The sequence below is a fragment of the Acidovorax bellezanensis genome, from assembly GCF_025421555.1.
GTDB classification, from domain to species: Bacteria; Pseudomonadota; Gammaproteobacteria; order Burkholderiales; family Burkholderiaceae_C; genus Comamonas; species Comamonas bellezanensis.
The window spans coordinates 731,546-954,553 of sequence record NZ_JAODYH010000003.1 but is presented as its reverse complement, the minus strand read 5'-3'; the positions used below and the strand labels follow the sequence as shown (position 1 = coordinate 954,553).

Sequence of the window (223,008 nt, the reverse complement as noted above, 5' to 3'; positions counted from 1 at the left end):
GTAGGCAACACCCATAGCCTCTGCAACTGGCGCGCCTCAGCAGAGAGACACCGAGCAAGGGCCGCCCCGCAGCGAAGGTGTCGCCCCTAGCCGGGCGCCCCCCTCCACCGAAGGATGAGAGGGGGGAGCGGCGCAGCCGCTCAGGGGGTGCTAACGTGAACTGCGCAAGCTCAACCAGAGGCTGCCCATGCCGCACAGCACCACGCCGGCCATGCCCAGCAGCGACCATTGGTCCGGCACCTGGCCGAAGAACAGCCAGCCCATGGCCATGGCAAAGCCGATCTGGCTGTAGAGAAAAGGCGAGATCGTGGCCGGCGAGGCCCGGCGGTAGGCCTGCAGCAACAGCAAATGGCCGACACCGCTGCACACCCCCATGACCAGCACGGCGACCCACAGCTGCCAGGCGTCCACGCTTTGCCAGAACCAGGGCAGCAGGGGGGTGGACAGCAGCAGCGGCAGCCAGGTGGTGTAGAGCTGGGTGGTGGAGGGCTCGTCCAGCCGCGCCAGGCGGCTGCCCAGCAACTGGTAGCCCGTGCCGCAGACCAGCAGCGCCACGGGCAGCAGGACGCGCCAGCCCAGCGGCTGGTCGCTGCTCTCGGGGCGCACGATGAGCACCACGCAGGCCAGGCCTATGAGCAGCAAGGCCAGGCGCGCCGGGCCTATGCGTTCCTTGAACAGCCAGGAGGAGGCGAGCACGATCAGCAGCGGGCTGGCCGACCAGATGGCGGTGAAGTTGCCCAGAGGCATGCTCTGGATGCAGAAAAAGGCAATGCAGGAAGTCAGCACGCCGAACGCCGCGCGGCTGAGCTGAAAGCGCGGGTGCTCGGTGCGCAGCGCAGCCCAGCCGCGGCGTGGCAACACCAGGGCCGCGGTGACCAGCGCCTGGGCCATGTAACGCAGCCAGACCACCAGCAGCATGGGCAAGGCCTGACCGCTGAACTTGGTGGCGCTGTCGAGCAGCGCAAACAAGGCGCAGGCCCCCAGCGTCAGAGCGATGCCCGCAAGCGCTGAACGCGCCGCCGGGGCAAGCCCCGCAAACCAGGAGGACATGGCGCCCGCCTCTTTCTTGAAAAATCCGCCTGACTGACGGTGTGCTGGTCCGGGGTGGCTGATTTCAGCGCTGGCGCTCGAGCAGCATCGAGTCGCCGTAGCTGAAGAAGCGGTAGTGGTGGGCGATGGCCTGGCGGTACAAATCCATCACCTGATCGTAGCCGGCCAGCGCGCTGACCAGCATCATCAGCGTGCTTTTTGGCAGGTGAAAGTTGGTGACCAGCAAGTCCACCACCTGGAAGGCAAAGCCGGGGGTGATGAAGATGTTGGTATCGCCCTGGGTGCGGCCGCTCTGCGCCCAGGATTCCAGCGTGCGCACGGTGGTCGTGCCCACGGCGATCACCCGGCCACCGCGCTGGCGGCAGCGCTCGAGCGCTGCCAGCGTGGCCAGCGGAATGTCGTACCACTCGCTGTGCATCTGGTGCTCGGCGAGGTCTTCGGTCTTGACCGGCTGGAAAGTGCCCGCGCCCACGTGCAGGGTGACGCTGGCGCGCTCCACGCCGCGCTCGGCCAGGCGGGCCAGTACGGCCTCGTCAAAGTGCAGCGCGGCCGTGGGGGCGGCCACGGCGCCGGGCTTGCTGGCGAACACGGTCTGGTAGCGCTGGCTGTCTTCGGCCGCATCAGGGTCGTCGCCTTCGGACTGCTGGCGCTCGATATAGGGCGGCAGGGGCAGGTGGCCGTGGCGCTCCATCAACTCGTAAGGCGTTTCGCCGGCCGGGCCTTGCAGCTGGAAGCGAAACAGCGGGCCGTTTTCGTCGGGCCAGCGGCCCAGCAGGACAGCGTCGAAACCACCGCGGCGCAGGCCGCCGCACATGTGGATGCGGGCGCCGGGCAGGGGCTTCTTGCTGACGCGCATATGGGCCACGATTTCACCGTCTTCGAGCACCCGCTCGATCAGCAGTTCGAGCTTGCCGCCGCTGGCTTTTTCACCGAACAGCCGGGCCTTGAGCACGCGTGTGTCGTTGAAGACCAGCAGATCGCCGGCATTGAGCAGCTCGGGCAGCTCGCGGAAGATGCGGTGCACGGACGGCGAGCTGCGGCCGTCGAGCAGGCGCGAGGCGCTGCGTTCGGGCGTGGGGTGCTGGGCAATCAGGGATTCGGGAAGCTCAAAATCGAAATCGCTGAGCGTGAAGGCGCGGGGACTGGAAGGCATGCAGTTCTTGAGGGCCGGACAGGCCCGTTCCAAGGGTCAAAAAAGGAGCCGGAATTGTCGCAAATAAATGCCGCCAGCGTGGCCCCTGTTGTCTTTGGCGCTCAGGCGACGGCTGCCGCTGCGGCTGCGGCGCTGGCCGGGCTGGCCGCGGTGCCGCGCCACAGCAGATCGACGTCGTCGAAGGGCCAGTCGGCCGGGTCTTCGTGCGTGACGATGCGGTCGTGGCAACTGAACGCGGACAGGTCGAGAATCTCCGGCGTGATGCGCTGCTGTGGCTTGATGGCGTAAAACACTTTCACGCGCGGCGCGAGCAGCGAGACGCCCGAAGGCTCGATCACCACGGCCAGTTGCTCGGACTGCAGCCGCACCAGCGAACCCACGGGGTAGATGCCCACGGTTTGCACAAAGGCTTCGAACAGCTTGCGGTCCAGGTGGTTGCGGCTCCATTGCGCCATGCGGCGCACGGCTTCGGCCGGAGGCCAGCCGCGCTTGTAGGGGCGGTCGGATGTGACGGCGTCGTAGATGTCGCAAATCGCCGTCATGCGGGCCAGCAAGGGGATGTTGTCGCCTTCCAGCTTGTGGGGGTAGCCCGTGCCGTCGATTTTTTCATGGTGGTAGAGGCAGGCCTCGCGCACGGCGGGGTCGATGTCCATGGCTTGCAGCATCTGCCAGCCCCGCTCGGGATGGGTGCGGATATGGGCAAACTCTTTGGCGTCCAGCGGTCCGGGCTTGTTGAGCACGGCAGGGGAAATGCTGGCCTTGCCCAGGTCGTGCAACAGCCCCGCGAGCGCGGCCTTGCGCACGCTGTGGTCGTCCAGGCCCAGGCGCCGGGCCAGCGCGCCCATCAACGCGGAGACGGCCAGGCAGTGCAGATAAGTGTACTGGTCGGCGTTCTTCAGGCGCACCAGGCTGGGCAGTGCGCTGGGGTTGCGCTCTATGGAGTCGGTGATGTCCTCGACCAGGCGATAAACCGTGTGGATGTCGACGGCCTCGCCATCGCGGGCGTTGGAAAACAGCTGGGTGATCGCTGGATGGGCGCGCTGGCACAGGCTGGCGGCATGGTGCAGTTCGGCCCCCATGCTGCTGCCCGTCGTGCCCAGCGCCGAGCGCGGGCGCTCGGTGGGTTTGGGTGACTGGTCGGCAAAGGCTTCGGCATCGGGGTCGTAGACCACGCAGGGCACGCCCGCGGGGACATCGAGGCCTTTGCGTGCATCGATCCACACTTCCTGGATGAAGCCGCTGTGCAGCTTGGCCAGGTCTTCGGGCGTGTTGATCAGAAAACGGGTGCGCCAAAACGGGTGATCCATCCAGGAGCCGCAAAATTCGTGCAGGTACATGCCCTGCGAGAGGTGCTGGACATTGAGGCGCTTGAGCATGGGAAGCAGGGCGTGAAAGGTAACCTGACGAAATTGACCTGCGCATGGTAGCCTTTTTGCTGCCCTCGCCCCATGGCCCCGTTTTTTTGCCGACCGAGACCCTTTGCTGCCCATGCCTGCCCCGCCTTCCGCCCCGTCCAAAGCCCCTATCAGCGCCGCGCAAAAGGCGCTGCTCAAACTCGGGCTGACGCGGGATATCGACCTGGCGCTGCACCTGCCGTTGCGCTACGAGGATGAAACGCGGATCACGCCGCTGCGCAACGCCCGCGACGGCGCCATGGTGCAGATCGAGGCCACGGTGACGTCCTGCGAAGTGCAGCTGCGCCCGCGCCGCCAACTGGTGGCGCATGTGGACGACGGCACAGGCGAGTGCGAGCTGCGCTTCTTCAGCTTCTACCCCTCGCACCAGAAAGCCCTGGCCGTGGGCGCGCGGCTGCGCATTCGCGGCGAAATCAAGGGCGGGTTCTGGGGGCGGCAGATGATGCACCCGGCGTTTCGTCCGGCCGGCGGCGAGCTGCCCGGCGCGCTGACGCCGGTCTATCCCACGGTCGCCGGGCTGTCGCAGCCCTATCTGCGCCGCGCCATTGCCACGGCCTTGCTGCGCGCCGATCTGAGCGACACCTTGCCGCCCAGGGCCGCGCCGCCGGTGCAGCAGACCTGGAGCGCGCAGGGGCTGCAGCCCCTGTACAGCTTGCAGGCAGCCCTGCGCTTTCTGCACAACCCCACGCCCGACGTGGCCTTGGCCACGCTGGAAGACCACAGCCACCCTGCCTGGCAACGCCTCAAGGCCGAGGAGCTGCTGGCCCAGCAGCTGTCGCAATACCAATCCAAGCGCGAACGCGCACGGCTGCGCGCACCGGCGCTGGCGCTGCCCGCGGGCGCGCCCGGCGAAGTGCCGCTCGATGCCCAGTTCCTGGCCCAGTTGCCGTTCGGCTTGACGCGTGCCCAGCAGCGCGTGTGCGCCGAGATCGCGGCCGACATGGCGCGGCCCGTGCCCATGCACCGGCTGCTGCAGGGCGATGTGGGCTCGGGCAAGACCGTGGTCGCGGCGCTGTCGGCCGTGACCTGCATGGGCGCGGGCTGGCAGTGCGCGCTGATGGCGCCGACCGAAATCCTGGCCGAGCAGCATTTCGGCAAGCTGGTCGGCTGGCTGGAAAAAATCCTCGAACCGATGGGCAAGAAAGTCGCCTGGCTGTCGGGCGCGCAGAAGAAGAAGCAGCGCACGGCCATGCTCGAACTCGTGGCCAGCGGTGAGGCCGCCCTGGTGGTCGGCACGCATGCGGTGATCCAGGAGCAGGTGCAGTTCAAGAATCTGGCCCTGGCCGTGATCGACGAGCAGCACCGCTTTGGCGTGGCGCAGCGCCTGGCCTTGCGGCAAAAACTCGCGCACACCGGACTCGAGCCGCACATGCTGATGATGAGCGCCACGCCCATTCCGCGCACGCTGGCCATGAGCTATTACGCCGATCTCGACGTCTCGACCATCGACGAATTGCCGCCCGGGCGCACGCCCATCGTCACCAAGCTGATCGCCGACAGCCGGCGGGACGAAGTCATAGAGCGCATCGCGGCCCAGGTGGCGTCGGGACGCCAGGTCTACTGGGTCTGTCCGCTGATCGAGGAGAGCGAGGCCCTGGACCTGTCGAACGCGACCGCGACCCACGCCGATCTGAGCGAGGCACTGCCCGGTGTGATGGTCGGCCTGCTGCATTCGCGCATGCCCACGGCCGAGAAAAAAGCGGTGATGGAGCTGTTCACCGCGGGCGTGATGGGTGTGCTGGTCAGCACCACGGTGATCGAAGTCGGCGTGGATGTGCCCAATGCATCGTTGATGGTGATCGAGCATTCCGAGCGCTTCGGCCTGAGCCAGCTGCACCAGCTGCGCGGGCGGGTCGGGCGCGGCGCGGCGGCGTCGGCCTGCGTGCTGCTGTATGCGGTGGGCGACAACGGCAAGCTGGGCGAAACCGCGAAGGAGCGCCTGCGCGCGATGGCCGAAACCAACGACGGCTTCGAGATCGCGCGCCGCGATCTGGAGATCCGCGGCCCGGGCGAGTTCCTGGGCGCGCGCCAGTCCGGCGCGGCCATGCTGCGTTTTGCCGATCTGGCCACCGACACTGACTTGCTGGACTGGGCACGCGAGATCGCGCCGCGCATGCTGGACCAGTTCCCCGACCTGGCGCAGCGCCATGTGGCCCGCTGGCTGGGCGGCAAGGCGGAATACCTCAAAGCTTAGGATTCACGGGTCCGGGGGCGTTTGCGGGCACGAGAGATCGCGCCGCGCCATGTGGTCCGCCGGTGGAGGCCGCAGAGCGGAGTATCTTAAAGCCTAGTATTCTGCAGATGTATCAAATTGAATCCAACCCTGCTCAGTTCCAGGGAAGGGTAGGGTGATAGTCATATTGTTCCAAAGTGCCGCGACAATAGATGTCCCGCCTGGCCCATAATCAAAAATACATGACCCTCACTGAACTCAAGTACATCGTTGCCGTGGCTCGCGAGAAGCATTTCGGGCACGCTGCTGAAGCCTGTTATGTGTCGCAACCTACGCTGTCGGTGGCTATCAAAAAGCTCGAAGAAGAGCTGGATGTCAAGCTGTTCGAGCGCAGCGCGGGCGAGGTGTCTGTGACGCCTCTGGGCGAGGAAATCGTGCGCCAGGCGCAAAGCGTGCTGGAGCAGGCCGCGGCCATCAAGGAAATCGCCAAGCGCGGCAAGGACCCGCTGGCCGGCGCCTTGACCCTGGGCGTGATCTACACCATCGGCCCCTATCTGCTGCCTGAGTTGGTGCGCAACGCCATCCAGCGCACGCCGCAGATGCCGCTGATGCTGCAGGAGAACTTCACCGTCAAGCTGCTGGAAATGCTGCGCACCGGCGAAATCGACTGCGCCATCGTGGCCGAACCTTTTCCCGACACGGGCCTGGCGACGGCGCTGCTGTACGACGAGCCGTTCATGGCCGCCGTGCCCAGCAACCATCCGCTGGCCAAGCAGGAGTCGGTGTCCACCATCGAGCTCAAGAACGAAACCATGCTGCTGTTGGGTTCGGGCCACTGTTTTCGCGACCATGTGCTCGAAGTCTGTCCCGAATTCGCGCGCTATGCGAGCAATGCCGAAGGCATTCGCCGCACCTTTGAAGGTTCGTCGCTGGAGACCATCAAGCACATGGTGGCGGCCGGCATGGGCGTGACCCTGGTGCCGCGCCTGTCGGTGCCGCGTGATGCGCTGGAAACCCATGTGCGCCGCCGCAAGAACGACGAGCCGCACATCCGCTACCTGCCGATCCGCGAAGCCGACGGCGTGCCTACCCCCAGCCGCCGCGTGGTGCTGGTCTGGCGCCGCAGCTTCACGCGCTACGAGGCGATTGCCGCCTTGCGCAACGCGGTCTACGCTTGCACCCTGCCCGGAGTCCAGCGACTGTCCTGATGCGCATCTCCAGTTCTCGGCCTACGGCATGGCCAGACTGGGTTGCGCTACATTGAAGCGGGCCGTGCAGGCCTGTCCCGGGCCAACTGCTCTGGCCTTGACCCCGCACCCGCGCTGCGTGGGCGCGGCGCATACACCCTATGCCATCTACTACCGCTGCCGTGAACTCCGCTGTCCCGTCCTTGCCTCCCTCGCCGCCGCCGCGTTCGCGGCTGTCGCTATACCTCGATCTCATCCGCTGGAACCGCCCCGCGGGCTGGCTGGTGCTGGTCTGGCCGACGCTGGCCGCGCTGTGGGTCGCCGCTGACGGCTTTCCGGGCTGGCATCTGCTGCTGGTGTTCCTGCTGGGCACGCCGCTGATGCGCAGCGCAGGCTGCTGCATCAACGACATCGCCGACCGCGACTTCGACAAGCATGTCAAGCGCACCACGCAGCGCCCCATCACCTCGGGCCAGGTCTCGGTCAAGGAGGCCGTGGTCGTCGGCGTGGTGCTGGCGCTGGTGTCCCTGGGCCTGGTGCTGAGCACGCGCTGGGAGGCCGTGGCCTGGTCGGTGCCGGCCGTGCTGTTCACCATCCTGTACCCGTTCACCAAGCGCTTTTTCTCCATGCCCCAGGCCTTCCTGGGCATTGCCTTCAATTTCGGCATCGTCATCGCATTCGCGGCCATCCAGGGCATGGTCCCGGCCACGGGCTGGGTGCTGTGGCTGGCGAACATGTTTCTGGTGCTGGCCTACGACACCGAGTACGCCATGGTCGACCGCGACGATGACCTGAAGATCGGCATGAAGACCTCGGCCATCACGCTGGGCCGCTGGGATGTCACGGCCATCATGGCGTTTTTTGCGCTCAGCTGGCTGCTGACCCTGTGGGCCTTGCTGCCCTATGCGCTGGGCTGGCCGTTCGCTTTGGGCATGGCTTGCGCGGCGGCGCAAATCGTCTGGCATTTCACGCTGATCCGCGAGCGCTCGCGCGACGGCTGTTTCGTGGCGTTCAGCAAAAGCCACTGGATCGGTGCGAGCTTGTTTGCCGGAGTGGCACTGGGGTTTGCGCTGAAGTGAAATTCACCCCCTGAGCCGCTTCGCGTCTTCCCCCTCTCAACCTTCGGTGGAGGGGGACGGCACCCTCGCTGCGCGACGGCGCTTGCTCGCTGCCCCTGGGCTGGGTCGCGGCAGTTTCATGGGTCGTGGGTGGCGCAAGCTCCATGGCTCACTGAGCGTAGAGCCCTGCCTTTGTCGAAAGGAGTTCCCCCATGAACCGGAACGTGATTGCCATCCACTTCGAGGACGAAAGCCGGGCCTTGGATGCCTTGTCGGAACTCAAGGCCGCTTCGGCGGCCGGCCTGGTGCAATTGCTCCAGGCCGCCTTGGTGCGGCGCGATCCGCAGGGCCAGTTGCAGGTGAAAGAGGGCGTTGTCGTGGCGCTGGATCCGTGCATGGTCCAGCTCGCGCAGTCCATGCCGGCCGGGGCGACGGCGCTGGTCGCCATCGTGCGCGAGTTCGTGGTCGAGGTGGTCGATGGCTTGGCCCGCGAATGTGGCGGCCAGATACAGCGCCGCCCGCTGTCGGAGCTCCAGGCCGAAATGGGCCCGGGCTGAATCGGGTCGCGAGGGCTTGCTGCACCGGGCTGGGGCGCTACAGTGCGGGCATAGGAAGCGCACAATGCAACGCAGACACCTCATGGCCGCCGCCGTTGGCACAGCGGCCTGCACAGCCGCAGGAGTGGGTATGACACAGTGGAATGATTTTTCGCAGGCGGCATCGCAGGCCGGTATCCAGAGTCTGCGGCCTTCGGCGCGCCTGCCGGTGCTGTTTCTCGGACATGGCAGCCCCATGAACGCCATCGAGGACAAGCCTTATCGCCAAAGCTGGCAGGCCCTGGGCACCGAGCTGCTGCAAAAGCACGAACGCCCGCAGCTCATCGTCTGCATTTCGGCGCACTGGCTCACGCAGGGCGGCTGGTTTCTCACCGGCATGTCCGATCCGCGCACCATCCATGACTTCGGCGGCTTTCCCCAGGAGCTTTTTGACCAGCAATACCCGGCGCCGGGTGCGCCCGTGGTGGCGCGCGCCCTGGCCGAGCAGCTCCAGACGCCGGGCTCGCAGGCACCGCTGGGCGTGGATACACACGAATGGGGTCTGGACCATGGCACCTGGTCGGTGCTCAAGCCCATGTTCCCTGCGGCGGACATTCCCGTGGTGCAGCTGAGCATGGACTACAGCCGCCCGCCGGCCGAACATTTCGCGTTGGGCCAGCAGTTGCGCGCGCTGCGCGAGCAGGGCGTGCTGCTGGTCGGTAGCGGCAACATCGTGCACAACCTGCGCGCCATGCAGCGCACGGCCGCGCCCAACCAGGCCTATGACTGGGCCATAGACTTCGACCAGCAGATGAAAGCCATGATCGACGCCCGGGACCTGGCTGCCTTGGCCGACTTCCAGTCGCTGGGCGCGGTGGCCCAGATGGCCCACCCTACGCATGAGCATTTCCTGCCCCTGCTGTACGCAGCCGGCGCCGTGCATGCCGACGAAGCGCCGCGCTACTTCAATGACGACTACCAGGGCGCGGCGATTGCGATGCGCTCTGTGGTTTGGGGTGGATGAAAAGTAGCACCCCCTGAGCCGCTTCGCGGCTTCCCCCTGGAGGGGGACGACAGCCTCGCGGCGCGGCGGCGCTTGCTCGCTGTCCCCTTGCTGGGCTGCGCCATTGTCGTGCGGTGTGGGTCACGCGCAGAGCGGTGGATCATGGAAAGGGAATGCTTTGAATCTTCGGCAACTGAACCAACTGATGTACGGCGCGCTGCAGGGCGATCTGGGGCAGGCCGGCACGGTGCCCGTGCCCGATGCGCGCGCCATTCGCCGTTTTCGTGCCTATCTGCACGACACTTCGCCCGTGACGCCCGCTCAGCAGGTGCTGGTGCTGGCAGGCCTGCTGGGGCTGGTGGCGGCCGCGGGCGTGTGGTGGCTGGACTGGGCCTGGGGCTGGCAGCTGCTGGGCTGTTTGCTGGCTCTGGGCGTGAGCGGCGCGGCTCTGCTGGCGCTGGGTTTTGTGGTCTGGGTGACGCCGCGCCATGTGCGGGCGCATTCCTGCGCCTATATGACGGACCGCGTGGCCGAGGATGATCCGCGCCGCCAGGCCGTGATGGCGGCCCTGGTGCGGCCGGCTGCGCAGCAGGCCCGTGACTACGCCCAGCGGCTGGCGCAGCAACGGGACTTCTGGATCGAGCTGGATCTGGCCGTGCTGTCGGCCTTGCTGGGCTTGCCCCGGCGCAAGCCCTGACCCGGTTTCAGCGGCCGAATTCCTCGGCCAGTTCCTTGGCGCGCTGCTCGGCGGCGCGCAGGGCGGCGATGAACTGTTCGGGAACACCTGCCTGCTGCATGTGGCTGATGGCCGCATGGGTGGTGCCGCCCTTGCTGGTCACGCGCTGGCGCAGCACTTCGGCCGGTTCGCTGGAGCGCGCGGCCAGCTCCGAAGCGCCCTGGAAGGTGGCGACGGCCAGTTGGTAGGCCTGGGCGGCGCCCAGGCCCATGTCCACGCCGGCCTGGGTCATGGCTTCGAGAAACAGGAACACATAGGCCGGGCCCGAGCCCGACAAGGCCGTGACCGCATCCAGCTGCGCTTCCTCGTCCACCCACAGGTGCTGGCCGGTGGTGGCGACCACCTGCTCGACCAGGGCCTTGCCCGCCGCATCCACGGCCGGGCAGGCGAACAGGCCGGTGATGCCCTGGCCGATCAGCGCCGGCGTATTGGGCATGGCGCGCACGATGCGCTCGTTGCCCAGCCACTGGGCGATGCTGGCCGTGGGAATGCCCGCGGCCACGCTCAGGTGCAGGGCCTGGGCCGTATGGGCTTTGACCGCAACGGTCGCGTCCTTGAAGGTCTGCGGCTTCACGGCCCAGACCACCAGCCGCGCGCGCGCCAGGGCGTCGCTGGCTTCGGCCTGGGCCGTGATGCCAAAGCTGGCCTGCAGGGCCGCACGCGCGGCTTCGAAAGGCTCGACCACTTCGATCTGGCTGGGCGCAACGCCCTGGCGCAGCAGTCCGCCAATGATGGCGCTGGCCATGTTGCCGGCGCCGATGAAGGCAATCGTTTCAGACAGGGGAGGGGTAGTGCTCATGGTCTTGCAATGTGGATAACGGGGGGAGGGCAGGCTGCCGGGTCTTATGCGGGAAGGGATGCCTGAGCGACCGCGTGTTCCCAGCGGGCCATCAGTTCCTGGGTGCGCGAGCGCGGCAAGGTGGGCATGAAGCGGCGCTCGGCGGCCCACAGATCGGTCAGCTCGTCGGTGCTCTGGTAGACGCCGGTCGACAGGCCGGCCAGATAGGCCGCGCCCAGGGCCGTGGTTTCCACCACGGCGGGCCGGACCACGGGAATGCCCAGCAGGTCGGCCTGGAACTGCATCAGCAGGTTGTTGACGCAGGCGCCGCCATCGACCCGCAGCTCGCTGACCGGCGCGCCACCGCTGGCGACCGCGTCGCGGCTCATGGCCAGCAGCAGGGCGGCGCTCTGGTAGGCAATCGATTCGAGCGCGGCGCGTGCGATATGGGCCATGGTGCTGCCGCGCGTGAGGCCGGTGATGGTGCCGCGGGCATCGGGCTTCCAGTAGGGCGCGCCCAGGCCGGTGAAGGCGGGTACCAGCATCACGCCGCCCGAGTCGGGCACGCTTTCGGCCAGCGACTGGACCTGGCCGCTGTGCTCTATGGCCTGCAGTCCGTCGCGCAGCCACTGCACGACGGCGCCGCCGATGAACACGCTGCCTTCGAGCGCAAACGCCGGCGTGGCGTTGGTTTGCGCGGCGCTGGTGGTCAGCAGGCCGTTGTGCGAAGTCTGGAAGTTGCTGCCGGTGTGCATCAGCATGAAGCAGCCCGTGCCGTAGGTGTTCTTGGCCATGCCGGCCTTGAAGCAGGCCTGACCGAACAGCGCGCTTTGCTGGTCGCCCGCCACGCCGCCTATGGTCATGGGAGCGCCCAGCACGTCGGCCGCGGTCTGGCCGAAGTCGCTGGACGATGGCTGGACTTCGGGCATCAGCGATTTGGGAATGCGCAGCAAGGCCAGCAGTTCGTCGTCCCACTGGTTGCTGTGCACATTGAACAGCATGGTGCGCGCGGCATTGCTGACGTCGGTGACATGGCGCCGGCCTTGGGTCAGCTGCCAGATCAGCCAGCTGTCCACCGTGCCGAAGGCCAGCTCGCCGCGTTCGGCTGCGGCGCGCGCGCCGGGCACCTGGTCGAGCAGCCACTGCAGCTTGGTGGCCGAGAAATAGGCATCGATGCGCAGGCCGGTCTTTTGCTGGATGGTCTCGGCATGGCCGTCTTCGCGCAGCTGGGCGCAGGCCGGCTCGGCGCGCCGGTCCTGCCAGACGATGGCATGGTGGATGGGTTGGCCGGTCTGGCGGTTCCAGACCACCGTGGTTTCACGCTGGTTGGTGATGCCCACGGCGCGCACCTGGTTGGCGGCGATGCCAGCCTGGGCCAGCGCGGCGCGTGCCGTGCTCAGCTGGGTGCGCCAGATTTCCATGGGATCGTGCTCGACCCAGCCCGGGCGGGGATAGATTTGCGGCAGCTCCAGCTGTGCCTGGGCCACGATGTGGCCGCGGGCGTCAAACAGAATGCTGCGGGAGCTGGAAGTGCCTTGGTCGAGTGCGAGCAGGTAGGTCATGTCGGTGCGCGGAAATAATCAGGAAAGGGCGGTGCGCTCAGGCGGCCACGGTGCATTGCACGCCGGCGTCGGCCAGCAAGGGGGCAAAGGCCGGCGGCGGCGGCGCGTCGGTGAACAGGCGGTGAATCTGGCCCAGCGAAGCCAGCTGCACCATGGCCTGGCGCTCGAACTTGCTGTGGTCCGCGGCCAGCCAGACTTCGCGCGACTGGGCAATGATGGTCTGGGCGACCTTGACTTCACGCAGGTCGAAGTCGCGCAGCGTGCCGTCGGCCTCGATGGCCGAAATGCCAATCAGCGCGATGTCGACCTTGAACTGGCGGATGAAGTCCACGGCCGCCTCGCCGACGATGCCGCGGTCGCGCGAACGCACCACGCCGCCAGCCACGATCACTTCGCAGTCGGTGTTGCTGCTGAGGATGGCGGCGACATTCAGGTTGTTGGTGATCACGCGCAGGCCCCGGTGCTGGAGCAGCGCCTGGGCGATGGCTTCGGTGGTGGTGCCGATGTTCAGGATCAGCGAGCAGCCATTGGGCACGGCCTGGGCCACGGCGCGGGCGATGCGCGCCTTGCCGTCCGCGTGCAGGCCCTGGCGCTGGGGGTGGGCCAGGTTCTCGACCGTGGCGCTGGGGACGCGCACTCCACCATGAAAACGCACCAGCAGGCCGGTGTCGGCGAGCTTTTGCACATCGCGGCGCACGGTTTGCAAGGTGACGCCCAGCTGGACGGCGAGTTGTTCCACCGTGGCAGACTGCTGCTGGCGTACGGCTTCGAGCAACTGGAGTTGGCGGGGATTGGAATGGTTCACGCTTTTGGCTTCCAAGTAGCGGGTTGGCATGTAGGGAAAAAGCTAATTCGAATCAAAACGCGCCCATGAGAACATGTTTTTAACAAAAACGAAACAAAAAGAGCGAAAATTGCGCGAACTGATTGTGACGCACATTGTTCCTGTTGCCGACTTTCCCCTGACCGCGTGCGGGCAGGGCGATGGAGCGACAGGCCTGCGCCGTTGAATTTCCACCCTATCACGCTGCAAGCCCTCTTATGACTACTTCTTCGCTTCCTCTGGACACGGACCGTGCCGCCCTGCTGGCGCGGCTGGCCGAGCCCGCAGTCTACGACCTGGTGATCATCGGCGGCGGTGCCACGGGCCTGGGCGTGGCCGTGGATGCGGTGGCGCGGGGCTTCAAGGTGCTGTTGCTCGAGTCGCACGATTTTGCCAAAGGCACATCGTCGCGCGCAACCAAGCTGGTCCACGGCGGCGTGCGCTACCTGGCCCAGGGCAATATCGCGCTGGTGCGCGAAGCCTTGCACGAACGCACCACCTTGCTGCACAACGCGCCCCACCTGGCGCAGCGCCTGGCCTTTGTGATGCCGTCCTACCGGTTGATCGACACGCCTTTCTATGGCGTGGGCCTGAAGATGTACGACGCCCTGGCCGGCAAGGCAGGCCTGGGTGCGACCGAGTTTCTCAGCCGTGACAAGACGGTGTCGCTGCTGCCCACGGCGCGCACGCAAGGCCTCAAGGGCGGCGTGAAATACTGGGACGGCCAGTTCGACGACGCCCGCCTGGCGCTGGCGCTGGCTCGCACGGCCGCCGCCAAGGGCGCCTTGCTGGTCAACTACTGCCCGGCCAAGGAATTGCTGCACGAAAACGGCAAGGTCGCCGGTGTGGTCTGCGAAGACAGCGAAACCGGCACGCGCTATACGGTGCACGCCAAGTGCGTGGTCAATGCCACCGGCCCCTGGGTGGACCTGTTCCGCCAGCTCGACGGCAAGGCCCTGGGCCGGGACATCAAGCCCATGGTCGCGCCCAGCCAGGGCGTGCACGTGGTCGTGGACCGCAGCTTCCTGCCCACCGACCATGCCTTGCTGATTCCCAAGACCGCCGACGGCCGCGTGCTGTTTGCCGTGCCATGGCTGGGCAAGGTGATTCTGGGCACCACCGACACGCCGCGCAACGATCTGGCGCGCGAGCCCATGCCTTTCCCCGAGGAAGTCGACTTCATCCTGTCGGAAGCCGGCAAGTACCTGAGCCGCCAGCCCACGCGCGACGACGTGCGCAGCATCTGGGTCGGCCTGCGTCCGCTGGTCAAGCCCCAGGACGACGATGGCGAGAACACCAAGAAGATCAGCCGCGAGCACACCGTGATGAGCAGCCGCTCGGGCCTGGTCACCGTGACCGGCGGCAAGTGGACCACTTACCGTGCCATGGCCGAAGACGTGCTCACCGAGTGCTTTGCCACGGGCCAGTTGCCCGAACGCGCGGGCGGCGTCACCGTGAACCTGCCGCTGGTGGGCGCTCCGGCGACCAGCGACGTGCGCCACGGCATGAACGAGTCCCAAGGCCTGCACTCCTATGGCACGGAAGCCGCGGATGTGGCTGCACTGGAAGGCGCGGATGTCTGGCTGGTGCCGGGCCTGAGCGAAGCCATGGTGCGTTTTGCGGTGCGCCATGAATATGCGCGCACGGTGGAAGACGTGCTGGCACGCCGCAGCCGCCTGCTGTTCCTGGACGCCCGACTGGCGGCATCGATTGCGCCGCGCGTGGCGGCCATCATCGAGCAGGAGCTGGGCCGCGATGCCGGCCTGGCGGCGTTCCAGGCCCTGGCCTTGCAGTATTTGCCACGTCCACAGTGATGTCAAATAAGTGAGCAGCAAGAGTCACATGACTCTTGCTCTTTTCATTGGATTTGATTGAAATTGAGATAGATAAAAGGTTTCAAGCTACTGTTTTTGTAGCTTGCAGGCGGCTTCCGAAGAGCGAAGCCGGCCTTGGCCTGGAGGTCGTGCGCAGCGGCCGTGCAGACATGCAACGCAGGGCTCGCAAAATGGGCTAAGCGGTTGACGTGCAAAGGAAATTCTGCGAGAATCGAATGCTTCACGTTTAATGCGTGAGGTTTCTGCCCAGCGGGAAGCGCTGCAAAATGGTTTGCGGTGTGGACGACGGGCCCAAGACTGACTGGCTGGTCGCAGCCCTTGAGAAGTACTCTGGGGCTGTCCAAGCTGGTGCAAGTTGGGAATATTGAAATGATCCAAACAGAATCTCGGTTAGAGGTTGCCGACAACACCGGCGCTAAGTCCGTCCTGTGCATCAAAGTGCTGGGTGGTTCTAAGCGTCGCTATGCAAGTGTTGGCGACATCATCAAGGTGAGCGTGAAAGAAGCTGCTCCACGTGGCCGCGTCAAAAAAGGCGAGGTTTACAGTGCAGTGGTCGTGCGTACGGCGAAGGGTATTCGCCGCGCCGACGGATCGCTCGTGAAATTTGACGGCAATGCAGCAGTTCTGCTCAACGCCAAGCTTGAGCCCATCGGCACTCGCATCTTCGGACCCGTGACGCGTGAATTGCGTACCGAAAAGTTCATGAAGATCGTGTCCCTGGCACCTGAAGTTCTCTAAAGGAAAGTGCAATGAACAAGATTCGCAAGGGCGACCAAGTCATCGTGCTGACTGGCCGTGACAAGGGCAAGCAAGGCGTCGTGGCGCTGCGCAAGGATGATTCTTACGTGTTGATCGATGGCATCAACCTCGTCAAGAAGCATGTCAAGCCAAACCCCATGAAGGGCACCACTGGCGGCATCGTTGAAAAGGCTATGCCTATTCACCAATCCAACGTGGCTATTTTCAATGCAGCTACTGGCAAGGCCGATCGCGTGGGCATCAAGCTCAGCGCCGACGGCAAGCACGTTCGCGTGTACAAGTCCAGCGGCGCTGAAATCAAGGCGGCCTAAGGGGTAAAACATGGCACGACTGCAAAAACTCTATCGCGAAAAAATCGCGGCTGAACTCAAAGAAAAGTTCGGCTACACCTCCTCTATGGAAGTGCCCCGTCTGACCAAGATCACCCTGAACATGGGTGTGAGCGAAGCCGTGGCCGACAAGAAGGTGATGGACAACGCTGTGGCTGACCTGACCAAAATTGCTGGTCAAAAGCCCGTGGTGACCAAGGCCAAGAAGGCTATCGCTGGTTTCAAGATCCGTGAAGGCCAAGCAATTGGCTGCATGGTGACCCTGCGTGGCGTTCAGATGTACGAATTCCTGGACCGTTTCGTCACCGTGGCTCTGCCCCGCGTGCGTGACTTCCGTGGTATTTCGGGCCGTTCGTTCGATGGTCGCGGCAACTACAACGTTGGCGTCAAAGAACAAATCATCTTCCCTGAAATTGAGTACGACAAGGTCGACGCACTGCGTGGTCTCAATATCAGCATCACCACTACAGCGAAGAACGACGAAGAGTGCAAAGCACTGCTCGCCGCTTTCCGCTTCCCCTTCAAGAACTGAGGTAGCGCATGGCAAAAGTAGCATTGATCCAGCGCGAACTGAAGCGCGAAAAATTGGCAGCCAAGTACGCTGTCAAGTACACCGAATTGAAGGCCATCGCCGGCGACGTTAAGCGTAGCGACGAAGAGCGTGAAGCAGCCCGTCTGGGTCTGCAGAAGCTCCCACGCAACGCGAACCCCACGCGTCAGCGCAACCGTTGTGCAATCACCGGTCGCCCCCGTGGTACGTTCCGCCAATTTGGCTTGGCGCGTGCAAAGATCCGTGAACTGGCTTTCGCTGGCGACATCCCCGGTGTCACCAAGGCCAGCTGGTAAGCAAGCAGGAGAGATTAAACATGAGCATGAGTGATCCCATCGCTGACTTGCTGACCCGAATCCGCAATGCACAAATGGTCGCCAAGACCACCGTGACGGCACCTTCTTCCAAAGTGAAGATTGCTATCGCCCAAGTGTTGAAGGATGAAGGCTACATCGACGGCTTCCAAGTGAAGACTGAAGATGGCAAGTCCGAACTCGAAATCACCCTGAAGTACTACGCGGGTCGCCCCGTGATCGAACGCATCGAGCGTGTAAGCCGTCCCGGCCTGCGCGTGTACAAGGGCCGTGATGCAATTCCACAAGTCATGAATGGCTTGGGCGTGGCCATTGTGACCACCCCCCAAGGCGTGATGACCGATCGTAAAGCACGTTCTACCGGTGTCGGTGGCGAAGTGCTTTGCTATGTGGCTTAACGTGACATTGAAGGAGAAATACTGAAATGTCTCGCGTAGCAAAAATGCCTGTGACCATCCCCGCTGGCGTGGATGTGTCCATCACTACTGCACAAATCAGTGTCAAGGGCACTGGCGGCACTTTGTCGCTGGCTCAAAACGCACTGGTGAAGGTAACCAATACCGATGGCAAGCTCTCTTTCGAGCCCGCCAACGACTCCCGTGAAGCCAATGCCATGAGTGGTACCCAGCGTCAGCTGGTGAACAACATGGTCAACGGCGTGACCAAGGGTTTCGAGAAGAAGCTGACGCTGATTGGCGTGGGTTTCAAGGCTGCTGCCTCGGGTTCCAAGCTGAACCTGGCCATCGGCTTCTCGCACCCCGTGAACTTCGAAATGCCCGCCGGCATTACGATCGCTACCCCCATCCCGACCGAAATCGTGATCAAGGGTGCCGACCGTCAAGTCGTGGGCCAACTGGCCGCTGAGATCCGTGCTGTTCGTCCTCCCGAGCCCTACAAGGGCAAGGGTATCCGCTATGCGGACGAAAAAGTCACGATCAAAGAGACCAAGAAGAAATAAGGAGCTGCAATATGTTGACCAAGAAAGAGCAGCGTCTCCGTCGTGCACGTCAGACCCGCATCCGCATTGCACAGCAAGGCGTGGCGCGTTTGAGCGTGAACCGCACGAACCTCCACATCTACGCCAGCGTGATCTCCGGCGACGGCACCACGGTGCTGGCCAGTGCTTCCACTGCCGAAGCCGAAGTGCGCACGTCGCTCGGCGGTTCGGGCAAGGGTGGCAACGCCGCTGCAGCAGCCGTCATCGGCAAGCGCATTGCTGAAAAAGCAAAAGCAGCTGGTGTTGAAAAGGTTGCATTCGATCGCGCAGGTTTTGCTTACCACGGTCGCGTCAAGGCTTTGGCCGACGCAGCCCGTGAAGCTGGCCTGCAGTTCTAAGCGGAGCGGATAAAAATGGCTAAATTTTCCCCCAAAGTGCAAGACGAAGGTCGTGACGACGGTCTGCGCGAAAAAATGATCGCGGTCAACCGCGTCACCAAGGTTGTGAAGGGCGGTCGTATCCTCGGCTTCGCTGCACTGACCGTGGTTGGCGACGGTGACGGCCGTGTTGGCATGGGCAAGGGCAAGTCGAAAGAAGTGCCTGTTTCCGTGCAAAAGGCGATGGAAGAAGCTCGCCGCAACATGATCAAGGTGTCCCTGAAGAACGGCACGATCCATCACATGGTTAACGGTCACCACGGTGCCGCTTCCGTCATGATGGCTCCCGCTCCCAAGGGTACCGGCATCATCGCTGGCGGCCCGATGCGCGCTGTGTTCGAAGTGTTGGGTATCACGGACATCGTGGCCAAGAGCCATGGTTCCTCCAACCCTTACAACATGGTTCGCGCCACGTTAGACGCCCTGACTCGTTCCACGACCCCCTCGGAAGTGGCATCGAAGCGCGGCAAGTCGGTCGAAGACATCTTCGCCTGATTGGAGTGCACATGACGACGCAACAAACTGTCAAGATTCAACTGGTGCGCAGCCCTATCGGCACCAAAGAATCGCATCGCGCCACCGTTCGCGGCCTGGGTCTGCGCAAGCTCAATAGCATTAGCGAGCTGCAAGACACACCCGAAGTCCGTGGCATGATCAACAAGATCAGCTATCTGGTCAAGGTCCTCTGAAAGGGTTGATGATGGAACTCAATAGCATCAAGCCTGCAGACGGCTCCAAGCACGCCAAGCGCCGCGTTGGTCGCGGTATTGGCTCCGGTCTGGGCAAGACTGCCGGCCGTGGTCACAAGGGTCAAAAATCGCGTTCGGGCGGCTACCACAAGGTTGGCTTCGAAGGCGGTCAAATGCCTTTGCAACGCCGCTTGCCCAAGCGCGGTTTCAAGTCGCATCTGCTGAAGTTCAATGCAGAAGTGACTTTGACTGCCCTCGAGCAACTCGGTCTGGCCGAAGTTGACCTGGCTGCCCTCAAGCAGGCTGGCCTGGTCGGCGAAATCGCCAAAGTCGTGAAGGTCATCAAGAGCGGCGCAATCACCAAGGCTGTAAAGCTCAATGGTATTGCTGCTACAGCGGGTGCCAAGGCAGCTATTGAAGCTGCCGGCGGCAACGTGGCCTGATTAAGTTCTGAAAGAAGACATCCGTGGCTACTAGCGCAGCTCAAATTGCAAAAACCGGAAAATTCGGCGATTTGCGTCGTCGGCTGGTTTTTCTGTTGCTTGCGCTGGTCGTGTACCGCATCGGGGCACATATCCCCGTGCCGGGAATCGATCCAGCGCAGCTGCAGCAGCTGTTCAATGGCCAGCAGGGCGGCATTCTCAATCTGTTCAATATGTTCTCGGGTGGGGCGCTTTCGCGCTTCACGGTGTTCGCACTGGGGATCATGCCGTACATCTCGGCATCGATCATCATGCAACTGATGACTTATGTCGTCCCGACGTTCGAACAGCTGAAAAAAGAAGGTGAATCGGGTCGTCGCAAGATTACCCAGTACACCCGCTACGGCACTTTGGCCTTGGCAATTTTTCAGTCCCTTGGGATTGCAGTAGCTCTGGAAAGCTCGGCAGGTTTGGTGCTCAGTCCAGGTATGGGCTTCCGTCTCACGGCGGTGGTCAGCTTGACAGCAGGCACCATGTTCCTGATGTGGCTCGGTGAACAGATCACTGAACGTGGTCTGGGCAACGGTATCTCGATCCTCATTTTTGCTGGTATTGCCGCAGGCTTGCCCAGCTCGATTGGTGGATTGTTGGAACTGGTGCGCACCGGCGCGATGAGCATTCTGGCTGCGATCTTCATTGTTCTCGTGGTGGCAGGCGTGACGTATTTCGTCGTGTTTGTCGAGCGGGGGCAGCGCAAGATCTTGGTGAACTACGCACGCCGTCAAGTAGGTAATAAGGTTTATGGTGGTCAGTCCTCGCACTTGCCACTGAAGCTGAACATGGCCGGGGTCATCCCTCCCATCTTCGCTTCCTCGATCATCTTGTTGCCTGCCACTGTGGTGAACTGGTTCAGTGCTGGAGAATCCATGCGCTGGTTGCGTGACATTGCTGGCGCCCTGACCCCTGGTCAGCCGGTGTACGTGATGTTCTACGCAGCAGCAATTATTTTCTTCTGCTTCTTCTATACGGCCCTGGTCTTCAACAGCCGGGAAACCGCCGACAACTTGAAGAAGAGCGGTGCGTTCATTCCGGGCATTCGTCCAGGTGAGCACACAGCCCGCTACATTGACAAGATTCTGGTTCGCCTGACCTTGGCTGGTGCGGTTTACATCACGTTTGTGTGTCTGTTGCCCGAGTTCATGATTCTGAAGTACAACGTTCCGTTCTACTTCGGTGGTACATCACTGCTGATTATTGTGGTGGTGACCATGGACTTCATGGCGCAGGTGCAGAACTACATGATGTCGCAGCAGTACGAGTCGCTCCTCAAAAAAGCGAACTTCAAGGCAACGCCGGGCACTTGAGATAGGTATGGGGTGCTTCGGGCGATGTCTGGAGCACCCGGCTAATAGTTAGTAGATTTGTCCCCGCAGGGACGCCACGAGTTCCGCGCAGTATGGCCGGAACGGATGCAAAGTTTTAGGAGAATGAAATGAGAGTTTCGGCTTCGGTCAAGAAAATCTGCCGCAACTGCAAGATCATCCGCCGCAAAGGTGTGGTGCGAGTGATTTGCACGGACCAGCGCCATAAGCAGCGCCAGGGTTGATTGAAAGTATAGAGGACGCATATGGCACGTATAGCTGGCATTAATATTCCGCCGCATCAGCATGCTGAAATCGGCCTGACCGCTATTTATGGTATCGGTCGTACCCGCGCTCGCAAGATTTGCGAAGCATGCGAAATCGCATATTCCAAGAAGATCAAAGATCTGACGGATGGCGATCTCGAAAAGATCCGCGACGCGATCGCTCAGTTCACCATTGAAGGTGACCTGCGTCGTGAGACGACGATGAACATCAAGCGTTTGATGGACATCGGTTGCTATCGCGGTTTCCGTCATCGCCGTGGCCTGCCCATGCGCGGCCAGCGCACTCGCACGAATGCGCGTACTCGCAAGGGTCCGCGTAAGAGTGCAGCGGCTTTGAAGAAATAAAGAGATTGAAAGATCACTATGGCTAAATCTCCCGCAAACAACGCAGCTCAGCGCGTCCGTAAGAAGGTTCGCAAGAACATTTCTGACGGTATCGCTCATGTGCACGCGTCGTTCAACAACACGATCATCACCATCACTGACCGCCAGGGCAATGCATTGTCTTGGGCTTCGTCGGGTGGCCAAGGCTTCAAGGGCTCGCGCAAGTCGACGCCTTTCGCAGCCCAAGTGGCTTCCGAAGTGGCTGGTCGTGCAGCGATTGAACAAGGCATCAAGAACGTCGACGTCGAAATCAAGGGCCCCGGTCCTGGTCGCGAATCGTCGGTGCGCGCTCTGGGTGCCCTGGGCATCCGCATCACTTCCATCTCGGACGTGACGCCTGTGCCGCACAACGGCTGCCGCCCTCAAAAGCGTCGTCGTATCTAATTTTTTATAAGCCCACCGCCACCTGCTTGGCTAGTCCATGCAGGTGGCTCCCGCAATTGTTTTTGCGGCAGATGACACAAGGAAGATCACGTGGCACGTTATATCGGCCCTAAGGCCAAACTTTCCCGCCGTGAAGGCACCGACCTGTTCCTGAAGAGCGCACGTCGCTCGATCGCGGACAAGTCGAAGTTCGACACGAAGCCAGGCCAGCATGGCCGCACTTCTGGCCAGCGCACTTCGGACTACGGTCTGCAACTGCGTGAAAAGCAGAAGGTCAAGCGCATGTACGGCGTGCTGGAAAAGCAATTCCGCCGCTACTTCGAAGCTGCTGATGGCAAAAAGGGCAACACGGGTGCAAACCTGCTGTCGCTGCTGGAAAGCCGTCTGGACAACGTCGTGTACCGCATGGGCTTCGGCTCCACGCGTGCAGAAGCCCGTCAGCTGGTGTCGCACAAGGCGATCACCGTGAACGGTAACTCGGTCAACATCGCTTCCTACCTGGTCAAGGCGGGTGACGTGGTTGCCGTGCGCGAAAAGTCCAAGAAGCAGGCCCGCATTGTCGAAGCCATGCAACTGGCTCAACAAGTTGGTTTCCCCGCTTGGGTGGAAGTCAGCCTGGACAAGGCAGAAGGAACCTTCAAGAAGGCTCCTGACCGTGACGAATTCGGCGCAGACATCAACGAATCTCTGATCGTTGAATTGTATTCGCGTTGATTTTCACCGCTACATTTCGCTAAAACCGTCCCTGAACCGCGAGGCATCGCGGTTTAGGCGCTTCACCAGCCTTACCGGTGTAACGAGCCGGGGGTATTGAGAGGAAGTCTGCATGCAAACCAATTTGCTGAAACCCAAGGCAATCAATGTCGAACAACTTGGCCACAACCGTGCCAAGGTCGCACTTGAGCCGTTCGAGCGTGGTTACGGCCACACGCTGGGCAATGCCCTGCGCCGTGTTCTGCTCTCGTCCATGGTGGGTTACGCAGCGACGGAAGTCACGATTGCTGGCGTGCTTCATGAGTATTCCTCGATCGATGGAGTGCAGGAAGATGTTGTCAACATCTTGCTGAACCTCAAGGGCGTGGTGTTCAAGCTCCACAACCGCGACGAAGTGACTCTGAGCCTGCGCAAGGATGGTGAAGGCGTTGTCACGGCACGTGATATCCAGACCCCCCACGATGTCGAAATCGTCAACCCTGATCATGTCATCGCCAACTTGTCGCAAGGCGGCAAGCTGGACATGCAGATCAAGGTGGAAAAGGGTCGCGGTTACGTACCGGGCAATGTGCGTCGCTATGGCGATGAATCTACCAAGTCGATCGGCCGCATTGTGCTGGACGCATCGTTCTCCCCTGTGAAGCGTGTCAGCTACACAGTGGAAAGCGCGCGCGTGGAACAGCGTACCGACCTCGACAAGCTGGTGGTGGAAATCGAAACCAATGGTGCCATCACGGCTGAAGACGCAGTGCGCGCTTCCGCCAAGATCCTGGTCGAGCAACTGGCTGTGTTCGCACAGCTCGAAGGCGGCGATCTGGAAGGCATCACTGGCAGTGCGGCTCCGCGTAACAACGCAAGCTTCGATCCGATCCTGCTGCGTCCTGTGGACGAGCTGGAACTGACCGTGCGCTCCGCCAACTGCCTGAAGGCTGAGAACATCTACTACATCGGTGATCTGATTCAGCGCACCGAAAACGAGCTGCTCAAGACCCCTAACCTGGGTCGTAAGTCGCTCAACGAGATCAAGGAAGTCTTGGCTTCCCGCGGTCTGACGCTGGGCATGAAGCTCGAAAACTGGCCGCCAGCCGGCCTGGACAAGCGTTAAGCTATAATTTGCAGCCCACTTCGGTGGGCAGTGCCTCGGGCAGTACCTGATACGGCTGCCTGATTTAATATATTCAAGGAAAAGCACCATGCGCCACGGTCACGGCCTCCGCAAACTCAATCGCACTTCTTCGCACCGCCTCGCGATGCTGCAGAACATGATGAATTCGCTCATCGAGCACGAAGCCATCAAAACCACCGTCCCCAAGGCCAAGGAACTGCGCCGCGTGGTCGAGCCCATGATCACCCTGGCCAAGGTCGACACCGTCGCCAACCGCCGTCTGGCTTTTGACCGTCTGCGCGACCGCGACAGCGTCACCAAGCTGTTCAACGTGCTCGGCCCCCGTTTCAACGCCCGTCCAGGCGGCTACACGCGTATCCTGAAAATGGGTTTCCGCGTGGGCGACAATGCGCCTATGGCCTTCGTCGAACTGGTGGAACGCACCGAAGAAGTTCAGAATTCTGACGCAGCTGCCTAAAAACTGCTGTACAATAACTACATACCGCGCGATGGAGCAGTCTGGTAGCTCGTTGGGCTCATAACCCAAAGGTCGGAGGTTCAAATCCTTCTCGCGCAACCAAACATTCAACGCCCACTTTTTAGTGGGCGTTTTTGTTTTTGCGGTCCGCCTTCTCGCTGGCCACCGCCGGTTCACCTTCTCTGCGCGCACACCCCCAGGCGCCCCTCTGATTGATGACTTCTTCGTTTCCCAGCACCCTCGGTATCGATTTCGGCACTTCCAACTCGGCCATGGCGCTGCGCATCGGCTCAGCGGCCGTCCGTCCCATCCCGCTCGAAGGGGAGCAGACGGCCATGCCTACGGCCTTGTTCTTCCACTCCGAAGAGCACAGCACCCATTACGGGCGCGATGCCATGACGCAGTACCTCGAGGGCGAGGAAGGGCGGTTGATGCGTTCGCTCAAAAGCCTGCTGGGCAGTGCGCTGCTGCAGGACAAGACGGCCGTGCACGGCCATCTGGTGAGCTACCAGGACATCATCGCCCTGTTTTTGCGCCACCTGGCGGCACGCGCCCAGCAGGTGCTGGGTCAGGTGCCCGAGCGCGTGGTGCTGGGCCGGCCCGTGCATTTCGTCGATGACGACGCCGAGCGCGATGCGCTGGCCGAAAGCGCGCTGCGCGAGGCCGCGCACCGCGCGGGCTTTGCGCAGGTGCAGTTCCAGCTCGAACCGATTGCTGCGGCGCTCGACTATGAGCAGCGCCTGGACCGCGAATCGGTGGTGTTGGTGGTCGACATCGGCGGTGGTACGTCCGACTTTACCGTCGTGCGCCTGGGGCCTGAGCGCATTGCGCGCGCGGACCGCAGCGTCGACGTGCTGGCCACGTCGGGCGTGCACATCGGCGGCACCGACTTCGACCATCGCTTGAACCTGGAGCTGCTCCAGCCCTTGCTGGGTTTTCGCCACATCGGCAAGACGGGGCGGGAAGTGCCTAACAAGGTGTTTTTCGACCTGTCGACCTGGCATCTGATCCAGTGGCTTTACACGGCCAAGGCCGTGCGCGAAGCCCAGGGCCTGCGCAGCAACTACCAGGACACGCGGCTGCACGAGCGGCTGATGACGGTGCTGGAAGAGCGCCTGGGCCACCGCCTGGCGAACACCATGGAGCAGGGCAAGATCGCGGTGTCGCAGACCGGCGCGGCGCAGACCCTGGACCTGGGTTGGATGGAAGCGCAGTTGCAGGCCGAGGTGACGCCCGAAGCGCTCACCGCGCATTTGCAGCCGGCACTGGCACGGGTCGTGGCCTGCGCAGCGGAATGCCTGCGCCGGGCGGGCTTGCAGGCCGATGCCGTCGATGCGATTTACCTCACGGGCGGCTCTTCGGCGCTGCGGCCTTTGCGCAGCGCGCTGCGCGTGGCTTTTCCGGATACGCCGCAAGTCGAAGGCGACCTGTTCGGCGGCGTGGCTTCGGGCCTGGCCTATACCCAGGGCTGAAGCCAAGGCCTGGCGCTCGGCCAGGCCCGCGGCAGCGATTACGCGTCGCTGTCGTCGTCGCCTTCGGCGGCGCTTTCACGCTTGATTTTCAGCGCTGCTTCATAGAGTTCGTTGCGCGGCGCGCCGCTGATGTCCGCGGCCAGCCGCACGGCCAGCTTGGTCGGCAGCTCGGCCAGCAGCAGGCGCAGCACGCGCAGGCCTTCGCCGCTGTCATCCTGCAAGGCCACGGGGTGCAGCACCACCACGAATTCACCGCGTGAGCGCTGGGGCGACCCCGCCAGCCAGGCCGTCAACTGGTCCGCGGGCTGGGTGACGATTTCCTCGAACTGCTTGGTGATTTCGCGCGCCAGTGTGACGGGCCGTGGGCCGAGCACGGCCAGCGCCTGGGCCAGCTCGCCAATGCGGTGCGGGGCTTCGAGCAGCACGCAGCAGCGCGCTTCCAGACCCAACTGCTGGATTTGCGTGGCGCGCTCGCCCTGTTTGCTGGCCAGGAAACCGGCGAACAGAAAACCGCTGCTGGCCTGCGATGGGGCCACCGCGCCGGCCACGCTCAGCGCGGCCGTGATGCTGCTGGCACCCGGCAGGGGAATGGTGCGCAGGCCCGCGGCCTGCACGGCCGCGGCCAGCCGGGCGCCGGGGTCGCTGACGCCGGGCGTGCCGGCGTCGCTCACATAGGCCACGCGCTGGCCTTGCTGCAGGCGGGCAATCACCTGCTGGGCGGCTTCGGCTTCATTGTGCTGGTGCACGGCCAGCAGCTGGCTGTTGGGCCTGTCCAGTCCGTAGGAGCGCAGCAGACCCTGGGTGTGGCGCGTGTCTTCGCAGGCAATGCTGTCCATGGTCTGCAGCACATGCAGGGCGCGCAGGCTGATGTCGGCAAGGTTGCCGATGGGGGTGGCGACCACATACAGGGCGCCTTGCGGATAATGTTGCGCCGAGGCTGCCTCGTGGGCAGCGGTCAGCGCAGAAGCGAAAGAGGCACTCAATGGGTTTCCTTGCAAAAAAGCCTGCAGCAGCCGGTGTGGCGCCGGCCACCACGCGGCAGCTGGGCCAGGCCGGTGAAGACCGGGCGTTGCATTGTCTGCAGGCCGCGGGCCTGCGTCTGGTAGAGCGCAATTATCGAACGCCCGGGCGCGGCGGCGGTGAGATTGACCTCATCATGCGCGATGCCGAAGGGACACTGGTGTTTGTCGAAGTGCGCAGCCGCAGCCGGCGCGACTATGGCGGTGCCGGTGGGAGCATCGATGGCGTCAAGCAGGCGCGCATCGTCCATGCGGCCCAATGCTACCTGCAGCGCTGGCCGGCGCCACCGCCTTGCCGCTTTGACGTGGTGCTGATCGAGCCCGGACGTCCGGGAGGCGTGCAGTGGCTGAGGGCGGCGTTCGAGGCGCAATGAAAACGGTTTGCTACAAAAGGGATGATACCCACGCAGGTATCATCGGGCCTCCATGCTAGAGCAACGTATCCAACAGCATTTCATCGACAGCGCCGACCTGAAGTATCAGGCCGCGCAGGCGCTGAGTCTTCCCATCGCTTCCGCTGTGCAGGCCATGCTGGCCTGCGTGACCAGTGGAGGCAAAGTTCTGGCCTGTGGCTCAGGCCCTTCCGTCACCGACGCGCAGATGTTCGCATCTCTGTGCGTGACGGGGTTTGAACGCGACCGTCCCGAGCTGGCAGCCCTGGCGCTGAGCCCGCAAGGCGGCTTGCTGGGCAGCTTGCCGGCATCCGGCGGCGGCGGCAATGCCGTGCACTATCTGGCCCGCCAGGTGCGTGCGCTGGGCCAGGCCGGCGATCTGCTGCTGGTGCTGTCGGTGACAGGCAACGACCCCTGTGCGCTGGAGGCGGTGGAAGCCGCCCACGAGCGCGACATGATGGTGGTGGTCCTGAGCGGCCGCACCGGTGGCACGCTGGCGGCGCGCATGCGCGAGACCGACGTGCTGGTCTGTGTGCCCCATGAGCGCGCGGCGCGGGTGCGCGAAGTGCATGCCCTGGTGTTGCACTGCCTGTGCGATGGCGTGGATGCCCAGTTGTTAGGTGAACAGGAGATGCCTTTATGAAGAGCAAGATCAGTCGTGCCATGTGTTCCGTCCTGGCCTGTGTGGCGCTCGGCGGTGCCTTGTCGGCCTGCGTCCCCCTGGTGGTGGGTGGAGGCATGGTCGCGGGCAGCCTGATGGCCGTGGACCGGCGTACGGCAGGCACCCAGGTCGAGGATGAAAGCATTGAGCTCAAGGCCAATGCGCGCATCCGCGAGACTTTCAATGACAAGGCGCGCATCAGCGTGACCAGCTACAACCGCCAGGTGCTGCTGACCGGCGAGGTGGGCAATGCGCAGGACAAGGACAAGCTGACCCGCCTGATCGAGGCTGTGGACAATGTGCGCTCGGTGGTCAATGAAACATCGGTGGCCCCGTTCACCGCCACGCTGAGCCAGCGCTCGGCCGATACTTTCATCACGGGCAAGGTCCGCGCCAGCCTGCTGGATGCCAAGGATTTGCAGGCATCGGCCTTCAAGGTGGTGACCGAGAACAAGGTGGTCTACCTGATGGGCATCGTCACGCCGCGCGAAGCCAAGCGCGCAGCCGAGATCGCGCGTGGCGTCAATGACGTGACCAAGGTGGTTCGCGTGTTCGAAGTGGTTTCGGAAGACGAACTGGCACGCTACCAGCCCAAGCCGGCGCCGGTGACCACCGACGCGTCGCCGTCGCCATCGCCTTGATGGCGTAAGCTTCTGAAAAAAAGCCGGCATTGCCGGCTTTTTTTTGCCCGCGTCGGCGAGCGGAAGGCACCGGTCAACGTAGCGGAGCGCCAGAAAAAGGGCACGTTCGCCGCCGCCGGGCCGCCCCTCGGCGGCCCCTCCAAGGCGGGCGATGGCCCCCTCTCGGGGGGGCAGCGGCTACGGCGCTAGCCGAGCAAGCGTGGGGGTCATTTCAAGCGCTTGATCAAGCTGGACGTATCCCAGCGGTTGCCGCCCATCGCTTGTACATCGGCGTAGAACTGGTCGACCAGGGCGGTCACCGGCAGGCGGGCGCCGTTGCGACGGGCTTCGTCGAGCACCAGGCCCAGGTCCTTGCGCATCCAGTCGACGGCAAAGCCGAAATCGAACTGGTCGGCGACCATGGTCTTGCCGCGCTGGTCCATCTGCCAGCTCTGGGCCGCGCCCTTGCCGATCACTTGCAGCACCTGCTCCATGTCCAGGCCGGCCTTGCCGCCAAAGGCAATGGCTTCGGACAGGCCTTGCAGCAGGCCGGCCAGGCAGATCTGGTTGACCATCTTGGCGAGCTGGCCGGCGCCGCTTGCTCCCAGCAGCGTGCAGGCCTTGGAGAAGGCCATGGCCACGGGCTGCACGCTGGCGAATGCGGCTGCGTCGCCGCCGCACATCACCGTGAGCTGGCCGTTCTGGGCGCCCGCCTGGCCGCCCGAGACGGGCGCGTCGACAAACTGCAGGCCCAGGGCCTGGGCGGCGGCGTAGAGCTCGCGCGCGACTTCGGCCGATGCCGTGGTGTGGTCCACGAAGATCGCGCCGGGCGCCATGCCGGCAAAAGCGCCTTGAGCACCGAGCACGACCGAGCGCAGATCGTCGTCATTGCCGACGCAGCAGAACACCAGCTCGGCGCCTTCGGCGGCTTCGCGCGGGGTGGCCGCCTGGCGTGGGGCCGCAGTGTCGGCGAATTCCGCGCACCACTGGGCGGCCTTGGCGGGGCTGCGGTTGTAGACCGTCACGCGGTGGCCGGCGCGTGCCAGGTGGCCGGCCATGGGGTAGCCCATGACGCCCAGGCCCAGAAAGGCCACGGAACGCGGTGCAACAGGGGTATTGCTGGGGGTGGGGAGACTGGACATAAAAATCAATCTTTGACAGGATTCAGACAAGAAACAACTCGCGGCAGCGAGCAACAGCGCTTGGCGCCGCCAACAGCCTTTGCTACTGGCGCAGTCCAGCATGGGGCAGCGAGGAAGGGCCGCCCCGCACCGAGGCTGCCGTCCCCCTCCACCGAAGGTTGAGAGGGGGAAGCCGCGCAAGCGGCTCAGGGGGTGCTTTCAATTTAAACAATCGCGAAATGCTCGGTCCCCGAAGACAGGTCGAGGTTCTTGGCGCGCTGGCTGTTGAGCTTGATCTGCAGACGCAGGTCGTTGACCGAGTCGGCATTGCGCAGCGCGTCTTCGTAGGTGATTTGCTGGGCCTCGAACAGGTCGAACAGCGCCTGGTCGAAAGTCTGCATGCCCAGGTTGCGGCCCTTTTTCATGACTTCCTTGATCTCGGCGACTTCGCCCTTGAAGATCAGGTCCGAAATCAGCGGCGTGTTGAGCATCACTTCCATGGCCGCGACCCGGCCCTTGGAGTCCTGCTTGCCGATCAGGCGCTGCGAGACCATGGCCCGCAGGTTCAGCGACAAGTCCATCAGCAACTGCTGGCGGCGCTCCTCGGGGAAGAAGTTCACGATGCGGTCCAGCGCCTGGTTGGCGTTATTGGCGTGCAGCGTGGCCAGGCACAGGTGGCCGGTTTCGGAGAACGCGATCGCATGCTCCATGGTCGTGCGGTCGCGGATTTCGCCCATCAGGATCACGTCCGGCGCCTGGCGCAGCGTGTTCTTGAGCGCTGCGTCCCAGCTGTCGGTATCCAGGCCCACTTCGCGCTGGGTGATGACGCAATTCTTGTGCGTGTGCACGAATTCGATCGGGTCTTCCACGGTGATGATGTGGCCGAAAGAGTTTTCGTTGCGCCAGTCGACCATGGCGGCGAGCGTGGTGGTCTTGCCGGAGCCGGTCGCACCCACCAGAATGCACAGCCCGCGCTTGCTCATGGCCACGTCCTTGAGCACCTGCGGCACGCCCAGCGAATCGATGGTCGGCACGGTCATGGGAATGGTGCGCATCACCATGCCGATGCGCCCTTGCTGGACAAAGGCATTGACCCGAAAGCGTCCTATGCCGGCGGGCGCGATGGCGAAGTTGCATTCCTTGCTGCGCTCGAAATCGGCGACCTGCTTGTCGCTCATGATGGAGCGGGCCAGCGTCAGCGTATGCACCGGCGTCAGCGGCTGGGGCGAGACCTTGGTGATCTTGCCGTCGACCTTGATGGCGGGCGGAAACTCGGCGGTGATGAACAGATCGCTGCCGTTGCGGCTGACCATCAGCTGGAGCAGATCGGTGATGAATTTACTGGCCTGGTCTCTTTCCATGGAATTCTCCTGTGACGCAGTCCCTGGGAGCTGCGCGCAATAGTTATGAGGGGTGGTGGCCCAGGCGGGAGCTCACGGCGCGCAAGCGCATGGAGAGCTTGCGCGCCAGCACGGCGATCAGCTGGGCGGCCAATGCCGGGTCGTTTTGCAGCATGTCGTCCAGAGCTTCGGCGCTGAGGACGGCGAGTTCACTGTCCACCACGGTGGTGCAGCTGGAAAAGCGCTGGCCGCTGTCGAGCAGCGACATTTCGCCCAGCAGATCGCCCGGGCCGGCGTGCGCCAGGCGCAGGGATTCGCCCCAGGGCTGGCTGCGGTTGACGACCAGTTCGCCGCTGAGCACCACCACCATGAAGTTGCCGTATTCGTCCTGGCGGATGACATCGCGTTGCGCCTTGACGGCCGCAAAGCCCAGGTAGCGGCCCATGCGCCGCAGCGCCTGGGGCGTGAGGGTCGCCAGGTGGCGGTCATGGGCCCACAGGGCTTGCAGCCTGCGCAGGGCTGCGTGCGGCGGCAGATGGCGCGCGCCCAGCTCGACAGCCCGGGCTTCCCAGGGCACCAGCGGCGCCTCGCTGCCCAGGTGCCAGGCCGTGCTGAAGAACGCGGATTCGGGTGCGTCCTGGCGCAGGGCATCCGCGCTGTCGGGCGCCTGGCGCAGCCGCTGGAAAATGCCCATCATGGCGCGCTCCCGGCTTGGCCGTGGTGGCTTGTGCGGTGCGGGAGCGGGCAGGACTTCATGGCGGCAGGTCAGCCAGGGAAGTTGTCCGGAATCTTGGCCTTGCCGCGCGCTTCGGCAGCGCTGATGATGTTGCGGCGCACCAGGTCGGTGAGATTCTGGTCCAGCGTCTGCATGCCGACGTTCTGGCTGGTCTGGATGGTGGAGTACATCTGGGCCACCTTGGCTTCGCGGATCAGGTTGCGGATGGCGCTGGTGCCCAACATGATTTCGTGGGCGGCCACGCGACCCGAGCCGTCCTTGGTCTTGCACAGGGTTTGCGAGATCACGGCCTGCAGCGATTCCGACAGCATGGCGCGGACCATTTCCTTTTCCTCGGCGGGGAAGACGTCGATGATCCGGTCAATGGTTTTCGCGGCGCTGGAAGTGTGCAGCGTGCCGAACACCAGGTGGCCGGTTTCCGCGGCCGTCATGGCCAGGCGTATGGTTTCGAGGTCACGCATTTCACCGACCAGGATGGCGTCTGGATCTTCACGCAGCGCGGACCGCAGTGCCGCGGCGAACGAGTGCGTCATCGGCCCGACTTCACGCTGGTTGATCAGGCATTTCTTGGATTCGTGGACGAACTCGATCGGGTCTTCCACGGTGAGAATGTGGCCGTATTCGGTCTCGTTGAGGTAGTTGACCATGGCTGCCAGCGTGGTCGACTTGCCCGAGCCGGTAGGCCCGGTCACCAGCACCAGGCCGCGCGGCTTGAGGGCCAGCTCGCCGAAGATCTTGGGCGCGTTGAGCTGCTCCAGCGTCAGGATCTTGCTGGGAATGGTGCGGAACACCGCCGCCGCGCCGCGCTGCTGGTTGAACGCGTTGACGCGAAAGCGTGCCAGGCCTTCGATTTCGAACGAGAAATCGATCTCCAGCATCTCGTCGTAGACCTTGCGCTGCACGTCGCTCATGATGTCGTAAATCATGGCGTGCACGGTCTTGTTGTCGAGTGCGTCGACATTGATTCGCCGCACGTCGCCGTGGACGCGAATCATGGGCGGCAGGCCCGCGGACAGGTGCAGGTCGGAAGCTTTGTTCTTGACGCTGAACGCCAGCAATTGGGTAATGTCCACAGGGGCCCTTTGTCGTTTGGTACGCTTGTCGGTGATTATGACAATGATTGGTAACAACCTCCAACAGATCCGCACGCGCTTGGCCCAGGCCAGCGCGGCGGCCGACCGTGCGCCGGACAGTGTCGCACTGCTGGCTGTCTCCAAGACTTTTGGCCCGGAAGCGGTGCGCGAAGCCGCGCTCGCCGGCCAGCAGGACTTCGGCGAAAACTACATCCAGGAAGCCGTGGAGAAAATGGCCATCCTGCGTGAGATGGACTGGCCGGCGGGACAGCCAGGCCTGCGCTGGCACTGCATAGGTCCTATCCAGAGCAACAAGACGCGGCTGGTGGCCGAGCATTTCGACTGGGTGCACAGCGTGGACCGGCTCAAGATCGCGCAGCGCCTGTCGGAGCAGCGGCCTGCGAGCCTGCCGCCTTTGCAGGTCTGCCTGCAGGTCAACCCCGACGGCGGTGTGAACAAGTCCGGTGTGCCGCTCGAAGAGGCCCTGGCGCTGGCCCAGGCCGTGGCGCAGCTGCCGAATCTGCAATTGCGCGGCCTGATGGCGATTCCCGAGGAGGCGCCGGACTTCGCCGGGCAATATGCCGTGCACCGTCGGGTCAAGCAGCTGTTCGACGCGATTGCCGCCAGCGGCGCGCCGGGCTTGGCCGCGTTCGATACCTTGTCGCTGGGCATGACCGCCGACATCGATGCGGCCGTGCATGCCGGCAGCACGCTGGTGCGCGTCGGGCGCGGCATTTTCGGCGTGCGCGGGCAGCGCTGAAGTTACAGGCGCTCGGGGCGCTTCATCTGGCAGGCGCTGTCCAGCGTCAGCTGTTCGGCGGGAATCACGGCGTCGGTGCGAAAGCCCCATTGCGTACCTTCCCAGCCCGCGGTCACGCGCTTGCCGTCAACGGGGGCAATGGTGTTGACCACCTGAGGCAGCAGCAACTGGTGGTCCTGACCGCGCATGCGCACTTTGCCGATGCTGGTGTCCAGCACCATGTTTTCCATGGCCGTGGCCACCTTGAGCGGATCGGTGGACTGCGACTTCTGTATGGCCGCGGCCAGGAAGCGCACCGTGATGTCGATGCGTGGCGAGAGAAAGTCCTTGCCCATCTTGGCCTTGTAGGCCTTGGCCTGGGCGTCGGCGGCCGGGCGATTGGCCTGGCCCGGATGCCATTCGGCCACCCAGGTCAGCTGGCCCTTGCCGGCCTGGGACACGGCCAGCACGGTGCCGGGAACGCCGCCCGCGCTGTGGTTGAAATAGCGGTAGTCGAGGCCGGCGTCGCCCGCGGCCTTGAGCAGCAAGGCCATGTCCTGGCCCCAGTTGCCGCTGATGATGGTGTCGGCGCCCGAGGCCTTGACCTTGGAGACATAGGGCGCGAAGTCTTTCACCTTGCCTATGGGGTGCAGCGTCTCGCCGACGAACTGGATGTCGGGCCGGGCCGCGCCGACCATGCTGCGGCCGTAGGCGGCCCATTGCTTGCCATGGGCGTAGTCCTGGTTGAGCAGGTAGACCTTCTGGATGGACGGCTCGGTCTTGATGTAGTCGCTGATGGCCTTCATGCGCATGGCGGTGTTGGCGTCGAACATGAAGTGCCAGAAATTGCAGGCCTTGCCGGTGAGCTCGGGGTCTATGGACGAGTGGTTGAGCACCATCACTTCCTTGCCTGGATTGCGCTGGTTGTGGCGCGCGGCCGATTGCACCAGGGCCGTGACCACCGACGAGCCCGAGCCGCCGGTGATGATGGCGCGCGCGCCCTGGTCTATGGCCGCCTGCAAGGCGCTCTGGCTTTCCTGCGCCGAGAGCTTGCTGTCGAACTGCAGCAGCTGCAGCGGGACTTTGTTGACTCCGCCCTTGGCGTTGATGTCCTCCACGGCAAACTGGATGTGGTTGAGCATGAGTTCGCCCACGTTGGCGAAGGGCCCGGACAGGGGATCGATGTAGGCGATCTTGAACGTTTCCTGGGCCTGTGCGCCGCCTGCGCAAAGCAGGGCGGCCGCGGCCAGGGGGCGCAGCGAAAGGGGGAGCAAGGTGGGCATGGGCAGAAGTCTCGAGGAGGAAGAATCAGGGGGCGAAGTCAGTGGCCGGGGGCGTCCACGCGCAGGCCTATCACCCGCATGGCCAGCCGCGTGAGCTCCTGCTCCATGGCTTCGGCATCCAGGCGGCCGTCGGGGCGGTACCACTGGTAGAGAAAGCCGGGCAGGCTGCAGGCGGCCTGGGCCGTGATGCGGGTTTCGTGAAAGTCGAAATGTCCGCTGGCGCGGCCTTCCTCGAGCAGGGCGCACAGCTGCTGGTAGAAATGATTCGCCAGCCAGCGCGATTGCTCCAGGTACTCGGGCCGGTAGCACTGCGGCTCGCGGTAGGGGAAAAAGGCCGCGGGATAGTGGGCGATGGTCGCGCGGATCAGCCGCTGCAGGCCGTCCTGCACTTTCTCGTGCGCGGGACGCGGATCGCTGGCGGCGAAGTCGAGCACCGTGAAACAGGCCACCGTGGGGCGCCAGGACAGGGCCTCGAAAATTTCCTGCTTGTTGCGAAAGTAGTAGTAGACGAAAGGCTTGGTCACGCCCAGCGCGCCGACGATTTGCGCCATGGTGGTTTGGGCGTAGCCCTGGGCGTGGAACAGCGCCTGCGCGGCCTGCAGGATGCGCTCGCGCTTGGCATCGGAGTCGGCCGTGGGGCGGCGCTGGCGCCCGCCGGCGGGCAGCAGCGGATCGCGTGGAATGTCGCGCACAGCGTCGTCCGATGGGGCAGTGGGGAGAGGGGTGGGCATTGGGTGTCGCATGGGTGAAAACTGGATTGGCTTTGTCATACCCAGCGGTATATATTGAAAGGACACCTGCCGGTATCGCGTCCTGTGGCAAACCCTGATGCGCCGCCGAGAACGGGTGAAACAAGACACCAAGGAGACAACGCCATGGCCGATCACGCCCAGCAGCAGCCGCTGCATGAATGCCTGCGCGCAAACGCGCGCAACCACCCCGATGCAACGGCCTACCAGTGGTACGGACAGGCCGTGACCTGGGCCGAGATCGATGCCGGCAGCGAAGCGTTCGCGGCGCGCCTGCAGGCCCTGGGCGTGCGCAAGGGCGAGCCCGTGGCGCTGTTCATGAACAACTGCCCGCAGTACGTGATGGCGCACTACGGCATCCAGAAAATCGGCGCCGTCGTCTGCCCCTGCGGGCCGCTGAACAAGGAGCATGAGCTGGCCTACCAGCTCAACGATTTGCAGGCCCGGGTGATCGTCAGCGCGGCTTCGCTGCTGCCAGTGGTCGACAAGGTGCGCGCGACCACGGCGCTGGCCCATGTCTTCGTCGTGCACTACGCCGAAATGCTGCCAGCGAGCCCGACGCTGGCCCTGCCGGCCGAGCTGGCGCAGCTGCAGGCCGAGCCCCGCGTCACGCCCGCGGGCTGCGAGGATTTTCTGCAGGTGGCGCGTTCGGGAGCGATCGCCCAGCCGGTGGACATCGCCATGGACGACGTGGCGTTGATGACCTATACCTCGGGCACCACCGGCCTGCCCAAGGGCGCGATGCTCAGCTATCGCAATGCCTGGTTCAAGACCGCGGCGTCGGCCCAGACCAATGGCGTGGAGCGCGACGCCGTGCTGCTGGCCATCGCGCCGCTCTACCACATCGCCGGCATGGTGATGGGGGTCAATCTGCCGGTGTTCACGGGGGCGTCGGCGGTGCTGCTGTTTCGCTTCGACGCCCTGGCCACGGCCCAGGCCATGGAGCGCTACCGCGTGAGCTGGTGGTACAGCATCGCGCCCATGAACGTGGCGCTGATGCAGCTGCCCGGCGTGCGCGACATGGACTTGTCGTCGCTTACGCGCAATGCCGTCACCAGCTTCGGCATCACGTTCACCGAAGCCCTGGCCACGCAGTGGCGCACGGTGGCGCCCAACTGCATTGCCTGCGAAGCCGCCTATGGCCTGAGCGAAACGCATACCGTGGACAGCACCATGCCCGTGGATGCGATCCGCTGGGGCACGCATGGCAAGCCCGTACCGGGCAATGAAATCCGCATCATCGACAGCCTCACGGGCCAGGCCCTGCCGGCCGGCGAAGTCGGGGAAATCATCATCCGCGGCCCGGGTAATTTCCTCGGTTACTGGAACAAGCCCGAGGCCACGGCGCAGACGCTGCGCGACGGCTGGGTCTACACCGGCGACATGGGCTGCATGGACGCCGACGGTTATCTGACCTTCATGGGGCGCTTCAAGGAAATGATCAAGGTCTCGGGCTACAGCGTGTTCCCGGAAGAGGTCGAAACGATTCTGATCCGCCACCCGGCCATCGCCCAGGCGGCGGTGATCGGCGTGCCCGATGCGGAAAAAGGCGAAGTGGTGCGGGCCTTTGTCGTCGCCAAGCCGGGCCAGTCCATCGATGCCACGGCGTTGGTGCAATGGTCGCGCGACAACATGGCGGTCTACAAGGCGCCGCGCGAAGTGCGGGTCATCGATGCCCTGCCGGCCACGGGCGCCGGCAAGGTGCTGCGCCGCCTGCTCAAGGACCTTGCCTGAACGGATGCTTCCATGTTCCACAAAGTATTGATCGCCAACCGCGGTGAAATTGCGCTGCGCATCGTGCGCGCCCTGCGCGACCTGGGCATTGCCAGCGTCGGCGTTTATGCCGACGACGATGCCGACGCGCCCCATGTGCGCGCCGCCGACCAGGCCCAGGCCCTGCAGGCCGCGGGGCCGGCCGCCTACCTCGACGGCGCGCGGCTGCTGGCCATTGCGCGCGAGCTGGGATGCGACGCCATCCACCCGGGCTACGGTTTTCTGAGCGAGCGCGCCGACTTCGCCCAGGCCTGCGCCGACGCCGGCTTGCGTTTCATCGGCCCCACGCCCGCGCAGCTGGCGCTGTTTGGCGACAAGGCCCGGGCGCGCGCGCTGGCCCAGCGCTGCGGCGTGCCCTTGATGCCGGGCAGCCAGGGCGCGGTGACGCTGGAGCAGGCGCAGGCGTTCTTCGCGGCCCAGGGCGGGGCCGGCGTGATGATCAAGGCCCTGGGCGGCGGCGGAGGCCGCGGCATGCGCGCCGTGCGCAGCGCCGAGGAGCTGCCCGCGGCCTATGCGCGCTGCCGCAGCGAAGCGCTGGCCGCCTTCGGTGTCGACGGGGTGTATGTCGAGCGGCTGATGCCCAAGGCGCGCCACATCGAGCTGCAATTGCTGGGCGACGGCCGGCAGGTGATGAGCCTGGGCGAGCGCGAATGCACGCTGCAGCGGCGCTTCCAGAAGCTGGTGGAGATCGCGCCCAGCCCATCGCTTTCGCCGGCGCTGCGCGCGCAGCTCACGCAGGCGGCGCTGCGCATGGCCGCCGAAGTCGCGTACCAAGGCCTGGGCACCTTCGAGTTTCTGGTCGACATGGCGTCCAGTGATCTGCCGTTCGTGTTCATAGAAACCAATCCGCGGCTGCAGGTCGAGCACACGGTGACCGAAGAGGTCACGGGCGTGGACCTGGTCCAGACCCAGATCCTGCTGGCCGCGGGCCAAAGCCTGGCCGCGCTGGGGCTCGATCCCGCCGCGCCGCCGGCCGTGCTGGGCCATGCCGTGCAGTGGCGCATCAATGCGGAGACGCTGACGGCTGCGGGCGAAGCCCGCCCAGGCCATGGCCGGCTCACGCGCTTCGAGCTGCCTGCGGGGCCCGGCGTGCGCGTCGATACCCATGGCGTGGCCGGCGGCCAGCCTTCACCGCATTACGACACGCTGCTGGCCAAGCTGATCGTCAGCCGCCGCAGCGGCACCTGGGCCGATGTGCTGCGCCGCTCGCAACGGGCCCTGGCCGAATGCCATATCGAAGGCGTGGCCAGCAACCTGGATTTGCTGGCGGCGCTGGCCGCGCGGCCGGAAATGGCCAGCCAGGCGGTGCACACGCGCTGGCTGGAAGAAGTGCTGCCGCAACTGCTGGCCCAGGCCGATGAGAGGACTGCTGCCCGGCCCGCGGGCCTGCCTGCCGCGGACCTGCCGACGCCGGCGGGCGTGGGTGAGGTGCGTGCGCCCATGCCTTCGCGGCTGGTGCAGTTCAGCGTGGCCGTGGGCGACGAAGTGGCGCAAGGGGCCGAGCTGGCGGTGCTGGAAGCCATGAAGATGGAGCATGTGCTGCAGGCGCCCCATGCGGGCCGGGTGATGGCCTTGTCGGCGGTGATCGGCGACTACCTGGGTGACGGCCAGTGCCTGCTGGTGCTCGAGCCTCTGGACGCGGCTGCGGAGCTGCAGGCGGTGGTCGGCGCCATGAGCGATCCCGATGCCATACGCCCCGATCTGCAGCGGCTGCGGGACCGCCAGGCGCTGACCCTGGACGCGGCCCGGCCCCAGGCCATGGACAAGCGGCATGCGCAGGGCGGGCGCTCGGCGCGCGAGAACATCGCCGATCTCTGCGATGAAGGCAGTTTTCTGGAATACGGCGCGCTGGCGATCGCAGCGCAGACGCGCCGACGCAGCATGGACGACCTGATGGCCAACACGCCGGCCGACGGCATGGTCACGGGCCTGGGCAGCATCAATGCCGGGCTGTTCGGCGCCGAGCGTTCGCGTGCCGTGGTCATGGCCTATGACGCCACGGTGCTGGCCGGCACGCAGGGCGCGCGCAACCATGCCAAGACCGACCGCATGCTCAGCCTGGCGCTGGCGCAGAAGCTGCCCGTGGTGCTGTTCGCCGAAGGCGGCGGCGGGCGGCCCGGCGACACCGACATGCCGGTGGTGGCCGGCCTGCATGTGCACACGTTCGCGGCCTATGCGGCGCTGTCGGGCCAGGTGCCGGTGGTGGGCATCACGGCCGGGCGCTGCTTTGCGGGCAACGCGGCGCTGCTGGGCTGCAGCGACGTGATCATTGCCACGCAGGCCAGCAATATCGGCATGGGTGGACCGGCCATGATCGAAGGCGGCGGCCTGGGCCAGTTCCGGCCCGAGCAGATCGGCCCCAGCAGCGTGCAGCATGCGAACGGCGTGATCGACATCCTGGTCGAAGATGAAGCCCAAGCCGTCGCGGCGGCGCGCCACTATCTGTCGTTCTTTCAGGGCCGGCTGGAGCAGTGGAGCGCGCCCGACAGCCGGGCGCTGCGCGAGGTAGTGCCGGAAAACCGCCTGCGGGTCTACGACACGCGCGCGGCGATGGCCGGCCTGGTCGACGAAGGCAGCCTGCTGATGCTGCGCACGGGCTTTGGCGCGGGCATCCATACCGCGCTGGCACGCATCGAAGGCCGCCCCGTGGGGCTGCTGGCCAACAACCCCATGCACCTGGGCGGGGCCATCGATGCCGATGCCGCCGACAAGGCCGCGCGCTTCATGCAGCTGTGCAACGCCCACGGGATTGCACTGGTGAGCCTGGTCGATACCCCGGGGTTCATGGTCGGCCCGGAAGTCGAGCAGACGGCCCAGGTGCGCCATGTGAGCCGGCTGTTCGTCGCCGCCGCCAACCTGTGCGTGCCTTTCTTCAGCGTGGTGCTGCGCAAGGGCTACGGCCTGGGCGCCATGGGCATGACGGCGGGGAGTTTTCACGCGCCGCTGTTCAACGTCGCCTGGCCCACGGGCGAGTTCGGCGCCATGGGCCTGGAAGGCGCGGTGCGGCTGGGCTATCGCAAGGAACTCGAGGCCCTGGCCGCGGGCGCCGAGCGCGATGCGCTGTTCCAGCAGCTGCTGGCCCAGCAATACGCCCACGGTGAAGCCATGCACATGGCCAGCACGCTGGAAATCGACGCCGTCATCGACCCCGCCGACACGCGTTCCTGGCTGGTGCGCGGCCTGGCGGGTGCGCGCGTGGCGCCGGCGCGCGGACGCTTTGTCGATACCTGGTGATCAGGGCGCGGACGGCGTGAGCGTCAGCAGCGCCGCGCTGTTGGCGCTCATGGCCAGCAGCAACTGGCCCTCGCTGTCGGCGTCGAGGATTTCGCCGTAGGCCGTGCCCACGGGCCGGCCGTCGCGGCTGCCGTCGAAGGTCTGGCCGGCCAGGCGCAGCGGGTCGGCCGTGGTCAGGCGCGTGACCACGGCCTGGCGCAGGCCTTGGGGCAACTGCAAGGCGACCGTGCCCGCAGTGTCTGCGTCCGGGTTGATCACCGCCACGCGCACCGTCTGGCTGCGCGCGTCGCGTACGGCCCAGGTCTTGATGCGCGTGGTGCTTTCGAGCTGCGTCGGCAGCCACTGGCCTTGCGCCCCCGCGAACTGCGCGAAAAACAGCATGCCGTAGTAGCGCGGCTCCACGGACGGTGGCGTGTTGGCGGTGTTCCAGATGCCGCCGGGCAGGTTCACGCCGGCCAGGCCCCATTGGGCGTAGTCCAGCAGTCTGTCGGCGGTGGCCAGCGCGGTCTCTGTGCCCTGGCCCAGCGTGCAGCGCAGGCCGGCCTTGGGCGCATAGACGCGCTCAGCGGGGCAGTCGCCCGCGCCTTGCGCGGTCTCCAGCTTCACGCTGCCCGCGGGCAGATCGGTGAACAGCTTGCGTGCCTGGGGGGGCGCCTTGCTGTCGAGGCGGATGGCCAGCGGACCGCCGCCGTAGTTCTGCAGATTGCGTAGCAGCTGGTGGTGGCTGGCGTCGACCGTGCCCATCAGCCGCTGCAGCTGTGCAGCGTCATACGCCAGGCCCAGAAAGCCCGGCGCAATGCTGCCGCCGGCAGGCTGGTCGCCTATGCGCAGCCGGGCCAGTGGCGCGTCGGCAGGCTCCACTTCGACGGTGACGCTGGCGCTGATGTCCGCGCCGCTGGGGGCCGGGCCGGTGAGCGTATAGGTGGTGGTCTGGGCCGGGCGCACGAGCACGGCGCCCGGCGGCGTGGCGGTGACGCCGCTCATGCGCAAGCTGCTGCCCAGGGGCGCATCCCAGGACAGCCGGGCGCTTTGCCCGGCCTGGATCTGGCGCGGCTCGGCGCTCAGTGCGGGCGTGGTGTAGACCAGGGGCACGGCAAGGTGTTGGCAGCCGGCCAGCAGGGCCGTGGCTGCCAGCATCCAGGGCAGGGCGCGTAGCGCGGTGGGGCGTGGGGCAGCGTTGCGCTGCGGGGGAGAAGTGGGCATGGTGTATCCGGTGGCGCGCTCGCCGGACCCAGGTCGGGCGACGGGCGGGAGTCACAAAACGCGCAAAGGCCGTGGGCGGGGTTTGCGCAAGGCTGCCATGCATTGTTGGCAGGATGGGCGGGGGCGGCTGTACGACAGCGCCGCATCTGAGCGACCAGCGAGGCCGAGCCCACATGCTAAGCTGCTTGCCCGCTTTTCGTTTCTTTGGGGCGACAAGGCCGACCTGTTTGCAGGGCTGACGCAGAGCAGCTCGCAAGCCCTCAAAACCACTTCAGGAGACATCCATGCCCGGACTTTTGCCCGATATCGATCCCGACGGTTTGCTCGAGTTCTCCGTGGTCTATACCGACCGCGCGCTCAACCACATGTCCCAGCGCTTTGTGGGCGTGATGCAGGACATTCTGGGCACGCTCAAGGACGTCTATGGCGCCCAGACCGCGGTGCTGGTGCCGGGCAGCGGCACCTTCGGCATGGAAGCGGTGGCGCGGCAGTTCGCGAATGGCGAAAAAGTGCTGATCGTGCGAAATGGCTGGTTCAGCTACCGCTGGACGCAGATTTTCGAGGCCGGCGGCTTTGGTCTGGGCGGCGGCGCCGTGGTCTGCAAGGCCCGCAAGCAGGGCGAGGGCGCGCAGGACCCCTGGGCGCCGTGCGCGGCCCAGGACGTGGCCGAGACCATCTTGCGCGAAAAGCCCAAGGTGGTGTTCGCGCCGCATGTGGAAACCGCCAGCGGCATCCTGCTGCCCGACGACTACCTGCGCACCATTGCCGACGCCGCCCATGCGGTGGGCGCGCTGCTGGTGCTGGACTGCGTGGCTTCGGGCGCGATGTGGGTCGATATGCGCAAGACCGGCGTGGACGTGCTGATCTCGGCCCCGCAAAAAGGCTGGAGCAGCTCGCCTTGCTGCGCCATGGTCATGCTCAGCGCCCGGGCGCGCGAAGCCATCGAATCCACCCAGAGCTCCAGCTTCGCCTGCGATCTGAAGAAGTGGATGCAGATCGCCGAAGGCTACGAAAAAGGCCAGCATGCCTACCATGCGACCCTGCCCACGGATGCGCTGGTGCGCCTGCGGGACGTGATGCTGGAGACCCGTGCCTACGGCTTCGACGCCGTCAAGCAGGAGCAGATCGCGCTGGGCAGCAAAGTGCGCGCGCTGCTGGAATCGCGCGGCTTTCCCAGCGTGGCGGCCGAAGGCTTCAAGGCCCCGGGCGTGGTGGTCAGCTACACCACCGACCCGGGCATACAAAGCGGCAAGAAGTTCCTCGAAGTCGGTCTGCAGACCGCTTCCGGCGTGCCGCTGATGTGCGATGAAGGGCCGGACTTCAAGACCTTCCGCATCGGCTTGTTCGGCCTGGAAAAGTGGCACCATGTGGACCGCACCGTGGGCCATTTGAGCGCTGCGCTGGATGAATTGAAGACCCCCTGAGCCGCTTCGCGTCTTCCCCCTCTCGAGGGGGACGGCACCCTCGCTGCGGGGCGGCCCTTGCTCGGTGCCCCTGGCCTGGGTCGCGCCAGTTTCATGGGTTTTGGGTAGAGTCAGCGCTGTCGATAATTGACAGATTTCAAAGGAATTCCATGTCCCGTCTTGTCCCCTTCGCGCTGGTTGCCGCCGCGCTGTTCGCCACGGCTGCCCAGGCCGCCGAACCCGTCACCACGCCCACCGGCCTGGTCTACCAAAGCCTCAAGGAAGGCACGGGCGCGAGCCCCCTGGCCCGGGACACCGTGCGCGTGCATTACCGTGGCTACTTTCCCGATACGGGCAAGGAGTTCGACAGCTCCATCCAGCGCGGCCAGCCCATAGACTTTCCGCTCAACGGCGTGATTCCCTGCTGGACCGAAGCCCTGCAGAAAATGAAAGTCGGCGGCAAGGCCAAGCTGACCTGCCCGCCTTCCATCGCCTACGGCAGCCGCGGCGCAGGCGGCGTGATTCCGCCCAATGCCACGCTGAATTTCGACGTGGAACTGCTGGCAGTACAGGGCAAGTAAGCCGCTGTAGTTATTCATAGCGCTTGCGCTATACGCAGCCCTTGAAACTGGCGCGCCCCAGCAATGTGACAGCGAGCAAGGGCCGCCCCGCAGCGAGGCTGTCGTCCCCCTCCACCGAAGGATGAGAGGGGGAAGCGGCGGTAGCCGCTCAGGGGGTGCTTTATTTCATACCCAAGCGCTTGGCCAGGCGTTGCAGGTTGGCGCGGTCCATCTGCAGGGCGCGCGCGGCCGCTGCCCAGCTGCCCTGGTGCGCAGCCAGGCTGCGCTCAATGGCCTGGCGCTCGTAAGCATCCACGGCGGCACGCAGTCCCGCCTCGCCGACCTCGATGGCTGGCAGGGTGCTGGGCGCGGTCTGCGTGGCCGAGGGTGCCGGGCCACCGGTTTCTGGCCACAGGTCGCTCACGGTCACGCTGAGCACGCGCTGGCGCTTGCTGTGGCGGCTCAAGGCCTTGAGCACGCCGCGGCTGATCAGGTGCTCGAGTTCGCGCACATTGCCAGGCCATTCGCAGGACAGCAGGGCCGCTTGCGCGGCTGCATCCAGTCGCACTGTTCCCAGCTCGGCCGCGGCGCCCAGGCGTGAACGGTTCTCTTCGAGAAAATAGCCGCACAGCAGCAGGATGTCGCTGCCGCGCTCGCGCAGCGGCGGCACCACCAGCGGGTAGACGCTCAGGCGGTGAAAGAAATCGGCGCGCATGCGGCCCGTGCGCACGGCCTCTTCGAGCGGGCGATTGGTGGCGGCGATCACGCGCACATCGACCCGGTGTTCGCGGTCCGAGCCCAGGCGCTGGAGCTGACCGCTTTGCAGCACGCGCAGCAGCTTGGCCTGCACGGCCAGCGACAGCTCGCCGACTTCGTCGAGAAACAGCGTGCCGCCATGGGCGCGCTCGAACTGGCCCTGGCGCTCGCCCACGGCGCCGGTGAACGCGCCGCGCACATGGCCGAACAACTCGCTTTCCACCAGCGTGTCGGGCAGGGCGGCGCAATTGACGCTGACCAGCGGCCGGCCCGCGCGCCGTGACTGGGCATGCACGGCCTGGGCCACGAGCTCCTTGCCGACGCCGGTTTCGCCGGTGATCAGCACGTTGAGCTCGCTGGGCGCGACCAGCGCTATGTCTTTTTGCAGTTGCCTGAAGGCCGGGCTCTGGCCCAGCAGCGGCCGGCGCGCATCCGCGGGCAGGGCGGCCTGGCGGTAGCTTTCGGCACGCAATTGCTCATCCTGGGCGCTTTGCGCCAGCTGGCGCATGCGCTCGGCGGCGGCCACGGTGGCGGCCGCGAGGTTGCTGAAGGCTTGCAAGGCCTGCAGATGGCCGGCATCGGCAAACTGGCCGGGAAGGAGTGCATCCAGCGTCAGCAGGCCCCAGGTGTTGCCGCCGACCACCAGCGCGCAGCCCATGCAGTCGTGCACTTCCAGCGGGCCCGCGTGTTCGACCAGGCCGTCGTAGGGATCGGGCAGGGGGCTGTCGGGCGCGAAGCGCAGCGCCTGGCCATGGGCCAGCAGCTGGGCCAGGCGCGGGTGCTCGGCGACGCGAAAGCGCCGGCCCAGCGTGTCGTTGCTCAGACCGTCTATGGCCACGGGCTCCAGCGTCTGGCCTTGCAGGCGCAGCAGGGCCACGGCATCGCAGGGCAGCAGGGCGCGCAGCGCTTCGAGCAGGCGGCGGTAGCGCTCGCGCTCGGGCAGGTCGTCGGCGAGGTCGGCGACCAACGGCACCAGGCTGTTCAGCAGGCTCAGGGCGGGTGTCATTTTGACTCGGTCTGTTGTCTTACTGACGCCATTTTACGTGGGTCGTATTGACGCGTTCAACGCCAAGTCATTGATTCAATTGGGGGTGTTGGCTGGCACGCGGCTTGCACCGGACAACGCCGTCGGGCCATGCCCTTTTCCTGCCATTCCAGGAGTTCCCATGCTGACTGCAGAGCAACGCGCCATCGTCCAATCCACCGTCCCCCTGCTCGAAGCCGGCGGCGAAGCGCTGATCACCCACTTCTACCAGCGCCTGCTGGGCGAGCACCCCGAAGTGCGCGCGCTGTTCAACAGCAGCCACCAGCAAAGCGGTGCGCAGCCGCGGGCCCTGGCGTTCAGCGTGCTGATGTACGCCAAGCACATCGACAAGCTGGAAAATCTGGGCAACCTGCCCGCGCAAATCATCAACAAGCATGTGGCCTTGCAGGTGCAGCCCGAGCATTACCCCATCGTCGGCGCCTGCCTGCTGCAGGCCATGCGTGAAGTGCTGGGCGCCGAGATCGCCACCGAGACCGTGATCGCTGCCTGGGCCGCGGCCTACCAGCAACTGGCCGACATCCTGATCGGCGCCGAAGCCCAGGCCTATGACCGCAATGCCAGCGCCGAAGGCGGCTGGCGCGGCGCACGCGCGTTTCGCGTGGCCCGCAAGCAGGTGGAAAGCGCGGAAATCACCTCGTTCTACCTGGCGCCCGTGGATGGCGGCGCGGTGATGGCCCATTTGCCCGGCCAGTTTATCGGCCTGCGCGCCGTGATCGACGGCACGGAGCAGCGCCGCAACTATTCGCTGTCGGCCCTGGCCAACGGCCGCGAACTGCGCATCAGCGTCAAGCGCGAAGCGGGCGGCGTGGTGTCGCGCCACCTGCATGACGCGGTGCGCGAAGGCGATGTGCTCGACATCTTCCCGCCGGCCGGCCATTTCACGCTGGCCGACAGCGACAAGCCGCTGGTGCTGATCAGCGGCGGTGTCGGCATCACGCCCACCTTGCCGATGCTGGCCTCGGCCCTGGGCACCTCGCGCCCGGTGGTGTTCATCCATTGCGCGCGCACGCCCGAAGTGCAGGGCTTTCGCGCGCGCATCGATGCGCTGGCGCTCAAGCACCCGCAGCTGCAATGCCATTACGTCTATGAGGAGCCGGGTGCTGCAGCGGGCGTGCAGGGCCGCCTGGGCGCCGAGCAGCTGGGCCGCTGGCTGCCCGCGTCGCGCGATGTCGACGCCTATTTCTGCGGGCCCCATCCCTTCATGGCGGCGGTGCAGCAATTGCTGCGCACGCTGGGCGTGCCGGCGGCGCAGACCCGTTACGAGTTCTTCGGCCCCAGCCAGGCGCTCTGATTACTCGACCTTGGCGCCCGAGGCCGCCACGACGCTGGACCAGCGCTGGATTTCGGCGTCGATGTGCCGGCCCAGGGCCTGGGGCGTGGAACCCACGGGTTCATAGCCGCTGGCTTCCAGCTGGGCCTTGAACGGCGCGTTCTTGAGCGAGGTGGCGATCTCCTGGCTCAGCTTGCGGGTCACGGCCTCGGGCATGGCGGCCGGGCCCAGGATGGCATACCAGCCGTTGACTTCGAAAGCCGGCAGGCCTTGCTCCTTGACGGTGGGGATGCTGGCGTCCAGCGGCGAGCGCTGGGGGCTGGTTACGGCCAGGGCGTGCATCTTGCCGCTGCGCACATGGGGGATGGACGTGGAGATGCTGTCGAAGCTCAGGTCGATGTCGCCGGCCAGCATGGCATTGACCACGCCGGCGCTGCCCTTGTAGGGCACATGGGTCATCTTGACGCCGGCCATGTTGCCGAAATATTCACCCGCCAGATGGCCGGTGTTGCCGTTGCCGGCCGAGCCGAAGGTCAGGCTGCCCGGGCTGGCCTTGGCGGCGGCGATCAGCTCGGCGATGTTGCGCGCCTTGAGCTTGTTGCTGCCCACGACGATCATGGGCAGATGGGCGACCAGCGAAATCGGGGTGAAGTCCTTGCGCGTGTCGTAGGGCAGCTTGGGGTAGAGGCTGTCGTTGATGGCATGGGCGGCAAGCACCATCAGCACGGTGTAGCCATCGGGCTTGGAGCGGGCCACGTACTGCGAGGCAATGGTGCCGCCGGCGCCAGGCTTGTACTCCAGCAGCACGGGCCGGCCCATCTGCTGCTGCAGCTGCAGGGCCAGCGGGCGCGCCAGCAGGTCGGCGCTGCCGCCGGGCGGGTAGGGGATCACCAACTGGATGGGCTTTTGCGGCCAGACGCCGTCCTGTGCCATTGCGGGCGAGAGCAGCCAGCTGCCGCCGACCACGGCCAGAGCGGCCAGGGCGCCGCGGCGCAAGGGATTCATCACAGGGGGCATGTGGATCTCCAGAAGGGGTGAGAAACGGTTTACAGCGTGCCGCTGGGGTGGCTGTTGAGAAACTGCTGGCGCAGCTCGCGCTTGAGCACCTTGCCGATTTCGCTGCGCGGCAGCTGATCGGTCAGGTGCAGGGCGGCCAGGCGCTGGGTCTTGCCGATGCGGGCGTTGAGCCAGTCCTGCAGCTGCTCGGGCGCCAGGTCCTGCTGCGCGTGCGCCACCACGTAGGCCACCGGAGTTTCACCCCAGGCGCGGCTGGGCACGCCGATGACCGCGCATTCGCGCACGCCGGGGTGCTGCTGCAGCACGGACTCGATGTCCGAAGGATAGACATTGAAGCCGCCGGTGATGATCATGTCCTTCATGCGGTCGCCCAGCACCAGAAAGCCGTCGGCATCGATGCGGCCGACATCGCCGCTGCGGATGAAGCGCAGGCCCTGCGCGTCCCACCATTCGGCTTCGCGCGTCTTCTCCGGCAGGCCGTAATAGCCGCTCATCATGCCGGCCGAGTGGCCGACGATTTCGCCGCCCTGCTCGGCGGGCACTTCCTGGCCTTGTTCGTCGATGAAGCGCAGCTGCGCGCCCGGGCCGGGCTTGCCCACGGTGTGCAGCTTGTCGGCATGCAGATGGCAGTGCAGCTCGCAGCGCACGCCGCCTTCGGTCAGGCCGTAGTACTCGATCAGCCGGCCCGGCCAGCGGCGCAGCACTTCGGCTTTCAGCGCGGGCTTGAACGGCGCGCTGGTGCAGAACTTGTGCTGCAGCGTGGACAGGTCGTGGCTGTCGAATTGCGCATGGTCCATCAGCCGCTGGTACTGGACCGGCACCAGCATGGTGTGGGTGGCGCGGTGCTGCTGGGCGAGTTGCAGATAGCGCAGCGTATCGAACTTGCGCATCAGCACCAGCGTGCCGCCCAGGGCCAGCGTGGGCAGCGCCGCGACCAGGGTGGTGTTGGAGTACAGCGGGGTGGCGCACAGCGACACGCAGTCCGGACCGTAGCTGTTGTGCACCGCGCGCTGCACATGCGCCCAGCGCATGGCCCAGGACTGCACGATGCCCTTGGGCACGCCGGTGGTGCCCGAGGAGTAGATCAGGTTGAAAGGCCAGGCGGGCTGGGGCGCGATGGCCGGTGCCGGCTGCGTGCCGGCCTGCAGCCACTGGGACCAGGGCTGGCCGGCCTCGGGCGCATCGTCCAGGGCCAGGCAGGTGAGGCGGGCGCTGGCGGCCTGCGGCCATTCCAGGGCCGTGGCCCGGTCACGCAGCAGCAGCTTGGCGCCGGAGTTGGCCAGCATGGCGCTCAGGTGTTCGGCGCTCGCCGAAGGCGCCAGCGGCGCGATCACCACGCCGGCACGAAGGGCGCCCAGATAGGCCAGCACATAGGCGGTGGAGGCGGTGGCGCAGACGGCCATCACGTCGCCGGGCCGCAGGCCTTGCTGGTGCAGGCTGCTGGCCACGCGCTCCATGCCCTGGTGCAGGGCGGCGTAGTCGAGCTGCTCGTCTTCCAGGATCAGGGCCGGGTGCTGGGGGCGCAGGCGGGACTGCAGGGCGATGAGGTCGGGCAAGGAGCCGAAGGCTTGTTGCAGCAAGGAGGTCAGGGCGTCGGACATGGGAAGGCAATCGCTCATGAAAAGGGGAAACGGGGGCCGGGCCGAGGGCGGCAGGCCTTACTCCAGGGACAGTCCGGCGGTCTTGACGATCACCGCCCAGCGCTGGCGCTCCTGGGCGATGAACTGGTCGTATTGCGCGGGGCTCTCGCCGCCGGGCACGCCGCCGAGGGCGGCGAACTTGGCGCGGACTTCGGGCGTCTGCATGGCCTTGTGGGCCGACTGCTGCAGCTGCTGGACCACGGCGTCGGGCGTGCCCGCGGGCGCCAGCAGGCCGAACCAGGCAGTCACCTGCATGGGAATGCCGGCCTCGGTCATGGTCGGCACGTCGGGCAGCTGCGCGGAACGCTCGGCACTGGTGATGGCCAGGGCGCGGAACTTGCCGCCCTTGATGTGGGGCATGGAGCTGGGCAGGTTGTCGATCATGTAATCGACCTGCTGGCCCAGCAGGGCCGTCACGGCCGGGGCGGCGCCGGGAAAGGGCACCAGATTGACGTCGATGCCGGCCTTCTGGCGGAACATTTCCGAAGACATGTGCGGCGACTGGCCCACGCCCGAAGTGGCCACATTCAGGGGGCGGCTGTGCGCCAGCTTGACCAGGTCCTGCACGTTGCGCACCGGGGAGTCGGCGTGGACCACGAGGATGTTGGGCACGGAGATCACATTGGTGATGCCGCGCAGGTCGCTGGCCTTGTAGCTGAGCTTCTTGTAGAGGCTGAAGTTGATGGCCACCGGACCGATGTTGCCCATCAGCAGGTTGTAGCCATCGGGCTTGGCCCGCGCCACCTGGGCCGTTCCTATGCCGCCACCACCACCGGCCTTGTTCTCCACCACGATGCTGGTGCCCAGGTCCTGGCCCATTTTCTCGGCCAGCACGCGGGCTGCGATATCGGTCGTTCCGCCTGCGGCCGCGGGCACCACGATGGTGATGGGGCGGTTGGGCCACTGGGCATGGGCAGACAGAGACAAGGCGCCGAGGCCCAGGGCCATCACAGCTTGGTACAGCATTACTTTTCCCGCATTGGTGAGTACATCAGCGACCATAAGCCAGGCAGGGCGCTGGGCGGCTTGGGGTTTAGGCGGAGATGGATTCTCGATTCTGAAACCCATCCCTTGGCGAAAAGAAAGCCGGCAAGCCATTGCCGTATCGCCGACGGGCGCCATGGCGTTTTCCCGGCGCGGCGAAGGCATCGAGACGACTGGCGCGGGGCGGGCCTGGGCGTGAACATGCAGCGTGGAAATGAACGATCTCGGCAACCTTTCACAGCAGCTTTGCCGTGTGTTGCAAAGTCAACAGGACCCGGCTGCGCAGGAGCGCGCGACGCCAGCGACGCTGCACTGCGCCCTGGACGGCGAGCGGCGCCTGGGGCTGCATTTTCTGGCCCAGCCGCAGCGCTGGCGGCTGGGCGTGGGCTGTGCCTGCGACAGGCTGGATGAGGGTGCGCGGGCGCGGTTGGAGGAAGCCTTGTTGCGCGTCGGTCATGCGAGCCGCTGGGGACTGCAACAGGTCGGGCTGGGCGATGACCAGGGCGTCGGCCTGGTGGATTGCGACTTTCCGCGCGTGCCCGCGCAGCTGACGGCAGCGGCGGTGGAGGCGCATGTGCATGTCCTGCTGGCCCAGCTCGATGCACTGGCCCGCGGTACGGCTGCCGCGCCTGCCGCTGCGGACTCAGGGCACGGGGCTGCGGCCTGCGATTGCGCGCGGGTGTTCAGTGCCCAGATGCAGGTCCTGGATGCGGGCCGCCGACTGGGCAGCATCGCGCCGCAGGAGCTGCTGCTGGACGACCACCTGGCCTTGCGGATTGCCTTGCATCCACACAGCCACCATTGGGTGATCGAAGCCTTTGCCTGGGATGCGGCCCTGCTGGCCGGGCCGCTGCGCCGCAGCCTGGTGTCGGCGCTGCTGCTCATCAATGGCGCGGCCCTGGAGGGGCGGCAAATCATCTGCAGTCTGGACGACAGCGATCACGTCGTGCTGATCAGCCGCTGGCATGCGGACTGGGCGGCGCAGACGTCCCCGCTGGTCTGGCTGGACTACAGCGTGCAGCAGGCCCGCCGCATCCGCGCGGCGGCAGCCGCCATGGCCATGCAGGGCGAGCCGTCGGGCGCCGACGGCGGAGCGCCGCCATGAACGCCGCGGCGATCACCAACGGCTGGACGCAGGCCGCGCTGCGGCTGCCGCAGGGCGCGGCTGTACGGGGCGATCCGCAGCCGTCGCTCCAGGCGTCGTCCGCGCCGCGCAGGCTGAGTCCGGTGCAGCTCACCAACCAGCAACAGGCGCTGGAGGCATCGCTGGTGGCGGCGATGGCCCAGGCCGGTCAGCAGGTGGCGCCGCCGCTGCGCCAGCAGTTCGCGGCGCGTGCGGCGGCGATGGTCAGCGACGTGGTGGCCGACAGCATGTATCCGGTGCATGCCGCCATGGACCGCAGCGCCCGGCAAACGGTGTCCTGGGAGCAGTTCCAGGCGGCGGCGGCGCAGGCCAGGGCCGTGGTCGCCAGGCACCAGGAGGTGGCACTGGCGATACAGACGATCTTCGATCCCGTTCCCCATGTGCAGACACTGGGGTCGGGCAAGATCTTGATGCTGCGCGCGGCGCCGGCGATAGAAAACCTGGTGCTGGCGGGCGGCGGAGCCCGCGGGGTGGCGAACGCGCCGGCGCTGCGCGCGTTGGAGAACCTGGGCCTGTTGTCGGAACTCAAGCAGGTCGTGGGCACTTCGGTCGGCGCCATGACGGCGATCCTGCTGGCCTGCGGCATCTCCGCCACAGCTTTTCAGCAGAAGCTGAACGGCACGGATTTGTTGTCGCTGCTGACCACGCCGCAGGACTTCGCGCGCAACTACCCTGGCGTGCAGCTGGGATTCCTGGGCTTTGATGCGGGTGCGGTGCTGCAGACCCTGGACCGGATGGTGGCCCAGTCGGCCGCCAGTTACCTCGAAGGCCACTGGGCACAGATTACGCAGCAGCCGCAATGGGCGCGGTTCACGCCCCAGCAGCAGCAGCGCCTGGACCTGCTGCGCCGGCCGGATTTTTCCGCGCCGCGCACCGACCAGATGCTCACTTTCGGCGATCTGCACCTGTTGCGTCAGCTCGCTCCCGAGCACTTCAAGGAACTGGTGGTGACTGGCTGGAACCAGTCCGAAAAGCGCCTGGCGTATTTCTCCCACGCGACATCCCCCGATCTGGCGCTGGCTTTGGCGGGGCGCATTTCCATGGGCATTCCCAGGCTGTTCGCGGACGTGAAAATCCGGCTCGGCGGGCAGGAGCAGCGCTGGACGGATGGCGGGGTGGGCAGCAATGTGCCGTCCGAAGCGGTCTTCCAGGGACTGAGCGGCCAAGCCCTGGAAGACGCGCGGGTCCGCACCCTGGTGATGGTCTTCGAGGAAGATGGCAAGGCCTATGCCGCAATGCACGGGCCGCCGCACCAGCGCACGCAGTCGGTCCATCCTGTCGTCACCTGGCTGTCCGGCAATCCGAATTTTCCGGACGTGCAGAATGCGGACCAGCGCAAAGTCCATGCGGCAGGGCTGCATGTGATGCCGGTCTTCCATGGCGATCTGGGGATTGGTTCTTTCCATGCCGGCGCAGACCGCGTGGCGCGGGCCAAGGCCGATGCATTGCGCCAGGCGCTGGCCTTCATCGAGCAGAACCGGAACAACTACCGCCATGACCTGGTGGACGATGTCCAGGCCGCGGCGGCGCTGCTGTCGCCGGCCGAGCAGGACCAGTTCCTGGCGCGGCACAGCGGCGACACCACGCCGCTGCATGCCAGCCTCGGTGCCGCCATCCTGGAGCAGCGCGCCAGGCTGGAGCCAAGTACCGCCGCCGCGCAGCAGGCCGCGGCGCAGGCCTGGGCCAGCCGGGAGCCGCAGCATGCGGTGGTGTGAACCGGTTCTCGAAAGCATGCTAGCGTTGCAGGCATCAGCCACGCCGGGAGCAGCAAAGCATGCAAGAGCAGACCTTGGCATTGAAACGTGCGAAAAACCAGGCGCTGGGCCTGTTGATCGTGGTCGCGCTGGTGTTTGCCGTGACCAGTTTTCTGACGCCCAGCCTGGGCGTGCGTTGCGTGCAGTCCGTGGCCGAGGCGGCCATGGTCGGGGCGCTGGCCGACTGGTTCGCGGTGACGGCGCTGTTCCGGCGCGTTCCACTGCCCTGGATAGGCCGGCACACGGCCATCATTCCGCGCAACAAGGACAGCATTGGCGCGAACCTGGCGCATTTTGTGCGCGACCGTTTTCTGGATCCTGCGTCCTTGCTGGCGCTGATCCGCAAGAACGATCCCGCGCAGTGGCTGGCCGACTGGCTGACGGCGCCGGCCCACAGCGCGCAGCTGGGCCGGCAGATCGCACGGCTGGCGCTGGCCGCACTGGAGATGGTGCAGGACCGGCAGGTGCAGCGCTTTCTGATGCAGTCGCTGCGCGCCGTGCTGGCCCAGGTCGACCTGTCGCGCGCGGCGGCCACGCTGCTGTCGGTGCTGACGCAGGGCGGGCGCCACCAGGTGCTGCTCGACGATGTGCTGGCCCGCATCGCGGCCGTCCTGCAGACCGAGCGCACGCGCGAATTCATCGCCACCAGCATCATTGAATGGCTCAAGCGTGAGCATCCGCTGAAGGAAAAAATGCTGCCCAGCGACTGGCTGGGCGACAAGGGCGCGCAGCTGATCGCGCAGGCGCTGGAAAGCCTGCTCGACGACATTGCCCACAACCCCGCGCACCGGGTGCGCGAAGCCCTGGATGCGTCCGTCACGAGGCTGATTGAACGCCTGCAGACCGACCCCGACTTTGCGGCCCAGGCCGAGCAGCTGCGCCACTACCTGCTGCACGATGAAAAGCTGGCGCTGTATCTGCAGGAACTGTGGACGCAATTGCGCCAGCGCCTGCAGACCGATCTGGCCGACGAGCATTCGCACATCGCACGCAAGGCCGCGGGCATGGGCCGCTGGCTGGGTCAGTCGCTGGCCGCCGACCCGGCCTTGCGGCAGTCGATGAATGAGCGGCTGGAGCGCTGGGCGGCCGCGCTGGCGCCGGATGTGGCGCAGTTTCTGGCGGAGCACATCAGCGATACCGTCAAGCGCTGGGATGCCCAGGAGCTGTCGCGCCTGGTCGAGTTGCACATCGGCAAGGATTTGCAGTTCATCCGCATCAACGGCACGCTGGTGGGCGGCACCATCGGCCTGCTGCTGTTCGTGCTGGCCCAGCTGCCGCAATGGTGGGCAGGCCGCTGAGGGGCTGCCCCTCAGGGCGTGTTTTGCTGCTCTTTCAAATGCTTGGCGATTTCGGCCCAGGCCTGGGCCGCCTCGTCTTCCTGGGCCCAGGCGTGGCAGCTGGCCACATGCATGGCCGTGGGCGCATGCTCGGGCGCCAGGTCGAAGGCGCGCTCGCACTGGGCGGCGGCGTTGCGCCACATGATGGCCGCGTGGGCCGAGCCTTGCTTTTGCAGTGCATGGGCTTCGGCCATCCAGGCCTGGCCCAGGCGCAGGGCCGCGGCGTGCTGCTCGGGATCGGCCTGGTGGGCCTTGGCAAAGAAGGCGCCGGCCTGCTGCCACAGCGCCCGTGCCTGGGCAAAGTCCTGGGTGGCCACGGCCTGGGCCTGGGCGACCAGGTCGTTGCCGGATTGGAGGAGTTGGGCGTAGGCGTCAGCAGTCATGGCGGGCAGAGTCGGGCAGTCACAAAAGCCGCTGATTGTCCGTCAAAGCGGCTGGAACCAGGGCGGCTGGGCTTTTGTGCGCCGTGCCTGCAGCCTCTGAAACTGGCGTGCCCCAACTCAGAGGCAGCGAGCAAGCGCCGCCGCGCAGCGAGGCTGCCGTCCCCCTCCACCGCAGGTTGAGAGGGGGAAGCGGGGGCCGGCCATCGGGCGGCAGCCGCTCAGGGGGTGCTTTTTTTCAATGCAGCTTCAGACGCGGATCGGTGCGGCGGCCGATGCGGTCGCTGAGCATCAGCAAGGCCGTGCGGAACACGCCGCACAGTGCGACCTGGTGCATGCGGTACAGCGAGATGTAGAACATGCGCGCCAGCCAGCCTTCGACCTTGACCGAGCCCATCAGGCTGCCCATGAGGTTGCCCACGGCCGAGAAGTGCGACAGCGAGACCAGCGAGCCGTAGTCGCGGTAGCGGTATTCGGGCAGGGGCTGGCCTTGCAGGCGTTTTTTCAGCGACTGGGCGAGCATGGAAGCCTGCTGGTGGGCGGCTTGCGCACGCGGCGGCACGTTCTTGCCGCTGCCGTCGTCCATGGGGCAGGCCGCGCAGTCGCCGAGCACGAAGATGTCGTCGTCCAGCGTGGTCTGCAGCGTGGTGCGCACGACCAGCTGGTTGATGCGGTTGGTCTCCAGACCGTCGAGGTTTTGCAGAAAGTCCGGCGCCTTGATGCCCGCGGCCCAGACCTTGAGGCTGGCCGGAATCACGCGGCCGTCGGCGGTTTCCAGATGCTCGGCGGTGACGCGGCTCACGGCGGCTTCGGTGATGACTTGCACGCCGAGCTTTTCCAGCGTCAGGTGGGCGTCGCGCCCTATGCGTTCGGGCAGCGCAGGCAGCACGCGCTTGCCCGCGTCGAGCACGGTGATCAGCAGGTTCTCGGGCGCGATGTTGCCCAGGCCGTAGTCGGACAGCTGCTGCGCGGCATTGCGCAACTCGGCCGCCAGTTCCACGCCCGTGGCGCCGGCGCCGACGATGGCGATGCGCAGCTGGGTCTGTTTGTCGTGGCCCGCATGGGCGGCGAGGTACTTGGCCAGCAGCAGGCGGTGAAAACGCTCGGCCTGCTCGGGCGCATCGAGAAAAATACAGTGTTCGGCCGCGCCGGGTGTGCGGAAGTCGTTGGTCACGCTGCCGATGGCCATCACCAGGCTGTCATAGGCCAGGGTGCGCGCGGGCGCGGCTTCGCTGCCGTCGTCCTGCAGCAGCGGGGCCAGCTCTATGGTCTTGGCCTGGCGGTTGAGGCCGCACATCCGGCCCATCTGGAACTGGAAATGCTTCCACTTGGCCTGGGCGATGTAGTTGAACTGGTTGTCCGACAGGCTCAGCGAGCCCGCGGCCACTTCGTGCAGCAGCGGCTTCCACATGTGGGTGAGGTGGCTGTCGACCAGAATGATTTCGGCCTGGCCTTTTTTGCCCAGGCTTTGGCCCAGGCGCGTGGCCAGTTCCAGCCCGCCAGCGCCGCCGCCTACGATCACGATGCGATGCGTCATGAATGATTTCCTTGGTTGCCACCCGCAACTGGCGGGTCGGCACAGGTTCCCGGCGGGCCCCGAAGCAGGCCGCCGTCACCAATTCACCAACGATAAACCGAGATGGGCTGTTTCAGGGGGTCGGCCTTGATTGTCCTGCGGCAGCGTAAGGGAAAACCCTAGGTTTTGTGCGAATTCTGTACGGGCCTAGAAACGCGGCAGATCCGGGTGGCTGATCTGCCCGCCGCGCACCAGCATCTTGCCGTATTCGGCGCAGCGGTTGAGCGTGGGAATCACCTTGCCGGGGTTGAGCAGGCCCAGCGGGTCGAAGGCCGCCTTGAGGGCGAACATCTGCGCGTTCTCCGCGGTGGTGAACTGGGTGCACATGGAGTTGAGCTTTTCCACGCCCACGCCGTGCTCGCCCGTCACCGTGCCGCCCATGGCCACGCTGGTTTCGAGAATGTCGGCGCCAAACAGCTCGCAGCGGTGCAACTGGTCGGCATCGTTGGCATCGAACAGGATCAGCGGGTGCAGGTTGCCGTCGCCGGCGTGGAACACATTGGCGCAGCGCAGCTGGTACTTCTTTTCCATCTCCTGGATGGCCAGCAGGATGTCGGCCAGGCGCTTGCGCGGAATGGTCGAGTCCATGCACATGTAGTCGGGACTGATGCGCCCGCTGGCGGGGAAAGCGTTCTTGCGCCCGCTCCAGAAGCGCAGGCGCTCGGCCTCGCTTTCGCTGACGGTGATGGCCGTGGCGCCAGCATCGCGCAACACGGCGCTCATGCGCTCGATCTCCTCGGCCACCTCTTCCGCCGTGCCATCCGATTCGCACAGCAAAATGGCTTCGGCCGTGAGGTCGTAGCCGGCATGGACGAAGTCCTCCACGGCCGCGGTCATGGGCTTGTCCATCATTTCCAGCCCGGCCGGAATGATGCCGGCCGCGATCACGGCGGCCACGGCCGCACCGGCCTTGCGCACGTCGTCGAAGCTGGCCATGATGCAGCGCGCCAACTGGGGCTTGGGGATCAGCCGCACCGTGACTTCTGTGACCACGGCCAGCATGCCTTCGCTGCCGATCACGGTCGCGAGCAGGTCGTAGCCCGGCGTGTCCAGCGCCTGGCTGCCGAAAGTGATGGGCTCGCCGGCCATGGTGAAGCCTTTGACTTCCAGCACGTTGTGCACTGTCAGGCCGTACTTGAGGCAGTGCACGCCGCCCGAGTTCTCGGCCACGTTGCCGCCTATGGTGCAGGCGATCTGGCTGGAGGGATCGGGCGCGTAGTACAGGCCGAAGGGCGCGGCGGCTTCGCTGATCGCCAGGTTGCGCACGCCGCACTGCACGACGGCCGTGCGGCTGTAGGCGTCGACCTGGAGAATGCGGTTGAACTTGGCCAGCGACAGCACCACGCCCAGGGCATGGGGCATGGCCCCGCCCGACAGTCCCGTGCCCGCGCCGCGCGCCACGACCGGCACCTGGAGCGCATGGCAGGCCTGCAGCACGGCCTGGATCTGGTCATAGGTTTCCGGCAGGCACACGACCAGCGGCCGCTGGCGGTAGGCCGTGAGCCCGTCGCACTCGTAAGGCGTGGTGTCCTCGCTGTGCCACAGCAGAGCGTGCGCGGGCACATGCTGGCCCAGGGCCTGGACGATCTGGGCCTGGCGGCGCGAGCGCTCGGAAACGGTGGGTATGGGTTGGGCGGCGGTGGTGTTCATCGTCTATGACTGTAGAGGATGAGGCCGCATTGTGGTGTGAGTTTTATTGCAACGCCGCGTGAAATGCGGCGCTGCCGTCAGGACACCGCCTGACCCAGCCACTGGGCGAAGGCCGCGCATTCCCAGCGGTCCATGGTGCCGGTGTGCCAGCACAGGTAGTGCGCATGCGGGCTGGGCACGTCCAGGGGGAACAGGCGCACCAGCGTGCCGCTGTCCAGCCAGGGGGCGCCGAGCTTGAGGCGCACGGGGGCGATGCCCATGCCGGCGGCGGCGGCGTCGCACAGCAGGCCGATGTCGTTGAATTGCGAGCCTTCGGCGGGCTCTGGCCAGTCCAGGCCGGCGGCATCGAACCAGTTGCGCCAGGGCTCGAGCGGGCTGCGCAGCAGCGGCAGGCCTTCGAGGTCGCTGGGCTGCTCGAACGGGCCATGGGCGCGGACGAAGGCCGGCGAAGCCAGCGGAGTCAGCACATCGCGCGCGATTTCCATGTGCTCCATGTCGGCGTAATGGCCCGGCCCGAAGCGCACGATCAGGTCGGCGTCCTCGGCGACCACGTCGAGCAGCGGAATGCTGACGTGCAAGGCGATGTCGATTTCGGGATAGGCCTCGGTGAACTGGCTCAGCCGCGGAATCAGTATGCAGCGCGCGAACGTCGGCGTGACGGCGAGCTTGAGCCGGCGCCGGCCGGGCACGGAGCTGCTGCCGGGAAAGCGCTGCAGCGCGCCCAGGCCTTCACGCACATGGGCCAGGTAGGCGCTGCCTTCGCTGGTGAGCGAGAAATCGGCGCGCCCGAACAGGCGGCTGCCCAGCATCTGCTCGAGCTGGCGCACGCGGTGGCTCACGGCGCTGGGCGTGACGCACAGCTCTTCGGCGGTCTGCGTCACGCTGCGCAGCCGCGCCAGCGCTTCAAACGTCAGCAGGCACTGGATGGGCGGAATGCGCCGCGCCGCGCTGGGGGCCAGGGCCACAGGATCGGCGGGCGGCATGGGCGTCTATCAGCGGAAGACGACGGTCTTGTGGCCGTTGAGGATCACGCGGCGTTCGCTGTGCCACTTCACGGCGCGGGCCAGGACCTGGCTTTCGGTGTCGCGGCCGCGGGCCGTGAGGTCTTCGACCGTGTCCGTGTGGTCTGCGCGGGCCACGTCCTGCTCGATGATCGGGCCTTCGTCGAGGTCGGCCGTGACATAGTGGGCCGTGGCGCCGATCAGCTTCACGCCGCGGTCATGGGCCTGGTAGTAAGGCTTGGCACCCTTGAAGCTGGGCAGGAAGCTGTGGTGGATGTTGATGGCACGGCCGGCGAGCTTGATGCACAGGTCGTTGGACAGCACTTGCATATAGCGGGCCAGCACGACCAGCTCGGCGCCTTCTGCCTGGATAATCTCGAACTGTCGCGCTTCGGCCTGGGCCTTGGTGGCCGCCGTCACCGGAATGTGGTGGAAGGGTACGTTGTAGCTGGCCGCGAGCTGGTAGAAGTCGCGATGGTTGCTGATGATGGCCCGGATGTCGATCGGCAACAGGCCGGACTTCCAGCGGAACAGCAAATCGTTGAGGCAGTGGCCGTCCTTGCTGACCAGCAACACGGTTTTCATGTTTTCTGCCTGCGAGTGCAGGCTCCAGCGCATCTCGAAGCGCTCAGCGAGTTCGGCCAGCGCCGTCTTGAGCGTTGCGGGATCCGTGTCCGAGAAGACGAATTGCACGCGCATGAAGAACAGGCCGGTGGCGCTGTCGTTGTATTGAGCGGCTTCTTCGATGTTGGCGCCCTGCTCCAGCAGGAAACCGGAGACGGCGTGCACCAGCCCACGACGGTCGGGGCAGGATAGGGTAAGAATGTAGGCTTGGGTCATAGCCCTGCGATTGTCGCAGCATGGGCCGATGGTTGTGGAGTGAGGAAATACATGCAGAAAGAGGGTTCGACCCCCAGGGTGTCGCTGTGCTGGATTGTGGTGTTGTATACGCTGCTGGCATTGCTGTGGCTGTGGGGCAGCGACTGGGTGCTCGCGCACTGGACGCAAGACCCCCGGCAGATGCTGCAATGGAAGAACTTCCAGGGCTACGTCCTGGTGCTGGTCAACGGCCTGCTGGCCAGCGGCTTGCTGCTGCGCATGCGGCGCGCGCGCGCGCAGCGCAAGGCGGCGGCGGCGCTCATCGAAGCACAGCAGCGCGAGGCGCAAGAGCGTCAGCGCCTGGCCACAACGGTGGTGGACAACACCATCGAAGGCGTGGTGGTGACCGATGCCCACAGCCGCATCCTGTCGGTGAACGCCGCCTTCACGCGCCTGCTGGGTTACACCGAAGCGGAAATGCTGGGCCAGACGCCGCGCATGTTCAAGTCGGGTCGGCATGACCGGGCTTTTTACGAGACGATGTGGGAGTGCATGCGACGCACCGGCCACTGGCAGGGCGAGATCTGGAACCGGCGCAAGAGCGGCGAAGTGTTCCCGGAGCGCATGTCGCTGAGTGCCGTGTACGACGGAGCAGGCTGCGTGACGCATTACGTCTGCATGTTCACCGATATTTCCGAGGAAAAGGCCCAGCAGCAGCGCCTGGAGTACCTGGTGCGCAAGGACCCGCTGACCGGGCTGGACAACCGCACCTGGTTCGGTCACCGGCTCGAGCTGGTGCTGGACAGGGCGCATGCCGCACCCAGCAAACTGGCCGTGATGCTCATCAATATCGACCGTTTCAAGGACGTCAACGACAGCTATGGCCACGCCGTGGGCGACCAGGTGTTGCGCCATGTCGCCTTGCAGGTGCAGGCAGCCTTGCGCCCGGGCGACTTGATCGGGCGCATGGCGGGAGACGAAATCGCCGTGGCTGCCATGGACCTGGCCACCGAGGCCCAGGCCGCGCAGCTGGCGCAGCGCTTGATCACCGCGGCCGCCCAGCCCTGGCATGCGCCCGAGGGGGTGGACGTGGTGCTGGGCGTGTGCGTGGGCATCTGCCTTTATCCCGGGCATGCGGACACGGCGCAAAGCCTGTTGCAAGGCGCGCATTCGGCGGTGCATGCCGCCAAGGAGAACGGCGGGCCCGATGCATGGTGCTTTTTCCATGCGGATATGACCCAGGCCGCGCGTGCGCGCCTGGAACTCGAGGCGCGCTTGCGCCAGGCCCTGGCCGACGGCCACATGCGGCTGTACTACCAGCCGCAGATCGACATTGCGACCGGCCGCGTGACCGGCGCCGAAGCCCTGGTGCGCTGGCTGGACCCGGTCGAAGGCCTGATTTCGCCGGCCCGTTTCATTCCCGTGGCCGAAAGCTCGGGCGTGATCGGCCCGCTGGGCGAATGGGTGATGCGCGAAGCCTGTGCCCAGGGCCAGCGCTGGCGCAACCTGGGTCTGCCCGAGATCACGCTGGCCGTGAACGTGTCGCCGCACCAGTTCCTGCTGACGGACATTGTCGGCAGCACGGCGGCGGCACTCGCGGATGCGGGCTTTCCTGCGGCGCAGCTGGAGCTGGAGATCACCGAAAGCGCGCTGGCCAAGCAGCCTGAAGAGGCGATGCTGGTGCTGCGCCGCCTGCGCCAGCTGGGCCTGCGGCTGGCGATCGACGATTTCGGCACCGGCTATTCCTCGTTGGCCCACCTCAAGCGCTTTCCCATCGATGTGCTGAAGATCGACCAGGGCTTCATCCGCGACATTCCGCACAGCGCGGACGACATGGCGATCAGCGCGGCCGTCATCGCCATGGGCCACAGCATGGGCCTGACGGTACTGGCCGAAGGCGTGGAAACCGCCGCGCAGCTGGATTTTCTGCGCCAGCGCGGTTGCGACCACTTTCAGGGCTATCTGTGCAGCCGGCCCTTGCCGGTGTCGGCGTTCGAGGATTTTCTGCGCCGCAGCGCGCAGGGGCCGGTGATGCCCGTGCCATCGTCCCAGGGCTGAGACGCCCGTGCGCCTGAATTTCCCTTTGCGTGTACTGCTGACCCTGCTCGGTGCCTGGGCCGCAGCCCAATTGTGTGTCTGGTGGAAGACGCCTTTGCCGTGGATGCTGGGCCCGCTGATCGCGACGTCGCTGGCCTCGATGGGCGGCGCGCCCACGGCCAGCTGGGGCCTGGGACGCAACGCCGCCCAGTGGACGATTGGCGCTGCGCTGGGGCTTTATTTCACGCCGGCCGTGACGGCGCTGGTGGCCGGCATGTGGTGGGCCATTGCCCTGGGCATCGTCTCGGCGCTGTGGCTGGGCTGGTTGTTCGGCGCCGGCCTGTACCGGTTTCACGCGCCGCGCATGCCGCACCTGCCGGCGAGCCAGTTGCGCGCGACCAGCTACTTCGCCGGAGCCATAGGCGCGGCCTCGGAAATGACGCTGCTGTCGGAGCGCGAGAACGCGCGCACCGATCTGGTCGCGGCCAGCCACAGCCTGCGGCTGGTGATCGTGACTTTGCTGATCCCGTTTGCCTTGCAGTGGAGCGGCCTGCACGGCGTGGGCGAGCCCGCGCTGGTGCGCGTGGTCCATGCACCGGGCCTGGCGCTGCTGGCACTGGGCACGGGCATCGGCGCCTGGGTCATGCTGCGCCTCAAGCGCGCCAATCCCTGGTTTCTGGGCGCGCTGCTGGTGTCCATGGGGCTGACCATGCTGGATCTGCGGCTGTCGGCCGTGCCGCAGGCCATGATGAATGCGGCCCAGCTGTTCATAGGCGTGAGCCTGGGCGTGCGGTTTCGGCGTGATTTTCTGCGCACCGCGCCGCTGTGGCTGGGCACGGTGGCCGTGGGTACCCTGGTGCTGATGGCCTTGTGCGCCGTGCTGGCCGCGGCGCTGGCCTGGGCCACGGGCCTGCCCTGGGTGACCATGGTGCTGGGCACGGCGCCCGGCGGGATCACCGAGATGGCAATCACGGCCAAGGTCTTGCAACTGGGCGTGCCGGTGGTCACGGCTTTCCAGGTATGCCGGCTGATGGCCGTGCTGCTGCTGGTGGAGCCGCTGTACCGGCGGCTGTACAAAGCCAGGCCCGGCTGAAGTACAACGACCAGGGATTCAGGGCGAACGGCGTTTGGCACAGCTCACTGCGTATGAAACTGGCGCGCCCCAGCAAGGGGACACCGAGCAAGGGCCGCCCCGCAGCGATGGTGTCGTCCCTAGCCGGGCGCCCCCCTCCACCGAAGGTTGAGAGGGGGAAGCGGGGGCCGGCCATCCGGCAAAGCCGCTCAGGGGGTGCGTTTAATGCACCAGCACCGGGTTCTGCGCCAGTCCGGCGTAGCTGTCCAGCATGCTTTCCACTTCTTCCTGGGTGGGCGTCTGCAGTTGCCAGGCGAGTATGACTTTCTGGAACATTTCAGCCCAGGAACCGTCGAGGTAGACCTCTTTGCCCGAACGCTTGTCGACGATTTCAAAACCGTGGCGTGGCATCTGCATTTGGGTGTTGGGCAGTTTGTCCGTCGGGGCGGACAGCTCTCCGGCCATGGTCGGCAGGTCGGGCCGGATATGGAGCACCGCAAAAGTGTCAGAGTCGTAAAGCGTTTGCATGGTGGTCCCCCTCGTTGCAAGGTCTGATGTTCTGACAGTCATATGACTGCAAAGCGCCAGACTTCAAGGGCCGCGAGGCGGGGTCGCCTGCAACAGGCCCTTGGCGCCCAGTATTCCACGGATTGCATGTCCGTGCCGGGGTCGGTGGATGCGTTCCTCGCCTCAGGGGGCGGCGTGCGATTTCAGGCGCAGATCGGCAAAATCGCCGTTGGCCTGGGTCAGCCGGATGCGCACCGGCAGATAGTCGAGCGTGGGTGCCAGCCACAGCGCGGCCTGCTGGTCCTGGGGGCGGCGCGGCAGGCGCTCCAGCCTGAGCGCTTCCAGGGTCCCCATGGGCAGCTCCAGGCTTTCCAGGCCTTGGACGCGAAATGTCCAGCGTTCGGCATCGTTGCTGCCGACGGTGGTGAACGTGATTTCCGTGCCTGGCGGGTAGCTTTGCGGCGCGGCCGCGAGCAGGGCGGACAGCTGCAGGAACACGCTGAGCCGGTCCTGGGCGCCTGCGCCTATGGCGGCCGGCGGCGCCTGGCTGCTGAACCGGGCCTGCTGGGCCGCAAAGTCGAAATCGGCGGTTTTTTCGCCGCGCCCCTTGTCGCTGAAGTGCTCGGGAACGAGGCCCGCGGGGCCGATCTGGCCGCTGCTGCTCTGTCCGCGCGAACCGATCAGAAACGCCTTGATTTCCTGGCGCGCCTGGTAATGGCTGCCGTCGTGCTGCCACAGCAGCTCGGCGCTGGCGTGGTAGTCGAAGCGCTTGGACTGGCCGGTGACTTCGAACGACATCCGTGCGGGCGCGGGCAGGCGCACAGCCAGGTCGGTGGCGGCCTCGGCCGGCCCGCCGGCATGGGCCAGCTGCACGCCTTGCAAGGTTTCGGGCTGCGGCGCGGCCGGCGCCTGCGGGGGCTTCTCCGCGGATGTTTCCGCGGGCGCTTCTGGCGCGGTCTCCACTGGCCCGGCCTGCTCTGGCTGCGTGCTCTCGATGCTGTCTGCGGTGTCGGGCTCGGCCGGCGGGTTGGCTGCGGCCGGGACGTCGCGGCTTTCGTCGGGAATGGGCGCCGCGGGCCGGGGCGGCGGCGCTGGCTTCTTCACCACCTTGGGCCGGACGGGGGCGGGCGGAGGAGGCGGCGGAGGTGGCGGTGCAGGTGGCGCGATGCTGCGGGTGGCAAAGCTCTGGAGCTCAGCCTTGTCGGTCGCGGTGTCGCCCGACTGGGTGGGCACTTGCCACAGCACCCAGGCATGCGCGGCCAGCACGGCGGCCGTGATAGGGGCAAGGGCAAGCTTTGGCATGGGGGTATCGTTGCCGGGGCGCTGTAGCTCAGGGAAATCCGCAGCCCAAAAAACTGGCGCGACCCAGCCCAGGGGCACCGAGCAAGCGCCGTCGCGCCGCGAGGGTGCCGTCCCCCTCCACCGAAGGTTGAGAGGGGGAAGACGCGAAGCGGCTCAGGGGGTGCATTTCATGCCCAGCCTAGATCGGCCGACAATTGGCGGGCCGTGGCGCGCAACTGCGTGGCGATGGCGCCGTCGTAGTCGGGGTCGAACGTGGCCAGCGAGCCCAATGTGGTGATGCCCATCACGATGTGGCCCGACGAGTCGAACACTGGCGTGCAAAAGGCCGCGATGCCGGGCAGCAGCGTGTCGACGACGCGGGCCGTGCCGCGCGTGCGCACTTCGGCCAGCATGGCCTGCACATCGGGCGCGGTGAGCGGCAGATCGCGCCGGCCCATCTGGCGTGCGCGCTGCATTTCCTCGGCCAGCATCTTCTGCGTGGCTTCGCTGGGCAGGTAGGCCGCAAAACAGCGGCCCGTGGCCGAGGACAGCAGCGGCATCACATCGCCCAGGCGCAGATTGGCGGTGACCGATTGGGTCGACTCTTCCCAGTGCACGATGGTGGGCCCGTGGTTGCCCCAGACGGCCAGCGCGGCCGTGTGCTGCAGCGCTTCGAGCAGCGCCGGCATGCGTTCGCGCGCCAGGCGCACCGGATCGAGCCGGGTCAGCGCGGCCAGGCCCAGCTGGAGGGCGGCCGGGCCCAGGTCATAGCGCGAGGTGCGACTGTCCTGCACCACCAATCCCAGGCGCTGAAAGCTCACCAGATAGCGGTGGGCCTTGGCGGCGCTCATGTCGGCGCAAGCCGCGACTTCCTTGAGCATCAGCGGCACGCGCGCGCGCGCCAGACCTTGCAAGAGGGCAAAACCGACTTCGACCGACTGGATGCCTGCGCGTTCCTTTTCCATATGCACTAAAATTCACTCGTTCTGTTTAGGTAAACTGATTTACCCAATCGTAATTCAATCGCTGCCGTGTCAGGCCGCACTTTTTTGACCCTGTCACCCAAGGTCCAGTCACCATGAAACTCGCTACCTACAAAGACGGCTCGCGCGACGGACAACTCGTTGTTGTCTCTCGCGACCTGGGCCTGGCCCATTATGCGACCGGCATTGCCAGCCGCATGCAGCAGGTGCTGGACGACTGGGCCTTCATGGCGCCGCAGTTGCAGGACCTGTACCAGCAGCTCAATACCGGCAAGGCACCGCATGCGTTTGCCTTCAACCCCGAGCAGTGCATGGCGCCGCTGCCGCGCGCCTACCAGTGGGCCGACGGTTCGGCCTATCTCAACCATGTGGAGCTGGTGCGCCAGGCGCGCAATGCGGAAGTGCCGGCCACGTTCTACGTCGATCCGCTGATGTACCAGGGCGGCAGCGACGACTTCATCGGCCCCTGCGACGACGTGGTCGTGCCCAGCGAAGCCATGGGCATCGATTTCGAGGCCGAAATCGCCGTGGTGACCACCGATGTGCCCATGGGCAGCACGCCTGCCCAGGCGCTGCAGGGCATCCGGCTGGTGATGCTGGTCAACGATGTCTCGCTGCGCAACCTGATCCCCGCCGAACTGTCCAAGGGCTTCGGCTTTTTCCAGAGCAAGCCGGCGACGGCGTTCAGCCCGGTGGCGGTGACGCTCGACGAGCTGGGCGACGCCTGGGATGCGGGGCGGGTGAACCTGACCTTGCAGTCGAGCTGGAACGGACGCAAGGTCGGCATGTGCGACGCCGGCCCGGAAATGACCTTCCACTTCGGCCAGCTGATCGCCCACATCTGCAAGACCCGCAATGTGCGCGCCGGCTCCATCATCGGCAGCGGCACGGTGAGCAACAAGGGCGTGGGCAAGGGCAAGAACATGGAATGGCCCAAGGGCTACAGCTGCATCGCCGAAAAGCGCTGCATCGAGACCATTCAGACCGGCCAGCCCGTGACCGAATTCATGAAGTTCGGCGACACCGTGCGCATTGAAATGAAGGGCCGCGACGGCCAGAGCATTTTCGGCGCCATCGACCAGACGGTGGTCGAGCCCGAATCCGCAGCCTGAAACCCGGGAGCGCGCGGGACCGGCACCACAGAAGTGCAAGCCCGCGCGGCATGGCCATGCCATGGACGCTCCCTACGCATCCTCCGGCCCGCCGCGGGCGACGCCGGTCAATTCACCAGGAGACAAAAAATGGACCGCAGACATTTTCTGGCCGCGATGACGGCCACGGCCGCCGCGCCTTTCGCATCGCTGGCACAGGCCCAGAGCTGGCCCGAACAGGCCATTCGCTGGGTCGTTCCCTACCCGCCGGGCGGCGGCACGGACGTGCTGGCGCGCACGATGGCCGAAGCCATGCGTACCAGCCTGGGCCAGACCATCGTCATCGAGAACAAGCCCGGTGCCTCGACGAATATCGGCGCCCAGCAGGTGGCCACGGCCAAGGCCGACGGCTACACCGTCATGTCGGCCGACAACGCCGTGCTGGCCTACAACGAGCACCTGTTTCGCAAGCTGCCGTTCAGCCCGGAAAATGATTTCACCTATGTCGGTGGCATGAGCCGCTTTCCGCTGGCGCTGGTGGTGAACCCGGCGTTCGAGGCCAAGACCCTGCAGGAATTCCTGGCCCATGCCCGCGCCCATCCCGGCCAGGTGAACTACGCTTCGCCGGGCAATGGCTCGCCCCACCATCTGGCGATGGAAATGTTCAAGGCCCGCACCGGCACTTTCCTGACGCACATCCCCTACCGCGGCGCGGCACCGGCCGTGGCCGACGTGATGGGCGGGCAGGTGGCCTGCATGTTCCTGGACCTGGCCGCGGGCCTGCCGCTGATCCAGACCGGCAAGGTGCGCGCACTGGCCATAGGCTCGGGCCAGCGCGTGGCCAATCTGCCGCAGCTGGCAACCCTGGCCGAGGCCGGCGTGGCCAACTCCGAGGTCTATGCCTTCCAGGGCATGCTGGCGCCCAAAAATCTGCCAGCGCCCATAGTTCAGCGCCTGAATGCCGAGCTCAACAAGGCCCTGGCCACCCCGACCGTGGTCAAGCGCATGCAGGACTTCGGCATGGAAGCCTTGCCCGGCACGCCTGAACAGTTTCGGTCCATGGCCCGCGCCGAAGCCAAGCGCTGGGGCGAGATCATCCAGCGGGCGGGCATCAAGCTCGACTGAGCGCTGTCCTGCCAGAATGCGGGTTGAACGGGGCGTGCGCGCCCCGCACCCCCATTCACAGGAGAGCCGCCATGCAAAATTTTGACTTCAGCAACCCCACGCGCATTGTTTTCGGTGAAGGCGTCGTGGCCAAGCTTGGCAAGCTGTTGCCTGAGACGGCCCAGGTGTTGATCGTCGTGGGCGGCGGCAGCGCCGAGAAAACCGGCACGCTGGCCGAAGTGCGTACTGCCTTGGGCGCGCGCCGGCACGCGACGTTTTCCGGCATCGAGCCCAATCCCACATTGGAAACCGCGATGCGCGCCGTGGAGCAGTTCCAGCAGGGCGGTTTCGACTACCTGCTGGCCGTGGGCGGCGGCTCGGTGATCGATGCCGTCAAGTTCATCGCCGCGGCGGTGCGCCTGCCCGGCGCCGATGCGGCCGCAGCCTGGGAGCTGGTGCGCAACGGCGGACGCACGGTCAGCCAGGCCGCGCCCCTGGGCGTGGTGCTGACCCTGCCCGCCACAGGCTCGGAAATGAACAACGGCGGCGTGCTGACCCATGCGGCCGAAGGCGCCAAATTGCCGTTCTCGAACCGCCGGCTGTTCCCGCAGTTCGCGCTGCTGGACCCGACCAAGACCTATACCCTGCCGACCCGGCAACTGGCCAACGGCGTGGTCGATGCGTTCGTGCACACCATGGAGCAGTACCTGACCTACCCGGTCGACGCGCGTGTGCAGGACCGCTTTGCCGAAGGCCTGTTGCAGACCCTGATCGAGATCGGCCCGCGCGTGGTGCATGACGCTACGCCGGTCTATGCCGACCGCGCCAACCTGGTGTGGACGGCAACGCTGGCGCTCAACGGCCTGATCGGCGCCGGCGTGCCCCAGGACTGGGCCACGCACATGATAGGCCACGAACTCACGGCCCTGTACGGCATCGACCACGCGCGCACGCTGGCCGTGGTGCTGCCGGCCATGATGGATGCGCGGCGCGAGCAAAAGCACGCCAAGCTGCTGCAGTACGCCGAGCGCGTCTGGGGCATCACCGAAGGCTCGGAAGAAGGCCGTATCAATGCCGCCATCACCCAGACGCGCAATTTCTTCGAAGGCCTGGGCGTGCCCACGCGGCTGTCGGCCTACAGCCTGGGCACCGAAGCCGTGGACGCGGCCGTGGCCCAGCTGGAAAAGCACGGCATGGTCCAGCTGTCGGAGCTGCGCGACATCGACGCGGCCAAGGCCCGCGAGATCCTGGTGCTGGCCGTTTGAGCTCCAGCGGCCGCCGGGGGATGCCCCGGTCACCCGCAGTCCGTGGTGAAATGTCTGCGGCCTGCTAGCTCTGCACCGACCCCAGGAGATGTCCATGGAAAATCCGGCGAACCACGATGTCGACGCCCCCCCAAAGCTGACATTTTCAGCGCCGGTCGTCGTCCCGGCCCTGGTCGTACTGACCGCGCTGCTGCTGCTGTGCAGTCTGGCGCCGCAGTTGGCGGACCGCATCTTCTCCAGCGCCCAGGCCTGGGTAGTGGGCCATTTCGACTGGTTCTACACCGGCGTCGTGACGTTTTTTCTGGTGTTTCTGGTGCTGCTGGCATTCAGCCGCTACGGCGACATCCGCCTGGGGCCCGATGACGCCAAGCCCGAGTTCAACTTTGTCTCGTGGACCGCGATGCTGTTCGCGGCAGGCATGGGCATCGGCCTGATGTATTTCGGCGTGGGCGAGCCGCTGCAGCACTATCTGAACCCGCCCACGCAAGTCGCCGGCACGCCTGCCGCCGCGCGCGAGGCGCTGACGTCCACCTTCTTCCACTGGGGCTTTCACGCCTGGGCGATTTACGGCGTGATGGGGCTGGTGCTGGCGTATTTCGGCTTTCGCTTCAATCTGCCGCTGACCATGCGCTCCGGCCTTTATCCGCTGCTGCAGCACCGCATCAACGGCCCCATAGGCCATGGTGTCGATGCGTTCGCGCTGGTGGGCACGATTGCCGGTCTGGCGACGACCCTGGGCTACGGCGCCCTGCAATTGGCCGCGGGCCTGAACATCGTGACGGGCTGGGATACCAGCACCACGATCTTCCGTGTGGGGGTGATCGTGGTGGTGGTGAGCCTGGCCGGTTTCTCGGCGGCGTCGGGCCTGGACAAGGGCGTGCGCAGGCTGTCGGAGGTCAACCTCATTCTCACGTTCATCCTGCTGGGCTTTGTGCTGGTCTTCGGCCCCACCGTTTTTCTGATGCAGGCGTTCAGCGAAAACGTCGGCCATTACCTCTCCCAGCTGGTGGATCTGTCGCTGCGCACTTTCGCCTATGAGCCTGCGCAGGACCCTGCGTGGTTCGGCAACTGGACGATCCTGTACTGGGCCTGGTGGATCTCCTGGTCGCCTTTCGTGGGCATGTTCATCGCGCGCATCTCGCGCGGCCGCACGGTGCGTGAATTCATCATCGGCGTGCTGCTGATTCCCACGGCCTTCAACCTGCTGTGGATGACGGCCTTCGGCAACGGTGCGATCTGGATCGACACCCATGTGGCCCAGGGCGCGCTGGCGCAAACCGCGGGCAATGTGGATGCGCTGCTGTTCCGCTTTTTTGAATACCTGCCGCTGGCCAAGACCGTGTCCTGGCTGGCCATTTTGCTGATCGCCATGTTCTTCGTGACGTCGGCGGATTCGGGCGCTTACGTGGTGGATGCGATCGCCTCGCGCGGCCATCCGCGCTCGCCGGTGTGGCAGCGCCTGTTCTGGGCCGCGGTGCTGGGCGTGACGGCCATCGTGCTGATGCTCGCCGGCGGTCTCAAGGCCTTGCAGGCGATGACCATGGTCGCGGCCTTGCCCGTGGCGGCCATCATGGCGGCCCTGTGCGTGGGGCTGTGGCGAGGCATGCGCGCCGACCTCACGCACGCCACGCAGGACTGGGCGCCGGCCACCAGCTTCTGGAACGGCCAGCACTGGCGCAAGCGCCTGGAGCTGATCGTGCGCCAGCCCAATGCGGGCGACATCCAGCGCTTCATGCAAAAAACCGTGCTGCCCGCCATGCGCGAAGTGGCGACGGAAATGGAGCGCCAGGGCCTGCCGGCCCAGGTGCATGACGACAGCATGAGCACGGAAGGCAGCGATGCGGGAACGGTGCGTCTGGTGATTCCCATCGCCGAGCTGCGCGACTTTGTCTATGGCGTGCGGCCGGTCAAGCGCAAGCTGCCCGGCTTCATGCTGACCGAAGTGACGGAGGCCACGGAAAACGTGCGCCGCCATGTGGTCGAGCCCATGACCTTCTTTGCCGATGGGCGTGAAGGCTATGACATCCAGTACCTGCGGCATGAGGAACTGATTGCCGACATCCTGCGCAATTACGAACGCTACCTGTCGCTCAATGCCGACAAGCGGACGGTGCTGGTGAACAGGGCGCCGGAACATAACGAAGGCACCCCCTGAGCCGCTTACGCGGCATGGGCCGCCCCGGCTCCCCCCTCTCAACCTGCGGTGGAGGGGGACGGCAGCCTCGCTGCGCGGCGGCGCTTGCTCGCTGCCCCTGAGCTGGGGCGCGCCAGTTTCAAGGGCTGCGAGCCTGAGAAGCCCCTCTCGCCTACGCCGCCTGCACCTGCACCACGCAGTCGTAGAAGCTGGGCGCGCGGCCGATGTCGGTGAGGTGTTGGTGGGTCAGCTCGTTGACGTTGGTGCCGTTGGCACCGTCCTTGCGCCACCAGATGCCCAGGCCGATCACCAGGCCTTCGCGGGCCCGGCCGTTGACGCTGGCGTGGCACAGGTGCTCGCCGCGGGCGTTGAACACGCGCACCAGCGCGCCGTCGGCGATGCCGCGCGCGGCGGCGTCATCGGGGTGCATTTCCAGCAGCGGCCGGCCTTCGGCGTTGCGCAGCTTTTGCACGTTGACGAAAGTGCTGTTGAGGAAGTTGCGCGCCGGTGGCGAAATCATGGCCAGCGGGTAAGGGCCTTGCGGGTCGGGCAGCTCGTGGTTGGGCAGGTAGTCGGGCAGGGGATTGACGCCCAGGGCCGCGAGGCTGGCGCTGACGAACTCGCACTTGCCCGAAGGCGTGGCAAAACCGCCGTCGGCAAACGGCGCCTCGGGCAAGGGCAGGTGGGCGAAGCCCGTGGCCAGCAGGCTGTCGAAATCGACTTTGGACGCATCCATGGCCTGGCGGCACAGGGTCTCGTCGCTGTCGCTGAAGCAGGGCTGGGCAAAGGCGGGGTCATACTGGGCCATGCGCGCGGCGAGTTCGCGGAAGATCTGCGCGTTGCTGCGGGCCTGGCCCACGGGCGCGATGGCCGGGCGGTTGAGCAGCACATCGGTATGGCCGTAGCTGCCGTGGATGTCCCAGTGTTCGAGCTGGGTCGTGGCCGGCAGCACGTAGTCGGCATGGTCGGCGGTGTCCGTGAGGAAATGCTCGATGACCACGGTGAACAGGTCGTCGCGCGCAAAGCCCTGGGCCACCTTGGCCGACTCCGGCGCCACGGCCACGGGGTTGCTGTTGTAGACCACCACGGCTTCGATGCGCGGGCCGAAAGCACCGCCGCCGGGCTCGAGCAAGGCATTGCCTATGGTGCTCATGTTCACCGTGCGCGGGCGGCGCGCGCCCAGCAGTTCGGGCTTTTGCAGCGCGGCGCGGCGCGCGGGCAGGACGCCCGAGCTCGACAGCAGCAGGCCGCCGGCGCGGTGCCGCCAGGCGCCCGTGAGGGCCGGCAGGCAGGCGACGGCGCGCACCGCATTGCCGCCGCCGCGTGCGCGCTGCACGCCGTAGTTCAGGCGGATGGCGGCGCGCTCGGTCGTGCCGTAGTCGCGCGCCAGCTGGGTGATCTGCTCCACGGGCAGGCCGCAGACGGCGGCCGCGCGCTCGGGCGGCCATTCCAGCGCGCGCTCGCGCAGCTCGTCCCAGCCCAGCGTGTGGCGCGCCAGATAGTCATGGTCCAGCCAGTCGTTGCGGATCAGCTCGTGCATCAGCGCCAGGGCCAGCGCGGCGTCGGTGCCGGGGCGCAGTTGCAGGTGTTCGTGGCATTTCTCGGCGGTTTCGGTCTTGCGCGGGTCTATGCAGACCAGGCGCGCGCCGTCGCGTTTGGCGGCCTGGGCGTAGCGCCAGAAGTGCAGGTTGCTGCCGATGCTGTTGCTGCCCCAGATCACGATCAGCCGGCTCTCGGCAAAGAACTCCACGCGCATGCCCAGCTTGCCGCCATAGGTGTGCAGCAGCGCTTCGCCGCCGGCGCTCGAGCAGATGGTGCGATCGAGCAGCGATGCGCCCAGCTGGTGGAAAAAGCGCCGGTCCATGCTTTCGCCCTGGACCAGGCCCATGGTGCCGGCATAGCTGTAGGGCAGAACCGCTTCGGGCGCGCGCTGGGCAATGCCGTGCAAGCGCGCGGCGATGTCGGTGAGTGCTTCATCCCAGGAGACGGGCGTGAACTGGCCGCTGCCCTTGGGGCCTGAGCGCTTGAGCGGGGTGAGCACGCGCTCGGCATGGTAGGTGCGCTCGGGGTATTTGCTGACCTTGGCGCAGAGCACGCCGCCGGTTTGCGGGTGCTCGGGGTTGCCCTGGACGCGCGTGGCGACGCCGTCGACCACGGTGGTCAGCAGGGCGCAGGTGTCGGGGCAGTCATGGGGGCAGGCGCCGCGCACGACGGAAACGGGGGACAGGCTGTCGGAAGAGGACATGGCGTTCGTGGGGCTGGAGTTCTGTGGGGGCGCAGTCACGCCATTGTCTCGCAGCAGGATGGGTCGCGGTGGGGGAAAAACCGGGTTTGTCATCATGGGCAGCCGTCTTCGCGCCACAATGGCTGACAGGAGATTTTTGTCCATGTCGCTGATTGAAGAAATTGTTGCGCAGGCCGATGAGCTGGCTGCCTTGCGCCGAGATATCCATGCCCATCCCGAGCTGTGCTTCGAAGAAGTGCGCACGGCCGATGTGATCGCCGCCAAGCTGACCGAGTGGGGCATTGCCGTGCACCGCGGCCTGGGCAAGACCGGCGTGGTGGGCATAGTCCACGGGCGCGATGCCGGTGCCTGCGGCCGGGCCCTGGGTCTGCGCGCCGACATGGACGCGCTGCCCATGCAGGAGGGCAATACCTTTGCCCATGCCAGCCGCCACGCGGGCAAGATGCACGGCTGCGGCCACGACGGCCATGTGGCCATGCTGCTGGCCGCGGCCCAGCACCTGTCGCGCCACCGCGACTTCGACGGCACGATCTACCTGATCTTCCAGCCGGCCGAAGAAGGCGGTGGCGGCGCGCGCGAGATGATCCGCGACGGCCTGTTCACGCGTTTTCCCATGCAGGCCGTGTTTGGCATGCACAACTGGCCCGGCATGGCCGAAGGCCAGATGGCGGTGAGCCCCGGGCCGGTCATGGCCTCGAGCAATGAATTCAAGATCACGGTGCGCGGCAAGGGCGGCCACGCGGCCATGCCGCACCTGGTGCTCGATCCCGTGCCCGTGGCGGCGCAAATCATCATGGGCTTGCAGACCATCATCAGTCGCAGCCTCAAGCCCGTGGATGCGGGCGTGATTTCCGTGACCATGGTCCACGGCGGCGAGGCCAGCAACGTTGTGCCCGACACCGTGGAACTCGAAGGCACGGTGCGCACCTTCTCGGTGGCCGTGCTCGACATGATCGAGCAGCGCATGCAGCAGGTGATCGATGGCATCTGCGCCAGTCAGGGCCTGAAGTATGCGTTCGTGTTCGAGCGCAACTACCCGCCGACCATCAACACCGCACCCGAGGCGGCGCTGGCGCGGGCGGTGATGGAGCGCCTGGTGGGCGCGGCCCAGGTGCTGGACCAGGAGCCGACCATGGGCGCCGAAGACTTTGCCTACATGCTGGAGGAAAAGCCCGGTGCCTACTGCTTCATCGCCAATGGCGAAGGCGACCACCGCGCGATCGGCCATGGCGGCGGGCCCTGCATGCTGCACAACCCCAGCTACGACTTCAACGACCGCCTGATTCCGCTGGGCGCGACGTTCTGGGTCGAACTGGCCAAGGAATGGTTGAAGTAGCCCCCCAGTTTCCCACGCGCGGCGGAGCGGGGCCTGTCAGGCCTTGGTCAGCAGCTCGTCAAATTGCGCGTTGAGCTTGGCTTCTATGCTGTCCTTGAACATGGCGGCCAGAAAGCCCAGTTCGGCTTCGAGTTCGAACGCGCTCGCGGTCACCACGAGCCGGCCGTCGACGCCATTGCCGCTGAAGCGCAGCAGGTCTTGCGCGTCGCCGGGTTCATATTCGCATTGCACGCCGAATTTCTCGGTGGCCTTTTCGCCCCAGCGCTGGGCATGTTGGCGGGCGGCGGGAAGGCCCAGCGTATGGGCGCGGGAAAGCTGGATGTCAGGCAAGGGTTAGTCCGGGTGAAGTGGCATAAAGAGCGGGTGCTGCGATGACTACACTGGGTCGATCGCATCCCCTGATTTTAAGGAGCAACCTGCATGTCTGACCTGAACGCTGCTTTCGAAGCCGCCGTGGCCCATTCCAAGAATCTGAGCGAGCGGCCCGACAACGCCACGCTGCTCAAGATCTATGCCTTGTACAAGCAGGCCACGCAGGGCGACAACGAAGAGAAGAAACCCAGCTTCTCCGACATGGTGGGCCGTGCGAAATGGGACGCCTGGGAAAAGCTCAAGGGCACGGACGGCGATGCGGCCCGGCAGCAGTACATTGCGTTGATCGAATCGCTGCAATAAAGGACCCCCTGAGCGGCTGACGCCGGATGGCCGGCCCCCGCTCCCCCCTCAGAGGGGGGCGGCAGCCTCGCTGCGGGGCGGCCCTTGCTCGCTGCCCCTGAGTTGAGCCACGCCAGTTTCATGGGCGGTGCGGATAACTGCGTTGAGCTGAGCCACCCCTTGGTCTGAAGCGGGTGGCTTTTTTACGGGCGGCACACCGGCGGCTGCTCGCCGGGTGGCATCAGCGCGCACAGCGCCTGCTGGCGCGCGGCCTCGGGCAGGTGGGAGAGTCGCTCGACCGCAGCATGGAAGGCCGGCCAAGGCGCTTCCTGGCCCGCCTGCTGCGCGAACAGCGCCACAAAGGCCGGCACCCACAGCTCGTAGGCCGACAGGGCGCCAAAGGCCGCGTTGTTGGCCTGGGCCACCCACAGGTCCAGGCGCTGCAGGGCCTGCGCGCTGGCCTGGGGGCGTGCGGCCAGTTCCGGCGTGGCCAGCCATTGCGCGCGCAAGCTCTGGTAGCGGGCGCGAAAGTCGTCCAGGATCACTTTCTTGGCCGCAGCCAGCGCCGTGTCCGGCGGCTCGGCATACAGGGCTTGCAGCTTGTCGCGCGTGTCACGCGTCAGCGCGCGAAACGCCAGGCGGCGCTGCTGCGCGGCCTGCCAGGCGGGAGCGGCAGCGGTCGCCGTGGCCGACTGTTGCAGCCAGGCGCGCGTGCCCATTTGCTGCACGGCCGTGGCATAGGACTCGTTGAACGCCATGTCGCTGGCCAGGTAGACGCGCTGGTGGGACAGCTCGTGGAACAGCAGGCCGACCAGCTCGCCTTCGGGCCAGTTCACAAAGGTATTGAGCAGCGGGTCGCCGCCGAGCCAGTTCAGATAGCCCAGCGTGGAATAGGCGGGCACGGGATAGACGAGCACTTCCAGGCCTTGCGCGGCCAGACCGCTGGCCTGGGTCTGGGCGTCGGCCTGGGCGAAGTAGCCGCGGTAGCCGACGCAGCCGGCGATGGGGAAACACCATTGGTGCAGCTCAAGCGAATCGGGCGGGGCGGCCGTGACGTTCCACACGGCGGCCGTGCGTCCCAGATCGGCATAGCTGCGGTAGCTGGCGTTGTCGGGCAGGGCCAGGGCCTGGCTGGCGAAATCGCGCGCCTGCTGGGCCAGCAGCAACTGGCGGCGCAGCGCGGGGGCGAGCTCTGGTGCCTCCAGCACCTGCATGACCGGCCGGGCCGCTTCCAGCATCTGCCACTGCCCGCGCGCGCCCTGCCAGTAGTAGCCCAGGTCGGGCAGGGCGCAGCCGCCGACCAGGGCCGCAAGGGCCAGACAGACCAGGCGCTGGGCCTGCGCCTGGCCCCGTTGCGCACGCTGCGGCCGAGGGCTGACTACACTGAGGGCTTCATTCACCATGTTTTCCGATCTGATGGACTTCTTTACGCTGGCGATCATTGTCTCCATTGCCATTTATGTGCTCAAGAAGCAGGAGCAGCGGCGTCGCACGCAACTGCTCGCCGAGTACCTGGGCCGCTACCAAATCGAGAAACTCATGGGCGGCCTGGTGGAAGGTTATCTGCGCGCGCTGGGCGAAAGCGATCTGCAGCGCCGCACCCAGGTCTGGGCGCTGCTGGAAAGCACGGAGAAAAGCCTGGCCGAGCAGTTCCAGCGTTTTGCCGACGATTTTTCCAAGGTCGATGCAGAGCAGGTCCGCGTGAGCACTTTGCCGCTGGCGCTGCCCTATGTGGACAGAATTTACCCGCGTGGCACATTCGACATGCGCGAGATGGTGAAGATCCATGCGCGCGGACTGGCCGCGCCACAGGTGTTTGCCGCGCAGGACGACGACGAGCGCCGCAAGCGGGCCTTTGCGCTCACGGCTGAAATTTTCCTCATGCAGCACAGCTGCCACTGGTTTTGCAAATCGCTGACCGTGGCTTCGGTGCGACTGCTCGCGCGCCACCAGACGGCGTACGAGCAGGTGCTGGCCTCGGTTTCGTCCGCGACGCGGGACGCCTATCTGCGACTGATCGGCAGGGCCTAGGAGCTCAGGCCTGGGGGTCGATTGCAGGACAAGGCCAATAGCCGGCCTAGGTGTAAAGCTATTGCGGGCTTTTTATGGAAAGCGAAAAATAGTGCCTGACATGAAACAACTGATCCATACCCTTGAGGGCCGGCTGGAGCCGCTGCCGGTCTCCGTTGCCGTGGAGTTGCCTTCGGGCCAGCGCGTGGGCAAAAGCTCCACCCAGGTGCTGCTGCGGTTTCGTTCACTCGCGCCGCTGGCGGCCCTGGCTGCCGGCCATATCGGCACACTGGGGGCCGCGGTGGTCGAGGGCCAGGTGGAGCTCGAAGGCCGGGTGCGGGACATCATGCGCGCGGCTTCGGCGCTGCTGCAGTCCGACCCGGTGCGCGGCACGCCCAGCTGGTGGTCGCAAATCATGGCACGCACGCGCTCCATGGCGCTGCACACCTTGACGCGCGATGCCGAGCAGGTCCAGTTCCATTACGACCTGTCCGATGATTTCTACGCCCTGTGGCTCGATCCCCGGCGGGTCTATTCCTGCGCCTATTACCGCGAGCCCGGCATGGACCTGGCCCAGGCCCAGGAAGCCAAGCTGGACCATATCTGCCGCAAGCTGCAGCTGCATCCCGGCGAGCGCTTCCTGGACATAGGCGCGGGTTGGGGCGGTCTGCTGCTGTGGGCCGCCGAGCATTACGGCGTGAAGGCCCATGGCATCACCTTGTCGCGCAATCAGCATGCCTATGTGAACCAGCTGATCCAGCAGCGCGGCCTGCAGGACCGTATGCACATCGAGCTGTGCGACTACCGCGAGCTGCAGCCCGACAAGGCATTCGACAAGATTGCTTCGGTCGGCATGTTCGAGCATGTGGGCCAGGCCCATATGCCCGAGTACGGCGATACCGTGTGCCGCCTGCTCAAACCCGGCGGCATGGCCTTGATCCACGGCATCACGGCGGGCGGAGTGAATAATGTGGCGGTGGGCGCGGGCATGGGCGAGTTCATCGACCGCTACATCTTCCCGGGCGGCGAACTGCTGCATGTGAGCAAGGTATTGCAGGCGCTGTCGCAAAGCGGCCTGGAGATGGTCGATACGGAAAACCTGCGACCCCATTACGCGCGCACGCTGTGGGCCTGGTCCGATGCGCTGGAAGCGCAGTTGCCGCAGGCCGAGCGCATTCTCGCGGCCCAGACCGATGCCGAACGCGGCGCGCGTGCGCTGCGTGCCTACCGGCTGTACCTGGCCGGCTGCGCCATGGGCTTCGAGCGTGGCTGGATCGCCCTGCACCAGATGCTGGTAACCCACCCCGACGGCCAGATCGCCAGCGGCCCCATGGTCGGTGCCCAGTCCGGATACCCGTTCAATCGCGAATACATGTACACCCAAGGAGTTTCATGCCCTACAAGTTCCAATCCCGTGCCACCGCCGATCTGATCATGCTCGACGCCACGGCCCAGCGGCTGCTGGCCCTCATCGGCAAGGAGACGGACCGCCCCGGCATCATCACGCTGGAGCAGATTCCGGGCGCCATCGCGGCGCTGGAACAGGCGGTGCAAAACGACGAAGCCCGGCGCGCCGCGGCCGGCAATGGCCAGGACGATGAAGAGGTGTCGGAGGACGACGCCCCCAGCCCGCGCGACAGCGTGAGCCTGCGCCAGCGCGCCGCGCCTTTCATCGAAATGCTGGGCCGCAGCGCCGCAGAAGGCCGCGACGTGACCTGGTAAAAACAAAAAAGCCGCCAGCCTGAAAGGGCTGGCGGTTTTTTTAAAAGTACTGGCTTTGCAACGCTCGCAATGCCCACGGTCTACGAAACTGGCGTATCCCAGCAAGGGACAGCGAGCAAGGGCCGCCCCGCAGCGAGGCTGTCGTCCCCCTCCACCGAAGGATGAGAGGGGGAAGCCGCAAAGCGGCTCAGGGGGTGCCCCTATTTAATCAGCGTAAGCCCCTGCAGCCTGAATGACCTTGCCCCAGGTGGCGATTTCCGACTGCACAAACTTCTTGTGGCCTTCGGGCGTGATGCGGTCGTCGGCGGCAATCACGGCACCCAGCTGTTCTTCCTTGTGGATGAACTCAGGTTCCTTGAGCGCCAGACGCATGGCTTCGTTGACCTTCTTGACCACGGCGGCAGGCGTGCCCTTGGGCGCGTACAGGCCGTGCCAGACGGTGACCTGGAAGTCCTTGAGGCCGCTTTCCGCCAGCGTAGGCAGGGACTTGAGCGCAGGCGTGGTCAGACGCTTGGGCGTGGTCACGGCGTAGGCCTTGACCTTCTTGGATTCGATCTGTGCCGTGGTGTTGGTGGTCTGGTCGCACAGCAGGTCGACCTGGTTGCCCATCAGGTCGGCAATGGCCGGTGCCGCGCCCTTGTAGGGCACGGGCGTCATTTCGGTCTTCAGCGACGACTGCAGCATCAGGCCGCAGAGATGGGAGGCGGAACCGATGCCGGCATTGGCCAGATTGACCTTGCCCTGGTTCTTGCCGATCCAGGTCAGCAGTTCCTTGTAGTTGTCCGCGGGCAGCGTGGGCTTGCCGATCAGCGTCATGGGCACATCGTTGATGATGCCCAGGTACTCGAAGTCATTGACCACGTTGAACGACAGCTTGCGGTACAGCGAGGGCACGGTGGCCATGCCGATGTGGTTGAGCAGCAAGGTGTAGCCATCGGGATTGGCGCGGGCCACCTTGGCAATACCGATGGCGCTGCCGGCGCCGGCAGTGTTGTCGATGACGATGGTCGCATTGCCCAGATGCTTGCGCATCGAATCGGCGAGATCGCGGGCCACGCGGTCGGTCGGGCCGCCAGCGGTGAACGGCACGACGATGGTGATCGATTTGCCCGCGGCGGGGTAATCCTGGGCTTGCACTCCGACGGCGGCAATGGCAGCCATGGCGAGGGTCGCCAGTTTGAAAAACTTCTGCATGTATTGTCTCCTTATGAGGATGAATCATAGGGAGGATTCGTGCGATTGTTCCTACACAAAAACAAGTGTTTTCCCTGTGAAACCGCAAAAAAATACCGGGCAGGACGGGTTGCGCCGCTGCCCGGGGTTCAGCGGTAGCTGCGCGCGTCTTCGATCACCACGCCGTCGTTGGGCAGCTGGCCGGGCGCCAGCGGCTGCACATCGCAGCGCAGCTTGGTGAGATCGCGCACGCATTCCCCGATCTGGCGCAGCAGCGCGGGATCGGTGTCCAGTGTTTCGACCTGCAGTTCCATGCTGTCGTTGGCCATTTCTCCGCGCACCACCAGGCGCGCGCGCAGCACCTGGTCGAAGCGCTGCACGACCTGATTGACCTGGGCCGGGTGCACGAACATGCCGCGCACCTTGGTGGTCTGGTCGGCGCGCCCCATCCAGCCCTTGATGCGGGTGTTGGTGCGCCCCGTGGGGCAGTCGCCAGGCAGCACGGCCGACAGGTCGCCGGTGCCAAAGCGCACCAGCGGATAGCCGGGGTTGAGTGTGGTGACGACCAGTTCGCCGACTTCGCCGTCGGGCACGGGGTCGCCGGTGCCGGGGCGCACGATTTCCACGATCACGTTTTCATCGACCACCAGGCCTTCGCGCGCGCAGGTCTCGTAGGCGATCAGGCCCAGGTCGGCCGTGGCGTAGCACTGGTAGGCCTGAACGCCGCGCTCGGCCAGCCAGTCGCGCAGCGATGGCGGAAAGGCTTCGCCCGAGACCAGGGCCTTGTGCAGGCTGGGCAGGTCCTGGCCCAGGCTTTGCGCTTTTTCCATCAGGATGCGCAGAAAGCTGGGCGTGCCGATATAGCCCGCGGGACGCAGTTCGGCCATGGCCTGGACCTGCTGCTCGGTCTGGCCCGTGCCCGCGGCAAACACCGTGCAACCCAGGGCCTGGGCGCCGGTTTCCATCATCGCGCCCGCGGGCACGAAGTGGTAGCTGAAACTGTTGTGCACCAGCTCGCCCGAGCGAAAGCCCGCGGCGTGGATGGCGCGCGCCATGCGCCAGTAGTCGCGCCCGCAGCCTTCGGGCTCGTAGATGCCGCCGGGGCTGGAAAACACGCGCGGCATCTGGGCGCCGAAGGCCAGCGCGCTGAAGCCGCCGAAAGGGTTGTCGGCGCGCAAGGCCTGTTGGCGTTCCAGCAACTGCGACTTGCGTGTCACGGGCAGCCGGGCCAGGGCCTGGCGCGAGGTCACCGTGTCGGGGTCCACATCGGCCAGGATTTCGGCAAACGCCGGCGAGGCCTGGCGCGCATGCGCAATCTGGCGCGGCAGTGCCGCCATCAAGGCCTGTTCGCGCGCCGCGGGGGCGCGCGATTCAAGCGCGTCGTAATGATCTGTCATGGAGGATTCCTTGGCTCCGGGAGGGCGCGGGGGTGAGCAGGGGGTGGTCCGTCAGGCCAGCCAGCGCTTGCGCCGCTTGTAGCTCTTGACGTCCTTGAAGCTTTTGCGTTCGCCTCCGCCCATGCCGAGGTAGAACTCCTTGACGTCTTCGTTGTTGGCCAGTTCAGCGGCCGGGCCGTCCATGACGATGCGGCCGCTTTCCATGATGTAGCCGTAGTCGGCATAGCGCAGGGCCATGCTGGTGTTCTGTTCCGCGAGCAGGAAAGTGACCTGCTCCTTGGTGTTCAAGTCCTTGACGATGTTGAACACCTCTTCGACGATTTGCGGCGCCAGGCCCATCGACGGCTCGTCGAGCAGCACCATGCGCGGGTTGCTCATCAGCGCCCGGCCGATGGCGCACATCTGCTGCTCGCCGCCCGAGGTGTAGGCGGCCTGCGAGTGGCGCCGGGTTTTCAGGCGCGGAAAGTAGTTGTAGACCTTCTCGAGGTTGGCGGAAATCTCGCCCGCATCCTTGCGCGTATAGGCGCCGGTCAGCAGGTTTTCCTCGATGCTCAGGTGGGCAAAGCAGTGCCGGCCTTCCATCACCTGGACAACGCCGCGCTGGACCAGGTCCGACGGCGTGAGGTTGGCGATCTGTTCGCCTTCGAGCTCGATCGAGCCCTTGGTGACTTCGCCGCGCTCGCCCTTGAGCAGGTTGGAGATGGCGCGCAGCGTGGTGGTCTTGCCAGCGCCGTTGCCGCCCAGCAGGGCGACGATGCTCTGGCGCGGCACCTGCAGCGACACGCCCTTGAGCACCAGGATCACATGGTTGTAGATGACCTCGATGCCGTTGACCACGAGCAGCGGTTCGGCAGTGGCAGCGGCGCCGGGCGTGGGGGCAGTAGTTTCAGACATGGGAACAGCCTCGCTGGGGAAATCGAAAAAATTGCATCCGCGCTGGCCAGGCGCCCTGGGGAGCCTGGCCAGCGCGCAGTGGCATCAGTTGCAGCTGCGTGGGGTGACGTTCTTTTCCTTGGCGTACTTGTCGGCGTACTCCTTGACCAGCGGCGCCACCATGGCCTGGTCCGCCTGGTACCAGTCGGAGACCACGTTCCACTTGCTTCCGTCCCACTGGGCGATGCGCGACCAGTCGGTGCCCAGGTGGTTGGTGCAGCTGGTCTTCACGGGACGCAGGATCTTGCCGAAGCCCAGGGCGTTGAGCTTTTCCTGGGTCAGGTTCAGGTTTTCCAGGCCCCAGCGCACTTGCTCGGGCGACATGACCTTGCCCTTGCCGTACTTTTCCTGGGCCGCGCGGATGGCTTCGACCTGCAGCATGGAGATCACCATGCCGCGGGTATGGGCCATCGCGCCCACGCTGGAAACATTCGAGGCCGTGCCCTGGCTCTTGTCGTAGACCATGGACTTGACGTCGTCATGCACCTTGTCGTGCTCGGCCGTGTTGTGGATGGTCACGGTGTTGTAGCCCTTGGCGCCGGCACCGATGTCCTTGACGTCATGGTCCGAGCCGGCCCACCAGATGGCGTAGATCTTTTCGCGCGCGAAATTGGTCGCCTGGGCTTCGCGGATGGCGGTGGGCGTCATCACGCCGGCCGACCACAGCAGCACATAGTCGGGGCGCTGCTGGCGCACTTGCAGCCAGGTGGATTTCTGCTCCACGCCGGGTGCCGTGACGGGCAGCAGCATCAGCTCGAAGCCTTCCTTGGCGGCGCGCTTTTGCAGCAGCGGAATCGGCTCCTTACCGTACGGCGAGTCGTGGTAGACCAGGGCGATCTTCTTGCCTTTGAGGCTGCCCTTTTCCTTCTTCAGGATGTCCTGGATCATGGAGTCGGCGGCGGTCCAGTAGTTGCCCAGCAGCGGGAAGTTCCACTCGAACACCGAGCCGTTGGCCGATTGCGACAGACCGTAGCCCATGGTGACGATGGAGCGCTTGTCGCCCGGCGCCTTGTCGCTGACGGCGAAGGTGATGCCGGTGGACTGCGGGTCGAAGCTCGCAGCGCCGCCATCCTTGTTCTTCAGACGTTCGTAGCACTCCACGCCCTTGGCCGTGTCGTAGGCGGTTTCGCATTCCTCGAAGGAAATCTTGACGCCGTTGACGCCGCCCTTGGCATTGACCAGCTTGAGGTAGTCCTGCTTGCCGTCGGCCCATGGAATGCCCAGCGGGGCGAACTGGCCGGTGCGGTAGACCAGCAGCGGAACGAACTGGTCCTGGGCCATGGCCGCGGGGGCTGCGACCAGCGCCCCGAATCCCAGGGCGGCAGTGGCCGCGGCGAGCGCAACTTTCTTGAACATCATGATTTGTCTCCTGTCAGGTTGAGGATAGGGATCACAAAAGGGCGGCGAACACTTCTGGCGAGTGCTTTCCAAGGCCCGGGCAACGGCTCAGTGCGGGAAAGGCCAGAGCCGCAGTTTCTGCTTGGCGGTGGACCACAGGCGGGCCAGGCCATGCGGTTCGACGATCAGGAAAAAGACGATCAGGGCACCGAAGATCATGTGCTCCAGATAGGTGGCGGTGGCCGTGGACAGCGGCAGTCCCAGCCAGTGCGGCACATTGGTCAGCACCAGCGGCAGCAGCACGAAGAACGCCGCGCCGAACAGGCTGCCCATGATGGAGCCCAGGCCGCCGATGATGATCATGAACAGCAGCTGGAACGAGCGGTCGATGCTGAACGCGGCCGGCTCCCAGGCGCCCAGGTGCACGAAGCCCCAGAGCGCGCCGGCGATGCCGACGATGAAGGAGCTGACGGCGAAGGCGCTGAGCTTGGCGTAGACCGGACGGATGCCGATCACCGACGCGGCCACGTCCATGTCGCGCATGGCCATCCAGTTGCGGCCGGTGGCGCTGCGCACCAGGTTCTTGGCCAGCAGGCCCAGCACGCACAGCAGGCCCAGGCACAGCAGGTATTTCTCGGCCGGCGTGTCAATGGTCCAGCCGGCGATGGCCAGCTTGCCGGCGCTGACCGAGCCCGACGAGGAGTGGTTGGTGACCCAGGGCGCACGGCTGGCCAGCCAGTCCATGAAGAACTGGGCGGCCAGCGTGGCCACGGCCAGGTACAGGCCTCGGATACGCAGGCTGGGCAGGCCGAAGACCACGCCGAACAGCATGGCGCACAGGCCGCCGCCGAGCAGCGACAGCAGCAAAGGCATGCCTTCGATGCGCACCTGCAGGTTGTAGGCGGCATAGGCGCCCACGGCCATGAAAGCGCCCGTGCCCAGGGAGATCTGGCCGCAGTAGCCGACCAGGATGTTGAGTCCCATCGCGGCCAGGGACATGATCAGAAAGGGGATCAGCACGGCCTGGAAGGTGTAGTCGCTGACGCCCAGCGGAATGGCGACGAAGGCCACCAGCAGCAGGATCAGTATGGCGATACGGTCCTGGGCAATCGGGAAGATTTGCTGGTCGGCGGCGTAAGTGGTCTTGAACTGACCGTTTTCACGATAGAACATGGGGAACTCCTGAAACGGTCGTCAAACGCGGTCGATGATCTTGTCGCCGAACAGACCTTGCGGGCGTACCAGCAGGAAGGCGAGGGCCAGGCCGTAGGCAAACCAGGTCTCTATGCCGCCGCCCACCATGGGGCCCAGATAGACCTCGGAGAGCTTTTCGCCGACGCCGATGATCAGGCCGCCGACGATCGCGCCGGGGATGGACGTCAGTCCGCCCAGGATCACCACCGGCAAGGCCTTGAGCGCCACCAGCGACAGCGAGAACTGCACGCCCAGCTTGGAGCCCCAGATGATGCCGACCACCAGGGCCACACCGCCGGCCACCGACCAGACGATGACCCAGATGCGCGACAAGGGGATGCCGATGGACTGGGCCGCCTGATGGTCGTCGGCGACGGCGCGCAGCGCCCGGCCGGTCTTGGTCTTCTGGAAGAACAGCGCCAGGCCCAGCACCAGCAGGGAGGCAATGCCGGCCGAGTACAGGTCTTCCAGGCTCACCAGCAGGCCGCCGGGGAACAGGCCGTCGAGGATGAAGATCGGGTCCTTGGGCATGCCCACGTCGATCTTGTAGACGGCGCTGCCGAACAGCAGCGGGCCCAGGCCGTCGAGCAGGTAGGCGATGCCCAGCGTGGCCATCAGCAAGGTGATGGGCTCCTGGTTGACCAGGTGGCGCAGTGCCAGCCGCTCGATCAGCCAGGCCACGCAGACCATCAGCGCCAGGGCGACGATGATGGCCAGCAGATTGCCCAGCATGCCGGGGGAGATGCCCAGCCATTGCGGAATCCATTCGGAAAAACGCGCCATGGCGAGGGCCGAGAACAGCACCATCGCGCCTTGCGCAAAGTTGAATACGCCAGAGGCCTTGAAGATCAGCACAAAGCCCAGCGCCACCAGGGCGTAGAGCATGCCGACCATCAGGCCGCCAAAAAGGGTTTCGAGAAAGAATGCCATGGGGCTTTGCTCCTGTGCGCTGAATGCGTGCGTGCTTAGTGCGCGTTGCCCAGATAGGCGCGGATGACGTCGGGATTGGCGCGCACGGCCAAGGGTTCTCCGTCGCCGATTTTCTTGCCGTAGTCGAGCACGACCACGCGGTCCGAGATGTCCATCACCACGCCCATGTCGTGCTCGATCAGCACGATGGTGGCGCCGTACTCGTCATTGACGTCGAGGATGAAGCGGCACATGTCCTGTTTCTCCTCGACGTTCATGCCGGCCATGGGCTCGTCGAGCAGCAGCACTTGCGGCTCCATGGCCAGGGCCCGGCCCAGGTCGACGCGCTTTTGCAGGCCGTAGGGCAGCTGGCCCACGGGCGTCTTGCGGTAGGCCTGGATCTCCAGGAAGTCGATGATGTGCTCGACGAATTCGCGATGCCGGGCTTCCTCGCGGGCCGCAGGGCCCACGTGCAGCGCCTGCATCAGCAGATTGCTTTTGATCTTCAGGTTGCGGCCGGTCATGATGTTGTCGATCACGCTCATGCCCTTGAACAGCGCCAGGTTCTGGAAGGTGCGGGCCACGCCCATCTCGGCCACCTGGCGGCTGTTCATGTGCGAGAAAGTCTGGCCGCGGAACGTGATGCTGCCGTCGGACGGCGTGTAGACACCGTTGATGCAGTTGAGCATGGAGCTTTTGCCGGCGCCGTTGGGGCCGATGATGGCGCGGATTTCATGCTCGCGGACATCGAAGGAGATGTCCGTGAGTGCCTTCACGCCGCCGAAGCGCAGGCTGAGGTTCTTGACGTCGAGAATGACGTCGCCAATGGATTGGGTGCGCATGCGTTTCCTTCAGGCCGGGGCAAAGGTCTTGGCGTCGAGCAACGCGAGCGTGGCGCTCAGGCTGCCCGTGCGTCCGTCTTCGAACTTGACCTGGGTGGTGATGAACTGCTCGGTGCGGCCGTCATACAGCGCATCGACCAGTACCGCGTATTTGTCGGCGATGAAGTTGCGGCGCACCTTGCGGGTGCGGGTCAGCTCGTCGTCGTCCGGGTCCAGTTCCTTGTGCAACACCAGAAAGCGCGCGATCTGGGTGCCGGCCATGCCGGCTTCGCGGGCCAGGTCGGCGTTGACCTGGGCGATGCAGTCGGCGATCAGCCCCTGCACCTGGGTCTTGGAGGTCAGGTCGACATAGCCGCCATAGGGCAGGCCCTGGCGTTCGGCCCAGTTGCCCACGGCTTCGTAGTCGATGTTGATGAAAGCGCAGACCTGGTCGCGCTTGTCGCCAAAGCACACGGCTTCCTTGATGTGCGAGAAGAACTTGAGCTTGTTCTCGATGTAGTTGGGCGCGAACATGGCGCCGGCATTGGTCTTGCCCACGTCCTTGGCGCGGTCGATGATGCGCAGGTGGCCGTCGGCGTCGATCACGCCGGCGTCGCCGGTGTGGAAGTAGCCCTGGTCGTCGATGACTTCGGCGGTCGCGTCGGGGCGCTTGTAGTACTCCTTGAGCACCGACACGCCCTTGACCAGCACTTCGCCGTTGTCGGCCAGCTTGAGCTCGATGCCGGGCGCGGCCTGGCCCACGCTGTCGAGCTTGACCTGGCCGTTGTGCTGGATGCAGACATAGGCGCAGGTCTCGGTCTGGCCGTAGAGCTGCTTGAGGTTGATGCCGATCGAGCGGAAGAAGCGGAACAGGTCGGGGCCGATGGCCGCGCCAGCGGTGTAGGCCACGCGGATGTGCGACAGGCCCATCACGTTGCGCAGGGGGCCGTAGATGGCGAAGTCGCCGAGGCGGTAGAGCACGCGGTCGAGGAAGCCCACGGGCTTGCCGTCGAGGATGTCCGAGCCGACACGCCGGGCCAGCTGCATGCATTGCTCGAACAGCCAGCGCTTGGGGGCTGCCGCGTCTTCCATGCGGATGGACACGGACGTCAGCATGCCTTCGAAGATGCGCGGCGGTGCGAAGTAGTAGGTCGGGCCGATTTCGCGCAGGTCGATGGACACCGTCGCCGCCGATTCGGGGCAGTTGATGGTGAAGCCCGCGACCAGCCACTGGGCCAGCGAAAACAGGTGGTCGCCGACCCAGGCCGGCGGCAGGTAGGAGATGACGTTGTCGCTGGCGTTGAGGCCGTCGACCTGCACGCCGCCCGCGGCCGATTGCACGAAGCTGGCGTGGGTCTGGCACACGCCCTTGGGCTTGCCCGTGGTGCCCGAGGTGTAGAGGATGACCGAGACGTCGCTGGGCTGCAGTTGGGCGAGGCCGGCTTCCCAGGCGCCGGGGTGGGCTGCATCCCAGGCAGCGCCGCGGGCGATCAGGTCGGCCGTGCTGATCAGGCCGGGCTGGTCGTAGTGGCGCAGACCGCGCGGGTCGTCATAAATGATGTGCTGGATGCCGGGCACGGTTTCGCGCACTTCGAGCAGCTTGTCGACCTGCTCCTGGTTTTCGGCGAACGCAAAAGCGATGTCGGCGTCCTGCAGCACGAACATCATTTCGCTGGCCACCGCGTCCTGGTAGAGCGGGATGGGCACGCCGCCCAGGCTTTGCACGGCGACAAAGCCCATGTAGACATGCGGGCGGTTGTCGCTGATCAGCGCCAGATTCTGGCCGCGGGTGAAACCCAGGGTGGAGAGGCCGCAGGCGAAGTGGCGCACTTCTTGTGCGACCTGCTGCCAACTCCAGGTCTGCCAGATGCCGTATTCCTTTTCCCGCAGCGCGGGTGCGCCCGGGCGTTCGGCGGCATGCTTGAGTAGCAAATGCGGGAACGTGGTGGTCATTCCGTTTCCTCTGATTGAGAACTTGCGTGGCCCGGCGGGTGCGGGAAGTGATCTTGCTTGGATTGAGGTCGATAGTACGAAGGGGTTTGACGCTTTTTTGTCTTGGCGATGACAATCCCGGGGAAACTCCTTAGCGGGTAAACGCGCTTTGCGCCAGTCCCTGAAAGCGTGAATGGCTGTGGGAAATCCCCGATCGGCAAGTCAGCCTGCGCGCGCCATGCTGTAGGTCATGAGCCATGACTTGTCCTTGCACCAGCGCCGCCGAGAACCCACACCCCAGGAATTGCGCAATATCCATTGGCTGGAAGTGCTCCAGCCGCACGAGCGGGCGCGCGCCGAGGCCGCGCTGCTGGTCGGTGACGCCCTGCCTGGCGATTACGTCTGCCGGGTCGGCCGCCCCGTGACCTACTGGTTCGGCCTGGTCGAAGGCCTGCTGAAAATCTGCGCCGACAACGAACAAGGCCAGACCGTGACGTTCACCGGCGTGCCGCCGGGCGGCTGGGTGGGCGAAGGCACGGCCATCAAGCGCGAGCCCTATCGCTACAACATCCAGGCGCTGCGCAAAAGCGTGGTCGCCGGTCTGCCGATAGACACTTTCCACTGGCTGCTCGACCATTCGCTGACATTCAACCGCTTCATGCTCGACCAGCTCAACGAGCGTCTGGGCCAGTTCATCGCCGCGCGCGAAATCGACCGCATGGGCAGCCCCGAAGTGCGCGTGGCGCGCAGCCTCGCGGCGTTCTTCAATCCCGTGCTCTACCCCGGCATGGGCCAGGTGTTGCGCATCACCCAGCAGGAGCTGGCCTATCTGGTGGGCCTGTCGCGCCAGCGGGTCAACGAGGCGCTGGCCAACCTGCAGGACCAGCAGGCGATACGCATCGAATACGGCGGCCTGCGGGTGCTGGACCTGGACGCGCTGCGTCGCACGCAGTTCACGGCGAATTCCCTGGCCGTCTGAGCGTGGATTGCCCCTTGCTGTGACTGGGCTAATGGTGCTGGGCACGGCCCGGCCGCCGGGGCCGGTTCAGAGGGCCGGGTACTGGTATGTACCCGCGCGGCCCTCGACAAACCTGTGTTACCAAGCAGCCGCAGGGCGGGGCGGCGACAATAGAGGCAAATGTCCTCTTCCCCATCTTCTCCTCGCACGCCTGCCTCCGGGTCGCGTGCCACCTTGCGCATCACTTCCACGCCGGCAGCGCCGGCAGCATCCGGTCCCCGCTCTGCGGGCGGCGGTGCAGGTGCTCGCACAGGCAAACCAGGTGGCAGCCGTGATGGCGCCGCCCGTTCTTCCGCGCCCTATGGCGATCGCCAGCGCGGCCCTTCGGGCGCTCCGCGCTTCGAACGCCGTGATGATGCGCGTGGCGGCCCACGCCAAGGCGGCCCAGGCCCGCGTGAAGGTGGTGGTCGTGAGGGCGGCTTCGGTCGTCCCGATGGCGCACCGCGTTTCGAGAGCCGCGGCGGCCCACGCCAGGATGGTCCGCGTTCCAGCGGTCCACGCGAAGGCGGCGGCTTCGGTCGTCCCGATGGCGCTCCGCGCTTCGAGAGCCGGGGCGGTCCACGCCAGGATGGTCCGCGTTCCAGTGGCCCCCGCGAAGGCGGCGGTCGCGAAGGTGGCGGCTTTGGTCGTCCCGACGGCGCTCCGCGCTTCGAGCGTCGCGATGATTTCCGTGGCGGTCCACGCCAGGACGGCCCACGTTCCAGCGGTCCACGCGAAGGTGGCGGTCGTGAAGGTGGCGGCTTCGGTCGTCCCGATGGCGCTCCGCGTTTCGAACGCCGTGACGGCCCTGGCCGCGATGATTTCCGTGGCGGCCCCCGCCAGGATGGCCCGCGTTCCAGCGGTCCGCGCGAAGGCGGTGGTCGTGAAGGCGGCGGCTTCGGTCGTCCCGACGGCGCTCCGCGCTTTGAGCGTCGTGATGATTTCCGAGGCGGCCCAAGCCGTGGCGCACCGCAAGGTGGCGGTCCACGTCAGGACGGCCCACGTTCCAGTGGTCCACGCGAAGGTGGCGGCCGTGAAGGCGGCGGCTTCGGTCGTCCCGACGGCGCTCCGCGCTTTGAACGCCGCGATGATTCCCGTGGCGCTCCGCGCCAGGATTCGCGCGACGGCGCACCGCGCTTCGAGCGCAGCGGCGGTGAAGACTGTCCGGGCAAGCCACGTGTCGACGACCGCCGCTCCGGTGGTGGTGATCGCCGTCCCGCGGGCCGTTTTGCCGGCCCCGGTGCCGACCGCAATGACCGCGGCGACGAAGCCCCGCGCCGTCCGTTCACCGGCATTCGCACCTACAACGTGCCCACGGGCGAAGAGGCGCGCAAGATTCCCGTGAAGCGCCCGCCGCAGCAGGCGACGGTGCAGGAATCCGCGCCCGGCTCGGTGCGCATCAACAAGCGCATGGCCGACATGGGCATGTGCTCGCGCCGCGAAGCCGACGACTGGGTCGAAAAAGGCTGGGTGCGTGTGAACGGCGAAGTCGCCGCCATGGGCGTGATGGTCATGCCGCTGGACCGCATCACGGTCGACGACGCCGCCAAGGGCTTGCAAGAGCAACAGGTCACCATCCTGATGCACAAGCCCATGGGCTATGTCAGCGGCCAGGCCGAAGACGGCCACACGCCGGCCATCGCCCTGCTGAGCCCGCAAACCCGCTGGAATCTGGATACCAGCGCCACGCGTTTCAACTTCTCGCAGCTCAAGGGCCTCGCGCCTTGCGGCCGCCTGGACATTGACTCCGTGGGCCTGCTGGTGCTGACCCAGGACGGCCGCGTGGCCCGCCAGCTCATCGGCGAAGACTCGGTGATGGAAAAGGAATACCTGGTGCGCGTGACCTACGGCGACGTGCAGATCAATGTCCAGGAGCAGTTCCCCGCCGACCAGCTGGCGCTGCTGTGCCATGGTCTGTCGCTCGACGACCAGCCGCTGCAGCCCGCCAAGGTGGACTGGCAGAACCCCGAGCAGCTGCGTTTCGTGCTGACCGAAGGCAAGAAGCGCCAGATCCGCCGCATGTGCGAACAGGTCGGCCTGAAAGTGGTGGGCCTCAAGCGCATCCGCATCGGCAATGTCGTGCTGGGCAACCTGCCCGCCGGCCAATGGCGTTACCTGGGCGCTGACGAGAGCTTCTGAGCGCCCTCGTCTGCCGCAACAAAAAGGAGCGCCCCGGCGCTCCTTTTTTCATTTCATCTTGCGCCGGCCACCGGCTTGCCGCTCAGGCATCCCGGTGGTCGGCCTCGCCGGCCTTCCAGTAGCCTTTGGCGCTCACGCGATGCCTTTCGAACTGGCGCTCCTGCAGATAGTGCATGCGCAGTGCGCGCACGGCCGCAGACTCGCCGGCGATCCACAGATAACCCGGACCCGGTGGCAAGGGACGGTACATCAGGTGTTGATGCAGCGCCATGCCCGGGGCCGCGCGCACGGTCAGCCATTGCACGCGCAGCGAGGCCGCGCTGGCGATGGCCTGTTGGTCCACCGCTTGCGGCATTTCCACATAGACCTTGGCCTTGAGTCCGGCCGGCAGGCTGCGTGCAATCGCCTGGATGGCCGGCAGCGCCGTCGCGTCGCCGGCCAGCATTGTCCAGCATGCGTCCTCGGGCAGCGCGAAACCACCGCTGCGCGGACCGGCGATGCCTATGCGTTCGCCGGCATGCGCCTGGCTCGCCCATGCCGATGCCGGGCCCGAGGTCGCATCGACGCCATGCAGCACGAAGTCCAGGTCCAGCGTCCTGGCCTGGTGGTCGATGCCGCTGATGGTGTAGGCCCGACCTTCGCCTGAAGGCAGGAAGACTTTGAGCCAGGCGGCAGGGGCTTCGATGCCATCGGCCTGCAGCAACGCGGCCACTTCGGAGCCGCCGACCGTGATGCGGCGCATGTGCGGTGTCAGTGTGCGCACTGCGATGACTTGCGCCAGCGCAGTCCTGGATTTCGGGCGCGCGGACTCAAGCATGCCGGCCCCCTTGTGGCGCGCTGGCGAGCAGCCGCACGGCCACCAGCGATGACATGGCCACGGCCAGCGCCCCGGCCAGGTAGACCGCATCCACGCCCCAGGCGCCGGCCATCGCGCCGGCCGCAGGCCCGGTGATGGCCAGTGAGATGTCCAGGAAGGCCACGTAGGCGCCCATGGCCGCGCCCCGGCTCTGGGGTGGTGCCCGGCGCACGGCTTCGACGCCAAAGCCCGGGAAGGCCAGCGAATAGCCGAACCCGGTCAGTGCCGCACCCAGGTAGGCCAGAGGGGCGCTGTCGGCCCCCCAGATCAGCAACTGCCCTATGGTTTCGATCGCCACGCAGACCAACGCGACGCGTGCGCCGCCCAGCTTGTCCGGCAGATGGCCGAACAGCATGCGCGCAGCGATGAAAGCCAGGCCAAAGCAGGTGAAGGCCAGCGAAGCATTGCCCCATTCCCTGGCCGCAAACAGCAGCGCGATGAAGACCGTGATCACGCCGAAGCCCACGCTGGACAGGGCCAGCCCCAGTCCGGGCATCCAGACGGCCCCCAGCACCTGATAGAACGGCGTGCGGAGCGTGGCGGTGGCAGCGACAGGGCGCAAGCCGGCAACCATCGCCAGGGCCAGCAGCCCAGTGAGCACGGTCGCCACGGCAATCCCGCCAAAGCCCCACTGCGCATGCACCGCCACTCCGGCGGGTGCACCGGCGGCGTAGGCGCCGTACATCGCCACGCCGATCCAGGCCATGACCTTGCCCGCGTTCTGCGGCCCGACCAGGCCCAGGCCCCAACTCAGCGCACCGGTCACCACCAGGCTCTCGGCGCAGCCGAGCAGCACCCGGCCGAGCAGCAAGACCGCGATCGACGCGGCGGGCGTGGCGACCAAGGCCAGCGAAGCCAGATAGGCCAGCCCCGAGCAGGCCGCGATCACCAGGCCCGAGATGACTGCGCGCCTGGCGCCTTGCGTGTCGGCCAGCGCCCCGGCCCAGGCGCGCGACAGCAGCGCCGCGGCGAACTGCGCGGCTATCACCACGCCGACCAGCAGCGTGCCCGCGCCGAGGGTGTCGTGCAGGTGCAGCGGGAGCACCGGCAGCGGCAGGCCTATGGTCAGAAAGCCGACGAACACCGCCAGCGCGATGGGCAGCAGCTGCCGAAAAACAGAGGCTTCGGCGGGCCTGTGCCCGGCCGCGCAAGGCGGCGCAGAGGAAGAATAGGAACGCATGGAGAACTCCAGAACACGAGCAATTGCTCAACAATGTCTAGAATATGAGCTATTACTCGCGTTGAAAACTCGCGTTCGGAGCCCCCCATGCCATCTCTGCCACAACCAAGAAGGACGCCGCGCCAGGCCCGATCCCAGGCGCTGGTGGAGGCCATTCTCGAAGCCACGGCTCGCGTTCTGGCCGAGCGAGGCTATGCCGGCACCAATACGAATCTGGTGGCCGAGCGTGCCGGCGTCAGCGTGGGCTCCGTCTACCAGTACTTCCCCAACAAGGATTCGCTGATCACCGCGCTGCACGAGCGCCATGCGGCGCAGATGTACACGGTCATCGACACCGTGCTGGCGAACAGCCAGCCGCGCACGCTGCGCGCGCACATCGCGGCCATGGTGCATGCGCTGCTTGCGGCGCACCGGGTGGAGCCGGAACTGCACCGCGTGCTGGAGAAGGAGTTCCCGTTCTTCGACGCGCCCAAGGACCAGAGTCCGGCGGACAACAGCATCCAGCAACGGGTGCGCCAATTGCTGGAACAGCATCGCGACGAGATCGCGCCGCGCAACCGCGATCTGGCCACCTGGGTGGTGCTGCAGACGCTCGATTCGCTGGTGCACGCGGCCGTGATCGATGCGCCGTCACAGTTCGCGCCCAGCGCGGTCGAACGCGCTATCGTGGAAGTGCTGATGGGCTACCTCGCCGGGGCCGCGCGCTAGGCGGGTCGAGGGCCTGAAAAAAAAAGAGCGCCGCGGCGCTCCATTTTTCCTGTCGGGACGAAGCTCAGGCTTCGTCGTTGCGCGCCAGCAGGCAGCGGTAGATCAGCGCGCCGATGGCTGCGCCGACCAGTGGTGCGACCCAGAACAGCCACAGCTGGTCCAGTGCAATGCCGGGGCCGAACAGCGCCGGGCCGGTGCTGCGCGCGGGGTTGACCGACGTGTTGGTCACGGGAATCGAGATCAGGTGGATCAGCGTCAGGCACAGGCCGATGGCCAGGCCGCCAAAGCCGGCAGCGGCATGCTTGGCGGTGGCGCCCAGGATGACGATCAGGAACACGGCGGTAAGCACCACTTCGATGATCAGGGCCGAGACCAGACCATAGCCTGCGGGCGAGGCCGCACCGTAGCCGTTGGTGGCAAAACCGCCGATGCTGGCGCCGGGCTTGCCGGTGGCGATGCAATACAGCAGGGCAGCCGCGGCCACGGCGCCCAGCACCTGGGCGATCACATAGCCGGGCAGCTCGGCGGCCTTGAAGCGGCCGCCCACCACCAGGCCCAGCGACACGGCCGGGTTGAAATGGCCGCCGGAAATCGGCCCTAGCGCATAGGCGCCGGTGAGCACGGTGAGACCGAAAGCCAGCGCGACCCCGGCCCAGCCTATGCCGACTTCGGGAAAGGCCGCGGCCAGCACGGCACTGCCGCAGCCGCCGAAAGTCAGCCAGAACGTGCCGATGAATTCGGCCGACCATTTGTTCAGATTGCTGTGCATCTTGATCCCCCACGGAGGTCAAACTGCCGGAATCGGCGCCCGGACATTGCGCGCCGCCCGGCGTATTCGGACAGCGTCAAAGTTATATCCGTAATGAGGGTGTAAGTGGCGTAGGCAATTGTCAGGCATCGACAAACGGTAGCTGCGCCGCCTGGCTTGATAATTGCCGGTCAGGCCTTACATGCCACTGGTCTGTAGTCCGTATCTTGCAAAAAATCCATTTCCAATCCTATGAGCAAGCAAACCCATTCCTTCCAGGCCGAAGTGGCCCAGCTTTTGCACCTGGTCACGCACGCGCTGTATTCCAACAAGGAAATCTTCTTGCGCGAGCTGGTTTCGAATGCTTCCGACGCCTGCGACAAGCTGCGCTTCGAAGCGCTGAACAACACGGCGCTGTATGAAGACCAGCCCCAGCTCGAAGTGCGGGTCTCGTTCGACCAGGACGCGCGCACCCTGACCATTGCCGACAACGGCATAGGCATGAGCCAGCAGGAAGCCATCGACCACCTGGGCACGATTGCCAAGAGCGGCACCAAGGACTTCATGCGCAAGCTCTCGGGCGACCAGCAGTCCGACGCCCAGCTCATCGGCCAGTTCGGCGTGGGCTTTTACTCGGGCTACATCGTGGCCGACAAGATCACGGTGGAATCGCGCCGTGCCGGCCTGCCCGCCGAAGAAGGCGTGCGCTGGGTCAGCGGCGGTACGGGCGACTTCGAAGTCGAGCAGATCACGCGCGCCCAGCGCGGCACGTCCGTCACTCTGCACCTGCGCGAAGATGCCGAGGAATACCTCAACGCCTGGAAGCTCAAGCAGATCATCGGCAAGTATTCCGACCACATCAGCCTGCCCATCCTGATGGAAAAGGAAGAGTGGAAAGACGGCGAACTGCTGGTGCCCGGCGATGAAAACGGCGGTCGCCAGCCCGGCGGCATGGTCAAGACCGGCGAGTGGGAAACCGTCAACCAGGCCAGCGCCCTGTGGACCCGCCCCAAGAAGGACATCTCTGAAGCGCAGTACCAGGAGTTCTACCGCGCCATCAGCCACGATTCGGAAAGTCCGCTGACCTGGGCGCACAACCGCGTCGAAGGCAATACCGAGTACACCCAGCTGCTGTTCATCCCGGCCAAGGCCCCGTTCGACCTCTGGAACCGTGACAAGAAAACGGGCGTGAAGCTGTACGTCAAGCGCGTCTTCATCATGGACGACGCCGAAGCCCTGCTGCCCAGCTACCTGCGCTTCGTCAAGGGCGTGATCGACTCGGCCGACCTGCCGCTCAACGTCAGCCGCGAGCTGCTGCAGGAAAGTCGCGACGTGAAGCTGATCCGCGAAGGCTCGACCAAGCGCGTGCTGTCCATGCTCGAAGATCTGGCCAAGCACGACCAGCATCCGGCGGCTGTGGACGCCGCGGCGGCCGATGCCGACGGCGCGGCAGCCGATGCTGTGACCGACGTGGTCAGCGAAGACGACAAGGCCAAGGAAGGCAAGTACAGCCAGTTCTACGCCGAGTTCGGCGCCGTGCTCAAGGAAGGCCTGGGCGAGGACTTCGCCAACCGCGAGCGCCTGGCCAAGCTGCTGCGCTTTGCCTCGACCACCAGCGATGCCGCGACCGTGTCGTTTGCCGACTACAAGGCCCGCATGAAGCCGGGCCAGGAAACGATTTACTACATCACGGCCGACACCCTGGCCGCGGCCAAGAACAGCCCGCAGCTCGAAGTCTTCAAGAAAAAGGGCATCGAAGTGCTCTTGATGACCGACCGCGTCGACGAGTGGGCGCTGAACTACCTGACCGAATTCGACGGCACGCCTTTGCAGTCCGTGGCCAAGGGTGCAGTCGATCTGGGCGACCTGCAGGACGAAGCCGAAAAGAAGGCCGCGGAAGAAGCGGCTGAAACTTTCAAGCCCCTGCTGGCCAAGCTCAAGGAAGCGCTCAAGGACAAGGCCGACGACGTGCGCGTGACCACGCGCCTGGTCGATTCGCCCGCTTGCCTGGTGGTCAAGGACGACGCCATGAGCAACCAGCTCGCACGCCTGCTCAAGCAGGCCGGCCAGGCCGCACCCGCGTCCAAGCCCGTGCTGGAAGTCAATGCCGAGCACCCGCTGGTCAAGAAGCTCGAGGGCTCGGTGCACTTCCATGACCTGGCCCACATCCTGTTCGACCAGGCCCTGCTGGCCGAAGGCGGCCTGCCGGAAGATCCAGCTGCCTACGTCAAGCGGGTGAACGCACTGCTGGTCTAAGCGGCTGGCAGTGGGCGGCTGAGCCGCCCGCGATTTTCTGCCAATCCCCTGCGCCTGTGGGCCAGGGGATTTTTTGCGTCTGAGGGCTTTTCACGGCAAGTCTCGCCAAGCCGTGCACCTGGAAAGGGATACCTGCCGGGACTTCCACCTGCGGCACAATGACTCCATGGACAAACACAGCAGCATCCGGCGTCACGCCGCCCGTCTCGCGGGCGTGGCAGCCCTGTTGGCCGGCCTCGCCGGCTGCAACTCCATGGGTGTGGGCATTGGCATTCCGGTCGGCCCTTTGTCGGTCGGCGTGGGCATGGGCAGCGGTGGCCCGAGCCTGGGCGTGGGCACGGGCTGGGGGCCGCTGGGCGTAGGCGTGGGCGTGCAGTCCGGCGGTCAGGTCACGGGCCACGCGGGTGTGGGCGTGTCGGCGCCCGTGGGCGCGGCTTCGGTCGGCGTCGGCGTGGGCCGTTCCACCGTGCTGCATGACCCGAATGCGAATTCGAATGCACCGGTGCAGCCCGTGCCGGAAGCGGCCCCGGCGCCAGGCGCCGTGCGCCAATGGCAGGACGCCCAGGGCCGGGTCGTGCCCGAGTGCCAGACGCGCGGCGGCTGCGGCCCGCGCTGATGCCGGCCTGGCCGCGAAGGCCAGGTGCAGCGTTCAGATGTCCAGCACCAGGCGCTCGCCCTGGCTGCGGGAGCAGCAGATCATGATGGTCTTCTCGCGCGCATGCTCCTGCGGCGTGCGCACCGTGTCGAGGTGCTGGGGCTGGCCTTCGAGGCAGATGACTTCGCAGGCACCGCAAACGCCCTGCTCGCAGGAATACATCACATCCAGCCCGCGGGTCTTGAGCACTTCCAGAATGGTCTCGTCCGGCCCCACGGGAACGCGCATTCCCGAGCGCGCCAGCACGACCTCGAACCCGGCCGCCATTGCAGTGCCCGCATCGCTGCGCCCCGGCGCCGCAAAGCGCTCCATGTACAGCCGGCCGCTGCGCTGGCTCGCATCCATGGCCGCGAGTTCGTCGAGCATGGGCTGCGGGCCGCAGGCGTAGACATCGCAGTCGGTGCGCGCGGCGGCGACCACCTGTGCGGCGCGCGGTGACTGCGGGCCATCGGCCGCGGGCGACAGGTGCAGCTGCACGCGCGCGTCGTTGCGCAGCTGATCGGCAAACAGCATCCGGGCTGGCGACCGGCCCCAGTAGTGCAAGGCAAACGCGCGTCCCTGGGCCTCGAGCGCGTGCATCATCGCGTAGACCGGCGTGATGCCTATGCCGCCGGCGAGCAGCAGCACCGGCGCCTGTTGGCCGTTGTCGTCGCGCAGTGCGAAATGGTTGCGCGGCGCTGATATCTCCAGCGCCATGCCGACACGCGCCTCCTCGTGCAGCCAATGCGAGCCGCCGCGGCCCGCGCGGTCGCGCTTGACGGCGATCAGATAGCCTTCGGGCCCGGACGAAGGCAGCAGCGAATACTGCCGCACCAGGCCGTTGGGCAGGTGCAGGTCGACATGCGCGCCGGCCTGCACGGGCGGAAAGCCCGGTGCGTCCAGCGGCACCAGCTGGTAGTGGCAGATGTCCTCGCAGCCATGCTGGATGGCCTGCAGCCGTGACCGCAGCCTGGTCGCGGTGGGCTCAGACCGTGCCATACATCACACCCATGTCGTGCAGCCACTTGCGGTATTTCTGGCCCAGCAGGTCGGAGCGGTGGTGCAGTTCCTGGCGCAGGTCGACCGGAATGCGTTCCGGGCGCTGGGTGTCGACGATGGCGCTGTCCTGCGCATAGACCAGATCCTGGCGGCGGCGCACTTCGGCATCCGTAGGCTGGGGATCGAAATTCATGGCGCAGCAGATGCGGATGATGCTGTGGGTCGCGTCGACCTGCTGCGCGGTGAAGAAAGTGCAGAAGCGATCGTTGTCGCTGCCCAGGTGGGCATGCTGCGGGTCGGAGATCACTACCCGTTTCTTGAAGTAGGCGACCAGCGGGCGCAGACACTTGTAGGCGTAGTGGGCGATCACCGGGATCTCGCGCGGGTCGCCATAGGGCTGCGTGACCTGGATTTCCGAGGTGCTGAGAACGCCGTCTTCGAGCTTGACCTGGTAGGCCGGGATGGGATCGGGCAGGTCCATGATGCCGTTGACGCCGGCATGGACGAAAGGAAAGTGCGTAGGGTCGATGAAGTTTTCCAGCGCGCGGTAGCCGGAGCGGAAGTGGTAGGGGCCGCAGACCACTTTCTTGTAGCTCGGGTCATCCCACTCGGGAAAGCTGGGGATGTCCTGCGCGGGCTCGCCCAGGCAGGCCCAGACCAGGCCATAGGCTTCCTTGGTGTGGTGCTGCAGCGCCTTGGCCTTGGCCATGGGTTTTTCGGTGGGCGCCGCGGGCATCAGCACGCACTGGGCCGTGGCGTCGTAGTTCCACCCATGGTAGGGGCAGACGACACGGTTGTTCTGGATGAAGCCCTTGGACAGGCGCGCGCCGCGGTGGATGCAAAGATCTTCCCAGACATGGGCGACGCCGTCGTCGTCACGCCAGCCCACCAGCTCGCGCTCGAATAGCGTGATGGGCACCAGTTTGCCGGGCGTGATCTCTTCCGATGTGGCCACGACATGCCAATCGTTGAGCAGTACGGGTTCGATGACGGGTTCGTCGAGGGTCCGGGATGGGGCGGGACAGTTCATCATGGTTCCTTGTTCAATGGGCGTTATGAGGAGGGGAGAAGGGCGTGCGCTCAGCCGCCGAGGTAGGACTTGCGAATGGTTTCGTTGGCCAGCATGTCGGCGGCATTGCCGCAAGTGACGATGCGTCCGTTCTCCAGCAGATAAGCGCGGTCGCACATTCCCAGCGCGGCGTAGGCGTTCTGCTCGACCAGCAGCACCGTCGTGCCTTCGCGCCGGACTTCGAGGATCAACTCGAAGATCATCTGCACGATGTTGGGCGCCAGCCCCAGCGAGGGCTCGTCGAACATGGCCAGGCGCGGGCGCGCCATCAGCGCGCGCGCAATCGCCAGCATTTGCTGCTCGCCGCCCGACAGCGTGCCGGCCGCCTGGCCGCTGCGCTCGCGCAGGCGCGGGAAGCGGTCGAACATGCGTTCCATGTCCGTGCGCACGCGCTGCCGGTCGAGGCGGCGGTAGGCGCCCATTTCCAGGTTCTCGCGCACGCTCAGCTGGGGAAAGACGCGCCGGCCTTCGGGGCAGTGGGCAATGCCGCGCTCGATGATCTCGGCCGGCATGGCGCCGCCGATGTCGTGGCCGTCGAAAGTGATGCGGCCGGTGGTCAGCGGCTCGAGCCCGCTGATGGCGCGCAGGGAGGTGGACTTGCCGGCGCCGTTGGCGCCGATCAGGGTCACGAGCTCGCCTTCGCGCACTTCCAGCGATATGCGATCCACACCCAGGGTTGCGCCGTAGCGCACGCTGATGTTTTCAAGCTTTAGCACGTTCAATCCCCGTTCCAAGGTATGCGCGAATGACGTCGGGGTTTTGCTGGATGGCCTGGGGCGCGCCCGTGGCGATCAGCTTGCCGTGGTTCAGCACGATGATGTGATCGGAGATCGACATCACCATGTGCATGTCGTGCTCGACCAGCAAGATGGTCACGCCCCGGTCGCGAATCCGGCGCACCATGTGCTTGAAGGCTTCGGTCTCCGACGGGTTCAGGCCCGCGGCCGGCTCGTCGAGCAGCAGCACCCGCGGTTGCGCGGCCAGGGCCAGCCCCACGCCCAGCAGGCGTTGCTCGCCATAGGAGAGCCCGTTGGCCAATTCCTGGGCACGGGCGCGCAAGCCGACGAACTCCAGGATCTCGTGGGCTTCGGCGCGCAGCCTTTGCTCTTCCTGGCGGAAGGCGCCGCCGCGCAGCAAGGCCTGGAGCACGCCCCCGCGGCCGCGCAGATGCAGGCCCGTGAGGATGTTGTCGAACACCGTGCAGCCGGCGAACACGCTCGTGCGCTGAAAGCTGCGCACCAGACCGCGCTGGGCAATGCGGTCCGGCGACAGACCCGTCACGTCCTCACCAAACAGCCGGACCCGGCCGGACGTGGCGCGCATATAGCCCGAAATCACATTGAATGTCGTGGTCTTGCCGGCACCGTTGGGGCCGATGAGACTCACGATCTGTCCGGCGGTGACGCTGAAGCTCAGCTGGTCCACGGCCGTCAGGCCGGAGATCTGCATGGTCACCTCTTCGAGCCGCAGAACTTCCTCGGGTGTGGTCACCGCTTTGGCATGGGAGTTCATACGCCCTCCTTGGCGACGGCCGCGTCGGGAACGGGTGTGGATTGCCGTGTGCTGCTTGCGTGGCGCGCAGGTTTGCGGGCCAGTGCCGGCACGATCCCGCGCGGCATGAAGACCAGGATCACGACCATCAGCGCCCCGTACAGCATCCATTGGACTTCGGGCGCGAGCCAGCCGCGCAGCAGCTCGGGCAGCAAGCCGAACAGCAGGCCGCCGATGACCGGGCCCGACAGCGTTCCCTTGCCGCCGACGATGACCATGATGACCATGGTGATCGTGAACATGAACATGAAGACGTCGGGGTCGATGATGCGCACGGTGTGGGCGTAGAGGCCTCCGGCCGCACCCGCGATCGCGGCCGCACCGACTGCGGCGATGCGCAGGTAGTGCGTGACGGGAATGCCCATGGAGCGCGCTAGGGTCTCGTTCTCGCGCAGCGCAATCATTGCCCGGCCGACGCGGCTGTGGACCAGCGCCGCGACCAGCAGATACGACAGCAGCGCCACCGCCAGCACCAGCCAGTAGGTGCTGGCCTTGCTGACGAGATCGATCACGCCCGCACCGGGCACCCAGAAGGTCAGCGCCGGAATGTTGTTGAGCGCCATCGGCCCCTCGGTCAGGTCGACCCAGTTGACTGCCACCATGCGCATGACCTGCGCGAAGCTGATGGTCACGATCACGAAGTAGGCGCCGCGCACGCGAAACGCCAGTTGCCCGATCAGCCAGCCGAACAGCCCGGCCAGCGCGACGGCGCTGGCGAAGGCCAGCCACACCGGCTGGGGCGCGACCACCCAGGGCTGGTCCAGCCCGGGCAGGGACAGGTCAAACCCCAGGGACAGCAAGGCGGTCGCATAGGCGCCGACGCCGAAGAAGGCCACATGTCCCAGGCTCAGTTGCCCGGTGTAGCCCAGCAGCAGGTTCAGGCTGATGGCCGCGATGATGAAGATGCCCGCGGAGGCGACCACGGACAGCACATAGGGGTCAGGCCACCAGAGGGGCAAGGCCGCGAGCACCACGGCCACGCCGATGAAGGTCAAAGTAGAAGATTGGGAAGCATTCATGGTCAACCCACCCGTTCCTTGGAAGTGAACAAGCCCTGGGGACGCAGGACCATGACGATCAGGATCACCAGGAAGCCAATGGCGTCACGGTAGGCCGTGGAGATGTATCCGGCGCCGAACTCCTCGATCAAGGCCAGCGCGAAGCCGCCCAGCGTTGCGCCGAGCAGGTTGCCAAGGCCGCCGAGAATCACGATGGCGAAGGCCTTGAGGCTGGCCAGGTCGCCCATGGTCGGGTTGACCACGAACACCGGTGCCAGCAAGGCCCCGGCCACGGCGGCAAGGCAGGAGCCGAGCGCGAACGTCAGCGTGTAGATGCGCGAGACATTCACGCCGACGATCTTGGCCGCGTCCCTGTCCTGGAAGGTGGCGCGCATCGCCAGTCCCAGGCGCGAACGTTCGATCAGCAGGTAGAACGACACCAGCAGCACCAGCGCCGTGCCCAGCACGAACAGCCGGATCGGCGACACCGACACCGCGCCCAGCACAATGGGCTCCTGCGAGAACGGCGACGGCACGGCCTTGGCGACCCCGCCCCAGAGCAGCAGCTCGGCGTTCTGCAGCACGATCATCACGCCGATCATGATCAGCATGACCTCGTCCATCGCGGCCAGATTGCGCCGGCGCAGCAGCATCCATTCGATCAATGCGCCTATGGCCAGGCCGGCCACCGCGGCCACGAGCACCGAGCCGAAGTAATTCAGCCCGAGTACGGAAACAAAGCCATAGGCGACGTAGGCGCCCAGGGTGTACAGCTCGCCGTGCGCCATGTTGACCACCTTCATGATGCCGAAGATCAGCGTCAAGCCAATCCCCAGCAGCGCATAGGTGGACCCCTGCACGAGGCCGTTCAGTAGATGTTGGAAGAATTGATCCACGATGTGCTCCGCAGGCCGCAGCAGCTGCGGCCGTGCAATGGACGTTGCTTACTTGACCTGGACCTTGCCGTCCTTGAGCTCGACGACATAGACGCTGGCCTCGTTCTGGCCGCTTTCCTTGCCGGCCGGGCCGTCTTTCGCGAAGGCGATGTCGCCGTTGACGCCCTTGACCTTGACTTTCCACAGCGCGTCGCGAATGGCCGCGGGCTCGGCCTTGCCGGCAATGCGGATCGCCTCGGCGATGGTCAGGATCGCGTCGTAGCCGCGAAAGCCTTCGGACTGGCCGGGCAGGTCCCACTTGCGTTCGGTCCATGCGTCGGCGAACTCCTTGGCCACTTCAGGGTACTTGGCGCGCGTCAGATCCCAGGGCGCGAAGAACAGCAGGTGCTGGCTGGCATAGCCCTTGGGACCCGGCGTCTTGAGCAGGGGCTCTGGGAAGGAGCCGCCCGTGGTGATGATGCGTTGCGCCAGGCGCTGCTCACCGGCCTGGCGAATGGCCAGCGTCAGCTGCTCGATGCCGGACGTCACGATCAGCGTGTCCGCGCCGGTGTTCTTCAGCGCGGCCAGTTGCGCCGACAGGTCGGTGGCATCGGGCGCCATGGTTTCGGCACGGCCCACGGTCACGCCCTTGGCTTCGAGCATCTTCTTGAAGGCGGCTGTGGCGCCCAGGCCCCAGTCGTTGTTGACCGACAGGAAGTCGACTTTCTTGATCGCCGGGGAGAAGCTGTCGAGCTGCTTGCCAAAGGCCAGCGACTCCATCGACGAGGTGGGGCTGATGCGGAAGATCCACGGATTGCCCGCGGTCGTGATCTTGCCCGACGATGCGGTCTCGACCACCATGGGCACGCCGTACTCCACCAGCTTTGGCATCACTGCGAGCGTGAAGGTGGAACTCCAGGCGCCCATCATCACCGGCACCTTGTCCTTGAGAATGAGTTTTTCCGCCGAGTTCACGGCTTCGCGCGGGTTCGACTTGTTGTCCTCGATGACGAGTTCCAGCTTCTTGCCGAGCACGCCGCCCTTGCGGTTGATGACCTCCGCGGCAATGCGCGCGCCATTGGTGACATAGGTTCCGGAGGCCGCGACCGATCCGGTCAGGGGCATGGTCACACCAATCTTGATGGTGTCCTGCGCGAAGGCCTGGGCGGCCGTTGTCGCCAGAGCCGCGGTGGCCAGCAAAGTGCGCAAGTTCTGGGTAATCATCATGGACGGTTCCTTGGTAGCAGTGACTTGACGAAAGGGCTGACCGCCATCAGCGGCGCAGCACTCGATTCACATAAGTGGTACACCACATATATCGCCAGGAATCGCCTTGGTGAAACCGTCGGCATGACGGCAGGCGCTCCCAGGTTGGCATACGTCGTATCCCCACGCATTCGCAGCCGTTTGGCAGGCTGCTTATCCGGTCAAAGCAACAGTCGTGCCACATTTTCCAAGAGCGCATCGATGGGTTGATGCAAGTCATTGCGCCACAAAGGAAATCAGCGCAAGCAACTGTGAGGTACACCACATAGTTGGCGGGGATGGAGGAGGTTGCCATCGCCAGCGCAGGGGCGACCTGCACATTTCTGGCGAATCCGCAGCGGGAAATTCACCAAAACGGGGTGTACCCCCTTTATTTTCAGCGGATGCGCAAGGGCACCATGCTGGTGTCGTTGTGGGCTTCCACCAGGCGGCTCAATTGCAGCATGAATAGCTCGCGTTCCTGGGGGGGGATCGGTGCGATGGTGCGGTCATGGGCGCGCTGCGCGGCCTGTTCCATGCGCTTGACCAGCGCGCGGCCCTTGCGTGTGACGCGCACCAGCTTGACCCGCCGGTCGCGCGTGGACTGACGCCGTTCGACGACCCCGCGCGCTTCCAGCCGCGGCAGCACTTCCGCGACGCTGGTGCGCTCCAGGCCGATCTCCAGCGCAAGAGTGTTCTGGTCCATCTCGCCCAGTGAAACCAGGATGGTGAGCACGCTGTACTGCACCGGCGTGACGCCGTGTTCCTCGGTCTCCTGAGCGAACAGGCCGGTGTGGATCTGGTGCAGTCGGCGCAGCAGGAATCCTGGCCGCGAAAAGAGGGCGGAGCGCTGGTAATAGTCGTCCAGCTGCGCACGCAACGACGCATTGGGAGCTTCGGTTTTCATGCCGCAAGTCTACCCCCAAGGGTGCACCAAATTGGATAAACCACGCTGGCACAATTTATGCGGTACACCACTTATATTCAACTTGCAATGGTCCCGAGGCCAGCTAGATTCTATGAGCAGCATGCTTTTGACAGGGGGGCGGGTGATAGACCCGACGATGGGCCGCGACGGCGTTTTCGATGTGCTCGTCGTCGACGATCGCATTGCCGCCATCGGCAAGGACCTGGGCAGCGAAGTAGCGGCGGATGTCGAAACAATCGACTGCCGGGGAAAGCTGGTCTTGCCGGGGCTGATCGACACCCACGGACATGTCTACCAGGGCGTGACCGGGCGCTTCGGTCTCAATCCCGACATGTGTGGCGTGCACTCCGGTGTCACCACGCTCGTGGACCAGGGCGGGCCCAGCTGCATCACCTTGCCGGGCTTTCGCCAGTATGTGGTCGAGCCGTCCAGCACGCGGGTTCTGGCCTATCTCTCTGCCTATCTTGTGGGCGGGCTCGAAGGCCACTACTACCCGGAGCTCTACAGACCCGAATGCCTGGACGTGGAAGCCACGGTGCGTGCGGCGCGCGAGAACCGCGATGTGGTGCGCGGCCTCAAGGCCCATGCGGAGATTGGCGGCTTTGCGCGCTGGGGCGTCGACGTGATGCGCATTGCCACGCGCATCGGACGCGAGACCGAGCTGCCGGTCTACATCCACTTCGGCCAGCTCTGGCCCAAGCCCGAAGCGGGTTGCCTGCCGGTCAATCCGGATTCGATCTTCAACCAGGTGGTCGAAATGCTCAAGCCGGGCGACATCCTGGCCCATCCCTTCAGCCGCCATCCGGGCGGGTTCGTGGAACTCGACGGCAAGCTGCATCCGCTGGTCCATGAAGCGATACAGCGGGGCCTGAAGATCGACGTCGGCCATGGTTCCCACTTCAGCTACAAGACCGCGCGCATCGTGCTCAACGCGGGCGTCATTCCCGACACGCTGGGCGCCGACATGCATGGCTACAACACCCAGGTGGCCGCGCCCCCGGGCACGCCCGACAGCCATCCCGATGAAGAGGACCATATGTTCAAGGGCAAGACGCGCTTCAGTCTGGTGTCGGCCATGACCAGCATGCTGGCGCTGGGCCTTCCTCTGGCGCATGTCGTGGCCATGGTGACGCGCAACGCGGCCCGCATGGTCGGCATGGAAGGCGAGCTGGGCACGCTGAAAGTCGGTGGCGTGGCCGACGTGAGCGTGCTCAACGATGCGCGCGGGCACTGGATTCTGCGCGACAACGAAGGCACGCAAGTGACCACCACGCAGATGCTCACGCCCGCGTTCTGCCTGCGCGCCGGCCAGCGTTTCGATGCCAACGCCGCCATTCTTCCCCAGCCCCTGGAGGCCTCCAGTGACGCATTCGCCTGACGCCGCGCCTGCGCTGCTGCGCGCGGGGCACCACGGCGCCTTCGTGCAGGAAGGCGACGACGGGCTGCCCGCAGCGCCGGCCGACGCCAGCGGGCCGTTGGGCGGACTGCGATTGGCCGTCAAGGATGTGTTCGACATCGCCGGCCTGCGCTGCGGCGCCGGCAGTCCCGTGTGGCGCGACGCGCAGGTACCTGCCTTGCGCCATGCACTGGCCGTGCAGCGGCTGCTCGATGCGGGTGCGGTCTGCGTGGGCCGCACCGTGACCGACGAGCTGACGTACAGCCTGGCGGGCAGCAACGCCCATTACGGCAGCCCGCTCAACCCGGCCTGCCCTGAGCGCCTCGCAGGTGGCTCCTCTTCGGGGTCTGCCGTGGCCGTGGCTGCGGGCGATGCCGACATCGCGCTGGGCACTGACTGCGGCGGCTCGGTGCGTCTGCCCGCGAGCTACTGCGGCCTGTGGGGAATGCGCCCCACCCATGGGCGCATCGCGACCCAGGGCTGTTTCACGCTGGCGCACAGCTTCGATACCGTCGGCTGGTTCGCGCGCGATGGCGCGACGCTGGCCGCGGCGTTCGAGCAGCTCGCAGCGTCGGCGCCGGCGGCAGACCTCGCGCAGCGCCTGCGCCAAGGCGTGCAGTGGCGGCACAGCGCTGAAGTCAGCGCGTTGCTCGATGACGGCATTCGCTCGGCGTGGCAGGCGCTGTTGCCTGCAATGCAGGCCGCGGGCACTGGCGTGCGTCCTGTGGCCGAGGCGCTGGACCTCGCGGACTGGGCCGATGCTTTGCGCACCCTGCAGGCCGCGGAAATCTGGCAGCAGCATGGTGCCTGGTTCCGGCAACACGGCGGCACGCTGGGCGCGGATGTGCGCGAGCGTTTCGAACGCGCGGCGCGCATTGCACCTGAAGCGGTCGCCCAGGCGCAGCAGCGCAGAGTGCAGGCCGCGCGCGTGCTAGCCGGGATTTTCGCTGCGCCCGCAACGCTGCTGGTGCTGCCGACCGTGCCCACGGCCGCGCCCGCGCGCACCGATGGCGCGGCGCGCGTGGACGACGTGCGCCAGCGCTCGCAGCAGCTGCTGTGCATGGCCGGTCTGGCCGGTCTGCCGCAGGTCTCGCTGCCCTGGGTGCGCGTTGACGGCGCGCCCGTCGGATTGTCCGTCATGGGCGCGCGCGGCGATGACGAACGGGTGCTCGCTGCCGCGCGGGACCTGGGCCAAACCTTGCAAACTCTGGAGATATCCCGATGACACAACCCGTAAGAGGGCGCCGCGGCATGGCCGTGGCTCCACATGCCCTGGCCTCCCAATCGGCGCTGGCCGTGCTGCGCGAAGGTGGCAATGCGGTCGAAGCCATGGTGGCGGCGGCAGCGACCATCGCCGTCGCCTACCCGCACATGAACGGCATAGGCGGCGACAGTTTCTGGCTCATAGGCATGCCTTCGGGCGGCAGCACCGAAGTCGTGGGCATTGACGCCTGCGGGGCCAGCGCCGCAGGCGTTGGCATCGACCAGTACGCGGGTCTGGCCATTCCTTTTCGTGGCGGCAGTGCGGCGATCACGGTCGCCGGCACGCTCTCGGGCTGGGACCAGGCGTTGGCAATCAGCCGCACGCGTCTGGCGGGCCGCCTGCCGCTTGCGCGGCTGCTGGCCGATGCCATCGACGGCGCGCGCCACGGCGTTCCCGTGACCCGCAGCCAGCACCGCAACACCCAAACCAGGCAGCAGGAGCTGGCCGGCGTGCATGGTTTCGCGGATGCTTTCCTGCCGGGCGGCGCCGTGCCCGCGGTCGGCGCGCTGTTCACCCAGCCGCGCCTGGCCGCCACTTTCGAGCAGCTGGCGCGCGCCGGCCTGGACGACTTCTACCGCGGTGATCTCGCACGCAGCCTGGCGCACGATCTGGCCTGGGCCGGCAGCCCGTTGACGCTCGATGACCTGCAGCGGCACCAGGCCTTGCTGCGCACGCCGCTGCAACTGGCGCACAGCGCGGGCACGGTCTACAACATGCCGCCGCCGACCCAAGGGCTGGTGTCGCTGATCATTCTGGGCCTGATGGACAGGCTGGACGTCGGACGCTTCGATCACCTGGGCGCCGACTATGTGCACGCGGCGGCGGAGTGCGTGAAGCAGGCTTTCGCCGTGCGCGATCGCTGCATCACCGACCCGGCCTGCATGACGGTGGACCCGGCGAGCTTTCTGGCGCCCCAGGCCCTGGACGACATGGCCGCGCGCATCGACATGGACCAGGCCGCGGCCTGGGGCCAGGGCAAGGGACCGGCGGACACCATCTGGATGGGCGTGATCGACAGCCAAGGCAATGCGGTCTCCATGATCCAGAGCATTTACCACGAGTTCGGCGCGGGCATCGTGCTCGCGCAAAGCGGCGTGAACTGGCAAAACCGAGGCGCCTCCTTCTCGCTGGACCCCACGCACATCAATGCGCTGGCGCCGGGCAAGAAGCCTTTCCATACGCTGAACCCGGCGCTGGCGCTGCTCAAGGACGGCCGCACCATGGTCTACGGAAACATGGGCGGCGACGGCCAGCCGCAGACCCAGTCGGCGGTCTTCACCCGCACGATGGTCCATGGCCTGGACCCGCAAGCCGCGATCGAGGCGCCGCGCTGGCTGCTGGGCCGCACCTGGGGCCAAAGCAGTGACACGCTCAAGCTCGAAGGCCGGTTTCCTGCGCAGACGGTGCGCGCGCTGAGCGCGCGCGGCCACCCGGTCGAAGTGCTCGCAGACTTTGACGAGACGTTCGGCCATGCCGGCTGCATCGTGCGTGAAACCTCGGGAAGCCTGAGCGGCGGGTTCGATCCGCGCTCGGACGGCAGCGTTGCCGCGTTCTAGGAGCCGACCATGCCAGAAAACACCGCCCCGGCCTCTGCTGATTTCGCCCGCTGGGCCCGGCCGTTCGCGTCGGCCTGCTGGCGCGATGTGACCACGCGCGCCCAGGCCATGCCTGAACTCGCGCCCTACCTGCTGCTGCACGCGGGCCCGCCGTTCGTCGGCCCGCCGCCAGCGCCGGTGCGCCAAGCGGCGATCCAGGCCCTGCTGTTCGAAGGGCTGGCGCCCGACGCGGCCGCGGCCCGGACGCTGCTGGCCACGGGTGCGGTGCAGTTCGCGCCCGCGCAGGACCATGGCCTGGTCACCCCGCTGGCGCAAGTGGTGTCGGCCTCCATGCCCCTGGCGGTCGTCGGCGATGGCAAGACCTGCGCCTGGGCGCCGTTGATCGAGGGACCTGCGCCGGCACTGCGTTTCGGCAGCAGCGACGCCGGCGCATTGCAGCGGCTGCGGGCCATCACCGGGCTGGGCCTGCAGCGGCTGGCGCCGCTGCTGCGTTCGCGCCCCCTGGCCCTGGGCCCGGTCGTCGAACAGGCTCTGGCGCAAGGCGACGAATGCCATGCACGCACCGGCGCGGCGAACCAGGCGCTGCTCGCGGGTCTGCACGGTCTTTCGCCGCAGGAGCACGAACTGCTGGCCGGCAGCCCGGGCTTTGTGCTGACCATTCTCATGGCCGCCGCGGCCTGGCGGCTGCGTGCCGATGATGCGCCGATTGCTGCCGTGGGCGGCAACGGCCAGGCGTTTGGCCTGCGGCTGCGCGGCGCGCGCGCATGGCAGGTGATTCCCGCCCAGCCCCCCGAGGGCACGCGCTTTGCGGGCCACGAACAGACGCCTGCCCTGGGCGCGATTGGCGACAGCGCGGTGCTCGATTTCTGCGGGCTGGGCGGGCAGGCGCTCGCAGCGGCGCCGGCGCTGTGCGAGGAATGGCGCGCCACGCTGCCCGGCGATGCGGCGGCGCGCCGCGCGCGGGTCACCGACCCGCTGACCGGCCTGGTCGATCCCGCGCGGATCCTGCACAGCGGACTTGCGCCGCTGGTCAACCTCGCGATTCTCGGCGCCGACGGCGGCGCGCAGCTCATGGGGCGCGGCTGCTACGCGCCCGCCACCGCATTGTTCGACGCGCGCTCCGCCAGCGCCGCGCATTGATTTTTCTTGCCGTTCTTGTCGTTTCCCCACCGAAAGCCTGCCATGACCACGATGTTCTCTCTTTGTTCGATGCTTACCACCCGGCGCGCTGCCGCGCTGCTTACCACCCGGCGCGCTGCCGCGCTGCTGGCCGCGACCTGCCTGGCCGGCGGCGCCCATGCGCAGGAGCCGACGAAAATCCGCTTCGCGCTCGACTGGGTGCTGCAGGGGCCGCAAGCCCCGTTCATCGTCCCGCATGCCAACGGCTGCTACCAGAAAGCGGGGCTGAATGTCATCACGGATCGGGGCTTTGGCTCCGGCGACACGGTCATCAAGGTCGGCGCCAGCACCTACGACGTGGGCTTTGCCGACATCAATGCGATGATCGAGTACAACGCCAAGCAGAAGAACCCCGAAGATCAGCTGATCTCCTTCTTCATGGTCTATGACGCCGCCGCGCTGTCCATCATCACGCGCAAGGACACGGGCATACGCAAGCCGGCCGACCTGGCGGGCAAGATCATCGCCGCGCCTCCAGGCGATGCTTCGCGCCGCCTGTTCCCGGCGCTTGCCAAGGCCAACGGCCTGGACCCGGATTCGGTGAAATGGATCAACGTCGCGCCGGAACTGCGCGAACCCATGCTCGCGCGCAAGACCGCGGACGCGATCAGCGGCGCATCGTTCACCGGCTACATGGGCGCCCAGGCGGTGGGCATTCCCGCCAAGGACATCGTGGTCCTGCACTACCCGGAGTACGGCACCTCGCTCTATGGCAGCGCGCTGGTCGTCAAGCGCACGTTCGCGCAGAAGAACGGCGCCGCGCTCAAGGCCATGACGCGCTGCGTGGTCGAAGGCATACAAAGCAGCATCCAGGACCCGGCTGCGGCGATCGCGGTACTGCACCAGCGCGACCCGCTCCTCAACCGCCAGATCGAGCAGCAACGCCTGCAGCTGTCGCTCGACTGGTCCATCGTGACGCCCTGGGTGCGCGAGCACGGCCTGGGACAGATCGATCCCGTGCGGCTGGAAAAATCCCTCAAGGAAGTCGCGCTGGCGTTCAGCATTCCCGTGCCGCCGGCCGCCCAGGTCTACACCGCCGAGTACCTGCCGCCCGCGGCCCAACGCAAAGTCGCGCCCTGACCACTCGCATCGAGCACCCCATGTCTTACGAGATCAACCTTCCTGACGTCGTCGCCGAAGTAGCCCAGGCCTTCAGTCGCTATGAGCACGCACTGGTGCACAACCAGATTGACGAACTGGACCGGCTGTTCTGGCACAGTCCTCACACCATGCGTTATGGCGCTGGCGAGAATCTGTATGGCCACGCGGAGATCCAGGCGTTTCGCGCCACGCGTCCCGGCGCGGGGCTGGCGCGCACCGTCACCCGCACACAGCTGACCACCTATGGCCGCGACTTCGCCACCACCCATCTGGAATTTTCCCGGGCCGGCAGCGACAAGGTGGGGCGGCAGACACAGACCTGGCTGCGCCTGCCCGAAGGCTGGCGCGTGGTCAGCGCCCATGTGAGCGTCATGCAGTAGCGCGGTCGGCGCGCAGGCCTCAGGCCGGCAGCGGTGCTTCCCGCATGGCTTCGATCTGCTCGATCAGCATGTCGGTCTGGCCGCGCCAGTAGTCGGGGCTGCCGAACCAGGGGAAATTGATCGCGAAGATCGGGTCTTCCCAGCGGCGCGCGAGCCAGGCGCTGTAGTGGATCAGGCGCAGCGTGCGCAGCGGCTCGATCAGCACCAGCTCGCGCCGGTCGAACGCGCGGAACTGTTCATAGCCGTCGAGCAGGGCGCCGAGTTGCTGGGCGCGCTGGCGCCGGTCGCCCGACAGCAGCATCCACAGGTCCTGCACCGCGGGGCCCATGCGCGCATCGTCCAGATCGACAAAATGCGGCCCGCCGCTGCCCGTGGCTTCGTCCACGGGCGTCCAGAGAATATTGCCCGGATGGCAGTCACCGTGCAGGCGGATGTTGGCCGCGTCTTGCAGGCCGAAGAGCGCGTGCTCGCCCTCCGAGCTGGCGCGGCTGGCGATCAGCGCCAGTGCCTGCTCGCAGGCCGTGCGCCAGCCGGTTTCGGCTTCCAGCGGAATCATGCGCTGCGTCAGCAGCCAGTCCAGCGAATCCTGGCCGAAGCTTTGCAGGTTCAGCGTCGGGCGGGTGGCAAAAGGCTGGGTTGCGCCCACGGTGTGGATGCGCGCCAGAAAGCGGCCAATCCATTCCAGCACTTCGAAGTCGTCCAGTTCGGGCCGGCGCCCGCCGCGCCAGGGGCTGACCGAGAACGCAAAGCCCGCATGCTGGTGCAAGGTCGCGCCCAGCAGGGTCATGGGGCCTACGGCCGGAATTTCCGCGGCTTCCAGCTGCGCCGAGAACGCATGTTCTTCCGCAATCTGCGCTGCGCTCCAGCGGCCTGGGCGGTAGAACTTGGCCACCACGCGTTCTCCGTCTTCGAGGAACACCTGGTAGACCCGGTTCTCATAGGAACTGAGCGCCGTGAGGCGTCCATCCCCGTGCAGGCCGACCGACGCCAGTGCGTCCAGCACCACATCGGGTGTGAGCTGTTCGTAGGGGTGGGCGGACGGCGTGGCGGATAAGGGCATGGTCATGGGCGCTATTGTCCTCCTGATGGCCAGGCGACCGCGCCCGGATTGCGCACAATGGCAGCCATGATTTGCCGTGCCCTGTTTTTCTGGTGCCGATGCGCATGAGCCGCCGTTTGCACCGACATTTTCCCGAACGCCGGGCGATCGCCAGCGTGGACGCCGATTTCTCCGACTGGCACCGGGGGCGCCGCTGGTTTGCCCTGTGGGCGCTATGGCATGAGGATGTGGCGCTGGCAGCGCAACTGGCCCGGCTGCACGCCCATTGCGCGGGCCTGCTGCGCCCGGGCTATGCGCGCCAGCCGCATGTGACGCTGGCCGTACGCGGGTTCTGCGCCGATCACGCCCAGCGGCCCGACGACTTCACGCCCCAGGCGCTGGCGCGCGATGTGGCGACCCTGCAGGCCTTGAAGTTGGGTGCTTTCGTGGTGGAAACCGCGGGCGTGGGCAGTTTTTCCATGGCGCCTTTCGTGCAGCTGCACGACACCGATGGCGGAGTGGCGGCGCTGCACGCCGCTCTGGGCGGGCGCCAGCGGCCGGCCTATGTGCCGCACTGGACCCTGGGCCTGTACGGCGCGAACTGGCCGCGGCCCGTGGTCGCCCGGCGCCTGCGCCGCCTGCCGCCCATGCCGCGCCTGCGCCTGCCGGTGACAGAGCTGGCCCTGCTGCGCTACGACGCGCTGGAGCTGTCAGGGCCTTTGCAGCTGCTGGGGCGCTATGACTTGGCGCACCAGCAGTTCAGCCTGGAGACTCAGTACTTATAAACGCCCTGGCCCGTCTTGCGGCCCAGGCGGCCGGCGGCGCACATTTCCTTGAGCAGCGGGCAGGGGCGGTACTTGCTGTCGCCGAACTGGTCGAGGTAGACCTCCATCACGGCCAGGCACACGTCCAGGCCGATCATGTCGGCCAGTGCCAGCGGGCCGATGGGCTGGTTGCAGCCCAGCTTCATGCCGGCGTCGATGTCTTCCGCCGTGGCCAGGCCTTCGGCGAGCACGAAGAAAGCTTCGTTGATCATGGGCACCAGAATGCGGTTGACCACAAAGCCGGGCGCGTTCTTGACGGTGATAGGGCTCTTGCCCAGGCGCAGGGACAGTTCCTTGACGCTGTCGTGCGTCGCATCGCTGGTCTGCAGGCCGCGGATAATTTCCACCAGCGCCATCATGGGCACGGGGTTGAAGAAGTGCATGCCGATGAAGCGGTCGGCGCGGCTGGTGATGGCGGCCAGCTGGGTGATGGAGATCGACGAAGTGTTCGATGCCAGGATCACTTCGGGGGCGAGCAGGGCGTCGATCTGCTGCAGGATCTTCACCTTGAGCGCGAAGTTCTCGGTCGCCGCTTCGATCACGATCTGCGCGGCCTGCAGGTCTTCGTAACGCGTCGAGGTCTTGATGCGGGCCAGGGCCGCGGCCTTGTCGGCTTCGGTGATCTTTTCCTTCTTGATCAGACGGTCCAGGCTGCCGGACACGGTGGCCAGGCCTTTTTGCACCGCGGCGTCCGAGATGTCGACCATCACCACATTGATGCCCGATACCGCGCATGCCTGTGCGATGCCGTTGCCCATGGTGCCCGCGCCAATGATTCCGACCGTTTGAATCGCCATTTGAGTTGTCTCCAGAAATGAATTTGAACCGCGTGATGGTAGCGGGAATTCACCTGGCTGCAGCGCCGCCACCGGTGATGCCGGCCAGGCTCGGCAGCCCGCACCCCACGCCAGCCTGTCGCCAGGAGTGCATTCATTTTTAAGGATACTGAATACAGTATACAAACTCAATCAGTCAAGCTGGGAAGCCCTCTTTTTGTGCATATCGCTGGCACGGAGACTCGGTGCGCGGCCGACCGCAACCCGGCACGCATTTTGCAAAGCATCAGCCACCGCATTCCTGCCACCTTTTCTGGAAGTCCCTTGATGAAAAAGTCCATACGCCACGGGTTTCAGTTCACCAGCCTCGTCCTCGGGACTGCGCTGCTGACGGCCTGCGCCCACCAGCCCGCTCCCCAGAGCGCATCCAACCCGCCTTTCAGCGTGGTCGAGACCTCGATCACCAGCCTGCACACGGCCTTGCTGTCCGGCCAGACCACTTGCCAGCAGGTCATTACGTCGTATCTGGACCGCATTGCGGCCTATGACAAGGACAACCACGGCAAATATGCGAGCAATCCCAAGCTCACCAGCATCATCACGCTGAACCAGCAGGCGCTGGCCCAGGCCGCGGCACTGGACGCGCAGCAGGCCCGCACCGGCCGGCTCACCGGTCCTCTGCACTGCGTGGCCGTGCTGCCCAAGGACAATATCGACACCTTCGACATGCCCACCACCGCCGGGGCGCTGTCGCTGTCCCGCAGCCAGCCGCCCGACGACGCGTTCGTGCTGCGCAAGGTCCGTGCGGCCGGCGGCATCATCATTGCCAAGGCCAATCTGGCCGAGTTTGCCCAGACCTATACCGGCGAGAGCACGCTGGGCGGCCAGCCGCTGAACCCCTATGACCTGAGCAAGGGCCCTGGTGGCTCGTCGTCGGGCACCGCCGTGGGCGTGGCCACGAGCTTCGCGACGGTGGGCATAGGTTCGGACACCGGTGGTTCGGTGCGCGTGCCTTCGGCCACCACCGCCTTGATCGGCCTGCGCCCCAGCCTGCGTCTGGTCAGTCAGGACGGTGTCATGCCGCTGGCCCCCATGCAGGACACGGCCGGCCCGATGTGCCGCAACGTGCCGGATTGCGCGCGCATGCTGTCCGTGATGGTGGGCTACGATGCCCAGGCCACTTCCGGCCACCGCAGCGGCCCGGACCGCCAGGCCCCGCTGGTGACCAGTGCCGCGCAGTACCAGGAAATGACCGGCGCAGCCAGCGACTACACGCGCTTCCTGGCCGACGCCAGCGGCCTGAAGGGCATGCGCATCGGCGTGGTGAAAGGCCTGTACGGCAAGGACCCGTTGGTGAACCAGGCGATCGATGCCGCGCTGGAGCAAATGCGCTCGGCTGGCGCCACGGTCGAAGAGGTGACGGTACAGAATCTGCCGGAAATCCTGGCCTACCCCAGCGCATCGTTCTATGAGTTCAAGCATGCCTTGAATGAATACCTGGGCAGCTGGCCCAGCGACAAGGACCAGCATGTGCGCTCCTATGCCGACATCATGGCCAGCGGCACGGCGATGAAGAATTTCAAGGACTATGACAAGGACTACTCCGACGAAAAGCAGCGCCGCGAATACTTCGTCAACGTGGACGCGCGCAATGTGTTCGTGCGCTCCCGGGTCGACCGCGCCATCGACAACCTGGATGGCAATGGCAAGCCCCTGGGCAAGTCCTATGACCTGCTGATCTACCCGGGCATGAAGTCCTTGCCGCTGCCCATAGGCCAGCAGCCCGATGCCATGCACAACATCCGTCTGGGCTCGTTCACCGGCTATCCCTCGATGTCCATTCCCGCGGCCATGGTCAAGCCCGCCGCCAACGCTCCGGCCCTGCCGGTGGCTTTCGAGATGCTGGCGCGCCAGTTCGACGAGGCCACGCTGATCCGTGCGGGTTCGGCCTGGGAGGCCGTGTCCAAGGTCCGCGTGGCCCCACCGACCACGCCGGCCCTCTGAGGGAAATCGCACCGGAGCGCAGGGATTGGCGCCGGGCGCACCGCAAATGCGTAAAAATCACGCCTGCTGCCGACGCGCGGCAGGCGGGAATGCAACGCCTGGCGCCGCCGGATTCCTTCGCCCCCCTTGTCTTCTCGGATCGACTGCCATGACCACCCTCGGAACCCCGCTCTCCCCCCACGCCACCAAAGTCATGCTGCTGGGCAGCGGCGAACTGGGCAAGGAGGTGTTGATCGCCTTGCAGCGCCTGGGCGTCGAAACGATTGCCGTGGACCGCTACGACAACGCGCCGGGCCAGCAGCTGGCGCACCGGGCGCACACCATTGCCATGAGCGATCCGGCCCAGCTCAAGGCGCTGATCGAAGCGGAAAAGCCCGACTGGGTGGTGCCCGAGATCGAGGCGATTGCCACGCCCATGCTCGAAGAGCTGGAAGCCGCGGGCGTGGTCAAGGTCGTGCCCACGGCGCGCGCCGCGCGCCTGACCATGGACCGCGAAGGCATTCGCCGCCTCGCGGCCGAAACCCTGGGCTTGCCGACCAGCCCTTACCGTTTCTGCGACTCGCTGGAACAGCTGCAGGCCGCGATTGACGGCAGCGACGGCCAGGCGGCGATCGGCTACCCCTGTGTGGTCAAGCCGGTCATGAGCAGCTCGGGCAAGGGCCAGAGCAAGATCGACGGCGCGCAGGACGTGGCCAAGGCCTGGGATGTGGCCATGGCCGGCGGCCGGGTCAACCACGGCCGGGTGATCGTCGAAGGTTTCATCGATTTCGACTACGAGATCACGCTGCTGACGGTGCGCGCGCGCGGCGCCGACGGCCAGGTGCAGACGCATTACTGCGCGCCCGTGGGCCATCTGCAGCAAAGCGGCGATTACGTCGAGAGCTGGCAGCCCCAGGCGATGGCGCCGGCGGCGCTGGACAAGGCCCAGGCGATTGCGCTGGCCGTGACCCACAACCTGGGACAGGGCCATGACGGCCAGCCTTCGGGCCTGGGCCTGTACGGCGTGGAGCTGTTCGTGCGCGGCGACGACGTCTGGTTCAGCGAAGTCAGCCCGCGTCCGCACGACACCGGCCTGGTCACGCTGGCCACGCAGTGGCAAAGCGAGTTCGAGCTGCATGCGCGCGCCATCCTGGGCCTGCCCGTCGACACGACGCTGCGCAACCCGGGCGCGAGCGCCGTGATCTATGGCGGCGTGGACGGTGTGGACATGGTGTTTGACGGCGTCGAAGAGGCCCTGGCCGTGCCCGGCACCGACCTGCGCCTGTTCGGCAAGCCAGAGAGCTTCATCAAGCGCCGCATGGGCGTGGCCCTGGCGCGCCACGAGGACGTGGAAGTCGCGCGCGCGCGTGCACGGCTCGCGGCCAGCAAGGTCAAGCCGCGCCTGGGCTGAGGCCTTTGCGCGCGGCCGGCGCTAGACCTGTTCCGGCCGCGCTGCGTGCACGGTCGGAGGTGCTGCAGCGTCGTCATGGATGGGCACATTGCCCGGGCCGAACGACACATCGCCCGGGCGCCAGCCCGCGCGGCAGCTGACCGCACCCCAGAAGCGCCGCAGCGAATGCCATTGCATGGCAATCACGCCGCGGCCGTTGTCGGCATCGACCGCGGGATCGCCGACCCCCGTGGGGCGCAGCGGCACACCGTACAGCGCGGTGCCGAACAGGCGATCCCAGACCGGCAGCACCTGTCCGTAGTTGCAGTTGTGCAGCGTGGGCTGCTCCGGGTCGCGCAGCATGTGGTGCAGGCGGTGAAAGCGGGGGCCGACGATCCATTTCTCGCCCAGTCGGCCCAGCCATCCGAGCTGCAGTCGCACATTGGCATGCGAGAAGTTCTGCACCAGCTCGCTGACCAGCATAAGCAGTGCAAATTCGGACGGCTCCACCCCCATGAGCAAGCCCACGGTCGCCAGGACGAGAGCCTCCAGTACACCGTCGAGGTAGTTGCTGCGGTCGTTGGTCCAGCAGCTCATCTGTCTTTGGCTGTGGTGCATGCTGTGCATCGCCCACCACCAGGGAATGGCGTGCTGGGCGCGGTGCATCCAGTAATACACCAGATCGTAGACCAGGTAGTACAGCAGGAACAGGGCGACCGGGTGGTCGTCAAACCAGGGAATCCAGGCCTTGAGGCCGCTGGCGTTTTCGGCGGCCGGGCCGCCGCCCAGCAGGCCGGCGAAAGGCATCAGCACCAGAAAGCTGAACAGCGGCAGCAGCCCGAACAGCACCAGCAAGGTGTAGTTGCGGTCCACCGTGGTCAGGCGCCGGTCTTCCCAATGCTCCGCGGGCAGCAGGCTTTCCAGCGGACGCATGACGCCGGCGATGAGGAACAATTGCAGCGCGGCGATGAGCACGGCCTCGGCAATCTCACGCGGATCGCCCGCCGCAGTGCCTATGTGCAGCCAGGCCAGCACGGGCTGCACGCCTTGTGTCGCAAGCCAATCCACCGCTTGCGACCATGACCACCACGACATAAACGCTGCTCCAACGGTTGGCATTGACGCGGATTATGCGCCGTGGCTTGCGGTTCGCGCGTGGCTGGCTGTGCGCGGAGCCTGGCACATTGGCGCCAAATGAACAGTGTGCCGCACGTTATGGCAAATGCTTTTGTGCGCCTGTGGCCTACAGTGAAAGCGTTCCAGGATTTTGTTGGTGTATATGTTTTCTGCTGCAAACAAGCATGCATCCAATATCGCAAGAATAGCGATTTATGTGGGTTTATCTTGTTTTTCTGCGGCGGAGGCATCGCTGGCCAAGTCTGTTGGGCGTATTTTCATCTGGAGACAAATAATGAATTTTCTCGACGGCCACCTCTACCCTGAAAACCAGCAACCCCTGGTGATTACTGCTGCGCCTTACGCGCCTGGTTATCTGCCTTCGGATTTTCCTGAAGATATTCCAATCACCATGGAAGACCAGATCCAGAAGGCAGTCGACTGCTATAACGCGGGTGCCACCATCCTGCACCTGCATGTGCGCGAACTCGATGGCAAGGGCTCCAAGCGCCTGTCGAAATTCAATGAACTGATTGCCGGCGTGCGCGCCCGCGTGCCGGAAATGATCATCCAGGTGGGCGGTTCCATCAGCTTTGCGCCCGAAGGCGAAGGCGAAGCCGCCAAGTGGCTCAGCGACGACACGCGCCACATGCTGGCCGAGCTGGACCCCAAGCCCGACCAGGTGACGGTGACGGTCAACACCACCTTGATGAATGTGACCGAGCACGCGGAAGACGCGGATTACGCCGGGCTGTCGCGTGGCTCCGACGCCTTTTTCAATTCCTACAAGGAAATGTTTGTTCCCTCGGGTCCGGGCTGGGTGGAAGAGCATATTCGCCGCCTGAACAAGGCCGGTATCCAGAGCGCTTTCCAGTGCTACAACATCAACAGCTTTGAAACCGTGGAGCGACTGATGCGCCGCGGTATCTATAAAGGACCGCTGGCAATGAACTGGGTGGCCTTGAGCGGCGGCATGGACAAGCCCAGCATTTACAGCCTGGCCAATATGCTGCGTGACGTGCCCAATGGCGCCATGCTGACGGTGGAAAGCAATCAGCGCAATGTGCTGCCCGTGAATATGATGGGGATTGCCCTGGGCCTGCATGTGCGTTGCGGCATCGAAGACGGTGTCTGGAACCAGCAGCGCAACGGCAAGGCCAGCAGCGTGTCGCAGATTGAACAGCTGGTGCGTATTTCGCGCGAGTTCGGCCGGCCCATCGCGACCGCCAAGGAAGCGCGCGCGATCTGCAAAATCGGCGTGTGGTATGACACCGTCGAGGAGAGCCTGGAAGCCAACGGCTTTGCCCCGAACCGCAAAGGCGCCAACCAGGGCTTTCTGCTCAAGACGGCCTGAAGAATCCAGGCCTCAGGCCTGCAGCGCGCGGCTTGCCGTGGCGCTGCAGCCAAATTGCGCGCCGTACCAGCGGGAAAAACTGCTGGCGGTGGCAAAGCCCAGGATTTCCGTCACTTCGCTCAGGGAGCGGTCGCTTTCGAGCACATAGCGGGTGACCAGCTCCTTGCGCATGTCGTTGATCAGCGATGAAAAGCTTTGATCGTCCTCGGCCAGGCGCCGCTGCACGGTGCGGGGCTTGACGCCCAGGTGTTCGCTGACGGTCTTGATGCTGCAGCGCCCGCTGGGCAGCAGCAGCAAGATGGTGCGCCGCAGATCGCCCAGCAATTGGCTTTTGGGCGATTGGACGGTGTCGTTGATCAGCTTCTGCGCGTAGCGCGCCATGGCCGGGTCGGCATACGGGATGCGCGTATCCAGGTCCGCCTTGTGGCAGATGATGCCGTTGGAAGTGTGGCCAAACTCGATGGCATGGCCGAAAACCTGGGTGTGCACGGTCAGATCGCGCGGCGCCGTATGTTCGAAGCACACGCACCGGGGCTGCCAATCATCGTTGTCGACCAGTTTGCGGATGATGCTCATCATCACCCCCAGGGCCAGCTCTACGCGCTGGCGTGTGGATTGGTGCCGACCGGCCACCACGGCCTCGCGAATCATCACCATGCCGTCGCGCTCTTCCAGCGCAATCAGCAGCGTGCCGCTGAGTGCCGTCTGATAGCGCATGAGCATGTTCAGTGCGTCGCGCAGCGTCGCCTGATCGCGCATCAGCAAGCCCACGGGGCCGAGGTTGGAGAGCAGGCGTGAGCGGGTCATGCTCAGACCGAAACTCTCATTGCCCGAAGCCACGGCCGAGGCCTGCAGCAAGCGGCTGAAGGCATCGACGGGAATCATCAGATCGGGCTCGTCCAGCACGCTGGGATTGAGCCCCGCATCCAGCAGCATGCGCGCGGGATTGAGCCCCGACGCGCTGGCCACTTCGCGGTAATTGGTGAGGCAGGCTGCGCGGGTGAGAGGCGCCATCGATCGATCTACCAAAGGTTTGTCATCCATGGGCAAGCGCAGACAGCGGACCGTTGACGCACTTGAGTGATCGCTTGCTCGCGATTTCGGGGAAGTGTACTGCCGCCTCACAAATTGGCGAGGGGCGGGCGCCAGTGTTTTCCCTTGGCTGTCATCCACGGCTAAATGCCGGCGCTTTTGGCTAACTGCGCCGGCTTGTCCACGCCCAACAATGAATGCGTACGCAGGCATTGGCACAGCAATTGGAGAATCCATGAAGGTCGAAAAAATGACGTGCACCATCGGTGCCGAGGTGTCCGGCGTCAGCCTGGGCGAGGCTTCGCGCAGTACGGCGCTGGCGGATGAGATCAAGGGGCTGCTGCTGCAGCACAAGGTGCTTTTCTTTCGCGACCAGGACATCACGCGGGCGGAACACGTGGCCTTCGCCCGGCATTTTGGCGAGCTGGAAGACCATCCCGTGGTGGGCAGCGACCCGGAGCATCCTGGTCTGGTGCAGATCTACCGCAACGACAAGAGCGACAACTTCGAGAACAGTTTTCACACCGACGGACAGTGGCGCGAAAAGCCTCCCATGGGTTGCGTGCTGCGCTGCATTGAATCCCCGCCAGTGGGTGGCGACACCATCTGGGTGAACATGGCCGAGGCCTATCGCAACTTGCCTGAAGACATCAAGGCAAAAATCGAGAACCTCAAGGTCAAGTGCAGCATCGAGCATTCCTTCGGTGCCTCCATGCCCGAGGAAAAGCGCCATGCCCTGGCCAAGGCGAATCCCATGGTGGAGCACCCCGTGGTGCGCACCCATCCCGAAACGGGCGAAAAGATTCTGTACGCCTGCGGTTTCGCCACGCATTTTGCGAACTACCACACCCCCGACAACGTGCGCTACGGGCAAGACAAGACGCCGGGCGCCAGCATGCTGCTGAACTACCTGACCAGCCAGGCAGCCATTCCTGAATACCAGGTGCGCTTTCGCTGGAAACCCCACAGCGTGGCCATGTGGGACAACCGTTGCACGCAGCATTACGCGGTGCAGGACTACTGGCCCGCCCCACGAAAAATGGACCGTGCGGCCATCATGGGCGACCGCCCTTTCTAAGCTTTGCAGTGATTGGAGACGACACGATGAACAACAGCCAAAAAATGAACCGCCGCCGCCTGGTGCTTGCCGCTGCCTGCAGTCTGGCGTGTGGCGTGCATGCACAGCAGGCGCAGGTCACTTGGACCAACAAGCCTTTGCGCCTGGTCGTGGGCGGCCCCGCAGGCGGCACGGCCGACATGCTGGCGCGCCTGCTGGCCGAAGGGCTGTACCAGAAGCTGGGCAAGGTGGTGATCGTCGAATCCAAGCCCGGCGCCGCCGGCGCGCTGGCCATCAACGATTTGATCAGCAGCGGCAAGGACGGCTCGACCTTTCTGGTCGGCCAGGGCGGCTTCGTCAGCGAAACGCCCCTGGCCTACAAGGTGCACTACCAGCCGTTCAAGGACATCAAGCCGCTCGCGCAGCTCAGCCGCACAGCCCTGGTGCTGGTCGCCAACAAGGACTTTCCGGTGAACAATCTGCAGCAGCTGGCCGACTACGGCAAGGCGCAGAAGGACGGGGTGATGTTCGCTTCGTATGCCACGGGCATGCGCGCCCATACCTCGGGCGTGCTGTTGGGCCAGTTGATGGGCATCACCATGAAGCACGTGGGCTACAAGGGCTCGCCACCGGCGCTGACGGACCTGATGGGCGGGCATGTGCCCTTGGCGATGGACGGCGTGCTGACGTCGCTGCCGCTGATCAAGGCGGGCAAGATCAAGCCCCTGGCCGTGAATTACCCGACCCGCATCTCCGAGCTGCCGGACGTGCCCACGTTCAAGGAACTGGGCTATCCCCGCCTGTCCGAGGCGGGATGGATGGGCGTGTGGTCGCGTCCCGACGCGCCCCTGGAAGCACAGCAGGTGATCCGGGACGTATCCCTCAAATTCTTTGCCCAGCCCGAGATCCAGAAGAAAGTGCGCGAGATCGGCATGGAACCCGCGGGTTCGGCGACTTCCGAGGAGCTGGTGGCGGGATTGCGTGAGGAATCCAAACGCCAGGCCGAGCTGCTCAAGTCCATCGACTACCAGCCGCAATAAGCGCGCCGTCCGCGCTGCCGCGACGGCCCTATCGCCGCAGCGCCGTGACGTTCCTCATGCGCTCATCTGCGGGCGCCGAAAGCACGCTGCGGTGTGGTCGTCGACCATGCCCACGGCCTGCATCCAGGCATGGACTATCGTCGGCCCGACAAACTTGAAGCCGCGGCGCTTCATGTCCTTGGAGATCAGTGCGGACAGCTCGGTCTGCGTCGCATTGCCCGTGCCCTGCAACTGCCGGCCGTTGGTGAAGGACCAGCAGTAGTCGGCGAAGTCTTCGCCGCGCGCCTGCATCTCGAGAAAGATCTGGGCGCCGCGAATCGTCGCCTCAATCTTCGCCCGGGCGCGCACGATGCCGGCATTGCCCATCAGGCGTTCTACGTCCTGCGCACCGAAGGCCGCAACCGCCTGCGGATCGAAGCCGGCGAAAGCTTCGCGGAAGGCTTCGCGCTTGCGCAGAATGATTTCCCACGACAGTCCGGCCTGAAAGCCTTCGAGCATCAGCGTTTCCCACAGCATGCGTGGGTCGCGCACCGGCACGCCCCATTCGGTGTCGTGGTAGTGCTGCATCAGCGGGTCCGAGCCCGCCCAGGCACAGCGATGTACTTGGTTCATGGCGTGCGCTGAGAGCAGCTTTCGACAGGCATGGCAGGAGTCGGCAGAGCCGCTGCGGAGGGCGAATCGAGCCGCCGCCGGGCCGCCCCAAGGTGGCGAGGGCCCCCTCGGGGGGCAGCGACCCACACGCAGTGGGGGAGCGTGGGGGTCACATTCATTGAAATGCCACTTCGGCAAAGCTGCGCAGCTTGCGGCTGTGCAGGCGCTCGACGCCGCCTTCGCGCAGGATGTCGATGGCGCGCATGCCTATGCGCAAATGCTGGTCCACGCGCTCGCGGTAGAAGTGGTTGGCCATGCCGGGCAGCTTGATCTCGCCGTGTAACGGTTTGTCGCTGACGCACAGCAAGGTGCCGTAGGGCACGCGGAAGCGAAAGCCGTTGGCGGCGATGGTGGCGCTTTCCATGTCCAGGGCCACGGCCCGGCTCTGGCTGAAGCGCAGCTGGGGCGTGTTGTTGGGCAGCAGCTCCCAGTTGCGGTTGTCGGTGCTGGCCACGGTGCCGGTGCGCATGATGCGCTTGAGGTCGCTGCCGGGCATTTGCGTCACGTCGGCCACGGCCTGCTGCAGCGCGACCTGGATTTCGGCCAGCGCCGGGATGGGCACCCACAGCGGCAGTTCTTCGTCCAGCACATGGTCTTCGCGCACATAGGCGTGGGCCAGCACGTAGTCGCCCAGTTGCTGGCTGTTGCGCAATCCGGCGCAGTGGCCCAGCATCATCCAGGCGTGCGGGCGCAGCACGGCGATGTGGTCGGTGATGGTCTTGGCGTTGGCCGGGCCGACGCCGATGTTGACCATGGTCGTGCCGCTGCTGTCGGCGCGCACCAGGTGGTAGCCGGGCATTTGCGGCAGGCGCGGCGGCGGCGTGCCGAGTTCGTCGACGGCCTCGGCGGCCAGGCCGACGCGGCGCGTGACCACGTTGCCGGGCTCGACAAAGGCGATGTATTCGCTGTCGGGCTTGGCCATTTCGGCGTGGCCCAGGCGGATGAATTCGTCGATGTAGAACTGGTAGTTGGTGAACAGCACGAAGTTCTGGAACCACTCGGGCGCGGTGCCGGTGTAGTGGCGCAGTCGGTGCAGCGAGTAGTCGACGCGTGGCGCGGTGAACAGCGACAACGGCATTGCACCGCCGGGTTCGGGCTGCCAGGTGCCGTTGGCGATGCCGTCATCCATGGCCGCGAGATCGGGCAGGTCGAAGACATCACGCATCAGCAGGCGGCGGGCCGGCGTGAGCGAGCCTTCGATGTGGTCGTTCTCGGCGAAGGAGAAATGGATGGGAATCGGCTTGTCGCTGAGGCTGACTTCGAAATCCACCTGGTGGCTGGCGCGCAGCAGGCGCAGCTGCTCGGCGTAGTAGCCGGCAAACAGGTCGGGCCGCGTCAGCGTGGCTTCGTAGGTGCCCGGACCTTCGACAAAGCCATAGGCCAGCGGGCTGTCGGCGCGGGCCACCGTATGGGTGTGCACCCGCACTTTGGGATAGTAGGCGTGGACCGGAGACGAAGGCGTTTCGCCAGCGACAAAGCGCTGCATGGCGTCGCGCAGATGTTCGATCTGCTCGCGGTAGAGCTGCTGCACATGGGCGAGAGCCTGTTCCGGGGAGGTGTGCCGTGTGATGGCGCGGTCGTGAGAGAGCTGTTCCATGGCCTATTGTGCCTGTCTTGCGTGACAGTATTTTGTCTGCCATTGCCGCGCCTCTTCGGCCGCCATGGGCGGGGCAATGTGGAAGCCCTGGACCAGTTCGCAGCCCAGCTCGCGCAGGCGGTCGAACTGCGCGGCGGTTTCCACCCCTTCGGCCACGGTGTGCAGGCGCAGGCTGTGGGCCATTTGCACGATGGCCTTGACGATGGCCGCATCGTCGTCGCTCTCGGCGATGTCGTTGACGAACGAGCGGTCGATCTTGAGCTGGTGGATGGGGTGGCGCTTGAGGTAGGCCAGCGAGGAGTAGCCGGTGCCGAAGTCATCGATGGCCAGCTCCACGCCCAGCTGCTGGAGCGCGCGCAAGGTGTGCTGCACCTGGACGTCGGACTGCATCAGCGTGCTTTCGGTGAGTTCCAGGTGCAGCAGCTGCGGTGGCAGGCCGGTTTCCGCGAGCACCGTGGCCACTTCGGCGGCCAGGTTGTGGTGGCGGAATTCCAGCGCCGACATGTTCACGGCCACGGGCACGCGCGGCAGGCCCAGGGCATGCCAGGCCCGGGCCTGGCTGCAGGCCTGGCGCAGCACCCAGCGATCGATGGCCGTGATCAGGCCGCGGGATTCGGCAAAAGGCACGAACTCTTCGGGGCTGACCAGCCCGCGTTGCGGATGGCGCCAGCGCACCAGGGCTTCGAATCCCGCGAGCGCGCTGTTGTCCGTGCGCACCAGCGGCTGGTAGTGCAATTCGAATCCTCCCAGCGCGATCGCCTGGCGCAGCAACTGTTCCTGGTTGAGCATGCGGCTGGCCCGACCTTCGAGCTCAGGCGTGTAGAACTGGTGGTGGTTGCGGCCGCTGTCCTTGGCCAGGTTGCGGGCGGCGCCGGCATTGCGCAGCAGTGCTTCGGCGGAGTCGCCATCCTCGGGAAAGATGGCGATGCCTATGGAGGTGGCGATCACCAGTTGCTGGTCGGCCACATGGCAGGGCATTTCCAGCAACGTGGTCACCTGGCGGGTGATGATTTCGGTTTCCGCGCGCGTCGGGCCGCCCGTCAGTACGACGATGAATTCGTCGCTGCCGGCACGTGCCACCAGATCGGTGCTGCGCACGCAGCTGCGCAGGCGCTGCGCGACTTCGCACAGCACCTGGTCGCCAGCCTGGTGGCCCAGCGAATCGTTGATGGTCGTGAAGCGGTCCAGATCCAGGCACAGCACGGACACATGCGTGCTGTGCAGCTTGGCGCTGGCGATCAACTGCTGCAGCTGGTCGGTCAGGTACAGGCGGTTGGGCAGGCCGGTGAGCGCGTCGTGGTGGGCCAGAAAACGCATCTGGGCCCGGTCCCGGTGGCGCTGCGTGATGTCGCGCAGGACGACCAGGCGGTAGTCCTGCGCGCCCTGGTCCATGGGCATGGCGCGTGCGTCGAGTTCCATGGGAATCAGGTGCCCATCCTTGTGCCGCACCGTGACTTCGTAGGAGACATCTTTTCCGCTGTTCATGGCCTCGAGGGCCGGCAGCCAGTACTCCGGACCCAGGTGGTTGATCACGGACTGCCCGCGCAGCTCGTCGAGGCTGTAGCCTGTCATGCGCAGCAGGGCCGGATTGGCGTCTATGATCAGCCCGTTGCGGTGCAGCACGATGGCTTCCTGGGTGGCCTCGGAGAACTTGCGCATGCGCTCTTCGCTTTCGCGCTGCTGCTGCTCGACCGCACGGTCCAGGCTCAGGTCGCGTACCTGGACCACGGCGCCGCGCAGCACGCCTTGCTCCAGATGGGGCGTGAGCCGCACTTCCATTTCCCGCTGCGTGCCCTGGGGCGAGCGGGCCTGGCGGGTATAGCAGACGTACTCACCGCGCAGGCAGCGCTCGATATGGGGCGCAATCGCCTGCCAGCTTTCCTGGCCCAGGATTTCCCAGGGCAGCTTGTTCAGCACGGAGCTGGGCGTGAGCCCGTAGTAATTCGCATAACCCTGGTTGGCGAACCGGCAGCGCATGGTGCCGGCCTCGAAATAGGCCATGAGCCCGGGCGCTGCGTCGACAACTAGACGCAGCATGGCATTGCTGTCTATGGGGCTGGGCTCGGAGGGGCTGGCGGACATGAAACTTCCTGTGAAGTGTCTGTTTTATAACGCAAGCAGGCATTGTTTCGCAGCGGACAAGCCCTTGGCTTTAGCGTAGCGCGCGACATTGAGTCGCCAAGGGGCCGCATCTGGTGGTACAGCCCTGCGCTGCGCTGGGCGGACTTGACCACGGGATAATCGGGGCTATGAACGCATCTTCTCCTTCCGCCAGTACCGGTTTCGACACCCTGGCCCTCAGCCCAGCCATGCTGACCAATCTACAGCAGCTGGGCTATCACCAGATGACGCCTATCCAGGCTGCGAGCCTGCCGCCGGCACTGCTGGGCAAGGATTTGATCGCCCAGGCCAGCACCGGCAGCGGCAAGACCGCGGCCTTCGGCCTGGCCCTGCTGACCAAGCTCAATCCGCGCTGGTTCGCCGTGCAATCGCTGGTGCTGTGCCCGACGCGCGAGCTGGCCGATCAGGTGGCGACCGAAATCCGCCGTCTGGCCCGTGCGCACGACAACATCAAGGTCGTCACGGTGTATGGCGGCGTGCCTTCGCGCGCGCAGATCGCCAGCCTGGAAAACGGTGCCCACATCGTGGTCGGCACGCCCGGCCGGGTGATGGATTTGATGGAGCGCGGCGCCCTGGATCTGTCGGGCCTCAACACCCTGGTGCTGGACGAAGCCGATCGCATGCTGGACATGGGCTTTCACGCCGACATCGAAACCGTGGTGCGCCAGTGCCCGGCCGAACGCCAGACCCTGCTGTTTTCGGCCACCTACCCCGAAGGCATTGCCGACCTGAGCGCGCGCTTCATGAAGCAGCCCCAGCGCATCACCGTGCAGGCCCAGCACAGCGACGGCAAGATCGCCCAGCGCTGGTACGAAGTCAGCGAAGGCCAGCGCCTGCAGGCCGTGGCCGATCTGCTGCTGCATTTCCGTCCCGAGTCCAGCATTGCTTTTTGCAACACCAAGCAACAGTGCCGCGATCTGGTCAGCCTGCTGCAGGCCCAGGGCTTCAGCGCGCTGGCGCTGTATGGCGAGCTGGAGCAGCGCGAGCGCGACGAAGTGCTGGTGCAGTTTGCCAACCGCAGCTGTTCGGTGCTGGTGGCTACCGATGTGGCCGCGCGCGGCCTGGATATTTCCAATCTGGCGGCCGTCATCAACGTCGATGTCACGCCCGACTCCGAAATCCACATCCACCGCATCGGCCGCACGGGCCGCGGCGATGCCGAAGGCCTGGCGCTGAACCTGGCCAGCCTGGATGAAATGGGCAATGTGGGCAAGATCGAAGTGCTGCAAGGCAGGCCCTCGACCTGGTTCCCTTTGAGCGAGCTCACGCCGGCCAGCAACGAGCCGCTGGTGCCGCCCATGCAGACCATACAGATCATCGGTGGCCGCCGCGAGAAGATCCGCGCCGGCGACGTGATGGGCGCGATGACGGCCGACTTCGGCTACACCCGCGACCAGATCGGCAAGATCAACGTCAACGACTTCTCGACCTATGTCGCGGTCGACCGCCGCATTGCGGGCGCGGCCGTGGCCAAGCTCAACGCGGGCCGGGTCAAGGGCAAGAGCGTCAAGGCACGCCTGCTGTAATCCGATCCACGCCACGCTGGTGGCGCTGCGGCGCGGCCGGCCCATGTCCTGAGGGAGGGTCTCATGCTCGACGAATCGGTGTGGACTTCGCCGCGCGCGGTGCGCTGGCTGAGCCCGTCCAATCTGCTGCGGCTGTCGGTGGTCGTGGCCTTGCTGACGATTGTGCTCAAGACCCTGGCCTGGGCCATGACCGGCTCGGTCGGTCTGCTGTCGGACGCGCTGGAGTCGCTGGTGAACCTGGCCGGCGCGATCTTCGCCCTGACCATGGTCACCATCGCCCAGCGGCCGGCCGACGAGGACCATCCCTACGGGCATACCAAGGCCGAGTATTTTTCGGCCGGCTTCGAAGGCATTCTGGTGGTGGTGGCGGCGCTGGCCATTGTCTGGGCCGCGGTGCTGCGTCTGCAGGCTCCGGCGGCGCTGGAGCAGCTGGGCTGGGGCCTGGCGCTGTCGCTGGTGAGCACGGCGTTCAACGGCGCGCTGGCCTGGGTCATGTTCCGTTCGGCGCGCGTGCACCGCTCGATGGCGCTCGAAGGCGATGCCCGGCATTTGCTGACCGATGTCTGGACTTCTATCGGCGTGGTCGTCGGCCTGGTGGCCGCGCATCTCACGGGCTGGCTGTGGCTGGATGCCGCCGTGGCCATCGCCGTGGCGCTGAACATTTTCAAGGAAGGCCTGGTGCTGGTCTGGCGCTCGTCCCAGGGACTGATGGACAGGGCCGTGGAGCCCGAAGTGCTGGCACGCATTGAGGCCGAGCTGGCGCAGTACGCGACGCCCGAAGTGCACTTTGACCACCTGGTCACGCGCCGCGCCGGCCAGCGCTGCTTTGTCGATCTGCACATGCATGTGCCCGCCAACTGGACCCTGGGCCACGCGGCCCGGCTGCGCGCGCAGGTGGAGGCGGCGTTGATGCAGGCGGTGCTGGGCCTGCGCGCCACGATTGAACTGTTGCCCGAAGGGGCGACAACGGTATTTGAACAAACCGAGGCACTGGCCGCGGTGGCGATAGGACACAGCTCTGGGCAGTCCGCCGCCAGTGAACCGGCCGGACCGAGACAGGAAACAGCGACATGATGAGTGTTTTGCAGCGCGTGCGGCGCGCGCGCGTGGAAGTCGACGGCGCAGTCTGCGGCCAGATCGACCAGGGCTTGCTGGTGCTGGTCTGCGCCGAGCGCGGCGACAGCGAGGCCGAGGCCGACAAGCTGCTGGCCAAGCTGCTCAAGCTGCGCATCTTTGGCGATGAGCAGGGCAAGATGAACCGCAGCCTGCAGGACGTGGGTGGCGGCCTGCTGCTGGTGAGCCAGTTCACGCTGGCCGCCGATACCGCGGGCGGCAACCGGCCCAGCTTCAAGCAGGCGGCCGCGCCCGAAGAAGGCCGGCGCCTCTACGACTACCTGGTGCGGCAGGCCCAGGCCGCGCACGCCGTGGTGCAGACCGGCCGTTTCGCGGCCGACATGCAGGTGCACCTGGTCAATGACGGGCCGGTCACCCTGCCGCTGCGCATTGCGCCGAGCCTGCAGTCCGCGTGATGGCTATTGCTGCCAGAAGAACAGTCCCGACATTACCAGCCCGGTGACGACGATGCCGCCGCGCAGCCAGGGCGCGGGAATGCGCCGCGCCAGGCGCGCGCCGCCGTAGCCGCCCAGCGTGGCCGCGACCATCATGCCCAGGGCCTGCGGCCATTCGACCAGGCCGCCGGCTGCGTAGACCACCACGGCAATCGCGGTGAGCAGGGCCGAGACCAGATTCTTCATGCCGTTCATGGCCGCCAGCTGCGTCTGGCCCAGCAGGCCGAACAAGGCCAGTAGCACAATGCCCAGCCCGCCGTTGAAGTAGCCGCCGTAGATGGCCACGGCCAGCATGCCCAGACCGGCCTTGACGGCCGAAGGCGGGCCGTCGTGGGTGGTGCCCGCCGTCCAGCGCCGCAGCTGGGGGCCGAAAGCGAACATCGCGGTGGCCGCCAGCAGCAACCAGGGGACGACCTGGCGGAAGGTGGCGTCGGGCGTGAACAGCAGCAGCAGGGCGCCGGCCGCGCCGCCAAGCAGCGACAGCACGATCACGCTTTTGATGGCCAGGCCCGGTGGCGACCGCACGTCTTCGCGAAAGCCCCAGGCACCCGCGAGATAGCCCGGCAGCAGCGCCACCGTGCCCGTGGCATTGGCGACCACGGGAGGTATGCCGGTGAAGACCAGTGCCGGCAAGGTCAGAAAACTGCCGCCGCCGGCCACTGCGTTGAGCGCGCCGGCGACAAAGGCCGCCGCCAGCAACAAAATCCATTCACCCATGAGGCCTCCCAGTGGCGCGGGCGCGTGCGATATGCCGCGCTGCAGGCCAAACGCACCATCTTAGTGCGCGATCCCTGGGGCGAAGAGTGCACGCGTGACAGCGCCAGGGCAAAACAGTTGTGACCGTTTTGCATGGCGTGCGCGACGCGGATGTGCTGGGCGAGTGGGAGGGCACCGCCGCCGCCGGGCCGCACCTGGGCGGCCCCCCCAAGGCGGTGGACGGCCCCCTCGGGGGGCAGCGGCTACGGCGTTAGCCGAGCAAGCGTGGGGGCCTTACTTCTCGTAGGGATCCGCGAACCCCAGCTCGCGCATGATGTCGCTCTCGTAGGCTTCCATTTCCTCGGCGTCGGCTTCGCTGGTTTCGTGGTCCCAGCCCTGGGCGTGCAGCGTGCCGTGGACCAGCAGATGGGCGTAGTGCTCCTCGAGCGTCTTGTTCTGCTCCTGGGCTTCGCGCTCGACCACGGGCGCGCACAGCACCAGGTCGGCCATCACGGTCGGCTCCTGCTGGTAGTCGAACGTCAGCACATTGGTCGCGTAGTCCTTCTTGCGGTACTCGTGGTTCAGGGCCTGGCCTTCCTCGGCGTCGACGATGCGCACGGTGATTTCCGCGTCCACCGCCAGGGCGTGGCGTATCCAGCGCGTGACTTTGCTGCGCGCCAGTACGGCGCGGTGGGCAGCGGCGGCGTCAAAGCGGCCGAATTGCAGGGAGAGTTGCAGTTGTTGCAGAGGCATGGGGGACTTCAAACGCTGGCGCGGTGCATCCAGCGGGGGTGAAAGGGGTGGCAGTGCTTATTCGTCGATGGAGCGCACGCGGCTGCGGCTGGCGGGCAGGCGGCCACGCGCGTCGTAGGCGTCGACGATGCGTGCGACCAGCGGGTGGCGCACCACGTCGGCGCTGGTGAAGTGGGTCACGGCAATGCCTTTGACGCGCTTCAACACGCGCTCGGCGTCGACCAGTCCGCTGAGGGCGCCCTTGGGCAGGTCGACCTGGCTCACGTCGCCCGTGACCACGGCCTTGGCGCCAAAGCCTATGCGGGTCAGGAACATCTTCATCTGTTCGGGCGTGGTGTTCTGCGCTTCGTCGAGAATCACAAAAGCGTTGTTCAGCGTGCGTCCGCGCATGAAGGCCAGCGGCGCGATTTCCAGCACATTGCGCTCGAAGGCCTTTTGCACCTTCTCGTAGCCCATCAGGTCGTACAGTGCGTCGTACAGCGGGCGCAGATAGGGATCGACTTTCTGCGTCAGGTCGCCGGGCAGAAAGCCCAGGCGTTCGCCGGCTTCGACGGCCGGGCGGGTCAGCACGATGCGCTGCACGGCGCTGCGTTCCAGCGCATCGACGGCGCAGGCCACGGCCAGGTAGGTCTTGCCCGTGCCGGCCGGGCCAATGCCCAGCGTGATGTCGTGGCTGGCGATATTCTCGAGGTACAGGTTCTGGGTGACGGTGCGCGCGCGCAGGTCGGCGCGGCGTGTCGACAGCTGGATCGCGCCGACCGGTGCTTCGAGCAGTTCGCTGTCGCCCGCGAGCATCAGCTGCAGGTGGGCTTCGGGAATGACGTCGTCGGCCATCTCGTACAGTGCCTGCAGCATTTCCAGCGCCTCCTGGGCGCGGGCTTTGGGGCCGTCGATCTTGAACTGCTCGTGGCGATGGGCAATCGAGACCTTGAGTGCGGTCTCGATGGTGCGCAAATGCGTGTCCGCGGGCCCGCACAAGTGGGTCAGGCGGGTGTTGTGATGGGGAGTGAAGGTGTGGCGCAGGATCACGCGGATAATTCCAGGCTATGGCTGCCAAGGGGTGGCAAAGGATTCCAATGATAGGCAAATTGACCGGCACGCTGCTGGAGAAAAACCCGCCCGCGGTATTGGTGGACTGCCACGGCGTGGGCTACGAGGTGCAGGTGCCCATGAGCACCTTCTACAACCTGCCCGCGACGGGCGCGCAAGTGGGCCTGCTCACGCACTTCATCGTGCGCGAGGATGCACAGCTGCTGTTCGGCTTTGGCACGCACAGCGAACGCCAGACTTTCCGTGAATTGATCAAGATCACGGGCGTGGGCCCGCGCACGGCACTGGCCATCATCAGCGGCATGGGCATCGAAGACCTGGCCCAGGCGGTGACGCTGCAGGAGGCCGGGCGGCTGATCAAGGTGCCGGGCATAGGCAAGAAGACCGCCGAGCGGCTGCTGCTGGAGCTCAAGGGCAAGATCGGCGCCGACATGGGCTCGAAGTCGCTGTTCACCAACGAGAACCAGAACGACATCCTGCAAGCGCTGCTGGCCCTGGGCTACAACGACAAGGAAGCGGCTGCCGCGCTCAAAGCCCTGCCGCCGGATGTGGGTGTCAGCGACGGCATCAAGCTGGCCCTCAAGGCGCTGGCCAAATAAGAGTGGCAAACACCACCCTTGATACGTCGTTGCGTTGCCTTGCCGTGCCATTCGCACCGTCTGCGGCAACGCGCCTAGCCTCAACCGCAAATCTGCGATTTGCTGGGTGGCCTTCGCCACTCTGAACCCCCATGACCATCCAAACCGACGACTTCGCGCCCGCGCCATCCAAGCGGGCCATTTCCGCCGCGCCCCTGTCGCACCACGAGGAAGCGATGGAGCGGGCCCTGCGGCCCAAGCTGATGCAGGAATACGTGGGCCAGGTCAAGGCGCGCGAGCAGCTGGAGATCTTCATTGGCGCGGCCCGAAAGCGCGGCGAAGCGCTGGACCATGTGCTGCTGTTCGGCCCTCCGGGCCTGGGCAAGACCACGCTGTCGCACATCATCGCCGCCGAGCTGGGCGTGAACCTGCGCCAGACCAGCGGCCCGGTGCTGGAAAAGCCCAAGGACCTGGCGGCGCTGCTCACCAGCCTCGAAGCCAACGACGTGCTGTTCATCGACGAGATCCACCGGCTCTCGCCCGTGGTCGAGGAAATCCTCTACCCCGCGCTCGAGGACTACCAGATCGACATCATGATCGGCGAAGGCCCGGCCGCGCGCTCGATCAAGCTCGATCTGCAGCCCTTCACCCTGGTCGGTGCGACCACGCGCGCCGGCATGCTCACCAACCCGCTGCGCGACCGCTTCGGCATCGTCGCGCGGCTGGAGTTCTACTCCGCCGAAGAGCTGGGCCGCATCGTGGTGCGCAGCGCCGGCCTGCTGGGCGTGCCGCTGGATGCCGAAGGCGGATTCGAGATCGCGCGCCGCTCACGCGGCACGCCGCGCATCGCCAACCGCCTGCTGCGCCGGGTGCGTGACTATGCCGACGTCAAGGGCGACGGCCGCATCACCGAGGACATCGCCAACCGCGCGCTGGCCATGCTGGACGTGGACCCGCAAGGCTTTGACGTGATGGACCGCAAATTGCTCGAAGCCGTGATCCACCGCTTTGACGGCGGCCCCGTGGGGCTGGACAACATCGCGGCCAGCATTGGCGAGGAGGCGGGCACGATCGAGGACGTGATCGAGCCCTATCTGATCCAGCAGGGCTATCTGCAGCGCACGCCGCGCGGGCGCATCGCCACCAAGGCTGCCTACCTGCACCTGGGCGTGGAAGCGCCGGCCTTGCCCGGGGCCTGAGGGCTCGGTGTCGCTCTGCACAGCAGGCCGGTGACGATCAGCGCCTGGGCCAGGTAATAGCTGGCCAGCACCCAGAGCTGGGCCCAGGGCAGGGGCTGGACGAAGCGGCTGGTGGCCAGCAGCGAGTCGCTGAGCATGAAGCTGCAGGCGCCCAGCGCCACCAGCAGGGCCGCGGGCCGGTCGGCGCGGCCGGCCTCATGCCAGCGGCCCCAGGCCTGGGCGGCCATCAGCGCAATCACCAGCACATAGACGGCCACCGGCAGGCGCAAAGCCACGGGCAGGCCGCCTTGCCACAGGAAGGTGTACATGGCGACGCCCAGCAGCAGTGTCAGGGCCAGCGCGCCGTGGTGGGCGAACCAGTGCTGGCCGCGCTTGAACAGGGCGATGTAGCACAGGTGGGCCAGCAAGAAGGCCAGCAGGCCGGGAATGAACAGCCCCTCGAACATCAGAAACACATCGCCGGCCAACGAAGCCGCGAGCGCGGCCAGCAGCAGGCCGCTGCCGCTGCGCGCGGGGCCGTCCCGGCGCATGGCCAGCGCCACGGCGACCAGGGCGCACAGCATGGCCAGGGGTTTGAAAATGAAATACCACGGGTTCAGGCCCAGCGCGCTGCCGGCCGTGGCCAGGGCGCCGGCCTGCAGCATGCAGGCCAGGGCCGGGCTGGTGCGTGAGCGCAGCGCGGCCACGCCCGCGAGCAGGCAGGCCAGCAACGTGGTCCAGGCGATGGCGAAGTGGGGCAGGGGCGGCTGCTGCACGTCGCCGGCGAGCACGCGCCAGGCAAACAGCATGGCGCAGAAAATGCCCAGGGCCGGTCCGGCCCAGGCCAGTGCATAGCGGGAAAGGTGCATGCAGGCCATTGTGTCGCGCGGTGGCGGCGCTGGCGATGCAGGGGAACCCTTGGGCGGATGGGCCGGCCGCCATTCAATTCAAGCGTGCGCCCAGCGCCTCAATGCCCCTTGCCCAGGAACTGCTGCAGCTCGGGCGTCTGCGGCGAACCGAACAGTGCTTCGGGCGTGCCGACTTCGTGCACCTTGCCCTGGTGCATGAACACCACGCGGTCGCTGACCTTGCGCGCGAAGTTCATTTCGTGCGTGACCATGACCAGCGTCATGCCCTGGTCGGCCAGGCTTTCCACCACCTGCAGCACTTCGCCCACCAGTTCGGGGTCCAGCGCCGAAGTGACTTCGTCGCACAGCAGGATTTCCGGGTCCATGGCCAGGGCGCGCGCGATCGCCACGCGCTGCTGCTGCCCGCCCGAGAGCTGGTCGGGCATGGCGTCGAATTTCTCGGCCAGGCCCACGCGCGCCAGCAGGCGCTCGGCGTTCTGGCGCGCGAGGTCCTTGGGCTGGCTGGTGACCAGCGTCGGCGCGAGCATCACGTTGCGCCCCACGGTGAGATGGGGAAACAGGTTGAAGCTCTGGAAGATCATGCCCACGTTCTTGCGCAGCTCGCGCATGGCGCCGGCGTTGTCGGCCTGCAGCGGCTGGCCGTGCACCGTGAGCGTGCCTTCCTGGAAGGCTTCTAGGCCGTTGATGCAGCGCAGCAGCGTGCTCTTGCCCGAGCCGCTCTTGCCGATGATGGACACCACTTCGCTGCGCGCGATCGTGAGGTCCACGCCCTTGAGCACTTCGTTGCTGCCGTAGCGTTTGCGCAGGCCGCGGATGTCCACCAGGGGCACCTGGGCGGCGAGGGAGGAGGAGGGGGCGGTGGCGGTAGAGGTCATGGCGGAAGTCCGGAAAAAAGCCAGCAATCAGGAAGCGGTGCGCAGGCGGCGCTCGAGGCGCTGGCTCCACAGCGACAGCGGAAAGCACAGCGCGAAATACATCAGCGCCACGCAGCCGTAGATCAGGAAAGGCTCGAAGGTGGCGTTGGCGATCAGCTGGCCGGCCTTGGTGACTTCGACAAAGCCGATCACGCTGGTCAGCGCCGTGCCCTTGATGATTTGCACCATGAAGCCTGCCGTGGGCGCGACGCCCAGGCGCATGGCCTGGGGCAGGATCACGTGGCGCAGCTGTTCGCCGAAGCTCAGCGCCAGGCTGGCCGAAGCTTCCCACTGGCCCTTGGGCACGGACTCGACGCAGCCGCGCCAGATGTCGCAGAGATAGGCGCTCGCATAAAGCGTCAGGCATAGGCTCGCGGCCAGCAGCGGCGAAGTGTCGACGCCCAGCATCGCCAGGCCGAAATAGATCAGGAACAGCTGCATCAGCAGCGGCGTGCCCTGGAAGATCTGCACATAGCAGGCGACGGCGCGCACCGCGCCGGGCAGCTTGCTCAGGCGCAGCACCAGCAGCGCGAGCGCCAGCAGGCTGCCGCAGACAAAGGCGATCAACGACAGGCCCACGGTCCAGCGCAGGGCCAGCAGCAGATGGCGGGCGATATCCCAGAAAGTGAATTCAACCATGGTGCTTCCTCTCAGCGGCGGCGGCCAAAAACGAAACGCGGGCCGAACCAGTTCAGCCACTGGCGCAGCAGCACGGCCAGGCCCAGATAGATCAGCGTGACCACGATGTAGGCCTCGAAGCTGCGGAAGGTGCGGCTGGAGATCAGGTTGGCCGCATAGGAAATCTCTTCGGTGGAAATCTGGCTGCACACGGCCGAGCCCAGCATCACCAGGATGATCTGGCCCGTGAGCGCGGGCCAGACGCGGCCCAGCGAAGGCGGCAGCACCACGCGCGTGAAGATCTGCCAGCGGTCCAGCGCCAGGCTTTGCGCGGCTTCGATCTGGCCGCGCGGCGTGGCCTGAATGCCGGCGCGCACCTGCTCGCAGGCATAGGCGCCGAGGTTGAGCGTCATCGCCAGGATGCTCGCGATCTCGGGCGACAGCCGCAGGCCCAGCGAGGGCAGGCCGAAGAACAGAAAGAACAGCTGGATGATGAACGGCGTGTTGCGGAACACTTCGACATAGGCGCTGACGACAAAGCGCGGCACCGGGCCGGCGTTCAGTCGCATCCAGGCGCAGGCCACGCCCAGCGCCACGCCCAGCGGCGTCGCAATGGCCGTGAGCAGTGCCGTGAGCGCCAGGCCCTTGAGGAACATCGGCCATTGGGCCAGTACCGTGGCGAAATCCATTGTCATGGGCGCATCCGTGGAAACAGGAAGAAAAGTCGGGCGACACGCGCGCGCTATGCAACTGGCGCGCCCCAGCAGGGAGGCAGCAAGCAAGGGCCGCACCTAGGCGGCCCCCCCGCAGCGAGGCTGCCGCCCCCCTCCTCCGAAGGATGAGAGGGGGGAGACGCGTCAGCGGCTCAGGGGGTGCTCAAGCTCAATCCGGCAGATTCCCCATCCCCCGACCCAGCCACTTCTGCGAATAGCCTTCGATGGTTCCATCGGTCTTGGCGGTGCGCAGGATGGCGTTGACTTGCGTCAGCAGCGCGGTCTCGCCCTTGCGCACGCCGATGTAGTTGGGCGAATCCTTGATCAGCAGCTTGTATTCGGCCTGGACCTTGGGGTTCTTCTGCAGCGCCGCGGCGGCGACGGCCGCGCCGATGGCGACGAACTGGGTCTGCTGCGACATGAACGCGGCCATGGTCGAGTTGTCGTCTTCGAAGCGCTGGATCTTCAGCGTCTTGGGCGCCAGGCCTTGCAGCGCGTCGTCCTGGATGGTGCCGCGCGTCACGGCCAGCGTCTTGCCGCCCAGGTCGTCAAACGACTTGATGGCCACGTCCTTGGGGCCGAACACGGCCTGGAAGAACGGCGCATACGAGACGGTGAAGTCGATCACCTTGGCGCGTTCCTCGTTCTTGCCCAGGGCCGAGACGATCAGGTCGATCTTCCTGGCCTGCAGATAGGGAATGCGGTTGGGCGTGCTCACGGGCACGAACTCGGCCTTGACGCCCAGCTTGTCGGCAATCAACTGGGCCACGGCCACGTCGACGCCCGTGGGCTTGAAGTCCGGGCCCATGTAGCCATAGGGCGGGTAGTCGGTGGGAATGCCCAGCGCAATGCTCTTCTTGGCCATCACGGCCTTGAGCGAATCGTCGGCGTGCGCTCCCGCAGCAAACGACAGAGCGGCAGCCGCGAGCAGACCCGAAACAGCGGTACAGACTTTGGACTTCATGGCGCAGGACCTTTTTCAAAAAAATGTGGATGCACCAAGGTCTGAGCAGGATGCGTGCCAGCTTGGAACAAGGGTGCCAGAACAGCGCCGGAAGACGCGCGCGCGGCGGCGGCGGCAAGGCCTTGTCCTCAGTGAACGCAAGACAAGGCGCGGGGAAACGACGGTTTCAGGCATTGCTTTTGCTTGGCATGGTTGTGCCATTTGAAACAGTGGTTTCTTTGGCGTTCGAATGCGGGAAAAAAATTTCAATACCGTGCACGACCGCCCCAGCTTGGGGCGCGATGCACACCAATGGAGCACAACCATGGAGCAGCAGTCAGCCATGCCGCTGGAAGCGCGCATACAGCAGGTCTATGCGGATCTGTCGGCGGCCGAGCGCAAGCTGGCCGATGTGGTGCTGGCGCGCCAGCAGGATTTGCGCGGCTATTCCGCCACCGAGCTGGCGACGCTGGCCGGCACGTCCAAGTCCAGCGCCGCGCGGTTCTTCCGGCGCCTGGGCTATGCGGGGTTTGATGAATTCCGGCTGCAGGTGCGCGCCCGGCCCACGGCCCATTCCCCGCTGGAGCGGCTGGTGCGCACGCCTGCGCGGGGCCAGGCCGATGCCGGCCTGCAGGCCCATGCGCGGCGCGATGCCCAGCGGCTGCTGGACTGGTCCGCGGACCTGCCCGACGAGGCCGTGCAGGCGGCGCTGGAGCAGCTGGCGCGCGCGCGCCGCATCGGCGTGCTCGGCTACCGCCACAGCCAGGTGACGGCGCTGTACGCCAGCCTGCTGTTCGACCAGGTCCGCCCCGGCGTGGAACTGCTGGCCACGGGCGGCGGGCGCGAAGCCGAAGCGCTGGCCGGCCTGGGTGCCAAGGACTTGCTGGTGGTCGTGGATTTTCGCCGTCGCAGCGCCCAGCTGGCGCGCGTGCTGGCGGCGGCGCGCACGGCCGGCATTCCGCTGGTGGTACTCAGCGATGCGGCGCCCGGCGAATGGCTGGCGGCCGCGGCCCAGGCCGAAGTGGTGCTGCGCTGCGCCCGCGACGGCGCACCGCCACCGCTGTTCGACGCCTATGTCTGTGCCATCAGCCTGGTGAATTTTCTGGCCACCGCGCTGGCTGCGCGCCAGCGCAATGCGCAGGCGCGGTTGGCGCGCATCGAGCAACTGCATGCCGCCCTGGGCGACCTGCAAGCCCTGTCCTGATTTTTTGTAGAGGTATCTCCATGTCATCTTCCCTGTCCGCCGTGCCCTCCCTGGCGCTGGAACTCGTTCTCAACCCGGCCAACCCCGGTCGCAGCCGCGACGAGGCCTATGGCGCGCGCCGCAGCGCAGTGCTGTCCGCCGCTGCGCTGGCCCAGGCCGAGCGCGAACTCACGGCCTGGGACGGCTATGCGACTACGCCGCTGCATTCCCTGTCCGCGCTGGCCCGGGCTCTGGGCGTGCAGTCCCTGCATTACAAGGACGAAGGCAGCCGCTTCGGCCTGGGCAGCTTCAAGGCCCTGGGCGGGGCCTACGCCGTCGCGCGGCTGCTGTGCCGCGAACTCGGCGCGCGCCTGGGGCGGACGCTGGACACCCAGGACCTGCGGCGCCCCGAAGTGCGCGCGCTGTGCCAGGGCATCACCGTCACCTGCGCCACCGACGGCAACCACGGCCGCTCGGTGGCCTGGGGCGCGCAGCTGTTCGGCTGCGCCTGCGTGATCTACGTCCACGCCACCGTGAGCCAGGGGCGTGCCGACGCCATCGCGGCTTACGGCGCGCAGGTGGTGCGCACGCCGGGCAATTACGACGATGCCGTGCGGCGCGCCGATGCCGATGCCAAGGCCCTGGGCCGGTTCGTGATTTCCGATACCTCCTACCCCGGCTACATGGACGTGCCGCGCGACGTGATGCAGGGCTACCAGCTGATGGTGCACGAGGCGGCGCAGCAGATGGGCGAACGGCCCACGCACATCTTCGTGCAAGCCGGCGTGGGCGGGCTGGCGGCGGCCGTCTGCGGCTATTTCTGGGAGCGTGACGGCGGCGCCCGCCCGCGGTTCGTGGTGGTCGAGCCCGAGCGCGCGGCCTGTCTGCTGGAGAGCGCGCGCGCCGGCGAGCTGCGCGCCGTCGAAGGCGAACTCGACACGCTGATGGCCGGCCTGGCCTGTGGCGAAGTCTCCCATCTGGCCTGGGAAATCCTGGAAAAAGGCGCGGATGCGTTCTGCGCGATCGCCGACGCGTCGGCCGTGGACTGCATGCGGCTGCTGGCCCATCCGCTGGGCGGCGACCGCGCCATCGTGGCGGGTGAGTCGGCCGTGGCCGGTGTGGCGGCCGCGATTGCCGCGCTGCAAAGCCCGCAGGCGCGCGCGCAACTGGGCCTGGGCGCGGACAGCCGCATCCTGTTTTTCGGCAGCGAAGCCGCGACCGACGCGGCGCTGTACGCACAGCTGGTGGGCGAAAGCGCCGCCGCCGTGGCTGCGCGCGCGGAGGCTGCATGAGCGCCGATCTGCGCATCGACGGCGCGCGCCTGCTCGCCAGCCTGGAAGAACTGGGTCGGCATGGCGCGCTGCCCGGTGGCGGCACCAACCGCCTGGCGCTGAGCGACGCCGACCGCGCGGCGCGCGACTGGACCGTGGCGCGCATGCGCGCGCTGGACATGGCCGTCGAGATCGACGCGATCGGCAATGTCTTCGCCACCCATGCGGGTGAAGAGGACCTGCCGCCGGTCGCCACCGGCAGCCACATCGACACCGTGCGCACCGGCGGCCTCTACGACGGCAACTACGGCGTGCTGGCCGGCCTGGAAGTCGTGGCCACGCTGCGCGCCGCGGGCCGGCGCACGCGCCGGCCCATTCAGGTGGCGTTCTTCACCAACGAGGAAGGCGCGCGCTTTCAGCCCGACATGCTGGGCAGCCTGGTGCATGTCGGCGGCATGCCGCTGGAAGAAGCCCTGGCCGTTCGTGCCGTCGACAACGGCGCGCTGCTGGGCGAGGAACTGCTGCGCATAGGCTATGCCGGCAGCGCGCCCGTGGGCCGCCCCTGCGTCGACAGCTTTGTCGAGCTGCACATCGAGCAAGGCCCGGTGCTGGACCGCGAAGGCCTGGCCATCGGCGTGGTCGAAGGCGTGCAAGGCATTTGCTGGACCGAGCTGACTTTCACCGGCCGCAGCAACCATGCGGGCACGACGCCCATGGCCTTGCGCCAGGACGCGGGCATGGCCGCGGCGCGCGTCGCGGCCTTTGCCCACGAGCTGAGCCAGCGTTACGGCGGGCGCCAGCTTGCCACTGTGGGCGCGCTCACGCTGCAGCCCAATCTGGTCAATGTCATCGCCCAGAGCGCGCTGATGACGGTCGATCTGCGCAATACCGACGGCGCCGTGCTGCAGCAGGCCCAGGCCGAGCTGCTGGCTTGCGCGCGTCGCATCGCCGCCGAGCACGGCGTGCTGCTGAGCCACCGCTCGCTGGCCGATTTCGCCCCCGTGGCCTTCGATGCCGCGCTGGTCGACAGCGTGGAGCGCGCCGCCCACTCCCAGGGCCTGGCGACGCTGCGCATGCCCAGCGGTGCGGGCCATGACGCGCAGATGTTCGCGCGCGTCTGCCCCACGGCCATGGTGTTCGTGCCCAGCCGCGACGGCCTGAGCCACAACGTGCGCGAATTCACCGCGCCCGAGCAACTGGTGCAGGGCGCGAATGTGCTGCTGCAGGTCCTTCTAGAGCGAGCCGACCGCTGATCCCCTTACCGTTTTTATTCAAGGAATTCCAGCATGTCCCGAATCGTCAATGTCGCCCTGGGCCAGTTGGGCCCCATCCAGAGCGCCGACTCCCGAGCTGCCGTGGTCGCGCGCCTGTGCGCCATGATGCGCGAGGCGCACAGCCTGGGCGCGCACGTGATCGTCTATCCCGAACTCGCGCTGACCACGTTCTTCCCGCGCTGGTACATCGAGGATGAAGCCGTCATCGACAGCTATTTCGAGCCGTCCATGCCCAGCCGTGAAACGCTGCCCTTGTTCGAGCTGTCGCGCGAACTCGGCGTGGGCTTTTACCTCGGTTATGCCGAACTGGCCGAGGAGGGCGGCAAGCGCATGCGCTACAACAGCGCCGTGCTCGTCGACCGCCGTGGCGCCATAGTCGGCAAGTACCGCAAGATCCACGTGCCCGGCCATTTCGAGCACGAGCCCTGGCGCAAATTCCAGCACCTGGAAAAGCGCTACTTCACGCCCGGCCAATCGTTCGACGTGCACCAGGCATTCGGCGGCACCATAGGCATGGCGCTGTGCAACGACAGGCGCTGGGCCGAGAGCTACCGCGTGATGGCGCTGCAGGGCGCCGAGATGGTCTTCATCGGCTACAACACGCCCGTGCACAACGCGCCCGCGCCCCAGCATGACGACTTGTCGCTGTTCCACAACCAGCTCGCCGTGCAGGCCGGGGCCTATCAGAACGGCTGCTGGGTGGCGAGCGTGGCCAAGGGGGGACTGGAAGAGGGCGTGGAAAGCATTGCCGGCAGCCTGCTGGTCGCGCCGTCGGGCGAGGTGGTCGCGCGCTGCGTGACCAAGGACGATGAAGTGGTGCTCGGGCGCTGTGACCTGGATTTCTGCGCCGTCTACAAGCGCACGACCTTCAACTTCGACCTGCACCGCCACCCCGAGTGCTATGGCCTGATCACGGCGCGCAAGGGCGAGACCCTGGCCGCCGACGGTTCGCTGCTGGAGCGCTGAGCGATCAGGGTTTTGCAGGATTGCGCTTTGATTGAAGGTAAGCGAAGGATTTGAGCACTGTGGCACAATTTTTACACTTTTTCCTGTGCCAGCCCACCGTCAGCGGGGCGACGCCGATGGTCGGCGCGGCTGCTGCGGCTTTTTGCTCCTTCTACTATGTTCCGACGTTCGCTTCTGTGCGCCGCCAGCCTGACGGCCGCGGGTGCTTTTCTCATGACCGCGGCCCAGGCAGCTCCGGCAGCCTGGCCGGCCCTCAAGCCCATCACGCTGGTGGTGCCCGTCAGTGCCGGTGGCAACGTCGACTCGACCGCACGCCTGATCGGTCAGAAGCTGGGCGAGCGCCTGCACCAGTCGGTGGTGGTGGACAACGTGCCTGGCGCCGGCGGCGTGCTGGGCGTGAGCAAGGCGGTATCGGCCAAGGCCGACGGCTACACCGTGTTGATGGGCTTTGACGGCCCGGTCAGCGTGGCCCAACTGGTCAACGCGGCCGTGAAGTACGACGCCGAGCGCGATCTGATGCCCGTGGGCCTGGTGACCACCGCGCCCGTGGTGCTGATGGCGCGCCCCGGCTTTCCGGCCAAGACCATGACCGAAATGATTGCGCTGGCCCGCAGCCAGCCCGGTCAGCTGACCTACGCCACCTCGGGCGTGGGCACGGTGCTGCACCTGGCCATGGAAATGGTGCAGGAGCGTGCCAAGGTCAAGATGGTGCATGTGCCCTACCGTGGTGGCGCGCAGATCACCAGCGACGTGATGGGCGGTCAGGTCGACATGGGCTATCTGGTGACGACCAGCGCCACGCCGCTGATCCAGCAGAAGAAACTGGCGGCGCTGGGCGTGACTTCGGCCGGCCGCATCGATGCCATCGCCGACGTGCCGGCCTTCAGCGAAACGCCGGCGCTCAAGGGCTTCGACATCAACACCTGGACCGGCCTGTTCCTGCCCGCGGGCACGCCCGAGGCGATTGCCGCCCGGCTGGCCAAGGAGCTGGATGTGGTGCTGCGCATGCCCGAAGTGCAGCAGCGCCTGATCGCCGGCGGCGCGACGCCCGGCAAGGGCACGCCCGCGAGCTTCAACGCTTTCCTGCAAAAGGAAAAGGCGGCCTATGCCCAGGTCGTCAAGAGCGCCAACATCCAGCAGGAATAAGCACCGCGATGACATCGATCTCCTCCACTGACGCCATGGCGCCGGTCCTGCCCGAAGTCCAGGCCATCTGCGACGAGATGCTGGCGCTGCGCCACCATCTCCATGCCCATCCCGAGCTGGCCTACCAGGAGGTCATGACCGGTGATCTGGTCGCCGAAAAGCTGGCCGAATGGGGCTATGAAGTGCACCGCGGCCTGGGCATCACCGGCGTGGTGGGCACGCTGCGCCGCGGCAACCACGCCGGCGGCAAGCGCCTGGGCCTGCGCGCCGACATGGACGCTCTGCCCATCCATGAGACCACGGGCCTGCCCTACGCCAGCCGCCACGCGGGCAAGATGCACGCCTGCGGCCATGACGGCCACACCGCGACCCTGCTGGCCGCGGCCAAGGTGCTGGCCCAGCGCGGCCAGTTCGACGGCACGCTGCACCTGGTCTTCCAGCCCGCCGAGGAAGGCCACGGCGGCGCCAAGAAGATGGTCGAGGACGGGCTGTTCAAGCTGTTCCCCTGCGACGCGCTCTATGCCTTCCACAACGAGCCGGGCTACCCGGCGGGGCATTTCGGCTTCCGTTCGGGCGTGATGTATTCCAGCTCCGACACGGCCGTCATCACCGTGCGCGGCGTGGGCGGCCACGGCGCCATGCCGCATGCCGCGGTCGACCCCATCGTCGTCGCCTCGCACCTGGTGCTGGCGCTGCAGACCATTCGCTCGCGCGAAATCGACCCCAACGACATGGCCGTGGTCACGGTGGGCGCGATCCACGCCGGCGATGCGCCGAATGTGATTCCCGAAACCTGCGAGCTGCGCGTCACGGTGCGCGCGCGCAGCCCCGAAGTGCGGCAGATGCTGCGCGAGCGCATCACCGCCATGGCCCATGCCCAGGCGGCCGTGCACCGCGCGACGGCCGAAGTGAACTACCTCTGGCGCTACCCGCCGGTGATGAACGATGTGGCGGCGACTGACTTCGCCGTGGCCGTGGCGCGCGAGCATGTGGGCCAGGCCTGGATGATTCCCGACCTGCAGCCGCTGCAGGCCAGCGACGACTTCGCGCTGATGCTCGAAGAGGTGCCCGGCAATTACTTCATCGTCGGCAATGGCATGGGCGAAGGTGGCTGCATGGTGCACAACGCTGGCTATGATTTCAACGATGCCCTGCTGCCGGTCACGGCCAGCTACTGGGTGCATCTGGCCGAAGCCTATCTGCGCCGCGGCTGAGCGCACGCGCCGGGCGTCGCTCCGGCTTTTTGTTGGATGAACAGGTTTTTATGAGCACCCACGCACTGGATGCGGCCGTCGCGCTGCCCGGCTTCGAGGCCACCACCGATTACTGGCAGCGCATCGTCGGCGCGGATGAATTGACGCAGCCGACCACGCCGCCCTATCGCCACAGCTATCCCGCAAGGCTGCGCGACGGCCGCTATCTGGTGCTGCCGCTGCGCGGCATGCCCAGCCAGCCCGAGCGCTGCGTGGCCTCGCTGATCGCCAACCAGGCATCGATGGCGGTGGTGCAGGCCCTGGCCGACGCCATGGTCGAGGAGGCGCGCGGCTTCGAGATCGACGCCGTGGTCGGCCTGCCCACGCTGGGCCTGGCTTTCGCGCCGGCCGTGGCCCAGGGCCTGGGCCACGCGCGCTATGTGCCGCTGGGCTACTCGCGCAAATACTGGTACCAGGACGAACTGTCCGAGCCCGTGAGCTCGATCACCACGCCAGGCAAGGGCAAGCTGCTGTACGTCGATCCGAACCAGCTGCCCTTGCTGGCCGGCAAGCGCGTGCTGGTGGTCGACGACGCCGTGAGCTCGGGCACGACCATGGTCTCGGGTCTGCGCTTGCTCAAGCGCTGCGGCGCCCAGGTGGCGGCCATTGCCGTGGCCATGCGCCAGGGATCGCAGTGGCGCGACAAGCTGCGCAATGCGGCCGGCGAGGCGATTCCCGTGGTCGGCGCCTTCGATTCGCCACGCATGGTGCGCGCGCCGGGCGGCTGGACGCCGGAAGCCTGAGCCGCGCTGCCCGGCTGCAAAGCGCTGTAGCATCGCCAGATCGGGCCCGCGTTCAGCGGGCTCGCTGCAGTTTCAGCACAGCATAAAACCGGGGAATCTCATGGGTGTCGGCCTCATTGCCATTTTCACGACGGTTGTCGTCGCGCATTTCATTGCCTTGGTCAGTCCGGGCCCGGATTTTCTGCTGGTTGTCAAGAGTGCGGTGCGCAACCGCAAATCCATCGCCGTGGGCGTGGCCCTGGGCATTGCCTCGGCCAACGGCATCCACATCGGCCTGTGCATCCTGGGGGTGGGCGCCATTCTTTCCGCCTCCCTGGTGGCCATGACGGTGTTCAAGCTCATCGGCGGCGCCTTCCTGATCTACGTCGCCTGGCAGGCGCTGCGCAGCAGGAAGTCCGACTATGCCTTCATTGCGCAGGGGCGGGAGGAGGCGGCTGTGGCGGCACAGAGCACCTTCCTCAAGGAGTTCTTCACGGGATTCATTTCCGGAATTTCCAACCCCAAGAACATTCTTTTCTATCTGAGCCTGTTTTCCGTGGTGCTGACCAGCGATATCGGCATCGGCTTGAAGCTGGGCCTGGGTCTGTGGATGACGCTGCTGGTCTTCCTCTGGAACGCCTTCATTATTTACATTCTTTCCCAGGAAAAAGTGAAAAGCGTCTTTGCCCGATTCGCCTTCTATGTCGACAAGCTGGCGGGCACGGTCCTGGGCCTGATCGGCGTCAAACTGCTGGCAAGCGCGCTGGGGGCGGACAAGCGGGTCGGGGCATAGGGCGGTTCCCTCGCCAGGTCGCAGGGCTGGTTCAGCGGCGTTGTTTCAGCATGTTCTCGATCTTGCGGTCCGTCTTGTACTGGCCCAGGGCGTACACCGCCCAGATGGCGGCGGGGATCCAGCCGATCAGCGTGATCTGCAGCAGCAGGCAGAACAGGCCGGAAAACGGGCGGCCGATGGTGAAGAACACGGAAAACGGCAGAAGCAGGGCAAGAAGCAGTCGCATGGGGCGGTGAGGTCCTTCAAAAGGTCGATACGGGGTGCAAGACGGCGTTGGCCGTCTCAACTGAATATTTCGTCGCGCGCGGTATTTTCAAGATGCCGGCTGTCGGCCCAGCCCACCAGGCCCAGGCCCTGGGGCGTCCACAGCAGGCGATTGATGGCCGCGTTGCCCAGCTCCCAGGTGCGCGGTGCCTGCACTTCCTGGCGGGTCGCGAGGCGATACAGCACGTCGAGCACGCCGCCGTGGGCGGTGAGCACGATCAATTCGCCGGGATGGAGCGCGGCCAGGCGGTCCACCGTGCTCGACACCCGGTCGCGCAGCATGATCAGCGACTCTCCGCCTTCGGGCGTGAACTCGGGATCGCGCTGGCGCCAGCGCAGTGCGACTTCGGGTTGCTCGACTTCCAGTTCCTGGAACGTGCGGCCTTCGTAGACCCCGAAGCAGCGCTCGCGCAGACCGGACTCGGCGGTCAGCGGCGCGCCCGTGACCTGGGCCACGGCCTGGGCGGTCTGGTAGGCCCGCTGCAGGTCGCTGCTGTAGATATGCGCCACGGGTTCGTCGGCCAGGGCCTGTGCGGCCTGCGCGGCCTGCCACAGGCCCAGCTCGTTGAGCGGAATGTCGCGGTGGCCTTGCAGGCGGGCCGTTGCATTCCAGGCGGTTTCTCCGTGGCGGATGGCGATGATGCGGGTGGCTTGCATGCGGCAGATCAATGGGGTGGAGCAAAAGAGAGTGGCCGTGCCGCAGAGGGCGGGGGGCCGTGCCGGCGCATGGACTGCTGCGCAGGTCCGCCGCCAGGCGTGCGAGCCCAGATTGTGCGGCAATTGGCGGGGCAGGGTGAGGCGCGGTGCATGGATGCGATTTTTGCGCGCATCAGAAGGCGCCCGCTGCTGACAAGGGGGGCTGATGTTTTCCCCATTGTTCGCCGTCCACGGCCCCGCCAAGATGGGTCTCACACAGAGATCAAGGGGTGGGAGGAGGTTTCCGGTCGGCGCCTTGCGCCGGTGGCCGCGCGCGTGGCCCGGCAACGGCATGGCAGGCCCAGTTCTTGTATCTCTGGCGTATGCGAACGCAGCAGTCGGCTGGAAAGTCGTCGGCAGCGTAGCTTTTCTCACCCTTTCGATGAGGAGACTCTGATGCTGCTGAAACTGCTGTTTTCGTCCCTGCTGGCTGCCGGCCTGCTGACCGCTGGCGGGGTGCAGGCCGAGACGGTGCGCTGGGCGCGCGCTTCCGACCCGACCACGCTCGATCCCCATGCGTTCAACGTCGGCACCAATTTCGTGCTGCTGCACCAGATGTACGAGCCCTTGGTGATCCGCGATGCCAAGGGCAAGCTGGTGCCTACGCTGGCCACTTCCTGGAAGCTCACGGCCGACCCCACGGTCTGGGAGTTCAAGCTGCGCCCCAACGTCAAATTCCATGACGGCGCGCCGTTGACGGCCAAGGACGTGGTGTTCTCGCTCAACCGTGCCAAGGGGCCGACCGCACAGGTCAAGTCGCTGCTCGCTTCCATGGAATCGGCCACGGCCGTGGACGAGCTCACGGTGCACGTCAAGACCAAAGGGCCGAACCTGATCTTCCCCGACAACCTGACCAACATGTTCATCATGAACGAGGCCTGGGCCAAGGCCAAGGGGGCTGAAACCACGCAGGACACCACCAGCACCACCGAGAACTTCTCCACCCGCAACGCCAATGGCACCGGCCCCTACCAGCTGGTCAGCCGCGAGCAGGATGCGAAGACCGTGATGAAGCTCAACCCCCAGTACTGGGGCAAGGGCCAGGTGCCGCTGCAGGTGACCGAGCTGGTCTACCTGCCCATCAAGTCGCCGGCCACGCGCGTGGCGGCGCTGCTGTCGGGCGAAGTCGATTTTGCCCAGGACATTCCGGCCCAGGACGTGGCCCGACTCAAGCAGGACGCGCGGCTGCGCATCAACGAAGGGCCGGAAAACCGCTCCATCTTCCTGGGGCTGAACGTGGGGGGCAAGGAGCTCAAATACTCCAGTCTCAAGGGCAAGAACCCGCTGGCCGACCCGCGCGTGCGTGAAGCCATCCACCTGGCCATAGACCGCGATGCGATCAAGCGCTCGGTGATGCGCGGACTGTCGATTCCTTCGGGCATCATCGCGCCCTCGTTCGTCAACGGCTACACCAAGGCCATGGCGGCCTATCCCAAGGTCGATGTGGCCAAGGCCAAGCAGTTGCTGGCCGACGCCGGTTATGCCAACGGCTTCGATCTCACGCTGCATTCGACCAATGACCGCTATGTCAACGACGAGGCCATCAGCACGGCCGTGGCCGGCTTCCTGGGCCGCGTCGGTATCAAGACCAATGTCGTCGCGCGCCCGATTGCCCAGCACAGCGTGGCCATCAACAACGCCGACGCCGACTTCTACCTGTTCGGCTGGGGTGTGCCTACCTACGACTCGGCCTATATTTTCGACTTCCTGGTCTATACGCGCGGCAAGGACGGCCGTGGCCCGACCAATGCCACGGGTTTCAGCAGCCCCGAGGTGGATACGAACATCGCCGCGCTGGCTTCCGAGTCCGACAAGGCCAAGCGCGACCAGACCATACAGCGCATCTGGGACGTGGTGCAAAAAGAGCGCTTCTACATTCCGCTGCATGACCAGGTGATCCATTTCGCCTCGATCAAGCGGATCGACGTGCCTGTGCACCCGGACAACGCGGTGCAGTTCAAGGACGTGAAGTTCAGCGCGAAGTAAACCATGCTGGTTTATCTGTTGCGACGCCTGGGCCAGTCGGCCCTGGTGTTGCTGGCGGTTTCCTTCATCGCCTTCATGGTGTTTCGCCATATCGGCGACCCGACGATCAGCCTGCTGGGTGAGGATGCCACGCTGCAGGAGCGCGCGGCATTGACCACCGAGCTGGGCTTCGACAAGCCCGTGCCCCTGCAATACCTGCACTACCTGGGCAAGGTGCTGCACGGTGATCTGGGCGTTTCCTACCGCCTCAAGCGGCCGGTGCTCGACGTCATCGTCGAGCGCCTGCCGGCGACGCTGGAGCTGGCGATGACGGCCGCCATCGGCGCGCTGGTGATCGGCCTCGTGCTGGGGGTGTACACGGCGCTGCGCAGCGAGGGCTGGCTCAGCCGCACGGTCATGACGGTGTCGCTGGTCGGTGTGTCCCTGCCCACGTTTCTGATCGGCATAGGGCTGATCTACCTGTTCGCGGTCGAACTGCGCTGGCTGCCGTCGTTCGGCCGGGGCGAGACGGTCAAGGTGGGCGGCTGGGAGACCGGCCTGCTCACGGCCTCGGGCTGGAGCGCGCTGATCCTGCCGGCCATCACCCTGGGCTTTTACAACATGACGCTGATCATGCGGCTGGTGCGCGCCGAGATGCTCGAAGTGCTGCGCTCCGACTACATCCGCTTCGGCCGCGCGCGCGGCCTGCGGGAAAAAGACCTGTACTTCGGCCATGCGCTGCGCAACACCCTGATTCCGGTGATCACCATCGCCGGCCTGCAGATTGGTTCGCTGATCGCCTTTGCCATCGTGACCGAAACCGTGTTCCAGTGGCCGGGCGTGGGCCTGCTGTTCATCTCATCCATCCAGGGCGTGGACGTGCCCTTGATCGCGGCCTATCTGATGTTCATTGCGCTGCTGTATGTGCTGATCAACCTGCTGGTGGATGTGCTTTATCTGGTGGTCGATCCGCGCTTGCGCCGCAAGTGACGATGGCCTCCGCACAAAGGGATGACATGCGCGATGTGACTGACAAACCCGCTGCGGCGGGCCGGCGCCGCTGGCGCCAGAGCGACTCGGCCGTGCTGCGTGCGTTTGCCCGTTCGCGCACGGTGCAGATCGCGGCCGCGGCGCTGGTGCTGATCGTGCTCGCGACGCTGTTCGCGCCCTGGCTGGCCTGGCAGAACCCGTTTGATTCGGGCAGCCTCGAGTTGATCGATGCGTTCGCGCCGCCCTGGTCGCATGGCGTCAATGGCGCGTTCTACGCACTGGGCGCGGACGACCAGGGCCGCGATGTGGCCTCGGCCATTCTGTACGGCCTGCGCATGTCGGTGCTGGTCGGCGTGTCGGCCGTGCTGCTGTCGCTGTGCATAGGCGTGCCGCTGGGCCTGATCGCGGGCTATGCGGGCGGCTGGTTCGATACCTTGCTGATGCGCATCGCCGATGTGCAGCTGACGTTTCCGGTGATCCTGGTGGCGATGCTGATCCTGGGCATCGTGCGCGGCATGTTGCCCGAAGGCTATCGCGACCAGATCGCCGTGCTGGTGATCATCGTGGCCATCGGCCTGTCCGACTGGGTGCAGTACGCGCGCACGGTGCGCGGCGCGGTGATGGTCGAAAAGCAGAAAGACTATGTACTGGCAGCGCAGCTCATAGGCCGCAGCCGCACTGCCATCCTCACCCGGCACATCCTGCCCAATCTGCTGGCCTCCATCCTGGTGATCGCCACCATCAGCTTTGCCCACGCCATCGTCGCCGAATCCACGCTGTCCTATCTGGGCGTGGGCCTGCCGCCGACCCAACCTTCGCTGGGCACGCTGATCCGCATCGGTCAGAGCTTTCTGTTCTCGGGTGAATGGTGGATCCTGCTGTTCCCTTCGCTGGTGCTGCTGGCCCTGGCACTGTCCGTCAACCTGGTCGGCGACTGGCTGCGCGACGCCTTGAACCCCAAGCTGCAATGAGCGACTCCCCTCCCATCCCCGTGCTGCGCGTGCGCCAGTTGGGCGTCACCTTCGACACCTATCGTGGGCCGGTGCAGGTGCTCGACGACGTATCCTTCGACATCGCCGCCGGTGAAATCCTGGGCGTGGTCGGTGAATCGGGCGCGGGCAAGTCCATGACGGGCGCGGCCGTGATCGGCCTGATCGAGCCGCCGGGGCGCATCTCCAGCGGCACGGTCGAGCTCGACGGCGAGCGCATTGACGGGCTGCGCGGCGAAGCCATGCGCCGCATCCGCGGCAAACGCATAGGCTCCATCTTCCAGGACCCACTGACCAGCCTGAACCCGGTCTATACCGTGGGGCGGCACCTGATCGAAACCATTCGCACCCACCTGCCGCTGACCGAGACCCAGGCCCGCGCACGCGCGCTGGCCCTGCTCGAAGAGGTGGAGATTCCCGAGCCGCGGGTGCGCATGGGCCAGTACCCGCACCAGTTTTCCGGCGGCATGCGCCAGCGCGTGGCGATTGCGCTGGCGCTGTGCGCGCAGCCGCAGTTGATCATCGCCGATGAGCCGACCACGGCGCTCGATGTCTCGGTGCAGGCGCAGATCATCGCGCTGCTGCGCCGCGTGTGCCGCGAGCGCCACGCGGCGGCCATGCTGATCACCCACGACATGGGCGTGATCGCCGAGACGGCCGACCGGGTGATGGTCATGTACCAGGGGCGGGTGCTGGAAACCGGCCCGGTGCGCGAAGTGCTGGACCGGCCCCGGCAGCTCTATACGCGCGTGCTGATGGCGGCGATTCCTTCGGTGCACGAGCGCCTGGTGCGCCTGCCCGTACCCGAGATCGGCAAGCCGGCCACGGCGGTGCCGGCCCGGCCACAGCCTCGGCCCGCGGCCTCCGGTCTGAAGAACCTGCTGGAGGTGCGCGATCTGGGCAAGGAGTTCGACCTGTCGCTGGGCTGGCTGGAGCGCGTGGTGGCACGCCAGCCGCGCAAGACGCTGCAGGCCGTGGATCAGGTGAGTTTCAGCATTCGCCAGGGCAGCACGTTCGGTCTGGTCGGCGAGTCCGGCTCGGGCAAGTCCACGGTCGCGCGCATGGTCGCGGGCCTGACGCTGCCGACCCGCGGCCAGGTCTTGTTCGACGGCGTGGACCGCTGGAGCGCTGCCGCCGACACCCAGGCCCTGAGGCGGCGCTTTCAGATGATCTTCCAGGACCCCTATGCCAGCCTCAATCCGCGCTGGACCGTGGCCCGGTTGATTGCCGAGCCGCTGGAAGTGCTGGGCTTGAGCGCCAGCCGCAGCGAGACGGCCGAGCGCGTGGCCGCTGCGCTGCGCCGCGTGCGCATGACGCCCGACGATGCACGCAAATACCCGCACCAGTTCTCGGGCGGCCAGCGCCAACGCATCGCGATTGCGCGGGCCTTGGCCAGCCAGCCCGAATTCATCATCTGCGACGAGCCCACGTCGGCGCTCGACGTTTCCGTGCAGGCCCAGGTGTTGAATCTGATGCGCGATCTGCAGGACGAGTTCGGCCTGACCTATCTGTTGATCAGCCACAACCTGGCGGTGATACGCCATATGTGCGACGACATCGGCGTGATGCAGCGCGGCCGGCTGGTGGAGGCCGGCGATGCGCAGGCGGTGCTGGATGCGCCCCAGCACCCCTATACCCGCGCGTTGATGGCAGCGGTGCCGGATATCCAGCACACGCATTGAACTGCCGGGCGCGCAGACCGTCAGCCGATCACCGTCCCGCTGACCTCGCCCAGGCCGATGCGCACCGCGCCCGCGCGCTCGCACCAACCGCGCAGCGTGAGCGTGTCGCCGTCTTCGAGAAAGCTGCGCTGCTCGCCGTTGGGCAGTGTGATCGGGTGTTTGCCGCTGCCGGCCAACTCCAGCAGCGAGCCGGCCTCGTGCGGCTCGGGGCCGGACAGCGTGCCCGAGCCCAGCAGGTCGCCGGGCTGCAGGTTGCAGCCGTTCACCGTGTGGTGCGTGACCAGCTGCGCTGGCGTCCAGTAGGCGGCGCGCGTGGTGTTGGTGCAGGACAGTCGCACGGCGGGCTCGGCGGCGGCGCGCATGCGGCTGGTCTGCAGCAGCACTTCGAGCGTGATCGTGAAAGCGCCTTGCGCGCGGTGCTCCGGCGTGTCCAGGTAGGGCAGCGGCTGCGGATCGTTCTCGTCGCGTACAAAGGGCGCGCGAAACGGCGCCAGCGCTTCCATCGTCACGATCCACGGCGACAGCGTGCTGGCGAAGTTTTTCGACAAAAACGGTCCCAGCGGCTGGTATTCCCAGCCCTGGATGTCGCGCGCGCTCCAATCGTTGAACAGCGCCACGCCGAAGAGGTGCTGCTCCGCCGCGCCTATGGCGATGGGCTCGCCCAAGTCATTGCCCTGGCCGATGAACCAGCCCAGCTCCATCTCGTAGTCCAGGCGTTTGCAAGGCCCCAGCACCGGGGTCGATGCACCGGCCGCCATGGTCTGGCCTTGCGGGCGCTTGACGCGTTGGCCGCTGACGCCGATCGACGAGGCCCGGCCGTGGTAGCCGATAGGCACCCATTTGTAGTTGGGCAGCAGCGGGTTGTCGGGGCGAAACTGCCGGCCCACGTTGGTGGCGTGGTGCACGCTGGTGTAGAAATCGGTGTAGTCGCCGATGCGGCAAGGCAGGGCCATTTCGGCCTGCGCCTGGGTCACCAGCGCTTTGGACCAGGCGGCCTGCTGCGCGCTGCCTTCGCTCAGCCCCTGCGAGAGGTTGCGGCGCAGCGCCTGACGCTCGGCCGCCGGGGCGGCCATCAGCGTGTTCATGTCGTCGCTGTCGATCAGGCCGGCGGCCTGCAGGTCGAGGATCTGGTCGCCGATGGCGACGCCGATGCGCAAGGTCTGGCCGCTGCCCGCCACGCGAAAGCGGCCGAACGGCAGGTTCTGAATCGGAAAGTCACAGCCCTGCTGGTTGGCGCTGGCAACCCAGCTGCGCAGCTGTGTGTCGTGGGTGGTGTCGGGTGCTGGGTACATGGTGGCGGCCTCCTGGTGGCTTAGTCGTTGCTCATGTTCGCGCTGCGGGCGACCTTGCCCAGGCGCTCGTACTCGCGCTTTGTCAGCGCATCGAATTCGGCCGCGGTCGAGCTGCGGGGCGTGAAGCCCGCGGCCAGCAGCTTGTCTTTCACGGCGGGCTCGGCCAGCGCTTCTTCCAGTGCCTTGCTCAGGCGCTGCGTCACGGCGGACGGCAGGCCGGCAGGGCCGTAGACGCCGAACCAGGGCTCCACGGCGTAGTCCTTCAGACCGGCCTCGGCCAGGGTAGGCACATTGGGCAGCGCGGGCGAGCGCTGTACGCCGGCCACGGCCAGGGCGCGCAGCTTGCCGGACTGGATGTGCGGCAGGGAGGCCGGCAGGTTGTCGAATGCCACCGGCACCTGGCCGCCGATCAAGTCGGTGATCAGCGGTGCGCTGCCTTTGTACGGCACATGCACCCAGTCGGTCTTGCTGATCTGGGCGAACAGCACGCCGGCGAGGTTCATCGAGGTGCCGGCGCCGGCCGTGGCGTAGGGCAGGCCTGGATTCTTGCGCACATGGGCCAGCAGTTCGTCCACGTTCTTCACGGGCAGGGCGGCGCCCACTTCGAGCACGATGGTCGAGTTGCCAAGCTGGCCGATCGCGGTGAAGTCCTTGCGCGGATCGAAGGGCATCTTCTTGTAGATGTGCGGATTCAGGGCGTTGGTCGAAATCGCGCCCATGCCCACGGTGTAGCCGTCCGGTGCCGACTTGGCGACCGCGTCCATGCCGATGTTGCCGCCCGCGCCAGCGCGGTTTTCGATGATCACCGGCTGGCCCAGCGTCTGCGCCATGCGTGCACCCACCGTGCGCGCCACCAGGTCGGTCGTTCCGCCCGCCGCATAGGGCACGATGAAACGGATGGGCTTGGACGGAAATGCTTCTTGCGCGCTCAGCGGGCCGGCGGCCAGGCACAGCAGTGCTGCCGCGGCGCACAGCACGCTGCGGCGCGGTGGGTGGAAAAAGCTGGCAGTGGTGGAACGGGGCATGGTGTCTCCTGCGGATGTTTATAAGCGTGCGGCCGCGCGATTGCGTGGCGTCGTGGGTATTCTTGCGATCCACCGCAGTCCTACAATCGGTTTTTCCATTGGGTGGACAACTATGGCGACTTTGGTGCTCGACCGCATGCTGCGTATCCTCGATCAGCTCTCTCGTTACGATACGCGCGGCCTGACGCTGTCGGACATTGCGCGCCAATCGGGCATACCGCATCCCACCGTGCACCGACTGCTGCGCGACATGATGGCTGCGCGCCTGGTGGCGCCGTTGCCCGATGGCCGCAGCTACGTGCTGGGACGACGCCCGTTTGAACATGGTCTGGCCGCACGTGGCCGCCATGACGTGGCGCCGCTTTTCACGGCCCACTTGCAGCAGCTGGCCGATACCACCGGCTATGCCGCTTACCTGTTCGTGCTGAGTGGGCACGAGGCCGTCTGCTATGCCCACACCAATATGCAAAAGCTCGATCCGCCACTGAGTGTCACGGTGGGTGGGCGCCGCCCGCTGGGCGTGGGGGCTGCCGGCCTGGCCCTCATGGCCGCCCAGGACGATGCGCTGATCGAGGCCGCGCTGCAGGCCAATGCCGAGTCACTGGGCCGCTATGGTGGTTTGGACGAGTCTGCGCTGCGCGGCCTGCTCGAGCAGACCCGTGCGCTGGGCTATGCGCGCAGCGGCGGTTGCCTCAATACCAACACCGCCGCAGTCGGCCACGCGGTGGTCGATGCCGGTGGGCGCGCGTTCGCGGCCATCAGCTTGTCGACCACGGTCGCGCGGCTCACGCAGCGCGAGACTGCGCGCCTGGCGGCCCTGCTGCGCGCGCAGATCGCCGAGATCCAGCCGCGCGTGCATTTCCATTGGAGCGATGAGGCCCCACTGCGCTGACGCTGCGCGCCAAGGCGTGGGACGATCAGGGCTTGGCGGGTGGCGCGCTGGGCACGGCAGGTGTCGCGGGCTCTGCGGGCCCCGACACCGCCAGCGGCGTGCGGATCTTGCGCGTTCCCTGCGGTGGGTGAGGGAAGCCGCTGAGCGCGGCGTCGAACAGCACGCCAAAAATCGCCGGATCGTTGGTCCAGACGTCTTCATGCACGGCCGAGGTTTCGTAGACGATGCGTTGCGTGCGCTGCTCGCGCATCACCACGCTCACGGCGCGGTAGTGCAGCGGAGGCGGTGCATCGAACATCCAGGGGCCGCCAAAGCCCATGCCCCAGCCGGCGCCGCGGCCGAAGCCCAGTCCCCAGTTCCAGCGTGGGCCGTAGGGGCCGCCGTAGTAGTAGGGCGAGTTGTCGCGCGTGTAGCGCGCCTGGGCGCCGATCTGCACCACCAGCGTGCCTTGGCTGTCGTCGCGCTGCAGCCCGACCTTGGCCAGCGATTGCTGGGCCAGTGCCTCTATGGTCGCGAATTGCGGTGCCTGGGCCTGCTGCGAAGGCAGCAGCTCCAGTCGGTAGGTGGGCGGCTGAGGCAGTGCCGACAGCGACGAATAGCTCTGCACATCGCTTTGCACTTCGCGCACGCTGGCGCAGCCGGCGAGCAGGGCGGCGCAACCGAGCACCGTGAGGGAGAGTTTCCAGCGAATGGTGGCCATGGCAGTTTCCTTCCGTGCTCGCAATGCAAAACCTGGGCGGGGGGCTGCGAGCCCGACCCCCCCGTGCCGTCAGGGTCAGGACAGCTGTATCACCTGCACGCCGGGCAGGCTGGCAGCGGTCGGGAATTCCTCGTGGTCGAAAGCCATATCGCCTTCGGGGTTCGCAATGCCGGAGGCCTTGGCGTTCTTGAAGTCGTGCAGCTTGGGGTCCAGCATATGCGTGGGCACCACGTTCTGCATGGCTCGGAACATGTTCTCGATGCGGCCGGGGTGCTTTTTCTCCCATTCGCGCAGCATTTCGCCCATGGCCACGCGTTGCAGGCCGTCCTGGCTGCCGCAGAGGTTGCAGGGAATGATGGGGAAGTTCTGCGACTTCGCCCAGCGTTCCGTGTCCTTCTCGGGCACATAGGCCAGGGGACGGATCACCACGTGCTTGCCGTCATCGCTGACCAGCTTGGGCGGCATGCCCTTGATGCGGCCGCCGTAGAACATGTTGAGCAGCAGGGTCTGCAGAATGTCGTCGCGGTGGTGGCCCAGCGCAATCTTGGTGCAGCCCAGTTCGTCGGCCACCTTGTACAGAATGGCGCGGCGCATGCGGCTGCACAGCCCGCAGGTGGTCTTGCCTTCGGGGATCACGCGCTTGACCACGCTGTACGTGTCCTGGGTCTCGATGTGGAAGGGCACGCCCAGGCTTTCGAGGTACTCGGGCAGGATGTGCGCGGGAAAGCCGGGTTGCTTCTGGTCCAGGTTGACGGCGACCAGCTCGAACTTCACCGGTGCGCGGCGCTGCATCTTCAGCAGGATGTCGAGCATGGTGTAGCTGTCCTTGCCGCCGGACATGCAGACCATGATCTTGTCGCCTTCCTCGATCATGTTGAAGTCGACGATGGCGCGGCCGACTTCGCGGCACAGGCGCTTTTCCAGCTTGTGCTGTTCACGTTCGATCTTGATGCCCGCGGCCTTGGTGGCGGCGGCGTCGGTGGGGGCGACAGCGGGTGCTTCGTCGATCCAGGGGTTGTGCTCTGTGATGGCGTTCATGGATGGCTCACCATTGTCCGGTTTCAATGCGAATGGCGACTTCGCAGTCGTCAAAAATTTCAAGTTTGGCAATTTTCACCCGTACGCCGTGTACGCCGGGTAACAACATCAGACGCTGGGCGAGTTTGCCGATCAGGCTCTCGAGCAGGTTGACATGCTCGGCCGTGCACTCGTCGATGATGATTTGACGTACCTTGCGGTAGTCGAGCACATGGCCGATGTCGTCGTCGTGCGGGCGCAGGGCCTGGGGGCCCAGGTTCAGCTCGGCATCCACCTGGATGGGCTGGGGCGCGGTTTTTTCGTGGGCAAGAATGCCCAGGTTGGCGTCGAACCGCAAACCGGTCAAGGTCAGGGTCTGGTTGCCCACAACAGCTGGGGTCATGATGGATGAAAAAGAAGTTCGGCCGCGTTCGGCTTGATGGTGAAGACTTCCACGCCGACGGCTTCGCAGTCGGGGTAGACGTCGGGTTTGCTGGTCGCGACCCGCGCCGCCACCACCTGGGGGTGGGCCAGCAGCGCCTGCATCACGGCATCGCACAGGGTTTCCTGCAGCGCGATATGGCCGCGCGTCACTTCGCGCTGCACCGCCTCGCGCACGAAGTCGTAATCCACGACTTCATGCAAGGCGTCCGCGCTGGGCGTGGTCGCGCCAAGCGGCACATACAGGTCGATGTCGAAGCGCATGCGCTGGGGCGCGGCGCGCTCGAAGTCGTGGATGCCGATGGAGACCTGCTTTTCCAGCCCCTGGAGGAACAGCCGCCGACACTGGGCCAGCAGGGCGTGCGTGGACAGGCTGGGGGCCGTGGACAGGAGATGGGACATGGTGATGGGCGATGGCAAGGGTGAAGTCAGGGGCGGATTGTCGGGCAGTGGGCCGGACTTTAGTCGTCGACCATGAACATGACATCACGCTCCAGAGGCACCAGATGCTGTCCATTGTCCACGCATAGCGTTATTCCTGTGATTGACGGGTTTTCCGCGAAGAACACGCCCGTCTGTGCCACATGCTGTGCCTGCAGGGGCGCACGCAGCAGATTCACGCGTGCGGCGCGGTCGTAATTGGCCTGGCTTTGCGGGCCGCTGGGGTACATCAGCCCGGGCGCCAGGCCCACGATGCGCACGCCGGGCGCGAGCGCCTGGGCCTGCAAAGCCACGGCCCGCTCCAGCGCCAGCTTGGACAGGGTGTAGGAGAAATAGTCGGGATTGAGGTTGCAGACTTTCTGGTCCAGCACATGGATGGCCACCGGCCGCGGGCTGTCGGGCGCCGGCGGCTGGGCACTGTCATGGGCCTGCCAGCGCCTGGCCCAGTCGCTGGTCAGCAGCAGCGGCGAGAGCGTATTGGTGTGCAGCAGCCGGTCGACCCGGTCCAGGTCGGCGCCGAAGTCGCTGGCGCTGTCGGGCTCGAACAGCGAAGCGTTGTTGACCAGCGCCTGGGGCAGGGTGCCGCAGGCCGCGTAGACCTGGGCCATCAGCGGCGAGACCGCGCCGCGGTCGGAAAGATCGGCCTGGAAAGCCAGGGCTTGCCGGCCCAGCGCGCGCACTTCGGCGCAGGTGGCTTCGGCGGCGCCCCGGCTGTGCAGGTAGTGGCAGGCCACGTTCCAGCCGGCGCGCGCGAATGCCAGGCAGAACTCGCGGCCCAGGCGCAGGCCGCCGCCAGTGATCAGGACCCAGCGTTGGCTCACGCCAGCAGTCGAAAAGTGCACGGGAATTCCTCGCAAAAAATGGCAATTGGAAATTACCGCCGAAAATAGCGGCTTGTTGCCAGAAAGACAGACCTCAGATGACGGACAGTTGTGAAAGTTTAGCGGGCGCCCTGGCGCAGCAGATCCGCACCCGCCTCGAAGCCGCGGGCGGCTGGCTCGGCTTTGACGAGTTCATGGCGCTGGCGCTGTACAGCCCGGGCCTGGGCTATTACGCCAACGAGCGGCCCAAGTTCGGCAGCATGCCTGAATCCGGCAGCGATTTCGTCACCGCGCCGGAAATCTCGCCCGCCTTTGGCCGCTTGCTGGCGGCCCAGGTGGCCGAAGCCCTGGAGCGCACGGCCACGGATGAAGTCTGGGAGTTTGGCGCCGGCACGGGCGCGCTGGCCGAACAGCTGCTGGGCACGCTGGGCGACAAGCTGTCACGCTACACCATCGTCGACCTGTCGGGCAGCCTGCGCGCGCGCCAGCAGGAGCGCCTGGCGGCCTTTGCCGACAAGCTGCACTGGGCCGATGCCTTGCCCGACGCCATGCAGGGCGTGGTGGTGGGCAACGAAGTGCTCGACGCCATGCCGGTACAACTGCTGGTGCGCAAGAGCGGCGAATGGTTCGAGCGTGGCGTGGCCTGGAACGAAGCCGAGCCGGGGTTTGCCTGGGCAGACCGGCCTACGCTGCTGCGCCCGCCGCTGGACATCGAAGGCCCGCAGGACTACCTGACAGAAATCCACGCCCAGGGCGAAGCCTTTGTCCGCACCCTGGCCGACCGACTCACGCGCGGCGCGGCCTTCTTCATCGATTACGGCTTTGGCGAAGGCGAGTACTACCACCCGCAGCGCCACATGGGCACGCTGGTCTGTCACCGCGCCCACCGCATGGACGACAATCCGCTGGTCGACCTGGGCCTCAAGGACATCACGGCCCATGTCAACTTCACCGGCACCGCCGTCGCCGCCCAGGACGCGGGCATGGACGTGCTGGGCTATACCACCCAGGCGCATTTCCTGATCAACTGCGGACTGCTGCAGCAGCTGGAGCAGATGACCCAGGGCCAGCGCGCCATGGCCGCCAAACTGATGATGGAGCACGAAATGGGCGAACTGTTCAAAGTCATCGGTCTGAGCCGCGGTGTGGAGCCCTGGCCGGCGCTGGGCTTTGCCCAGGGCGACCGCACGCACCGGCTGTGAGCGCCCCATGATCCGCTGGCTGATCATCATCTTCCTGGCCTTGTTGCTGATCAACGGGTTGTCCAACCTGCTCGAGCGCATAGGCCTGGGCCGCCTGCCCGGCGATTTCCGCTTTCGCGTCTTTGGCCGCGAGATCTTTCTGCCGTTTGCCAGCACGATTTTGTTGAGCGTGGTCGCGGCGCTGATCGCGAAGTTCGTCTGACCCTGTGCGCGGCCCTGGTCCGCGGATGCGTGGCGGGCAGCGTGCCTTGCTGCGCCCAGGGATCTAGCTGGAATCAATGACACTGATTCCAGTGATAGTTTTTTTGATTGCTCAGGGTTAGGATGCCTGGACCTGCAGAGTCGATTCCCGGGGCTCTGCATCTTCCCGCTGAAATTTCCACCATGGGGTGAACAAATGCCTTTGTTATCACTGCAGCCAAGCGATGGTTGCTTCAAAAAGTGCCGCCTCCCACAAGAGTCTTTCATGAAGCGGCGGGCGAGCCCGTCGGGCATCGCGCTTTTCATGGTGTCAACGATGACATCACGTTCGGCAGCAGCGGTGACGGCACGCTCGATTCCGCCTGGACTGCCGCCATGGAGTTCACCAGCCTCGAGTGCCTCAGCCAGCACGTCTACCAGAACGGTAATCTGTTCAGCGAAGCATCATCCGTGGTCTATTGACAGGCCCTGCGCTGCGTAGGCAGATGGCGGATGGGGCCCAAGTTGCAACGGCAGTCTTGAAGCCGAGGTCCATGCCCCGAGATAAAGACAATGGCTGTCGCGGCCCGTCTTCCATCTCTCATGACCGAGGTTCACCCCATGTCCGATCCCCTGCACATCGTCTGCCCCCATTGCCACATCACCAACCGCGTTGCCAGCGACCAACTGGCCAGCGCGCCCGATTGCGGCAGCTGCCACCAGCCCCTGATCACGGGCGCGCCCGTGGCGCTCGATGCGGCGAGTTTTGCCAAGCATGTGGGACGCAGCCAGGTGCCGGTGGTGGTCGACTTCTGGGCGCCCTGGTGCGGGCCTTGCCGCAGCAGGGCGCCGGCATTTGAGCAGGCGGCCAAGGCCTTGGCTCCCGGCGTTCAGCTGGCCAAGCTCGATACCGAAGCCCACCCGCAGGCCGCCGCGCCTTACAACATCCGCAGCATCCCGACCATGGTGGTGTTCAGGAACGGGCAGGAGCTGGGCCGGATTTCGGGCGCCATGGGCGCAGCCGACATCCAGCGCTGGGTTCAGTCCGTGGTGTGAGATGCACCCCCTGAGCCGCTTCGCGGCTTCCCCCTCACAACCTTCGGTGGAGGGGGACGGCAGCCTCGGTGCGGGGCGGCCCTTCCTCGCTGCCCCTTGCTCGGCCGCGCCAGTGGCATGGACCGTGGGCGGCGCGAGCGCTATGGATAACGGATTCAGCTTGGTGGCATCGCCTCGCCCTGGGCGGCGAGTTCTGTCAACTCATCCTCGGTGAACACCCGCGAACGGGTCAGAAAGCTCTTGCCTTCAGGCCCTTCCAGCGAGAACGTGCCGCCGCCATGGCCGTCGATCACGTCGATGATCAGCTGCGTGTGGCGCCAGTGCACATATTGCGCACGGCCGATGTAGAACGGGCAGCCGCCTATCTGGCCCAGATAGACATCGCCCGGCCCCGTGGTCAGTTCGCCCAGCAAATAGCAGTTGGCCGCGCTGTTGTCGCAGCAGCCGCCCGACTGGTGGAACATCAGCCCAGGACCGTGCTTTTGCTTGAGCTCGGCGATCAGCACCAGCGCGGCGGGAGTGGCAATGACGGGTTCGACCATGGAGGGCCTCCTTGACACGGGACGGGGGCGCTAGATCGGTCCACACAACCCGGCAAATCGATAGATTTGCGGTTGAGACTGGGCGCTGTGCCGCAGACAGTGCGAATAGCACGGCAAGGCACAGCAACGACGCATCAAGGGTTGTGTGGGCCGATCTCAGAAAAAGCCCATCTTGTTCTCGCTATAGCTCACCAGCAGGTTCTTGGTCTGCTGGTAGTGGTTGAGCATCATCTTGTGGTTTTCGCGGCCCAGGCCCGATTCCTTGTAGCCGCCGAACGCGGCATGCGCCGGGTAGTGGTGGTAGCAGTTGGTCCACACGCGCCCGGCCTTGATGGCGCGGCCCATGCGGTAGGCGACGTTGCCGTTGCGGCTCCAGACGCCCGCGCCCAGGCCGTAGAGCGTGTCGTTGGCCAGTTCCAGGGCTTCGGCTTCGTCCTTGAAGGTGGTCACGGCCAGCACCGGGCCGAAGATTTCTTCCTGGAAGATGCGCATCTTGTTGTGGCCCTTGAACAGCGTGGGCTGCACGTAGTAACCGCCCGCGAGCTCGCCTTCGAGCCTGGCCACGTTGCCGCCGCACAGCACTTGCGCGCCTTCCTGCTTGCCCAGGTCGAGATAGGACAGGATCTTGGTCATCTGCTCCTGGCTGGCCTGCGCGCCCATCATCGAGTCGGTATCGAGCGGGTTGCCATGCTTGATGGCGGCCACGCGGCGCAGCACTTTCTCCATGAAGCGCTCGTAGATCGATTCCTGGATCAGCGCGCGCGAGGGGCAGGTACAGACTTCGCCCTGGTTGAAGGCGAACAGCACCAGGCCTTCGATGGCCTTGTCGAGGAAGGCATCGTCCTTGTCCATCACATCGGCAAAGAAGATGTTGGGCGATTTCCCGCCCAGCTCCAGCGTGGCGGGAATCAGGCTGTTGGCCGCGGCCTGGGCAATCACCCGGCCGGTGCTGGTCGAGCCGGTGAAGGCGATTTTTGCGATGCGCTTGCTCGTGGCCAGGGGCATGCCGGCTTCGCGGCCGAAGCCGTTGACGATGTTGAGCACGCCCGGGGGCAGCAGGTCGGCAATCAGGCCGGCGAGCACAAGAATGCCGATCGGCGTGGACTCGGCGGGCTTGAGCACCACGCAATTGCCCGCGGCCAGCGCGGGTGCGAGCTTCCAGGCCGCCATCAGAATGGGGAAGTTCCAGGGGATGATCTGCCCGACCACGCCCAGCGGCTCATGGTAGTGATAGGCCACGGTGTCGCCGTCGATTTCGCTGATGCCGCCTTCCTGGGTGCGGATGGCTCCGGCGAAGTAGCGGAAATGGTCGGCCGACAGCGGAATGTCGGCGTTGAGCGTTTCGCGAATCGCCTTGCCGTTGTCCACGGTCTCGACATAGGCCAGCAGTTCGCGGTTGGCATCGATGCGGTCGGCGATTTGCAGCAGGATCTGGCTGCGCGCGGCGGCCGAAGTCTTGCCCCAGGCGTCGGCCGCGGCATGGGCCGCATCCAGCGCTTTTTCGACGTCGGCGGCCGTGCCGCGCGCGGCCTTGGTGTAGACCTTGCCCGTGATGGGCGTGACCACGTCGAAATACGCGCCGCCCGCAGGCGGGACCCACTGGCCGCCGATGAAGTTGTCGTACTGGGTACGGAAGCTGTGCGGGGCGGCGGCGGAGCCGGGCGGGGCGTATTGCATGGTCTCTCTCCTCAAGAATGGACAGGAAGGGATGGCTGAGAACAGCTATCCATGTTCTGCCCAAACCCTGCAAATCGTCCTGAGGTTTACCCTGGGGTTTGGCCCAACCAGCGTTGCAGTGCCTGGGTGCGCGCGGCGGCCACGGCTTCGCCTACGGCCCGGCCGGTCTTGCCTTCGGCCGCGGCCTGGGCGGCCACGTCTGCCGTTACCACGGACAAGGCCTGGTCCAGCGCTGACTGCAGACGCGCGCGCTGGGGATAGGGCTGGTCTTCCAGCCCCAGGCGCCCGCGCGCATCGCATTCGCAGGCCAGCAGCACCAGCGCAAAGCGCGCGGGCTGGCGGATGGCGTCGCAGCGTTCGAGCAGGCGCATCAGCGCGGCGGCATTCAAGTCGCCGCTGCGGTGGATGTTGCCGTGCTCGCGCGCCACCACGTCGGCGAGTTCGCGGCAATCGGTGGGCACGCGCAGACGCTCGCCCACCTTCTTGGCCAGTTGCGCGCTGCGCTGCTCGTGGCCGATGTGGCGCGGCAGGACGTCGGCCGGTGTCGTGCCCTTGCCCAGGTCGTGCACCAGGCAGGCGTAGCGCACGGCGAGCGGCGCCTGAAGGCGCGCGGCCTGCTGCAGCACCATCATCACGTGCACGCCGGTGTCGATTTCGGGGTGGTATTCGGCGCGCTGGGGCACGCCCCACAGCCGTGCGAGTTCGGGCAGCAGCACGGCGAGCGCGCCGCAGTCGCGCAGCACTTCGAACATGCGCTCGGGCGCGGTCTCCATCAGGCCGCGTGCCAGTTCCTGCCAGACCCGCTCGGCCACCAGATCGCTGGCTTCGCCGGCGTCGACCATCTGCTGCATCAAGGCCATGGTGTCGGGCGCGACCTGGAAGTCGTCAAAGCGGGCCGCGAAACGCGCCACGCGCAGAATGCGCACCGGGTCTTCACGGAAAGCGTCGGTCACATGGCGCAGCAGCTTGGCCTGCAGGTCGCGCCGACCGCCATAGGGATCGCTGAGCGTGCCGCTTTCGGGCCAGCCTTCGGGCGCGGCCATGGCATTGATCGTCAGGTCACGCCGTGCCAGGTCTTCTTCCAGCGTCACGTCGGGCGAGGACTGCACGGCGAAACCGCGGTAGCCGCGGCCGCTCTTGCGTTCGGTGCGGGCCAGCGCGTATTCCTCGTGGGTCTTGGGGTGCAGAAACACCGGGAAATCGCGGCCTACGGGCTGGTAGCCCTGGGCCACCATCTGTTCGGGCGTCGCGCCCACCACCACCCAGTCGCGGTCATTCACCGGCCGGCCCAGCAGCTGGTCGCGCACCGCGCCGCCGACCATCAGGATTTGGATTGAACTCATGGCCCCGAGTGTCGCCGGATTCCGGCGCCAGGTTCAGCGCCGTTCGCGGTAAGGTTCCTCGAAGTCGATGAAATCCTGCTCGGCCATCGCGTCCTGTACCCACTCCTGCACCGAAGGCAGGGACTGTATGCGCTTGACATAGGCCTCGATCTGAGGCGGCACGGGCAGGTCGTAGGTGGCCAGGCGCAGGCAGACGGGCGCGAAATAGGCGTCGGCGATGGTGAAGTGACCGAACAGCAGGGTGCCGCCGTGCGAGTTCAGCAGGGCGCTCCACATGTCGATCAACCGCTGCACGTCGTCACGCACGCCTGGTTGTTCGCTCCAGATCTGCGCGCCAGCCGCGGGCAGGTGGGCTTCCACGTTCATCGGGCAGTGGGTGCGCAGCTCGGTGAAGCCGCTGTGCATTTCGGCGCAGATGCTGCGTGCCCGCGCCCGGTCGGGTGCCAGCCGGGGCCACAGCTGTTTGTCCGGGTATTGCTCGGCCAGGTATTCGGCAATCGCCAGGCTGTCCCAGATGGCCAGGTCGCCATCGATCAATACCGGCACCCGGCCCACGGGGGACACGGTATGCAGGCGCTGCTTGAAGCCCGATTGCAGCGAGAAGCTGTCAAAGCGGACCTTGATCTCTTCGAAGGTAATGCCGGCCTGGCGCATCAGCACCCAGGGGCGCATGGACCACGACGAGTAATTCTTGTTGCCGATGTAAAGCGCAAGCATGAAGACTCCTTGAGGCCCGAAGGCGAAGACCGAGGGTGTCGCAGCCATGCTAGCGGCAGAAGTGCGGCTTGTCATGGGGGATGCCGGTGTTTTGTCGTAAATTGCAGGAAAAATAGCCCATAAAGGCGGCTGCAACCCCGGGCGGGTAGGGTGTAGTGGTAAGAAACTGTTTCGCGGTGTATCGCCGTACATGCCTGCAATGCTTTAATGCCCGCCATGCATACTTCAGCTCTGGTTCTTTTCTCCGGTGGACAAGATTCCACCACCTGTCTGGCCGACGCACTGGCACGCTATGAACGGGTCGAAACCCTGGGTTTTGACTACGGTCAGCGCCACCACGTGGAACTCGACGCGCGCCAGCAGGTGCTGGCCCAGCTGCGCAGCCAGTTCCCGCAGTGGGCGCCGCGCCTGGGTGAAGACCATTTGCTGTCGCTGGACGTGCTCAGCCAGATCGGCGGCTCGTCCCTCACCGACGACGTGGCCTTTGCCATGCAGGCCGACGGCCTGCCCAACAGCTTCGTGCCCGGACGCAATCTGCTGTTCCTGACACTGGCCGGTGCGCTGGCCTATCGGCGCGGTCTGCAGGTCATCGTGACCGGCGTCTGCGAGACCGATTTCTCCGGCTACCCCGACTGCCGTGACGACACCATGAAAGCCTTGCAGGTCGCGCTGAACCTGGGGCTGGAGCGGCGCCTGCGCATCGCCACGCCGCTGATGTGGATAGACAAGGCGCAGACTTGGCAGATGGCCCAGGACCTGGGCGGCCAGGCACTGGTGGACATCATCGTCAACGACACCCACACCTGCTACCAGGGCACGCGCGACCAGTTGCACGACTGGGGCTATGGCTGCGGCACCTGCCCGGCTTGCGACCTGCGCGCCAAGGGCTGGGCGAAATACAAGGCATCCACGCCAGCGCGCTGACTGCCCACGGCCTACGCAACCGGCGTGCCCCAGCCAGGAGACACCGAGCAAGGGCCGCCCCGCAGCGATGGTGTCGTCCCCCTCCACCGAAGGATGAGAGGGGGAAGCGGCGAAGCCGCTCAGGGGGTGCTTTATTTGATCGGCCAGACCAAGCCGTTGTCGTTGAGGATGGTATCCAGCGGCAAGTCATGCGCCTCGGGCGCGAAATCGTCGACATAGCCGCAGGTAAAGCCCAGGCCCACGGTGAAGGGGCGCGGCGTCAGCGCGGCCAGCGTGCGGTCGTAGAAGCCGCCGCCATAGCCCAGCCGATAGCCGCCCGGGGCATAGCCCACGCAGGGCACGAACAGCAGCGTGGGTACGACCACTTCGGTGTCCTTGGGTTTGGGAATGCCGTAGGCATCCTCTTCCATGGGACAGCCCGGGTACCAGAGGTGAAAGCTCAGCGTCTTGTGGACCTTGTCGATCACCGGCAGGCCTATGCGTCGGCGCTGGCCGTCGCGCTGCAGCTCACCGTCTTCCTTCCAGCGGTGCAGCGCCGGCAAGGGGTCAAACTCTCCTTTGATGGGCCAATAGGCTCCAATCACGGTATCGGGTCGTTCAATCAGCCAAAATCGCATCACCTGTTGCAACAGGTCCGCGCGGTCCAGTCGATCCGTCAGGTTCAACCGCTGTTCGATCAATGCGCGCCGCAAGGCTGCTTTGTCCATTACATAATCCTCCATGCACTGGCTCAAGATTCTGACACCGCTTCTCGCGGCAACCCTCTGGACCACGGCCTCGCCGCTGGTGGCGGCACAAAACCGTGGGGACGATGCGTTGCTCGCAATGCAGCAAGCCTACCGCAAAGGCGACCGCAGTCAGCTCGCGCAGCTGCTGCCCGCCGTGCGCGGGCATGCGCTCGAGCCCTGGGGCGCCTATTGGGAGCTGCGCGTGCGGCTCGACGATGCCCAGCCCGAAGAAGTCCAGGCCTTTCTCTCGCGCTGGGCCGGCAGCTACCAGGAAGACCGCTTGCGCAACGACTGGCTGCTGCTGCTGGGCCAACGCCGCGACTGGATGCGCTTTGCGCAGCTGCTGCCGACCTACCGCATGCAGGATGACCGGGGCGTGCGCTGCTATGCGCTCACCGTGGATCAGATCGAAGGCAAGGCCGGCCCCGCGGCCGCGCAGGAGCTGCGCGATCTCTGGTACGCCCAGCGCGACGCCGATGACGGCTGCACCAACGCCGCCGCGAGCTTCTATGCCGCGCAACAACTGCCCGCGAGCGACATCTGGCGCAAGGCCCGGCTGGCGTCCGAGGCCAACCGCCAGCGCGCGGTGCGCGATGCGGTGCAGATCGTCTCGCCCGAATCCGTGCCCCAGGTCAACGAGCTGTTCGCCTCGCCCATCAAGTACCTCACCGGACAGCGCATGGCGCGCGGCCAGGTGCGCAAGGAGCTGGGCTTGCTGGCCTTGATCCGCCTGGCGTCGAATGACCCGGGCCAGGCTGCGGCCCAGCTCGAAGACCGCTGGAGTGCGCTGCTCACGGCCGAGGAGCGCAACTGGGCCTGGGGCGTGATCGGCAAGCAGGCTGCGTTCAAGCTGCAGCCTGAAGCCGTGGGCTATTTCGCCAAGGTACGCCAGGACAAGGACCTCAGCGACGACCTGTTGGGCTGGAAGGCGCGCGCCGCCTTGCGTGCCGGGCAGTGGCGCCAGGTCGGCCAGAGCATCGATGCGATGACGCCCCAGGGCCGGGCCGACAGCACCTGGGTCTACTGGAAAGCCAAGTCGCTGCTGGCCTTGCATGGTGGTGACGCCGAGCGCGCCCAGGCCCAGAAACTGCTGCAAAGCATTGCCAGCGAAGGCGGCTTTTACGAGCAACTGGCGCTGGAAGAGCTGGGCCAGCGCGTGACGGTTCCGCCCGCGCCGGCCGCGCTGACGGCTCAGGAAAAGGCGGCTGCGCGCGGCAACCCCGGTCTGCAGCGCGGTCTGCAGGCGATACAGCTGGGCCTGCGCAGCGAAGGCGTGCGCGAGTGGAACTACACCACCAACCTGCACACGCCCGGCGGCATGGACGAGCGCTCGCTGCTGGCCGCCGCCGACTGGGCCTGCCAGCGCGAAGTCTGGGACCGTTGCATCAACACCAGCGAGCGCACGCGCAACGAAGTCAGCTGGAGCCAGCGCTACCCCATGCCATACCACGACACGGTGATCGCACGCGCGCGCACCATCGGTCTGGACCCGGCCTATGTCTACGGCCTGATTCGCCAGGAAAGCCGCTTCATCATGGACGCCCGCTCGGGTGTGGGCGCCTCGGGCCTGATGCAGGTGATGCCGGCCACGGCGCGCTGGACGGCGCGCAAGATCGGCATGACGGAATTCACCCCGGGCATGATCAACGACCACGAAGTCAACATCACCATAGGCACGGCTTACCTCAAGCTCGCGCTCGACGACTTTGACGGTTCCATGGCCATGGCCGCCGCGGGCTACAACGCCGGCCCGGGCCGTCCGCGCGTCTGGCGCAACGGGCCGGTGCTCGACGCCGCGATCTGGGCCGAAAACGTGCCGTTCACCGAAACGCGCGACTACGTGAAGAAAGTGCTGGCCAACACCACGGCCTACGCGGCCTTGATCACCGGCCAACCGCAGTCGCTCAAGGCCCGCCTGGGCACGGTGGGGCCGCGCCCGTCGAACGAGCCAGAGCCCGTGAAGGACCTGCCTTAAGCGTTGTAGATCCGCTCGCCTTCGCGCCGGGCCGCGCCCGCGGCCACCAGCTCGTCGACCATGGTGGCGAGCCAGGCGCCGGGTTCGGCGTGGGAGAAATGGCGCGTGCGCAGCTGGACCAGGGTGGAGGCGGTCTCGAACCAGGCCTGCAGCCCATCCTGGTCGATCTGCTGCCATTCGAGCAGCTTGTACTTGATCAGCACCTTGGCCGCATGCCGCGCGTGGCGCAGCGGTGACTGCACAAAGCCGTCCAGGCGCGCACGCGCCGTGGCCAGCGCCGGCGCCAGGTGATGGAAGACGGGGCCGTGGCCGGGAATGATGGTGGCCGGGTTCAGCCGCTCTATCAGGTCCAGCGTCGCGCCCACCGCGGCAAAAGCGTCCTCGCCATCGAGCTCGGGGAACACCACGCCAAAGCCTTTTTCCCACAGCGCATCGGCCGAAATCAGCAGCCGTGCTTCGGGCTCGAACAGGATCACGGAATGCGGGTCGTGGCCGGGTGCGGCATGGATTTGCCAGGGCCGTCCGCCCAGCGAGACTTCGCTGCCGGGCTCCAGGGTGGCGTCCACGCGAAAGCGCGGGCATTGCTGGCCCGTGGGGATATAGCCCAGGGCATGCTCATCCCAGTCGCGCACCTGGACCGCCTGGCCCGGCGCGATGGCGGTATGCACCTGCGGCCAGGCCGCCTGCAAGGCGGCGTTGCCGCCGCAGTGGTCGCTGTGCAAATGGGTGTTGAGAATGCGTGCCAGCGGCTGCCCGTCCAGCGCCGCATGCACCAGCGCCAGCGTCTGCTCGGCATGGGTGCAGTAGCCGGTGTCGACCAGCGCGGCGCCCGCTGGCGCGGCGCCCGCCGGCGCAGCGAACAAGATGCTGTTCGCCGACAGCCAGCCGCGCTCCAGAACGGTGATTTCCGGCCACAGGGTGCCGGCGCTCGCCAGCCTGCTCACTGCGGCACGCGCAGCTCACGCCGCAATATCTTGCCCACATTGGTCTTGGGCAGGGCGTCGCGGAACTCGATGTACTTGGGCCGCTTGTAGCCCGTGAGGTTCTCGCTGCAAAAGCGCAGCACCGTGTCCTCGTCCAGGGCCGTGCTGCTGCGCACCACGAAGACCTTGATGGCCTCGCCCTGTTTCTCGTCGGGCACGCCCACGGCCGCGCATTCGACCACGTGCGGGCACAGGGAAATCACGTTTTCCAGCTCGTTCGGATAGACGTTGAAACCGCTGACCAGAATCATGTCCTTCTTGCGGTCGATGATGCGCACGAAGCCCTGCGTGTCCATCACGCCCACATCGCCGGTGCGCAGGTAGCCGTCGTCGGTGAAGGCCTTGGCCGTTTCCTGCGGCTGGTTGTAATAACCGGTCATCACGTTCGGCCCCTGGATGCACAGCTCGCCCGATTCGCCCAGCGGCAGGTCATGGCCTGCATCGTCCTTGATGGCTACATAAATGCTCGGCAGCGGCAGACCGATGTGGCCCGTGTACTCGGCGTTGGTGACCGGGTTGTTGGTGCCTATGGCGCAGGTCTCGCTCATGCCCCAGCCTTCGATCATGGTGTTGCCCGTGACTTTCTTCCACTCGCGCGCCGTGCCTTCGGACGCCGCCATGCCGCCGGCCTGGGTCATGTACAGGCTGGAGAAATCGAGGGCGCGGAACTGCGGGTTCTGCAGCAGGGCGTTGAACAGCGTGTTCACGCCAGGCAGCAGATGGAAGGGGCGCTTTTGCAGCACGCCGACGAATTTGGCGATGTCGCGCGGGTTGGGAATCAGGCTCAGGCTCGAGCCCTGGCGTATGGTCAGCAGGCACAGCGTGAGCGCGAAGATATGGTACAGCGGCAGGGCCGCGATGCTGTGCAGCTTGGTCCGGTCGGGCTGGCTGGCCATGGCGGGCGCAAACCAGACTTCGGCCTGCAGCGTCGCGGCGATGATGTTGCGGTGCGTCAGGATGGCGCCCTTGGACAGGCCGGTGGTGCCGCCGGTGTATTGCAGGAAGGCGATGGAGTCCAGCGTCGCCGTGCTGGGCACGAGCGTGCGCTGCGCGCCCAGGGCCAGTGCCTGGGGGAAGGTGGTCACCTGGCAGCCGTTGCCCAGCGGCAAGGCGTAGGCCGGCACCATCTTGGCCAGGTGGCGCGCGGCGAAGCGGATCCAGCGGCCATAGACCGGGCCCAGCAGATCGCCCAGCGAAGTGATGCAGACCTGCTTGATCGGCGTGCGCTCCAGCACGCTGCTCAAGGTGTGGGCGAAATTCTCCAGGATGACGATGGCGCTGGCGCCCGAGTCCTTGAGCTGGTGCTCGAGCTCGCGTGCCGTGTAGAGCGGGTTGACGTTGACGCAGGTGTAGCCGGCGCGCAGCACCGCGGCCATGGTCACGGCGAACTGCGGCACATTGGGCAGCATGATGGCCACGCGCGCGCCGGGCTCCAGTCCCAGGCCTTGCAACCAGGCGCCGAGCCGGGCCGAGAGCAGGTCGAGGTCGCGGTAGTGCATCCAGTGGTCCATGCAGACCGAGAACGGCTGGTTGGCGTTTTTCTTCAGCGATTCTTCAATCAACTCCGCCACCGAACGGTAGGCCTCGGGATCGACAGTGTGGGGAACGCCGGCGGGGTAGTGCTGCAGCCAGATAGGATCCATGCGAGTTGCGCCTTGTGTGCCTGTCGAAGGGTGGCCTGGGAAGCAGGCCATGCGGAGATGCCCCCATTCTGGCGCCGCGCGGCGCAGACTGTGCCCCGGGCTTGTCCTAGGAGTGGGCGGCATAAGATGCGCGAAGAACGCAAGGAGGTCGACATGAATGCACTCAGGCAGCAGGCCTTGATCCTGGGCGACTGGGCCTTGGCCCTGGCCTGGCTGTGGTGGCAATGGCCGCGCTCGCCCGGGCTGGCCCTGGCCGGCGCGGCGGCGCTGTTGCTGGTGCCGGCGTGGAGCGTGGCGCTGCAGTTTGCCTGCATGTGCATCGCGCCTCGGCGTGGCTTGGCCGAGATGCCGCCGGTGCGCGCCGGCGCGCTGTTGCGGGCCTGGTGGGTGGAGGTGGGCCTGGCCTACCGCATCTTCAACTGGCGCCAGCCGTTTCGTCACAACGCGGTGCCCGACTACCTGCCGACCGACCGTGCCGCGCCCGGCGCCCCCGCGGCCCGGGCCGGCGTGGTGCTGGTCCATGGCTATCTCTGCAACCGCGCTTTCTGGCAACCCTGGCAGCGCATGCTGCAAGCGCGCGGCATTGCCTGCATCGCGGTCACGCTCGAGCCCGCCTGGGGCTCCCTCGATGACTGCGTGCCCGGGCTGGATGCGGCCGTGCGGCGCATGACCGAGGCCACGGGGCGACCGCCGGTGCTGATCGGCCACAGCATGGGCGGCCTGGTGATCCGGGCCTGGCTGCGCAGCCGTGGTGCCGTGGTGGGCGAAGGCGTGAGCGATGCCGCTGCCGGGCAACGCTTGCAGGCCCTCGCGGCCCGCATCATCACGCTGGGAACGCCCCACCAGGGCACCTGGATCGCCCGCTTCAGCCACACCGTCAACGGCCGGCAGATGCGGCTGGATAGCGACTGGCTGCGGCAGCTGGCCGCGCACGAACCGCGGGCGCTCGCATCGCGCATGAGCTGCTGGTACTCGAACTGCGACAACATGGTGTTCCCGGCCATCGTCGCGACCTACCCCGGGGCCGACAACCGACTGGTCGTCGACCTGGCCCATGTGCAGATGGCTTTCACGCCCTACGTCATGCTGGCCTGCATGGACGGGTTGTAGCACCCCCTGAGCCGCTTCGCGTCTTCCCCCTCTCAACCTTCGGTGGAGGGGGACGGCACCCTCGCGGCGCGACGGCGCTTGCTCGGCGCCCCTGAGTTGGGGGGCGCCAGTGTTTTGGGCCGTGGGTAATGCAAGCGCTGTGACTGACGGTCTTTATAGACCGGGCGCGAGGATCTGCCCGTCGGCCGTGTATTCGGGCAGACCACGCAGCCGCGCGTACAGCGGCTCGAAGTCGGCCTCGGTCAGGTCAAACAGCTGCTGCAAGCTGTCGATCACGAAGTAGGTGGGCTGGTAGGTGTCGATCTTGTAGCGCGTGCGCATGGCGCGCTCCACCGTCAGCGGCAGGCGCTGCGGCTTGGGGCTTTCCACGGAATAGACCAGCTCGCCGCTGGAGCTCAGAATGCCCGCGCCATAGGCCCGCAGGCCGTCCGGCTCGCGAATCAGCCCGAACTCGATGGTGTACCAGTACAGCCGGGCCAGCATTTCGCCGGCGCCCAGGCGGTCGGCCTTGAGGCCGCCCTGTCCATAGCGCTGGACATAGTCGGCCAGCACCGGGTTGAACAGCAGGGGCACATGGCCGAACAGGTCGTGGAAGATGTCGGGCTCGACGATGTAGTCGAACTCGGCCGGCGTGCGAATCCAGTCGGTGACCGGAAATTTGCGCGCGGCCAGCAGGCGGAAGAAATCCAGTTCGGGAATCAGCCCCGGCACGCCCACGACCTGCCAGCCCGTGGCCGGCATCAGGCGCGCGTTGATGTCTTCGAAGCGTGGAATGCGCTCGTGGGGGCCGAGCGCGGGCAGGGCGGCGATGAACTCCGAGCTGGCCCTGCCGGGCAGCAGGGCCGACTGGCGTGCGTACAGGCGCCGGTAGGTGTCGTGGTCGGTCTCGGTGTAGGCCGCGTAATTCTGTGCGCAGGTGTAGTCGCTGGCGGCGCGCGTGTAGTCGCCGCGCGGCGGGCGTTCGGATTGTCCGTAGACCACTGGAGCTTGTCCCATGGCTTTCTCCTTGGAAAGTGCGGCTGTCAAGACGGCTGAATGCGGTGGGTCTGTATCAGCAGGCCGTATTTCCGGTGCTCCGACTGCACGAAGCGCGCGAAGTCGTCGAGCACCAGGTTTTCCGGCAGGATGCCCTGGGCCATCAGGCGTGCGCGCGCGGCAGGCGACTGCAGGGCCGCGGAAAAGTGCTGGGCGTACTGGCCGGCTTCCTCGGCGGACAGCGTTGCCGGGGCGAACAGGCCGAACCAGTTGCCCAGGTTGAAGTTGCCGGTCACATCGTTGAGGCTGGCCACGTCGGGCAGCAGCGGCGAGCGCAGCAGCGAAGTCACGCCCAGGGCCTGCAGGCGGCCGGCGCGTATCAGGGGCAGCACGGCGGGCAGGGCGTCGAAAGCCATGTCCACAGCCCCTGACAGCAGGGCCGCCATGGCGGGCTGCTCGCCCTGGAAAGGCAGGTGGGCAATGCGCAGGCCCGTGCCTGCCTGCAGCAGCGCGCCGGCAATATGGCCCAGGCTGCCCCAGCCACTGGAGGCATAGCGCAGGGATTGCGGATGCTGGCGCAGTTGGCGCAGCAGATCGAAAGGGTTGCGCATGCCTTGCGCGGCGGCCGGCGTCACGACCAGCACATGCGGCACGCGGGCCATCAGCAGCAGCGGGCGAAAGTCGGTCAGGGCATCGTAGCCCGTAGGCTGGCAAAGCCAGGGCTGCAGGGCGTGGGTGGCGAGGCTGCCCATGAGCAGCATCCTGTCCTGCGGCCGGGATTGGGCGACCACGGCGCCAGCGGAGCCGCTGCCCCTGCCCGGGGCGGGCTGCACCGTGATGTCGCCCAGACCGGCCTGCGCCGCTTCCGCGAGGACCTGGGCCGGTGCCTGCAGTGGCCCCGGGGGAACCAGCAGGCGCAGCGGCGCGGTGCTGTCCTGGGCCGCTGCGCGGGACAGAGGGCCTGCCGCCAGCAGCCAGGCAGCCAGCAGGCGCCGGCGCAGCATGCCTGGGTGAGCGCAGTGCACGGCGGATGGCATGGCAGCTCCTGGTGTCTGTGGGCTCAGAGCACTCCGCGGCGCATCTGGTCGAGCTCTATGCTTTCGAACAAGGCCTTGAAATTGCCGTTGCCAAAGCCATCGTCGCCCTTGCGCTGGATGAACTCGAAAAAGATCGGGCCCAGCTGGTTTTCGCTGAAGATCTGCAAAAGGATGGCGTCCTTCTTGCCGTCGATCAGGATCTTGCGCTGGTGCAGCGCTTCCAGGGGCTCGCCGTGACCGGGAATGCGCTGGTCGACCAGTTCGTAATAGGTGTCTATGGTGTCGAGCAGGCGCACGCCGCTGGCGCGCAAGGCGTCGACGGTGGCGTAGAGGTTGTCCGAGCCCATGGCGATGTGCTGGATGCCTTCGCCGTGGTACGAGTCCAGGTACTCCTGGATCTGGCCGGCTTTTTCCTTGCCTTCCTCGTTGATCGGAATGCGGATCTTGCCGCAGGGGCTGGTCATGGCCTTGCTCTTGACGCCCGTGACCTGGCCTTCGATGTCGAAGTAGCGGATCTCGCGGAAGTTGAACAGGCGCTCGTAGAAGTCGGCCCATTCGTTCATGCGGCCGCGGTGCACGTTGTGCGTCAGGTGGTCGATATAGGTCAGGCCGTGGCCGCGCGGGGCCAGCATCTCTTCGGTGGTGACGCCGGGCAGCGGCACGAAGTCCACGTCGAAGAAACCGATGTTGCCGATGTCGCCGGGTTTTGCGCCGTTCTTGCCGTGCCAGCGGTCGACCAGGTAGATGCGGCTGTCGCCCACGCCCTTGATGGCCGGGATATTGAGTTCGCCGGGGGTGTGCGTGCCTTCATGCCCCCAGGCGCCGAGGTCGAGCGCGCGCTCGTAGGCGGCCTTGGCGTCGTCGACGCGAAAAGCGATGGCGCAGACGCTGGGGCCGTGCAGCCGCGCGAAGCGCTGGGCAAAGCTGTCGGGCTCGGCGTTGATGATGAAGTTGATCTCGCCCTGGCGATACAGCGTCACGTTCTTGCGGCGGTGCTTGGCGACCGCCTTGAAGCCCATGCTTTCAAACACCCGGCCCATGGCCTCGGGATCGGGTGCGGCGTACTCGATGAACTCGAAACCGTCGGTTCCCATGGGGTTGTCCCAGGCGGCGGTGGACGTGGCGGCGGAGGGGGCGAGGGGAAGCGGGGCGTTCATGGGGAGTCTCCTGCCAGGGTGGCTGGCGGTGGTTATGAGTCCACTGTAGAACTTGATGGCGGGAAATTCCTGCGTTGTTGTCAGCGGACACGCCATGGCCTTGCATGAAAAATGCGCGAAACACACATTTCATGCAATTTCCAAGGGTGATTCGGGAAAACCCTGCGGGTTCGAGGCGGTCTTTCGTAGAATCCCCGGACATGAGCGCAACGCAAGCAATCGATAAGCTGGACCGGGCCATTCTCCGGCGCCTGCAGGAAAACGGCCGGGAAACCTATGACGTCATCGGCGAGCAGGTGGGGCTGTCGCCCAGTGCCGTGCTGCGGCGTGTCAAACGCCTGGAAGAAGCCGGCGTGATCGACCGCTATGTGGCGCTGGTGCGCCCCGAGACGGTGGGCCTGGGACTTACGGCCTATCTCAATGTACGCCTGGAAAAATATACCGAGACCAGCAAGCGCAATCCCATGGATGTGTTCCGTGCCAGCGTGCAGACCTGGCCTGAAGTCGTGGAGTGCGCGTCGCTCACCGGCGAAATGGACTACCTGCTGCGCGTGGTGGTCAGCGACATGGCGCATTACAGCCGCTTCATCATGGACACCTTGCTCAAGCATCCCAGCGTGCAGGATTGCAAGACCAGCTTCGTGCTGGACCGGGTCAAGGCGACGACGGCGGTGCCGGTATAGGTTGAGCTCCCCCTGAGCCGCTTCGCGGCTTCCCCCTGAGGGGGACGGCAGCCTCGCTGCGGGGCGGCCCTTGCTCGCTGCCCCTGGGCTGGGCCGTGTCAGTTTCATGCCCCAGGCTGTTGTACGCCCGCGTCGGTCGAATGCTGCGCTGCAGCATTTTTCTTGAAGAATCTAGGGTAATCCCCTATATTCGAAGCATGAACGTTTCTATTGACTGGTTGAAGTCTTCCTGGCGCGCAGGTTCGCAGATGCTGCGCCCGGTCGCCAGCCCGCCAAAGCGTCCTTTCGCACCTATTCGTACTGCCATGGTCCCGATTCGCTCGCTAGGTCCGCGCCACCGTCCCAGTGTCGGTCGCCATCTGCTCCAGCTTGATGCTGCCGACCGTTATCTGCGCTTTGGCTATGCGGCCAGCGATGAGCAGGTGATGCGCTACGTCCAGCAACTGGACTTCGAGCGCGATCAGGTGTTTGGCATCTACAACCGCCGCCTGGAGCTGATCGCCAAGGCGCATCTGGCCGTGGCCAGCCATCCCGAACATCAGAGCTGTGCGGAGTTCGGCGTGTCCGTGCTCAAGCAGGCGCGTGGCAAGGGCCTGGGCGCACGCCTGTTCGACCGCGCCATCATGCATGCCCGCACCCAGGGAGTGAGCATGGTGTTCATCCATGCCTTGTCCGAGAACACGGCCATGCTCAAGATCGCACGCAATGCGGGCGCCACGGTCAAGCGCGACGGGCCGGAAAGCGAAGCCTATCTGCAACTGCCGCCCGCGGGCATAGACACCCATATGGCGCATCTGGTCGAGCAGCAGTTCGCTGAACTCGACTACCAGCTCAAGAAGCAGGCCAAGCAATTCTGGGATTTCCTGGCCGGCGTGCAGGAAGTGCGCCAAGGCGTGCGCGAAGGCCGGCACAAGGCGGCGGAATAAGGGCGCGGGCGCCTGTCGCGGCAGGCGGTGGCGGCCGTCCATGGCAGCAAGAGGGACATGGCGGCGCGGGGATTTCCCGCAAACACCACACAAAACTTGCGGCCAATCCGCTATCCTAGGCGCTTGTTCCACTACCGCACGTCCTGCATTCCAAGACAGTGTCAGACCCGCATTCTGCTCGTTCTTTCGAAAAGGAAGACAAGCGCAGTTTTCTGCAAAAAGTCGCTGAGTTCATCCACCCGGCCCCCGAGTCCGCCGATGAACTGATTGAAACCCTGGCCGAAGCCGAAGACAACCAAGTCATCGGCGCCGACGCACGCGTGATGCTCGAACGCGTGATCCGGATGGCCGACATGACAGCTGGCGACGTGATGGTCGCTGCCACGCGGATGGATCTCGTCAATATTGACGATCCCTTCGATGTCATCCTGCACCAGGTCATCACGACCGCCCATTCGCGTTTCCCGGTCTACCAGGGCGAGCGCGAAAACATCATTGGCATCCTGCTGGCCAAAGACCTGCTCAAGCGCCAGCGCGCGCCCGAACTCCATCTGCGTGCCTTGTTGCGGCCGGCGGTGTTCGTGCCCGAAAGCAAGGGCCTGCACGATCTGCTGCGCGAGTTTCGCGGCAACCGCAACCATCTGGCCATCGTCATCGACGAGTTCGGCCGTGTCGCCGGCCTGGTGACGATTGAAGACGTGCTGGAAGAAATCGTCGGCGAGATCGAAGACGAATTCGACATCCCCGAAGACGAAGGCGACATTTTCGCGCTGGCCGACAACAGCTACCGCGTGTCCGGCGACACTTCGGTCGAACGCGTGGCCGAAGCGTTTGAAGTCCAGCTCCATGCCAGCGACCCCGAAGCCGAATTCGACACCATTGGCGGCCTGATTGCCCACGAAATGGGCCATGTGCCCAAGCGTGGCGAATACGTGCAGATGATGGGCCTGGGCTTTACCGTGCTGCATACCAAGGGCGGGGCCGTGCGCTGGTTCAAGGTGGTGCGCGAGCATGCGCCTGACAGTCTGGTGATCAACTGAACGTCTCCATGCCCCCCCTGTCGCAGTCCGACCGCGTTCGCGGCCCTGGCAGGGCGATTGCCTGGGCCGTTGCGGCCGCCGCCGGCGTGGCGCAGGCCCTGTCCATCGCCTGGCCCGGGAATGGACAGCCGCTGTGGTGGCTGCAAATCCTGTCGCTGGCGCTGCTGGCCCATGGCTTGCGCACGGCGCCGTGCGCGCGCAGCGCGGCGGCCCGCGCCGGCGTGTTTGCCACCTGCTGGTTGGCGGCGACGTTCTGGTGGCTGTTCATCTCCATGCACACCTATGGCGGGCTGGCCGCGCCGTTGGCGGTGCTGGCCGTGCTGGCGCTGTCCGCCTTCCTGGGCAGTTATTACGCGCTCGCCGCCTGGATCTTTGCGCGGCTCAAGCCCGCGAGTGCGCTGGGCGCGGCGCTGCTGTTCACCGCCTGCTGGACCTTGGCCGAACTGGCCCGGGGCAGCCTGTGGACCGGTTTCCCCTGGGGGGCTTCAGGCTACGCCCATGTCGACGGCCCGCTGTCCGTGCTGCCGCGCTGGCTGGGCGTGTACGGCACGGGCGCCGTCGCGGCGGCCCTGGCCTATGGTCTGGCCTGCCTGCGCACTGGCCAGGTCCGTCAATGGCGTGTCTGGGCCCTGCTGCTGGCCGGCGTGGCGCTGCTGGCTGGCCTGTTCTGGCAGCGCGACTGCGCGCTCGACCAGTGCCTGGCCGATGCAAAGACCGCTCAACCCCCGGCACTGCGCGTGGCCCTGCTGCAGGGCAATATTCCCCAGGATGAAAAATTCGAGCCAGGCAGCGGTGTGCCGCTGGCGCTGGACTGGTATGCGCAAGCGCTGCGCAGCACCGACGCCCAACTGGTGGTGGCGCCCGAAACCGCATTGCCTTTGCTGCCCCAGCAAATGCCCGCAGGCTATCTGGAAATGCTGGAGCAGCATTTCCGCCAGGGCAGCCAGGCGGCGCTGATCGGCATTCCCCTGGGGAACATGGCCGAAGGCTATACCAACTCCGTGATTGGCTGGACGCCAGCAGTGGAGTCCATCTACCGCTATGACAAGCACCATCTGGTGCCGTTCGGCGAGTTCATTCCGCCGATGTTCAGATGGTTCACGGAGATGATGAACATTCCGCTGGGTGACTTCAACCGCGGCGGCCTGGCCCAGACTTCCATGGACTGGGCGGGCCAGCGGCTGGCGCCCAATATTTGTTACGAAGATTTGTTTGGCGAGGAACTGGGCCTGCGCTTTCGCAACCCCGCGTCCGCACCGACTGTTTTTGTCAATGTGAGCAACATCGGCTGGTTTGGCGACAGCATCGCCATTGACCAGCATCTGGCCATCAGCCGTATGCGGGCGCTGGAATTCGAGCGCCCCATGCTGCGGGCCACCAATACGGGTGCCACGGTGATCATTGACCATCGCGGTACAGTAACCGACGCACTCGCGCCACATGTGCGCGGCATACTGGTCGGCAGCGTCCAGGGACGCGACGGTCTCACGCCTTTTGCGCGCTGGGTGCGCTGGACCGGACAGGCTCCGTTGTGGCTGTTGGCCACACTGGTGTTGGCCTGGGCGGGGTGGCAACAGTGGAAACGCCGCCGGGGCTAGTAGACTCTTATCTTTTGATGCACCTGTGTTCTGTAGCATTTGCAGGGTCTTTGCAGTTCCACGCCAGCGCTGTGGAACGGATAATGCGCGCCTGTGGCGCATGCGAACTGCTGCGGACCACGCGACAACGAAGCGGTGAATTCACCGCTGTGGAGCAAGTTTGACAATGGCCGATTCCTTTTCCTACCAGCAGCTGATCGCCTCCGGCGAGGGCAAGCTGTTCACTCCTGATTCCGGGCGCTTGCCTTTGCCTCCGATGCTGATGTTCGATCGCATCACGCACATCGCCAGTGATGGCGGTGAGCATGGTCTGGGCAAGATCGTGGCCGAGCTCGATGTGAACCCCGATCTGTGGTTTTTCAAATGCCACTTCCAGGGCGATCCGGTGATGCCGGGCTGCCTGGGCCTGGATGCCATGTGGCAGCTCATCGGCTTTTACCTGACCTGGCTGCAACTGCCAGGTCGCGGCCGCGCATTGGGCGCGGGCGAAGTCAAGTTCACCGGCGAAGTGGGTCCCGACGTCAAGTTGGTGACTTACGAAATCGACATCAAACGCCTGATCAAGCGCAAACTCAACATGGCCATCGGCGATGCACGCCTGCTGGCCGACGGCAAGGTGATCTACACGGCCACCGACCTGCGCGTGGGTTTGTTCATGCGTGAGGGCGAAACCGGAGGATCTGCAGCATGAAGCGTCGGGTTGTGATCACGGGCACGGGCATTGTCTCGTGCATCGGCAACGACAATGCAACGGTCGAGGCCTCGCTGCGCGAGAGCCGTTCGGGCATTCGCGCCATGCCCCAGTTCACTGAACTGGGCATGCGCAGCCAGGTGGCCGGCATTCCGCAAATTGATGTGGAGGCGCTGATTGACCGCAAGCAGCTGCGCTTCATGGGGGATGCGGCGGCCTATGCGCAAATTGCGCTGACCCAGGCCATCGCCGAAGCCGGACTCACACCCGAGCAGGTTTCCCATCCACGCACCGGCCTGATCATGGGCTCGGGCGGCGGCTCGCCGGCCAACCAGATCGAAGCCGCGGACACGCTGCGCGAAAAGGGCATACGCCGCGTCGGACCCTACCAGGTCACGCGCTGCATGAGCTCCACGGTCTCGGCCTGCCTGTCGACGAATTTCGGCATCAAGGGCATCAATTACTCCATCACTTCGGCCTGCTCCACTTCGGCCCACTGCATAGGCTCCGCGGCCCAGCAGATCGCCTGGGGCATGCAGGACGTGATGTTTGCCGGCGGCGGCGAAGAGCTGTCCTGGGGCATGTCGCTGCTGTTTGACGGCATGGGCGCCATGTCGAGCAAGTACAACGCCACGCCCGAGAAGGCCGCACGCGCCTATGACGCCAACCGCGACGGTTTTGTCATCGCCGGCGGCGGCGGCGCCGTGGTGCTCGAAAGCCTCGAGCATGCGCTGGCACGCGGCGCGAACATCCTCGGCGAAGTGGTGGGCTTTGGCGCCACCTCGGACGGCGAAGACATGGTCGCACCTTCGGGCGACGGCGCCATTGCCTGCATGCGCCAGGCCATCGAAGGCCTGGACGGTCCCATCGACTACATCAACACCCACGGCACTTCGACCCCGGTCGGTGACGTGCCAGAACTGCGCGCCATCCGCGAAGTGTTCGGCGAACAGATCCCTCCGTTCTCGTCGACCAAGTCGCTGACCGGCCACTCGCTGGGCGCGACCGGCGTGCAGGAAGCCATCTACTGTCTGCTGATGCTCAACAAGGGCTTCATCGCCGGCTCGGCCAACGTGGAAACGCCCGACCCTGCGGTGGAAGGCATGCCCCTGGTCACCGTGACCCGCGACGCGAACCTGCGCCAGGTGCTGTCCAACAGCTTCGGCTTTGGCGGCACGAACGCCAGCCTGGTGCTGCGGCGCTGGGAAGGCGCATAAGGCGCGCAAGACATCCGCCGCGTTGACGCGGCAGCGAAAACCCCGTCGCCGTTCAGGCCACGGGGTTTTTTATTGCGTGACGGACAGCCGCCGTCCGATCAGCGGTGCAAAAACCACCGCAAACCCAAGCTTCACCCAGTCCAAAAGCGGCTTCCTCGCGCCCCAAGCGGCGAGGAGGGAAACAAACCCGGGCACGCCAGCTGCTCCGCAATGCTTGTTCAAGGCGCTGCGCTCTGTTGATGGGCCTGTCGCGCAGAGATGCACGGGGGAAATCGAAGCACCCCTGGACTACGACAGTCCGCATCCCCGGAGCGGTTCAGTGCAGCACTTTAAAATAAATCAGCAAGCCTGAATGGAACCTGCGGCGAATGGTTTTTGATGGCTGGCGCCTGGTGTTCTCTGGAACGAGTTGCCCGCAAGACCGTCGAAAAACGCGTGTCCATGGCATGCGTTGAACGCCAGCCAGAGCGGCGCCCCTAGCGCACGGCTGTGAGCAGCAGCACCCCGATCACCAGTGCAAAAACCACCGCCAGCATGATCTTCACCCAGCTGTATGGCTGCTCGCCCGCGATCTGTCCGGTGTAGCCATTGGCCACGATCTGGTAGTTCTTGCTGCCGTAGGTGTAGCCCACCAGCCAGACGGGCATCAGCGTGTGCTTGAAAGTGCGGCCCTGGTACTGGCATTGCACGCGCAGGTTGCGGTAGGTGTCGCCGGGCACCTGGCTGGCGCACAGTTGCTCGACGGTGCTCTCCATCTCCTGCATATTGATCTGCGCTGCCTGGCCCAGATCGACCTGGTAGCGCTCCACGGTCCAGCCGCGCACGAACTCGGGCGTATAGGGTTGCAGGTCGGTTGTGGTGGGGAAGGGCTCGATCTTGCGCAGCAGTTTCGGTTGTACGCCGACGGTGCCGGGCACCAGGGCATCGTCGAAGAAGTGCGCGAGCTGCCCTGACGCGTACTCCCAGCGCACATGGCGCACCTGGCGGGTCTGGCTGTTGCCGTTGGCGTCGCGGTAGTTTTCGGTGGTGTAGTAATAAAAGCCTGCCTCGGCCTGCCAGACGGCCTGCACATGGGCGTCGAAAGTCCAGTAGGGCAGGTACAGGCCCTTGAGCGTGTCGGTCAGCGCGGCGTTCTTGAGCTTGTTGGGGGCGAACCAGCGCGAGCCATACCACTGGCGGATCCTGTCGCGGATCTGGCCGTCGCTGATCTTGAACGGCAGAATGCTTTGCGGCGTGATGGCATCGTTGCGCTCCTCATGGGCGACAATGGCCGGGGAGCCGCAGAAGTCGCAGCGCTGGGCTGTGCGCCCGTCGACAAATACCGAGATGGCACGGCAGTTCTGGCATTGCACTTCGCGGCGCTGCTGTCCCCAGCCGCGACCGGCTTCAGGGTTTTGCAGCGCGACCATGAGGTCTTGCTCGACCACGGCGCTGCCCAGTTCCTCGCGCTGCGCATCGTTCCAGGGCACCAGGGTGCCGCAGTACGGGCATTGCAGCGACTGGGCCTTGGGACTCCATTCGAGGTTGGCGCCGCATTCGGGGCAGGGATGCTTGCCGACCAGGGCGGGACGCGGCGTTTCGGCCACGGCCGAATAGCCGGCGTCAGGGGAGCGGGAAGGTTCAGGGGGCACGGTCAAAGCACCTTGGCGCCCAAGGGGCGCCGGTCGTCAGTAGGCAAAAAAGGGCTGTGCTCAGCCGCGCAGGAATTCGTCGAGTGCGCTCTGGGCGATGCGCCAGCTGCTGCCGATCTTGCGCGCCTTGAGGTGGCCGGATTCGATTTCGGCCATCACATCGGCCAGGTCCACGCCCAGTGCCTGGGCTGCCTGCTCGGGAGTGAGCACTTGCAGCGCGGGTGCGGCGGCCGGTGCGCTCGCTGCCTGGGCAGACTGGGCCGCAGCCGGGGAAAACGCGTCGGGCGCCGCGGCCGCGCCATTGCTGGCCGCAGGCGACTGCATGCTGCGCATCATTTCCTGGGCCATGCCAAAGCCCATGGCCATGGTCGCGGGCATGACGGCGGCGGCACTGCCTTCGCCGCCAGCGGTCATGGCCTGGCCCATCTGGTACTTCACATAGTCGTTGAGGTTGCCAATGGCGCCCATGCTCGAGCGCTTGTCTATGGCCTGCTCGACTTCGGGCGGCACCGACACGTTTTCCAGAATGAAGCTGCTGATTTCCAGGCCGTACTTCTCGCGCATGGCCGGGTTGATCAGCTGCAGCAGCGCGTCGCCCAGGTCGCTGTAGCGTGTGGCCACGTCGAGCACCGGAATCTGTGCCTTGGCCAGGGCTTCGGTGAACACGCTGACAATGCGCGAGCGCATGGTGTCGGCGAATTCGTCGAGGCGGAAGTTCTGGTCGGTGCCGGCAACTTCCTTGAGGAACTTGGGCGCTTCGACGATGCGGAAGTCGTAGGAGCCGAAAGCGCGGATGCGGACCACGCCAAAGTCCTTGTCGCGCATCATCACCGGGTTGGCCGTGCCCCATTTGTTGCCGGTGAACAGCCGCGTGTTGAGGTAGTAGACGTCGCACTTGAAAGGTGACTGAAAGCCGTATTTCCAGCCTTGCAGCGTCGACAGAATCGGGATGTTCTGCGTGCTCAGCGTGTGTTTGCCGGGCTGGAACAGGTCGGCGAACTGGCCGGCGGAAACAAACTGCACCTGCTGCGATTCGCGCACGATGAGCTGGGCGCCGTTCTTGATTTCCTTGTCCTCGTCGGGCCAGCGATAGGACAGGGTATCGCGCGAATCATCGGTCCATTCGATGACTTCGATCAATTGCTTGGTGATGATGTTCAGCAGACTCATGGCTGGCCTTTGCAGAGTAAAAAACCTGCGGCCCATTGTAGGGCGACCCTGCCGCCGCAAGTCCTTGGGCTGCGGCCCGGGCGGCAAATGCGGTTGCCGGCATGAAGCCACGGTTTGCGCGCTTCTATCCGCGCAGCGTCTGCAATGGGTTCCGTAGAAATCTACCCTGGCCGCCCCAGTGCCCAAACCGCTCAGGGGGCGATCAAGCTCGCATTGGCCTGATCCACATTGGCCCAGCGGTCATTTCCTGCCAAGGCCTGCAAACGGATGCGGGACAGTAAGTACAGATAGCGCGCCTGGGCCAGATCACGCGCAGCCAGGGTGCGCTGCTGTTCGGCGTTGAGCACATCCACCGTCGTGCGGGCGCCTGCCGTAAAGGATTTGCGGCTGGATTGCAGGGCCTGCTCGGCGGAGCGCACCGCCTGCGCCAGCGCGCCGACACGCAGTATGCCTTCCGTCATGGCGCGGTACTGTTCATACACTTTGACGCCGAGGTCCCGGCGTGCTGCCTCCAGGGATTCGCGCGCGCGTTCCTGATCGGCCACCGCCTGGCGCACCGTCGAGCTGACGTAGCCGCCCGCGAACAAGGGCACGCTCAACTGCAGGCCCACGTACTTCTGGTTATAGACCGTGTTCACGTTGGTCACCGTGTCGCTGTCCGAGCGGGCCCAGCCTGCCACCGCATCCAGCGTGGGCTTGTGGCCGGCGTTGGCCTTCTCGATTTCCTTGGCGGCGGTATCGACCTGCGCCTGCAGCGAGCGCAGCTGCGGATTGGCCGCTTCGGCCTGCGCGATCCATTCGGCCAGTGAGGCGGGTGTGGGCGGCTGGGGGCGGAAGCTCGCGATGTCCAGGTCCGCGAGCTCGCCAAAGGGCTTGCCCACCAGCACTGCCAGACGCTGGCGCGTGAACTCCACATTCTGCGCCGCCTCCAGTTCCTGGGCGAGCGACATATCGACGCGCGCCTGGGCTTCGTCAATATCCGTGCGCATGCCAGAGCCTGCCTTGAAGCCCTTGGTGGCTGCATCCAGCTGCGTAGCATAGGCCAGCTTCTGCGCGGCGATCAGGTCGCGTTGCATGCGCGCCAGCAAGGCGTCGAAATACGCTTCCGAAACGCGCAGTACCAGGCTTTGTTCGTCATTTTCCAGAGTGGCATCCGCACCTGCGACCTGCGCCCTGGCCTGGTCTTCCTGCGCGCTCAGATAAGGCCGGTAGATCGGCTGGCGCAACACCAATGCCTGGGTGTTGCTGTTGTAGGCATTGCTGCTGGTCCGCGGGCCAAAAAAGGTTTCCGAGGTGGTCTTGAGCGAATTGCGGTTGGCCCCTGCGTTGAAAGACAGGTTGGGCAGGCGCAGCGCGCGTGCCTGCGGCAACTTCTCGTGCGCGGCCGCTGCTCCGGCGCGGGAAGCGCGGATGCTGGCGTCGTTCTCCTGCGCCGCTTCATAGGCCTGGCGCAAATCCAGCGCCCAGGCGGGCGTGAGCAAAAGCGCCGCCGCCAGGGCCACGCCCGTCCGGGTCTTGCCTACGCCGGCCGCGCCTACGCCGGCCGCTCCGATGCCGGTCGCACCGCTGCCGTGAAATGCTTGCAAACAACGCATGGTCTTACTCCTCCGTCATGGATGCAGCCAGACGCTTGGTCAGCGGGTGCAGCATATAGGTGAACATGCTGCGCTCGCCGCCCTTGAAAATCACTTCCACCGGCATGCCGGGACGCATCTGGCGCTGGCCCAGGATCTTCAATCCATCGTCCGTCACTTTCACCCGTGCCAGGTAATAGCTGACGTTGGTATGGGCGTCGGTCAGCAAGTCGCCGGACACCGATTCCACATTGCCGTGCACCACCAGCTGTGGCGAGTTGGCAAAGGAGGAAAAGCGCACGTCCACGGGCATTCCCACATGGACGCGGTCGATCATGTGGGGCGCGACCTGCGCTTCCAGCATCAGCGGCGCGCCCTTGGGAACGATGTCCATGAGCTTTTGCCCGCCTTGGATCACGCCGCCCACCGTCTGTGTCATCAGCCCCACGACCTGGCCTTGCGCGGGCGAGCGGACCTCCATGCGCTCCAGCTCGGCTTTCACCGCGCGGTATTTTTCATTCTCGACCAGCACCTGGCGACCCACGTCCGCCAGCTGCGTCTCGATTTCTTTCTGATCTTCCTGCTTGCGCGAAATCATGCGCTGGCGCAAGTCCGCGATGGTGCTGCGCGCGCGCAGCATATTGCCTTGCATGTCGGCCATGGAGGCATTGACGTCCGAGACCGAGCGCTGCAGCTCCAGCTGGCGATTGCGCGGGGCATAGCCTTCCTTGACCAGCTCGCGCAGATACCCCAGTTCTTCGTTGAGCAGTGAATGCTGGTTCTTGCGGTTGGAGAGCATGCCTTCATAGGACAGCAGCAAGCCCTGCTGGCCGCGGGTGTTCTCTTCGATCGACTGCAGGTCCGAGCGCAGGAGATTGCGGCGGGTATGGAACAACTGTTCCTGGTTCAGGATCTGCTGCTGGATCAGCGGGTCGTTGGATGCGGTCTTCAAATCCTCGGGCCAGGTGATGGTGGGATTGCCCTGCTTTTCGGCTTCCAGCCGCCCCTGCATGGCCAGCAGGCCCAGATAGTTCTGGCGGACTGATTCGTAAGTGGCACGGGCCACCGCGGCGTCGAGCTGTACCAGCAACTGGCCTTCGGTCACATCGTCGCCTTCGCGCACCAGTACTTTCTGGATGATGCCGCCGGTCAGATGCTGCACGGTGTTGCGCTTGTTATCGAGCGCGACCATGCCGGTGCTGGGAACGCCTTCGTCCAGTGGCGCGAGTGCCGCCCACAGCAGGAATCCGCCAAATCCCAGGGCCAGGGCCCACAGACCCCAGCGCCCGGAGCGCCCCAGATCGATCGGGTCCGCATCGGAATGCGGCGAAGTCGTCAGTGCACCATCAGACTGTTTGGCCAATGGAGTTCTTTTCACTTCGGTAGACAGAGATTTATTCATATCGAACTCGCCGGAAGTAAGTTGTGCACCACTGAGCGCCATGATCACGTCGCGGGCAGCGGCACCTGCTGCGCCTCGCGCAATGTCGCCACTACCGCATCACGCGTGCCATCGGTCTGCAGCACGCCGTTGTTCAGAATCACCACGCGGTCGGCCGCGGCCAGGATTCCAGGGCGGTGCGTCACCAGCACCACGGTGCTGCCCTGGCGCTTGAGAATCTGTACCGCCTGCACCAGGGCGATCTCGCCCACATCGTCCAGGTTGGCATTGGGCTCGTCGAGAACCACCAGCTTGGGCTTGCCGTAAAGGGCGCGCGCCAGACCAATGCGCTGGCGTTGCCCGCCCGAGAGCATGCTGCCGGCCTCGCCGATGGCAGTGTCATAGCCCTTGGGAAAGCGCAGAATCATGTCGTGCAAGCCGGCGCTGCGCGCGGCTTCGATGACCTGGGTCGAATCCACTTCGCCAAAGCGCGCGATGTTCTCGGCGATCGAGCCTGCGAACAGCTCGATATCCTGGGGCAGATATCCCAGATGGGGGCCCAGCTCGTCGCGGCTCCAGGCTGCGATGGGGCGCTCATCGAGCAGCACTTCGCCGGTCATGTAGGGCCAGATGCCGATCATGCAGCGCGCCAGCGTGGATTTGCCCGAGCCGGACGGGCCGAGCACCACCAAGACGGAGCCTTGTGCAACCTCCAGGTTCAAGTTCTTCAGAATCGGTTGCGCACGTTCTGGCGCGGTGGCAACCAGATTGCGCAGTGCCAGCGCGCCAGTCGGTGGCGTATGCGTCAAGGCCTCATCGCGCTCGGGATGCGCTTCGAGCAAGGACTCCAGGCGTTTGAACGCAGCGCGTGATGTCACAAAACCGCGCCAGCTACCCACCAGCATGTCGATGGGGGTCAGCGTACGCGTCATCAGGAGATTGGCCGCGATCATCGCACCGGCGGAAAGCTGGCCATCGATCACGAGCAGGGCGCCGCAGCCGAGCGCCAGCGACTGCTGCGAATAACGCAGAAATTTGCTCCACGCCATCAGCTTGTGGGTCAAGGCCTGAGAACTGCCCTGCAACTGCATCACATCGCGGTGCCGGGTCTGCCACGTGCGGCCCAGGTTGTGCACCATGCCCATGGGCTCCAGCGTCTCCAATTGCTGCAGCTTGCCCTGCAGGCTGCGGGATTCCTCGGACATGGCGGCCTGCGCGCGCTCGGTCGGTGCCAGCGTCCTGCGGTGGCCGAACCACACCAGAGCGATCTGCACAGCGACAAAGAACAGCGCCAGATATCCGAGCACCGGGTGCAGGAAGAACACCACCGTGAGGTAGACCAAGGACCAAGGTGCGTCGAACAGTGCAAATATTCCATTGCCGGTCAGGAACTGGCGCACCTGCATCAGGTCTGCGAAAGCCTTGGCCGTTCCCGAGCCGAGCTGTTTGAGGTTCAGTTCGAAGCTGGCATTGAAAACCCGGGTGCTGAGTACTTCGTCCAGTCGCATGCCGGCACGCACCAGCACGCGCGATCGCATCCACTCGGAAAATGCGCCCACCAGAAACAGGAACAAGGTGATCAGCGAGATCACGAGCAAGGTCAGCTCGCTGCGACTGACCAGCACGCGGTCAAAGACCTGCAGCATGTACAGCGTCGGCACCAGCAGCAGCACATTGGCCACCATGCTGAACACGCCCACCATGTAGAACTCCCGGCGAAATGACCATAGCACCCGCGTCAACTCGCTGCGCCCGAAAAAACTGGAAGTCTTCATGGTGGGACTCGCATTATTGGTTTCGCCGACCACTCTCATGCTGCTACCGGCCCCATGGGCACGGGCATCTGGGTTGCCTGGCGTGCGGCTTTTGTCAGCGCCGCCAGCACTTCATCGCGCGGGCCGAACGCCTGTTGCAGGCCATCGCGCAATAGCAGCATCTTGGTGGCCACGCTCAGCACACTGGCGCGGTGGGTGATCACGATCACGGTCGCGCCGCGCGCGCTGGCCTGCCGGATGGCCTGGGACAAAGCGGCATCGCCTTCTTCATCCAGGCTCGAGTTGGGCTCGTCCAGAACGACATACACCGGCTCGCCGTAAAAGGCCCGGGCCAGGCCCACGCGCTGGTGCTGGCCGCCGGAAAGGCGTATGCCGCCGGGCCCGACCAGGGTGTCGTAGCCTTGTGGGAGCGAGCAGATCAGCGCGTGCAGACCGACGGCGCGGGCCGCGGCCTCGACCTTGGCCATATCCATCTTGCCGAAACGCGCGATGTTCTCGGCCATTGTTCCGTCGAACAAGGCCACGTCCTGCGGCAGATAGCCCACATGGGGGCCCAGCTCGCGCTTGTTCCAGGTCTGCACATCGGCGCCATCGAGGCGCACCTTGCCCATGGTGGCGGGCCACAGGCCCACCAGCAGCCTGGCCAGCGTCGTCTTGCCCGACGCCGAAGGGCCGACCACCGCCAGCACATCGCCCGGCTGCAATGCAAACGCGATGCCGCGCAGGATGGTGGCGGCGCTGCCCGGAGCGCCCGCCGTCAACTGCTCGACCTGTACGCGGGCCTGGGGGGCGGGCAGCGTCATCGCGCGGGAGTCGGCGGGCACCGCGGCCAGAAGCGCATTGAGGCGATTCCAGGAGTCGCGGACATTCACCACCGACCGCCACTGTCCCACCACCTGTACCAGGGGCGCGAGCATGCGTCCGCCGAGAATGGAGCTGACCACCATCATTCCACCGCCGAGATGCAACTGGTCCTGCAGCAGCAGCCAGCAGGCCAGCCCCAGCAACAGGGAGCTCAATATGTTCTGCACCAGCTTGCTCAGGGCCTGAAAGCCTCCGGCACTGTCCGACGCCACGGCATGCAGTTGCAGAAACTGGCGCTGCTTGGCTATCCAGCGGCGACGGGTGTTCTTCAGCATCCCCATCGCTTCGAGCACTTCCGCATTGTTCAGCGTATCGTCCGCATAGCGCTGCGCTTCCATTGATTCGCGATTGGCCGCCATCAGCGGCGGCTTCGTGCGCTGCTCATTCATCCAGGTGATTCCCACCTGCAACAGGCCGAACACCACCGCTGTCCAGCCGAGCACCGGACTGATCAGGAACAGCAGCACCATCATCACCAGCGCGATCGGCGCTTCCATGATGGCCAGCAAGGCCGGGGAATACAGGAACTCGCAGACCCGCTTGAAATCCGCCAGCGTCTGCATCTGGCCACCCGGAACCTGGCGCACATTGGCCTCGAACATCGCGTTGAAGACGCGCATGTGCATTTTCTTGTCAAGCGCCTCGGCCGCGCTGCGCATGATTTCGCTGCGTGACCATTCGAGCACTTCCATCAGCAGGAATGCACCCAGCACCAGCACCGTGAGCCAGAACAGCGTCGCATGGCTACGGCTGTTGACCACCCGCCCATAGACCTCCAGCATGTAGCCGGAAGGCGCGAGCACCAACAGGCTGGCAAACAGACTGAACCATGCGGAACGCACGAAATAGGGGCGCAAACCGGCGACCGCTGTGCGTAACTCGGAAGGAACCTGGTTGGACTTCATAAGGCCTCGCAACCGTTGCATATTCGGGCGCCCGTCAGGTTCTGGCAGCGCCAACACCTCGCTGGAAACCGTGGTTGCCACAGGCACAGCCTGGACCACCAGCGAAAAAGACAACATCAACGTGCCATTGGTCTGGCGCGAAAGCACCACCTCCGGCCGCTTCTGAGCTTGCAAGCGTTCCTCCATCACGCTGCCGAGAGTCAACTGGAGACGCGTACGCCCGTCCAAGGTGAACATCGACAGCACCCCGGTCTGTCGACCCAGCATCTGCTGGTCGAAATACACGGGGTAACGGTTTGTCGTCCAGTTTATCCAAATGCAAAGAACCGTCCGGGTGCTGAAACACCCTGTGACAGGTACACGACACAGCGTCGTTGAGGTTGTCGATGGAGCCTAGGTTCGCGCGGTTTCTTGAGCGGCGACTGGACGTCGTACTTCCCGTCTTGCGTGTCGACACAAGGGGTTTGTTCTGCGTGCTCAGCATGTGTTTGACGGGCTGGAACAGGTCGGCGAACCGGCCCCTGCACCTGCTGCGATGCGCGCACGATGCGCTGGGCGCCGCCCTTGATTTCCTTGTCCTCGTCGGGCCAGCGATAGGACAGGGTGTGGCGCGCATCATTGGTCCATTCGATGACTTCGATCAATGGCTTGGTGATGCTGTTCAGCAGACCCATGGCGGGCCTTTGCAGAGTGGAAAACCTGCGACCTGTTGCAGGGCGACCCTGCCGCCGCAGGCCCTTGGGCGGTGGCCCGGGCGGCAAACGCGGACGCCAGCATAAAATCACGGTTTACGCGCACCGCGCGCGCACCCCTATCCGCGCAGGACCGGCCTGCCGCAAGCTCCAGAAAAGTCATGCTGACATTCCAACAAATCATCCTGAAATTGCAGTCGTACTGGGACGCCCAGGGCTGTGCCCTGTTGCAGCCCTATGACATGGAAGTGGGCGCGGGCACTTCGCACACCGCGACCTTCTTGCGCGCCCTGGGTCCTGAGCCCTGGAAGGCGGCCTACGTCCAGCCCAGCCGCCGCCCCAAGGACGGCCGCTACGGCGAGAACCCCAACCGTCTGCAGCACTACTATCAGTTCCAGGTCGTGCTCAAGCCAGCGCCCGACAACATCCTCGAGCTCTACCTGGGCTCGCTCGAAGCCCTGGGCTTCGATCTGAAGAAGAACGACATCCGCTTTGTCGAAGACGACTGGGAAAACCCGACGCTGGGCGCCTGGGGCCTGGGCTGGGAAGTCTGGCTCAACGGCATGGAAGTGACCCAGTTCACCTATTTCCAGCAAGTGGGCGGCATTGACTGCAAGCCTGCGACGGGCGAAATCACCTATGGCCTCGAGCGCCTGGCGATGTACCTGCAAGGCGTGGACAACGTCTACAACCTGCAGTGGACCGACACGCTGACCTATGGCGACGTCTACCACCAGAACGAGGTCGAGCAGTCGACCTATAACTTCGAGCACGCGGATGCCGACTTCCTGTTCACGGCCTTCACGGCCTATGAAAAGCAGGCCCAGCATTTGATTGGCGAGTCCTTGTCGCTGCCGGCCTATGAGCAGGTGCTCAAGGCCGCGCACAGCTTCAATCTGCTGGATGCGCGTGGTGCGATTTCGGTGACCGAGCGCGCCGCCTATATCGGCCGCATCCGCAACCTGGCGCGCGCCGTGGCCAAGGCCTACCTGGACAGCCGTGCGCGCCTGGGCTTCCCCATGGCGCCCAAGGCCTGGGCCGAGGAAGTGCTGGCCGACCTGGCCAAGGCCGAGCAATCCGCCGCCAAGAAGGCCGCCTGAGCCGCTGCGACAGAGATAACACCATGAACCACTCGAATCTTCTTGTTGAACTGTTCGTTGAAGAACTGCCCCCCAAGGTCCTGCAAAAACTCGGCGATGCTTTCGCCGGCGTGTTGTTTGAGCAGCTTGCTGCCCAGGGCCTGACCAGCTCCGAATCGCGCCTGACGGCCTATGCCTCGCCACGTCGCCTGGCCGCCCACATCACCGATGTCGCGCCGTCTGCAGCCGACAAGGCCGTTTCGCAAAAGCTCATGCCGGCCAGCGTGGGCCTGACGGCCGACGGCCAGGCCACGCCTGCGCTGCTGAAGAAGCTCGCCGCCCTGGGCGCCGATGCATCGGCCGTGGCCGGCTTGCAGCGCGTGCACGACGGCAAGGCCGACGTGCTGTACTTCGAAAGCACGGCGCGTGGCGCCCTGCTGACCGACGGCCTGCAAAAGGCCCTGGACGAAGCCATTGCCAAGTTGCCCATTCCCAAAGTGATGCGCTACCAGCTGCAGGACGGCTGGACCAGCGTGAACTTCGTGCGCCCGGCACACGGCCTGGTCGCGCTGCACGGCACGCAGGTGCTGGTGGGCGTCAAGGCCCTGGGCCTGACAGCCGGCTCGGCCACCCACGGCCACCGTTTCGAGGCCAGCGTGGACCCGGTGGTCATCGAAAACGCCGACAGCTATGCGCGGCAAATGACCGAGCAGGGCGCGGTGATCGCGAGCTTTACCGAGCGCCGCGCCGAAATCGCGCGCCAGTTGCAGGCTGCGGCCGAGAAAGTCGGCGGCGGCGTGCGCCCCATCGATGACGCGGCCCTGCTGGACGAAGTCACGGCCCTGGTCGAGCGCCCGCACGTGCTGATCTGCGAGTTCGAGAAGGAATTCCTCGGCGTGCCGCAGGAATGCCTGATTCTGACCATGAAGGCCAACCAGAAGTACTTCCCGCTGCTGGCTGCCGACGGCAAGCTGACCCACCAGTTCCTGGTGGTGAGCAACATCAACCCGGCCGATGCCAGCGCCGTGGTGGGTGGCAACGAGCGCGTGGTGCGTCCGCGCCTGGCCGATGCCAAGTTCTTCTTCGACCAGGACCGCAAGAAGACGCTGGCTTCGCGCGTCGAGGGCCTGGGCAAGGTGGTCTATCACAACAAGCTGGGCACCCAGGGCGAGCGCGTCGACCGCGTGCGCGCCATTGCCAAGTCGATTGGGCAGCAGCTCGGCGACAGCGCCCTGGCGCGTCAGGCCGATCTGGCCGCGCAGCTGGCCAAGACCGATCTGGTGACCGACATGGTCGGCGAGTTCCCTGAACTCCAGGGCACGATGGGCCGCTACTACGCGCTCAACGACGGCCTGGATCAGAACGTCGCCGACGCCATCGAAGACCACTACAAGCCACGCTTCGCGGGCGACGAACTGCCGCGCAATGACGTCGGCGTGGTCGTGGCCCTGGCCGACAAGCTCGAGACGCTGGTCGGCATGTTCGGCATCGGCAACCTGCCCACGGGTGACCGCGATCCGTTCGCACTGCGCCGCCACGCGCTGGGTGTGGTCCGCATGCTGGTCGAGAAAGACCTGGCTCTGGACCTCGAGACCCTGTTGGTGAGCGCCATTCCCGCGTTCGGCGACAAGATCAGCGACGCCACGCCCGCGCTGGCCGATTTCATCTATGACCGCCTGGCGGGCAATCTGCGCGAGCAGGGCTTCAGCGCTCAGCAGGTCGATGCCGTGCTGGCCCTGCGCCCGCAGCGCCTGTCCGACGTGCAAAAGCGCCTGGATGCCGTGCGCGCCTTCGCCGCGCTGCCCGAAGCTCCGGCCCTGGCCGCGGCCAACAAGCGGGTGGGCAACATCCTGAAAAAGGCCGAAGCCGCGGTGCAAGCCAAGGTCGATGCAGGCGTGCTGCAGGAAACGGCCGAGAAAGACCTGTACCAGGCGCTGCAAACGGCCGTGCCGCGTGCCGACGCCCAGTTTGCCGAAGGCGACTACACGGCCAGCCTGCAAACCCTGGCCGTGCTGCGCGTGCCGGTCGATGCGTTCTTTGACCAGGTGATGGTCAACGCCGAAGATCCAGCGCTCAAGGCCAACCGCCTGGGCCTGCTGGCCACGCTGCACGAAGCCATGAACCGCGTGGCCGACCTGTCGCGCCTGGCGGCCTGAGCGCCGGCCGCGGTCTGTCCTGCCGATCAACTCTGTGGAAAGCACACCATGAAGCTGGCAATTCTGGACCGTGACGGCACGCTGAACCTGGCCGATGAGGCCTTCATCACCACGCCCGAAGCCTGGGTGGCCCAGCCGGGGGCGCTGGAAGCCGTGGCGCGGCTGAACCGCGCGGGCTGGCATGTGGTGGTGGCGACCAACCAGCCTGGGCTGGGCGGGGGGCAGCTGGACACGACCGAGCTCAATGCCGTGCACGCCAAGATGCACCGCGAGCTGGCGGCCGCCGGTGCGCGCATCGAAGCCGTGTTTTACTGCCCGCACAGGCCCGAGGAGGGCTGTGCCTGTCGCAAGCCCGCGCCTGGCCTGCTGGTCCAGATTGGCGAGCGCTATGGTGCGGAGCCCGATGAGACCTGGGTGATAGGCAGCTGCGCGGTCCATCTGCAGGCCGGGGCCCAGTGGGGTGCCCATCTGCATCTGGTGTGTACGGGCGCGGCGACCGGGTTGCTGCCTGGCCAGCCGCTGCCGCCGGACTTCCCCTCCGGGGTGGCGGTGCACGCCAGTCTCTCGGACCTGGTGGATCAACTGGTTCCTGCCGAACCGCTGCCGCAGCCCCTGTCACAGGGCACCGCGCATTGAGCGCCGCGAGTCCCCGCCCCAGGCGCTGGGCGCGGCTTGCCTTTTAACTTCTTTGAACTGATTTTCGCCATGCCACTGATCCGCTCCGTGATTCACATGCTCTGGATGGCTGTGACCTGCATTCCCTATACGCTGGCCATCTTGCTGGTGCGTCTGTTCGGGGCATCGTCGCGCACGCGTTATCGCATTGCGCGCGCCTGGCTCAAGCTGAGCGTGGACAGCGCCGGCTGGTTCATGGGCGTGCGTTACCGGGTGCAGGGCATGGAGCATCTGCCCACCGATCCGCTGCAAGGCGTGGTGCTGCTGGTCAAGCACCAGTCGACCTACGAAACCTTTCTGATGCCGGCCATCATGCCGCGCCCATTGGCCTATGTGTTCAAGAAAGAGCTGTTGCAGGTGCCGTTCTTCGGCTGGTCGATCGGCAGTCTGGACATGATCCACATCGACCGGGCCGCGGGCTCGCGCGCTTTCCACAAGGTGGTCGAGCAGGGCAAGCGCCTGCTGGCCCAGGGCACCTGGGTGATCATGTTCCCCGAAGGCACACGCATACCGCGGGGTGAAAAGGGCGAGTACAAGTCGGGTGCGACGCGCCTGGCCATCATGGCGGGCGTGCCGGTGGTGCCGGTGGCCGTGACTTCGGCCAAGTGCTGGCCGCGCAAGGCTTTCATCAAGCACCCGGGCGTGGTGGACGTCAGCGTAGGCCCGCAAATCGACACCACAGGCCGCAAGCACGATGAGCTGATGGCCGAAGTCGAAGCCTGGATCGAGGCCGAAATGCAGCGCCTCGATCCAGAAGCCTACCGCCGCTGAAGCCTGGGCCATGGCCGGTTTGTTGCAACGTGCCTGGGACTGGCTGGCCCCGCCTCAGGTGCCTCTGGTCGACGGCCAACTGGTCAAGCGCCAGCGCCGATCGCAGCCACCTGCATCGCCGCAGCCGCTGCAAACCGCACTCGACTTTGTTGCGCCGTCGGCGGCACCCGCACCGGTCGCGGTGCCCGCTGCCGAACCTCCCGCCCCGTCGCCTGTCGCTTTTCACCATCCCCAAGCGAGCCACCAGCTGCAGCTGGCCGGCATCGCCGTCGGCTACCTGCTCGAACGCAGTCGTCGGCGCAGCATAGGCATGACGGTCTGCGCCCAGGGGCTGCGGGTGCGCGCGCCGCTGGGCGTGGGCCACGGCGCCGTCGAGCGCGTGCTGCGGGACAAGGCCGACTGGATCGTGCGCAAGCTGGCCGAGCAGCAACAGCGCAGCCAGCAGTCGCTGAGCGCACGCATCGCCTGGGACGCGCAAGCGCAACTGCCTTATCTGGGCCGGTCCTTGCACCTGCAGCCATTGGCCCCGGGGCAGCGCCCACCAGCGGCCCTGCTGCCGTGTGAAACGGGGTGCGTGCTGCAGTTGCCGCTACCCGTGGGCGCGTCGGCAGACCAGATCCGCGCCGCGGTCCATGCCTGGTGGTTGCGGGCCGCACGCAGCCACTTCGCCGAGCGGCTGGACCACTTCGCTCCCTTGTTGGGCGTGCAGTGGCGCAGCCTGCGCCTGTCCAGCGCGCGCACGCGCTGGGGCAGCGCCCGCAGCGATGGCTCCATCCGGCTGAACTGGCGGTTGATGCACTATGCGCCCGAAGTCATCGATTACGTCGTGGTGCATGAACTGTCCCACCTGCACCACATGGACCACAGCCCGCGTTTCTGGGCCACGGTGGCCGGCGTGCTGCCCGATTACCGGGCGCTGCGCCAGCAGCTGCGCGACCAGCCGGCGCCGCAGTGGAGTGAGACGGAGTTCACCCCCTGAGCGGCTATCGCCGCTTCCCCCTCTCATCCTGCGGTGGAGGGGGACGGCAGCCTCGGTGCGGGGCGGCCCTTCCTCGCTGCCCCCTTGTTGGGGTGCGCCAGTTTCAAAGGCTGCGCGCAATGCATGCGCTGAGAAAAATACCCCCACGCTGGCTTCGGGGCTTGGGCCGCCCCGGCTTACCCCTCTCAACCTGCGGTGGAGGGGGGTTGTCGTAGTCCCGTTTTTTCGGACATATCAACAGGGGAGTCGCTGGATGCCGGGCCGCAGTTCTGCGAGACTGTGGTTTTCAGCTCGCCTGTCCGTGCCATGACCGATTCTCCTGTTCCCGATTCTTCGACACCAGCGGCTGGCGTGCGCGCCGCCAATGGCTACGCTGGCGATCTGCCCGCAGCGCTGGCCTGGCAATGGGTGCAGCAAGGCCAGGCCGTGCTGGTCGACGTGCGCACCGACGCCGAGCGCGACTGGGTCGGACGTGTGCCCGGCGCCGTGGCCGTGGCCTGGAAGCAATGGCCTGGCATGGCGGCGAATGCCGACTTCGATGCGCAACTGCGCGCCGCCGTGCCCGAAGGCATGAAAGTGGTGCTGCTGTGCCGCAGCGGCGTGCGCTCGGTGGCGGCGGCGCAGCGCGCCACGGCCCTGGGCCTCGAGGCCTACAACATCCTCGAAGGCTTTGAAGGCGATGCCGACGAGAACGGCCAGCGCGGCCGTCTCGGCGGCTGGCGCCTGGCGGGCCTGCCCTGGCGGCAGTGAGCGGCGCGCACCATGAAAAACGGGCCCTGAGGCCCGTTGTGGTGTCTATCGCCGATTACAGCGCAGGGATGCGCAGCTTCTGGCCGGGGTAAATCTTGTCAGGACTGCTCAGCATGGGCTTGTTGGCTTCGAAGATCGCCGGGTACTTGTTGGCGTCGGCGTAGTACTTCTTGGCAATCGCCGACAGCGTGTCGCCGCGCACCACGTCGTGGTACTGGGCTTCGGGTTCAGGATTGGTGACGTTCATCTGGTTGTCCACCGACGTCACGCTGGCCACGTTGCCGCAGCACAGGGTGATTTTTTCCTTGGCCGCCTGGGTCGGGGCATCGCCCGTCACCGTGACCTTGCCCTGGGATCCGTCAAACGTCACCTTGACGCCGCTGGCGCCCAGGTTCTGCGTGGCGATGTAGTTTTCGATAGCGCTGGCGGCCTTGGCGTTCAAGTCGTCCTGCGTCGCGCCACCCGCCGGTGCGGCCTGGGCATCCTTGCCTCCAAACAACTTCTCGCCGGCTTCCTTGATGAAACTGAAAAGACCCATGGGATGACTCCTGTGAAAAGCAAAGAGCGTTCACTTTAACGTCAATTGCAAACCTGTGGCGTCGGATAAGTGCCCGTGGAGCTTCCCCGTTGCGGCATCAAAGTGTCGCCTACGGGCGGATTGAGACGCCCAACAAGGGAAAAACTCCGCATAATCCGCCGCATGACTTTTCTGGCCATCGACGTCGGCAACACCCGCCTCAAATGGGCGCTGTACGACGCAGCGCATCCTGGCGCCACTTTGCTGGCGCATGGCGCCGAATTCCTGGAGCACATCGACCAACTGGCGGAAACCGGTTGGGCGGGACTGCCCGCGCCCGACCGCATGCTGGGCTGTGTGGTCGCGGGCGATGCCGTCATGCGCCGTGTGCAGCAGCAGATCGAGCAGATGGCGCATTGGGACGTCGTGCCCCAGTGGGTGGTTCCATCGGCGGCCGAAGCCGGTGTCTTCAATGGTTACGACCATCCCACGCGTTTGGGTGCTGACCGCTGGGTGGCGATGATTGGCGCGCGCCATCAAGTGCTTTCCCAGGGCGCGGCGCGGCCGTTGGTGGTGGTCATGGTCGGCACGGCCGTCACCGTGGATGCCCTGGACACCGAAGGCCATTTTCTCGGCGGCCTGATCCTTCCCGGCCACGGCATCATGCTGCGCGCGCTGGAAACCGGCACCGCCGGCCTGCACGTGCCCACGGGCGAAGTCACGCTGTTCCCCACCAATACCAGCGACGCACTGACCAGCGGCGGCACCTATGCCATCGCCGGAGCCGTCGAACGCATCTACCAGCATCTGGCCACGCGCTGCGGCGAAGCGCCGGCCTGCATCATGGCGGGCGGCGCGGGCTGGAAAATGGCGCCGAGCATGTCGCGTCCGTTCGAACTCGTCGACAACCTGATTTTTGACGGCTTGCTGGTGATTGCCGGGCAGCGCTGGCAGGACTGAGCGACAGCTCGGGATTCGCGGGCCGCTCAATTGTGAAAATTTGTCGGTGATGCTGGGCCCCGCGCATATGGGTTTCATGGGGGCGGGCTGTCTTTGTTGGCTGGAAGCCACGCCGTGTCTTGCTGGGTTTTGCGTGGGTCCATCACGCGGCAGATGCTTACTGTCGGTGACTACCCTCGTTCGCATGGGCAGAATTCGGGTGAGATAATTGCAGGCTTCGCCGAAAGGCATCTACATATTCCACCCATGATTCTGGTCACAGGCGGCGCTGGCTTTATCGGTGCCAATTTCGTACTCGATTGGCTTTCAGTGCATGACGAGCCGGTTGTTAATCTCGATAAACTGACTTACGCGGGCAATTTGCACAACCTGGCCAGCCTGCAAGGCGATGCCCGTCATGTGTTCGTGCAAGGCGATATCGGCGACAGCGCATTGCTGACCGAGTTGCTGCAAAAACACCGGCCGCGTGCCGTGGTCAACTTCGCGGCGGAAAGCCATGTGGACCGGTCCATTCACGGTCCGGAAGATTTCATCCAGACCAATATCGTCGGCAGCTTTCGCCTGCTGGAGGCAGTGCGCGCCTACTGGAATGGCTTGGATGCGACGCCCAAGCAGGACTTCCGTTTTCTGCATGTGTCGACGGACGAAGTCTATGGTTCGCTGGATGCGCAGGCGCCGGCCTTCACCGAAGAACATCTTTATCAGCCCAACAGCCCGTATTCCGCGAGCAAGGCCGCGAGCGACCATCTGGTGCGCGCCTGGCACCATACTTACGGCCTGCCGGTGTTGACCACCAACTGCAGCAACAACTACGGGCCATTGCATTTCCCGGAAAAGCTGATCCCGCTGATGATAGTCAACGCCCTGGCCGGCAAGCCCTTGCCCATATATGGCGACGGCATGCAGGTGCGTGACTGGCTGTACGTCAAGGACCACTGCAGCGCCATCCGCCGCGTGCTCGAGGCCGGCCGATTGGGCGAGACCTATAACGTCGGCGGCTGGAATGAAAAGCCCAACGTCGATATCGTGCACCATGTCTGCAGCCTGCTGGACGAACTGCGCCCGCGTGCCGACGGCCAGTCGTACCGCGAACAGATCAGCTACGTCAAGGACCGGCCCGGCCATGACCGGCGCTACGCCATCGACGCGCGCAAGCTCGAGCGCGAGCTGGGCTGGAAGCCGGCAGAAACCTTTGAGTCGGGCATCCGCAAGACGGTGCAGTGGTACCTGGAAAATCCGCAATGGGTGGCCCAGGTGCAAAGCGGTGCCTATCGCGACTGGGTGCAAACCCAATACGCCAACGCATGAAGATTCTTCTTCTGGGCCCCACGGGTCAGGTCGGCTGGGAACTGCAGCGCAGCCTGGCTGTGCTCGGTGACGTCACTGCCCTGGGACGTCAGAGCACGCCCCATGGCGCCGATTTCGCCGACCCTGAGGCGGTGGCGCACACGGTGCGCGCCCTGCGCCCGGATGTCATCGTCAATGCGGCGGCGCACACTGCCGTGGACAAGGCCGAAGCCGAACCCGATCTGGCGCAACGGCTCAACGCAACGACGCCGGGGGTACTGGCGCGCGAAGCCGCCGCCTTGGATGCCTTGCTGGTGCACTACAGCACCGATTACGTGTTCGATGGCAGTGGCAGCACGGCCCGCGCCGAGAGCGCTGCCACGGCGCCGCTGTCGGTCTACGGCCGCACCAAGCTCGAAGGCGAACGCGCGATCGCCGAGAGCGGTTGCCGACATTTGATTTTTCGCACCAGCTGGGTCTATGCCGCACGCGGCGGCAATTTCGCCAAGACCATGCTGCGCCTGGCGCAGGAGCGCGACCGGCTCACGGTGATTGCCGATCAGTGGGGTGCGCCCACGGGCGCCGACCTGATTGCCGATGTCACGGCCCATGCCATCCGCCATGTGCAGCATGCGCCGCAAGACCTGGGCCTGTACCACCTGGTGGCATCGGGCGAGACCTGCTGGCATGCCTACGCCCAGTTCGTGATCGACACCGCGCGCCGTCTGCGCCCCGAATTGCCCATCCAGGCCACCGAAATCGCCGCCGTGCCTACCAGTGCCTTTCCCACGCCGGCCGCGCGGCCCTTGAATTCGCGCCTGGACACTTCACTGCTGCAAGCCCGCTTCGGCTTGCGGCTTCCTGATTGGCAGCAAGGGGTGACCCGCATGCTGCAAGAAATTCTCTAAAGACCATGACTCAACGCAAAGGCATCATCCTCGCCGGCGGCTCCGGCACCCGACTGCACCCGGCCACGCTGGCCATCAGCAAGCAATTGCTGCCGGTGTACGACAAGCCCATGATCTATTACCCGCTGAGCACGCTGATGCTCGCGGGAATCCGTGAAATCCTGATTATCAGCACGCCCCAGGATACGCCGCGCTTCGAGCAACTGCTGGGCGACGGCAGCCAATGGGGCCTGCGTCTCGAGTATGCCGTGCAGCCCAGCCCTGACGGACTGGCCCAGGCCTTCATCATTGGCGAGAAGTTCCTCGACGGCGCACCGAGCGCGCTGGTGCTGGGGGACAACATTTTCTACGGCCACGATTTCCAGACCTTGCTGGGACGCGCCCAGAAACGCGAAGAAGGCGCGAGTGTCTTTGCCTACCATGTGCACGATCCCGAGCGTTACGGCGTGGCCGAATTCGACGGCTCCGGCAAGGTGCTGTCGCTGGAAGAAAAGCCGGCCGTGGCCAAAAGCAATTACGCCGTGACCGGCCTGTATTTCTACGACGCGCAAGTGGTGGAGATGGCCAAGGGCCTGAAGCCTTCGCTGCGCGGCGAGCTGGAAATCACCGACCTCAACCGCCTGTATCTTGAGAAAGGCCAGTTGCAGGTGGAAATAATGGGCCGTGGTTATGCCTGGCTCGATACCGGCACCCATGAAAGCCTGCTGGAAGCGGGCCAGTTCATTGCCACGCTGGAAAACCGCCAAGGCTTGAAAGTCGCCTGTCCCGAAGAGCTGGCGTTTCGCCAGGGATGGATCGATGCCGCGCAACTGGAAAAGCTGGGGCAGGCGATGGCGAAGAATGGCTACGGACAATACCTGCTGCGTCTGCTGAAAGAGAAGGTGAGCGTATGAAGGTGACGCCCCTGGAGATCCCGGAAATCTTGCTGATAGAGCCCAAGGTTTTTGGAGATGAACGAGGTTTTTTCTTGGAGAGCTTCAATCAGAAAGTATTTTCTGAAGCCTTGGGGAAAGAATATTCATTCGTTCAGGATAATCACAGCAGAAGTGCCAAAGGGGTTTTGCGTGGATTGCATTACCAGATCCAGAAGCCGCAAGGGAAGCTGACGCGCGTTGTGCAAGGGTCGGTTTATGACGTGGCGGTGGACCTGAGGAAGAACTCACCTACATTCGGTGGCTGGGTGGGGGTTGAGCTGAGCGAGAAAAATCAAAGACAACTGTGGGTTCCACCCGGTTTTGCGCATGGTTTCATCGTTCTTAGTGAATCTGCGGATTTTCTCTACAAGACAACAGAGTATTACGCGCCTGAGCATGAGCGAGCCATACGATGGGATGACCCGACGTTGGCCATTGATTGGCCCGCAGCGTTGACGCCAATATTGTCGCAAAAAGATTTGAAAGCATCTTACTTCAAAGATGCGGAGGTTTTCGATGAGTGTAATTAAGTCTCCCGCAATGGAGGATCTGAAAAAATCCTTCGAAAGCTGGTCTATCGTTAGCTATATGGCGTTGAGCGATATGAAGGCGCGGTATAAACGCAGCGTTCTTGGTCCGCTGTGGATCACTCTCGGTACGGCAATTGGCTCTGTTGGATTGGGTTTGTTGTGGAGTGAGTTGCTGAAAGTCGATGCGAAGACCTTTGTGCCGACCTTGACGGCGGGTTTGATCATCTGGCAGCTTGTCTCGGGGGTGATCACTGAGTCATGCAGCTTGTATGGGCGCCAGGCATCCATCATTCGCAACATGAACCTGCCTTTGGGGATTCATCCGATGCAGCTGCTGTGCAGGCATCTGATCAACTTTGCCCATAATATTCCGGTGTTCATTTTGTTGGCGCTGGCATTGGGTGTTCCGGTGAATGCCAATACTTTGCTGTTTATCCCCGGCCTGTTGTTGGTGGCATTGAACCTTTGCTGGATCTGCATGGTGGTCAGCATCCTGGGTGCCCGCTTCAGGGACTTTGAGCATATCGTTTCAACCGTGATTCCCTTGCTGATGTTTGTCAGTCCTGTTTTCTACAGGCCTGCCTATTTGCCATTCAGCCAGAACATCATTTGGGCTAACCCGCTCTCATATTTCATCGAGATCATCCGGGATCCCTTGATGGGAGTGGCTCCACCTATGTTTGTGATTCAAGTAAATCTGCTGATGCTTGTGGTCGGATGGATTGGCGCTGTTTGGCTTTTCAATAAGAAGCACAATCGTATTGCATTTTGGATTTGAATATGACGCAATTGGATTTTAAGAACGTAACGATTCAATACCCTGTTTACAATACCCGCAGCATGTCTCTGCGGAATCAGATTGTGCGGATTGGTACGGGTGGTCGCATCGAAAGCGAAGCAGGCCATGTCAGCATCGTGACTGCGTTGAAAGACGTTTCGTTCTCCCTGAAAGAGGGCGATGCAGTTGCGCTGATTGGGCACAATGGCGCGGGCAAAAGCACAATGCTGCGTACGATGGCTGGCGTCTATGCGCCCACAGCCGGTGAGATTGTCCGCAAAGGCCGGGTCGCTACGGTTCTTGAGCTGGGGGCCGGAATGGATCCTGAGCTCACAGGCTATGAAAACATCGTTCGCATGAGTGTGCTGATGGGTGTCAGCATGCGGGAAATCAAGGAGCGCATCGCTGATATCGAAGAATTCACACAGTTGGGTGATTTTCTGAAGCTGCCGGTTCGAACATATTCATCGGGTATGGCGACGCGGTTGATGTTCGCTGTGACGACATCGACACGTCCCGATATTTTGCTGGTAGATGAAATATTTGGCACCGGCGATGCTGATTTTCAGGAGAAGGCAAAAAAACGGATGGAAGACTTGATTGAGTCCGTTGGAATATTTGTTTTTGCCTCGCATAACAATGCCCTTGTCAAGGGGTACTGCAATCGATTTTTCAGAGTGAACCACGGCGCGGTTGAGGAAATATCGCGAGATGATATTCCGTGAATCTCTTTGTTGATGACTCCGGTAGGCGGGCGTTCTATTTTTTTCTTGAGAATTGAAAATTCTCTGTAAGTGAAAAATGAAGAGCGGCAGCTGAAAAGGATTGAGGAATTTTGCTATTGATTTAGATGCTGAAAAAATTATATAAAGAATACCTGAGTCAATTCTATCTCGCCCGTCTTCTTCGCAGGTGTGTCGGAAAGACGCTGTGGGCTATTCGATGGAAGATGATCTACCCCACCAAGCGGGCGCTGTGGAGGGGTGCGCGTACTGCAATGGGCCGGTGCTCAATGTTTGCGGATCGTGTTCCACCGAGGGAAAAGTTTTTCTCGAAAAGACAATTGTCTTTATATGATTCGGCATCGGACTTTGTTTTTTCCGTATTGGGGAAGTTTTTGAATTTTCTGGTTGCGAAGATAGTGAAGCCTCTGGCAAGGCTGCTGATTCCTCGGCACATCAGGACCAGGCTGCGATCTTTGGGTTCTCAAGTAATTTTGCGAATATCAGGGCGTCGCCGTGATCTGAAGCTTGTGGCGCTTGGTGATGTCGCTGCGGCGCAGGAATCTGGGATCCAGGTAACGGTTTTCCCCGAAGGGGAGGTGGCTTGTGCAGTCCCTATGGTTTTTCCCGCATCGTTGAGGAATGATTTTCCATTGGGCGCGGAGAGTTATGTTTTCCCCGCAGTCTCTTTGGTTCAGCTTGAAAATGCCAGAATATCTGGATTGAGCAACCTGGTTGAGCTGAACGGTGAGGTGGTTCATCACGATCTTTATCGTTTTACCCATGACTACACTTCGGAAGAGCTGCATGGCCGGGTGCGGATATACCCAAAAAGAAAAATAATAAGAAAATTCGATTCAACAGATGTCCTGGATACGCTCGACTGCGCAGCTGTCTTTACAGACGCATGTGCTCCAAATTATGCCCACTGGCTGACTGAAGTTCTTCCTAGAATTCATGCGAGTGCGCAGTCGGGAATGGATGAGAACGTTCCATTCCTCATTGATTCAGGCTTGCATGCGAATATTATTTCATCGGCCCAATTGCTTGCTGGGAAGCATTCTTTGATAGAGGTGCAAAGAGGTCGGAGTGTCAACGTCAATAAACTGTATGTGGCGGGAGCCGCAGGTTACATACCATTCGATCGTCGACCTGTAAAGCAGGGTGGTCATGCGCACGGCATCTTCAGTCCATCGGCGCTGAAGTCAATGCGGGAAAATCTGTCTACCATGTTGGGATCGGCGGATGCGGATTATCCGAAAAAGATAATGCTGCGACGCAACTCCGGCGCACGAGCTATGAAGAATGAAGAGAGCTTGGCTGCTCTCCTGCAGGAGCAGGGCTTCTCAGTGGTTTATCCTGAAAAGCTTACGTTCTCACAGCAATTTCATTTGTTCTCGGGTGCTGAATGTGTTGTGGGTGCTACAGGCGCCGCGATGGCGAATCTTGTTTTTTGCCAGCCGTCCTGTCGCGTGATTATCTGTCTTTCGTCGCATAAAGAGCACAGCTTCGGGTACTGGAGAAATATGGCTTCTGCTGTTGGCAATGACGTCATTTATGTCATGGGACCGGTGGTCGGAGAGCGAAACCAGGGAATTCATGCGGATTTTGTGGTTGATGCTGGTGACGTTATTGCCGCTATAAATTATTGATAATATTGGAGTGTTGATGATTGATTCTACAGCGATCATATCGCCGGATGCGGTAATTGGTGAGGGCGTATCGATAGCGCCTTATTGTGTTATCGGAAATGCAGTCATTGGTAATAACTGTGTTTTGCACCCGCATGTTGTCATCGCTGATGGCGTGCGGCTGGAAGATGGCGTCGAGGTTTTTCCGGGGGCATTCTTGGGCAAGGAGCCCAAAGGTGCTGGAGCATTGGCGAGAAAGCCTGAGTTTGAGAAAAAACTCGTCGTAGGTCCAGGTTGTTCCATCGGGCCCCATGCCGTCATTTTCTATGATGTGGAGATCGGTGCAGGAACGCTGGTGGGCGATGGTGCTTCCATCCGTGAAAAATGCCGAATCGGTGCCTCGTGCATCTTGAGTCGCTATGTGACCGTCAACTACAATACTACCGTGGGTGATGGAACGAAAATCATGGATAACACGCATATCACCGGAAATGCGGTTATTGGTCGCAATGTATTCATCAGCGTGCTGGTTGGTACAGCCAACGATAATTTGATCAGGGCTGGATATGCCGATCATATAGTTGGCCCTGTTATCGAAGATGATGTTGTGATCGGTTTGGGTGCATCAATCTTGCCGAATGTGGTGATTGGCCAAGGCGCGACCGTTGCCGCAGCGGCAGTCGTTACAAGAAATGTGGCAGCACATACATTGGTCGCAGGCACTCCTGCGCGGTTCGTGCGAAATCTGGTGACGGATGAGAGCTGATTTTCTCAGTCATGGGTGAAAAAATGTCTATTGCAAAATGTAGTATTGTGGACCTGCCTCGGATACAAGATCCTCGAGGTAATTTGACATTTATCGAGGGATCGACGCATGTCCCATTTGATATTCAGCGGGTTTACTATCTGTATGACGTCCCTGGCGGGGCTGAGCGTGGCGGACATGCGCATAAGGCATTGCACCAGTTGATCATTGCCATCTCCGGGTCATTTGATGTGCATCTGGATGATGGCAAAGAGAAAAAGGTTTTTCACTTGAATAGAAGTTTTCAAGGGCTTTATGTTTGCCCCATGATGTGGCGTGAATTGAATAATTTTTCTTCTGGCGCAGTCTGCATGGTCGTCGCTTCCGAGAAGTACGACGAAGATGATTACTACAGAAATTATTCCGACTTTCTGGTCGATTGCAAAAAAGGTGTGTGATGGCAGTTTCTTTTCTTAACCTGAATCGTTTGAATTCTGAACTGCGATCCGGAATGGATGCCGCCTATGCGCGAGTCATGGACTCTGGCACATACATCATGGGCGCGGAACTTGAAGCTTTTGAGAAAGAGTTTGCCGCATATTCCAATGTGAGCCATTGTGTGGGTGTTGGTAACGGTCTGGACGCCTTGACCTTGTTGCTGCGGGCTTACGGCATTGGTGAGGGTGATGAAGTCATCGTCCCATCCAACACGTTTATTGCAACCTGGTTGGCTGTATCTCAGTGTGGAGCCAAGCCGGTTCCCGTCGAGCCTGACGCTGCCAGCCACAATCTGGACCCGAGCCTGATTGAAAAGGCTATTACACCCCGTACACGTGCCATCATGCCGGTCCATTTGTATGGGCAGGTTGCCGATATGGACCCTATCATGGAGATTGCCGGCCGCTTCGGTCTGGTGGTCATCGAAGATGCGGCGCAGTCCCAAGGCGCACTTTACAAAGGCCGACGAGCCGGCGGGTTGGGCCATGCTGCAGGCACGAGCTTTTACCCTGGCAAGAACCTGGGTGCCATGGGTGATGCCGGTGCCGTATTGACGAATGATGCCGCGATTGCAGATAAAGTCCGCAAGCTGAGAAACTATGGCTCAACGGTCAAATATGAGCATACGGAAGCAGGCTACAACTCCCGGCTGGATGAGTTGCATGCGGCTTTCCTGCGCGAGAAGCTGCGCGTGCTGGATTCATGGAATGCAAAGCGACGAGTTATCGCCAAGAAATATTCCGAAGCCTTGCGCGAAACAGGACTGACGCTGCCGCAGGAATCTGCCGGCGGCGGCGATGTCTGGCATCTTTACGTGGTGGCCACACCCCAGCGCGATGCGTTGCAGAAATTTCTGGCGGAGCGCGGTATCGTGACTGTGATTCACTACCCCAAGCCCCCGCACCGTCAAGGCTGCTATGTGGAGTATTCGGAAATTTCCTTGCCAATCGCTGAGCGTCTTGCTGGACAGGTCTTGAGTTTGCCCATGTCTCCGGATCTGACAGATGCGGAAGTGCAAGAGGTGATTGGCGCAGTGAAGGATTTTTTCCAGAAGTGAATCATCTGGAAAGTATGATGCCACTGCGTGAAAACGCCATTTCCTGATGGTGATCGAATGATGAGGTCGGTGCTTCATTGGTTTTCGAAAATAGCGGATTCATCGAGGCTATTGATTGATGAGGTACTGAGATGAGTTTTTCAAGATCAGAGGGAGGCCAGGGGCTTCACCATGAGATTGACCGTTTGATTTCAGCCGGTGATCTGGAGGCTGCGCTCAAGTATGTTGAAAATATTGTTGAGCGCGTCTTTTGCGAGCCGCTGAACACGGCGCAAATTTTTGGTGATCGTTTCCTCGATGCCTCGTGCGAGGAGATCGGGCGCTTGGCCTTGCGCGAGCGGGCAGCGTCAGGCGCTGCTGGCGCAACGCCCTCGCGTGGGGGTGTTGTTTTTATTGCGAGCAAACTGCAGGCTTCTGGTGGCCATACAGCAGTTTTGGCGGATATTGCCTGCCGGGTGAGAAGCCCCGTCACCATCGTCCTCACGGGCACAGTCGGGCCTACGGATGTCTCGGCAATCAAGCATGCGTTCAGAAATGCGCCAGCGGTGGAATTCGTTTGTGTTCCTCCTGGCAGTCGTTTAAGCAAGCTCCGCTGGTTGCAGTCCTTTCTGCTGGAAATCAGTCCGGACACTGTCTGGCTGGCCAATCATCATCAAGACAGCGTTGCCGTTTCTGCGGTTCAGCCTGGGCAGTCCTATGTGCTGAAATATTTGCATCATGGCGACCACCATCTCTGTCTTGGCGTTTTCCTTTCTTTTGGAGAGCATTATGATTTGCACTCCATGGGATTCTGGAATTGTCGTGATGGCTTGAAGAAACCAGACAACAAATATCTCCCTTTGATTGTTGCTGATCCGGGGGTGAGTTCTTCTGATGAACGCGAGTTTTCATCTTCGGCAATTGTCTCTTGCACTGCTGCAGGGAAAAACAAGATTGAGCATGCATATTGGCCAAATTATTCCGATGTGATCGCTGAGGTTCTGGAGAAGACCGGCGGGAGGCACATTCATGTGGGGCGCCTGAGCTGGTTTTATCGTTTGAAGATAAGACGCGCCATGGCCAGAAGAATGGTGCCGTTCAGTGCATTGGAATACATTCCTTATGTGCCCAGTGTTGCCAGATTCCTGCAGGAGCGTAAGGTGGATCTGTACCTTGCATCCTTCCCCTATGCCGGCGCTCGTACATCGGTGGAGGCCATGGCTGCGGGGGTGGCGATTGCGGGGCACGACCATTCTGAAAAAAGATTCTTGGGCGCGGTGGATATGCTGCCCACGGGCAGTTGCGTGTGGTCAACGCCGGATCAGTTGATCGATTTTCTCGCGGAAAATGACCGTGCCGCATTGATCCAGCGAGGCCGTCTGGCGAGAATGCACTACGAAAAGTATCATTCGCCTGAAAGCTTGATGCATGCGCTGGAATCCGGTGTGGGTGAGTCGGATTTTCCTCCGCGGCCATTATCAAAAAAGACGGATGAGTTGAATGCCGCTTTGCTGCGTTCCGCACAGTTTACTTTTCTAGGTGTCTTCAAGCGCAGGGGGCTGCGATATTTTCGTGCGCTCAAGGCCGCGCTGAGCAGGTTTCGCTGAGCGGAAATATAAAGCGTATAAAAATTGTTCGGTGTGAGATGGTGTGAATGAGCATGCTTGTGGCATGCGACGCCATGAAAAATTGAAATCTATGAACTCTCCTGTTGATGTGAATCCTTCCCTGGTGGTTTCTGTGATCAGCCACGGCCACGGGCGGATGGTGCAGGCCTTGCTGCAGGAAATCGCCGATGTGAGCGCTGGAGTGGTCACGCGGGTCGTTCTGACAATCAATTGCCCTGAGACCTTCCGCGTGGGCGAGGGTGAGTGGCCGTTTCTTCTTGAGTTGAAGTTCAATGAGCACCCTCTTGGGTTCGGCGCTAACCATAATGCTGCCCTGCAGGGCGCTACCGAGGATTTTCTTTGCGTGCTCAATCCTGATGTCCACCTTCTGGGAGCCGATCCCTTTGCCGCGCTGATGCAGGCGGCGGCGAATGGGGGCGAGGCCTGCTCCTACCCGACCCAGGTGGATGAACAAGGGAAAATTCAGGACAGCGAGAGGGCGCTGCCGACGCCACGGGCCTTGATGCGACGTCGGATATTGGGCCAAGCGGAAGCATGTGTGGATTGGGTCAATGCGGCATGCTTGATGTTTCCCCGCAGGCTATGGCAGGAGATTCGCGGATTTGACGAGTCCTACCATATGTATTGCGAAGATGTCGATTTGTGCATCAGGCTCCGGTTGGCGGGGTTTCAACTGAAGAAAGCGTCGTGCACTTTGCAGCATGCCGGGAGCCGTGCCAGCCACCGCCAATGGAACCATCTGCGATGGCATGTGGGTAGCTTGCTGCGCCTGTGGCAATCGCCGGCGTACAAGGCATACAAGAAAACCTTGTACGGCCGCACCTGATCCCTGCGGCGGAGCCAGTCCGCGCGGGTTGACGTTGTCAACCAAGGCGACTGACGGATTGGGCAATGCAGGCTGGTATGTGATCGGTATGGGCGGTCGCCTTGGCTGCCATCCGGGGCAATAATTTTATGAAATGGGCCTGTGGCGTCCGTGGTGTTCACGGGTGTTCTGGCGTACATTGTTTTGTTGGCGCCACAGGCGCATGGAATCGAAACTGAATGATCTGGTTATCTGCCACTGCTTTTTTTATTGCCCTGATCTCGGCGGGCCTGATCGTGCGCTGGTCACGCAATCACAGCGTGGTCTATGGCGAAGACATGCCGCAGCGCTTTCACCACGGGGATGTGCCGCGGATCGGTGGCATGGCGGTGCTGATTGCGCTGCTGCTGAGCTGGAGCGCCGGCATGGTGGCTACGGCGTTTCTGGGTGACCTGTCCGTGCTGCGGATGAAGCCGTGGGTGGGCTGGTTCATGCTGGCCATGCTGCCAGCGGTGCTCGGCGGCCTGGCGGAAGATCTGACGCAGCGCCTGTCGGTGCGTTACCGCTTGCTGCTGACGCTTTTTACCGGGGTTCTGGGCGTCGGTTTTCTGGGGCTGAGCGTGCCGCGTCTGGATTTGCCCGGGCTGGACGACTTGTTGGCCTGGGCGCCCTGGCTGGGGATGGCGATTGCCTTGCTGGCCATCGCCGGCCTGCCCCATGCGTTCAACATCATTGACGGCTACAACGGACTGGCGGGCATGGTGGCGATCATCGTCTGCCTGGCGCTGGCCCATGTGGCCTTGCAGGTCGGGGACCGTGCGCTGGCCGCCCTGCTGGTGAGCACGGCGGCAGCGACCGCTGGCTTTCTGATGTGGAATTACCCGCGCGGCATGCTGTTTGCCGGCGATGGCGGCGCCTATATCTGGGGCGTGGTGATTGCTTTCGCGAGCATTTTGCTGGTCCAGCGCCACAGCCTGGTGTCCCCGTGGTTTCCCATGCTGCTGCTGATCTATCCCGTATGGGAGACGGTCTTTTCCATTTACCGCAAGCTGGTGCGTGGCGTTTCGCCGGGCATGGCCGATGCGTTGCATTTCCATCAGCTGGTCTACCGGCGTATCGTCTGGGGCGTGTTCCATGACGATGAGTCGCGGCGGATGTTGATGCGCAACAACCGCACTTCGCCTTATCTCTGGACTTTTACGCTGCTCACGGTGCTGCCCGCGGTGCTGTTTTGGCGCAATACGCCGGTGCTGATCGCTTTTTGCTGCCTGTTCATCGTAAGCTACGTCTGTGCCTACCTGGCCATCGTGCGCTTCAAGGTACCGAGCTGGCTGCAGAAGTGAGCGGCTCTGTGGCCCGTGGTGTGCCCCAGCGCGCGCTGCGGCACTGCAGTTGCGGCACAATGCCCGGCTTGTTGTTTGATTACTTCCCCGCCCCACGGCCTGCACCATGAACGATATCCTCTCGATTGCCCCCCGCGACAAAGCCGAAATCCTCGCCCAAGCGCTGCCCTATATCCGCAAATTCCATGGCAAGACCATTGTGATCAAGTATGGCGGGAACGCCATGACCGATCCGGCCTTGCAGGCCGACTTCGCGGAAGATGTGGTGCTGCTCAAGTTGGTGGGGATGAATCCGGTGGTGGTGCACGGCGGCGGGCCGCAGATCGAAACGGCACTCAACCGTCTGGGCAAGAAGGGTGAGTTCATCCAGGGCATGCGCGTCACGGATGCCGAGACCATGGAAGTGGTCGAATGGGTGCTGGCCGGTGAGGTGCAGCAGGATATCGTCGGTCTGATCAACCAGGCGGGCGGCAAGGCTGTCGGTCTGACGGGCCGCGACGGTGGCCTGATCCGGGCGCAAAAGCTCAAGCTGATGGACAACAAGGACCCGAGCATCGAGCACGACCTGGGCCAGGTGGGTGACATCGTGGCGATCGATCCCAGCGTGGTGCGGGCATTGCAGGACGATGCCTTCATTCCGGTGATCAGCCCTATCGGCTTTGGTGAAGACAACGAAAGCTACAACATCAATGCCGACGTGGTGGCCAGCAAGCTGGCGACGGTGCTGCAGGCCGAAAAGCTGATGCTGTTGACCAACACCCCCGGCGTGCTGGACAAGGCCGGCAAGCTGCTGACCGATTTGACCGCACGCGAAATCGACGCGCTGTTTGCCGATGGCACGATTTCGGGCGGCATGCTGCCCAAGATTGCGGGCGCTCTGGACGCCGCCAAGGCCGGCGTCAACGCCGTGCACATCATCGATGGCCGCGTGCCCCATGCCATGCTGCTGGAGATCCTCACGGACCAGGCCTACGGCACCATGATCCGCAGCCACTGAGCGCGGATCCGGCCCCGCGGGGCCATGACTCCTTGGGGATTTGACGATGCGCTTGCTGCTGGTGGAAGACGATGTGATGGTGGCCAGCGGCATCAAGCTGGGTCTGAGCGATGCCGGCTATGCCGTGGACTGGGTAGGCAGCGCCGAACGCGCGCTGGAAGTGCTGGCGGGCGAATCGTTTGACCTGGCCGTGATCGACATCGGCCTGCCGGGCATGAGCGGCCTGGAGCTGACCCAGCGCCTGCGCCGCAGCAGCATGGACAGCGCGGCCATGCCTATCCTGATCCTCACCGCCCGCGATGCGCTGCAAGACCGGGTGCAAGGCCTGGACATGGGCGCGGACGATTACATGGTCAAGCCTTTCGAGCTGCCCGAGTTGTTGGCGCGGCTGCGCGCACTGGCGCGCCGTTCCCAGGCCGCGACCACGGCGGTGCTGACGTTCGGGCCGCTGGAGCTCGACACGGCCGCCCGCTGCGCGGGAGCCCGCGTGGCCGATGATTCCCCCGAAGGCAGCCACCTCCAGCCCATGGACCTGGGGCCGCGCGAGTGGACCGTGCTGGAATACCTGTTGATCCATGCGCCCAAGCCGGCCAGCAAGGACAAGCTGCTGCAGGCCTTGACCGGCTGGGACAAGGAGATCACGCCCAACGCCGTCGAAGTCTACGCTTCGCGGCTGCGCGGCAAGATCGAGCCGTATGGCGTGGCCTTGCGCTCCATTCGCGGCTTTGGCTACCGGCTGGAGTTGCTTGCGGCCGTCCCGTGAAGGGATGGCGCCGCCTTTGCGACCAGGCCGTGAGGGTGGCCCGCGATGACCTCTAACCTGCGCTTTCGCCTGCTGCTGCTGCTGGTGCTGCCGCTGAGCGTGCTGGCCTTGATGGGCTCATGGTTTGCCTACCGTTCGGCCGAAGCCGCCGGAGGCCAGCATGACCAGCGGCTGATGCGCATGCTGCCGTCGCTCGCGGACGCCGTTCTGGCCCCGCCCATGACCCCCCAGGTCCCGCCTTTGGTCATGCTGCCGCAGGTGGTGGAAGATTTCTTGCGCCAGCGCCAGAACGACGCAGGCTATGCCATTGCCGACCTCAAGGGCCGGGTGCTGGCGGGCGACACCTGGATTCGTGTGGTGGTGCCCAGTACCTCCGTGGCCGAGTTCCACAGCCAGGAATTTGGCGGGATCACTTACCGCGTGGCCGTGCTGCGCACCGAGACGGCGGGCGCGGGTGAGATGGTGGTGGCGCTGGCCGACGGCTCGGATATACGCCTGCAATGGGCGCAGCAACTGCTGCTGCGGGTCTTGCTGCCGAATGTGTTGCTGATCGCGGCGGCGGCCGTGGCCATCTACTGGTCGGTGCGCCAGGCATTCGAGCCGCTGGTGGCGCTGGCGGATGCCGTGGAGCGCCGTTCGCCGCGCGACCTGAGTCCCATTGACGAGGCGGCCTCACCCGATGAAGTGCGGCCGCTGGTGCGCTCGCTCAACCGGTTGTTCGGCCTGGTCGATGCCCAGGCCCAGGGGCAACGGCGCTTTGTCGCCGATGCGGCCCACCAGTTGCGCACGCCGCTGGCGGCCTTGCAGGCGCAGGTGGAGGCCTGGGCGCTGATGGTGCAGGCGGCGCCGGCGAGCGGGCCCAAGGAGCGCACGCTGGTCCTGAGTGAAACGCAGATCAATCAGCTGCGCGATGCCACGCGCCGCACTTCGCAGCTGGCGCGCCAGCTGCTGGCGCTGTCGCGTGCCGATGCGCGCCAGGCCGAAGTGCAGCCCCTGCAACGGGTGGACCTCAAGGATCTCAGCGAGAGCCTGCTGGAAATATTCTTCGAGCAGGCTTCGGCCAAGGGCATCGACTTCGGCCTGGAAGTCGAGCCGGCCAGCGTCTGGGGCCATGCCTGGCTGCTGCGCGAACTGTGGAGCAATCTGGTGGACAACGCGCTCAAGTACACCCCGGAAGGCGGGCGTGTGACGCTGCGCTGCGGAGTGGGGGAGGGCGGTGCGTTTCTCGAAGTGGAAGACGATGGCCCGGGCGTGCCCGAAGCCGAGCGCGAACGCATATTGCAGCGGTTTTACCGCGTGCCCGGAGCCAGCGGCGAAGGCTCGGGCCTGGGTTTGTCGATTGCCGATGAGATTGCCCAGTTGCACCAGGCACGGCTGGTGCTGGGCGAAGGCAGCGGTGGCGCGGGCCTGCGGGTGGTGCTGTCGTTTCCGCCCGAACCGACCGTTCCTGCGGGGCAGAAAGTGTAAATAACCTCCAGGGGGAAAACAGTAGGACAGGATGGCAGGTGGCTGTGAGAGAATTATTTACAAATTCCTGATTGCCTATGTCCGAGTCTGAAGTCTTGTCCCCCCCTTCCGTATCTGCTGACGGCGTCGGCGCCAGCGATGTTTCCTTCGCTGCAGCCGCGCCTGTGGCCCGTAAACGCCCCAAGCCGGGCGAGCGGCGCGAGCAGATTCTGCAAGCGCTGGCCGCCATGCTGGAGAAGCCGGGGGCCGAACGCATCACCACCGCCTCTCTGGCCGCGCACCTGCAGGTGAGCGAGGCTGCGCTGTACCGCCACTTCGCCAGCAAGGCGCAAATGTTCGAAGGCCTGATCGACTTTGTCGAGCAGTCGGTCTTCACGCTGGTGCAGCAAATCGTCGGCCGGGAGATTCCCGATCCGGACCAGCCGCCGGCCGATGGTGCACGCCAGGCCGCGCGGGTGATTGCCTTGGTGCTGCAGTTTGGCGAACGCAACCCGGGCATGGCGCGGGTGATGGTGGGCGACGCTCTGGTGTTCGAGCACGAACGCCTGCAGCAGCGCATGAACCAGTTCTTCGAACGCATTGAGTCCACGCTGCGCCAATGCCTGCGCCCGGCTGCCGATGCGCGCGGCTCGGTCACGCCGTCGGTCGATGCGCAGGTCGCAGCCAGCGTGCTGACGTCGTTTGCGCAGGGACGGCTGCAGCGGTTTTGCCGCTCGGGCTTTCGCCGCCTGCCGACCGAGTACCTGGAAGAGAGCCTGGCGCTGATGCTGTAAAAAAGCGCCGCCCTGAGCGGCTTGCGCCGCTGCCCTCTTGCTGGGCCGCGCCAGTTTCGTCGGCATTGGGTTGTTGCGCGGTCAGCCCAGCGTGCAGTTGGCGCGCACGCTTTGCAGGTAGATGTCGGAGCCCTGGTTCTTGCCTTTGTCTTCCCAGGTCAGCAGGGTCTGGCCCGAGGGCGAGGTCCTGATGCTCAGGCGTGACTTGTCCGAAGGCCGCGTGGAGACGGCAAACTGCGGGCACAGCGCGGCGCCCGTGGCGTCGAGCTTCACGGCCTGGATGCTGTCCTGGCCTGTGGCCTCGACCTGGACCCAGAAGGCCAGCGTGCCATCCGCGACGGCGACGCTGCGTACGTTGGAGGGCTGCTGTTCCCCCAGAGCAAGAATGGGCAGGCCTGTTTCTCCCCATTGGCGCGCGCCACGGGCATCGAGCTTTTGCGCATACACGCCGCGCTGGAACTGCTTCTCGGCGCTGTCGAGCTCGGTCCACAGCAGCGTGATTTCGCCCGTGCCGGGCTGATAGGAGAGCGACGGCTCCATGCGTGCCTGTTGCGGGTGGGTGGATACGGCCACGCCGTTGTGCGCAAAGGCCTGGCTGCCATTGGCCTGGATGTGCTGGGCGTAGACCTGCATTTTCGGCGCGATGCTGTACCAGGCGAATACCGCGCCGCCGCGGCCGTCCAGTACGAAGCGTGGGAAATTGCCTTGTTGCAGGGAGCCGCCATCGAAGACCTTGACATGGTTCGGGCCCCACAGCAACTGCCCGCTGGCGGAGATCTTGTTGGCGTAGAGGTGCTTCGCGCCTGAGAACCCACGGCTGCGCACGAAGGACACGATGACGCTGCCGTCATCGGTGGCCTGCAGGTCGGCCAGGGTGTAGGCGTAATTGGGCTCGATGAGCAAAAAATCCAGCGCGGCGCCCGAGGTCGTTTTCCACACGGGTTGGCCCTGGGGGTCGAGCTTGCGCAGGCGCACGGTGTTTTCCGTATCCGTACTCCAGCCGACGACCGCATGCCCATCGGGCAGCAGGGCCACATGCGGCGCATGGCCTGAGGGGGCCGTGAAGGTTTTCCACAGCGGCTTGCCGCTGGTACTGATCTTGGTGGCGGCAATGGCGCGCGCCGGTGCGCTGGTGCTGTCGTCCTGGAAGCTCAGCAGGGCATGGCCTTGTGCGTCGCTCGCCAGGCCGTAGTCTTCGGTCCAACCGACGCCGAGTTTGGCCACCTGGACGCCCTGGTGCGCAAACTGTTCCCTGCCATCCGGGCCCAGGCGCTGCAGGTAGACGTCATAGCCGTGGGGCGCGGCGCGTTGCGGGTGGAGGCCGAACCAGCTGAGCCACCAATGGCCGTCGGCGGCGGCGGCAAGCAGCGGCTGCACCTGCGCGGCACCGGGGACGTTGGCGATGGCGTTGTTTTTCTGCGGGTCGGTGCTCCATTGGCCCCAGGCGCTGGCAGACAGCCACAGCGCCAAGGAAGCGGTCACCCAATGAAGAGGTCGTGTCATGGTCATTCCTTTCATGCCCATAGCAGCGGGGCAAAAATATTTCAGCATGCTCCTGGATGGGCGCAGGCTTTTGCCCCTGCCGCTGCGGTCGGCATCTGCTGGCGGCAGGCGCCGAACTAGGTGTTTTCCCGTGTGGTGGATTGAGGTCGCGGAGTTTTGACGCAAAATAGAACGAACGTTCGTTTTATTTGATTGCCATGTCTTCTTCTTTCGCCCCGCTGGACAGCCAGCCCTCCGCTCGCAGTATTGGTCGGGGGCTGCACAAGGGGCAGCAAACCAAGGCCCATATCCTGGATGCGGCCCTGCACCTGGCGTCGCAGGCGGGCCTCGAAGGCCTGTCCATAGGCGCGCTGGCCGCGGCCACGGGCATGAGCAAGTCCGGCGTCTTTGCCCATTTCGGCTCGCGCGAAGAGCTGCAGATTTCCGTCATCCGCGAGTACCACCAGCGCTTCGAGCAGGAAGTGTTCTTCCCGGCCATGCAGGCGCCACGCGGTCTGCCGCGCCTGCGCGCGCTGTTCGACCTGTGGATGAAGCGCACTTCGGTCGAGCTGGATTCGGGCTGCATCTACATCAGCGGCGCGGTCGAGTTCGACGACCGCAGCGGGCCGGTGCGCGATGCGCTGGCCGACTCGGTCATGGTCTGGCATGCGGCCATGCGACGCACCATTGTGCAATGCCGGGAGCGTGGTGACTTACGCGCGGATGCGGATGAAGCCCAATTGCTTTTTGAGGTCCATGGGCTCATTCTGGCCTTGCATTACGAAGCCCGTTTTCTGCGCGT

At 65.3% G+C, this 223,008-nt stretch carries 212 protein-coding genes and 1 tRNA gene (1 of these 213 running past the window's edge); 122 read left to right on the top strand and 91 right to left on the bottom strand.

The features are described 5' to 3' along the window. Positions 1–150: 150 nt before the first annotated feature. From N0K08_RS07985 to N0K08_RS07975, 3 genes are all read right to left on the bottom strand, one after another. On the bottom strand, positions 151–1,050 hold the full coding sequence (locus N0K08_RS07985; RefSeq protein ID WP_261499597.1) for a DMT family transporter: 900 nt from the start codon (positions 1,048–1,050) through the stop codon (positions 151–153). Between the two features lie 64 nt (positions 1,051–1,114). Then, on the bottom strand, positions 1,115–2,203 hold the full coding sequence (gene queA / locus N0K08_RS07980; protein ID WP_261499596.1) for a tRNA preQ1(34) S-adenosylmethionine ribosyltransferase-isomerase QueA: 1,089 nt from the start codon (positions 2,201–2,203) through the stop codon (positions 1,115–1,117). Between the two features lie 101 nt (positions 2,204–2,304). Continuing rightward, positions 2,305–3,579: an HD-GYP domain-containing protein gene (locus N0K08_RS07975; protein ID WP_261499595.1), complete on the bottom strand. Its 1,275-nt coding sequence runs from the start codon at positions 3,577–3,579 to the stop codon at positions 2,305–2,307. 112 nt (positions 3,580–3,691) lie between these two features. Here N0K08_RS07975 and recG point away from each other — a divergent pair, with 112 nt between their 5' ends. The 6 genes from recG to N0K08_RS07945 all read left to right on the top strand — a co-directional run bounded on the left by recG (position 3,692) and on the right by N0K08_RS07945 (position 10,272). Further along, positions 3,692–5,812 (top strand): ATP-dependent DNA helicase RecG, encoded by a 2,121-nt coding sequence (gene recG / locus N0K08_RS07970; RefSeq protein WP_261499594.1) that lies wholly within the window; start codon positions 3,692–3,694, stop codon positions 5,810–5,812. Between the two features lie 221 nt (positions 5,813–6,033). Then, positions 6,034–6,999 carry a LysR substrate-binding domain-containing protein gene (locus tag N0K08_RS07965; protein ID WP_261499593.1) on the top strand — a complete coding sequence of 322 codons (966 nt, stop codon included), beginning with the start codon at positions 6,034–6,036 and terminating at the stop codon, positions 6,997–6,999. Positions 7,000–7,139: 140 nt separating this feature from the next. Continuing rightward, entirely contained in the window at positions 7,140–8,057 is a 918-nt protein-coding gene (gene ubiA / locus N0K08_RS07960) for a 4-hydroxybenzoate octaprenyltransferase (RefSeq protein ID WP_261499592.1), read from the top strand. A 191-nt stretch (positions 8,058–8,248) separates the two neighbouring features. Further along, on the top strand, positions 8,249–8,593 hold the full coding sequence (locus N0K08_RS07955; protein WP_261499591.1) for a hypothetical protein: 345 nt from the start codon (positions 8,249–8,251) through the stop codon (positions 8,591–8,593). Positions 8,594–8,723: 130 nt separating this feature from the next. Then, complete coding sequence (gene ygiD, locus N0K08_RS07950) at positions 8,724–9,596, top strand: 4,5-DOPA-extradiol-dioxygenase (protein WP_261499590.1); 873 nt, start codon at positions 8,724–8,726, stop codon at positions 9,594–9,596. A 157-nt stretch (positions 9,597–9,753) separates the two neighbouring features. Further along, positions 9,754–10,272 carry a hypothetical protein gene (locus N0K08_RS07945; protein ID WP_261499589.1) on the top strand — a complete coding sequence of 173 codons (519 nt, stop codon included), beginning with the start codon at positions 9,754–9,756 and terminating at the stop codon, positions 10,270–10,272. 7 nt (positions 10,273–10,279) lie between these two features. Here the strand turns inward: N0K08_RS07945 and proC are convergent, their stop codons facing one another. Genes proC through N0K08_RS07930 form a run of 3 tightly spaced genes read right to left on the bottom strand, consistent with a single transcriptional unit; the run spans position 10,280 to position 13,486 of the window. Beyond that, complete coding sequence (gene proC, locus N0K08_RS07940; RefSeq protein WP_261499588.1) at positions 10,280–11,110, bottom strand: pyrroline-5-carboxylate reductase; 831 nt, start codon at positions 11,108–11,110, stop codon at positions 10,280–10,282. A 44-nt stretch (positions 11,111–11,154) separates the two neighbouring features. Continuing rightward, entirely contained in the window at positions 11,155–12,651 is a 1,497-nt protein-coding gene (gene glpK / locus N0K08_RS07935; RefSeq protein WP_261499587.1) for a glycerol kinase GlpK, read from the bottom strand. A 37-nt stretch (positions 12,652–12,688) separates the two neighbouring features. Then, a complete protein-coding gene (locus N0K08_RS07930; protein WP_261499586.1) occupies positions 12,689–13,486 on the bottom strand; it encodes a DeoR/GlpR family DNA-binding transcription regulator in 798 nt (265 codons plus the stop codon). A 206-nt stretch (positions 13,487–13,692) separates the two neighbouring features. On the opposite strand from N0K08_RS07930, the gene N0K08_RS07925 reads away from it, so the two are divergent. The 20 genes from N0K08_RS07925 to N0K08_RS07830 all read left to right on the top strand — a co-directional run bounded on the left by N0K08_RS07925 (position 13,693) and on the right by N0K08_RS07830 (position 25,931). Continuing rightward, a complete protein-coding gene (locus tag N0K08_RS07925) occupies positions 13,693–15,288 on the top strand; it encodes a glycerol-3-phosphate dehydrogenase/oxidase (RefSeq protein WP_261499585.1) in 1,596 nt (531 codons plus the stop codon). A gap of 390 nt (positions 15,289–15,678) precedes the next feature. Continuing rightward, positions 15,679–16,047, top strand: a complete 369-nt coding sequence (gene rplN / locus N0K08_RS07920) for a 50S ribosomal protein L14 (protein ID WP_119558617.1) — start codon at positions 15,679–15,681, stop codon at positions 16,045–16,047. 11 nt (positions 16,048–16,058) lie between these two features. After that, the gene (gene rplX / locus N0K08_RS07915; RefSeq protein ID WP_261499584.1) at positions 16,059–16,379 is read left to right on the top strand and encodes a 50S ribosomal protein L24; all 321 of its coding nucleotides are present in this window, start codon (positions 16,059–16,061) and stop codon (positions 16,377–16,379) included. Between the two features lie 10 nt (positions 16,380–16,389). Beyond that, on the top strand, positions 16,390–16,929 hold the full coding sequence (gene rplE / locus N0K08_RS07910; protein WP_119558615.1) for a 50S ribosomal protein L5: 540 nt from the start codon (positions 16,390–16,392) through the stop codon (positions 16,927–16,929). Between the two features lie 8 nt (positions 16,930–16,937). Then, positions 16,938–17,243, top strand: coding sequence for a 30S ribosomal protein S14 (rpsN, locus tag N0K08_RS07905; RefSeq protein ID WP_261499582.1), 306 nt, complete (start codon positions 16,938–16,940; stop codon positions 17,241–17,243). A 20-nt stretch (positions 17,244–17,263) separates the two neighbouring features. Then, positions 17,264–17,659: a 30S ribosomal protein S8 gene (gene rpsH, locus N0K08_RS07900; protein WP_261499580.1), complete on the top strand. Its 396-nt coding sequence runs from the start codon at positions 17,264–17,266 to the stop codon at positions 17,657–17,659. Between the two features lie 26 nt (positions 17,660–17,685). Next, complete coding sequence (gene rplF, locus N0K08_RS07895) at positions 17,686–18,219, top strand: 50S ribosomal protein L6 (RefSeq protein ID WP_261499579.1); 534 nt, start codon at positions 17,686–17,688, stop codon at positions 18,217–18,219. A gap of 11 nt (positions 18,220–18,230) precedes the next feature. Then, the gene (gene rplR, locus N0K08_RS07890) at positions 18,231–18,596 is read left to right on the top strand and encodes a 50S ribosomal protein L18 (protein WP_261499578.1); all 366 of its coding nucleotides are present in this window, start codon (positions 18,231–18,233) and stop codon (positions 18,594–18,596) included. A gap of 15 nt (positions 18,597–18,611) precedes the next feature. Then, complete coding sequence (rpsE, locus tag N0K08_RS07885; RefSeq protein WP_261499577.1) at positions 18,612–19,130, top strand: 30S ribosomal protein S5; 519 nt, start codon at positions 18,612–18,614, stop codon at positions 19,128–19,130. A gap of 11 nt (positions 19,131–19,141) precedes the next feature. After that, positions 19,142–19,324: a 50S ribosomal protein L30 gene (gene rpmD, locus N0K08_RS07880; RefSeq protein WP_119558609.1), complete on the top strand. Its 183-nt coding sequence runs from the start codon at positions 19,142–19,144 to the stop codon at positions 19,322–19,324. A gap of 11 nt (positions 19,325–19,335) precedes the next feature. Then, on the top strand, positions 19,336–19,767 hold the full coding sequence (gene rplO / locus N0K08_RS07875; protein ID WP_159911547.1) for a 50S ribosomal protein L15: 432 nt from the start codon (positions 19,336–19,338) through the stop codon (positions 19,765–19,767). A 23-nt stretch (positions 19,768–19,790) separates the two neighbouring features. After that, positions 19,791–21,110, top strand: coding sequence for a preprotein translocase subunit SecY (secY, locus tag N0K08_RS07870; RefSeq protein ID WP_213299574.1), 1,320 nt, complete (start codon positions 19,791–19,793; stop codon positions 21,108–21,110). Between the two features lie 128 nt (positions 21,111–21,238). After that, a complete protein-coding gene (rpmJ, locus tag N0K08_RS07865; protein ID WP_003050535.1) occupies positions 21,239–21,352 on the top strand; it encodes a 50S ribosomal protein L36 in 114 nt (37 codons plus the stop codon). Positions 21,353–21,373: 21 nt separating this feature from the next. Next, positions 21,374–21,739, top strand: a complete 366-nt coding sequence (gene rpsM / locus N0K08_RS07860) for a 30S ribosomal protein S13 (RefSeq protein ID WP_261499576.1) — start codon at positions 21,374–21,376, stop codon at positions 21,737–21,739. A gap of 18 nt (positions 21,740–21,757) precedes the next feature. Beyond that, positions 21,758–22,162, top strand: a complete 405-nt coding sequence (gene rpsK / locus N0K08_RS07855) for a 30S ribosomal protein S11 (RefSeq protein WP_175502557.1) — start codon at positions 21,758–21,760, stop codon at positions 22,160–22,162. Positions 22,163–22,252: 90 nt separating this feature from the next. Next, positions 22,253–22,876, top strand: a complete 624-nt coding sequence (gene rpsD / locus N0K08_RS07850) for a 30S ribosomal protein S4 (RefSeq protein ID WP_261499575.1) — start codon at positions 22,253–22,255, stop codon at positions 22,874–22,876. Between the two features lie 112 nt (positions 22,877–22,988). After that, positions 22,989–23,981, top strand: coding sequence for a DNA-directed RNA polymerase subunit alpha (locus tag N0K08_RS07845; protein ID WP_159911552.1), 993 nt, complete (start codon positions 22,989–22,991; stop codon positions 23,979–23,981). 88 nt (positions 23,982–24,069) lie between these two features. Then, the gene (gene rplQ / locus N0K08_RS07840; protein ID WP_261499574.1) at positions 24,070–24,459 is read left to right on the top strand and encodes a 50S ribosomal protein L17; all 390 of its coding nucleotides are present in this window, start codon (positions 24,070–24,072) and stop codon (positions 24,457–24,459) included. Between the two features lie 25 nt (positions 24,460–24,484). After that, positions 24,485–24,561 (top strand) — tRNA-Met (locus N0K08_RS07835). Positions 24,562–24,674: 113 nt separating this feature from the next. Further along, on the top strand, positions 24,675–25,931 hold the full coding sequence (locus N0K08_RS07830) for an Hsp70 family protein (protein WP_261499573.1): 1,257 nt from the start codon (positions 24,675–24,677) through the stop codon (positions 25,929–25,931). A gap of 38 nt (positions 25,932–25,969) precedes the next feature. Here the strand turns inward: N0K08_RS07830 and rsmI are convergent, their stop codons facing one another. Then, positions 25,970–26,914 (bottom strand): 16S rRNA (cytidine(1402)-2'-O)-methyltransferase, encoded by a 945-nt coding sequence (gene rsmI / locus N0K08_RS07825; protein WP_261499571.1) that lies wholly within the window; start codon positions 26,912–26,914, stop codon positions 25,970–25,972. On the opposite strand from rsmI, the gene N0K08_RS07820 reads away from it, so the two are divergent. The 3 genes from N0K08_RS07820 to N0K08_RS07810 are packed head-to-tail and all read left to right on the top strand — an operon-like array spanning position 26,914 to position 28,644. Beyond that, on the top strand, positions 26,914–27,324 hold the full coding sequence (locus tag N0K08_RS07820; RefSeq protein WP_261499570.1) for a YraN family protein: 411 nt from the start codon (positions 26,914–26,916) through the stop codon (positions 27,322–27,324). The genes rsmI and N0K08_RS07820 overlap by 1 nt on opposite strands. 52 nt (positions 27,325–27,376) lie before the next feature. Beyond that, on the top strand, positions 27,377–27,985 hold the full coding sequence (locus tag N0K08_RS07815) for an SIS domain-containing protein (protein WP_261499569.1): 609 nt from the start codon (positions 27,377–27,379) through the stop codon (positions 27,983–27,985). After that, positions 27,982–28,644, top strand: a complete 663-nt coding sequence (locus tag N0K08_RS07810; protein ID WP_261499567.1) for a BON domain-containing protein — start codon at positions 27,982–27,984, stop codon at positions 28,642–28,644. Before N0K08_RS07815 ends, N0K08_RS07810 begins: the two co-directional genes overlap by 4 nt. Positions 28,645–28,850: 206 nt before the next feature. Here the strand turns inward: N0K08_RS07810 and N0K08_RS07805 are convergent, their stop codons facing one another. The 4 genes from N0K08_RS07805 to N0K08_RS07790 form a co-directional block, all read right to left on the bottom strand. Beyond that, entirely contained in the window at positions 28,851–29,765 is a 915-nt protein-coding gene (locus N0K08_RS07805) for an NAD(P)-dependent oxidoreductase (RefSeq protein WP_261499566.1), read from the bottom strand. Between the two features lie 203 nt (positions 29,766–29,968). Then, the gene (locus tag N0K08_RS07800; protein ID WP_261499564.1) at positions 29,969–31,105 is read right to left on the bottom strand and encodes a PilT/PilU family type 4a pilus ATPase; all 1,137 of its coding nucleotides are present in this window, start codon (positions 31,103–31,105) and stop codon (positions 29,969–29,971) included. Between the two features lie 43 nt (positions 31,106–31,148). Then, positions 31,149–31,781, bottom strand: a complete 633-nt coding sequence (locus N0K08_RS07795) for a cyclic nucleotide-binding domain-containing protein (RefSeq protein WP_261499562.1) — start codon at positions 31,779–31,781, stop codon at positions 31,149–31,151. A 68-nt stretch (positions 31,782–31,849) separates the two neighbouring features. Then, positions 31,850–32,893, bottom strand: coding sequence for a type IV pilus twitching motility protein PilT (locus N0K08_RS07790; RefSeq protein ID WP_261499561.1), 1,044 nt, complete (start codon positions 32,891–32,893; stop codon positions 31,850–31,852). Positions 32,894–32,930: 37 nt separating this feature from the next. Between N0K08_RS07790 and N0K08_RS07785 the strand changes: the two genes are divergently transcribed. Beyond that, a complete protein-coding gene (locus N0K08_RS07785) occupies positions 32,931–33,653 on the top strand; it encodes a YggS family pyridoxal phosphate-dependent enzyme (RefSeq protein ID WP_261499560.1) in 723 nt (240 codons plus the stop codon). A gap of 2 nt (positions 33,654–33,655) precedes the next feature. On the opposite strand, the gene N0K08_RS07780 is transcribed toward N0K08_RS07785, so the two are convergent. Both N0K08_RS07780 and N0K08_RS07775 read right to left on the bottom strand, forming a co-directional pair. After that, positions 33,656–34,915 (bottom strand): branched-chain amino acid ABC transporter substrate-binding protein, encoded by a 1,260-nt coding sequence (locus N0K08_RS07780; protein ID WP_261499559.1) that lies wholly within the window; start codon positions 34,913–34,915, stop codon positions 33,656–33,658. A gap of 38 nt (positions 34,916–34,953) precedes the next feature. Further along, positions 34,954–35,646 carry a TetR/AcrR family transcriptional regulator gene (locus tag N0K08_RS07775; protein ID WP_408642914.1) on the bottom strand — a complete coding sequence of 231 codons (693 nt, stop codon included), beginning with the start codon at positions 35,644–35,646 and terminating at the stop codon, positions 34,954–34,956. Positions 35,647–35,790: 144 nt separating this feature from the next. On the opposite strand from N0K08_RS07775, the gene N0K08_RS07770 reads away from it, so the two are divergent. Beyond that, positions 35,791–37,398 (top strand): AMP-binding protein, encoded by a 1,608-nt coding sequence (locus N0K08_RS07770; RefSeq protein ID WP_261499558.1) that lies wholly within the window; start codon positions 35,791–35,793, stop codon positions 37,396–37,398. 12 nt (positions 37,399–37,410) lie between these two features. Beyond that, the gene (locus tag N0K08_RS07765) at positions 37,411–40,671 is read left to right on the top strand and encodes a carboxyl transferase domain-containing protein (RefSeq protein WP_261499557.1); all 3,261 of its coding nucleotides are present in this window, start codon (positions 37,411–37,413) and stop codon (positions 40,669–40,671) included. Here the strand turns inward: N0K08_RS07765 and N0K08_RS07760 are convergent, their stop codons facing one another. Then, complete coding sequence (locus N0K08_RS07760) at positions 40,672–41,874, bottom strand: glycosyl hydrolase family 79 C-terminal domain-containing protein (RefSeq protein WP_261499555.1); 1,203 nt, start codon at positions 41,872–41,874, stop codon at positions 40,672–40,674. A 284-nt stretch (positions 41,875–42,158) separates the two neighbouring features. Between N0K08_RS07760 and N0K08_RS07755 the strand changes: the two genes are divergently transcribed. Together N0K08_RS07755 and N0K08_RS07750 are read left to right on the top strand one after the other, a co-directional pair. Then, positions 42,159–43,298: an aminotransferase class V-fold PLP-dependent enzyme gene (locus N0K08_RS07755; protein ID WP_261499554.1), complete on the top strand. Its 1,140-nt coding sequence runs from the start codon at positions 42,159–42,161 to the stop codon at positions 43,296–43,298. Positions 43,299–43,447: 149 nt separating this feature from the next. Next, on the top strand, positions 43,448–43,858 hold the full coding sequence (locus tag N0K08_RS07750) for an FKBP-type peptidyl-prolyl cis-trans isomerase (protein ID WP_261499553.1): 411 nt from the start codon (positions 43,448–43,450) through the stop codon (positions 43,856–43,858). 160 nt (positions 43,859–44,018) lie between these two features. Here N0K08_RS07750 and norR read toward each other — a convergent pair whose 3' ends face one another. Further along, positions 44,019–45,599, bottom strand: coding sequence for a nitric oxide reductase transcriptional regulator NorR (norR, locus tag N0K08_RS07745; RefSeq protein WP_261499552.1), 1,581 nt, complete (start codon positions 45,597–45,599; stop codon positions 44,019–44,021). Positions 45,600–45,759: 160 nt separating this feature from the next. On the opposite strand from norR, the gene hmpA reads away from it, so the two are divergent. Further along, the gene (gene hmpA, locus N0K08_RS07740) at positions 45,760–46,929 is read left to right on the top strand and encodes an NO-inducible flavohemoprotein (RefSeq protein WP_261499551.1); all 1,170 of its coding nucleotides are present in this window, start codon (positions 45,760–45,762) and stop codon (positions 46,927–46,929) included. On the opposite strand, the gene N0K08_RS07735 is transcribed toward hmpA, so the two are convergent. Genes N0K08_RS07735 through N0K08_RS07725 form a run of 3 tightly spaced genes read right to left on the bottom strand, consistent with a single transcriptional unit; the run spans position 46,930 to position 50,531 of the window. After that, complete coding sequence (locus tag N0K08_RS07735) at positions 46,930–47,925, bottom strand: Bug family tripartite tricarboxylate transporter substrate binding protein (RefSeq protein WP_261499550.1); 996 nt, start codon at positions 47,923–47,925, stop codon at positions 46,930–46,932. Positions 47,926–47,954: 29 nt separating this feature from the next. Next, on the bottom strand, positions 47,955–49,526 hold the full coding sequence (locus N0K08_RS07730; protein ID WP_261499549.1) for a class I adenylate-forming enzyme family protein: 1,572 nt from the start codon (positions 49,524–49,526) through the stop codon (positions 47,955–47,957). 57 nt (positions 49,527–49,583) lie between these two features. Then, positions 49,584–50,531 carry a Bug family tripartite tricarboxylate transporter substrate binding protein gene (locus tag N0K08_RS07725; protein WP_408642913.1) on the bottom strand — a complete coding sequence of 316 codons (948 nt, stop codon included), beginning with the start codon at positions 50,529–50,531 and terminating at the stop codon, positions 49,584–49,586. Positions 50,532–50,802: 271 nt separating this feature from the next. Between N0K08_RS07725 and N0K08_RS07720 the strand changes: the two genes are divergently transcribed. Genes N0K08_RS07720 through N0K08_RS07710 form a run of 3 tightly spaced genes read left to right on the top strand, consistent with a single transcriptional unit; the run spans position 50,803 to position 54,745 of the window. Then, positions 50,803–51,654 (top strand): hypothetical protein, encoded by an 852-nt coding sequence (locus N0K08_RS07720; protein ID WP_261499548.1) that lies wholly within the window; start codon positions 50,803–50,805, stop codon positions 51,652–51,654. Further along, positions 51,651–53,408: a patatin-like phospholipase family protein gene (locus N0K08_RS07715; RefSeq protein WP_261499547.1), complete on the top strand. Its 1,758-nt coding sequence runs from the start codon at positions 51,651–51,653 to the stop codon at positions 53,406–53,408. The genes N0K08_RS07720 and N0K08_RS07715 overlap by 4 nt, the downstream gene beginning before the upstream one ends. A 59-nt stretch (positions 53,409–53,467) precedes the next feature. Then, on the top strand, positions 53,468–54,745 hold the full coding sequence (locus N0K08_RS07710; protein WP_261499546.1) for a DUF445 domain-containing protein: 1,278 nt from the start codon (positions 53,468–53,470) through the stop codon (positions 54,743–54,745). Positions 54,746–54,756: 11 nt separating this feature from the next. On the opposite strand, the gene N0K08_RS07705 is transcribed toward N0K08_RS07710, so the two are convergent. From N0K08_RS07705 to purU, 5 genes are all read right to left on the bottom strand, one after another. Continuing rightward, positions 54,757–55,167 (bottom strand): hypothetical protein, encoded by a 411-nt coding sequence (locus tag N0K08_RS07705; protein ID WP_261499544.1) that lies wholly within the window; start codon positions 55,165–55,167, stop codon positions 54,757–54,759. Positions 55,168–55,402: 235 nt separating this feature from the next. Beyond that, a complete protein-coding gene (locus N0K08_RS07700) occupies positions 55,403–56,701 on the bottom strand; it encodes an NAD(P)/FAD-dependent oxidoreductase (RefSeq protein ID WP_261499543.1) in 1,299 nt (432 codons plus the stop codon). A 186-nt stretch (positions 56,702–56,887) separates the two neighbouring features. Continuing rightward, entirely contained in the window at positions 56,888–58,390 is a 1,503-nt protein-coding gene (locus N0K08_RS07695) for an FAD-linked oxidase C-terminal domain-containing protein (RefSeq protein ID WP_261499541.1), read from the bottom strand. Positions 58,391–58,467: 77 nt separating this feature from the next. Then, positions 58,468–59,373, bottom strand: a complete 906-nt coding sequence (locus N0K08_RS07690) for a LysR substrate-binding domain-containing protein (RefSeq protein WP_261499540.1) — start codon at positions 59,371–59,373, stop codon at positions 58,468–58,470. 9 nt (positions 59,374–59,382) lie between these two features. Continuing rightward, entirely contained in the window at positions 59,383–60,231 is an 849-nt protein-coding gene (gene purU / locus N0K08_RS07685) for a formyltetrahydrofolate deformylase (RefSeq protein ID WP_261499539.1), read from the bottom strand. 51 nt (positions 60,232–60,282) lie between these two features. On the opposite strand from purU, the gene N0K08_RS07680 reads away from it, so the two are divergent. Further along, positions 60,283–62,268, top strand: coding sequence for a putative bifunctional diguanylate cyclase/phosphodiesterase (locus tag N0K08_RS07680; RefSeq protein WP_261499538.1), 1,986 nt, complete (start codon positions 60,283–60,285; stop codon positions 62,266–62,268). Positions 62,269–62,275: 7 nt separating this feature from the next. Then, a complete protein-coding gene (locus N0K08_RS07675; protein ID WP_261499537.1) occupies positions 62,276–63,340 on the top strand; it encodes an AbrB family transcriptional regulator in 1,065 nt (354 codons plus the stop codon). Positions 63,341–63,541: 201 nt separating this feature from the next. On the opposite strand, the gene N0K08_RS07670 is transcribed toward N0K08_RS07675, so the two are convergent. From N0K08_RS07670 to N0K08_RS07660, 3 genes are all read right to left on the bottom strand, one after another. Beyond that, the gene (locus N0K08_RS07670) at positions 63,542–63,847 is read right to left on the bottom strand and encodes a BTH_I0359 family protein (RefSeq protein ID WP_261499536.1); all 306 of its coding nucleotides are present in this window, start codon (positions 63,845–63,847) and stop codon (positions 63,542–63,544) included. Between the two features lie 162 nt (positions 63,848–64,009). After that, positions 64,010–65,128: a DUF3108 domain-containing protein gene (locus N0K08_RS07665; protein ID WP_261499535.1), complete on the bottom strand. Its 1,119-nt coding sequence runs from the start codon at positions 65,126–65,128 to the stop codon at positions 64,010–64,012. A 167-nt stretch (positions 65,129–65,295) separates the two neighbouring features. Continuing rightward, positions 65,296–66,072 (bottom strand): IclR family transcriptional regulator, encoded by a 777-nt coding sequence (locus N0K08_RS07660; RefSeq protein WP_261499534.1) that lies wholly within the window; start codon positions 66,070–66,072, stop codon positions 65,296–65,298. Between the two features lie 113 nt (positions 66,073–66,185). Between N0K08_RS07660 and N0K08_RS07655 the strand changes: the two genes are divergently transcribed. From N0K08_RS07655 to N0K08_RS07640, 4 genes are all read left to right on the top strand, one after another. After that, a complete protein-coding gene (locus tag N0K08_RS07655; RefSeq protein ID WP_261499533.1) occupies positions 66,186–67,202 on the top strand; it encodes a fumarylacetoacetate hydrolase family protein in 1,017 nt (338 codons plus the stop codon). Between the two features lie 129 nt (positions 67,203–67,331). Further along, on the top strand, positions 67,332–68,306 hold the full coding sequence (locus tag N0K08_RS07650) for a Bug family tripartite tricarboxylate transporter substrate binding protein (RefSeq protein WP_261499532.1): 975 nt from the start codon (positions 67,332–67,334) through the stop codon (positions 68,304–68,306). Positions 68,307–68,377: 71 nt separating this feature from the next. Beyond that, a complete protein-coding gene (locus N0K08_RS07645; protein ID WP_261499531.1) occupies positions 68,378–69,550 on the top strand; it encodes an iron-containing alcohol dehydrogenase in 1,173 nt (390 codons plus the stop codon). A 94-nt stretch (positions 69,551–69,644) separates the two neighbouring features. After that, on the top strand, positions 69,645–71,705 hold the full coding sequence (locus tag N0K08_RS07640; RefSeq protein ID WP_261499530.1) for a BCCT family transporter: 2,061 nt from the start codon (positions 69,645–69,647) through the stop codon (positions 71,703–71,705). Between the two features lie 151 nt (positions 71,706–71,856). Here N0K08_RS07640 and N0K08_RS07635 read toward each other — a convergent pair whose 3' ends face one another. Then, positions 71,857–73,929 carry a molybdopterin-containing oxidoreductase family protein gene (locus N0K08_RS07635; RefSeq protein ID WP_261499529.1) on the bottom strand — a complete coding sequence of 691 codons (2,073 nt, stop codon included), beginning with the start codon at positions 73,927–73,929 and terminating at the stop codon, positions 71,857–71,859. A gap of 142 nt (positions 73,930–74,071) precedes the next feature. On the opposite strand from N0K08_RS07635, the gene N0K08_RS07630 reads away from it, so the two are divergent. Then, complete coding sequence (locus N0K08_RS07630) at positions 74,072–75,265, top strand: M20 aminoacylase family protein (protein WP_261499526.1); 1,194 nt, start codon at positions 74,072–74,074, stop codon at positions 75,263–75,265. Positions 75,266–75,301: 36 nt separating this feature from the next. On the opposite strand, the gene N0K08_RS07625 is transcribed toward N0K08_RS07630, so the two are convergent. Continuing rightward, positions 75,302–75,595 carry a polyhydroxyalkanoic acid system family protein gene (locus tag N0K08_RS07625; protein ID WP_261499525.1) on the bottom strand — a complete coding sequence of 98 codons (294 nt, stop codon included), beginning with the start codon at positions 75,593–75,595 and terminating at the stop codon, positions 75,302–75,304. 90 nt (positions 75,596–75,685) lie between these two features. Here N0K08_RS07625 and N0K08_RS07620 point away from each other — a divergent pair, with 90 nt between their 5' ends. Next, positions 75,686–75,940: an acyl-CoA-binding protein gene (locus N0K08_RS07620; protein ID WP_261499523.1), complete on the top strand. Its 255-nt coding sequence runs from the start codon at positions 75,686–75,688 to the stop codon at positions 75,938–75,940. Between the two features lie 182 nt (positions 75,941–76,122). Here the strand turns inward: N0K08_RS07620 and N0K08_RS07615 are convergent, their stop codons facing one another. Continuing rightward, a complete protein-coding gene (locus N0K08_RS07615; RefSeq protein WP_408642912.1) occupies positions 76,123–77,322 on the bottom strand; it encodes an aminopeptidase in 1,200 nt (399 codons plus the stop codon). 13 nt (positions 77,323–77,335) lie between these two features. Between N0K08_RS07615 and N0K08_RS07610 the strand changes: the two genes are divergently transcribed. From N0K08_RS07610 to N0K08_RS07600, 3 genes are all read left to right on the top strand, one after another. Next, positions 77,336–77,950, top strand: a complete 615-nt coding sequence (locus N0K08_RS07610) for a hypothetical protein (RefSeq protein WP_261499674.1) — start codon at positions 77,336–77,338, stop codon at positions 77,948–77,950. Between the two features lie 100 nt (positions 77,951–78,050). Beyond that, the gene (locus tag N0K08_RS07605; RefSeq protein ID WP_261499520.1) at positions 78,051–79,361 is read left to right on the top strand and encodes a class I SAM-dependent methyltransferase; all 1,311 of its coding nucleotides are present in this window, start codon (positions 78,051–78,053) and stop codon (positions 79,359–79,361) included. After that, positions 79,322–79,651 carry a DUF1840 domain-containing protein gene (locus N0K08_RS07600; RefSeq protein WP_261499519.1) on the top strand — a complete coding sequence of 110 codons (330 nt, stop codon included), beginning with the start codon at positions 79,322–79,324 and terminating at the stop codon, positions 79,649–79,651. Before N0K08_RS07605 ends, N0K08_RS07600 begins: the two co-directional genes overlap by 40 nt. 204 nt (positions 79,652–79,855) lie before the next feature. Here N0K08_RS07600 and N0K08_RS07595 read toward each other — a convergent pair whose 3' ends face one another. From N0K08_RS07595 to N0K08_RS07560, 8 genes are all read right to left on the bottom strand, one after another. Next, positions 79,856–80,845, bottom strand: coding sequence for a tripartite tricarboxylate transporter substrate-binding protein (locus N0K08_RS07595; RefSeq protein ID WP_261499518.1), 990 nt, complete (start codon positions 80,843–80,845; stop codon positions 79,856–79,858). A 128-nt stretch (positions 80,846–80,973) separates the two neighbouring features. Continuing rightward, complete coding sequence (locus N0K08_RS07590) at positions 80,974–82,221, bottom strand: phenylacetate--CoA ligase family protein (RefSeq protein ID WP_261499517.1); 1,248 nt, start codon at positions 82,219–82,221, stop codon at positions 80,974–80,976. A gap of 51 nt (positions 82,222–82,272) precedes the next feature. Continuing rightward, positions 82,273–83,115 (bottom strand): ABC transporter ATP-binding protein, encoded by an 843-nt coding sequence (locus tag N0K08_RS07585; protein WP_261499516.1) that lies wholly within the window; start codon positions 83,113–83,115, stop codon positions 82,273–82,275. Positions 83,116–83,199: 84 nt separating this feature from the next. Further along, entirely contained in the window at positions 83,200–84,513 is a 1,314-nt protein-coding gene (locus tag N0K08_RS07580) for an ABC transporter substrate-binding protein (RefSeq protein ID WP_261499515.1), read from the bottom strand. A gap of 87 nt (positions 84,514–84,600) precedes the next feature. Next, complete coding sequence (locus N0K08_RS07575; RefSeq protein WP_261499514.1) at positions 84,601–85,665, bottom strand: branched-chain amino acid ABC transporter permease; 1,065 nt, start codon at positions 85,663–85,665, stop codon at positions 84,601–84,603. Positions 85,666–85,686: 21 nt separating this feature from the next. Beyond that, positions 85,687–86,616 carry a branched-chain amino acid ABC transporter permease gene (locus N0K08_RS07570; protein ID WP_261499513.1) on the bottom strand — a complete coding sequence of 310 codons (930 nt, stop codon included), beginning with the start codon at positions 86,614–86,616 and terminating at the stop codon, positions 85,687–85,689. 35 nt (positions 86,617–86,651) lie between these two features. Continuing rightward, positions 86,652–87,437, bottom strand: coding sequence for an ABC transporter ATP-binding protein (locus tag N0K08_RS07565; protein ID WP_261499512.1), 786 nt, complete (start codon positions 87,435–87,437; stop codon positions 86,652–86,654). Between the two features lie 9 nt (positions 87,438–87,446). Then, positions 87,447–89,369, bottom strand: a complete 1,923-nt coding sequence (locus N0K08_RS07560) for an AMP-dependent synthetase/ligase (RefSeq protein ID WP_261499511.1) — start codon at positions 89,367–89,369, stop codon at positions 87,447–87,449. A gap of 229 nt (positions 89,370–89,598) precedes the next feature. Here N0K08_RS07560 and N0K08_RS07555 point away from each other — a divergent pair, with 229 nt between their 5' ends. Beyond that, positions 89,599–90,327, top strand: coding sequence for a Crp/Fnr family transcriptional regulator (locus tag N0K08_RS07555; RefSeq protein ID WP_261499509.1), 729 nt, complete (start codon positions 89,599–89,601; stop codon positions 90,325–90,327). Positions 90,328–90,486: 159 nt separating this feature from the next. After that, positions 90,487–92,484 carry a pseudouridine synthase gene (locus tag N0K08_RS07550; RefSeq protein ID WP_261499508.1) on the top strand — a complete coding sequence of 666 codons (1,998 nt, stop codon included), beginning with the start codon at positions 90,487–90,489 and terminating at the stop codon, positions 92,482–92,484. A gap of 82 nt (positions 92,485–92,566) precedes the next feature. On the opposite strand, the gene N0K08_RS07545 is transcribed toward N0K08_RS07550, so the two are convergent. Beyond that, complete coding sequence (locus N0K08_RS07545) at positions 92,567–93,226, bottom strand: siderophore-interacting protein (RefSeq protein WP_261499507.1); 660 nt, start codon at positions 93,224–93,226, stop codon at positions 92,567–92,569. Positions 93,227–93,293: 67 nt separating this feature from the next. Then, entirely contained in the window at positions 93,294–94,520 is a 1,227-nt protein-coding gene (locus tag N0K08_RS07540) for an arabinose transporter (RefSeq protein ID WP_261499506.1), read from the bottom strand. An 87-nt stretch (positions 94,521–94,607) separates the two neighbouring features. On the opposite strand from N0K08_RS07540, the gene N0K08_RS07535 reads away from it, so the two are divergent. Next, on the top strand, positions 94,608–95,228 hold the full coding sequence (locus N0K08_RS07535; protein ID WP_261499505.1) for a TetR/AcrR family transcriptional regulator: 621 nt from the start codon (positions 94,608–94,610) through the stop codon (positions 95,226–95,228). 64 nt (positions 95,229–95,292) lie between these two features. Here the strand turns inward: N0K08_RS07535 and aqpZ are convergent, their stop codons facing one another. Continuing rightward, complete coding sequence (gene aqpZ, locus N0K08_RS07530) at positions 95,293–95,997, bottom strand: aquaporin Z (protein ID WP_261499504.1); 705 nt, start codon at positions 95,995–95,997, stop codon at positions 95,293–95,295. Between the two features lie 231 nt (positions 95,998–96,228). Between aqpZ and htpG the strand changes: the two genes are divergently transcribed. Together htpG and N0K08_RS07520 are read left to right on the top strand one after the other, a co-directional pair. After that, positions 96,229–98,232, top strand: a complete 2,004-nt coding sequence (gene htpG, locus N0K08_RS07525) for a molecular chaperone HtpG (RefSeq protein ID WP_261499503.1) — start codon at positions 96,229–96,231, stop codon at positions 98,230–98,232. Positions 98,233–98,398: 166 nt separating this feature from the next. After that, positions 98,399–98,848: a hypothetical protein gene (locus N0K08_RS07520; RefSeq protein WP_261499502.1), complete on the top strand. Its 450-nt coding sequence runs from the start codon at positions 98,399–98,401 to the stop codon at positions 98,846–98,848. 33 nt (positions 98,849–98,881) lie between these two features. On the opposite strand, the gene N0K08_RS07515 is transcribed toward N0K08_RS07520, so the two are convergent. The 8 genes from N0K08_RS07515 to N0K08_RS07480 all read right to left on the bottom strand — a co-directional run bounded on the left by N0K08_RS07515 (position 98,882) and on the right by N0K08_RS07480 (position 106,510). Beyond that, positions 98,882–99,865, bottom strand: a complete 984-nt coding sequence (locus N0K08_RS07515; protein WP_261499501.1) for a PDR/VanB family oxidoreductase — start codon at positions 99,863–99,865, stop codon at positions 98,882–98,884. Beyond that, positions 99,852–100,895, bottom strand: a complete 1,044-nt coding sequence (locus N0K08_RS07510) for an aromatic ring-hydroxylating oxygenase subunit alpha (RefSeq protein ID WP_261499500.1) — start codon at positions 100,893–100,895, stop codon at positions 99,852–99,854. Before N0K08_RS07510 ends, N0K08_RS07515 begins: the two co-directional genes overlap by 14 nt. Before the next feature lie 50 nt (positions 100,896–100,945). Continuing rightward, positions 100,946–101,650: an ABC transporter ATP-binding protein gene (locus N0K08_RS07505; protein ID WP_261499499.1), complete on the bottom strand. Its 705-nt coding sequence runs from the start codon at positions 101,648–101,650 to the stop codon at positions 100,946–100,948. Continuing rightward, entirely contained in the window at positions 101,637–102,446 is an 810-nt protein-coding gene (locus tag N0K08_RS07500) for an ABC transporter ATP-binding protein (protein ID WP_261499498.1), read from the bottom strand. The genes N0K08_RS07505 and N0K08_RS07500 overlap by 14 nt, the downstream gene beginning before the upstream one ends. Then, positions 102,443–103,504: a branched-chain amino acid ABC transporter permease gene (locus N0K08_RS07495; protein ID WP_261499497.1), complete on the bottom strand. Its 1,062-nt coding sequence runs from the start codon at positions 103,502–103,504 to the stop codon at positions 102,443–102,445. Before N0K08_RS07495 ends, N0K08_RS07500 begins: the two co-directional genes overlap by 4 nt. Before the next feature lie 2 nt (positions 103,505–103,506). After that, a complete protein-coding gene (locus tag N0K08_RS07490) occupies positions 103,507–104,379 on the bottom strand; it encodes a branched-chain amino acid ABC transporter permease (protein ID WP_261499496.1) in 873 nt (290 codons plus the stop codon). Between the two features lie 48 nt (positions 104,380–104,427). Continuing rightward, the gene (locus N0K08_RS07485; protein WP_261499495.1) at positions 104,428–105,585 is read right to left on the bottom strand and encodes an ABC transporter substrate-binding protein; all 1,158 of its coding nucleotides are present in this window, start codon (positions 105,583–105,585) and stop codon (positions 104,428–104,430) included. 415 nt (positions 105,586–106,000) lie between these two features. Continuing rightward, positions 106,001–106,510, bottom strand: a complete 510-nt coding sequence (locus N0K08_RS07480; RefSeq protein WP_261499494.1) for a MarR family winged helix-turn-helix transcriptional regulator — start codon at positions 106,508–106,510, stop codon at positions 106,001–106,003. A gap of 112 nt (positions 106,511–106,622) precedes the next feature. On the opposite strand from N0K08_RS07480, the gene N0K08_RS07475 reads away from it, so the two are divergent. The 6 genes from N0K08_RS07475 (at position 106,623) to hpxZ (ending at position 113,407) form a co-directional block, all read left to right on the top strand. After that, on the top strand, positions 106,623–107,909 hold the full coding sequence (locus N0K08_RS07475) for an amidohydrolase/deacetylase family metallohydrolase (RefSeq protein WP_261499493.1): 1,287 nt from the start codon (positions 106,623–106,625) through the stop codon (positions 107,907–107,909). Continuing rightward, positions 107,893–109,152, top strand: a complete 1,260-nt coding sequence (locus N0K08_RS07470; RefSeq protein WP_261499492.1) for an amidase — start codon at positions 107,893–107,895, stop codon at positions 109,150–109,152. Before N0K08_RS07475 ends, N0K08_RS07470 begins: the two co-directional genes overlap by 17 nt. Beyond that, positions 109,149–110,747 (top strand): gamma-glutamyltransferase family protein, encoded by a 1,599-nt coding sequence (locus N0K08_RS07465; protein ID WP_261499491.1) that lies wholly within the window; start codon positions 109,149–109,151, stop codon positions 110,745–110,747. Before N0K08_RS07470 ends, N0K08_RS07465 begins: the two co-directional genes overlap by 4 nt. Positions 110,748–110,756: 9 nt before the next feature. Continuing rightward, on the top strand, positions 110,757–111,887 hold the full coding sequence (locus N0K08_RS07460; RefSeq protein WP_261499490.1) for a DUF1116 domain-containing protein: 1,131 nt from the start codon (positions 110,757–110,759) through the stop codon (positions 111,885–111,887). A gap of 69 nt (positions 111,888–111,956) precedes the next feature. Continuing rightward, entirely contained in the window at positions 111,957–113,006 is a 1,050-nt protein-coding gene (locus tag N0K08_RS07455; protein WP_261499489.1) for an ABC transporter substrate-binding protein, read from the top strand. 20 nt (positions 113,007–113,026) lie between these two features. Continuing rightward, entirely contained in the window at positions 113,027–113,407 is a 381-nt protein-coding gene (gene hpxZ, locus N0K08_RS07450) for an oxalurate catabolism protein HpxZ (RefSeq protein ID WP_261499487.1), read from the top strand. 19 nt (positions 113,408–113,426) lie between these two features. Here hpxZ and N0K08_RS07445 read toward each other — a convergent pair whose 3' ends face one another. Next, positions 113,427–114,473, bottom strand: coding sequence for a serine/threonine protein kinase (locus tag N0K08_RS07445; protein ID WP_261499486.1), 1,047 nt, complete (start codon positions 114,471–114,473; stop codon positions 113,427–113,429). Positions 114,474–114,583: 110 nt separating this feature from the next. On the opposite strand from N0K08_RS07445, the gene N0K08_RS07440 reads away from it, so the two are divergent. Further along, on the top strand, positions 114,584–115,231 hold the full coding sequence (locus N0K08_RS07440; RefSeq protein ID WP_261499485.1) for a 2'-5' RNA ligase family protein: 648 nt from the start codon (positions 114,584–114,586) through the stop codon (positions 115,229–115,231). Here the strand turns inward: N0K08_RS07440 and N0K08_RS07435 are convergent. Continuing rightward, on the bottom strand, positions 115,219–116,067 hold the full coding sequence (locus N0K08_RS07435) for a 3-hydroxybutyryl-CoA dehydrogenase (RefSeq protein ID WP_261499483.1): 849 nt from the start codon (positions 116,065–116,067) through the stop codon (positions 115,219–115,221). The genes N0K08_RS07440 and N0K08_RS07435 overlap by 13 nt on opposite strands. 306 nt (positions 116,068–116,373) lie before the next feature. Between N0K08_RS07435 and N0K08_RS07430 the strand changes: the two genes are divergently transcribed. Together N0K08_RS07430 and purT are read left to right on the top strand one after the other, a co-directional pair. After that, on the top strand, positions 116,374–118,050 hold the full coding sequence (locus N0K08_RS07430) for an amidase (protein ID WP_261499481.1): 1,677 nt from the start codon (positions 116,374–116,376) through the stop codon (positions 118,048–118,050). Between the two features lie 148 nt (positions 118,051–118,198). After that, the gene (gene purT, locus N0K08_RS07425) at positions 118,199–119,440 is read left to right on the top strand and encodes a formate-dependent phosphoribosylglycinamide formyltransferase (protein WP_261499480.1); all 1,242 of its coding nucleotides are present in this window, start codon (positions 118,199–118,201) and stop codon (positions 119,438–119,440) included. A gap of 21 nt (positions 119,441–119,461) precedes the next feature. Here the strand turns inward: purT and N0K08_RS07420 are convergent, their stop codons facing one another. Next, complete coding sequence (locus tag N0K08_RS07420; protein ID WP_261499479.1) at positions 119,462–120,514, bottom strand: sterol desaturase family protein; 1,053 nt, start codon at positions 120,512–120,514, stop codon at positions 119,462–119,464. 316 nt (positions 120,515–120,830) lie between these two features. On the opposite strand from N0K08_RS07420, the gene N0K08_RS07415 reads away from it, so the two are divergent. Beyond that, positions 120,831–121,889 carry a BKACE family enzyme gene (locus tag N0K08_RS07415; protein ID WP_261499478.1) on the top strand — a complete coding sequence of 353 codons (1,059 nt, stop codon included), beginning with the start codon at positions 120,831–120,833 and terminating at the stop codon, positions 121,887–121,889. Positions 121,890–121,901: 12 nt separating this feature from the next. Here N0K08_RS07415 and N0K08_RS07410 read toward each other — a convergent pair whose 3' ends face one another. After that, a complete protein-coding gene (locus tag N0K08_RS07410) occupies positions 121,902–122,903 on the bottom strand; it encodes an AraC family transcriptional regulator (protein ID WP_261499477.1) in 1,002 nt (333 codons plus the stop codon). 253 nt (positions 122,904–123,156) lie between these two features. Here N0K08_RS07410 and N0K08_RS07405 point away from each other — a divergent pair, with 253 nt between their 5' ends. Both N0K08_RS07405 and N0K08_RS07400 read left to right on the top strand, forming a co-directional pair. After that, the gene (locus N0K08_RS07405) at positions 123,157–123,999 is read left to right on the top strand and encodes a TauD/TfdA dioxygenase family protein (RefSeq protein WP_261499476.1); all 843 of its coding nucleotides are present in this window, start codon (positions 123,157–123,159) and stop codon (positions 123,997–123,999) included. 26 nt (positions 124,000–124,025) lie between these two features. Beyond that, positions 124,026–125,018: a Bug family tripartite tricarboxylate transporter substrate binding protein gene (locus N0K08_RS07400; RefSeq protein WP_261499475.1), complete on the top strand. Its 993-nt coding sequence runs from the start codon at positions 124,026–124,028 to the stop codon at positions 125,016–125,018. A gap of 54 nt (positions 125,019–125,072) precedes the next feature. Here N0K08_RS07400 and N0K08_RS07395 read toward each other — a convergent pair whose 3' ends face one another. From N0K08_RS07395 to N0K08_RS07385, 3 genes are all read right to left on the bottom strand, one after another. Then, complete coding sequence (locus N0K08_RS07395; RefSeq protein WP_261499474.1) at positions 125,073–125,630, bottom strand: DNA-3-methyladenine glycosylase I; 558 nt, start codon at positions 125,628–125,630, stop codon at positions 125,073–125,075. Between the two features lie 154 nt (positions 125,631–125,784). Then, positions 125,785–127,266: an AMP nucleosidase gene (locus N0K08_RS07390; protein ID WP_261499473.1), complete on the bottom strand. Its 1,482-nt coding sequence runs from the start codon at positions 127,264–127,266 to the stop codon at positions 125,785–125,787. A 3-nt stretch (positions 127,267–127,269) separates the two neighbouring features. Beyond that, on the bottom strand, positions 127,270–129,348 hold the full coding sequence (locus N0K08_RS07385) for a putative bifunctional diguanylate cyclase/phosphodiesterase (protein WP_261499472.1): 2,079 nt from the start codon (positions 129,346–129,348) through the stop codon (positions 127,270–127,272). A gap of 167 nt (positions 129,349–129,515) precedes the next feature. On the opposite strand from N0K08_RS07385, the gene dbpA reads away from it, so the two are divergent. The 3 genes from dbpA (at position 129,516) to dtd (ending at position 132,442) form a co-directional block, all read left to right on the top strand. Then, positions 129,516–130,913, top strand: coding sequence for an ATP-dependent RNA helicase DbpA (gene dbpA, locus N0K08_RS07380; RefSeq protein WP_261499471.1), 1,398 nt, complete (start codon positions 129,516–129,518; stop codon positions 130,911–130,913). 63 nt (positions 130,914–130,976) lie between these two features. Then, on the top strand, positions 130,977–131,987 hold the full coding sequence (locus N0K08_RS07375) for a cation diffusion facilitator family transporter (protein ID WP_261499470.1): 1,011 nt from the start codon (positions 130,977–130,979) through the stop codon (positions 131,985–131,987). Then, positions 131,984–132,442, top strand: coding sequence for a D-aminoacyl-tRNA deacylase (gene dtd / locus N0K08_RS07370; protein WP_261499468.1), 459 nt, complete (start codon positions 131,984–131,986; stop codon positions 132,440–132,442). Before N0K08_RS07375 ends, dtd begins: the two co-directional genes overlap by 4 nt. A gap of 3 nt (positions 132,443–132,445) precedes the next feature. Here the strand turns inward: dtd and N0K08_RS07365 are convergent, their stop codons facing one another. The 3 genes from N0K08_RS07365 to N0K08_RS07355 form a co-directional block, all read right to left on the bottom strand. Beyond that, positions 132,446–133,198, bottom strand: a complete 753-nt coding sequence (locus N0K08_RS07365) for a sulfite exporter TauE/SafE family protein (RefSeq protein WP_261499466.1) — start codon at positions 133,196–133,198, stop codon at positions 132,446–132,448. Between the two features lie 273 nt (positions 133,199–133,471). Further along, a complete protein-coding gene (ybeY, locus tag N0K08_RS07360) occupies positions 133,472–133,930 on the bottom strand; it encodes an rRNA maturation RNase YbeY (protein ID WP_261499465.1) in 459 nt (152 codons plus the stop codon). Between the two features lie 57 nt (positions 133,931–133,987). After that, complete coding sequence (locus tag N0K08_RS07355) at positions 133,988–134,959, bottom strand: PhoH family protein (protein WP_261499464.1); 972 nt, start codon at positions 134,957–134,959, stop codon at positions 133,988–133,990. A 47-nt stretch (positions 134,960–135,006) separates the two neighbouring features. On the opposite strand from N0K08_RS07355, the gene ruvA reads away from it, so the two are divergent. Beyond that, a complete protein-coding gene (ruvA, locus tag N0K08_RS07350) occupies positions 135,007–135,579 on the top strand; it encodes a Holliday junction branch migration protein RuvA (protein WP_261499463.1) in 573 nt (190 codons plus the stop codon). Between the two features lie 131 nt (positions 135,580–135,710). After that, complete coding sequence (ruvB, locus tag N0K08_RS07345; RefSeq protein ID WP_261499462.1) at positions 135,711–136,757, top strand: Holliday junction branch migration DNA helicase RuvB; 1,047 nt, start codon at positions 135,711–135,713, stop codon at positions 136,755–136,757. Here ruvB and N0K08_RS07340 read toward each other — a convergent pair. The 5 genes from N0K08_RS07340 to N0K08_RS07320 all read right to left on the bottom strand — a co-directional run bounded on the left by N0K08_RS07340 (position 136,712) and on the right by N0K08_RS07320 (position 140,814). Further along, the gene (locus N0K08_RS07340; protein WP_315967990.1) at positions 136,712–137,605 is read right to left on the bottom strand and encodes a lysoplasmalogenase; all 894 of its coding nucleotides are present in this window, start codon (positions 137,603–137,605) and stop codon (positions 136,712–136,714) included. The genes ruvB and N0K08_RS07340 overlap by 46 nt on opposite strands. 98 nt (positions 137,606–137,703) lie before the next feature. Further along, positions 137,704–138,480, bottom strand: coding sequence for an amino acid ABC transporter ATP-binding protein (locus N0K08_RS07335; protein WP_315967989.1), 777 nt, complete (start codon positions 138,478–138,480; stop codon positions 137,704–137,706). 27 nt (positions 138,481–138,507) lie between these two features. Next, positions 138,508–139,158, bottom strand: coding sequence for an amino acid ABC transporter permease (locus N0K08_RS07330; RefSeq protein WP_261499461.1), 651 nt, complete (start codon positions 139,156–139,158; stop codon positions 138,508–138,510). 11 nt (positions 139,159–139,169) lie between these two features. Continuing rightward, positions 139,170–139,832: an amino acid ABC transporter permease gene (locus N0K08_RS07325; RefSeq protein WP_261499460.1), complete on the bottom strand. Its 663-nt coding sequence runs from the start codon at positions 139,830–139,832 to the stop codon at positions 139,170–139,172. 187 nt (positions 139,833–140,019) lie between these two features. Beyond that, positions 140,020–140,814, bottom strand: coding sequence for a transporter substrate-binding domain-containing protein (locus N0K08_RS07320; protein ID WP_261499459.1), 795 nt, complete (start codon positions 140,812–140,814; stop codon positions 140,020–140,022). 304 nt (positions 140,815–141,118) lie between these two features. Between N0K08_RS07320 and N0K08_RS07315 the strand changes: the two genes are divergently transcribed. The 8 genes from N0K08_RS07315 to N0K08_RS07280 all read left to right on the top strand — a co-directional run bounded on the left by N0K08_RS07315 (position 141,119) and on the right by N0K08_RS07280 (position 149,401). Further along, positions 141,119–141,997 (top strand): MurR/RpiR family transcriptional regulator, encoded by an 879-nt coding sequence (locus tag N0K08_RS07315; RefSeq protein WP_261499458.1) that lies wholly within the window; start codon positions 141,119–141,121, stop codon positions 141,995–141,997. 20 nt (positions 141,998–142,017) lie between these two features. After that, a complete protein-coding gene (locus tag N0K08_RS07310) occupies positions 142,018–143,268 on the top strand; it encodes a diaminopropionate ammonia-lyase (protein WP_261499457.1) in 1,251 nt (416 codons plus the stop codon). Then, entirely contained in the window at positions 143,265–144,500 is a 1,236-nt protein-coding gene (locus N0K08_RS07305; RefSeq protein WP_261499456.1) for a Zn-dependent hydrolase, read from the top strand. Before N0K08_RS07310 ends, N0K08_RS07305 begins: the two co-directional genes overlap by 4 nt. A gap of 33 nt (positions 144,501–144,533) precedes the next feature. Continuing rightward, entirely contained in the window at positions 144,534–145,487 is a 954-nt protein-coding gene (locus N0K08_RS07300) for an N-carbamoyl-D-amino-acid hydrolase (protein ID WP_261499455.1), read from the top strand. A gap of 156 nt (positions 145,488–145,643) precedes the next feature. Beyond that, positions 145,644–146,633 carry a Bug family tripartite tricarboxylate transporter substrate binding protein gene (locus N0K08_RS07295; RefSeq protein WP_261499454.1) on the top strand — a complete coding sequence of 330 codons (990 nt, stop codon included), beginning with the start codon at positions 145,644–145,646 and terminating at the stop codon, positions 146,631–146,633. A gap of 8 nt (positions 146,634–146,641) precedes the next feature. After that, on the top strand, positions 146,642–147,847 hold the full coding sequence (locus tag N0K08_RS07290) for a M20 aminoacylase family protein (protein ID WP_261499452.1): 1,206 nt from the start codon (positions 146,642–146,644) through the stop codon (positions 147,845–147,847). 50 nt (positions 147,848–147,897) lie between these two features. Further along, positions 147,898–148,629 carry a phosphoribosyltransferase gene (locus N0K08_RS07285; RefSeq protein WP_261499450.1) on the top strand — a complete coding sequence of 244 codons (732 nt, stop codon included), beginning with the start codon at positions 147,898–147,900 and terminating at the stop codon, positions 148,627–148,629. Positions 148,630–148,729: 100 nt separating this feature from the next. After that, complete coding sequence (locus N0K08_RS07280; protein ID WP_261499449.1) at positions 148,730–149,401, top strand: LysE family translocator; 672 nt, start codon at positions 148,730–148,732, stop codon at positions 149,399–149,401. 31 nt (positions 149,402–149,432) lie between these two features. Here the strand turns inward: N0K08_RS07280 and N0K08_RS07275 are convergent, their stop codons facing one another. Both N0K08_RS07275 and N0K08_RS07270 read right to left on the bottom strand, forming a co-directional pair. Further along, entirely contained in the window at positions 149,433–149,627 is a 195-nt protein-coding gene (locus N0K08_RS07275) for a YqaE/Pmp3 family membrane protein (RefSeq protein WP_261499448.1), read from the bottom strand. Positions 149,628–149,683: 56 nt separating this feature from the next. Beyond that, the gene (locus N0K08_RS07270) at positions 149,684–150,322 is read right to left on the bottom strand and encodes a histidine phosphatase family protein (RefSeq protein ID WP_261499447.1); all 639 of its coding nucleotides are present in this window, start codon (positions 150,320–150,322) and stop codon (positions 149,684–149,686) included. Between the two features lie 435 nt (positions 150,323–150,757). On the opposite strand from N0K08_RS07270, the gene N0K08_RS07265 reads away from it, so the two are divergent. Genes N0K08_RS07265 through N0K08_RS07250 form a run of 4 tightly spaced genes read left to right on the top strand, consistent with a single transcriptional unit; the run spans position 150,758 to position 155,987 of the window. Continuing rightward, positions 150,758–152,347 (top strand): ABC transporter substrate-binding protein, encoded by a 1,590-nt coding sequence (locus tag N0K08_RS07265; protein ID WP_261499446.1) that lies wholly within the window; start codon positions 150,758–150,760, stop codon positions 152,345–152,347. 3 nt (positions 152,348–152,350) lie between these two features. Next, the gene (locus tag N0K08_RS07260; protein ID WP_261499444.1) at positions 152,351–153,316 is read left to right on the top strand and encodes an ABC transporter permease; all 966 of its coding nucleotides are present in this window, start codon (positions 152,351–152,353) and stop codon (positions 153,314–153,316) included. 26 nt (positions 153,317–153,342) lie between these two features. Next, the gene (locus N0K08_RS07255; protein ID WP_261499443.1) at positions 153,343–154,287 is read left to right on the top strand and encodes an ABC transporter permease; all 945 of its coding nucleotides are present in this window, start codon (positions 153,343–153,345) and stop codon (positions 154,285–154,287) included. Further along, a complete protein-coding gene (locus N0K08_RS07250; protein ID WP_261499442.1) occupies positions 154,284–155,987 on the top strand; it encodes an ABC transporter ATP-binding protein in 1,704 nt (567 codons plus the stop codon). Before N0K08_RS07255 ends, N0K08_RS07250 begins: the two co-directional genes overlap by 4 nt. Before the next feature lie 20 nt (positions 155,988–156,007). Here N0K08_RS07250 and fahA read toward each other — a convergent pair whose 3' ends face one another. Together fahA and N0K08_RS07240 are read right to left on the bottom strand one after the other, a co-directional pair. After that, entirely contained in the window at positions 156,008–157,279 is a 1,272-nt protein-coding gene (gene fahA / locus N0K08_RS07245; RefSeq protein ID WP_261499440.1) for a fumarylacetoacetase, read from the bottom strand. A 20-nt stretch (positions 157,280–157,299) separates the two neighbouring features. After that, entirely contained in the window at positions 157,300–158,304 is a 1,005-nt protein-coding gene (locus N0K08_RS07240; protein ID WP_261499439.1) for a Bug family tripartite tricarboxylate transporter substrate binding protein, read from the bottom strand. Between the two features lie 112 nt (positions 158,305–158,416). On the opposite strand from N0K08_RS07240, the gene N0K08_RS07235 reads away from it, so the two are divergent. Then, positions 158,417–159,196 (top strand): IclR family transcriptional regulator, encoded by a 780-nt coding sequence (locus N0K08_RS07235; protein ID WP_261499438.1) that lies wholly within the window; start codon positions 158,417–158,419, stop codon positions 159,194–159,196. A gap of 25 nt (positions 159,197–159,221) precedes the next feature. On the opposite strand, the gene N0K08_RS07230 is transcribed toward N0K08_RS07235, so the two are convergent. The 5 genes from N0K08_RS07230 to N0K08_RS07210 all read right to left on the bottom strand — a co-directional run bounded on the left by N0K08_RS07230 (position 159,222) and on the right by N0K08_RS07210 (position 162,637). Continuing rightward, complete coding sequence (locus N0K08_RS07230; RefSeq protein ID WP_261499437.1) at positions 159,222–159,896, bottom strand: DUF4136 domain-containing protein; 675 nt, start codon at positions 159,894–159,896, stop codon at positions 159,222–159,224. A 75-nt stretch (positions 159,897–159,971) separates the two neighbouring features. Further along, positions 159,972–160,934 carry a tRNA 2-thiocytidine(32) synthetase TtcA gene (ttcA, locus tag N0K08_RS07225; protein WP_261499436.1) on the bottom strand — a complete coding sequence of 321 codons (963 nt, stop codon included), beginning with the start codon at positions 160,932–160,934 and terminating at the stop codon, positions 159,972–159,974. 7 nt (positions 160,935–160,941) lie between these two features. Then, complete coding sequence (locus tag N0K08_RS07220) at positions 160,942–161,316, bottom strand: dihydroneopterin aldolase (RefSeq protein ID WP_261499434.1); 375 nt, start codon at positions 161,314–161,316, stop codon at positions 160,942–160,944. After that, on the bottom strand, positions 161,313–161,756 hold the full coding sequence (locus N0K08_RS07215; RefSeq protein ID WP_261499433.1) for a dihydroneopterin aldolase: 444 nt from the start codon (positions 161,754–161,756) through the stop codon (positions 161,313–161,315). Before N0K08_RS07215 ends, N0K08_RS07220 begins: the two co-directional genes overlap by 4 nt. Before the next feature lie 59 nt (positions 161,757–161,815). Next, positions 161,816–162,637, bottom strand: a complete 822-nt coding sequence (locus tag N0K08_RS07210) for an SDR family NAD(P)-dependent oxidoreductase (RefSeq protein WP_261499431.1) — start codon at positions 162,635–162,637, stop codon at positions 161,816–161,818. A 77-nt stretch (positions 162,638–162,714) separates the two neighbouring features. On the opposite strand from N0K08_RS07210, the gene N0K08_RS07205 reads away from it, so the two are divergent. The 4 genes from N0K08_RS07205 (at position 162,715) to trxC (ending at position 165,054) form a co-directional block, all read left to right on the top strand. Then, entirely contained in the window at positions 162,715–163,818 is a 1,104-nt protein-coding gene (locus N0K08_RS07205) for a class I SAM-dependent methyltransferase (protein ID WP_261499429.1), read from the top strand. 7 nt (positions 163,819–163,825) lie between these two features. Further along, positions 163,826–164,020, top strand: a complete 195-nt coding sequence (locus tag N0K08_RS07200; RefSeq protein ID WP_261499428.1) for a DUF2905 domain-containing protein — start codon at positions 163,826–163,828, stop codon at positions 164,018–164,020. Between the two features lie 227 nt (positions 164,021–164,247). Further along, complete coding sequence (locus tag N0K08_RS07195) at positions 164,248–164,481, top strand: hypothetical protein (RefSeq protein ID WP_261499426.1); 234 nt, start codon at positions 164,248–164,250, stop codon at positions 164,479–164,481. Between the two features lie 138 nt (positions 164,482–164,619). Beyond that, on the top strand, positions 164,620–165,054 hold the full coding sequence (trxC, locus tag N0K08_RS07190; RefSeq protein WP_261499425.1) for a thioredoxin TrxC: 435 nt from the start codon (positions 164,620–164,622) through the stop codon (positions 165,052–165,054). A gap of 155 nt (positions 165,055–165,209) precedes the next feature. Here the strand turns inward: trxC and N0K08_RS07185 are convergent, their stop codons facing one another. The 4 genes from N0K08_RS07185 to N0K08_RS07170 all read right to left on the bottom strand — a co-directional run bounded on the left by N0K08_RS07185 (position 165,210) and on the right by N0K08_RS07170 (position 169,333). Next, positions 165,210–165,596 carry a DUF779 domain-containing protein gene (locus N0K08_RS07185; RefSeq protein WP_261499424.1) on the bottom strand — a complete coding sequence of 129 codons (387 nt, stop codon included), beginning with the start codon at positions 165,594–165,596 and terminating at the stop codon, positions 165,210–165,212. Positions 165,597–165,752: 156 nt separating this feature from the next. Beyond that, positions 165,753–167,273 (bottom strand): acetaldehyde dehydrogenase ExaC, encoded by a 1,521-nt coding sequence (gene exaC, locus N0K08_RS07180; RefSeq protein ID WP_261499423.1) that lies wholly within the window; start codon positions 167,271–167,273, stop codon positions 165,753–165,755. Positions 167,274–167,359: 86 nt separating this feature from the next. Beyond that, complete coding sequence (locus tag N0K08_RS07175) at positions 167,360–168,607, bottom strand: multifunctional CCA addition/repair protein (protein WP_261499670.1); 1,248 nt, start codon at positions 168,605–168,607, stop codon at positions 167,360–167,362. 42 nt (positions 168,608–168,649) lie between these two features. Then, complete coding sequence (locus N0K08_RS07170; protein WP_261499422.1) at positions 168,650–169,333, bottom strand: glutathione S-transferase family protein; 684 nt, start codon at positions 169,331–169,333, stop codon at positions 168,650–168,652. A gap of 216 nt (positions 169,334–169,549) precedes the next feature. Between N0K08_RS07170 and queC the strand changes: the two genes are divergently transcribed. Further along, positions 169,550–170,257 carry a 7-cyano-7-deazaguanine synthase QueC gene (gene queC, locus N0K08_RS07165; RefSeq protein ID WP_408642911.1) on the top strand — a complete coding sequence of 236 codons (708 nt, stop codon included), beginning with the start codon at positions 169,550–169,552 and terminating at the stop codon, positions 170,255–170,257. 131 nt (positions 170,258–170,388) lie between these two features. Here the strand turns inward: queC and N0K08_RS07160 are convergent, their stop codons facing one another. After that, positions 170,389–170,964, bottom strand: a complete 576-nt coding sequence (locus N0K08_RS07160; protein WP_261499420.1) for a 5-formyltetrahydrofolate cyclo-ligase — start codon at positions 170,962–170,964, stop codon at positions 170,389–170,391. Between the two features lie 13 nt (positions 170,965–170,977). Here N0K08_RS07160 and N0K08_RS07155 point away from each other — a divergent pair, with 13 nt between their 5' ends. Then, entirely contained in the window at positions 170,978–172,960 is a 1,983-nt protein-coding gene (locus N0K08_RS07155) for a lytic transglycosylase domain-containing protein (protein WP_261499419.1), read from the top strand. Here N0K08_RS07155 and N0K08_RS07150 read toward each other — a convergent pair. Together N0K08_RS07150 and N0K08_RS07145 are read right to left on the bottom strand one after the other, a co-directional pair. Then, positions 172,957–173,904 (bottom strand): MBL fold metallo-hydrolase, encoded by a 948-nt coding sequence (locus tag N0K08_RS07150; RefSeq protein ID WP_261499418.1) that lies wholly within the window; start codon positions 173,902–173,904, stop codon positions 172,957–172,959. The genes N0K08_RS07155 and N0K08_RS07150 overlap by 4 nt on opposite strands. Continuing rightward, positions 173,901–175,586, bottom strand: a complete 1,686-nt coding sequence (locus N0K08_RS07145; RefSeq protein WP_261499417.1) for an AMP-binding protein — start codon at positions 175,584–175,586, stop codon at positions 173,901–173,903. Before N0K08_RS07145 ends, N0K08_RS07150 begins: the two co-directional genes overlap by 4 nt. Positions 175,587–175,739: 153 nt before the next feature. Here N0K08_RS07145 and N0K08_RS07140 point away from each other — a divergent pair, with 153 nt between their 5' ends. Next, complete coding sequence (locus tag N0K08_RS07140) at positions 175,740–176,696, top strand: esterase/lipase family protein (RefSeq protein WP_261499416.1); 957 nt, start codon at positions 175,740–175,742, stop codon at positions 176,694–176,696. A gap of 153 nt (positions 176,697–176,849) precedes the next feature. Here N0K08_RS07140 and phhA read toward each other — a convergent pair whose 3' ends face one another. Genes phhA through hppD form a run of 3 tightly spaced genes read right to left on the bottom strand, consistent with a single transcriptional unit; the run spans position 176,850 to position 179,865 of the window. Continuing rightward, positions 176,850–177,692 carry a phenylalanine 4-monooxygenase gene (phhA, locus tag N0K08_RS07135; RefSeq protein WP_261499415.1) on the bottom strand — a complete coding sequence of 281 codons (843 nt, stop codon included), beginning with the start codon at positions 177,690–177,692 and terminating at the stop codon, positions 176,850–176,852. A 26-nt stretch (positions 177,693–177,718) separates the two neighbouring features. After that, on the bottom strand, positions 177,719–178,708 hold the full coding sequence (locus N0K08_RS07130; RefSeq protein ID WP_261499414.1) for a Bug family tripartite tricarboxylate transporter substrate binding protein: 990 nt from the start codon (positions 178,706–178,708) through the stop codon (positions 177,719–177,721). A 23-nt stretch (positions 178,709–178,731) separates the two neighbouring features. Next, positions 178,732–179,865 carry a 4-hydroxyphenylpyruvate dioxygenase gene (gene hppD, locus N0K08_RS07125; protein WP_261499413.1) on the bottom strand — a complete coding sequence of 378 codons (1,134 nt, stop codon included), beginning with the start codon at positions 179,863–179,865 and terminating at the stop codon, positions 178,732–178,734. 200 nt (positions 179,866–180,065) lie between these two features. Here hppD and N0K08_RS07120 point away from each other — a divergent pair, with 200 nt between their 5' ends. From N0K08_RS07120 to fabB, 6 genes are all read left to right on the top strand, one after another. Next, positions 180,066–180,548 (top strand): Lrp/AsnC family transcriptional regulator, encoded by a 483-nt coding sequence (locus N0K08_RS07120; protein WP_159913098.1) that lies wholly within the window; start codon positions 180,066–180,068, stop codon positions 180,546–180,548. A 197-nt stretch (positions 180,549–180,745) separates the two neighbouring features. Continuing rightward, positions 180,746–181,474 (top strand): GNAT family N-acetyltransferase, encoded by a 729-nt coding sequence (locus N0K08_RS07115; protein WP_261499412.1) that lies wholly within the window; start codon positions 180,746–180,748, stop codon positions 181,472–181,474. Positions 181,475–181,632: 158 nt separating this feature from the next. Further along, positions 181,633–182,514, top strand: a complete 882-nt coding sequence (locus tag N0K08_RS07110; RefSeq protein WP_261499410.1) for an HlyC/CorC family transporter — start codon at positions 181,633–181,635, stop codon at positions 182,512–182,514. An 8-nt stretch (positions 182,515–182,522) separates the two neighbouring features. Then, entirely contained in the window at positions 182,523–184,112 is a 1,590-nt protein-coding gene (gene lnt / locus N0K08_RS07105; RefSeq protein ID WP_261499409.1) for an apolipoprotein N-acyltransferase, read from the top strand. A 166-nt stretch (positions 184,113–184,278) separates the two neighbouring features. Then, complete coding sequence (gene fabA, locus N0K08_RS07100; protein WP_261499408.1) at positions 184,279–184,803, top strand: bifunctional 3-hydroxydecanoyl-ACP dehydratase/trans-2-decenoyl-ACP isomerase; 525 nt, start codon at positions 184,279–184,281, stop codon at positions 184,801–184,803. Beyond that, on the top strand, positions 184,800–186,020 hold the full coding sequence (gene fabB, locus N0K08_RS07095; protein WP_261499407.1) for a beta-ketoacyl-ACP synthase I: 1,221 nt from the start codon (positions 184,800–184,802) through the stop codon (positions 186,018–186,020). Before fabA ends, fabB begins: the two co-directional genes overlap by 4 nt. A 476-nt stretch (positions 186,021–186,496) precedes the next feature. Here the strand turns inward: fabB and N0K08_RS07090 are convergent, their stop codons facing one another. From N0K08_RS07090 to N0K08_RS07060, 7 genes are all read right to left on the bottom strand, one after another. Next, positions 186,497–187,582, bottom strand: a complete 1,086-nt coding sequence (locus N0K08_RS07090) for a zinc ribbon domain-containing protein (protein WP_408642922.1) — start codon at positions 187,580–187,582, stop codon at positions 186,497–186,499. Positions 187,583–187,711: 129 nt separating this feature from the next. Then, positions 187,712–188,821 (bottom strand): SPFH and helix-turn-helix domain-containing protein, encoded by a 1,110-nt coding sequence (locus N0K08_RS07085; RefSeq protein ID WP_261499405.1) that lies wholly within the window; start codon positions 188,819–188,821, stop codon positions 187,712–187,714. A 191-nt stretch (positions 188,822–189,012) separates the two neighbouring features. After that, positions 189,013–190,416, bottom strand: coding sequence for a TolC family outer membrane protein (locus N0K08_RS07080; protein ID WP_261499404.1), 1,404 nt, complete (start codon positions 190,414–190,416; stop codon positions 189,013–189,015). Between the two features lie 4 nt (positions 190,417–190,420). Next, positions 190,421–191,758 (bottom strand): HlyD family type I secretion periplasmic adaptor subunit, encoded by a 1,338-nt coding sequence (locus N0K08_RS07075; RefSeq protein ID WP_261499403.1) that lies wholly within the window; start codon positions 191,756–191,758, stop codon positions 190,421–190,423. Positions 191,759–191,841: 83 nt separating this feature from the next. Next, positions 191,842–193,551: a type I secretion system permease/ATPase gene (locus N0K08_RS07070; protein WP_261499401.1), complete on the bottom strand. Its 1,710-nt coding sequence runs from the start codon at positions 193,549–193,551 to the stop codon at positions 191,842–191,844. Between the two features lie 35 nt (positions 193,552–193,586). After that, positions 193,587–195,320, bottom strand: a complete 1,734-nt coding sequence (locus N0K08_RS07065) for a type I secretion system permease/ATPase (protein ID WP_261499400.1) — start codon at positions 195,318–195,320, stop codon at positions 193,587–193,589. 308 nt (positions 195,321–195,628) lie between these two features. Then, complete coding sequence (locus tag N0K08_RS07060) at positions 195,629–195,994, bottom strand: hypothetical protein (protein ID WP_261499398.1); 366 nt, start codon at positions 195,992–195,994, stop codon at positions 195,629–195,631. Positions 195,995–196,173: 179 nt separating this feature from the next. Between N0K08_RS07060 and glyQ the strand changes: the two genes are divergently transcribed. From glyQ to N0K08_RS07030, 6 genes are all read left to right on the top strand, one after another. Next, positions 196,174–197,112 (top strand): glycine--tRNA ligase subunit alpha, encoded by a 939-nt coding sequence (glyQ, locus tag N0K08_RS07055; protein WP_261499396.1) that lies wholly within the window; start codon positions 196,174–196,176, stop codon positions 197,110–197,112. A 23-nt stretch (positions 197,113–197,135) separates the two neighbouring features. Further along, positions 197,136–199,247, top strand: a complete 2,112-nt coding sequence (gene glyS / locus N0K08_RS07050) for a glycine--tRNA ligase subunit beta (protein WP_261499395.1) — start codon at positions 197,136–197,138, stop codon at positions 199,245–199,247. A gap of 48 nt (positions 199,248–199,295) precedes the next feature. After that, positions 199,296–199,883, top strand: coding sequence for a D-glycero-alpha-D-manno-heptose-1,7-bisphosphate 7-phosphatase (locus N0K08_RS07045; RefSeq protein ID WP_261499393.1), 588 nt, complete (start codon positions 199,296–199,298; stop codon positions 199,881–199,883). Positions 199,884–199,952: 69 nt separating this feature from the next. Further along, complete coding sequence (locus N0K08_RS07040) at positions 199,953–200,693, top strand: lysophospholipid acyltransferase family protein (RefSeq protein WP_261499391.1); 741 nt, start codon at positions 199,953–199,955, stop codon at positions 200,691–200,693. Positions 200,694–200,703: 10 nt separating this feature from the next. Continuing rightward, a complete protein-coding gene (locus tag N0K08_RS07035; protein ID WP_261499390.1) occupies positions 200,704–201,672 on the top strand; it encodes a M48 family metallopeptidase in 969 nt (322 codons plus the stop codon). Between the two features lie 306 nt (positions 201,673–201,978). Beyond that, positions 201,979–202,422 (top strand): rhodanese-like domain-containing protein, encoded by a 444-nt coding sequence (locus N0K08_RS07030; RefSeq protein ID WP_261499389.1) that lies wholly within the window; start codon positions 201,979–201,981, stop codon positions 202,420–202,422. 55 nt (positions 202,423–202,477) lie between these two features. Here N0K08_RS07030 and lysM read toward each other — a convergent pair whose 3' ends face one another. Then, the gene (lysM, locus tag N0K08_RS07025; protein ID WP_261499388.1) at positions 202,478–202,960 is read right to left on the bottom strand and encodes a peptidoglycan-binding protein LysM; all 483 of its coding nucleotides are present in this window, start codon (positions 202,958–202,960) and stop codon (positions 202,478–202,480) included. Positions 202,961–203,122: 162 nt separating this feature from the next. On the opposite strand from lysM, the gene N0K08_RS07020 reads away from it, so the two are divergent. The 18 genes from N0K08_RS07020 (at position 203,123) to slmA (ending at position 220,724) form a co-directional block, all read left to right on the top strand. Then, the gene (locus N0K08_RS07020) at positions 203,123–203,899 is read left to right on the top strand and encodes a type III pantothenate kinase (RefSeq protein WP_261499387.1); all 777 of its coding nucleotides are present in this window, start codon (positions 203,123–203,125) and stop codon (positions 203,897–203,899) included. Positions 203,900–204,145: 246 nt separating this feature from the next. Further along, positions 204,146–205,207: a dTDP-glucose 4,6-dehydratase gene (gene rfbB / locus N0K08_RS07015; protein WP_261499386.1), complete on the top strand. Its 1,062-nt coding sequence runs from the start codon at positions 204,146–204,148 to the stop codon at positions 205,205–205,207. Next, positions 205,204–206,094, top strand: coding sequence for a dTDP-4-dehydrorhamnose reductase (rfbD, locus tag N0K08_RS07010; protein WP_261499385.1), 891 nt, complete (start codon positions 205,204–205,206; stop codon positions 206,092–206,094). Before rfbB ends, rfbD begins: the two co-directional genes overlap by 4 nt. A gap of 5 nt (positions 206,095–206,099) precedes the next feature. Continuing rightward, the gene (rfbA, locus tag N0K08_RS07005; protein ID WP_261499384.1) at positions 206,100–206,987 is read left to right on the top strand and encodes a glucose-1-phosphate thymidylyltransferase RfbA; all 888 of its coding nucleotides are present in this window, start codon (positions 206,100–206,102) and stop codon (positions 206,985–206,987) included. Further along, positions 206,984–207,538 (top strand): dTDP-4-dehydrorhamnose 3,5-epimerase, encoded by a 555-nt coding sequence (gene rfbC / locus N0K08_RS07000; protein ID WP_261499383.1) that lies wholly within the window; start codon positions 206,984–206,986, stop codon positions 207,536–207,538. Before rfbA ends, rfbC begins: the two co-directional genes overlap by 4 nt. Then, positions 207,525–208,316: an ABC transporter permease gene (locus N0K08_RS06995; protein ID WP_261499382.1), complete on the top strand. Its 792-nt coding sequence runs from the start codon at positions 207,525–207,527 to the stop codon at positions 208,314–208,316. The genes rfbC and N0K08_RS06995 overlap by 14 nt, the downstream gene beginning before the upstream one ends. Positions 208,317–208,318: 2 nt before the next feature. Continuing rightward, on the top strand, positions 208,319–209,041 hold the full coding sequence (locus N0K08_RS06990) for an ABC transporter ATP-binding protein (protein WP_261499381.1): 723 nt from the start codon (positions 208,319–208,321) through the stop codon (positions 209,039–209,041). Positions 209,042–209,166: 125 nt separating this feature from the next. Continuing rightward, on the top strand, positions 209,167–210,690 hold the full coding sequence (locus N0K08_RS06985; protein WP_261499380.1) for a glycosyltransferase family 61 protein: 1,524 nt from the start codon (positions 209,167–209,169) through the stop codon (positions 210,688–210,690). A 16-nt stretch (positions 210,691–210,706) separates the two neighbouring features. Then, entirely contained in the window at positions 210,707–211,435 is a 729-nt protein-coding gene (locus N0K08_RS06980; protein ID WP_261499379.1) for an LbetaH domain-containing protein, read from the top strand. Positions 211,436–211,458: 23 nt separating this feature from the next. After that, entirely contained in the window at positions 211,459–211,872 is a 414-nt protein-coding gene (locus tag N0K08_RS06975; RefSeq protein ID WP_408642921.1) for a sugar 3,4-ketoisomerase, read from the top strand. Further along, complete coding sequence (locus N0K08_RS06970; protein ID WP_261499377.1) at positions 211,872–212,969, top strand: DegT/DnrJ/EryC1/StrS family aminotransferase; 1,098 nt, start codon at positions 211,872–211,874, stop codon at positions 212,967–212,969. Before N0K08_RS06975 ends, N0K08_RS06970 begins: the two co-directional genes overlap by 1 nt. Before the next feature lie 131 nt (positions 212,970–213,100). Beyond that, on the top strand, positions 213,101–214,555 hold the full coding sequence (locus N0K08_RS06965; protein WP_261499376.1) for a hypothetical protein: 1,455 nt from the start codon (positions 213,101–213,103) through the stop codon (positions 214,553–214,555). 91 nt (positions 214,556–214,646) lie between these two features. Next, positions 214,647–215,402, top strand: a complete 756-nt coding sequence (locus N0K08_RS06960) for a glycosyltransferase family protein (RefSeq protein ID WP_261499375.1) — start codon at positions 214,647–214,649, stop codon at positions 215,400–215,402. A 218-nt stretch (positions 215,403–215,620) separates the two neighbouring features. Next, the gene (locus tag N0K08_RS06955; RefSeq protein WP_261499374.1) at positions 215,621–216,724 is read left to right on the top strand and encodes a glycosyltransferase family 4 protein; all 1,104 of its coding nucleotides are present in this window, start codon (positions 215,621–215,623) and stop codon (positions 216,722–216,724) included. A gap of 106 nt (positions 216,725–216,830) precedes the next feature. Further along, on the top strand, positions 216,831–217,721 hold the full coding sequence (gene argB / locus N0K08_RS06950; RefSeq protein WP_261499373.1) for an acetylglutamate kinase: 891 nt from the start codon (positions 216,831–216,833) through the stop codon (positions 217,719–217,721). 46 nt (positions 217,722–217,767) lie between these two features. Next, positions 217,768–218,484, top strand: a complete 717-nt coding sequence (locus tag N0K08_RS06945) for a response regulator transcription factor (protein ID WP_261499371.1) — start codon at positions 217,768–217,770, stop codon at positions 218,482–218,484. A 45-nt stretch (positions 218,485–218,529) separates the two neighbouring features. Further along, positions 218,530–219,951, top strand: coding sequence for a sensor histidine kinase (locus N0K08_RS06940; protein ID WP_261499370.1), 1,422 nt, complete (start codon positions 218,530–218,532; stop codon positions 219,949–219,951). Between the two features lie 77 nt (positions 219,952–220,028). Next, positions 220,029–220,724 carry a nucleoid occlusion factor SlmA gene (gene slmA / locus N0K08_RS06935; protein ID WP_261499368.1) on the top strand — a complete coding sequence of 232 codons (696 nt, stop codon included), beginning with the start codon at positions 220,029–220,031 and terminating at the stop codon, positions 220,722–220,724. Between the two features lie 81 nt (positions 220,725–220,805). Here the strand turns inward: slmA and N0K08_RS06930 are convergent, their stop codons facing one another. After that, complete coding sequence (locus N0K08_RS06930; protein WP_261499366.1) at positions 220,806–222,227, bottom strand: hypothetical protein; 1,422 nt, start codon at positions 222,225–222,227, stop codon at positions 220,806–220,808. A gap of 197 nt (positions 222,228–222,424) precedes the next feature. Here N0K08_RS06930 and N0K08_RS06925 point away from each other — a divergent pair, with 197 nt between their 5' ends. Then, positions 222,425–223,008: the 5' portion of a TetR/AcrR family transcriptional regulator gene (locus tag N0K08_RS06925; RefSeq protein ID WP_261499365.1), read on the top strand. The gene runs 88 nt beyond the window's last position; 584 of the gene's 672 nt are visible here — the first part of the coding sequence; it begins with the start codon at positions 222,425–222,427; the stop codon falls past the right edge of the window.

Coding starts and splice junctions, on each gene's coding strand:
- rfbC (WP_261499383.1), top strand. CDS start 206,984: ATGAAGGTGACGCCCCTGGAGATCCCGGAAATCTTGCTGATAGAGCCC.
- N0K08_RS07780 (WP_261499559.1), bottom strand. CDS start 34,915: ATGCCCACCTTGCTCCCCCTTTCGCTGCGCCCCCTGGCCGCGGCCGCC.
- N0K08_RS07335 (WP_315967989.1), bottom strand. CDS start 138,480: ATGACCTCTACCGCCACCGCCCCCTCCTCCTCCCTCGCCGCCCAGGTG.
- N0K08_RS07260 (WP_261499444.1), top strand. CDS start 152,351: ATGCTGGTTTATCTGTTGCGACGCCTGGGCCAGTCGGCCCTGGTGTTG.
- N0K08_RS07640 (WP_261499530.1), top strand. CDS start 69,645: ATGGAAAATCCGGCGAACCACGATGTCGACGCCCCCCCAAAGCTGACA.
- N0K08_RS07205 (WP_261499429.1), top strand. CDS start 162,715: ATGACGGACAGTTGTGAAAGTTTAGCGGGCGCCCTGGCGCAGCAGATC.
- N0K08_RS07155 (WP_261499419.1), top strand. CDS start 170,978: ATGCACTGGCTCAAGATTCTGACACCGCTTCTCGCGGCAACCCTCTGG.
- N0K08_RS07610 (WP_261499674.1), top strand. CDS start 77,336: ATGGACTTCTTTACGCTGGCGATCATTGTCTCCATTGCCATTTATGTG.
- N0K08_RS07715 (WP_261499547.1), top strand. CDS start 51,651: ATGAACGCCGCGGCGATCACCAACGGCTGGACGCAGGCCGCGCTGCGG.
- queA (WP_261499596.1), bottom strand. CDS start 2,203: ATGCCTTCCAGTCCCCGCGCCTTCACGCTCAGCGATTTCGATTTTGAG.
- N0K08_RS07575 (WP_261499514.1), bottom strand. CDS start 85,665: ATGTTCTATCGTGAAAACGGTCAGTTCAAGACCACTTACGCCGCCGAC.
- N0K08_RS07415 (WP_261499478.1), top strand. CDS start 120,831: ATGAATTTTCTCGACGGCCACCTCTACCCTGAAAACCAGCAACCCCTG.
- trxC (WP_261499425.1), top strand. CDS start 164,620: ATGTCCGATCCCCTGCACATCGTCTGCCCCCATTGCCACATCACCAAC.
- N0K08_RS07770 (WP_261499558.1), top strand. CDS start 35,791: ATGGCCGATCACGCCCAGCAGCAGCCGCTGCATGAATGCCTGCGCGCA.
- purU (WP_261499539.1), bottom strand. CDS start 60,231: ATGACCCAAGCCTACATTCTTACCCTATCCTGCCCCGACCGTCGTGGG.
- N0K08_RS07695 (WP_261499541.1), bottom strand. CDS start 58,390: ATGAACACCACCGCCGCCCAACCCATACCCACCGTTTCCGAGCGCTCG.
- rpsM (WP_261499576.1), top strand. CDS start 21,374: ATGGCACGTATAGCTGGCATTAATATTCCGCCGCATCAGCATGCTGAA.
- N0K08_RS07020 (WP_261499387.1), top strand. CDS start 203,123: ATGACTTTTCTGGCCATCGACGTCGGCAACACCCGCCTCAAATGGGCG.
- N0K08_RS07375 (WP_261499470.1), top strand. CDS start 130,977: ATGCTCGACGAATCGGTGTGGACTTCGCCGCGCGCGGTGCGCTGGCTG.
- lnt (WP_261499409.1), top strand. CDS start 182,523: ATGCCCCCCCTGTCGCAGTCCGACCGCGTTCGCGGCCCTGGCAGGGCG.
- N0K08_RS07455 (WP_261499489.1), top strand. CDS start 111,957: ATGCTTACCACCCGGCGCGCTGCCGCGCTGCTTACCACCCGGCGCGCT.
- N0K08_RS07235 (WP_261499438.1), top strand. CDS start 158,417: ATGGCGACTTTGGTGCTCGACCGCATGCTGCGTATCCTCGATCAGCTC.
- N0K08_RS07635 (WP_261499529.1), bottom strand. CDS start 73,929: ATGTCCTCTTCCGACAGCCTGTCCCCCGTTTCCGTCGTGCGCGGCGCC.
- N0K08_RS07555 (WP_261499509.1), top strand. CDS start 89,599: ATGAGCCATGACTTGTCCTTGCACCAGCGCCGCCGAGAACCCACACCC.
- N0K08_RS06965 (WP_261499376.1), top strand. CDS start 213,101: ATGAGTTTTTCAAGATCAGAGGGAGGCCAGGGGCTTCACCATGAGATT.
- phhA (WP_261499415.1), bottom strand. CDS start 177,692: ATGGGACAAGCTCCAGTGGTCTACGGACAATCCGAACGCCCGCCGCGC.
- N0K08_RS07500 (WP_261499498.1), bottom strand. CDS start 102,446: ATGAACTCCCATGCCAAAGCGGTGACCACACCCGAGGAAGTTCTGCGG.
- ygiD (WP_261499590.1), top strand. CDS start 8,724: ATGACACAGTGGAATGATTTTTCGCAGGCGGCATCGCAGGCCGGTATC.
- rfbA (WP_261499384.1), top strand. CDS start 206,100: ATGACTCAACGCAAAGGCATCATCCTCGCCGGCGGCTCCGGCACCCGA.
- N0K08_RS06945 (WP_261499371.1), top strand. CDS start 217,768: ATGCGCTTGCTGCTGGTGGAAGACGATGTGATGGTGGCCAGCGGCATC.
- N0K08_RS07340 (WP_315967990.1), bottom strand. CDS start 137,605: ATGCACCTTTCCCGCTATGCACTGGCCTGGGCCGGACCGGCCCTGGGC.
- rplO (WP_159911547.1), top strand. CDS start 19,336: ATGGAACTCAATAGCATCAAGCCTGCAGACGGCTCCAAGCACGCCAAG.
- N0K08_RS07730 (WP_261499549.1), bottom strand. CDS start 49,526: ATGTCCGACGCCCTGACCTCCTTGCTGCAACAAGCCTTCGGCTCCTTG.
- N0K08_RS07985 (WP_261499597.1), bottom strand. CDS start 1,050: ATGTCCTCCTGGTTTGCGGGGCTTGCCCCGGCGGCGCGTTCAGCGCTT.
- rpmD (WP_119558609.1), top strand. CDS start 19,142: ATGACGACGCAACAAACTGTCAAGATTCAACTGGTGCGCAGCCCTATC.
- glyS (WP_261499395.1), top strand. CDS start 197,136: ATGAACCACTCGAATCTTCTTGTTGAACTGTTCGTTGAAGAACTGCCC.
- N0K08_RS07815 (WP_261499569.1), top strand. CDS start 27,377: ATGCTAGAGCAACGTATCCAACAGCATTTCATCGACAGCGCCGACCTG.
- N0K08_RS07465 (WP_261499491.1), top strand. CDS start 109,149: ATGACACAACCCGTAAGAGGGCGCCGCGGCATGGCCGTGGCTCCACAT.
- N0K08_RS06960 (WP_261499375.1), top strand. CDS start 214,647: ATGAACTCTCCTGTTGATGTGAATCCTTCCCTGGTGGTTTCTGTGATC.
- N0K08_RS07955 (WP_261499591.1), top strand. CDS start 8,249: ATGAACCGGAACGTGATTGCCATCCACTTCGAGGACGAAAGCCGGGCC.
- N0K08_RS07655 (WP_261499533.1), top strand. CDS start 66,186: ATGAAACTCGCTACCTACAAAGACGGCTCGCGCGACGGACAACTCGTT.
- N0K08_RS07590 (WP_261499517.1), bottom strand. CDS start 82,221: ATGACAGATCATTACGACGCGCTTGAATCGCGCGCCCCCGCGGCGCGC.
- fabA (WP_261499408.1), top strand. CDS start 184,279: ATGGCCGATTCCTTTTCCTACCAGCAGCTGATCGCCTCCGGCGAGGGC.
- N0K08_RS07605 (WP_261499520.1), top strand. CDS start 78,051: ATGAAACAACTGATCCATACCCTTGAGGGCCGGCTGGAGCCGCTGCCG.
- aqpZ (WP_261499504.1), bottom strand. CDS start 95,997: ATGCACAGCAATCTGAACAAATGGTCGGCCGAATTCATCGGCACGTTC.
- N0K08_RS07035 (WP_261499390.1), top strand. CDS start 200,704: ATGGCCGGTTTGTTGCAACGTGCCTGGGACTGGCTGGCCCCGCCTCAG.
- N0K08_RS07540 (WP_261499506.1), bottom strand. CDS start 94,520: ATGCGTTCCTATTCTTCCTCTGCGCCGCCTTGCGCGGCCGGGCACAGG.
- hpxZ (WP_261499487.1), top strand. CDS start 113,027: ATGTCTTACGAGATCAACCTTCCTGACGTCGTCGCCGAAGTAGCCCAG.
- N0K08_RS07230 (WP_261499437.1), bottom strand. CDS start 159,896: ATGGCCACCATTCGCTGGAAACTCTCCCTCACGGTGCTCGGTTGCGCC.
- N0K08_RS07275 (WP_261499448.1), bottom strand. CDS start 149,627: ATGCGACTGCTTCTTGCCCTGCTTCTGCCGTTTTCCGTGTTCTTCACC.
- N0K08_RS07930 (WP_261499586.1), bottom strand. CDS start 13,486: ATGCCAACCCGCTACTTGGAAGCCAAAAGCGTGAACCATTCCAATCCC.
- N0K08_RS07645 (WP_261499531.1), top strand. CDS start 68,378: ATGCAAAATTTTGACTTCAGCAACCCCACGCGCATTGTTTTCGGTGAA.
- N0K08_RS07480 (WP_261499494.1), bottom strand. CDS start 106,510: ATGAAAACCGAAGCTCCCAATGCGTCGTTGCGTGCGCAGCTGGACGAC.
- N0K08_RS07585 (WP_261499516.1), bottom strand. CDS start 83,115: ATGTCTGAAACTACTGCCCCCACGCCCGGCGCCGCTGCCACTGCCGAA.
- ruvB (WP_261499462.1), top strand. CDS start 135,711: ATGACCATCCAAACCGACGACTTCGCGCCCGCGCCATCCAAGCGGGCC.
- N0K08_RS07290 (WP_261499452.1), top strand. CDS start 146,642: ATGACATCGATCTCCTCCACTGACGCCATGGCGCCGGTCCTGCCCGAA.
- N0K08_RS07045 (WP_261499393.1), top strand. CDS start 199,296: ATGAAGCTGGCAATTCTGGACCGTGACGGCACGCTGAACCTGGCCGAT.
- N0K08_RS07535 (WP_261499505.1), top strand. CDS start 94,608: ATGCCATCTCTGCCACAACCAAGAAGGACGCCGCGCCAGGCCCGATCC.
- N0K08_RS07400 (WP_261499475.1), top strand. CDS start 124,026: ATGAACAACAGCCAAAAAATGAACCGCCGCCGCCTGGTGCTTGCCGCT.
- N0K08_RS07595 (WP_261499518.1), bottom strand. CDS start 80,845: ATGCAGAAGTTTTTCAAACTGGCGACCCTCGCCATGGCTGCCATTGCC.
- N0K08_RS07085 (WP_261499405.1), bottom strand. CDS start 188,821: ATGAGTCTGCTGAACATCATCACCAAGCAATTGATCGAAGTCATCGAA.
- N0K08_RS07285 (WP_261499450.1), top strand. CDS start 147,898: ATGAGCACCCACGCACTGGATGCGGCCGTCGCGCTGCCCGGCTTCGAG.
- N0K08_RS07560 (WP_261499511.1), bottom strand. CDS start 89,369: ATGACCACCACGTTCCCGCATTTGCTACTCAAGCATGCCGCCGAACGC.
- hppD (WP_261499413.1), bottom strand. CDS start 179,865: ATGAACGCCCCGCTTCCCCTCGCCCCCTCCGCCGCCACGTCCACCGCC.
- N0K08_RS07060 (WP_261499398.1), bottom strand. CDS start 195,994: ATGGGTCTGCTGAACAGCATCACCAAGCCATTGATCGAAGTCATCGAA.
- N0K08_RS07280 (WP_261499449.1), top strand. CDS start 148,730: ATGGGTGTCGGCCTCATTGCCATTTTCACGACGGTTGTCGTCGCGCAT.
- ybeY (WP_261499465.1), bottom strand. CDS start 133,930: ATGCCTCTGCAACAACTGCAACTCTCCCTGCAATTCGGCCGCTTTGAC.
- N0K08_RS07545 (WP_261499507.1), bottom strand. CDS start 93,226: ATGCGCCGCATCACGGTCGGCGGCTCCGAAGTGGCCGCGTTGCTGCAG.
- slmA (WP_261499368.1), top strand. CDS start 220,029: ATGTCCGAGTCTGAAGTCTTGTCCCCCCCTTCCGTATCTGCTGACGGC.
- N0K08_RS07445 (WP_261499486.1), bottom strand. CDS start 114,473: ATGACCATGCCCTTATCCGCCACGCCGTCCGCCCACCCCTACGAACAG.
- N0K08_RS07185 (WP_261499424.1), bottom strand. CDS start 165,596: ATGGTCGAACCCGTCATTGCCACTCCCGCCGCGCTGGTGCTGATCGCC.
- N0K08_RS07765 (WP_261499557.1), top strand. CDS start 37,411: ATGTTCCACAAAGTATTGATCGCCAACCGCGGTGAAATTGCGCTGCGC.
- rplR (WP_261499578.1), top strand. CDS start 18,231: ATGTTGACCAAGAAAGAGCAGCGTCTCCGTCGTGCACGTCAGACCCGC.
- rpmJ (WP_003050535.1), top strand. CDS start 21,239: ATGAGAGTTTCGGCTTCGGTCAAGAAAATCTGCCGCAACTGCAAGATC.
- N0K08_RS07510 (WP_261499500.1), bottom strand. CDS start 100,895: ATGAACTGTCCCGCCCCATCCCGGACCCTCGACGAACCCGTCATCGAA.
- N0K08_RS07925 (WP_261499585.1), top strand. CDS start 13,693: ATGACTACTTCTTCGCTTCCTCTGGACACGGACCGTGCCGCCCTGCTG.
- rpsE (WP_261499577.1), top strand. CDS start 18,612: ATGGCTAAATTTTCCCCCAAAGTGCAAGACGAAGGTCGTGACGACGGT.
- ttcA (WP_261499436.1), bottom strand. CDS start 160,934: ATGAACGCCATCACAGAGCACAACCCCTGGATCGACGAAGCACCCGCT.
- N0K08_RS07430 (WP_261499481.1), top strand. CDS start 116,374: ATGAAAAAGTCCATACGCCACGGGTTTCAGTTCACCAGCCTCGTCCTC.
- N0K08_RS07330 (WP_261499461.1), bottom strand. CDS start 139,158: ATGGTTGAATTCACTTTCTGGGATATCGCCCGCCATCTGCTGCTGGCC.
- N0K08_RS07630 (WP_261499526.1), top strand. CDS start 74,072: ATGTCGCTGATTGAAGAAATTGTTGCGCAGGCCGATGAGCTGGCTGCC.
- recG (WP_261499594.1), top strand. CDS start 3,692: ATGCCTGCCCCGCCTTCCGCCCCGTCCAAAGCCCCTATCAGCGCCGCG.
- N0K08_RS07300 (WP_261499455.1), top strand. CDS start 144,534: ATGTCCCGAATCGTCAATGTCGCCCTGGGCCAGTTGGGCCCCATCCAG.
- N0K08_RS07760 (WP_261499555.1), bottom strand. CDS start 41,874: ATGCCCACTTCTCCCCCGCAGCGCAACGCTGCCCCACGCCCCACCGCG.
- rplX (WP_261499584.1), top strand. CDS start 16,059: ATGAACAAGATTCGCAAGGGCGACCAAGTCATCGTGCTGACTGGCCGT.
- rfbB (WP_261499386.1), top strand. CDS start 204,146: ATGATTCTGGTCACAGGCGGCGCTGGCTTTATCGGTGCCAATTTCGTA.
- N0K08_RS07250 (WP_261499442.1), top strand. CDS start 154,284: ATGAGCGACTCCCCTCCCATCCCCGTGCTGCGCGTGCGCCAGTTGGGC.
- N0K08_RS07220 (WP_261499434.1), bottom strand. CDS start 161,316: ATGACCCCAGCTGTTGTGGGCAACCAGACCCTGACCTTGACCGGTTTG.
- N0K08_RS07130 (WP_261499414.1), bottom strand. CDS start 178,708: ATGCCATCCGCCGTGCACTGCGCTCACCCAGGCATGCTGCGCCGGCGC.
- rpsK (WP_175502557.1), top strand. CDS start 21,758: ATGGCTAAATCTCCCGCAAACAACGCAGCTCAGCGCGTCCGTAAGAAG.
- N0K08_RS07420 (WP_261499479.1), bottom strand. CDS start 120,514: ATGTCGTGGTGGTCATGGTCGCAAGCGGTGGATTGGCTTGCGACACAA.
- N0K08_RS07030 (WP_261499389.1), top strand. CDS start 201,979: ATGACCGATTCTCCTGTTCCCGATTCTTCGACACCAGCGGCTGGCGTG.
- N0K08_RS07820 (WP_261499570.1), top strand. CDS start 26,914: ATGGGTTTCCTTGCAAAAAAGCCTGCAGCAGCCGGTGTGGCGCCGGCC.
- N0K08_RS07160 (WP_261499420.1), bottom strand. CDS start 170,964: ATGGACAAAGCAGCCTTGCGGCGCGCATTGATCGAACAGCGGTTGAAC.
- N0K08_RS06980 (WP_261499379.1), top strand. CDS start 210,707: ATGATTGATTCTACAGCGATCATATCGCCGGATGCGGTAATTGGTGAG.
- rplE (WP_119558615.1), top strand. CDS start 16,390: ATGGCACGACTGCAAAAACTCTATCGCGAAAAAATCGCGGCTGAACTC.
- N0K08_RS07520 (WP_261499502.1), top strand. CDS start 98,399: ATGGACAAACACAGCAGCATCCGGCGTCACGCCGCCCGTCTCGCGGGC.
- N0K08_RS06975 (WP_408642921.1), top strand. CDS start 211,459: ATGTCTATTGCAAAATGTAGTATTGTGGACCTGCCTCGGATACAAGAT.
- N0K08_RS07735 (WP_261499550.1), bottom strand. CDS start 47,925: ATGCCCCCTGTGATGAATCCCTTGCGCCGCGGCGCCCTGGCCGCTCTG.
- N0K08_RS06970 (WP_261499377.1), top strand. CDS start 211,872: ATGGCAGTTTCTTTTCTTAACCTGAATCGTTTGAATTCTGAACTGCGA.
- N0K08_RS07305 (WP_261499456.1), top strand. CDS start 143,265: ATGAGCGCCGATCTGCGCATCGACGGCGCGCGCCTGCTCGCCAGCCTG.
- N0K08_RS07965 (WP_261499593.1), top strand. CDS start 6,034: ATGACCCTCACTGAACTCAAGTACATCGTTGCCGTGGCTCGCGAGAAG.
- N0K08_RS07270 (WP_261499447.1), bottom strand. CDS start 150,322: ATGCAAGCCACCCGCATCATCGCCATCCGCCACGGAGAAACCGCCTGG.
- exaC (WP_261499423.1), bottom strand. CDS start 167,273: ATGCAATACGCCCCGCCCGGCTCCGCCGCCGCCCCGCACAGCTTCCGT.
- N0K08_RS07395 (WP_261499474.1), bottom strand. CDS start 125,630: ATGAACCAAGTACATCGCTGTGCCTGGGCGGGCTCGGACCCGCTGATG.
- N0K08_RS07115 (WP_261499412.1), top strand. CDS start 180,746: ATGAACGTTTCTATTGACTGGTTGAAGTCTTCCTGGCGCGCAGGTTCG.
- norR (WP_261499552.1), bottom strand. CDS start 45,599: ATGACACCCGCCCTGAGCCTGCTGAACAGCCTGGTGCCGTTGGTCGCC.
- N0K08_RS07580 (WP_261499515.1), bottom strand. CDS start 84,513: ATGATGTTCAAGAAAGTTGCGCTCGCCGCGGCCACTGCCGCCCTGGGA.
- N0K08_RS07310 (WP_261499457.1), top strand. CDS start 142,018: ATGTCATCTTCCCTGTCCGCCGTGCCCTCCCTGGCGCTGGAACTCGTT.
- N0K08_RS07240 (WP_261499439.1), bottom strand. CDS start 158,304: ATGCCCCGTTCCACCACTGCCAGCTTTTTCCACCCACCGCGCCGCAGC.
- rplF (WP_261499579.1), top strand. CDS start 17,686: ATGTCTCGCGTAGCAAAAATGCCTGTGACCATCCCCGCTGGCGTGGAT.
- N0K08_RS07140 (WP_261499416.1), top strand. CDS start 175,740: ATGAATGCACTCAGGCAGCAGGCCTTGATCCTGGGCGACTGGGCCTTG.
- N0K08_RS07785 (WP_261499560.1), top strand. CDS start 32,931: ATGACAATGATTGGTAACAACCTCCAACAGATCCGCACGCGCTTGGCC.
- N0K08_RS07795 (WP_261499562.1), bottom strand. CDS start 31,781: ATGATGGGCATTTTCCAGCGGCTGCGCCAGGCGCCCGACAGCGCGGAT.
- purT (WP_261499480.1), top strand. CDS start 118,199: ATGACCACCCTCGGAACCCCGCTCTCCCCCCACGCCACCAAAGTCATG.
- N0K08_RS07435 (WP_261499483.1), bottom strand. CDS start 116,067: ATGGCGATTCAAACGGTCGGAATCATTGGCGCGGGCACCATGGGCAAC.
- N0K08_RS07810 (WP_261499567.1), top strand. CDS start 27,982: ATGAAGAGCAAGATCAGTCGTGCCATGTGTTCCGTCCTGGCCTGTGTG.
- N0K08_RS07295 (WP_261499454.1), top strand. CDS start 145,644: ATGTTCCGACGTTCGCTTCTGTGCGCCGCCAGCCTGACGGCCGCGGGT.
- N0K08_RS07410 (WP_261499477.1), bottom strand. CDS start 122,903: ATGGCGCCTCTCACCCGCGCAGCCTGCCTCACCAATTACCGCGAAGTG.
- N0K08_RS07325 (WP_261499460.1), bottom strand. CDS start 139,832: ATGACAATGGATTTCGCCACGGTACTGGCCCAATGGCCGATGTTCCTC.
- N0K08_RS06990 (WP_261499381.1), top strand. CDS start 208,319: ATGACGCAATTGGATTTTAAGAACGTAACGATTCAATACCCTGTTTAC.
- N0K08_RS06930 (WP_261499366.1), bottom strand. CDS start 222,227: ATGACACGACCTCTTCATTGGGTGACCGCTTCCTTGGCGCTGTGGCTG.
- lysM (WP_261499388.1), bottom strand. CDS start 202,960: ATGGGTCTTTTCAGTTTCATCAAGGAAGCCGGCGAGAAGTTGTTTGGA.
- N0K08_RS07690 (WP_261499540.1), bottom strand. CDS start 59,373: ATGCCGCCCGCCGATCCTGTGGCCCTGGCCCCCAGCGCGGCGCGGCGC.
- N0K08_RS06955 (WP_261499374.1), top strand. CDS start 215,621: ATGATCTGGTTATCTGCCACTGCTTTTTTTATTGCCCTGATCTCGGCG.
- N0K08_RS07830 (WP_261499573.1), top strand. CDS start 24,675: ATGACTTCTTCGTTTCCCAGCACCCTCGGTATCGATTTCGGCACTTCC.
- N0K08_RS07805 (WP_261499566.1), bottom strand. CDS start 29,765: ATGTCCAGTCTCCCCACCCCCAGCAATACCCCTGTTGCACCGCGTTCC.
- N0K08_RS07570 (WP_261499513.1), bottom strand. CDS start 86,616: ATGGCATTCTTTCTCGAAACCCTTTTTGGCGGCCTGATGGTCGGCATG.
- N0K08_RS07145 (WP_261499417.1), bottom strand. CDS start 175,586: ATGGATCCTATCTGGCTGCAGCACTACCCCGCCGGCGTTCCCCACACT.
- N0K08_RS07670 (WP_261499536.1), bottom strand. CDS start 63,847: ATGCAAACGCTTTACGACTCTGACACTTTTGCGGTGCTCCATATCCGG.
- htpG (WP_261499503.1), top strand. CDS start 96,229: ATGAGCAAGCAAACCCATTCCTTCCAGGCCGAAGTGGCCCAGCTTTTG.
- N0K08_RS07065 (WP_261499400.1), bottom strand. CDS start 195,320: ATGAAGTCCAACCAGGTTCCTTCCGAGTTACGCACAGCGGTCGCCGGT.
- N0K08_RS07070 (WP_261499401.1), bottom strand. CDS start 193,551: ATGAAGACTTCCAGTTTTTTCGGGCGCAGCGAGTTGACGCGGGTGCTA.
- N0K08_RS07385 (WP_261499472.1), bottom strand. CDS start 129,348: ATGTCCGCCAGCCCCTCCGAGCCCAGCCCCATAGACAGCAATGCCATG.
- N0K08_RS07550 (WP_261499508.1), top strand. CDS start 90,487: ATGTCCTCTTCCCCATCTTCTCCTCGCACGCCTGCCTCCGGGTCGCGT.
- N0K08_RS07755 (WP_261499554.1), top strand. CDS start 42,159: ATGCCCGGACTTTTGCCCGATATCGATCCCGACGGTTTGCTCGAGTTC.
- glyQ (WP_261499396.1), top strand. CDS start 196,174: ATGCTGACATTCCAACAAATCATCCTGAAATTGCAGTCGTACTGGGAC.
- N0K08_RS07120 (WP_159913098.1), top strand. CDS start 180,066: ATGAGCGCAACGCAAGCAATCGATAAGCTGGACCGGGCCATTCTCCGG.
- N0K08_RS06995 (WP_261499382.1), top strand. CDS start 207,525: ATGAGTGTAATTAAGTCTCCCGCAATGGAGGATCTGAAAAAATCCTTC.
- dtd (WP_261499468.1), top strand. CDS start 131,984: ATGATGAGTGTTTTGCAGCGCGTGCGGCGCGCGCGCGTGGAAGTCGAC.
- N0K08_RS07515 (WP_261499501.1), bottom strand. CDS start 99,865: ATGGCACGGTCTGAGCCCACCGCGACCAGGCTGCGGTCACGGCTGCAG.
- N0K08_RS07485 (WP_261499495.1), bottom strand. CDS start 105,585: ATGATGATTACCCAGAACTTGCGCACTTTGCTGGCCACCGCGGCTCTG.
- N0K08_RS07215 (WP_261499433.1), bottom strand. CDS start 161,756: ATGTCCCATCTCCTGTCCACGGCCCCCAGCCTGTCCACGCACGCCCTG.
- N0K08_RS07800 (WP_261499564.1), bottom strand. CDS start 31,105: ATGGAAAGAGACCAGGCCAGTAAATTCATCACCGATCTGCTCCAGCTG.
- N0K08_RS07620 (WP_261499523.1), top strand. CDS start 75,686: ATGTCTGACCTGAACGCTGCTTTCGAAGCCGCCGTGGCCCATTCCAAG.
- N0K08_RS07405 (WP_261499476.1), top strand. CDS start 123,157: ATGAAGGTCGAAAAAATGACGTGCACCATCGGTGCCGAGGTGTCCGGC.
- rpsH (WP_261499580.1), top strand. CDS start 17,264: ATGAGCATGAGTGATCCCATCGCTGACTTGCTGACCCGAATCCGCAAT.
- N0K08_RS07080 (WP_261499404.1), bottom strand. CDS start 190,416: ATGCGTTGTTTGCAAGCATTTCACGGCAGCGGTGCGACCGGCATCGGA.
- N0K08_RS07845 (WP_159911552.1), top strand. CDS start 22,989: ATGCAAACCAATTTGCTGAAACCCAAGGCAATCAATGTCGAACAACTT.
- N0K08_RS07315 (WP_261499458.1), top strand. CDS start 141,119: ATGGAGCAGCAGTCAGCCATGCCGCTGGAAGCGCGCATACAGCAGGTC.
- rplN (WP_119558617.1), top strand. CDS start 15,679: ATGATCCAAACAGAATCTCGGTTAGAGGTTGCCGACAACACCGGCGCT.
- argB (WP_261499373.1), top strand. CDS start 216,831: ATGAACGATATCCTCTCGATTGCCCCCCGCGACAAAGCCGAAATCCTC.
- queC (WP_408642911.1), top strand. CDS start 169,550: ATGCATACTTCAGCTCTGGTTCTTTTCTCCGGTGGACAAGATTCCACC.
- ubiA (WP_261499592.1), top strand. CDS start 7,140: ATGCCATCTACTACCGCTGCCGTGAACTCCGCTGTCCCGTCCTTGCCT.
- N0K08_RS07170 (WP_261499422.1), bottom strand. CDS start 169,333: ATGCTTGCGCTTTACATCGGCAACAAGAATTACTCGTCGTGGTCCATG.
- N0K08_RS07705 (WP_261499544.1), bottom strand. CDS start 55,167: ATGACTGCTGACGCCTACGCCCAACTCCTCCAATCCGGCAACGACCTG.
- N0K08_RS07040 (WP_261499391.1), top strand. CDS start 199,953: ATGCCACTGATCCGCTCCGTGATTCACATGCTCTGGATGGCTGTGACC.
- N0K08_RS07725 (WP_408642913.1), bottom strand. CDS start 50,531: ATGCTGTACCAAGCTGTGATGGCCCTGGGCCTCGGCGCCTTGTCTCTG.
- N0K08_RS07680 (WP_261499538.1), top strand. CDS start 60,283: ATGCAGAAAGAGGGTTCGACCCCCAGGGTGTCGCTGTGCTGGATTGTG.
- N0K08_RS07565 (WP_261499512.1), bottom strand. CDS start 87,437: ATGCGCACCCAATCCATTGGCGACGTCATTCTCGACGTCAAGAACCTC.
- N0K08_RS07665 (WP_261499535.1), bottom strand. CDS start 65,128: ATGCCAAAGCTTGCCCTTGCCCCTATCACGGCCGCCGTGCTGGCCGCG.
- N0K08_RS07600 (WP_261499519.1), top strand. CDS start 79,322: ATGCCCTACAAGTTCCAATCCCGTGCCACCGCCGATCTGATCATGCTC.
- N0K08_RS07265 (WP_261499446.1), top strand. CDS start 150,758: ATGCTGCTGAAACTGCTGTTTTCGTCCCTGCTGGCTGCCGGCCTGCTG.
- ruvA (WP_261499463.1), top strand. CDS start 135,007: ATGATAGGCAAATTGACCGGCACGCTGCTGGAGAAAAACCCGCCCGCG.
- N0K08_RS07710 (WP_261499546.1), top strand. CDS start 53,468: ATGCAAGAGCAGACCTTGGCATTGAAACGTGCGAAAAACCAGGCGCTG.
- proC (WP_261499588.1), bottom strand. CDS start 11,110: ATGAGCACTACCCCTCCCCTGTCTGAAACGATTGCCTTCATCGGCGCC.
- rplQ (WP_261499574.1), top strand. CDS start 24,070: ATGCGCCACGGTCACGGCCTCCGCAAACTCAATCGCACTTCTTCGCAC.
- N0K08_RS07320 (WP_261499459.1), bottom strand. CDS start 140,814: ATGAAGTCCAAAGTCTGTACCGCTGTTTCGGGTCTGCTCGCGGCTGCC.
- dbpA (WP_261499471.1), top strand. CDS start 129,516: ATGAACGCATCTTCTCCTTCCGCCAGTACCGGTTTCGACACCCTGGCC.
- N0K08_RS07255 (WP_261499443.1), top strand. CDS start 153,343: ATGCGCGATGTGACTGACAAACCCGCTGCGGCGGGCCGGCGCCGCTGG.
- N0K08_RS07700 (WP_261499543.1), bottom strand. CDS start 56,701: ATGACGCATCGCATCGTGATCGTAGGCGGCGGCGCTGGCGGGCTGGAA.
- N0K08_RS07495 (WP_261499497.1), bottom strand. CDS start 103,504: ATGAATGCTTCCCAATCTTCTACTTTGACCTTCATCGGCGTGGCCGTG.
- N0K08_RS07650 (WP_261499532.1), top strand. CDS start 67,332: ATGGACCGCAGACATTTTCTGGCCGCGATGACGGCCACGGCCGCCGCG.
- fabB (WP_261499407.1), top strand. CDS start 184,800: ATGAAGCGTCGGGTTGTGATCACGGGCACGGGCATTGTCTCGTGCATC.
- N0K08_RS07660 (WP_261499534.1), bottom strand. CDS start 66,072: ATGGAAAAGGAACGCGCAGGCATCCAGTCGGTCGAAGTCGGTTTTGCC.
- N0K08_RS07750 (WP_261499553.1), top strand. CDS start 43,448: ATGTCCCGTCTTGTCCCCTTCGCGCTGGTTGCCGCCGCGCTGTTCGCC.
- N0K08_RS07475 (WP_261499493.1), top strand. CDS start 106,623: ATGAGCAGCATGCTTTTGACAGGGGGGCGGGTGATAGACCCGACGATG.
- fahA (WP_261499440.1), bottom strand. CDS start 157,279: ATGTACCCAGCACCCGACACCACCCACGACACACAGCTGCGCAGCTGG.
- rfbD (WP_261499385.1), top strand. CDS start 205,204: ATGAAGATTCTTCTTCTGGGCCCCACGGGTCAGGTCGGCTGGGAACTG.
- N0K08_RS06940 (WP_261499370.1), top strand. CDS start 218,530: ATGACCTCTAACCTGCGCTTTCGCCTGCTGCTGCTGCTGGTGCTGCCG.
- N0K08_RS07365 (WP_261499466.1), bottom strand. CDS start 133,198: ATGGGTGAATGGATTTTGTTGCTGGCGGCGGCCTTTGTCGCCGGCGCG.
- rpsN (WP_261499582.1), top strand. CDS start 16,938: ATGGCAAAAGTAGCATTGATCCAGCGCGAACTGAAGCGCGAAAAATTG.
- N0K08_RS07200 (WP_261499428.1), top strand. CDS start 163,826: ATGATCCGCTGGCTGATCATCATCTTCCTGGCCTTGTTGCTGATCAAC.
- N0K08_RS07975 (WP_261499595.1), bottom strand. CDS start 3,579: ATGCTCAAGCGCCTCAATGTCCAGCACCTCTCGCAGGGCATGTACCTG.
- glpK (WP_261499587.1), bottom strand. CDS start 12,651: ATGACCTACCTGCTCGCACTCGACCAAGGCACTTCCAGCTCCCGCAGC.
- N0K08_RS07615 (WP_408642912.1), bottom strand. CDS start 77,322: ATGGTGAATGAAGCCCTCAGTGTAGTCAGCCCTCGGCCGCAGCGTGCG.
- N0K08_RS07775 (WP_408642914.1), bottom strand. CDS start 35,646: ATGCCCACCCCTCTCCCCACTGCCCCATCGGACGACGCTGTGCGCGAC.
- N0K08_RS06985 (WP_261499380.1), top strand. CDS start 209,167: ATGCTGAAAAAATTATATAAAGAATACCTGAGTCAATTCTATCTCGCC.
- hmpA (WP_261499551.1), top strand. CDS start 45,760: ATGCTGACTGCAGAGCAACGCGCCATCGTCCAATCCACCGTCCCCCTG.
- N0K08_RS07390 (WP_261499473.1), bottom strand. CDS start 127,266: ATGGAACAGCTCTCTCACGACCGCGCCATCACACGGCACACCTCCCCG.
- N0K08_RS07460 (WP_261499490.1), top strand. CDS start 110,757: ATGCCAGAAAACACCGCCCCGGCCTCTGCTGATTTCGCCCGCTGGGCC.